152 protein-coding genes, 3 tRNA genes and 2 pseudogenes are annotated in these 170,026 nt (G+C 69.2%); 66 read left to right on the top strand and 91 right to left on the bottom strand.

Going from position 1 to position 170,026, the window contains the following annotated elements; all coding sequences use genetic code 11:
• Window positions 1-580: 580 nt before the first annotated feature.
• The 4 genes from yjfF to ABZY89_RS10215 form a co-directional block, all read right to left on the bottom strand.
• Entirely contained in the window at window positions 581-1,585 is a 1,005-nt protein-coding gene (yjfF, locus tag ABZY89_RS10230; protein ID WP_355226822.1) for a galactofuranose ABC transporter, permease protein YjfF, read from the bottom strand.
• On the bottom strand, window positions 1,582-2,643 hold the full coding sequence (locus tag ABZY89_RS10225; protein WP_355226820.1) for an ABC transporter permease: 1,062 nt from the start codon (window positions 2,641-2,643) through the stop codon (window positions 1,582-1,584). The genes yjfF and ABZY89_RS10225 overlap by 4 nt, the downstream gene beginning before the upstream one ends.
• Entirely contained in the window at window positions 2,636-4,219 is a 1,584-nt protein-coding gene (locus ABZY89_RS10220; protein ID WP_355226818.1) for a sugar ABC transporter ATP-binding protein, read from the bottom strand. The genes ABZY89_RS10225 and ABZY89_RS10220 overlap by 8 nt, the downstream gene beginning before the upstream one ends.
• A 131-nt stretch (window positions 4,220-4,350) precedes the next feature.
• Window positions 4,351-5,328, bottom strand: coding sequence for an ABC transporter substrate-binding protein (locus tag ABZY89_RS10215; protein WP_355021576.1), 978 nt, complete (start codon window positions 5,326-5,328; stop codon window positions 4,351-4,353).
• Window positions 5,329-5,479: 151 nt separating this feature from the next.
• Here ABZY89_RS10215 and ABZY89_RS10210 point away from each other — a divergent pair, with 151 nt between their 5' ends.
• The 3 genes from ABZY89_RS10210 (at window position 5,480) to ABZY89_RS10200 (ending at window position 7,878) form a co-directional block, all read left to right on the top strand.
• Window positions 5,480-6,583: a crosslink repair DNA glycosylase YcaQ family protein gene (locus ABZY89_RS10210; RefSeq protein WP_355226816.1), complete on the top strand. Its 1,104-nt coding sequence runs from the start codon at window positions 5,480-5,482 to the stop codon at window positions 6,581-6,583.
• Window positions 6,584-6,693: 110 nt separating this feature from the next.
• Window positions 6,694-7,143: a VOC family protein gene (locus ABZY89_RS10205; protein ID WP_355226814.1), complete on the top strand. Its 450-nt coding sequence runs from the start codon at window positions 6,694-6,696 to the stop codon at window positions 7,141-7,143.
• Window positions 7,144-7,212: 69 nt separating this feature from the next.
• Window positions 7,213-7,878: a GPP34 family phosphoprotein gene (locus ABZY89_RS10200; RefSeq protein WP_355226812.1), complete on the top strand. Its 666-nt coding sequence runs from the start codon at window positions 7,213-7,215 to the stop codon at window positions 7,876-7,878.
• Window positions 7,879-7,936: 58 nt separating this feature from the next.
• On the opposite strand, the gene ABZY89_RS10195 is transcribed toward ABZY89_RS10200, so the two are convergent.
• Entirely contained in the window at window positions 7,937-9,058 is a 1,122-nt protein-coding gene (locus tag ABZY89_RS10195) for an epoxide hydrolase family protein (RefSeq protein ID WP_355226810.1), read from the bottom strand.
• A gap of 113 nt (window positions 9,059-9,171) precedes the next feature.
• Between ABZY89_RS10195 and ABZY89_RS10190 the strand changes: the two genes are divergently transcribed.
• Both ABZY89_RS10190 and ABZY89_RS10185 read left to right on the top strand, forming a co-directional pair.
• Window positions 9,172-10,140, top strand: a complete 969-nt coding sequence (locus ABZY89_RS10190) for a WYL domain-containing protein (protein WP_355226808.1) — start codon at window positions 9,172-9,174, stop codon at window positions 10,138-10,140.
• 28 nt (window positions 10,141-10,168) lie between these two features.
• The gene (locus ABZY89_RS10185; protein WP_355226806.1) at window positions 10,169-10,867 is read left to right on the top strand and encodes a GPP34 family phosphoprotein; all 699 of its coding nucleotides are present in this window, start codon (window positions 10,169-10,171) and stop codon (window positions 10,865-10,867) included.
• Between the two features lie 89 nt (window positions 10,868-10,956).
• Here ABZY89_RS10185 and ABZY89_RS10180 read toward each other — a convergent pair whose 3' ends face one another.
• A complete protein-coding gene (locus ABZY89_RS10180) occupies window positions 10,957-11,712 on the bottom strand; it encodes a DUF3626 domain-containing protein (RefSeq protein WP_355226805.1) in 756 nt (251 codons plus the stop codon).
• On the bottom strand, window positions 11,709-12,371 hold the full coding sequence (locus ABZY89_RS10175) for a CTP synthase (protein ID WP_355226803.1): 663 nt from the start codon (window positions 12,369-12,371) through the stop codon (window positions 11,709-11,711). The genes ABZY89_RS10180 and ABZY89_RS10175 overlap by 4 nt, the downstream gene beginning before the upstream one ends.
• A gap of 79 nt (window positions 12,372-12,450) precedes the next feature.
• Here ABZY89_RS10175 and ABZY89_RS10170 point away from each other — a divergent pair, with 79 nt between their 5' ends.
• Window positions 12,451-12,585: a hypothetical protein gene (locus tag ABZY89_RS10170; RefSeq protein ID WP_355226802.1), complete on the top strand. Its 135-nt coding sequence runs from the start codon at window positions 12,451-12,453 to the stop codon at window positions 12,583-12,585.
• 111 nt (window positions 12,586-12,696) lie between these two features.
• Here the strand turns inward: ABZY89_RS10170 and metG are convergent, their stop codons facing one another.
• The 5 genes from metG to ABZY89_RS10145 form a co-directional block, all read right to left on the bottom strand.
• Window positions 12,697-14,505, bottom strand: coding sequence for a methionine--tRNA ligase (gene metG, locus ABZY89_RS10165; protein ID WP_355226800.1), 1,809 nt, complete (start codon window positions 14,503-14,505; stop codon window positions 12,697-12,699).
• Window positions 14,506-14,574: 69 nt separating this feature from the next.
• Entirely contained in the window at window positions 14,575-15,789 is a 1,215-nt protein-coding gene (locus ABZY89_RS10160; protein WP_355226798.1) for an N-acetylmuramoyl-L-alanine amidase, read from the bottom strand.
• Between the two features lie 77 nt (window positions 15,790-15,866).
• Window positions 15,867-16,424, bottom strand: coding sequence for a maleylpyruvate isomerase family mycothiol-dependent enzyme (locus ABZY89_RS10155; protein ID WP_355226796.1), 558 nt, complete (start codon window positions 16,422-16,424; stop codon window positions 15,867-15,869).
• A 12-nt stretch (window positions 16,425-16,436) separates the two neighbouring features.
• On the bottom strand, window positions 16,437-16,961 hold the full coding sequence (locus ABZY89_RS10150) for a maleylpyruvate isomerase family mycothiol-dependent enzyme (RefSeq protein ID WP_355226794.1): 525 nt from the start codon (window positions 16,959-16,961) through the stop codon (window positions 16,437-16,439).
• Between the two features lie 45 nt (window positions 16,962-17,006).
• Complete coding sequence (locus ABZY89_RS10145; protein WP_355226792.1) at window positions 17,007-17,633, bottom strand: DsbA family protein; 627 nt, start codon at window positions 17,631-17,633, stop codon at window positions 17,007-17,009.
• A 206-nt stretch (window positions 17,634-17,839) separates the two neighbouring features.
• Here ABZY89_RS10145 and ABZY89_RS10140 point away from each other — a divergent pair, with 206 nt between their 5' ends.
• The gene (locus ABZY89_RS10140) at window positions 17,840-18,571 is read left to right on the top strand and encodes a L,D-transpeptidase family protein (RefSeq protein ID WP_355226790.1); all 732 of its coding nucleotides are present in this window, start codon (window positions 17,840-17,842) and stop codon (window positions 18,569-18,571) included.
• Window positions 18,572-18,650: 79 nt separating this feature from the next.
• On the opposite strand, the gene ABZY89_RS10135 is transcribed toward ABZY89_RS10140, so the two are convergent.
• A complete protein-coding gene (locus tag ABZY89_RS10135; RefSeq protein WP_355226788.1) occupies window positions 18,651-20,306 on the bottom strand; it encodes a CHAP domain-containing protein in 1,656 nt (551 codons plus the stop codon).
• Between the two features lie 201 nt (window positions 20,307-20,507).
• On the opposite strand from ABZY89_RS10135, the gene pepN reads away from it, so the two are divergent.
• Complete coding sequence (pepN, locus tag ABZY89_RS10130; protein ID WP_355226786.1) at window positions 20,508-23,051, top strand: aminopeptidase N; 2,544 nt, start codon at window positions 20,508-20,510, stop codon at window positions 23,049-23,051.
• 197 nt (window positions 23,052-23,248) lie between these two features.
• Window positions 23,249-25,507, top strand: coding sequence for an RNA polymerase recycling motor ATPase HelR (gene helR / locus ABZY89_RS10125; protein WP_355226784.1), 2,259 nt, complete (start codon window positions 23,249-23,251; stop codon window positions 25,505-25,507).
• Between the two features lie 13 nt (window positions 25,508-25,520).
• Here helR and ABZY89_RS10120 read toward each other — a convergent pair whose 3' ends face one another.
• Window positions 25,521-25,811 carry a hypothetical protein gene (locus ABZY89_RS10120; protein WP_160025139.1) on the bottom strand — a complete coding sequence of 97 codons (291 nt, stop codon included), beginning with the start codon at window positions 25,809-25,811 and terminating at the stop codon, window positions 25,521-25,523.
• Window positions 25,812-25,931: 120 nt separating this feature from the next.
• On the opposite strand from ABZY89_RS10120, the gene ABZY89_RS10115 reads away from it, so the two are divergent.
• Window positions 25,932-26,882, top strand: coding sequence for a mechanosensitive ion channel family protein (locus ABZY89_RS10115; protein WP_355226781.1), 951 nt, complete (start codon window positions 25,932-25,934; stop codon window positions 26,880-26,882).
• A gap of 156 nt (window positions 26,883-27,038) precedes the next feature.
• Here the strand turns inward: ABZY89_RS10115 and ABZY89_RS10110 are convergent, their stop codons facing one another.
• The gene (locus ABZY89_RS10110) at window positions 27,039-27,464 is read right to left on the bottom strand and encodes an OsmC family peroxiredoxin (RefSeq protein ID WP_355226780.1); all 426 of its coding nucleotides are present in this window, start codon (window positions 27,462-27,464) and stop codon (window positions 27,039-27,041) included.
• Window positions 27,465-27,550: 86 nt separating this feature from the next.
• Between ABZY89_RS10110 and ABZY89_RS10105 the strand changes: the two genes are divergently transcribed.
• The 3 genes from ABZY89_RS10105 (at window position 27,551) to ABZY89_RS10095 (ending at window position 30,006) form a co-directional block, all read left to right on the top strand.
• Window positions 27,551-27,922, top strand: a complete 372-nt coding sequence (locus tag ABZY89_RS10105) for a globin (protein ID WP_160025142.1) — start codon at window positions 27,551-27,553, stop codon at window positions 27,920-27,922.
• A gap of 64 nt (window positions 27,923-27,986) precedes the next feature.
• Window positions 27,987-29,345 carry a potassium transporter TrkG gene (locus ABZY89_RS10100; RefSeq protein WP_355226827.1) on the top strand — a complete coding sequence of 453 codons (1,359 nt, stop codon included), beginning with the start codon at window positions 27,987-27,989 and terminating at the stop codon, window positions 29,343-29,345.
• Window positions 29,338-30,006, top strand: coding sequence for a TrkA family potassium uptake protein (locus ABZY89_RS10095; RefSeq protein WP_355226778.1), 669 nt, complete (start codon window positions 29,338-29,340; stop codon window positions 30,004-30,006). Before ABZY89_RS10100 ends, ABZY89_RS10095 begins: the two co-directional genes overlap by 8 nt.
• Before the next feature lie 10 nt (window positions 30,007-30,016).
• Here ABZY89_RS10095 and ABZY89_RS10090 read toward each other — a convergent pair whose 3' ends face one another.
• Genes ABZY89_RS10090 through ABZY89_RS10065 form a run of 6 tightly spaced genes read right to left on the bottom strand, consistent with a single transcriptional unit; the run spans window position 30,017 to window position 37,743 of the window.
• Complete coding sequence (locus ABZY89_RS10090) at window positions 30,017-30,703, bottom strand: response regulator transcription factor (RefSeq protein WP_355226776.1); 687 nt, start codon at window positions 30,701-30,703, stop codon at window positions 30,017-30,019.
• Window positions 30,704-30,710: 7 nt separating this feature from the next.
• A complete protein-coding gene (locus ABZY89_RS10085; protein ID WP_355226775.1) occupies window positions 30,711-33,239 on the bottom strand; it encodes an ATP-binding protein in 2,529 nt (842 codons plus the stop codon).
• Window positions 33,240-33,243: 4 nt separating this feature from the next.
• Window positions 33,244-33,858: a potassium-transporting ATPase subunit KdpC gene (kdpC, locus tag ABZY89_RS10080; protein ID WP_355226774.1), complete on the bottom strand. Its 615-nt coding sequence runs from the start codon at window positions 33,856-33,858 to the stop codon at window positions 33,244-33,246.
• A gap of 2 nt (window positions 33,859-33,860) precedes the next feature.
• Window positions 33,861-35,933: a potassium-transporting ATPase subunit KdpB gene (gene kdpB, locus ABZY89_RS10075; protein ID WP_355226772.1), complete on the bottom strand. Its 2,073-nt coding sequence runs from the start codon at window positions 35,931-35,933 to the stop codon at window positions 33,861-33,863.
• Window positions 35,930-37,594, bottom strand: coding sequence for a potassium-transporting ATPase subunit KdpA (gene kdpA / locus ABZY89_RS10070; protein ID WP_355226770.1), 1,665 nt, complete (start codon window positions 37,592-37,594; stop codon window positions 35,930-35,932). Before kdpA ends, kdpB begins: the two co-directional genes overlap by 4 nt.
• The gene (locus tag ABZY89_RS10065) at window positions 37,591-37,743 is read right to left on the bottom strand and encodes a hypothetical protein (RefSeq protein WP_355226769.1); all 153 of its coding nucleotides are present in this window, start codon (window positions 37,741-37,743) and stop codon (window positions 37,591-37,593) included. The genes kdpA and ABZY89_RS10065 overlap by 4 nt, the downstream gene beginning before the upstream one ends.
• Window positions 37,744-37,953: 210 nt before the next feature.
• Here ABZY89_RS10065 and ABZY89_RS10060 point away from each other — a divergent pair, with 210 nt between their 5' ends.
• From ABZY89_RS10060 to ABZY89_RS10050, 3 genes are all read left to right on the top strand, one after another.
• Window positions 37,954-38,982 carry a magnesium transporter CorA family protein gene (locus ABZY89_RS10060; RefSeq protein WP_355226767.1) on the top strand — a complete coding sequence of 343 codons (1,029 nt, stop codon included), beginning with the start codon at window positions 37,954-37,956 and terminating at the stop codon, window positions 38,980-38,982.
• 46 nt (window positions 38,983-39,028) lie between these two features.
• The gene (locus ABZY89_RS10055; protein ID WP_355226765.1) at window positions 39,029-39,988 is read left to right on the top strand and encodes a DUF389 domain-containing protein; all 960 of its coding nucleotides are present in this window, start codon (window positions 39,029-39,031) and stop codon (window positions 39,986-39,988) included.
• Between the two features lie 94 nt (window positions 39,989-40,082).
• Window positions 40,083-40,637 (top strand): hypothetical protein, encoded by a 555-nt coding sequence (locus tag ABZY89_RS10050; RefSeq protein WP_355226763.1) that lies wholly within the window; start codon window positions 40,083-40,085, stop codon window positions 40,635-40,637.
• A gap of 6 nt (window positions 40,638-40,643) precedes the next feature.
• On the opposite strand, the gene ABZY89_RS10045 is transcribed toward ABZY89_RS10050, so the two are convergent.
• Entirely contained in the window at window positions 40,644-41,486 is an 843-nt protein-coding gene (locus tag ABZY89_RS10045; protein ID WP_355226761.1) for a thioesterase family protein, read from the bottom strand.
• 136 nt (window positions 41,487-41,622) lie between these two features.
• Between ABZY89_RS10045 and ABZY89_RS10040 the strand changes: the two genes are divergently transcribed.
• Window positions 41,623-42,837: an acetyl-CoA C-acetyltransferase gene (locus ABZY89_RS10040; protein ID WP_355226760.1), complete on the top strand. Its 1,215-nt coding sequence runs from the start codon at window positions 41,623-41,625 to the stop codon at window positions 42,835-42,837.
• Window positions 42,838-42,886: 49 nt separating this feature from the next.
• On the opposite strand, the gene ABZY89_RS10035 is transcribed toward ABZY89_RS10040, so the two are convergent.
• Complete coding sequence (locus ABZY89_RS10035) at window positions 42,887-43,366, bottom strand: MarR family transcriptional regulator (protein ID WP_355226758.1); 480 nt, start codon at window positions 43,364-43,366, stop codon at window positions 42,887-42,889.
• A gap of 228 nt (window positions 43,367-43,594) precedes the next feature.
• Between ABZY89_RS10035 and ABZY89_RS10030 the strand changes: the two genes are divergently transcribed.
• Complete coding sequence (locus tag ABZY89_RS10030; RefSeq protein ID WP_355226757.1) at window positions 43,595-44,890, top strand: MFS transporter; 1,296 nt, start codon at window positions 43,595-43,597, stop codon at window positions 44,888-44,890.
• Between the two features lie 81 nt (window positions 44,891-44,971).
• Here the strand turns inward: ABZY89_RS10030 and ettA are convergent, their stop codons facing one another.
• The 5 genes from ettA to ABZY89_RS10005 form a co-directional block, all read right to left on the bottom strand.
• Complete coding sequence (gene ettA / locus ABZY89_RS10025) at window positions 44,972-46,654, bottom strand: energy-dependent translational throttle protein EttA (RefSeq protein WP_355226755.1); 1,683 nt, start codon at window positions 46,652-46,654, stop codon at window positions 44,972-44,974.
• 81 nt (window positions 46,655-46,735) lie between these two features.
• Window positions 46,736-47,263, bottom strand: coding sequence for a single-stranded DNA-binding protein (gene ssb, locus ABZY89_RS10020; protein WP_355226754.1), 528 nt, complete (start codon window positions 47,261-47,263; stop codon window positions 46,736-46,738).
• 149 nt (window positions 47,264-47,412) lie between these two features.
• Window positions 47,413-49,065, bottom strand: a complete 1,653-nt coding sequence (locus ABZY89_RS10015; protein WP_355226752.1) for a YfjP family GTPase — start codon at window positions 49,063-49,065, stop codon at window positions 47,413-47,415.
• 27 nt (window positions 49,066-49,092) lie between these two features.
• Entirely contained in the window at window positions 49,093-50,970 is a 1,878-nt protein-coding gene (locus tag ABZY89_RS10010; RefSeq protein ID WP_355226751.1) for a dynamin family protein, read from the bottom strand.
• Complete coding sequence (locus ABZY89_RS10005) at window positions 50,967-52,133, bottom strand: PrsW family intramembrane metalloprotease (RefSeq protein ID WP_355226750.1); 1,167 nt, start codon at window positions 52,131-52,133, stop codon at window positions 50,967-50,969. The genes ABZY89_RS10010 and ABZY89_RS10005 overlap by 4 nt, the downstream gene beginning before the upstream one ends.
• 124 nt (window positions 52,134-52,257) lie before the next feature.
• Here ABZY89_RS10005 and ABZY89_RS10000 point away from each other — a divergent pair, with 124 nt between their 5' ends.
• On the top strand, window positions 52,258-53,682 hold the full coding sequence (locus ABZY89_RS10000) for an aminopeptidase P family protein (RefSeq protein WP_355226748.1): 1,425 nt from the start codon (window positions 52,258-52,260) through the stop codon (window positions 53,680-53,682).
• A gap of 67 nt (window positions 53,683-53,749) precedes the next feature.
• Window positions 53,750-54,571, top strand: a complete 822-nt coding sequence (locus ABZY89_RS09995) for an N-acetylmuramoyl-L-alanine amidase (RefSeq protein WP_355226746.1) — start codon at window positions 53,750-53,752, stop codon at window positions 54,569-54,571.
• An 11-nt stretch (window positions 54,572-54,582) separates the two neighbouring features.
• Here ABZY89_RS09995 and ABZY89_RS09990 read toward each other — a convergent pair whose 3' ends face one another.
• Complete coding sequence (locus ABZY89_RS09990; protein ID WP_355226744.1) at window positions 54,583-56,397, bottom strand: hypothetical protein; 1,815 nt, start codon at window positions 56,395-56,397, stop codon at window positions 54,583-54,585.
• A 405-nt stretch (window positions 56,398-56,802) separates the two neighbouring features.
• Between ABZY89_RS09990 and ABZY89_RS09985 the strand changes: the two genes are divergently transcribed.
• Window positions 56,803-56,879, top strand: a tRNA-Arg gene (locus ABZY89_RS09985).
• Window positions 56,880-56,901: 22 nt separating this feature from the next.
• Here the strand turns inward: ABZY89_RS09985 and ABZY89_RS09980 are convergent.
• The gene (locus ABZY89_RS09980) at window positions 56,902-57,525 is read right to left on the bottom strand and encodes a hypothetical protein (protein WP_355226742.1); all 624 of its coding nucleotides are present in this window, start codon (window positions 57,523-57,525) and stop codon (window positions 56,902-56,904) included.
• A gap of 78 nt (window positions 57,526-57,603) precedes the next feature.
• On the opposite strand from ABZY89_RS09980, the gene ABZY89_RS09975 reads away from it, so the two are divergent.
• On the top strand, window positions 57,604-59,034 hold the full coding sequence (locus ABZY89_RS09975; RefSeq protein ID WP_355226741.1) for a PLP-dependent aminotransferase family protein: 1,431 nt from the start codon (window positions 57,604-57,606) through the stop codon (window positions 59,032-59,034).
• Window positions 59,035-59,040: 6 nt separating this feature from the next.
• On the opposite strand, the gene ABZY89_RS09970 is transcribed toward ABZY89_RS09975, so the two are convergent.
• Window positions 59,041-60,105, bottom strand: a complete 1,065-nt coding sequence (locus tag ABZY89_RS09970) for a DUF1152 domain-containing protein (protein ID WP_355226739.1) — start codon at window positions 60,103-60,105, stop codon at window positions 59,041-59,043.
• Between the two features lie 115 nt (window positions 60,106-60,220).
• Between ABZY89_RS09970 and ABZY89_RS09965 the strand changes: the two genes are divergently transcribed.
• Window positions 60,221-61,846, top strand: a complete 1,626-nt coding sequence (locus tag ABZY89_RS09965; RefSeq protein WP_355226737.1) for a long-chain fatty acid--CoA ligase — start codon at window positions 60,221-60,223, stop codon at window positions 61,844-61,846.
• A 9-nt stretch (window positions 61,847-61,855) separates the two neighbouring features.
• Here ABZY89_RS09965 and ABZY89_RS09960 read toward each other — a convergent pair whose 3' ends face one another.
• The 4 genes from ABZY89_RS09960 to ABZY89_RS09945 form a co-directional block, all read right to left on the bottom strand.
• Complete coding sequence (locus ABZY89_RS09960) at window positions 61,856-64,594, bottom strand: BTAD domain-containing putative transcriptional regulator (RefSeq protein WP_355226736.1); 2,739 nt, start codon at window positions 64,592-64,594, stop codon at window positions 61,856-61,858.
• A gap of 133 nt (window positions 64,595-64,727) precedes the next feature.
• On the bottom strand, window positions 64,728-65,312 hold the full coding sequence (locus ABZY89_RS09955) for a hypothetical protein (RefSeq protein WP_355226735.1): 585 nt from the start codon (window positions 65,310-65,312) through the stop codon (window positions 64,728-64,730).
• A gap of 129 nt (window positions 65,313-65,441) precedes the next feature.
• Complete coding sequence (locus ABZY89_RS09950) at window positions 65,442-65,708, bottom strand: transcriptional regulator (protein WP_355226733.1); 267 nt, start codon at window positions 65,706-65,708, stop codon at window positions 65,442-65,444.
• Window positions 65,709-65,717: 9 nt separating this feature from the next.
• On the bottom strand, window positions 65,718-66,098 hold the full coding sequence (locus ABZY89_RS09945; protein ID WP_355226732.1) for an MmcQ/YjbR family DNA-binding protein: 381 nt from the start codon (window positions 66,096-66,098) through the stop codon (window positions 65,718-65,720).
• A 76-nt stretch (window positions 66,099-66,174) separates the two neighbouring features.
• Between ABZY89_RS09945 and ABZY89_RS09940 the strand changes: the two genes are divergently transcribed.
• The 4 genes from ABZY89_RS09940 to ABZY89_RS09925 all read left to right on the top strand — a co-directional run bounded on the left by ABZY89_RS09940 (window position 66,175) and on the right by ABZY89_RS09925 (window position 68,816).
• Window positions 66,175-66,639 carry a MarR family transcriptional regulator gene (locus ABZY89_RS09940; protein WP_355226731.1) on the top strand — a complete coding sequence of 155 codons (465 nt, stop codon included), beginning with the start codon at window positions 66,175-66,177 and terminating at the stop codon, window positions 66,637-66,639.
• Window positions 66,636-67,058, top strand: a complete 423-nt coding sequence (locus tag ABZY89_RS09935; protein ID WP_355226730.1) for a hypothetical protein — start codon at window positions 66,636-66,638, stop codon at window positions 67,056-67,058. The genes ABZY89_RS09940 and ABZY89_RS09935 overlap by 4 nt, the downstream gene beginning before the upstream one ends.
• Before the next feature lie 9 nt (window positions 67,059-67,067).
• Window positions 67,068-68,645 carry an NAD(P)/FAD-dependent oxidoreductase gene (locus ABZY89_RS09930; RefSeq protein ID WP_355226729.1) on the top strand — a complete coding sequence of 526 codons (1,578 nt, stop codon included), beginning with the start codon at window positions 67,068-67,070 and terminating at the stop codon, window positions 68,643-68,645.
• A gap of 98 nt (window positions 68,646-68,743) precedes the next feature.
• Window positions 68,744-68,816, top strand: a tRNA-Lys gene (locus tag ABZY89_RS09925).
• Between the two features lie 158 nt (window positions 68,817-68,974).
• On the opposite strand, the gene ABZY89_RS09920 is transcribed toward ABZY89_RS09925, so the two are convergent.
• The gene (locus tag ABZY89_RS09920) at window positions 68,975-69,322 is read right to left on the bottom strand and encodes a hypothetical protein (RefSeq protein ID WP_355226727.1); all 348 of its coding nucleotides are present in this window, start codon (window positions 69,320-69,322) and stop codon (window positions 68,975-68,977) included.
• 469 nt (window positions 69,323-69,791) lie between these two features.
• Between ABZY89_RS09920 and ABZY89_RS09915 the strand changes: the two genes are divergently transcribed.
• Both ABZY89_RS09915 and ABZY89_RS09910 read left to right on the top strand, forming a co-directional pair.
• Window positions 69,792-70,022 carry a hypothetical protein gene (locus tag ABZY89_RS09915; protein WP_355226725.1) on the top strand — a complete coding sequence of 77 codons (231 nt, stop codon included), beginning with the start codon at window positions 69,792-69,794 and terminating at the stop codon, window positions 70,020-70,022.
• Between the two features lie 248 nt (window positions 70,023-70,270).
• Window positions 70,271-70,444 (top strand): hypothetical protein, encoded by a 174-nt coding sequence (locus tag ABZY89_RS09910; RefSeq protein WP_355226724.1) that lies wholly within the window; start codon window positions 70,271-70,273, stop codon window positions 70,442-70,444.
• 219 nt (window positions 70,445-70,663) lie between these two features.
• Here the strand turns inward: ABZY89_RS09910 and ABZY89_RS09905 are convergent, their stop codons facing one another.
• The 3 genes from ABZY89_RS09905 to ABZY89_RS09895 form a co-directional block, all read right to left on the bottom strand.
• Window positions 70,664-71,389: an SUMF1/EgtB/PvdO family nonheme iron enzyme gene (locus ABZY89_RS09905; protein WP_355226722.1), complete on the bottom strand. Its 726-nt coding sequence runs from the start codon at window positions 71,387-71,389 to the stop codon at window positions 70,664-70,666.
• 278 nt (window positions 71,390-71,667) lie between these two features.
• The gene (locus ABZY89_RS09900) at window positions 71,668-72,231 is read right to left on the bottom strand and encodes a TetR/AcrR family transcriptional regulator (RefSeq protein ID WP_355226721.1); all 564 of its coding nucleotides are present in this window, start codon (window positions 72,229-72,231) and stop codon (window positions 71,668-71,670) included.
• Between the two features lie 16 nt (window positions 72,232-72,247).
• On the bottom strand, window positions 72,248-72,919 hold the full coding sequence (locus ABZY89_RS09895) for a biliverdin-producing heme oxygenase (protein WP_355226719.1): 672 nt from the start codon (window positions 72,917-72,919) through the stop codon (window positions 72,248-72,250).
• 471 nt (window positions 72,920-73,390) lie between these two features.
• Here ABZY89_RS09895 and ABZY89_RS09890 point away from each other — a divergent pair, with 471 nt between their 5' ends.
• Entirely contained in the window at window positions 73,391-74,698 is a 1,308-nt protein-coding gene (locus ABZY89_RS09890) for a hypothetical protein (protein WP_355226718.1), read from the top strand.
• 210 nt (window positions 74,699-74,908) lie between these two features.
• Here the strand turns inward: ABZY89_RS09890 and ABZY89_RS09885 are convergent, their stop codons facing one another.
• Window positions 74,909-75,079, bottom strand: a complete 171-nt coding sequence (locus tag ABZY89_RS09885; protein WP_355226830.1) for a hypothetical protein — start codon at window positions 75,077-75,079, stop codon at window positions 74,909-74,911.
• A 202-nt stretch (window positions 75,080-75,281) separates the two neighbouring features.
• Between ABZY89_RS09885 and ABZY89_RS09880 the strand changes: the two are divergent.
• From ABZY89_RS09880 to ABZY89_RS09870, 3 genes and pseudogenes are all read left to right on the top strand, one after another.
• Window positions 75,282-75,731: pseudogene (locus ABZY89_RS09880) on the top strand (HNH endonuclease family protein); the annotation flags it as partial.
• 160 nt (window positions 75,732-75,891) lie between these two features.
• Window positions 75,892-77,142: a hypothetical protein gene (locus ABZY89_RS09875; protein WP_355226829.1), complete on the top strand. Its 1,251-nt coding sequence runs from the start codon at window positions 75,892-75,894 to the stop codon at window positions 77,140-77,142.
• The gene (locus ABZY89_RS09870) at window positions 77,135-77,740 is read left to right on the top strand and encodes a class F sortase (RefSeq protein ID WP_355226716.1); all 606 of its coding nucleotides are present in this window, start codon (window positions 77,135-77,137) and stop codon (window positions 77,738-77,740) included. The genes ABZY89_RS09875 and ABZY89_RS09870 overlap by 8 nt, the downstream gene beginning before the upstream one ends.
• Here the strand turns inward: ABZY89_RS09870 and ABZY89_RS09865 are convergent.
• Both ABZY89_RS09865 and ABZY89_RS09860 read right to left on the bottom strand, forming a co-directional pair.
• Window positions 77,737-78,039: a co-chaperone GroES gene (locus ABZY89_RS09865; RefSeq protein WP_355226825.1), complete on the bottom strand. Its 303-nt coding sequence runs from the start codon at window positions 78,037-78,039 to the stop codon at window positions 77,737-77,739. The genes ABZY89_RS09870 and ABZY89_RS09865 overlap by 4 nt on opposite strands.
• Before the next feature lie 53 nt (window positions 78,040-78,092).
• Window positions 78,093-78,350, bottom strand: a complete 258-nt coding sequence (locus ABZY89_RS09860; protein WP_355226715.1) for a DUF3618 domain-containing protein — start codon at window positions 78,348-78,350, stop codon at window positions 78,093-78,095.
• Between the two features lie 82 nt (window positions 78,351-78,432).
• On the opposite strand from ABZY89_RS09860, the gene bcp reads away from it, so the two are divergent.
• Complete coding sequence (gene bcp / locus ABZY89_RS09855; RefSeq protein WP_292651693.1) at window positions 78,433-78,903, top strand: thioredoxin-dependent thiol peroxidase; 471 nt, start codon at window positions 78,433-78,435, stop codon at window positions 78,901-78,903.
• 2 nt (window positions 78,904-78,905) lie between these two features.
• Here the strand turns inward: bcp and ABZY89_RS09850 are convergent, their stop codons facing one another.
• The 3 genes from ABZY89_RS09850 to ABZY89_RS09840 form a co-directional block, all read right to left on the bottom strand.
• The gene (locus tag ABZY89_RS09850) at window positions 78,906-79,328 is read right to left on the bottom strand and encodes a hypothetical protein (protein ID WP_355226713.1); all 423 of its coding nucleotides are present in this window, start codon (window positions 79,326-79,328) and stop codon (window positions 78,906-78,908) included.
• Window positions 79,329-79,440: 112 nt separating this feature from the next.
• Window positions 79,441-79,522 (bottom strand) — tRNA-Leu (locus ABZY89_RS09845).
• Between the two features lie 50 nt (window positions 79,523-79,572).
• Window positions 79,573-79,956, bottom strand: coding sequence for a DUF805 domain-containing protein (locus tag ABZY89_RS09840; protein ID WP_355226711.1), 384 nt, complete (start codon window positions 79,954-79,956; stop codon window positions 79,573-79,575).
• A gap of 143 nt (window positions 79,957-80,099) precedes the next feature.
• Here ABZY89_RS09840 and ABZY89_RS09835 point away from each other — a divergent pair, with 143 nt between their 5' ends.
• Window positions 80,100-80,699 carry a nucleoside triphosphate pyrophosphatase gene (locus ABZY89_RS09835; RefSeq protein WP_355226709.1) on the top strand — a complete coding sequence of 200 codons (600 nt, stop codon included), beginning with the start codon at window positions 80,100-80,102 and terminating at the stop codon, window positions 80,697-80,699.
• Here the strand turns inward: ABZY89_RS09835 and ABZY89_RS09830 are convergent.
• The 6 genes from ABZY89_RS09830 to ABZY89_RS09805 all read right to left on the bottom strand — a co-directional run bounded on the left by ABZY89_RS09830 (window position 80,656) and on the right by ABZY89_RS09805 (window position 86,724).
• A complete protein-coding gene (locus ABZY89_RS09830; protein WP_355226707.1) occupies window positions 80,656-81,261 on the bottom strand; it encodes a GtrA family protein in 606 nt (201 codons plus the stop codon). The genes ABZY89_RS09835 and ABZY89_RS09830 overlap by 44 nt on opposite strands.
• An 80-nt stretch (window positions 81,262-81,341) precedes the next feature.
• The gene (locus tag ABZY89_RS09825) at window positions 81,342-82,520 is read right to left on the bottom strand and encodes an acyl-CoA dehydrogenase family protein (protein WP_350841582.1); all 1,179 of its coding nucleotides are present in this window, start codon (window positions 82,518-82,520) and stop codon (window positions 81,342-81,344) included.
• 66 nt (window positions 82,521-82,586) lie between these two features.
• Window positions 82,587-83,474: a carbohydrate ABC transporter permease gene (locus ABZY89_RS09820; RefSeq protein ID WP_355226705.1), complete on the bottom strand. Its 888-nt coding sequence runs from the start codon at window positions 83,472-83,474 to the stop codon at window positions 82,587-82,589.
• The gene (locus ABZY89_RS09815; RefSeq protein WP_355226703.1) at window positions 83,474-84,496 is read right to left on the bottom strand and encodes a sugar ABC transporter permease; all 1,023 of its coding nucleotides are present in this window, start codon (window positions 84,494-84,496) and stop codon (window positions 83,474-83,476) included. The genes ABZY89_RS09820 and ABZY89_RS09815 overlap by 1 nt, the downstream gene beginning before the upstream one ends.
• A 4-nt stretch (window positions 84,497-84,500) precedes the next feature.
• The gene (gene ngcE / locus ABZY89_RS09810; protein WP_355226702.1) at window positions 84,501-85,910 is read right to left on the bottom strand and encodes an N-acetylglucosamine/diacetylchitobiose ABC transporter substrate-binding protein; all 1,410 of its coding nucleotides are present in this window, start codon (window positions 85,908-85,910) and stop codon (window positions 84,501-84,503) included.
• Between the two features lie 52 nt (window positions 85,911-85,962).
• Window positions 85,963-86,724 carry an SIS domain-containing protein gene (locus tag ABZY89_RS09805; RefSeq protein ID WP_350719464.1) on the bottom strand — a complete coding sequence of 254 codons (762 nt, stop codon included), beginning with the start codon at window positions 86,722-86,724 and terminating at the stop codon, window positions 85,963-85,965.
• A 112-nt stretch (window positions 86,725-86,836) separates the two neighbouring features.
• Between ABZY89_RS09805 and ABZY89_RS09800 the strand changes: the two genes are divergently transcribed.
• Window positions 86,837-87,799 carry a BadF/BadG/BcrA/BcrD ATPase family protein gene (locus ABZY89_RS09800; protein WP_355226700.1) on the top strand — a complete coding sequence of 321 codons (963 nt, stop codon included), beginning with the start codon at window positions 86,837-86,839 and terminating at the stop codon, window positions 87,797-87,799.
• Window positions 87,800-87,866: 67 nt separating this feature from the next.
• Entirely contained in the window at window positions 87,867-89,642 is a 1,776-nt protein-coding gene (locus tag ABZY89_RS09795) for a biotin carboxylase N-terminal domain-containing protein (RefSeq protein WP_355226698.1), read from the top strand.
• A gap of 86 nt (window positions 89,643-89,728) precedes the next feature.
• On the opposite strand, the gene ABZY89_RS09790 is transcribed toward ABZY89_RS09795, so the two are convergent.
• Window positions 89,729-90,445 carry a WHG domain-containing protein gene (locus ABZY89_RS09790; RefSeq protein WP_355226697.1) on the bottom strand — a complete coding sequence of 239 codons (717 nt, stop codon included), beginning with the start codon at window positions 90,443-90,445 and terminating at the stop codon, window positions 89,729-89,731.
• Between the two features lie 147 nt (window positions 90,446-90,592).
• Here ABZY89_RS09790 and ABZY89_RS09785 point away from each other — a divergent pair, with 147 nt between their 5' ends.
• Window positions 90,593-91,522, top strand: a complete 930-nt coding sequence (locus ABZY89_RS09785; RefSeq protein ID WP_355226695.1) for an NAD-dependent epimerase/dehydratase family protein — start codon at window positions 90,593-90,595, stop codon at window positions 91,520-91,522.
• A 17-nt stretch (window positions 91,523-91,539) separates the two neighbouring features.
• Here the strand turns inward: ABZY89_RS09785 and ABZY89_RS09780 are convergent, their stop codons facing one another.
• Complete coding sequence (locus ABZY89_RS09780) at window positions 91,540-92,328, bottom strand: 3-hydroxybutyrate dehydrogenase (RefSeq protein WP_355226694.1); 789 nt, start codon at window positions 92,326-92,328, stop codon at window positions 91,540-91,542.
• A complete protein-coding gene (locus tag ABZY89_RS09775) occupies window positions 92,325-93,710 on the bottom strand; it encodes an MFS transporter (RefSeq protein ID WP_355226692.1) in 1,386 nt (461 codons plus the stop codon). Before ABZY89_RS09775 ends, ABZY89_RS09780 begins: the two co-directional genes overlap by 4 nt.
• A 94-nt stretch (window positions 93,711-93,804) precedes the next feature.
• Here ABZY89_RS09775 and ABZY89_RS09770 point away from each other — a divergent pair, with 94 nt between their 5' ends.
• The 3 genes from ABZY89_RS09770 to ABZY89_RS09760 all read left to right on the top strand — a co-directional run bounded on the left by ABZY89_RS09770 (window position 93,805) and on the right by ABZY89_RS09760 (window position 96,638).
• Window positions 93,805-94,713: a LysR family transcriptional regulator gene (locus tag ABZY89_RS09770; protein ID WP_355226691.1), complete on the top strand. Its 909-nt coding sequence runs from the start codon at window positions 93,805-93,807 to the stop codon at window positions 94,711-94,713.
• A 174-nt stretch (window positions 94,714-94,887) separates the two neighbouring features.
• Complete coding sequence (locus tag ABZY89_RS09765) at window positions 94,888-95,973, top strand: hypothetical protein (protein WP_355226689.1); 1,086 nt, start codon at window positions 94,888-94,890, stop codon at window positions 95,971-95,973.
• Window positions 95,973-96,638, top strand: a complete 666-nt coding sequence (locus ABZY89_RS09760) for a hypothetical protein (protein ID WP_355226687.1) — start codon at window positions 95,973-95,975, stop codon at window positions 96,636-96,638. The genes ABZY89_RS09765 and ABZY89_RS09760 overlap by 1 nt, the downstream gene beginning before the upstream one ends.
• 3 nt (window positions 96,639-96,641) lie before the next feature.
• On the opposite strand, the gene ABZY89_RS09755 is transcribed toward ABZY89_RS09760, so the two are convergent.
• A complete protein-coding gene (locus ABZY89_RS09755) occupies window positions 96,642-97,562 on the bottom strand; it encodes a hypothetical protein (protein ID WP_355226686.1) in 921 nt (306 codons plus the stop codon).
• 137 nt (window positions 97,563-97,699) lie between these two features.
• On the opposite strand from ABZY89_RS09755, the gene ABZY89_RS09750 reads away from it, so the two are divergent.
• Window positions 97,700-101,077, top strand: a complete 3,378-nt coding sequence (locus ABZY89_RS09750) for a pyruvate carboxylase (RefSeq protein ID WP_355226685.1) — start codon at window positions 97,700-97,702, stop codon at window positions 101,075-101,077.
• A 76-nt stretch (window positions 101,078-101,153) separates the two neighbouring features.
• Here ABZY89_RS09750 and erm read toward each other — a convergent pair whose 3' ends face one another.
• From erm to ABZY89_RS09735, 3 genes are all read right to left on the bottom strand, one after another.
• Window positions 101,154-101,912, bottom strand: coding sequence for a 23S ribosomal RNA methyltransferase Erm (erm, locus tag ABZY89_RS09745; RefSeq protein ID WP_355226683.1), 759 nt, complete (start codon window positions 101,910-101,912; stop codon window positions 101,154-101,156).
• 218 nt (window positions 101,913-102,130) lie between these two features.
• Complete coding sequence (locus ABZY89_RS09740; RefSeq protein ID WP_355226682.1) at window positions 102,131-103,531, bottom strand: NAD(P)H-quinone dehydrogenase; 1,401 nt, start codon at window positions 103,529-103,531, stop codon at window positions 102,131-102,133.
• Window positions 103,532-103,567: 36 nt separating this feature from the next.
• Window positions 103,568-104,110 (bottom strand): DinB family protein, encoded by a 543-nt coding sequence (locus ABZY89_RS09735; protein WP_355226680.1) that lies wholly within the window; start codon window positions 104,108-104,110, stop codon window positions 103,568-103,570.
• Between the two features lie 121 nt (window positions 104,111-104,231).
• Here ABZY89_RS09735 and ABZY89_RS09730 point away from each other — a divergent pair, with 121 nt between their 5' ends.
• Window positions 104,232-104,765, top strand: coding sequence for a helix-turn-helix domain-containing protein (locus ABZY89_RS09730; protein ID WP_355226678.1), 534 nt, complete (start codon window positions 104,232-104,234; stop codon window positions 104,763-104,765).
• Window positions 104,766-104,776: 11 nt separating this feature from the next.
• Here ABZY89_RS09730 and ABZY89_RS09725 read toward each other — a convergent pair whose 3' ends face one another.
• Entirely contained in the window at window positions 104,777-105,844 is a 1,068-nt protein-coding gene (locus tag ABZY89_RS09725) for an SDR family oxidoreductase (protein WP_355226676.1), read from the bottom strand.
• Between the two features lie 136 nt (window positions 105,845-105,980).
• Here ABZY89_RS09725 and ABZY89_RS09720 point away from each other — a divergent pair, with 136 nt between their 5' ends.
• A complete protein-coding gene (locus tag ABZY89_RS09720; RefSeq protein WP_355226674.1) occupies window positions 105,981-107,804 on the top strand; it encodes an NAD(P)/FAD-dependent oxidoreductase in 1,824 nt (607 codons plus the stop codon).
• 48 nt (window positions 107,805-107,852) lie between these two features.
• Here the strand turns inward: ABZY89_RS09720 and lpdA are convergent, their stop codons facing one another.
• Window positions 107,853-109,253: a dihydrolipoyl dehydrogenase gene (gene lpdA / locus ABZY89_RS09715; RefSeq protein WP_355226673.1), complete on the bottom strand. Its 1,401-nt coding sequence runs from the start codon at window positions 109,251-109,253 to the stop codon at window positions 107,853-107,855.
• Between the two features lie 72 nt (window positions 109,254-109,325).
• Here lpdA and ABZY89_RS09710 point away from each other — a divergent pair, with 72 nt between their 5' ends.
• The 3 genes from ABZY89_RS09710 (at window position 109,326) to ABZY89_RS09700 (ending at window position 113,012) form a co-directional block, all read left to right on the top strand.
• Window positions 109,326-109,778, top strand: a complete 453-nt coding sequence (locus ABZY89_RS09710; RefSeq protein ID WP_355019727.1) for a gamma-glutamylcyclotransferase family protein — start codon at window positions 109,326-109,328, stop codon at window positions 109,776-109,778.
• 29 nt (window positions 109,779-109,807) lie between these two features.
• Window positions 109,808-110,605: a purine-nucleoside phosphorylase gene (locus ABZY89_RS09705; protein ID WP_355226671.1), complete on the top strand. Its 798-nt coding sequence runs from the start codon at window positions 109,808-109,810 to the stop codon at window positions 110,603-110,605.
• Window positions 110,606-111,362: 757 nt separating this feature from the next.
• The gene (locus ABZY89_RS09700; protein ID WP_355226669.1) at window positions 111,363-113,012 is read left to right on the top strand and encodes a phospho-sugar mutase; all 1,650 of its coding nucleotides are present in this window, start codon (window positions 111,363-111,365) and stop codon (window positions 113,010-113,012) included.
• Between the two features lie 132 nt (window positions 113,013-113,144).
• On the opposite strand, the gene ABZY89_RS09695 is transcribed toward ABZY89_RS09700, so the two are convergent.
• Window positions 113,145-113,714: a hypothetical protein gene (locus ABZY89_RS09695; protein ID WP_355226667.1), complete on the bottom strand. Its 570-nt coding sequence runs from the start codon at window positions 113,712-113,714 to the stop codon at window positions 113,145-113,147.
• Between the two features lie 45 nt (window positions 113,715-113,759).
• Between ABZY89_RS09695 and deoC the strand changes: the two genes are divergently transcribed.
• Together deoC and ABZY89_RS09685 are read left to right on the top strand one after the other, a co-directional pair.
• Window positions 113,760-114,428 (top strand): deoxyribose-phosphate aldolase, encoded by a 669-nt coding sequence (gene deoC / locus ABZY89_RS09690; protein WP_355226666.1) that lies wholly within the window; start codon window positions 113,760-113,762, stop codon window positions 114,426-114,428.
• A gap of 30 nt (window positions 114,429-114,458) precedes the next feature.
• Complete coding sequence (locus ABZY89_RS09685; protein ID WP_355226664.1) at window positions 114,459-115,070, top strand: ATP-binding protein; 612 nt, start codon at window positions 114,459-114,461, stop codon at window positions 115,068-115,070.
• Here ABZY89_RS09685 and ABZY89_RS09680 read toward each other — a convergent pair.
• On the bottom strand, window positions 115,045-116,124 hold the full coding sequence (locus ABZY89_RS09680) for an adenosine deaminase (protein WP_355226662.1): 1,080 nt from the start codon (window positions 116,122-116,124) through the stop codon (window positions 115,045-115,047). The genes ABZY89_RS09685 and ABZY89_RS09680 overlap by 26 nt on opposite strands.
• A 35-nt stretch (window positions 116,125-116,159) precedes the next feature.
• On the opposite strand from ABZY89_RS09680, the pseudogene ABZY89_RS09675 reads away from it, so the two are divergent.
• A pseudogene (locus ABZY89_RS09675) lies at window positions 116,160-116,450 on the top strand (MaoC family dehydratase); the annotation flags it as partial.
• On the opposite strand, the gene ABZY89_RS09670 reads toward ABZY89_RS09675, so the two are convergent.
• Together ABZY89_RS09670 and ABZY89_RS09665 are read right to left on the bottom strand one after the other, a co-directional pair.
• Complete coding sequence (locus ABZY89_RS09670) at window positions 116,358-117,437, bottom strand: isoprenylcysteine carboxylmethyltransferase family protein (protein ID WP_355226823.1); 1,080 nt, start codon at window positions 117,435-117,437, stop codon at window positions 116,358-116,360. The pseudogene ABZY89_RS09675 and the gene ABZY89_RS09670 overlap by 93 nt on opposite strands.
• A 434-nt stretch (window positions 117,438-117,871) precedes the next feature.
• Window positions 117,872-118,819 (bottom strand): hypothetical protein, encoded by a 948-nt coding sequence (locus tag ABZY89_RS09665; RefSeq protein WP_355226660.1) that lies wholly within the window; start codon window positions 118,817-118,819, stop codon window positions 117,872-117,874.
• 56 nt (window positions 118,820-118,875) lie between these two features.
• Between ABZY89_RS09665 and ABZY89_RS09660 the strand changes: the two genes are divergently transcribed.
• Complete coding sequence (locus ABZY89_RS09660) at window positions 118,876-119,511, top strand: helix-turn-helix domain-containing protein (RefSeq protein ID WP_355226658.1); 636 nt, start codon at window positions 118,876-118,878, stop codon at window positions 119,509-119,511.
• 3 nt (window positions 119,512-119,514) lie between these two features.
• On the opposite strand, the gene ABZY89_RS09655 is transcribed toward ABZY89_RS09660, so the two are convergent.
• From ABZY89_RS09655 to ABZY89_RS09635, 5 genes are all read right to left on the bottom strand, one after another.
• Complete coding sequence (locus ABZY89_RS09655) at window positions 119,515-120,558, bottom strand: S66 peptidase family protein (protein WP_355226657.1); 1,044 nt, start codon at window positions 120,556-120,558, stop codon at window positions 119,515-119,517.
• 203 nt (window positions 120,559-120,761) lie between these two features.
• Window positions 120,762-122,045, bottom strand: a complete 1,284-nt coding sequence (locus ABZY89_RS09650) for a thymidine phosphorylase (RefSeq protein ID WP_355226655.1) — start codon at window positions 122,043-122,045, stop codon at window positions 120,762-120,764.
• 138 nt (window positions 122,046-122,183) lie between these two features.
• Entirely contained in the window at window positions 122,184-122,801 is a 618-nt protein-coding gene (locus tag ABZY89_RS09645; protein WP_355226653.1) for a hypothetical protein, read from the bottom strand.
• Window positions 122,802-122,818: 17 nt separating this feature from the next.
• On the bottom strand, window positions 122,819-123,436 hold the full coding sequence (locus ABZY89_RS09640; RefSeq protein ID WP_355226651.1) for a hypothetical protein: 618 nt from the start codon (window positions 123,434-123,436) through the stop codon (window positions 122,819-122,821).
• Between the two features lie 48 nt (window positions 123,437-123,484).
• Window positions 123,485-123,898, bottom strand: a complete 414-nt coding sequence (locus ABZY89_RS09635; protein WP_355226649.1) for a cytidine deaminase — start codon at window positions 123,896-123,898, stop codon at window positions 123,485-123,487.
• A 179-nt stretch (window positions 123,899-124,077) separates the two neighbouring features.
• Between ABZY89_RS09635 and ABZY89_RS09630 the strand changes: the two genes are divergently transcribed.
• The 4 genes from ABZY89_RS09630 (at window position 124,078) to ABZY89_RS09615 (ending at window position 129,361) form a co-directional block, all read left to right on the top strand.
• Window positions 124,078-125,166: a BMP family ABC transporter substrate-binding protein gene (locus ABZY89_RS09630; RefSeq protein WP_355019713.1), complete on the top strand. Its 1,089-nt coding sequence runs from the start codon at window positions 124,078-124,080 to the stop codon at window positions 125,164-125,166.
• Window positions 125,167-125,280: 114 nt separating this feature from the next.
• Window positions 125,281-126,795, top strand: coding sequence for an ABC transporter ATP-binding protein (locus ABZY89_RS09625; protein WP_355019712.1), 1,515 nt, complete (start codon window positions 125,281-125,283; stop codon window positions 126,793-126,795).
• Window positions 126,792-128,072, top strand: coding sequence for an ABC transporter permease (locus ABZY89_RS09620; protein WP_355226648.1), 1,281 nt, complete (start codon window positions 126,792-126,794; stop codon window positions 128,070-128,072). The genes ABZY89_RS09625 and ABZY89_RS09620 overlap by 4 nt, the downstream gene beginning before the upstream one ends.
• Before the next feature lie 5 nt (window positions 128,073-128,077).
• The gene (locus ABZY89_RS09615; protein WP_355226646.1) at window positions 128,078-129,361 is read left to right on the top strand and encodes an ABC transporter permease; all 1,284 of its coding nucleotides are present in this window, start codon (window positions 128,078-128,080) and stop codon (window positions 129,359-129,361) included.
• A 7-nt stretch (window positions 129,362-129,368) separates the two neighbouring features.
• On the opposite strand, the gene ABZY89_RS09610 is transcribed toward ABZY89_RS09615, so the two are convergent.
• Window positions 129,369-130,553 (bottom strand): amidohydrolase, encoded by a 1,185-nt coding sequence (locus tag ABZY89_RS09610; protein WP_355226644.1) that lies wholly within the window; start codon window positions 130,551-130,553, stop codon window positions 129,369-129,371.
• A gap of 12 nt (window positions 130,554-130,565) precedes the next feature.
• The gene (gene meaB, locus ABZY89_RS09605) at window positions 130,566-131,546 is read right to left on the bottom strand and encodes a methylmalonyl Co-A mutase-associated GTPase MeaB (RefSeq protein ID WP_355226643.1); all 981 of its coding nucleotides are present in this window, start codon (window positions 131,544-131,546) and stop codon (window positions 130,566-130,568) included.
• Window positions 131,547-131,639: 93 nt separating this feature from the next.
• Between meaB and ABZY89_RS09600 the strand changes: the two genes are divergently transcribed.
• On the top strand, window positions 131,640-132,377 hold the full coding sequence (locus ABZY89_RS09600; protein WP_355226641.1) for an SDR family oxidoreductase: 738 nt from the start codon (window positions 131,640-131,642) through the stop codon (window positions 132,375-132,377).
• Window positions 132,378-132,385: 8 nt separating this feature from the next.
• Here ABZY89_RS09600 and ABZY89_RS09595 read toward each other — a convergent pair whose 3' ends face one another.
• The 3 genes from ABZY89_RS09595 to ABZY89_RS09585 are packed head-to-tail and all read right to left on the bottom strand — an operon-like array spanning window position 132,386 to window position 138,099.
• Window positions 132,386-134,074: a serine/threonine-protein kinase gene (locus tag ABZY89_RS09595; protein ID WP_355226639.1), complete on the bottom strand. Its 1,689-nt coding sequence runs from the start codon at window positions 134,072-134,074 to the stop codon at window positions 132,386-132,388.
• A 60-nt stretch (window positions 134,075-134,134) separates the two neighbouring features.
• Complete coding sequence (gene scpA, locus ABZY89_RS09590; protein ID WP_355226637.1) at window positions 134,135-136,312, bottom strand: methylmalonyl-CoA mutase; 2,178 nt, start codon at window positions 136,310-136,312, stop codon at window positions 134,135-134,137.
• Window positions 136,309-138,099 (bottom strand): methylmalonyl-CoA mutase family protein, encoded by a 1,791-nt coding sequence (locus ABZY89_RS09585; RefSeq protein WP_355226636.1) that lies wholly within the window; start codon window positions 138,097-138,099, stop codon window positions 136,309-136,311. Before ABZY89_RS09585 ends, scpA begins: the two co-directional genes overlap by 4 nt.
• 89 nt (window positions 138,100-138,188) lie before the next feature.
• Between ABZY89_RS09585 and ABZY89_RS09580 the strand changes: the two genes are divergently transcribed.
• Complete coding sequence (locus ABZY89_RS09580; protein ID WP_355226634.1) at window positions 138,189-138,620, top strand: hypothetical protein; 432 nt, start codon at window positions 138,189-138,191, stop codon at window positions 138,618-138,620.
• On the opposite strand, the gene ABZY89_RS09575 is transcribed toward ABZY89_RS09580, so the two are convergent.
• From ABZY89_RS09575 to ABZY89_RS09550, 6 genes are all read right to left on the bottom strand, one after another.
• Window positions 138,617-138,955 carry a DUF1707 domain-containing protein gene (locus ABZY89_RS09575; protein WP_355226632.1) on the bottom strand — a complete coding sequence of 113 codons (339 nt, stop codon included), beginning with the start codon at window positions 138,953-138,955 and terminating at the stop codon, window positions 138,617-138,619. The genes ABZY89_RS09580 and ABZY89_RS09575 overlap by 4 nt on opposite strands.
• Window positions 138,952-140,496: a sulfatase-like hydrolase/transferase gene (locus ABZY89_RS09570; RefSeq protein WP_355226630.1), complete on the bottom strand. Its 1,545-nt coding sequence runs from the start codon at window positions 140,494-140,496 to the stop codon at window positions 138,952-138,954. Before ABZY89_RS09570 ends, ABZY89_RS09575 begins: the two co-directional genes overlap by 4 nt.
• A 30-nt stretch (window positions 140,497-140,526) precedes the next feature.
• The gene (locus tag ABZY89_RS09565; protein WP_355226628.1) at window positions 140,527-141,306 is read right to left on the bottom strand and encodes a GntR family transcriptional regulator; all 780 of its coding nucleotides are present in this window, start codon (window positions 141,304-141,306) and stop codon (window positions 140,527-140,529) included.
• A 4-nt stretch (window positions 141,307-141,310) separates the two neighbouring features.
• Window positions 141,311-142,627, bottom strand: coding sequence for a HupE/UreJ family protein (locus ABZY89_RS09560; RefSeq protein ID WP_355226626.1), 1,317 nt, complete (start codon window positions 142,625-142,627; stop codon window positions 141,311-141,313).
• A gap of 66 nt (window positions 142,628-142,693) precedes the next feature.
• The gene (locus ABZY89_RS09555) at window positions 142,694-145,039 is read right to left on the bottom strand and encodes a hypothetical protein (protein ID WP_355226624.1); all 2,346 of its coding nucleotides are present in this window, start codon (window positions 145,037-145,039) and stop codon (window positions 142,694-142,696) included.
• 231 nt (window positions 145,040-145,270) lie between these two features.
• Complete coding sequence (locus ABZY89_RS09550) at window positions 145,271-146,854, bottom strand: sulfatase-like hydrolase/transferase (RefSeq protein WP_355226622.1); 1,584 nt, start codon at window positions 146,852-146,854, stop codon at window positions 145,271-145,273.
• A gap of 104 nt (window positions 146,855-146,958) precedes the next feature.
• On the opposite strand from ABZY89_RS09550, the gene ABZY89_RS09545 reads away from it, so the two are divergent.
• From ABZY89_RS09545 to ABZY89_RS09530, 4 genes are all read left to right on the top strand, one after another.
• On the top strand, window positions 146,959-148,062 hold the full coding sequence (locus ABZY89_RS09545) for a glycosyltransferase (protein WP_355226620.1): 1,104 nt from the start codon (window positions 146,959-146,961) through the stop codon (window positions 148,060-148,062).
• A gap of 108 nt (window positions 148,063-148,170) precedes the next feature.
• Window positions 148,171-148,890, top strand: coding sequence for a succinate dehydrogenase cytochrome b subunit (locus ABZY89_RS09540; RefSeq protein ID WP_355226618.1), 720 nt, complete (start codon window positions 148,171-148,173; stop codon window positions 148,888-148,890).
• A gap of 13 nt (window positions 148,891-148,903) precedes the next feature.
• The gene (locus tag ABZY89_RS09535) at window positions 148,904-150,958 is read left to right on the top strand and encodes a fumarate reductase/succinate dehydrogenase flavoprotein subunit (protein ID WP_355226616.1); all 2,055 of its coding nucleotides are present in this window, start codon (window positions 148,904-148,906) and stop codon (window positions 150,956-150,958) included.
• Window positions 150,958-151,698 carry a succinate dehydrogenase/fumarate reductase iron-sulfur subunit gene (locus ABZY89_RS09530; protein WP_355226614.1) on the top strand — a complete coding sequence of 247 codons (741 nt, stop codon included), beginning with the start codon at window positions 150,958-150,960 and terminating at the stop codon, window positions 151,696-151,698. The genes ABZY89_RS09535 and ABZY89_RS09530 overlap by 1 nt, the downstream gene beginning before the upstream one ends.
• Window positions 151,699-151,850: 152 nt before the next feature.
• On the opposite strand, the gene ABZY89_RS09525 is transcribed toward ABZY89_RS09530, so the two are convergent.
• On the bottom strand, window positions 151,851-152,267 hold the full coding sequence (locus ABZY89_RS09525) for an organic hydroperoxide resistance protein (protein ID WP_355226612.1): 417 nt from the start codon (window positions 152,265-152,267) through the stop codon (window positions 151,851-151,853).
• A gap of 54 nt (window positions 152,268-152,321) precedes the next feature.
• On the opposite strand from ABZY89_RS09525, the gene ABZY89_RS09520 reads away from it, so the two are divergent.
• Window positions 152,322-152,777, top strand: coding sequence for a MarR family transcriptional regulator (locus tag ABZY89_RS09520; protein ID WP_355226610.1), 456 nt, complete (start codon window positions 152,322-152,324; stop codon window positions 152,775-152,777).
• A gap of 3 nt (window positions 152,778-152,780) precedes the next feature.
• On the opposite strand, the gene ABZY89_RS09515 is transcribed toward ABZY89_RS09520, so the two are convergent.
• From ABZY89_RS09515 to trpS, 5 genes are read right to left on the bottom strand one after another with little or no spacing between them, the layout of a single operon-like run.
• Window positions 152,781-153,005, bottom strand: a complete 225-nt coding sequence (locus tag ABZY89_RS09515) for an SCO4848 family membrane protein (protein WP_141791899.1) — start codon at window positions 153,003-153,005, stop codon at window positions 152,781-152,783.
• A 38-nt stretch (window positions 153,006-153,043) separates the two neighbouring features.
• Window positions 153,044-153,946 carry a phosphotransferase gene (locus tag ABZY89_RS09510; protein WP_355226608.1) on the bottom strand — a complete coding sequence of 301 codons (903 nt, stop codon included), beginning with the start codon at window positions 153,944-153,946 and terminating at the stop codon, window positions 153,044-153,046.
• Window positions 153,946-154,824: a YihY/virulence factor BrkB family protein gene (locus ABZY89_RS09505; protein WP_355226607.1), complete on the bottom strand. Its 879-nt coding sequence runs from the start codon at window positions 154,822-154,824 to the stop codon at window positions 153,946-153,948. Before ABZY89_RS09505 ends, ABZY89_RS09510 begins: the two co-directional genes overlap by 1 nt.
• A gap of 44 nt (window positions 154,825-154,868) precedes the next feature.
• Window positions 154,869-155,393: a 2'-5' RNA ligase family protein gene (locus ABZY89_RS09500; RefSeq protein ID WP_355226605.1), complete on the bottom strand. Its 525-nt coding sequence runs from the start codon at window positions 155,391-155,393 to the stop codon at window positions 154,869-154,871.
• Between the two features lie 12 nt (window positions 155,394-155,405).
• Complete coding sequence (gene trpS, locus ABZY89_RS09495) at window positions 155,406-156,443, bottom strand: tryptophan--tRNA ligase (RefSeq protein WP_355226603.1); 1,038 nt, start codon at window positions 156,441-156,443, stop codon at window positions 155,406-155,408.
• Window positions 156,444-156,883: 440 nt separating this feature from the next.
• On the opposite strand from trpS, the gene ggpS reads away from it, so the two are divergent.
• On the top strand, window positions 156,884-159,166 hold the full coding sequence (gene ggpS / locus ABZY89_RS09490) for a glucosylglycerol-phosphate synthase (protein WP_355226601.1): 2,283 nt from the start codon (window positions 156,884-156,886) through the stop codon (window positions 159,164-159,166).
• Here ggpS and ABZY89_RS09485 read toward each other — a convergent pair.
• Entirely contained in the window at window positions 159,163-160,365 is a 1,203-nt protein-coding gene (locus ABZY89_RS09485) for an MFS transporter (protein ID WP_355226599.1), read from the bottom strand. The two genes, ggpS and ABZY89_RS09485, sit on opposite strands and share 4 nt — an antisense overlap.
• Before the next feature lie 120 nt (window positions 160,366-160,485).
• Here ABZY89_RS09485 and ABZY89_RS09480 point away from each other — a divergent pair, with 120 nt between their 5' ends.
• On the top strand, window positions 160,486-160,698 hold the full coding sequence (locus ABZY89_RS09480) for a helix-turn-helix domain-containing protein (RefSeq protein ID WP_141802873.1): 213 nt from the start codon (window positions 160,486-160,488) through the stop codon (window positions 160,696-160,698).
• Window positions 160,698-161,237: a Clp protease N-terminal domain-containing protein gene (locus tag ABZY89_RS09475; protein ID WP_355226597.1), complete on the top strand. Its 540-nt coding sequence runs from the start codon at window positions 160,698-160,700 to the stop codon at window positions 161,235-161,237. Before ABZY89_RS09480 ends, ABZY89_RS09475 begins: the two co-directional genes overlap by 1 nt.
• 32 nt (window positions 161,238-161,269) lie before the next feature.
• Here the strand turns inward: ABZY89_RS09475 and ABZY89_RS09470 are convergent, their stop codons facing one another.
• Both ABZY89_RS09470 and ABZY89_RS09465 read right to left on the bottom strand, forming a co-directional pair.
• Window positions 161,270-164,830: an ABC transporter ATP-binding protein gene (locus tag ABZY89_RS09470; RefSeq protein WP_355226596.1), complete on the bottom strand. Its 3,561-nt coding sequence runs from the start codon at window positions 164,828-164,830 to the stop codon at window positions 161,270-161,272.
• A gap of 199 nt (window positions 164,831-165,029) precedes the next feature.
• A complete protein-coding gene (locus tag ABZY89_RS09465) occupies window positions 165,030-167,222 on the bottom strand; it encodes an NADP-dependent isocitrate dehydrogenase (RefSeq protein ID WP_355226594.1) in 2,193 nt (730 codons plus the stop codon).
• 261 nt (window positions 167,223-167,483) lie between these two features.
• Here ABZY89_RS09465 and ABZY89_RS09460 point away from each other — a divergent pair, with 261 nt between their 5' ends.
• Complete coding sequence (locus ABZY89_RS09460; RefSeq protein ID WP_355226592.1) at window positions 167,484-168,572, top strand: MIP family channel protein; 1,089 nt, start codon at window positions 167,484-167,486, stop codon at window positions 168,570-168,572.
• Between the two features lie 54 nt (window positions 168,573-168,626).
• Here the strand turns inward: ABZY89_RS09460 and ABZY89_RS09455 are convergent, their stop codons facing one another.
• Window positions 168,627-168,938 (bottom strand): DUF3017 domain-containing protein, encoded by a 312-nt coding sequence (locus tag ABZY89_RS09455; protein ID WP_355226590.1) that lies wholly within the window; start codon window positions 168,936-168,938, stop codon window positions 168,627-168,629.
• A 55-nt stretch (window positions 168,939-168,993) separates the two neighbouring features.
• Window positions 168,994-169,845 carry a bifunctional methylenetetrahydrofolate dehydrogenase/methenyltetrahydrofolate cyclohydrolase gene (locus tag ABZY89_RS09450; protein ID WP_355019684.1) on the bottom strand — a complete coding sequence of 284 codons (852 nt, stop codon included), beginning with the start codon at window positions 169,843-169,845 and terminating at the stop codon, window positions 168,994-168,996.
• Between the last annotated feature and the right edge of the window lie 181 nt (window positions 169,846-170,026).

Below are 170,026 nucleotides of genomic sequence, written 5' to 3'. Positions count from 1 at the left end.
AGGGTCTCTCGATCTGGACCGGCGTCAAGGACGCCCTTCGGGCGCCGGCTTCGCCGGCCGCTTCGCGGTCCTGGACTCCGGACCAGATCGAGAAAGATTTGGCTGGCTATCGGGGCGGCGGCCCGGGTGTGGCCACGGCACACTCACCCACGAAAAGTGACCGATCCACGCCTCCACCAGCCAGGGAGTCTTTGCGTGGAAGAAAAATTTCTTCCATCCACCAACCCCACCCCGGGCCAGGCGCTCTCTGAGGCGAACGGAAATTCGTTCGCCCACCAACCCTCCCGAAGAGAACGGGCTCTAGGCGGAAAGAAAATCCATTCCACCGGCCAGCCCGACCGCCCAAGCTCCCAGGCACCCGCCCAACCCAAACCTCCGCGCCAAACCCCTGCCGCCGACCCGATAGCCAGCCAAAATTCTCGACGGAGCCCGGTGTCAAGGATCGCCGCAGGCGACCGGCGAAGCCGGCGGCCGAAGGCCGCCCTTTACTCCGGGGTTCGTCGAGAACACCCTTCAAGAACGGGTCGGCGGCAAACCCCAACCACAAAAACACGGCCCCAACAGAGAAGGAAAAACCGACCTACCCCCGCCGAGTCAACACCCTCTGCGCAACGACAAACACGAGCACCAGCACCCCGATCGAGATCCGAGTCCACCAAGAAGACAGCGTGCCGTCGAAGGAGATGAAGGTCTGGATCGTGCCGAGCACGAGCACCCCGAGCAGCGACCCGATCACGAACCCACGACCGCCGGTGAGCAGCGTGCCGCCGATGACCACGGCGGCGATCGCGTCGAGCTCCATCCCGACCGCGTGCAGCGAGTAGCCCGAGAGCGTGTAGAGCGCGAACAGCAGTCCGCCGAGCGCCGCACACAGCCCGCTGATCGCGTACACCCCGACCTTGGTCGCCGCGACCGGCAACCCCATCAGCAGCGCCGACGGCTCGCTGCCGCCGAGGGCGTAGACGGTGCGTCCGAAGCGGGTCGAGGCGAGGACGTACGCAGCCACCGCGACGATCACCAGTGCGAAGACCGCCGTCCACCCGAGGTAGTAGCCACCGGGCAGGGTGATCGTGCCGAACGCGATGGCCTTGAAGGTCTCGTCCTTGATCGGGATCGAGTCGACGCTGATCAGGTAGCAGAGCCCGCGGGCCAAGAACATGCCCGCCAAGGTGGCGATGAAGGGCTGGATGTCGAAGTAGTGGATCAGCAGCCCCATCGCGGTGCCGAGCAGGGTGCCGGACAGGAGCACGATCACGATCACCGCGACCACCGGCAGGCCTAGCTCGAGCGTACGGGCCGCGATCAGCGTCGAGAGGGCCACGTTGGAGCCGACCGAGAGGTCGATCCCACCGGTGAGGATCACGAACGTCATTCCGACCGCGAGCACGATCAGGAACGCGTTGTCGAGCAGCAACGTCAGGAAGACCTGCGGATCGGCGAACCCCTCATAGCGGATCCCGCCGACCCCGAACATGCCGATGAACAGCGCGAACGTGCCGAGCACGGGCAGGTAGCGGCGGGGCGGGCTGTAGCGTGCGACCCGGGCGATGAGCCCGGTCTCGATCGCGGGCACCTGAACACTCATGCGACAGCCTCCTCGCGGCTGGTCGGCGTACGGTCACTGCGTCGTTGCAGCACCGCTCGCGCCTTCGGCGACTGCAGCAGGCACACGATCACGACCACCAGCGCCTTGAACAGATAGTTGGCCTCGGCCGGGATGCCGATGTTGGGGATGGTCCGGGTGAGGGTGGCGATCAGCATCGCCCCGACCAGGGTGCCGGTGAGCGAGAAGCGGCCGCCGGCCAGTGACGTACCTCCGATGACGACGGCCAGGATGGCGTCCAGCTCGATCCACAGTCCGAGGCTGTTCGCGTTCACCGAGTGAGTGTTGGCGGCGATGATCAGACCGGCGGTCCCGGCACACAGCGCCGCGAAGACGTAGACGGTCCAGATGATCGTGCGGGAGCGTACGCCGGCCAGCCGGCTCGCCTCCGGGTTGATCCCGACCGACTCGATGAGCAGGCCGAGCGCGGTGCGGCGTACGACTATCTGGGTGGCCGCGAAGACCCCGAGCGCGATCAGGGCGGCGACCGGGAGGGTGAGCAGGTGGCCCGAGGCCAGCGCGGCGAAGGCGTCGTTGTTGACCGTGGTGATCTGGCCGCCGGTCACCAGCATCGCGATCCCGCGGCCGGCGACCATCAGGACCAGCGTGGCGATGATCGGCTGGATGCCGACCACCGCGACCAGGAAGCCGTTCCACAACCCCAGCGCGACACTGACGGCGAGGGCCATCGAGATCGCGATGACGGCTGTGCCGGCGGCGCCGTCGACGGGGCTCTTGACGATGTAGACGCAGGCGACGGCGCCTGCGATCGCCGCCACGGCTCCCACCGAGAGGTCGATCCCGCGGGTCGCGATGACCAGCGTCATCCCGATCGCGACCAGCAGCACCGGGGCGCCGTTGCGGACGATGTCGACCAGGCTGCCGAAGAGGTGACCGTCCTGGATGCGTACGTTGAAGAAGGTCGGCGTCGCGATCAGGTTGACCACCAGCAGCGCGCCGAGCGCGGCCAGCGGCCAGAAGAGGCGGTGGGCCATCGCGCGGGCGGCGAGCCCCTGGCCCGGTCTGATGTTCTCAGGCATCTGCTCGCTCCTTCTCGGCCAGGCCGCCGGGTTCGCCGGTGATGATCTCGAGTACGTCGTTGACTTCGATGCCCCGGTTGGGCCGCTCGTCGATCTTGCGGCGGTCCTTGAGGACCACCAGCCGGTGGCTCAGCCGGAGCACCTCCTCGAGCTCGGCGGAGATGAACACCACGCTCATCCCCTTCTCCGCGAGATCGGCGACGAGCTGCTGGATCTGGGTCTTGGCACCGATGTCGATGCCGCGGGTGGGCTCGTCGAGCAGGAGTACGTCGGGCTCCGTGATCAGCCAGCGCGCCAGCAGGACCTTCTGCTGGTTGCCACCGGACAGACTCCGCATCGGCAGGCTCGGGTCGGCCGGCCGTACGTCGAGAGCGGTCATGAACTCCTTGACCAGCTTCTCGCGGGTAGCCGTCGGGATCGGCCGCAGCCAGCCACGGGTGGCCTGAAGACCGAGCAGCATGTTGTCGGCCACGGAGAGCTCCTCGAAGACTCCTTCGGCCTTGCGGTCCTCGCTGCAGAAGGCGAGCTTGCGGTCGATCGCGTGCCGAGGGCTGCGCAGCCTCCGCCGGCTCGAGCCGCGAACGGTGAGGTCTCCGGTGTCCGGGGCGTCGGCGCCGAACAGCAGCCGGGCCAGCTCCGTACGCCCCGAGCCGAGCAGGCCGGCGATGCCGACGACCTCGCCGGGGTACAGGGTGAGGTCGGTGGCCTCCAGGCTCCCCTTCCGGCCCAGCCCGACCGCGCTGAGCACCGGGAGGCGCTGCTCGGTCGCAGCCTCCTCGGGTGCCTCGTGAACGGCATGGTCGAGGCGCTCGAGGACCTGGAGGTCGCGGCCGATCATCAGCTGCACCAGCTCGAGCTGGGTGGTCCCCTCGACCAGCCGCTCGCCCACCACGCGGCCGTTGCGCAGGATCGTCATCCGGTCGGAGATCTCGAAGACCTGGTCGAGGAAGTGGGAGACGAAGACGATCGCGGTGCCCTGGTCCCGCAACCTGCGCATCACCTCGAAGAGCCGAGCCACCTCGTCGGCGTCCAGGCTGGAGGTCGGCTCGTCGAGGATCAGGACCCGGGCGTCGGTGTCGACGGCACGCGCGATCGCGACGAGCTGCTGGACAGCGATCGGGTGGCTGCCGAGCTCCGACCCGGGGTCGATGTCGATGCCGAGGCCCTGCAGCGAGGCGGCGGCGCGGCGGTTCATCGCCCGGCGGTCGATCGGGCCGATCCCGTTGAGGCGGCGGGGCTCACGGCCGAGGAGCATGTTCTCGGCCACGGTGAGGTTGGGCACCAGGTTGACCTCCTGGTAGACCGTGCTGATCCCGGCATGCTGAGCCGCAGCCGGGGTGGCGAACTGGGTCTCGACGCCAGCGATCTCCACCCGTCCCGAGTCGATCGTGTAGACCCCGGTCAGGGCCTTGATCAGCGTCGACTTCCCGGCCCCGTTCTCCCCCATGAGCGCGTGCACCTCCCCCGGCAGGAGTCGCAGCGAGACGCTGTCGAGCGCTCGGACCGCTCCGAACGTGATGGAGACGTCGAGCATCTCCACCACCGCCCGGGGTGGCGTCAGTTCTGCCTGGCTCATGTCGTACTGGCTCCTGCTGGTCGGAGGGGGCGGCGGCGGATGCTCACCGAGGTGACTCGGTCGGCGCGCGCTTCCCTCGTGGAGTTCCACGCGGGAAGCGACGCCTCACCGAGGCACCTCGGTCAGCGGTGTCAGTACTTGCGGTCGGGCAGCGCCTCAGCGGCCTGCTCCGGGGTGAAGGTGGTCTCCTCGGTGACGATGCGGTCGGGGACCTCCTCGCCGGCGACGACCTTCTCGGCGACGTCCATCAGCTGCGGCCCGAGCAGCGGGCTGCACTCGACGATGAAGTTGATCTCGCCCGCGGCCAGCGCGGTCATGCCGTCCTTGACCGCGTCGACGGTGATGATCTTGATGTCGGTGCCGGGCTTCTTGCCGGCTGCCTTGATCGCCTCGATCGCACCCAGGCCCATGTCGTCGTTGTGGGCGTAGACGACGTCGATCTTCGGGTTAGACTGCAAGAAAGCCTCCATGACCTGCTTGCCGCCGTCACGCGTGAAGTCACCGGTCTGGGACTCGGTGATCTTGATCTTGGAGTCCGCGGAGATCTTGTCCTCGAACCCCTTCTTGCGGTCGATCGCCGGCGCCGACCCTGTGGTGCCCTGGAGCTCGACGACGTTCACCGCACCGTCCTTGTCGACGTCGGACGCGTCGGCGTTGTCGACCAGCCACTGCCCTGCCTTCTCTCCCTCCTCGACGAAGTCGGAGCCGATGAAGGTGACATAGAGCGAGGTGTCTTCGGTGTCCACGGCCCGGTCGGTCAGCACGACGGGGATCTTGGCGCGCTTGGCCTCCTGGAGCACCGCGTCCCAACCGGTCTCGACGACCGGGCTGAACGCGATGACGTCCACCTTCTGCTGGATGTATGACCGGATCGACTTGATCTGGTTCTCCTGCTTCTGCTGAGCGTCGGAGAACTTCAGGTCGATGCCGGCCTCCTCGGCCGAGTCCTGGATCGATGTGGTGTTCGCGGTGCGCCAGCCACTCTCGGCGCCGACCTGGGCGAACCCCATGGTGATCGAGCCGTCGTCGGCGGCTTCGCTGCCGCCGCACGCGCTGAGCGACATCCCGCCCAAGGCGAGCGCACACAGCCCGATGAGGGTCTTCTTCACTGTCGTCCTCCAGTGTTTTACTGCGGCGGCCAGTGTGACCGTCGTCACGATGCGACCCAGTGTGAGCGTTAACATTCGCGCGGTCAAGCGGAATGGGAAGATCGGTTCGAATCGGCAGCAGGTCGTCCGGAACTCCCCATACTGTGTGGACATGACGCTCACCCTGACCCCGGAACAGGCGCGCCGGATCGCCGTCCGCGCCCAGCTCCTCGATGCGCGTCGGCCCGTCTCACTGGTGGAGACGGTCGATCAGCTGACGCTCCTGCAGATCGACCCGACCAGGGCGATCGCGCCGAGCGCGGATCTGGTGGCGTGGTCGCGGTTGGGGGATGCGTACGATCATTCGGATCTGACCTTCGCCCTCGAGCAGGAGCGCTCGCTGGTGGAGTTCTCCAGCTTCATCTTCCCCATGGACGAGATCGAGACGGTTCTCGCCCTGTCTCCGGCCCGGATCCACCCCACGGCCGTCGAGTGGGTGGAGGCCAACAAGAGATTCCGTACGCAGGTCCTGGATCGCCTGAGAGCCGACGGACCCCTCGTGGCCGGCGAGATCGAGGACACCGCCGAGGTGCCCTGGGCGTCGACCGGGTGGACCAACGACAAGAACGTCCTGCGGATGATCGAGCTGCTCAACCGGATGGGCGAGGTCGCGATCGCCGGCCGCCGCGGCAAGCTGCGCACCTGGGATCTCGCCGAGCGCGTCTACCCGTCCGACGTGCGCCCTACGTCGGCAGAGCCCTCTCCAGAGGAGGCGCTGAGGGTGGAGACCGTGCGCCGCCTGGCCTCGCTCGGGATCGCCCGCCCCGGGCGGAAGGACTCCTCCGGCGGCGAGGTGCTCGGCGCCGGAGACGCGGGCGTCCCGTGCACCGTGGCCGGAGTCGACGGCGAGTGGCGGGTCGACCCCGAGGCGCTGGCCGCCCTCGAGGACGGGTTCGCGCCACGGGCTGCCCTGCTCTCCCCCTTCGACCGTCTCGTCTACGACCGCGACCGGGCGCTGGACCTATTCGGGTTCGAGTACGTCCTGGAGATGTACAAGCCGGCCGCCAAACGTCGCTGGGGCTACTTCGCCCTCCCGATCCTGTACGGCGAGCGGCTCGTCGGGAAGCTCGACGCGAAGGTGGACCACAAGAAGGCGCTGATGAACGTCTTCGCCGTCCATGAGGACTTCGGGTGGACCGCCGAGATCGGTGACGCGGTCGAGGCCGAGATCGAGGCGCTGGCCGGGTGGCTGGGCGTCGGGATCGTCCATCCGTGACAGCGGCCCCGAAAACAGGGCAAACCGACGCGAATTGCTCTTCTCCACATCCTTCGGCGCGCCTACTGTGAGCAAACGGGGTCGGAAATCGATCAAAGGAGACGATCCGAATGGCAACGCTCAACCCGTACATCAGCTTCAAGTCCGAGGCCGCGGAGGCGCTCGAGTTCTACCGGTCGGTGCTCGGCGGCACCGTTGAGACGATGACCTTCGACTCCATGGGCGACGCGATGGGTCCGGTGCCGCCGGAGGCGAAGGACCTGGTCATGCACGGCTCGCTCACCCTCGACGACGGCCTCGTCCTGATGGCCGCCGACACGCCTCCCGGGATGGGCATGGACTACGTCGCCCCGACCGCCGGCATCACCGTCGCGATGACCAGCCCCGACCCCGCCGACCACCCGCGCTTCGCCGACTACTACGCCAAGCTCTCCGAGGGCGGCGCACCCGGGATGCCGTTCGCGCAGGCCCCGTGGGGCGACTACTTCGGCCAGTTCGAGGACAAGTTCGGCGTGAGCTGGATGTTCGACGTCGCCGGCCCCGAGTCGGCACAGGCCTAGACGAAGGTCCGAGCAAAGATCCGTCTTTCGTAGGAGGCGCCGGGCAGCGAGTCGTTTTACCGTCGATACATGCTGATCGCGGAAGACCTGCTGCTGCTCGTGCTCGATGACGAGAAGGGCACGCTCGCCTCGTCCTGGGTCCAGCAGGCGCTGGGCGGAGCGATCCTTACCGAGCTCGTCATGGCGGGCTCGGTCCAGGTCGTCCCCAAGTCCGGGCTCACCCCGGCCAAGGCCATGGCGGTGCCGGGCCGGCGGCCGGACGAGCCGATCCTGGCCGCTGCGTACGACGTGCTGGCGGCCAAGCCACTGGCGGCCAAGAACGCCGTCACCAACCTCGGCAAGGGGCTGCACGAGGCGCTCGCCGCGCGGCTGAGCGACCGCAACATCCTCAAGCGCCGCGACGAGAAGATCCTCGGCATCTTCCCGCGCACCACCTGGCCGGCCGCAGACTCGACCCACGAGAACGCCGTACGCGGCCAGTTGGTCGCCGTGCTCATCCAGGGTGCCGCGCCGGACGAACGGACCGGCCCGCTCATCGCCCTCCTCTCTTCCATCGACCTCGCCCACAAGGTGGTCGACACGAGGGCCGTCGGCGCCGGAGCGGTCAAGAAGCGGGCGAAGGAGATCGCCCGTGGCGACTGGGCCGCCAAGGGCGTCAAGGACGCGATGGACGAGGTCACCGCGGTCATGACCGCGGTGATGGTCGCCACCACCGTCACCACGACGACCACCTGACAAAACCCGAGGATCGCAGCCGCGGAGGGGCTGCGATCCTCGGGTTCGTACGAGGCGGTCAGGCGAAGAACGCTCGCAGGTCGGCGGCGACGTCCTCGGGACGCTCCATGGCCGCGTAGTGGCCGCCCTCGGGGAACTCCGACCAGTGCTGGATGTTGGCATTGTCCCGCTCGGCCAGCGACCTGATGGTCTGGAAGTCGTCCTTGAAGACGGCGACCCCGATCCGGCCCTGGGAGACCTCCGGCTCGCGCTCGGCGTGGCCCTCCTCGTAGTGGTAGCGCGCCACCGAGGCGTAGGAGTTGGTGAGCCAGTAGTAGGTCGCCTGCTCGATGACCTGCTCGGGGGTGACCAGCGAGGTGCCGTTGCCGAAGGACTCGAAGAGCTCGCTGTAGGCCAGCGTCCCGACCGGCGAGTCGGCCAGCGCCGCGCCGATGGTCTGCGGCCGGGAGCCGTTCATCGCGTTGTAGCCGCCGACCGACTGGAACCACTGCATGTGCTCGAGCGCGGCGTACTCCTTCGGCCCGAAGTTCTCGAACTCGCTCGGGTCGCCCGACGGGAACGAGAAGAGCTGCAGCACATGGGCGCCGAGGAAGCCCTCGGGGTTCAGCAGGGCGAGCTCGCGACCGACCATCGCGCCGCCGTCGCTGCCGTGCACCCCGTAGGAGTCGTAGCCGAGCCGGCGCATGAGAACGTCGTACGCCTCGGCGGCCCGCTTCATCGTCCAGCCGGTGTCGACCACCGGCGTCGAGAGGCCGAAGCCCGGCAGCTCCGGGATCACCAGGTGGAACTCGTCGGTCAGCGACTCGATCATCGGCAGGAACTCCAGGAACGAGCCCGGGTAGGTGTGGGCGAGGAGGAGCGCCTTGGCGTCCGGGTTCGAGGAGGGTACGTGGACGAAGTGGATGACCTGGCCGTCGATCTCGGTCAGGTGGTTGGGCACGGCGTTGATGCGCGCCTCGACCGCACGCCAGTCGAAGCTCTTCCAGCGCTCGACCATGTCGGCGAGGTAGGCCGTCGGGGTGCCGTAGTCCCAGGAGTCGCCGGGCACGCTGGGCGCGAACCGGGTGCGCTCCAGGCGGGTGCGGAGGTCATCGAGATCCGCCTGCGGGAACTCGACGGTGACGGTGCTGATCTCGCCGTTGGACTTGGTGCTGATTCCGGTGTTGACCTGCGTGTTCATGACTTCTCCTTGGTGGTTTCCGACCTTGTGAGACCTACGTTATGAAGGGTTCCGGCAAGCCTGATTCCGGAATTCCACTGGCCCGTGAATCTTTTTTCCCGCACGCTGAGCCCGTGCTGGAAACCTCTGCGCGACTGCTCGCGCTCCTCGGTCTGCTTCAGTCGTCTGCCGGCTGGACCGGCGCCGACCTGGCCACCCGGCTCGACGTCTCCGAGCGCACCGTGCGCAACGACATGACCAAGCTGCGCGAGCTCGGCTATCCGGTGGAGTCGGTACGCGGCCCGGGTGGGCGCTACCGGCTCGGCTCCGGCGGGAAGCTTCCGCCGCTGCTGCTGGACGACGAGGAGGCGCTCGCGGTCGCCGTCGGGCTGCGTGCGGCGACGGGCATCACCGGTGTCGCGGAGACCAGTGCCAGGGCGCTGGGCAAGCTCGAGCAGGTGCTGCCCGACCACCTGCGTCGCAAGCTGGCCGCAGTGGTCGATGCGATGGACGCCGGCCCCGTCAACACCGACAGCAACGTCCCCGACCCGGACGTCGACGCCGGCACCCTGCAGGCGCTGGCCACCGCGATCCGGGACCATGTCGGCGTACGCGCCGACTACCGCGACGAGCCCATCGAGGTCGAGCCCTACCGACTGATCGCCTGGCAGCGCCGCTGGTACCTCGTCGCCCGCGACCCCCGCGCCGACGCCTGGCTGCCGCTGCGCGTCGACTGGCTGCGTCTCAAGATCCCCGGCGGGCGACCGTTCCGGCCGAGTGACCCTTCCTTCGACCTCACCGAGTTCGTCGTACGCGAAGTCGCCCGCACCGGCTGGGCCGTACACGCCCGCCTGATCATCGCCGCCTCCGCCGAGGAGGTCATCTCCCGCATCAACCCCGCCGTCGGCACCGTCGAGCCGATCTCCCCCGACCGCAGCGTCCTGGTCACCGGCGGGGACAGCCTCGAGGTCGTGGCCGTCTGGATCGGCATGCTCGGCCTCGACTTCACCGTCGAGTCCCCACCTGAGCTGGTCGACCACCTCCGCGTCCTCGCGGAGCGCTACGCGGCCGCGTCGACGATTGCGCCGAATCCGGTGTCGTGAACACCGTCCGGCCGCTACGTTTCGGGCCATGCTGATCGCCGAGGAGCTCATCCTGCTCACCCTCGAGGACATCACCGGACAGCCCGTCAAAGGTCTCCGCAACCTGGCGACGCGGGACGTGCTGGTCGGCGGTGCGCTGCTCGCCGAGCTCGCGCTCGCGGGCGCCGTCGAGGTGCACCAGCAGTCGTTCTGGCGCTCGCCCAAGGTGCGCCCCGTGAAGGTCCAGGTAGCTGACGACGCGAGCCTTCAGCACGCGTATGACATCGTCTGCGAGCGCCCCAGAACGCCGTCCAAGGTGGTCAAGCGCATCGGCACCGGAATGGCTGCCTACCTGATCGGCCATCTCGTCAACCAGGGTCTGCTGCGAGCCGAGGACCGGAAGGGCCTCTTCTTCAGCACGACCGTCCACCCGGTCCTCGACCCGCGGTCGAAGCAGCCCGTGCGCGACCGGATTGCCGGCGTCCTGCTCCACGGCCATACACCCGACGAGCGCACCGGCACCCTGATCGCACTGCTCTCCGCCGTCGACCAGGCCCACCGCCTGTTCGTCTCCCCCACCGTGCCGCCCCGCGTGGTCAAGAAACGCGCCAAAGAGATCGCCCGGGCCGACTGGGCCGCCGGTGCCGTACGCGAGGCCATCATCGCCGCCCGCCAGGGCGTCGAGTCCGGCTTCAGCGACAGCGGCGGCGACGGTGGTGGCGGCGACGGCGGAGGCGGCGGGGATTGAGGCTCGCCGACCGCTCCAGGAGAACCGTCCGCGCGTCCCTACGACAGATGGTCCGAGTTTGTGAACGATTCACAAACTCGGACCATCTGTCATAGCGAACCGGATTCGGCCCGCCCGAACCTCGCCAGGTAGTGCCAGACCCGCTTGACCGACTGCGGGTCGTAGTCGCCCAACCTCGCGGCGTCGCCGAGAAGATCAGGCGTGAGTACGTCGCCAAGTGACTGCGCCAGGTCGACGTACTCCTGACCTCGGTAGTCCGGATCGAGGCCGACGGTGGCGACACGGAAGCCCGGATGCCACTCCACCGCGCAGCCGAGCTCGCCCGCCGCGGCCTCAACCTTCGTGTCACGGAAGCACGGGTCGAGCACGACCGCCTCGACATCTCGTTCGATCACGACACCACCGTGCACATGAGCCTCGACGCACTCGTCAAGATCGTCGAAACCCGAGGCGTCGGCCATCGCGGACAGCTGCGGCAGTATCTCCGGGCCACCGAAGTCGGTCGGCTCGAAGACCGAGTCGGGGAAGCAGAAGGTGCACCGCTCCCGCACCTCGGGCCGGAGCCGGAGGTGCGCGGACCCGAACCGGATCGCGCCGCCGTATGGATCTTCGTGGCGGTTCCATGCTCCGTAGACCGGCCGTTCCCCCGCCGGCGCCCCGTCGTAGCGACCGCCGAACAGGCGGCTCTCCCAGCGCCACCGGTCCCCACCCGGATGCGCGGTCAGCCCGCCGTTGGACGTCCCGGTCTCGAACTGCGACCGGTACCTGCCATCGCGTGCCAGCGAATCGACCACCAGCCCGCCCGCGTACGGCCAGTCGGGGTGGAACTGCAGCGTGACGCTCATCGTCGCGCAGCGACCGCGCTCACGAACGCACGCACGAGCGGGTGGACCGGAGCCTCGGCGAGGGCGCCGATGTGGGGCTGGAACATGCTGGTGACGTAGAACGGGTGATCCGGGAACTCCAGGACTTCCGCGCCGGCGTCGTCCGCGGTCGCGCCGACGACGACACCGATCTTCTCCAGCGTCGCTACGGCCTCTGTTGTGGGCGCGTAGTTGCAGAAGTGCATGCCGACGAACGGCTCCGGCTGCCAGCCCGCGAAGCGGGTGCCGGGGACCGGGGTCACCAGCCGCTCCTCGCCGTAGAGCGAACAGGCCAGCGCGGCGACCGCGTTGTCCTCGTCCGCGCCGTCGGACTCGGCATGGGTCGCCGTGGAGCCGAGCACGTTGCGGGCCCACTCCAGCACGGCGTACTGCATCCCACCGCACACCCCGAGGAACGGGATCCCCTGCTCGCGGACAACCGTGAGCGCAGCGAGAACCGCGGCGTCATCGGCATAGGGCGAGCCAGGAACGAGCCAGACCCCGTCGTACGCCCCAATCTCGAACCCGGAGTCTGTCGGCACCCACTGCGTCTCGACCCCGAGCTCGGCCAGCTGCGGCCGAAGCGCGTTGAGCTCCTGATGGCTACGGTGTCCCCGGTCGTCGCCGAGCAGTGCGATCATGCGCCGATCCTCGCAGCCACGTGAGGACGGATCCAACGAATTCAGCCGCAGCGCACCGAGCCGGATCTACGCTGTTCTCATGACGACGCAGGTTCGGCTAGGCGGCCTCCGAGGCATGTTCTCGCTTCCGAGCGATGACGAATGGAAAGCGATGGACAAGGAGATCCGGTCCATGTTCGACCCGGACCTCGAGATTCAGGCCGCCCGCGACTGACTTCCTGACCTCCGACCGCATCCTGCTCGGGCTCGGCTACGACTGGATCGTGGACGCACGTAAATAGGTCGAAGTCCGCAGCCACTGGGTGACTGCGGACTTCGACCCAGCTCACTCCTGCGGCTTGATGCCCAGGCGGTCGAGCTCCTCGTCGATGATCGCGGTGTCCAGCTTCTGGAAGACCGGGGTGGGCTTGGCGACCGGGGTGCCGACGACGATGTCGTGGCGCTCCCAGGTGGGCGCACCGGAGTAGTCGCCGGTGATGATCGGGTAGGGCTTGCCGTCGTCGAGGTCCTCGACCTCCTCGATGCGGGGCATCGGGGCGACCTCGCCCTTGCCGCCGAGCGCCTTGTCGATCTCGTTGGCGGAGAACGGCAGGAACGGGGACAGGATCAGGTTGAGGTCAGCGACGCACTGGGCCATCACGTGCAACACGGTGCCGAGGCGCTCGCGGTCCTCCGGAGCCTTGGCCAGCTTCCACGGCTCGAGGTCGGTGACGTACTTATTGACCTCGCCGACCGCACGCATCGCCTCGCCGATCGCCTGCTTCTGCCGGTGACGACCGATCAGGTCGCCGACGGTGCCGAACGCGGCGCCGACGGTGTCGAGGATCGCCTGGTCCGCCTCGGTCAGCGCCCCGGCGGGGGGCAGCTCGCCGAAGTTCTTCGCGATCAGGGTGGCGGTGCGGTTGACCAGGTTGCCCCAGCCGGCGACGAGCTCGTCGTTCGTACGCCGCACGAACTCCGCCCAGGTGAAGTCGGAGTCGTTCGACTCGGGGCCGGCGGCGGCCACGAAGTAGCGGAACGCGTCGGGCTGGTAGCGCGAGAGGAGGTCGCGTACGTAGATCACGATCTTCTTCGAGGAGGAGAACTTCTTGCCCTCCATCGTCAGGTACTCGCTGGAGACGACCTCGGTCGGCAGGTTCAGCACATCGAAGGAACCGGGCTCGCCGCCCTTCGACCCCTGGCCGTTGTAGGCGATCAGCTCGGCCGGCCAGATCTGGGAGTGAAAGACGATGTTGTCCTTGCCCATGAAGTAGTACGACAGCGCCTCCGGGGCGTTCCACCAGTCGCGCCACGCCTCGGGGTCACCCGAGCGTCGGGCCCACTCGATCGAGGCGGACAGGTAGCCGATCACCGCGTCGAACCAGACGTACATCCGCTTGGTCGGGTTCTCGCGCCAGCCGTCGAGCGGGACCTTGATGCCCCAGTCGATGTCGCGCGTCATCGCGCGCGGGCGGATCTCCTTGAGGATGTTCTGGCTGAACCGGATGACGTTGGGACGCCACAGGCCGGTCTGCTCGCGGTCGTCGAGGAACGCATGCAGGGCATCGGCCAGCGCCGGTAGGTCGAGGAAGAAGTGCTGGGTCTCGACGAACTCCGGGGTCTCGCCGTTGATCTTGGAGACCGGGTTGATCAGCTGGTCCGGGTCGAGCTGGTTGCCACAGTTGTCGCACTGGTCACCGCGGGCCCCGTCGGCCCCACAGATCGGGCAGGTGCCCTCGATGTAGCGGTCCGGCAGCGTCCGGCCGGTCGACGGCGAGATCGCGCCCTTGGAGGTCTGCTCGACGAAGTAGCCGTTGTTCCACACACCGAGGAACAGCTCCTGCACCACCGAGTGGTGGTTGGCCGAGGTGGTGCGGGTGTAGAGGTCGTACGTCAGGCCGAGCGAGGTCAGGTCCTCGACGATGATCCGGTGGTTCTTGTCGACGAGCTCCTGGGGCGTCACGCCGGCCTCGTCGGCGGCGATCAGGATCGGGGTGCCGTGCTCGTCGGAGCCGGAGACCATGAGCACGTCGTGGCCCGCCATCCGCATGTACCGACTGAAGACGTCGGAGGGCACGCCGAAACCGGCCACGTGGCCGATGTGGCGCGGGCCGTTTGCGTACGGCCAGGCGACTGCGGACAGAACGTTGCTCATGGCCCCATCCTAGGGAGAGGCAGCCACTCGCCCCTCAATTGACACCGTTATCGACACCGGCAACCCGGATCACGGGTTGAACATCTGGTCCCGCTGGTAGGCGTACTTCCGGATCCACGGCAGCCACTTGGCGAGCTGGGCGCCCGGGCAGGAGGTCTCGTTGGTGTGGAAGTGGCCGTCGATGACCCAGACCCGGACGCGCCGACCGGCCGGGAACCGGTCGCTGCCCTTCGAGATCGTCTCGAGCGTGCCGCGCTCGTCGCGGCCGGCCATGTCGAGCTTCCAGGCCGCCATCCGCTCGGTCTTGATGAGGGCGTCGTCGGAGGGGCGTACGTTCTCGAAGTTGCCGATCAGGGCGATGCCCATCGACTGGTGGTTGAAGCCACGCGTGTGCGCGCCCTTGACGAGCCGGTCGATGCCGCCGGAGCGACCCTCCCAGGCACGGCCGTACTTGTCGATGAGGAAGTTGTACGCGATGTCGAACCACCCCAGTGACCTGGTGTGGTAGCTGTAGATGCCGCGGATGATCCCCGGCACGTCGCCCTTGGAGTAGTTGTTGCTCGTCGCGGTGTGGTGGATGTGGACCTGCTTCAGCGAGCTGTTGTACTCCGGGCGGCCGTTGCGCCAGGAATTGTTGGCACCCCACTGCGACCGGGTGAAGATCACCGGCTTCGGCGCCCACTTCGGTCGCGACCGCGCGACCCGGCCGTTCGCGCTGCCGCTCGAAGCACTGCCGTAGCCCAGGTCGTCGGCCTCTCGCTTCGGAGCCTTGACGTCCTCCTGCGGCCCCGTGTTGATCAGGGTCAGCTTCAGGTCCTTGGGCTGCGCACCCTCGACCCGCACCTGTACGCCACTGGCCCGGCCGGTCCACACCGGCTGGGTGCCTCGGCGCTCGACCTTGCCGCGTGCGGCGACGCCCCCTTCGCCGCCGTCCGGCAGATCCTCCTGCAGCGGCAGCTCCTGCCACTCGCGCCACTGGTCCGACTTGCTCACCCGCACCTCGACCTGGGGAGTCTCCGCCCCGGTCCAGGAGACCCCGACCATCGAGAAGGTCGTCGTACGCAGCTTCTCCGTCGAGGCCGCGGCGGCGGACCGCTCGGTCAGCCGCGGCGGCAGCTTCACGTCACGGGTCGCGATGCCGTCCTCGAGGCGAGGCAGCTTGATCAGCTGACCTTCCTCAGCGGCTGCCGGATCGATCGCCGAACCGATAGCAGGCACGAGCATCGACGCGCCGACGACGACAGCGGTCAGGGTCACAGTGATGACGCGGGGGAAGCTGGCCATACCCTTGATTTTGAAGAGTCGAGCGCCCGACATGCCGCAAACGCATGTGTTCGGTGTGTCGTTTGGGACTTCTGTGACTAAAGCGCCGGCGCCGGCGCGAACGGCACCGGCCGCCCGGCGTACGCAGCCAGGTGCTCGTAAGCACCCGATCCCTCAGGCGCCGAGAGCGCGTTGGCGAAGGCCCGCCCCTTGCGCTCCGGCCCGAGGATGCGGTCCATCGCGACGACCGCCCGCTGGGCGACCGCCTCGTCGAGGCCGTCGGTCGGGCGGCCGAGCGCCGCGCACACGTCCCAGGTGTGGACCGCGATCTCGGCCGACTGCCAGTCAGGGTCGATCATCACCATGTCGTCGGGGCCGACCTCGCGCCACAGGTTGATCAGCGCATTGCCTCTGGTGCGGAGCTCCTCGCCCAGGTTGACCGCGTAGTCCTCGTGCCCGTCCCATCCCGGCGGCGAGCCCTGGAGCATCGTCACGAAGACGCGCGGCTGGGCGATCATGTGGTTGGCCAGCTTGCGCAGATCCCACTCGGGACACGGCGTCGGACGGGTCAGGTCGTCCGCCGTGACGGTGTCGAGAAGCTCTGCTGCCTGCGTCAGGGCCCGCTGCAGCGCGAGCACTCCCATCTGGTCAACCACACGACCATGGTGTCAGGCGAGCTTGCGTCCCGCGAAAGCAGCCAGCCGCTCGTACGCCCCGGCGCCCTCGGGCGCCGCCACCTCGGCGTCGAACGCACCCGTGCGCATCTCCGGCTTCAGGGTCGCCTCCATGAAGCCCAGCGCGACCTCGGCCAGCTCCGGGTCGAGCTCGGAAGTCGGGACGTCGAGCGCCTGCGCGAGGTCCCAGGAGTGAGTGGCGTACTCGGCGACGAGCAGGCCGACCGGCACGCCGGGACCCTGTCCCCATGCGTGGAGGACGTCGTCGGCACCCACCCGGAACGTCGGCCCCCAGCTCTCGCTGACGTGCGGCGGCGGCGCGCCCCAGTCGGGCTCTCCGCCACGAAGCATGGTGACGAAGTTGCCGCCGTCCGCGATCACGTGGTCGGCCAGCGTGCCGACGTCCCATTGCCGGCACGGCGTCGGCCGCGAGACGGTCTCGGCGTGCACCCGGTCGAGCAGGTCGCCGGTCTGGTCCAGCGCCCGCGAGAGAATTCCTGCCTCGTCTGTAGTAGTCACCCCGCCAACCTACGACTGGTTCGGCGGGGCGTCACCGGTAAACCTTCAGCTGAAGTCGAGGTCGTGGACCCGGGCGCGCTTGAGCTCGTAGACGTAGGGGTAGGCGGTGATCAGCTGGAAGCCGTCCCAGAGCTTGCCGGCCTCCTCGCCCTTGGGCGCCTTGGAGATGACCGGACCGAAGAAGGCCGAGCCGTTCATCGCGATCGTCGGGGTGCCGACGTCGTTGCCGACCTGGTCCATGCCCTCGTGGTGGGACTTGGCGATGTCCTCGTCGTACGAGGAGTCGTCCATCGCGTCGGCGAGCTCGACGGGCAGCTCGACAGAGGCCAGCGCCTCCTCGATCAGCGCCCGGTCGAAGTCACGGCCCTCGACGTGGCGGCGGGTGCCGAGCGCGGTGTAGAGCTCGGCGAGCTTCTCCTGGCCGTACTCGTTCTGCACCGCCATGCAGACCCGCACCGGGCCCCACGCGGTCGAGAGGAAGTCGCGGTACTCCTGCGGGATGTCCTTGTCCTGGTTCAGGTACGCCAGGCTCATGATGTGCCAGGTCACCTCGACGTCACGCACCTTCTCGACCTCGAGGATCCAGCGCGAGGTGATCCAGGCGAACGGACAGGCGGGGTCGAACCAGAAGTCGGCGGCAGTCTTCTCGGAAGCGGGGGTGGTCTGCGTCATATCGACACTCAACCACCGCCCCCGAGGATCTGTTCCACGCGGCCGCCACAGCGGCACGCCCCCAAGCCTGAACGAATCGCCCCAAGAGAGCGATTTGTTTCGGACTCGTTACCGCTACTCCCGGGTAAACGCTTACATACCCCACTAGGCTTCCGCGGTTCGATCACTCGGATCGGGCCAAACCCCCATGCACTAGGAGCAGTCTCGTGAGACTCTCGATCGACCGAAGAACAGGTCTGGTCGGCGGTGTTGTCGCTGTCGTTGCGACCGCCGCTGCCATGTTCTCCCTTCTACCCTCCAACGCCGGCGCCGCGACGACCGTGGTCCTCGACGGCGTCTCGGTCGCCGTCCCTTACGGTGGCACGCAGGTCGTCACCGTGAACCGCAGCTCGGGGACGTACGCCAACGTCCGGTTCTGGGTGAAGGCCGACGGCAAGTGGACCCAGAAGTTCATGACCACCAAGGGGCGGATCGGCTCTGGCGGGCTCGTGGCGCGCGACCAGCGCAAGCAGGGCACCAGCACGACCCCGATGGGCACCTTCAGCCTGATGTCCACCTTCGGCACCCACGCCAAGGCGAGCACGCAGAAGCTGGCCCACACCAAGATCACCAGCGAGTCCTACTGGGTCCAGGACAACAACTCGGCCTACTACAACCGCTACCGCCTCAAGTCGCAGGGCGGCTTCCGCCACTGGCTCCCCGCCAGCGATGTGAACAGCTCCGAGCGGCTCGCGGCCTACCCGACGCAGTACGAGTACTCGGTCGTCATCAAGTACAACTACGACAAGCCGGTCCGCTACCGCGGCGCCGGGATCTTCCTGCACGTCAACGGCTCCGGCGCGACCGGCGGTTGCGTCAGCGTCCCGCGGTGGATGATGAAGGAGTACTTCAGCCTTCTCGATCCCACCAAGAAGCCCGTCATCGCCATCGGCGCCTGACGAGAGACAGCACTGTGGGCCGGAGCGAGGATCGCTCCGGCCCACAGCCATATGACGATGAGGCTCGAGGCCTCCCGAATCAGTTGACGGTGGTGAAGTCACCCCCGCTGGCCCAGTAGGCGACCTCGTCGCCGCTGTAGGCAGCAGTCACTGCGTACTCGCCCGCGGGGAGCTTGACGAAGGTGACTCCGGCTGCACCTCCGCTGAGCGTCTTGGTGACCGTACGTCCGCCGTTGGTCGTGATCTTGACCGTGCCGGCGGGCTGGTAGCCCGGCGCGGTGACCTGGACGGCCACCTTCGCCTCCCGGGAGCCGCCGGTCGCGGTGACCTTGACGCTCGGCTTGACGCGGACCCGGCCACTGGGGCCGTACGTCTTGGTCAACGTCCCGCTGCTGGACCGGGCGACCACGGTGACGCTGAGGCGGCGACCGACGTCGGCCTCGGTCGGACGGTACTTCTCGGTCGTGGCCCCGGAGATCGGCGTGCCTTCACGCGTCCACTGGTAGGAGAGGTCCACCGCCTCGCTGAAGCCGCCCGGGTCGACCTGCATCAGGCCACCGAGACGAGTGCCGCCCTTCACGAAGCCGGCCTCGGTCTGCGCCAGCTCGCCGCCGCTGGGCGGCTCCGCCGGCTGCTGCGGTGCCTTGCCGCCACCGACGAGCGTGCTGGCGAAGGCGTACGACTGCTTCGGGCGGTAGCCCTCCTGGACACCGACGACGACCGCGCCGATCCTCTTCCCGGAGGCCGTTGCGGGCACCTTCAGGAAGCGGGACTTGGTGCGCGTGATCAGCTGCTTGTCGGCGTACCACCTGACCTCGCCGATCTTGGCCGACGGCTCGTAGTCCGCCCCGCCGACGGAGACCGTCGAGCCGACCTTCTGGGTGCCGCTGATCTTCGGCTGCGCCAGGACCTTGAACGTGCCCTGCTTGATCGGGGGCAGGATCTGGCTCATCGTCTTGGCCTCGCTGTAGTCCCGGCGGGTGCCGGTGAGCACCGCCGCGATCTGCTTGCCGGCGAGGTGGCCGGGGATGCGGAAGGTCTTGTTGGTCGCACCCGGGATCGGCTTCTTGTTCACGATCCACTGGTAGCGGATCTTGTTCGGGTTCGGGCTCCACGAGCCGGTGTTGACGGTGACCGCCTTGCCGACCTGTGCGGTGCCCTCGACCGTGGGCCGCTTGGTGACCGAGAGGCGCTGGTCGTTGAAGTGGATGAACCCGGTCGGGTAGTTCACCGAGTCCCTGCCGATCCGGCGCCAGCTGATGTCGCTGCCGTAGTTGGACTCCGAGATCGTGATCGTGTCCGCGCCGACCTTCTCGACGATCGCGACGTGCCCGAAGCGGCTCGCGCTCGGGTGCGAGGAGTGCCACCAGGCAACCGAGCCGACGGTCGGCGTCCGGTTCGTCAGCCTGCTCAGCGCAACGCCCCAGTTGGTGGCGTTGCCCTCGCCCGACCAGGGGCGAGCGTTCGGCAGGCCGGTCTGGATCAGCTTGTACGCGACGTAGTTGGTGCAGTTGCGACCGGCGTACATCCGCCAGTACATGCTCCCCCACGCACTCTCGTAGCCGCCGGTGGAGTAGCCCTTGCTGCGGCAGTCCGAGAAGCCGGAGCAGAGCGTGATGGAGCCCGCGTGCGCCGGTGATGCCAACTTGGGGATGACTTGCACACCGAGGCCGACGAGCAGCAGAACCGCGCCGGTGACCAAAGCCCGGCGCAGCGCCCCGCCAGGCTTCCCCACCTGGCGCGACTCCTGTGAATACTGGTGTTTCTGTGACTTGAGGGGCACATGAGCACCCTAGAGAAAGTTGTCAACCATTGATACCGGTGTGTCGGAATTACAACACTGTATTTTTACTTTCCACGCTCAGCGACTCCCAAGAACGGGCAACAAGCGCTATATAAATGTCTCGAATTCCGGGCACAGTGAGAGGATCCAGCCATGCCTGGAACCAATCTGACGCGCGCCGAAGCCACCGCTAGGGCCGCACTACTCGACGTCCTCTCGTACGACATCGATCTCGACCTCACCACGGGTGCTGAGACCTTCGGTTCGACGACGACGATCACCTTCACCTCCACCGAGGCCGGCGCCTCGACCTTCGCCGATCTGGTCGGCGCGACGGTCCACCAGATCACGCTCAACGGCGTGGCGCTCGACCCCGCGGTGGCGTACCAGGACTCTCGGATTCAGCTCGACGGCCTCGCGGCCGAGAACGTGCTCGTCGTCAAGGCCGACTGCGCCTACTCCCACACCGGCGAGGGGCTGCACCGCTTCGTCGACCCCGCCGACGACCGCGTCTACCTCTACTCCCAGTTCGAGGTCCCCGACGCGCGCCGCGTCTACACCACCTTCGAGCAGCCCGACCTCAAGTCCGTCTTCACCTTCCACGTGACCGCTCCCGAGGGCTGGAAGGTCGTCTCCAACGCGGTCACGCCCGAGCCGAAGCCGCTGGGCGACGGGCGCGCGACCTGGGACTTCGAGCCCACCAAGAAGATGTCGACCTACATCACCGCGCTGATCGCCGGTGAGTACCACGAGGTCCAGGACGTCTACGAGGGCAAGTTCGGCACGATCCCGCTGGGTCACTACTGCCGCCAGTCGCTGGTCCCCCACCTCGACCGCGACGAGGTCGTGAAGATCACCAAGCAGGGCTTCGAGTTCTTCGAGGACGCCTTCGACTTCCCCTACCCCTTCGGGAAGTACGACCAGCTCTACGTGCCCGAGTACAACATGGGAGCGATGGAGAACGCCGGCGCCGTGACGCTGCGCGACGAGTACCTGCCGCGTTCCAAGCAGCCGCGCTCCTTCTACGACTTCCGCGCCTCGGTGATCCTCCACGAGATGGCGCACATGTGGTTCGGCGACCTGGTCACCATGAAGTGGTGGGACGACTTGTGGCTCAACGAGTCGTTCGCCGAGTGGGCCTGCTACCACGCCCAGGCGAACGCGACCGAGTTCACCGACGCTTGGACCGGCTTCACCAACGCCCGCAAGCAGACCGGCTACCGCCAGGACCAGCTGCCGACGACGCACCCGATCGCCGCGGACAACTACGACCTGCAGGCCGTCGAGGTCAACTTCGACATGATCACCTACGCCAAGGGCGCCTCCGTCCTGAAGCAGCTCGTGGCGTGGGTCGGGCTGGAGCCGTTCCTGGAGGGGCTGAAGGCCTACTTCAAGGAGTTCGCCTACGGGAACTCCGAGTTCAAGGACCTGCTGCGCCACCTCGAGGCCGCCTCCGGGCGTGAGCTCCAGGGCTGGGCCCAGGAGTGGCTGCAGACCGCCGGCGTCAACACGCTCGCTCCCGAGTTCACCCTCGCCGAGGACGGTGCCTACGCCTCCTTCGCGGTTCGCCAGTCGGCGGCCGCCGACTACCCGACGCTGCGCCGCCACCGCATCGGCCTCGGCCTCTACGACCTGGTCGACGGCTCGCTCGTGCGCCGCGACGCGTTCGAGATCGACGTCACCGGTGAGCTGACCGCGGTTCCGCAGCTCGAGGGCGTCAAGCAGCCCGACCTGCTGCTGCTGAACGAGGGCGACCTGACGTACGCCAAGATCCGTCTCGACGAGCGTTCGCTGGCCACCGCGCTGTCGTCGCTGTCCGCGCTGGGCGACTCGCTCTCGCGCGCGCTGATCTGGGGTGCGGCCTGGGACATGACCCGCGACGCGGAGATGCGGGCGAGCGACTTCGTCGAGCTCGTGCTCGCCAACATCGGCCAGGAGACCGACGCCTGGGGCGTCACCCGGATCCCGGTCTTCGCCGCGCAGGCGGTGGGCTCGTTCTCGGCTCCGGCCAACCGCGACGCCCTCAAGGCGCGCTGGGAGACCGGTCTCCGGGAGCTGCTGGAGGCCGCCGCGCCGAGCAGCGACCACCAGCTGACCTTCGCCCGGACGTACGCTGCCGCAGCCCGCTCCGAGGCCGCGATCGCCGACCTCAAGGGTCTCCTCTCCGGCGACCTGGCCTTCGGCGGTCTCGACATCGACCAGGACCTGCGCTGGGCGCTCGTCACCGGCCTAGCCGCCTCGGGCACCTTCGGTGAGGCCGAGATCGCCGCCGAGCTCGAGCGCGACAACACCATCTCCGGCCAGGAGAAGGCAGCCGCCGCTCGCGCCGCGCAGCCGACCACCGAGGCCAAGGAAGCCGCCTGGGAGTCGGTCGTCGTCCGCACCGACGTGGCCAACGAGACCGCCCGCTCGATCGTGCTCTCGTTCCAGCGTGGCGGGCAGGACGAGGTGCTGGCGCCCTTCGTCGACCGCTACTTCGAGGCCGCCGACACGCTCTGGGAGCACCTCGGCACCCACCGCGCCTCGACGGTGCTGGAGTTCATCTTCCCGAAGCCGGCCGCCTCCCCCGAACTCCTGGAGAAGGCCGACAAGTGGCTCGAGACCTCCCCCGCCGAGCCCGCCGCCAAGCGGTACGTCCGCGAGGGACGTGACGAGGTCGCCCGCGCCCTCGCCGCCCAGGAGCGCGACGCGCAGTAGCACCACACGCGAAAGGGCCCCGGAAGCACCTGCTTCCGGGGCCCTTCGTATTGCTCGAAAACCAAGAATGGAAGGGAGATCTCCCCTTCCACTAACAACTTTATAGCGCATATAGGGGCTTGCCGCAAGACCCCCGGCTTGGGGCAGAATCTCCTCCTCGAACAGGTAAAACGCCTGATCAGACAGGGGATTCAACGTTGCAAGCATTCGATCTCGCGGGCCGTCACGACGCCAAGGCGGACCCGGCATTGATCGCCGAGGACGAGCAGCACTTCGCTGCCATCGCGAAGAGCCTCGAGGAGCAGATCTCCGAGCTGAACGAACGGCTGGACGACGTACGCCGCCGCCCGGGTGGGCATGGGCAGGAGGCGATGGACCGCGATCTGGAGGTGCACCGGATCGGTGGGCAGCTGCGGATGCTGCGCAGGTTCAGTCTGGACCTGTGCCTGGGGCGGATCGTGACGGAGTCGGGCAGCACCATCTACATCGGGCGGCTCGGCTTGACCGCGAGCGACGGGCAGCGGCTGCTGGTCGACTGGCGCTCGCCGGCGGCGGAGCCGTTCTTCGCGGCCACGCATGGCGACCCGCATGGGCTGCTGAGCCGGCGCCGCTACCGCTGGACCAACGGGCGGATCACCGACTACTGGGACGAGGTCTTCACCGCCGAAGGGCTCGAGGGGCACGCCGCTCTCGATGACCAGTCGGCCTTCATCGCCACGCTCGGCAGCAGCCGCTCGCCACGGATGCGCGACGTGCTCGGCACCATCCAGGCCGATCAGGACGCCATCGTCCGAGCGTCCTCGCGGGGCGCCTTGGTCGTCGACGGCGGTCCGGGGACTGGCAAGACCGTGGTGGCACTGCACCGCACGGCGTACCTCCTCTACTCCGACCCGCGTCTGGGCGAGGGCAAGGGTGGGGTGCTGTTCGTGGGGCCGCACGAGCCCTACCTCTCCTACGTCGCGGACGTGCTGCCGAGCCTGGGCGAGGAGGGCGTACGCACCACCACGCTGCGCCGGATGGTGCCCGAGGGTGCCTCGCTGGTGCCGGAGCCGAACAAGGAGGTCGCCCGGCTCAAGGCCGACGCCCGGATGGTGGCGGCGATCGAGCCGGCGGTGGCGCTCTACGAGAAGCCTCCGTCGAAGCCGACCCTGGTCGAGACGCCCTACGGCGACGCGGTGATCAGCACCGGCGACTGGGCCGAGGCGATCGCCGCGGCCGGGCAGGGTACGCCGCACAACGACGCCCGCGACCAGGTCTGGGAGGCGCTGCTGAGGATCGTGACCGAAAGGATCCAGGAGAACACCGGCGCCGACCCCGACCGCGACTACGACGCCGACGCCGACCCTTCGACAAGCTCAGGACATCGCCTCGACGACTGGGGCGACTCGGACCAGGAGGAGGAAGAGTTCGACGCGTACGGCCTCGTCGACGAGGACTCGACCGACGCCCTGCGTGCCTCGCTGGAGACCAACGCCGGACTGCTCGACGTCTTCGGCGAGGTCTGGCCGCGGCTGCGGCCGGCCGACATCGTCGGGGACCTGTGGGAGGTGCCGGCGTTCCTGCGGATGTGCGCGCCCTGGCTCGCTCCCGAGGAGGTCAAGACGCTGCAGCGTCAGGATCCCCAGGCATGGACCGAGGCGGACCTGCCGCTGCTCGACGCCGCCCACCGCCGGCTCGGCGACCCCGACGCCTCGCGGCGCCGGAGCGCCCAGAAGGCAGCGGCGGCCGCCGATCGGAAGGCGAAGGCAGCGGTCGTCTCAGACCTGATCAGCCACGACGACTCCGACATGAAGGTGATGTCGATGCTGCGCGGCCAGGACCTGCGCACCGCGCTCCTCGACGACTCGGTGCGGGAACCGGAGGAGCTCGACCCGTACGCCGGCCCGTTCGCGCACATCGTCGTCGACGAGGCGCAGGAGCTGACCGACGCCGAGTGGCAGATGCTGATCAGCCGCTGCCCCTCGCGCAGCTTCACGATCGTCGGCGACCGCGCCCAGGCGCGGCACGGGTTCACCGAGTCGTGGCAGGAGCGGCTCGAGCGCGTCGGCCTGGACCGGATCGAGATGGCCGGCCTGAGCATCAACTACCGCACGCCCGAGGAGGTGATGACCGAGGCCGAGCCGGTCATCCGCGCAGCACTTCCCGACGCCAACGTGCCCACGTCGATCCGTGCCTCCGGCATCCCGGTCGTCCACGGATCCGTCGCGGATCTCGATGTGATCCTGGACACCTGGCTCGCCGAGAACGAGGAGGGTGTCGCCTGTGTGATCGCCGCCGGCTCGAAGGACGTCAACGAAGGCCGCGTACGCCGCCTCTCCCCCGTGCACGCCAAGGGGCTCGAGTTCGACCTGGTCGTTCTCACCGACCCCGAGACGTACGGGACCGGGATCGAGGGTGCCGTGGACCGCTACGTCGCGATGACGCGGGCGACCCAGCAACTGGCCATTCTCGGCTGACCGAACCGAAGGGTCAGTGCGTCGCAGCGGGGAGGTTGTCGTCCTCGGCCTTGTGGGGCTTGGGAAGCAGCCCCTCGCCGCGGAACACGCCCGGCAGGAGCACCAGGAGGGAGATGACCACCATCAGGATCACCGGGATGAGCAGGATGAGCAGGAGCAGACCGGAGGCTGTCATCTCCTCGGCGACCGGCCAGCCGTTGGGAACCTCGGCGCTGGCGGGGCCGGCGGTAGCAACAGAGGCGACGACGGCGGCGGAGGCGGAGGCGCCGAGGAGGCCGGCGCGGCGCAGGATCTGGTTGCTCACGGGGCAGATACTAACCGGCGTACGTCCTGGTTCTCATCTCTGCCCCTCGTCGCCGCGGCGGAAGTCGATGCCCTGCCAGGGATTGGCCGTCGACCTTGAACGGCTTGGATACTGGAACCCATGTCCATCCCCCCGAACCCCCCACTGATCTCGGTCTCCTGGTCGACGCTCGGCGAATGGGTGATCGGCATCCCCTTGCGTATCGCCGGCCTGATCCTGCTGGCGATCGTGCTCCGCTGGATCCTGCACCGGGTGATCGACAAGGTCGTCGTCCGCGCCGTGGAAGCCCCCGGGCTGAGCGGCAAGATCACGAAGATGGCCGACGGAGGCGAGGCCAGCGTCGCTTCGTCGCGCCGCAGTCAGCGCGCCCAGGCGATCGGCTCGCTGTTCAAGAGCGTCGTCACCGGCGTCATGGTCGCGATCTTCGCCACCATGATCCTGGACCAGCTCGGCATCAACATCGCCCCGATCATCGCCTCGGCCGGGATCGTCGGTCTGGCGCTCGGCTTCGGCGCCCAGTCGCTGGTGCGGGACTACCTGTCCGGCATCTTCATGATCATCGAGGACCAGTACGGCGTCGGTGACAGCATCGAGGTCAACAACATCAGCGGCACCGTCGAGGCCGTGACGCTGCGGATCACCCGGCTGCGCTCGCTCGACGGCACGGTCTGGTACATCCCCAACGGCGAGATCCTCACCGTCGGCAACCACAGTCAGAACTGGGCCCGCGCCGTCATCGATGTCGGCGTCGGATACAACGAGGACCTCAACAAGGTGCAGCGAGTGCTGCGCGAGGTCTCCCACGACCTGTGGGTCGACGAGGACTTCAAGGGCCAGATCATCGAGGAGCCCGAGGTCACCGGCGTCGAGGCGCTGGCCGCCGACGCCATCACCGTGCGGGTGCTCATCAAGACCCTCCCGCTCAAGCAGTGGGGGATCGCGCGCGAGATGCGCCAGCGGATCAAGGCGCGCCTCGACTACGAGGGCATCGAGATGCCGTTCCCGCAGCGGGTCATCTGGCACCGCGAGGAGAAGGCCGCCGCCGAAGAGGAGCAGACGGCCAAGGCCTGAGCCCCGCTGGTCGAGCCCCTGACCCCGCTGGTCGAGCCGCCGGAGCCGCTAGGCGGAGGCGTGTCGAGACCAACACGGCCCGTCGAGCGCCGACGGACCGTGTTGGTTTCGACACCGGCTCGCTGGCGCTCGCCGGGCTCAACCAGCGGCGGTTGATCAGGCGAGGGCGGCGTCGAGGGTAATGGTGGTGCCGGTGAGCGCCTGGCTGACCGGGCAGCCGGCCTTGGCCGCCTCAGCGAGGCTGACGAAGGCGTCGTTGTCGAGGCCCTCGACCACACCGCGCGTGGTCAGCTTGATGCCGGTGATGCCCTTGCCGGGGGTGAACTCGACCTCGGCGCTGGTCTGCAGGCTGGTCGGCGGGGTGCCGTTCTCGGCCAGACCGTTGGAGAAGGCCATCGAGAAGCAGGAGGAGTGGGCGGCGGCGATGAGCTCCTCGGGGCTGGTCTTGCCGCCGGGCGCCTCCGTGCGGGCCGGCCACGAGACGTCGTAGGTCCCCAGGCCCGAGGAGTCCAGCGTCACCTTGCCGGCGCCCTCGAAGAGCGAGCCCTCCCAGACGGTGGTGGCGGTGCGGGTGGTGGCCATCGTTATCTCCCAAAGTTCGTGTGAATGCGTACGCCCCCGATCCTGCCACGGCAGGCGAGCGCGGACCCGCGTGGAAGAATGGCTCAGTGACGTTTTATGAGGAGATCGGCGGGATGGACACCATCCGCACGATCGTGGCCAAGTTCTACGAGGGCGTGGCGACCGACGAGCTGATGCGGCCGATGTACCCCGAGGAGGATCTCGGTCCGGCGCAGGAGCGGCTGACGCTCTTCCTGGCTCAGTACTGGGGCGGCCCGACGACCTACTCCGAGCAGCGCGGCCACCCGCGGCTGCGGATGCGTCACGCCCCGTTCGAGGTCACCTCGGAGGCTCGTGACCGCTGGCTCCAGCACTTCCGCGAGGGCCTCGACGCCGCCGGGCTGACCCCGGAGCAGGATGCGCAGTTCTGGGCGTACGCCGAGCACGCGGCCAACTTCATGATCAACACTCCCAGCTGACCCTCCGGCGGGGCCCGCTCGCCCCGCCCGCGCGTGCCGTGCCTCTAGAGTGGCGCCCGTGTCGATGAGCTCCCCTATCCGTCGGGCGCGCCGTCCACGACCGCTGCTGCGCCATCCGGGCCAGGTGGTCGTCGCCGGGTTCGCGATCGCGATCCTGATCGGCACGCTGCTCCTGATGCTTCCGGTGGCCCGCACGGAGCCCGGCCACGCACCGTTCCTGACCGCGTTGTTCACCTCTACCAGCGCGGTCTGCGTCACCGGGCTGGTCGTGGTCGACACCCCGACCTACTGGTCGACGTTCGGCGAAGTCACGATCCTCGGGCTGATCCAGGTCGGCGGGATCGGGATCATGACTCTCGCCTCGTTGCTGGCGCTGATCGTCTTCCGCCGCCTCGGGCTGCGCTTTCGGCTCACCGCCGCGGTGGAGCACACCAGCTCGGGACTCGGCGACGTACGCAGCGTGGTCAAAGGCGTGGTCGGGATCAGCCTGGTCATCGAGCTGATCATCGCGATCCCGCTGACGCTGCGGTTCTGGCTCGGTTACGGCTCCTCCCTCGAGCGGGCCGCCTACGACGGTGTCTTCCACTCGATCTCCGCCTTCAACAACGCCGGCTTCGCGCTGCGGTCGGACAACCTGATGGGCTACGTCGACGATCCCTGGATCTGTCTGCCCATCGTCGTCGCCGTGATCGCCGGCGGCCTCGGGTTCCCGGTGTGGCTGGAGCTGTTGCAGCGTACGAAGGTACGGATGTGGAGCCTCCACACGAAGATGACCGTCACGGGCACCATCGGCCTGCTGCTCATCGGCACCGTGTTCTTCATCGCCACGGAGTGGCGCAACCCGGACACCCTCGGGGCCCTGAGCGCACCCGGGAAGGTGCTGGCCGGCTTCTTCCAGAGCACCATGACGCGTACGGCCGGGTTCAACAGCCTCGACTACGAGCAGATGCACGAAGGAACGCTGCTCGGCGTGGACGTGCTGATGCTCATCGGCGGTGGGTCGGCAGGCACCGCGGGCGGCCTCAAGGTCACCACCTTCATGCTGCTCTTCTTCGTCATCCTCGCCGAGGTGCGCGGCCAGGCCGAGGTGGAGGCGTTCGACCGGCGCATCGACCCACGCGCCATCCGTCAGGCGCTCACGGTCGCGCTGCTCTCGGTCGGCTTCGTGGTCTCCGGCACCATCGCCCTGCTCCATCTGGTCGAGGCACCCACCCATCAGGTGCTCTTCGAGGCGGTCTCGGCCTTCGCCACGGTGGGCCTGTCGGCCAACCTGACCTACGACGTTCCCTCGGGCGGTCAGCTCGTCCTCATCGCGATGATGTTCGTCGGCAGGATCGGCCCGATCACCCTCGTCTCCGCACTGGCGCTCCGCGACCGCGAGCGCCTCCACCGCTTCCCGGAAGGACGGCCACTCATTGGCTAGGAAAGACACCACCACCCACGGCGGCGTCGCTGTGCTCGGCCTCGGCCGGTTCGGCAGCGCGCTCGCCCTGGAGCTGGTCGAGGAGGGCGAGGAGGTGCTCGCCGCCGACATGAACCCGCGAACGGTGCAGGAGCACGCCGGCCTACTCACCCACGTGGTCGAGGCCGACACCACGAGCGAGGACGCGATGCGGGAGCTCGGCCTGAGCGAGTTCGGCACCGTGGTCGTCAGCATCGGCACCGACATCGAGGCGAGCATCCTCACCGCCTCCGTCGCGGTCCACCTCGGCGTACGCAACGTCTGGGCGAAGGCGATCAGCGCACCTCACGCCCGGATCCTCACCCAGATCGGGGTGCACCGCGTCGTCCGTCCCGAGCACGACATGGGGCAGCGCGTCGCTCACCTGGTCCGAGGGCGGATGCTGGACTACATCGAGTTCGACGACGGGTACGTCTTCGTCAAGACCCGACCGCCGGCAGCGCTGCACAACCGCAGTCTCACCGGCGTCGGGGTCCGCCAGAGCTACGGGGTCACCGTCGTCGGCGTCAAGCCTGCCGGAGGCAGGTTCACCTACACGACGCCCGAGACCGTCATCCGCGCCGACGACGAGATCGTCGTCTCCGGGCCCCAGCACAAGGTCGAGGCATTCGCCCGGCTCTGACGCGTAGAGCTCACGCGCCCGGCTCGAGGGTGTAGCCGACGCCGGGCGTGGTGACCAGGAGGCGCGGATGGGCCGGGTCGTCCTCCAGCTTGCGCCGCAGCTGCGCGGCGTAGACGCGCAGGTAGTGGGTCTCCTTGGCGTACGCCGGCCCCCACACCTCGTTGAGGATCTGCTCACGTGTCACCAACCGGCCCAGGTTGCGGGCCAGGAGCTCCAGGAACGACCACTCGGTCGGGGTGAGGCGTACGTCCTCCCCCGACCTGTGGACCCGCTTGCGTGCGAAGTCGATCTCCAGGTCTCCGACCGTGACGACTGCGGCGGCAGGGGGTGCGGAGTCCTGGGAGCGCCGAACGGCCGCTCGCAGGCGGGCCATCAGCTCGTTCATCGCGAACGGCTTGGTCACGTAGTCGTCGGCGCCGAGGTCGAGCGCCTCGACCTTGTCGTCGCCGTGCTGCCGGGCCGAGAGCACGACCACCGGCACCTGGGTCCAGCCGCGCAATCCCTCGATGACCTCAGTCCCGTCCAGATCGGGCAGACCCAGGTCGAGGAGGACCACGTCGGGGTGGGTCGCGGCGGCCGCGGCGAGACCCGATCGGCCGTCGGCGGCGGTCTCGACCTCCCAACCGGCCGCGCGAAGGTTGATGGCGAGCGCACGCAGCAGCGCGGGCTCGTCGTCGATGACCAGCACCCGGCTCATCTCGCCGTCACTCCTGACCGGGCACGGCGCGGGGCACGGCCAGGACCATCGTCAGTCCGCCGCCGGGGGTGTCCTCGGCGGTGATCCTGACGCCGAGCGTCTCGCTCAGCCCGCGCGCCACGGCCAGGCCGAGGCCCAGTCCGCCCGGCGAGGTGTCGTCGAGACGCTGGAACGGCTCGAACATCCGCTCCCGCTGCGCCGCGGGCACACCGGGGCCACGATCCACGATCATCACCTCCACAGTCTCCGGGGTCACATGGGCGAGGACCCGGACCGGCTCGCCCTTGGACACGCGGACGGCGTTGCCGACCACGTTGGCGACCACCCGCTCCAGCAGGGCCGAGTCGGTGCGTACGAGGGGCGCGTCCTCACCCACCTCCAGAGCGACCGATCCGGGCGGCAGCCCCGCGATGGCGAGCGGCAACGACTCGTCCAGGCTCACGGTGCGGATGACCGGATGGACCAGATCGGCGTCCACCCGGGACAGGTCGAGGAGGTCGTCGATGAGGGACTCGAGCTGCTCGGCGGACCCGGCCGCGGACTCGACCAGCTCCATCCGGTCGGACTCCGGGACCCGCCCACCGAGCAAGCCGTCGAGGGATGCCCGCATGGTGGCCAGCGGCGTACGCAGGTCGTGGGAGACGGCGCGGAGCAGCGAGGTCGAGGTCTGCTCCGCCTTCTCCAGCGCGAGAGCCCGGTCGGCCTGGTCGCGCAGCCGGCGGTACTCGAGCACCAAAGAGGTTTGGACCGCGAACGCGTCCAAGACCCGCTGGTCGGCCGCCCGGAGCGGCTCGCCACGAAGGACGATCACATGGTCGTCGTCGACCCTGACCACCGTGTCGCCCGCCCCGGGCTCTCGCGCCGGGTCTTCGCCGACCGCGGCCAGCGCGTGCCATCCGGTGGCGCTCGAGCTCAACAGCGCGACCGACCGCTGGCCGAAGCTCTCGCGTACGCGATGGACGATCGCCTCAGCGGTGTCCTGACCGGTGAGGACCGACCTCGACAGAGCACTCACCGTCGCTGCCTCTGCCCGCGCCCGCGCTGCCTCCTCGGAGCGCCGGGCCGCCTGGTCGACGACCCCGGCAACCGCCAGCGCCATGGTCAGGAAGACCGCCAGGGCCAGGATGTTGTGCGGGCTCTGCACGACCAGGTCGAAGTACGGCTGGGTGAAGAAGAAGTTCAGCAGGCCCGCACCGATCAAGGCACCTGCTGCCGATGCCCAGCGGCCGCCGATGAGCGCCGCCGCGATGATCGCCCCGGTCATCAGCAGGCTCGCCACGGGCAGCTGGGCGTTGCGGTTCTCAGAGGGCACCAGGTAGAGCCCGCCGAGGACGATGAACGGCAGCGCGATCGCCGCCAGCCAGCCCGCGATGCGCCGGGAGCGGCCCAGCGCGGAGCGCGGCCGCCGCAGACGTACGCCTGCTCCAGCATGCTCATGCGTGACCAGATGTACGTCGATGCTGCCCGCGGCGATGGCGATCCGATCACCCGTGCTGCCCGTGAACAGCCGCCGGACCCGGCCGTGCCGGGAGACTCCGACGATGATCATCGTGGCGTTGGCGCCGACCGCGAAGTCCACGATCGCCGCGGCCGGATCATCGCCGATGACCGTGTGGAACGTGCCTCCCAGCGACCGGGTGAGCTCCTGGCTCTTGGGCACGTCGCTGCCCGCGGGCCGGGCCAGGCCGTCAGCCGAGATCACATGCACGGCCAGCAGCTCGGATCCCTTGGCACGCTGGCACAGCCGTGCCCCACGCCTCAGCAGGGTCTCGGTCTCCGGCCCACCCGTGACCGCGACCACGATGCGCTCCTTGGTGGGCCACGGGTGCGCGATCTGGTGCTCGCGGCGGTAGTCGCCGAGCGCGTCGTCGACCCGGTCCGCGAGCCACAGCAGCGCCAGCTCGCGCAGCGCAGTCAGGTTGCCGACCCGGAAGTAAGAGGTCAGCGAGGCATCGATGGTCTCGGGCTTGTAGACGTTGCCATGAGCCATCCGCCGCCGCAGCGCCTCCGGCGCCATGTCGACCAGATGGATCATGTCTGCGGTCCGCACGAGATCGTCGGGCACGGTCTCCCGCTGGCGTACGGCGGTGATCCGCTCGACCTCGTCGTTGAGGGACTCCAGGTGCTGGATGTTGACGGTGGTGATCACGTCGATCCCGGCCGCGCGGATCTGCTCGACGTCCTGGGCCCGTTTGGTGTGCCGGCTGCCGGGCACGTTGGTGTGGGCGAGCTCGTCGACGCAGACCACCTTCGGGTCACGGGCGATCACCGCCTCCACGTCGAGCTCGGTGAAGGTCGCCCCGCGATAGTCGAGCTCCCGGCGCGGGATCACCTCGAGCCCCTCGATCTGGCGCGCGGTGTTGCTGCGGTCGTGGGTCTCGACGAACCCGACCACCACATCGGTCCCCCGCGCCTGCCGCCGTTGCGCCTCGCCGAGCATGGCGTACGTCTTGCCGACGCCTGGCGCGGCTCCGAGATAGACGGTCAGACGGCCCCGCTTCCGCGGGGACCGTCCGTCCGTTGACGTGGTCTGCACGTCCCTATTCAACCCTCTGCGCGCGCACCGCGATGTTGAGCTCGAGCACGTTGACCCGCGGCTCACCGAGGATCCCGAAGGTCCGGCCGTCGGTGTGCTCGGCCACCAGCGCCGTCACCTCCTCCTCCGAGAGCCCGTTGGCGCGGGCAACCCGGGACACCTGGAGGGCTGCGTAAGCCGGTGAGATGTCGGGGTCGATGCCGGATGCGGAGGTGGTGACGGCGTCGGCGGGGACCTGGTCGACCGCGACGCCTTCGCGCGCGGCGATCTCGCGCTGGCGCTCCGTGATCGCCTTGACCAGGTCCGGGTCCTCCGGGCCGAGGTTGGAGCCGTACGTGGACAGCGTGTCCCAGCCCTCGCCGGCCGCGCTGGGACGCGGGTAGAAGAGCCCCTCGTCGTCGTTGCCCTGCCCGATCAGGGCCGAGCCGACCGCCTCGGCGGGGTCGTTGGTGTGCGCGCCGGACTCGGTGACCAGGGAGCCGTCGGCACGCCATCCGAAGGCGGCCTGGGCGACGCCGGTGACGACGAGCGGGTAGATGATCCCGCACAGCAGCGTCGCGGCGATGAGCACGCGGAGCCCGGCGAGGGAGTGACGAAGAAGCGCATAGAGATCTGACATGTTCACAGTCCTGGGATGAGGGAGATGACGAGGTCGAGCAGCTTGATCCCGACGAACGGCACGATCAGGCCGCCGACCCCGTAGAGCAGCAGGTTGCGGCGCAGCAGGGCCGAGGCCGAGGAGGGCCGGTAGCGGACGCCGCGCAGCGCCAGCGGGATCAGCGCGATGATGATCAGCGCGTTGAAGACCACCGCGGAGACGATGGCCGACTCCGGCGAGGACAGCCGCATGATGTTGAGGACGTCCAGCGCGGGGAAGGCGCCGACGAACATCGCCGGCAGGATCGCGAAGTATTTCGCGACGTCGTTGGCCACCGAGAAGGTGGTCAGCGCGCCCCGGGTGATCAGCAGCTGTTTGCCGATCTCGACTACGTCGATCAGCTTGGTCGGGTCGGAGTCGAGGTCGACCATGTTGCCGGCCTCCTTGGCTGCGGTCGTCCCGGTGTTCATCGCGACGCCGACGTCGGCCTGCGCCAGCGCGGGGGCGTCGTTGGTGCCGTCGCCGCACATCGCGACCATCCGCCCGCCACGCTGTTCGCGCCGGATCAGGGCGAGCTTGTCCTCCGGGGTCGCCTCGGCGAGGAAGTCGTCGACGCCCGCCTCCTTGGCGATGGCCGCAGCGGTGGCCGCGTTGTCGCCGGTGATCATCACCGTCTTGATGCCCATCGCGCGCAGCTCCTCGAACCGCTCGCGGATGCCGTCCTTGACGACGTCCTTGAGATGTACGACGCCCAGCACCCGTGCCGGGTCGCTGTTGCGGTGCTCGGCGACGACGAGCGGGGTGCCGCCGGTCTCGGCGATCTCGGAGACGATCACGGCGGTCTCCGGGGGCACCTGGCCCCCGTTCTCCTTGACCCAGGCCGTCACCGCGGAGGCGGCGCCCTTGCGTACGCTCAGGCCTGGGCTGTCCAGGCCGGACATCCTTGTCGTGGCGGAGAAGTCCACCATCGTGGCCTCCGCCGGCCCGCCCATGGAACGCCCGACGAGAGTCAGGATGCTCCGACCCTCAGGCGTCTGGTCGGAGAGGCTGGCCAGGACCGCGGCGTTCTCGGCGCCGGTCAGCGTGACCCCGGTGACCGGGATGACCTCGTACGCCTGCCGGTTGCCGTACGTGATCGTGCCGGTCTTGTCGAGCAGGAGCACGTCGACGTCACCGGCCGCCTCGACGGCCCTTCCCGACATCGCCAGGACGTTGCGGCGTACGAGCCGGTCCATGCCGGCGATGCCGATCGCGCTCAGCAGCGCGCCGATGGTGGTCGGGATCAGGCAGACCAGCAGGGCGGTCAGGACCAGCCAGGACTGGTGCGCGCCGGAGTAGCCGGCCAGGTAGTAGAGGCTCCAGCAGACGACCACGAAGATGGCGGTCAGGCTGGTCAGGAGCACGTTGAGTGCGATCTCGTTCGGCGTACGCTGCCGCGCCGAGCCCTCGACCAGGGCGATCATCCGGTCCACGAAGGAGTGGCCCGGGTCGGAGGTGATCCGGACGACGATCCGGTCCGAGAGGACCAGAGTGCCGCCCGTGACCGCCGAGCGGTCGCCGCCGGACTCGCGGATCACCGGAGCGGACTCGCCGGTGACTGCGCTCTCGTCGACGCTCGCGACTCCCTCGATGACGTCGCCGTCGCCGGGGATCCGCTCCCCGGCCTCGACCACGACGACGTCGCCGGCGCGTAGGCCGGTGGAGGCGACGACCTCCTCGGCACCGCCGAGACCACCCTGCAGTCGGCGCGCGGTGGTCTCCGTCTGCAGTGCACGCAGGCTGGCCGCCTGGGCCTTGCCGCGGCCCTCGGCGACCGACTCGGCCAGGGAGCCGAAGACGACGGTGAGCCACAGCCAGACGGTGACCAGCCAACCCATCACCGACGGGTCGAGGACCGACATGACGGTCGTGGCGGCCGCACCGATCTCGACCACGAGCATGACAGGGGTCGCCACCAGCTTGCGGGGATCGAGCTTGCGCAGCGCACCAGGCACCGCTTCGGCGATCTGCTTGGCCGTGAGCACCGACGTTGCCGCCTCGACATGGGTGTCGTGCTCGGTGTGTTCTTCAGGGGTACGTACGGGGGTCTGGGTCATGACAGGGACTCCACGATCGGGCCCAGCATGAGAGCCGGGACGAAGGTCAGGCCGACCACGACCAGCGCGACGCCGGTCAGCAGGCCTACGAAGAGCGGGCGGTGGGTGGGCAGGGTGCCGGCGTTGTCCGGCAGCCGGTTGGCGGTCGCGAACCGGCCCGCCAGAGCGAGCACGAAGACCATCGGGACGAACCTGCCGAGCAGCATCAGCATCCCGAGCAGCGTGTTCCAGAACGGGGTGCCCGAGGTGATGCCGGCGAAGGCGGAGCCGTTGTTGTTGGCGGCGCTGGTGACGGCGTACAGCGCCTCGGAGAGGCCGTGCGGGCCGTCGGTCGAGAGGCCGGCCAGCCCTGCCGGAACGGTCAGCACGATCGCCGCGCCGACCAGCACCAGGATCGGTGTGGTCAGGATGTAGACCGCGACCAGCACCATCTCGTCACGGCTGATCTTCTTGCCGAGGTATTCAGGCGTACGTCCCACCATCAGGCCACACAGGAAGACCGTGACCACGGCGAGCATGAGCATGCCGTAGAGACCGGAGCCGACGCCGCCGGGTGCGATCTCGCCGAGCATCATGCCGAACAGCGCGACGCCGCCACCGGGTGCGGTCAGGCTCTCGTGCATGCCGTTGACGGCACCGGTCGAGGTGCCGGTGGTGGCGGCGGCGAAGAGCGCCGATGCGGCCTCGCCGAAGCGGGTCTCCTTGCCCTCCATCGCGGCTCCGGCGAGCTGCGGAGCGGTGCCGGGGCCGGCCATCTCCGCCCAGGTCAGCAGGGTGATGCCGACGGTGAGGAGGGCGCCCATCGTGGCCACCACCGCGCCGCCTTGGCGCTTGTCCTTGACGATCAGGCCGAAGGCCCAGGCCATCGAGAACGGCAGCACGAGGATCGCCCAGATCTCGAGCAGGTTGGTGAACGGGTTGGGGTTCTCGAAGGGGTGGGCGGAGTTGACGTTGTAGAAGCCGCCGCCGTTGGTGCCGAGCTCCTTGATGGCCTCCTGGCTGGCGACCGGTCCTCCGGTCAGGGGCTGGGTGCCGCCGGTCAGCGTGGTCATCTCGTGCACGGCGTGCAGGTTCTGCACCGCCCCGGCCGCGACCAGCACGATCGCGACCACGAAGGCCGCCGGCAACAGGACCCGGACCGTCGTACGCACCAGGTCGACCCAGAAGTTGCCGATCCTTCCCTGGTTGCGGGTGCGGGCGAGCCCGCGCGCGAAGGCCGCGGCGACGGAGAGACCGACCGCGGCGGAGACGAAATTCTGCACCGCGAGCCCGGCCATCTGGATCAGGTGGCCGGTGGCCGCCTCTCCGGAGTACCACTGCCAGTTCGTGTTGGTCACGAACGAGACCGCGGTGTTCCAGGCGCCGTCGCTGGGCAGCGGGTCGAAGCCTCCGTCGAGCGGCAGCAGGTTCTGCAGCCTTCCGAAGGCGAACAGGAACAGGATCCCGGCCAGCGAGAAGCCCAGCGCCGACATCGCGTACGAGCGCCAGTGCTGGTCGGCCTCGGCGTCGACCTTGAGCGCGCGGTAGGCCACCGTCTCGGCGCGCAGGTGCTTCGGGCTGGTGTAGATGTGGGCGAGATAGCGGCCGAAGAGAGGGACCGCGAGGGCCAGCGCCGCGATCAGGACGACGATCTGCAGGACGGCGGCGGCGACGGGGCTCATCGGCTCACCGCCTGCGGCTCGGTCTCGGTGGGGGCGTCGCCGGTGTCGGTGTCGGAGGGCTGGCCCAACCGCCGGTCGATGAGACCGACGAGCGCAGCGAGCCCCGCGAAGGACACCAGCGTGATGAGGATGTAGACGAGATCTAGCACGACTCCATTGCAGCCCCGCCGAGGCCGCTGAGCGCCGGCCTTGACGGTTCCTTGACGGCGTACGCATCGCGATTGACGCATCCTTGACCGGGGGTGCCAGGGTCCCGGTGCGGACGTGATCATCATGGCGCTCGGGCTGATGCTGACCGTCAACGTCGTCCTCTATATCCTCTTCCGCCGCCGCAACTGGATCTGAGGAGAGGCCCCCACATGATGGTCTACGCACTGCGCCCGACGGGGCTCACCGAGCACGTCCCGAAGGAGGTGCCCGATCTGCTCGACGAGCCGGACACCGTGGTGTGGATCGACGTGCCGCAGTGCGACGAGGAGGCGTCCGAGCAGCTCGGACACTGGTTTCCCTTCCATACGCTCGCTCTGGGCGACTGCATGGCCCGCAACCACATCTCGAAGTTTCACTTCTACGAGGACCACGTCTTCACTGTGCTGCACGCGCCGAAGCTCGGGACCGGTGGGCACGTGCACTACGTCGAGCTCGACCAGTTCATCGGGGCGAACTACCTGGTCACCGTGCACGGGCCGGTCAACCCGGTCGTCGCCCCCGAGGTGGCCCATATCGACACCGACCGCGTGCGTCAGCGGATCCTGAAGGGCGAGGTCGACCTACGTACGTCCTGGGACCTGTCCCACGCCATCGCCTCGTCGATGATTCGCCGCGAGACGCAGCTCGTCGCCGACCTCGCTCGCGAGTCCGGTCGGATCGAGCAGCAGGTGACCGACGACGACCCCGACGACGATCCGGCGACCCTCCTGGAGGACCTGTTCCAGGTCGGTCACGCCCTGCTGACCGTACGCACCATCGCCACGCACAGCGCGGAGACGTGTCGCGCGGTGGCGCGCCGCGGGACCGGACCGGTCGCGGGTCTGGCGGCACGATCGGCCGAGCTGGCCGACCGGTTCGACATGGTGCGCACGATGGCCGACGGGCAGGGCGAGTTCGTGCGCGGAGTGATCGACTTCTACCAGGCTCGCACCAGCACTCACCTGGCGTTGGCCACCGAGGAGCTGGCCGCCACTTCGGTGCGGCAGAACGACGACATGCGGCGGATCTCGGCGTGGGTCGCCATCATCGCCGCCCCGACCCTGGTCACCGGCTTCTTCGGCCAGAACGTCCCCTACCCCGGCTTCGGTCAGCTCAGCGGCTTCATCGTCTCGAGCGGCATCATCGTGGTCGCCGCGATCGTCCTGTACGTGCTGCTCAAGGCCAGACGCTGGCTGTGACCCTGGGGCCGGGCTCGACGACGAACGCCTGGGCCACAATGTGCCCATGCTGCAGCTGCGGATCACCTCGCCGACGCGCCTGACACCCGCGGTCCTCGAGATCCTCACCACCGACCCCGCCGTCAGCGAGCTCTCGTCCCTGACGGGCGCCTCGCTGCACCCGGAGGGCGATGTGGTGCTCGCCGCGGTCGCCCGGGAGGCGGCCAACGACATCATCGACCAGCTCCGCGACCTGGGTGTACACCACGAGGGCAGCCTCCATGTCGAGCCGGTGCAGACGTGGATGTCCGAGGCCGGCCTGACCGCCGACCACCTCGCCCCGGGCAGCAGCGCCGACTCGGTGGTGTGGGCCGAGGTGACCCAGCGAGCCTACGAGGACTCCGAGACCAACTGGACCTACTTGAGCCTGATCAGCCTGGCCACGATGCTGGCCGGCATCGCGATCATCCTCGACTCTCAGATCCTGGTCATCGGGGCGATGGTCATCGGACCCGAGTTCGGCGCGATCGCCGCGCTCGGCGTCGCCCTGGTGCGCCGCCGCTTCGGGTTGCTGGGCCAGGCGCTGCGTACGTTGCTGGTGGGGTTCGCGGTCGGTATCGCCATGACCACGCTGGCCGCGCTCGTCGCCCGCGGGCTGGGCTGGATCACGGCCGCGAACGTCACCGCCGAGCGGCCGGGCACGGCGTTCATCTACACCCCCGACAAGTGGTCCTTCATCGTCGCGCTGATCGCGGCCGCCGCCGGAGTGCTCGCGCTGACCTCGGCGCGGGCGGGCAACCTGTCGGGCGTGTTCATCTCGGTCACGACCATCCCGGCTGCCGCCAACGTGGCCCTGGGTCTCGCCTTCGGGCTCGGCGAGGAGATCTGGGGCAGCACCCTGCAGCTCGTCGTCAACGTCTCCGGCATGGCACTCGCCGGCTGGCTGACCCTCCTCGTCCAGCAGTACGTGTGGCAGCACGTCTCCGAACGCCGCGCGCGGTTCGTGGCGCGGCTCAGGAAACGCTGACAAAGGTCCCGCTTCTCGACAACTGACGCAAGCACTGGGAGGCTACTGGACTCAAGCAGAACATTTGGTTGACCAGAGCGCTCTCGGAGGACGCATGCGGGCAATTCAGCGGGCTATCGTCGGAGTCGGGCTTGCAGTCGTGGCCCTCGTCGCGATGGCACTGCTCATCGGAGGGATACGGTCGATTGGGCCGGACCAGTCGAGTCGGCCCGCGCACCAGGCGAGCGGCCTGCAGAGCCGGCTCGCCGATGGCCCGACCGGTCCGCCCGAGCCCATCGACGCCGCCGAGGACACCTCGGTCGGCACCCTGCCCCCGCCGCCCGACGCCTCGCTCGCCACCCAGCTCGCCTCCCGCGACCTGCTCGCGCCGCCCGAATCGGCGCCGAGCGCGAAGCAGCCCACCGAGGGCAGCACGCTGAGCGCCCGGAAGATGCGCGGCGGGGAGAAGTCGGACGAGACCTCAGGTCAGGTCCCGGGCATGCCCGGGCAGGACTTCACCGCGACCCAGGACGGCTGGGACTGGAGTCAGTGGGACGCGGATGGCTGGTACGGCGACAGCGACGACGGCGACGACTGCCGGCGCGACCAGCACTATGAGCACCGCTACGACCGCCGCGACGACTGCGACGATGACGACCGGCGCGACTGAGGCCGTCTAGAGGACGCTCTCGACAGCCGCACGCACCTGCGGGCTGGGCTCGATGGCCTTCCCGGACTCCAGGTCGTAGAAGACCAGCGTGACCTGCCCGCGGGCGAGCCTGAGGTCGCCGTCGGCGATCTCCGACTCGATCGTCATCGACTTGGTGCCCAGCCGGGAGACGTAGCTCCACACGTCGTACGGCTCCGAGCGAGCGAGGACCGGTGCGTGGTAGGTGACGTCGGTCTGCGCGACCACGACGGACGGCCACCCTTCGATGTCATTGTGCGACTTCAGCCGCATCATCAGCGCCAGTCGCGACTCCTGGAAGTACTCGAAGTACTTCACGTTGTTCACGTGCCCGTACGCGTCGACGTCGGAGAACCGGACGAAGAGCGGGAAGCGCCCGTCCTCGAGCCGCTTCGGCTCGCCCAGCGCGAGCGGCTTCGGCGACCATCCCTCGGGGTGGGCCTCGAGATACGGCTGGAGGTTGGCCTTCTCCTCGGGCTTGAGCCGGCGCGGCGACTCGGTGGCGAAGACGTACGGCGCCAGGACCGTGCTCGCCCGCACGAAGACCTTGCGGGTGCCGTCGGGCTGGTCCCGGAAGATCTCGTAGGCCATCGTGAAGCTGGCCGCCCGGATGTCGGTCACCCACGACTCGACGTAGACCGGCGTGAAGTCGAAGAGCAGCGGGGCGACGTACGTGACCTGGTGGCTGGCCACCACGACCCCCTCGGCCAGGCCCTGGGTCTGCGGGCTCCGGGCGTGCGTGCGCAGCATGTCCACGCGTGCCTCTTGGAGGTAGTCGACGTAGACGACGTTGTTGACGTGGCCGAGCATGTCGAGGTCGGCCCAACGCATGGGGCATTCGTAGAGGTGGCGCACGTGGCCGATCCTTCCAGATGATCTTGGGCACTGGGCCTGGCGACCAGACGCTGTCCGGGCGAGTATGGTGTCGACCACAGTTCTACCTACTCATCAGTAACCGGGAGTCTTCATGCCTGAGGCAGTCATCGTCGCCGCCGCCCGCACCCCGATCGGGCGAGCCAACAAGGGATCTCTGAAGGACTTCCGTCCCGACGACCTTGCGGCACTCATCACCAAGGAAGCCGTCGGCAAGGTCGAGGGCCTCGACCCCAACGACATCGACGACCTGCTGCTCGGGTGTGGTCTGCCGGGCGGCGAGTCGGGCAACAACATGGGCCGCGTGGTCTCCGTGCTGAACGGCTGGGACAAGGTGCCCGGCGCGACCATCACCCGCTACTGCTCCTCCTCGGTGCAGACCTCACGGATGGCGCTGCACGCGATCAAGGCCGGCGAGGCCGACATCATCGTCTCCGCCGGTGTCGAGACCGTGTCCCGCTTCTTCAAGGGCACCTCCGACCACCTGCCCGACACCGTCAACCACCTCTTCGACGACGCCCAGTCGCGGACCACCGCGACCGCCGCGTCCAACGAGAAGTGGCACGACCCGCGTCAGGACGGCCTGCTGCCGGACGTCTACATCGCGATGGGCCACACCGCTGAGAACCTCGCCACCTCGCGCGGCATCTCGCGCCACGAGATGGACGAGTTCGGCGTACGCTCCCAGAACCTCGCCGAGAAGGCCATCGCCGACGGCTTCTGGGCCCGCGAGATCACCCCGGTCACCACCCCCGACGGCACCGTCGTCTCGGCCGACGACGGCCCCCGCGCGGGCGTGACCCTGGAGGCCATCTCCGGCCTCAAGCCGGTCTTCCGCGAGGACGGCACTGTCACCGCCGGCAACTGCTGCGCCCTCAACGACGGCGCCGCCGCCGTCGTGGTCATGTCCGACACCAAGGCCGCCGAGCTCGGCGTCACCCCGCTGGGCCGGATCGTGTCCACCGGCGTCTCCGGCCTCTCCCCCGAGATCATGGGCCTCGGCCCGGTCGAGGCGACCCGGAACGCACTGAAGTACGCCGGCATGTCGATCGGCGACATCGACCTGGTCGAGATCAACGAGGCCTTCGCGGCCCAGGTGATCCCGTCCTACCAGGACCTCGGCATCGACATCGACCGCCTCAACATCAACGGCGGCGCCATCGCCGTCGGTCACCCCTTCGGCATGACCGGCGCGCGCCTGCAGAACACCATGCTCAACAGCCTCGACTGGCACGACAAGACCACCGGTCTGATCACCATGTGCGTCGGCGGCGGCCAGGGCATGGCGATGATCCTCGAGCGCATCTGATGCAACTTCCGCCGAGTCGGCTCGTTATGACGAGCCGACTCGGCGGATCTCAGCGCATCTCGATGCCGGGGCGGTCGCTGATGAGGTGGTCGGAGACGGCGTTCATCACTCGACCCAGAGCCGCGAAGTCTTCTTCGCTGACCAGATCGATGAGGTAGTCGCGTACGCCGGTGACGTGGACGTGAGCCGCCTCGCGCAGCAGCTCGAAGCCGCGATCGCTGAGGGTGGCGACGACACCGCGGCCGTCCTCGGCCGAGTTGCGGCGTTCGACCAGCCCGGCGCGCTCCATCCGGGTGATCGTGTGCGTGATCCGGGAGCGCGAGTGGGCCAGCGAGTCGGCGAGCTGCGCCATCCGCATGGCGCCGTCGTTCTCGGAGAGGCGTACGAGGATCTCGTACTCCGGGAGCGAGATGTCGAAGCGAGTGCGTAGGTCGGCGTCCAGGCGGTCATCGAGCAGGGTCATCCCCATCATCAGCGCACGCCACGAGCGCTGTTGCTCTTCATTCAGCCACCGAGTCTCATCACCCACGGGGCATTACGTTAGCCCTGTCTGCGGGCTGTTCCATGCACTGGCACCCCTTAACGGCCAGGAAGTTGTCACCGAAGGTTCGATCCGAACCCGGGACGAGAGCCCTGAAACAGTCGGGACCAACGGCAGAATGACCCGGGACCTTAGCCCGGCAATCGAGGCGGCCCACGCCATCACAGGCCCCAGAAACAATTCGCCACGGCTCCAGGTAAAGGCGAAGATTGTTCGGTGTCGACTCCCCCTGCTCTCGGTCTCCGTGACTTCATAGCCGCACTTCCACGCGAGGGCCGCTGGCTCCTGTCGACGGTTGCGATCCAGCTCCTCGGTCGAGGCATGACGCTGCCATTCACGATCATCTACCTACATGAGGTACGCGGCTTCGACCTCGGTCTCGCCGGCACCCTGATGGGGCTGATCGCCATCACCGGCTTCATCGTCACCGGCCCGGCGGGCAGCCTGATCGACAAGTACGGAGCCCGTCCCGTCATCCTCGGCGGCCTGGTCTGCGCGATCGCCGGTGACGTGATGCTCGCCTTCGCCACCACCCCGGTGCTCGCCGGCGCGGCGCTGTGCCTTCTGGGCGTCCAGGCCGGGGTGTCCTGGCCGGCTGCCAACGCCCTGGTCGCCACCGTGGTCGAGGGTGAGCTGCGGCAGCGCTACTACGGGGTGAACTTCGCGCTGATCAACCTCGGTATCGGCGTCGGCGGCGTCATCGGTGGTCTCTTCATCGACGTGAGCCGGCCCGAGACGTTCACCTACGCCTTCCTCGCCAACGCCGCCACCTTCACGATCCCGGCGCTGGTTCTGCTCGGCCCGCTGCGTCACCTGCACGGCCGTGCAGCGCGTCCTGCTGCCGACGAGCCCGACGCGGCCGCGTCGTACGCCACGATCCTGCGCCGTCCCGAGGTCGTCTGGCTGGTGGTGATCGGCGTGCTGCTCTCGACCCTGGGCTATGGCCAGATCGAGAGCGGGTTCCCGGCCTACTCGCGTCAGATCGCGGAGGTCTCCACCCGGGTCATCGGATTCGCGTTCGTGGTGAACTGCGCCGTGATCGTGCTCGCCCAGTTCTGGGTGATGAACCGGGTCAGCGGACGGCGACGCACGCGAGTGCTCGTCGCCACCGCCGCGATCTGGGGCCTGGCCTGGGTGGTGTTCGGAGCCACCGGCCTGGTGCCAGGCTCCGTCGCGGCCATTGTCGGCGTAGTCGCCTTCCAGGGAATCTTCTTCGCCCTCGGCGAGACGCTGATGCAGTCGGCCTACCCGGCCCTGACCAACGACATGGCGCCTGACCACCTGCGCGGGCGTTACAACGCGATCAACTCGGCCTCGTTCCAGACCGGGGCGATCATCGGCCCGATCCTGGCCGGCTTCCTGCTCGAGCACGGCCAGTCGACGGCATTCATCGCGCTGATGGTGGTCGGCTGTGTCGGCATCGTCGCCGCCTCGATGCGCCTGGAGCGCCGGATCACCCCCGCCGTGAACGGCGTACGCCCCGCAGCGACCCAGGAGCCCGCCACCCTGTGACCAACGCGCCGAGTCGGCTCGTTGTGACGAGCCGACTCGGCGGGGGTTTTGGTCAGAACGCGCCGACTCGGCGCGGGTTGGTCAGTCGCGGGTGAGGCGACGGTGGGTGACGCGGTGGGGGCGGGCGGCCTCCTGGCCGAGGCGCTCGATCTTGTTGGCCTCGTAGGACTCGAAGTTGCCCTCGAACCAGAACCACTCGCCCTCCTTCTCCTCGGTGCCCTCCCAGGCGAGGATGTGGGTGGCGATGCGGTCGAGGAACCACCGGTCGTGGGAGGTGACCACTGCGCAGCCGGGGAAGTCGAGCAGCGCGTCCTCGAGCGAGGAGAGCGTCTCGACGTCGAGGTCGTTGGTGGGCTCGTCGAGCAGCAGCATGTTGCCGCCCTGCTTCAGGGTGAGCGCGAGGTTGAGGCGGTTGCGCTCACCACCGGAGAGCACGCCGGCCTTCTTCTGCTGGTCGGGACCCTTGAAGCCGAAGGAGGCGACGTAGGCCCGCGAGTTCATCTCGAAGTTGGCGACCTTGATGAAGTCGAGTCCGTCGGAGACGACCTCCCAGACGTTCTTGTTGGGGTCGATGCCGCCGCGGCTCTGGTCGACGTAGGAGATCTTCACCGTCTGGCCGACGTTGAGCTCACCCGCATCGGGCTTCTCGGAGCCGGTGATCATCCGGAACAGCGTGGTCTTGCCGACACCGTTGGGGCCGACGATGCCGACGATGCCCGCACGCGGGAGCGAGAACGAGATGTCGTCCCACAGCGTGCGGCCCTCGAAGCCCTTGACCAGACCCTTGGCCTCCATCACCACGTCGCCCAGGCGCGGGCCCGGCGGGATGTTGATGTCGGCGGTGTCGATCTTGCGGGCCTTGTCGGCCTCGGCGGCGAGCTCCTCGTAGCGGGCCAGACGCGACTTCGACTTGGTCTGGCGGGCCTTGGCGTTGGAGCGGACCCACTCCAGCTCCTTCTCGAGCATCCGGGCGCGCTTGGCGTCTTTGAGGCCCTCGACCTTGAGACGGTCCTTCTTGGTCTCCAGGTAGGTGGAGTAGTTGCCCTCGTAGCCGTGGATCGAGCCACGGTCGACCTCGGCGATCCACTCGGCGACGTTGTCGAGGAAGTAACGGTCGTGGGTGACCGCCAGAACGGCGCCCTTGTAGCTCTTCAGGTGACCTTCCAGCCACTGCACCGACTCGGCGTCGAGGTGGTTGGTGGGCTCGTCGAGGAGCAGCAGGTCGGGCTCCTGCAGGAGCAGCTTGCACAGCGCGACCCGGCGGCGCTCACCACCGGAGAGGTTGTCGACGATCGCGTCCCCCGGAGGGCAGCGCAGCGCGTCCATGGCCTGCTCGAGCTTGGAGTCGATGTCCCAAGCGTTGATGTTGTCCAGGAAGGTCTGGAGGTCACCGGTCTCGGCCATCAGAGCGTCCTGATCGGCGTCGGGGTCACCCATCTCCATGTAGGCGTCCTCGAGGCGCTTCATCTTCGACTTGATCTCGCTGACCGCCTCCTCGACGTTCTCGAGGACGGTCTTGCCCTCGGTCAGCGGCGGCTCCTGCTGGAGCATCCCGACGGTCGCGTCCTGGTCGCGGACGATGTCGCCGTTGTTGGGATGGTCCAGCCCGGCCATCAGCTTGAGCAGCGAGGACTTACCCATGCCGTTCGGGCCGACGACGCCGATCTTGGCACCGTGCAGGAACGAGAGGGTGACGTTGTCGAGGACGACCTTGTCGCCGTGGGCCTTGCGCACATTGCGCAGGGAGAGGATGTAGTCGGCCATGGTGCCCACCCTAATGAGGGAGAGGCACGCCGGTACAACCGGCGCACCCCGCCACAGCGGCCTGCGCCCGCCCGGCTCACCTCACGCCGCCACAGACGCCTCCGTCTCATCAGTCGCCTCGCCATCGTCCGCGGTTGCCGGCGTCTGGTCCCACGGGTCCGCGCCCGGCGCCCGCCAGTCGGAGAGCGGGTCGCGCTCGGGGTCGTCGTCGCGGGGCTCGGGGGCGGGGGCGGCGACTGCGGCCAGAGAGCGCGGGTTGCGCGAGAGGCTGGACATACCGCGGTTGAGGTCATGGCCGACAACGGTCGCCTCGACCTCGAAGGTGTTGACCTCGAGACCGTCCTTGTTGACGTAGCTGCGGGCGGACAGCCGTCCCTGGACGACCACCGGGTCGCCCTTGCGCAGCGAGCGCCCGACGTTCTCCCCCAGCTGACGCCAGGCACTCACCGAGAACCATTGCGTCACGCCGTCCGTCCACTCCCCGGTGGACCGGTTGAGCTTCCGCGGTGTGCACGCCATCCGGAAGTTCGCGACCGAGAACTCACCGACGCTCCGCACGACGGGGTCGGCACCGACGTTGCCGCGCAGGGTGATGATCGAGTCGTTCATCGTTGTCTCCTCAGAGTTCGCGCCCGCCTGATGCGGGCCTCGGGCACAACCCTGCGCTCGACCACCGACAGTTCCGGGCTGCGTACGTCCGCCTGTGGACAACCCCGGATCGAACAGTGCCTGTGGACAGTGATCGGCCCGCCGACCGGTCAGCGCAGCGCTTTGGCCACCCCGTGCCGAAGGGCGGTGTAGGCCGCCAACTCGGTCTCGATCGGGTCGACGACGAGCTCACGGGACACGTCGGCGACCGCCGTACGCAGCCGCGCATCGGCCGCCCGCGCCCGCCGTCGAGCGGTGCTGATCACCAGGAGATGGCACACGGCCCACAGCACCAGGCCGAGCCCGACACCCCCGATGAAGAGGACGTACGGCAGCTCGACCCCGGCAACAGAGGGCGTCACGTCGCCGATCTGAGCGGTTCCGGAGAGAAGCAGCGCCACCGACCACACGAGTCCGACGGTGGCGAGGATGATGAGAAGCCACTGGAGCGCCTTGACCAGCCCGGTCCACAGCGGCAGCCGCTCGGCATTCAGGTCGACTCCACCGACCGAGGCGTCGAGCCTGTCGGCGAGGTCATCCATCCGCGAGACCGATGCCCGCCGGATCGCGTCGCGCCACGGCGAGGCGAGCCCGGCGCCGGCCTCGTCGGCCAGCTGACGCACCTCGGTGTCGACCCGCGCGCGCTCGACGGCGGTGGTCTGCGGCAGCGAGGTCCGGGCGCGCCCGGCCAGCTGGGTCGCCTCCTCCCCCAGCGCGAGGTGAAGCCGCTTCAACGGATCCGGCCTCAGCCGGGAGACCCACGAGACCAGCGGCCAGCCCGTGGCCGCACTGGCCCGGGTGCGTACGGACCGCTCGACCGCGTCCACCACGGTCGGCACCCCGGCGGCCTCGGAGATGGCGTCCTCGAGGGCCTCCACCCGGGGCTTGGCCAGGGAACGCGGCTTGGCGTCACCGGACGCCTTGGCGAGCTTCACGGCAGCGGTCTTGATGTCGGCGGAGAGCCGGGACTTGTTGGCCCGCTTCGCCGCGGCCCGCTGGGCGATCTCGGTCTTGAGCTGCGGGATCCCCCAGCCGAGCTTGGCCGAGACCGGGATCACCGGCACGTTTCGCAGCCCGTCCTGGTCGAGCAGGCGGCGTACGTCACCCAGCATCGACTCCCGACGGTCCTCGGGAACGCGGTCGATGTGGTTGAGCACCACGACCATGATCTCGGAGTGGGTCCGGAGCGGCTGCAGGTAGCGGTCGTGGATGGCCGCGTCGGCGTACTTCTGCGGGTCCAGCACCCACACCAGCATGTCGGCGAGCTCGACCAGCCGGTCGACCTCGAGATGGTGGGAGACCTCGGTGGAGTCGTGGTCGGGCAGGTCGAGCAGCACCACGCCGTCGAGCTCGTGCCCCTCACGGCGGGTGTCGAGCATCGAGTCGCGGGTGGTCTGGTGACGCTCGGGGATGCCCAGCCACTCGAGGAGCTCCTGAGCGCCCTCCGAACCCCACACGCAGGCGGTCGCCCAGGAGGTGGTCGGCCGCCGGACACCGACGGCAGAGAGCTCCAGCCCGGTCAGGGCGTTGAACGTGGACGACTTGCCCGACCCGGTCGCCCCCGCGACCCCGACGACCGTGTGGTCGGCGGAGAGCTTGAGGCGTCCCTGAGCCTTGTTGACCACGGCGCGCGCGTCCTCGACGAGTCCGTCGTCGAGGCGCCCCGTCGCCGCCACGGTCGCAGCGGTCAGTCCGTCCAGCCGATCACCGAGATCTCCACCTCGGCTGACCAGGTTCTTCGCACCTTCGAGCAGGCCGCTCAATGATCCCCCTTCAATCCCTGACAAGTCTCAGTCATCGCCGCGCTGGCTGGCGAAACGAGCGTCGCCGACCTTCCGCGCAGCGTGCCGCAGTCGCTCTGGCGCACCATGGTCGATCTGCAGCGCGTCGACCTGACCCGTGTAGCGCGCCCGCTCCTCGTCGACGAGCCCCACGATGCGTACCTCCAGCGCCTTGCGCGCTCTGGACGCCAGCCCACGCACGGCCTGGTCGCCGAAGACCGCCTCCAGCAGCTTCTGGCCGAGCAGGAGAGTGCCGCCGGCGATGCCCACCTCGGCACCGACGAGCGCCCCGCCGGTCGAGGCGAAGACGACCACCATCAGCGCGACGCCGAGGCCGTTGACCCCGTAGGAGAGGAACTTCGCGGTCGTACGTTTGTCCTCACCCTCGCTGCGCACCATGTCGAGCACGTCCTGCTGCCAGTCGCGCACCGCACGCTCGGCCTTGGGCCGCAGCGCACGCGAGGCTCGGCCGAGGTCGGCAGGGCCGGCGTCGAGCAGCCCGCGTCCCGCGGGACTCATCTGCCAGGCCGCCTCTGCCCTCTCGGCAGCCGCCTCGCACTGCTCCAGGATCAGCATCTCCAGGCCGCCCTGTACGGCCGCGGTCACCCGTTCGGCCTGCTGCGGCTTGCCCTTGATCGAGCCGAGGATCTTGTCGCGGAGCATCCCCACCTTCGTCTCGAGCGCCTTGAGGATCTCGCCGCTGCCGACGAACTCCTGCCAGCGCGCGAGCACCTCCCCACGCAGCAGCGTCCCGTCGGCGGTTGCCGCCATGATCGACTTGAGCGCCTCGTCGTAGGCCATGTCCGCATCGGTACGCAGCCGCTGCGCAGCCTCTCCCTGACCGTCCGCGGTGTCGGCGATCGGGTGGACCTCCAGGGTCAGCGCCCGCACCGCACCGTCGAGGGTCTGGGTGACGACCTGGTGGCGCGCGGTGGCGTCGTCGGCGAGCATGTCGAGCCAGGCGCGTACCTCGGCGACGTGTTCGGCCGGCAACAGGCCGTGCTCGGAGACCTCGCCCTCGTGGACGATGAAGAGCGGTGAGTCCTTGAGCCCGCGCGAGGCGAGCATCCGGGCCAGGTGGCCGGCGACGGTCTGGACGGCCTCGGTCGGAGTGCGATCGAGCACCACCGCCACCGCGGTGGAGCGGTTGGCGGCGAGCTGGAGGAACTCCCAGGGCACCTGGTCGGCGTAGCGTGCGGCCGAGGTGACGAAGACCCACAGGTCGGCCGCGGCGAGCAGCTCGGCCGCGAGCACCCGGTTGGCCTCCTCGACCGAGTCGACGTCGGGCGCGTCCAGGATCGCCAGGCCGGGGTGGAGCCGGTCGCTGGCGACCAGCTGCAGCGCGCCGGGGTCGTTGGTCGGATGGTTGACCCGCTCCAGCTCGGGAAGCAGGCGATCCTGGCCGAACCAGCGGCCGTCTTCGGGGTTGTGCACCAGCACCGGCGAGCGGGTCGTCGGCCGCAGCAGCCCCGGCGTGGTCACCTTGGTGCCGACCAGCGAGTTCACCAGCGTCGACTTGCCGGCGCCCGTGGAGCCGCCGACGACCGCGAGGAGCGGCGCGTCGATGGTCATCATCCGCGGGATGACGTAGTCCTCGAGCTGCTCGACCATGTTCTGCCTGGCCGCCCGCTGCTCGTCGGCGCCGGGCAGGTCCAGCGGCAGGGTGACCTCGGTCAACGCCTGGTGGAGCTGGATGAGCGAGGTCACCATCCGGTTGCTCTCGCCGCCGGACGCCTCGATCTCGGCCCGAGCGGCCTCGAACTCGGTGGTGGGCTTCTCCGCGAGCATCCCCGCGGTCAGCGCCTCGTAGGCCGCCGGCCGCTTCTCAGGAGCCTGCTCCGGAGCAGGCTCCGGCGCGTTGTCGTCGTGTCTGTTCTCGTCACTCATCCGGTCATCACCTGCCCGCTCGGGAACGCGATGTGTGGACGTACCTCACTGATGCGGTCAACGTATGCCCTCCCCCGGGCGGCGAAGTCTGGCGGCGGGTTGCCGCGCAGGAATCGCCAGTGCAAGTATCCGAGCTCGATGGCAGCCTGCTGGTATTCACGCATGGCCGCAACCCCCTGAGCCCCTCCATGGGTCGACGCGAACCTCCGCGCCTGCTCCCGGCGCCGCAGATCGACCACCCAGCCGATGTCGGTGTAGGGAATCAACCCGCGTTGCGCGGCGTCGGTCAGCGACCGGGTCAGCACGATCCGCTCGGACTTTCGCCGCCAGACCGCGAAGACCACCAAAGAGACGAACGCGGGCACCATCACCACGACGTACGCCAGCAGGAACCCAGCCCCGTCATAGAGCAGCGTCGAGCCGTTCCAGGTGGCGTGGGCGAGCACCGCGATGGCGTAGCCCAGCAGCGGCGCCACGACCTTCAGCCAGCGCTTGCGCGTGACCACCGCGACACCGATGCCGATGCCGAGGAAGGCGGTGAAGAACGGGTGGGCGAAGGGGCTGAACAGGCAGCGCATCACGAAGACGGCGGTGAACTCACCGATGTGTCCTGTGGAGCTGTCGCCCATGCCGGGCGTGCCGTTGTAGGTGCCGCCCAGGTAGAGGATGTTCTCGGTGAAGGCGAAGCCGATGCCGACCATGCCTGCGTAGACGATGCCGTCGAGCACTCCGTCGAGGAGGTGTCGACGCCAGACCAGCAGCACAAGGAGGAACAGCCCCTTGGCCGCCTCTTCGGTGACCGGAGCCACGATCGCGAGCTGGGTCGGCTGGCTCCACCCGGCGAGCAGCGCCCCGACGCTCTGCACGATCAGCGCGGCGGCGACCGCGACGAAGGCGCCCCATCCCAGGCCGAGCGCGAGCAGCGACTTCGGCTCGGGTTCGTAGCGGTCCAGCCACAGGAAGGCGTAGACCAGCGGCACCACCGGGATCGCCGCGAAGAGCACTCCCAGGATCGCGCCGGTCGGGGCAAGATGGTCGTTGACGACGCTGGTGCTCAGCAGAACGATGCCGAGCACCGGCAAAGAGGTCAGCACGACAAGCACGCCCACCACGATGGTGAACGTGCGGTTGCTTCTCGTCGGATCCTTCGGGATCGCCCCCATGCGCGCCAGACTATCGGGCGTGCGGACCGCACGCGCGACCCGACACCGATCGAGACGTCCCCGCCACCCGCGTGGCCTGGGAACTCACGAGCGTTGTGGATCCGGCGCGGCGTACGATTCCGGTATGACGGACAAAGGCGCCCCCACTCCTGCAGACGACCACACCGAGAGCCACGACCAGACGGTTCCGGAGGCGTGGTCCAAGTTCATGAGGGAGGGCTGGGACGACCGCGAGGTCGAGGTTCCCGAGCATCCGATCACCCCGTGGGCGGCCGCCCGCCGAGAGCGCCTCTCGGGCATCTTCCCGGGTGAGCGCCTCGTCGTCCCGGCCGGCACCTACAAGGTCCGCGCCAACGACACCGACTACCGCTTCCGCGCCGACACCGCGCACGTGCACCTGACCGGCAATCAGACCTCCGACGCCGTCGTCGTGATCGAGCCGGACGGCACCTCGGTCCTGTACGCACGCCCGCGCAGCGGTCGCGACACCGACGAGTTCTTCCGCGACCGTCAGTACGGCGCGCTCTGGGCCGGGGCGCGTCCCTCGGCCCGGGAGCTCTCCGACTCGCTGGGCATCGAGGTACGCCACGTCGACCAGCTCGAGTCCGACCTCTCCGGCAGCACCCCGACCCGCGTCCTCCGCGGAGTCTCGGCCGACGTCGACAAGCTGGTCGCCCCGGCCGAGGCCACCCGCGACGAGGAGTTCGCCAAGGCGCTCTCCGAGCTGCGCCTGATCAAGGACGAGTGGGAGCTCGGCGAGCTCAAGGAGGCCTGCGACATCACCGTGCGCGGCTTCACCGACGCGGTGCGCGAGTGGGACCAGGTCCTGAAGCACGGCGAGCGCTGGATCGAGGGCACCTTCTTCCGCCGCGCTCGCGCTGAGGGCAACGACCTCGGCTACGACTCGATCGTCGGCGGCGGTTCCCACGCCACCACGCTGCACTGGATCGACAACGACGGCCCGATCGTCCCCGGTGAGCTGGTGCTGCTCGACATGGGCGTCGAGGGCCACAACCTCTACACCGCCGACATCACCCGCACCCTACCCATCTCCGGGACGTTCACGCCGCTGCAGCGCAACCTCTACGAGCTCGTCTACAAGGCCCAGCAGGCCGGCATCGAGGCGATCCGCCCGGGCGTGACCTTCCGGGCCGGCCACTTCGCCGCGATGGAGATCCTCGCCCACGGCCTCGATGACCTCGGTCTGCTGCCGGTCTCGGTCGACGAGGCGCTCTCCGAGGACAACAAGACCTACTCCCGCTGGACCCTCCACGGCGTCTCCCACATGCTCGGCCTCGACGTCCACGACTGCGCCTCCGCGTCGAAGGAGGCCTACATCGAGGGACCGCTGCAGGAGGGCATGGTGCTCACCGTCGAGCCGGGCCTCTACTTCCAGAAGGAGGACAAGCTCGTCCCCGAGGAGCTGCGCGGCATCGGCATCCGCATCGAGGACGACATCGTCGTCACCAAGGACGGCTCCGTGAACCTCTCCGCCGGCCTGCCGCGTACGGCCGACGACGTCGAGGCGTGGATGGGTCAGCATCTGTGACGTGAATGCTGACCGAGTTACCTCGGTCGAGTCGCGCTTTCCTCGTGGAGTTCCACGAGGGAAGCGGTTGCTGACCGAGGTAACTCGGTCAGCAACCGCCGCGGCCGGCTGCCTCGCCCTGGCCTCGGCCCTGATGGCCTGCAGTCCGGGCAGTACGCCGCGACAGCAGCCCGCCGCATCGCCATCAGCGACGGCGTCTCCGTCGGCGCCCGCGTCGAGCAGTTCGGAGGACATCTTCGAGGGAGCCGTGGTCGGGATCGACCCGGGCCACAACGGCGGCAACGCGGGCGCGCCGGAGGTGATCAACGAGCCGGTGTGGAACGGGCGCGGGCAGAGCCCGTGCAACACGACGGGCACCGCGACCGACGACGGCTACCCGGAGACCGACTTCACCTGGGCGGTGGCCACGAAGCTCGCCGCCGATCTGCGCGAGTCCGGCGCGAAGGTGGTCATGACCCGCGACAGCAACGACGGGGTCGGGCCGTGCATCGACGAGCGCGCGAAGATCATCAACGACGCGAAGGCCGACGTCGCGATCGACATCCACGCCGACGGCGCGGCCGCCTCCGAGCGGGGCTACTCGCTGCTGATCCCGGTGCCGTCGGGCACCAACGACGAGGTCGTCGAGCCCTCGCGACGCTACGCCCAGCTGCTCCGCACCGAGATGCGGAAGACCGGGATGCCGCTGGCCTCCTACCTCGGTGAGGGCGGGTTCGTGGAGCGCGACGACCTGGCCGGCCTCAACCTGACCACGGTGCCGCAGGTGCTGCTCGAGACGGGCAACATGCGCAACCCCGTGGACGCGCGCCTGCTGAAGTCGGACCGGTTCCAGGCGCGGACGGCCGCCGCCATCAAACGGGCGATGGCGGCGTACCTCCGCTCACGCTGAGTTAGCCCAGCTCAGAGCTTCGTCCACTCGACGGGCTCGAGGTTGTACTCCTCCGCGATCGGCCCCCACGCCTTGGCGGCCGCCTTCTTCGGGTCGTGGCTGGCCAGGCTGAGCGTGGTCGCCTTCTCCAGCTTGCCCTTGCCGCCCACGCACTCACCGTCGGCGTTGACCTTGCGCTTCTCGCCCCAGGCGGCGAAGGCCAGGTCGGCGTTCTGCGAGGTCATCCACGCGGACTCGAGGTTCTTGACGAGCTTCCGCGACCCCGGGAGGACGGCGGTGTCGATCTTGGCGACCTTCGTTGCCAGCTTCTCGCGAGAGGCCGCGGCGTCCTGGAAGGTCTGGATCGCCTCGTCGATGTTCTCGCAGGCCTCGAGGTCGGCCTGAGCGGCGCCGATGGCCGCCTTGTCCTTGGCCGAGGTCTTGATGAGGTCGTCGATCTTCTTGGCCTCGGCCGCGGCACCGCCCTCGGTCGTGGTGGCGCCCTGGGTGGTGCCGGTCTCGGCGTTGGCGTCGTCGCCGTTGCTGTTGATCAGGCCGATGACGAAGGCGATGATCGCGACGACGACAGCCAGCGCGAGGACGATCAGGCCCCAGCGCTTCAGGTCGAGACCACCAGGTCCCTTGCCCTGACCGCCCTGACCGCGCTGCGGCTCGTAGCGGGCGTCGTAGCCGTTCCTGTACGGGTCGTAGCCCTGCGGCGCCATCGGCGGCGGTGCCGGGGTGTTGGGCCCACCGCCGACCGGCGGCTGCCCGACGAGGGTGGCGTCGTTGTAGGGGTTCTGGCCGTAGGGGTCACCGTACGGCTGGCCGAACTCGTCCTGGGACCGGTCCTGCCGCTGGCCATAGGGCTGCTCGTACGCCTGGTCGAAGCCCTGGTCGGGGCCCTGGCCGTACGGCTGGTCGTAGGGCTGGTCGTAGCCCTGCGACCACTGGGCCTGGTCCGGCTCGAGCTGCGGTGCGAGCGGGGCGTAGGCGGGGTCGCCGTAGGTCGGGGCCTGCTGGCCCTGGTCGGGCTGGCCGAACTCGGGCTGGCCGTCGTCGTAGCGCGACTCGGGCGCCGGGGCGTCGAACTGCGACTGCGGCGGCGCGAACTGCTCGAACTCGTCACGCGGACGGGTGCCTCCGGAGGCCTCCTCGTCGACGGCCTCGAACCGAGGGCTCATCGCGACTTGGGTCTCGTCGGGACGGACCGGCTCGGGCTGGCGTCGCTCGACCGGCGGCATCGCCTCGTGGGTCGCCTCGTAGGCCGCCTCGGGGACCGGGCCGTCGAACTGCGGCGCGGGCTCGACGAAGGTCGGGTGCTCCGCGCTCTGGTGGAAAACCGCGGCCGGACGCTCGGGCAGCGGAGGCGCTGCCATGGGCTCCGGGGTCTGCGGCGCCTGCGGTTCCGGCATCTGCGGGGCAGGCGCGGGCGCGGGCGGCTCAGGCGCGCGCTCCTGTGCGGGCGGCCGCGTCGGGAGATCCGGCAGCGGCGCCGGCGCGGCCACCTGGGCCTCCGGCTCAGGATTCGGCTCCGGGGTCTGCTCAGGCTCTTCCGCGACCTTCTTGCGCTTGGGCAGGAAGAGCGACTGCGACTGGGAGGCGAGCTCCGGCTCGAACTTCGGCGTACGCGCCGCCAGCCCGAACAGGCCACCATCGTCCGAACCTGCCGGCGGCGGGGCCATGCCACCACCGAAGGCCGGCTGCTCACCGCTGGGCGCGGTCATGCTCAGCTGGGGCGCCATCGAGGCCCCCGGCGTACGCCTGACCTGCTCGAGCGGCAACGGGGCCGGCTCCGCGTCGGCCTCGGGTGCGGGCGTAGCGGCTCCCTGCCCACGCCTCGGCAACGACAGACCACCCTGCTCAGGATCGGCACCCCGCTGCGGCAGTCGCGGCGGTGCAACCGGCTCCGGTGCACCCTGCGACGGCGGCTGATGAGCGCTTCTGACGGGGGTCCCACAACCTGTGCAGAAGCGCATACCGGTGACGGCTGCACCGCACGAGGTGCACATGGACTCCATAGTCATGTCCGGGGACCTTACCGATGATCGGGCCCAGTCTCGAACCCTCGTGGTCCGCCAATCGGACACTCACGTCGACAGTGTGGGGACAGTGCACCCAAATACCCCCCACACCTTGGTAACACTCCGGCCAGCGTTTCGGATTCCGATGCACACAAGGGATACGGGCACCGGTAAGATCGTCCGCGGCCTGCGCAAACCCCCTTCCAGCGGGGTGCTCACACAGGCCACGCCTCCGTAGCTCAGCTGGATAGAGCATCGGCCTTCTAATCCGACGGTCACAGGTTCGAATCCTGTCGGGGGCGCCACAGGAAATTCGTGTGGGTTAAATCATGCGCTCGCGCGTGTTTCGGCGGCGACCGCCGCGGCGTCCGGCCGCCCGGCGTACAGGGTCCGGAAGAACGGCAGGGTGCGGTGCACCATCGGACCGATGAGCAGCGCCTCGGCGACGGTGCCGATGCCGACCATTCCGCCGAGGAGCCAGCCGACTGCCAGCACGGTGATCTCGACGCCCGCGCGGCAGAGCCAGACCGGGGCGCCGGTGCGCTCGTGCAGGCCGGTCATCAGGCCGTCGCGCGGGCCCGGGCCGAGGCCGGGCGCGATGTAGATCCCGGTCGCCGCGGCCAGCAGGAGCAGACCGCCAGTGAAGAGCGCGACCTGGGCAACCAGGTCCGACGGCTGCGGAAGCAGCCAGAGGCCGATCTCCGCGGAGGTGCCGACGAGCAGGACGTTCAGCACCGTGCCGACGCCGGGCCGCTGTCGCAGCGGGATCCAGATCAGCAGGACGACGAGCCCGATCAGGTTGGTCATCATCCCGAAGGAGATCCCGGTGATCTCGACGAGTCCCGATGCCAGCGTGTTCCAGGGCGCCAGGCCCAGCGAGCCCTGCACGAGCATGGCGAGTGCGATGCCGTAGAGGAAGAGTCCAGTTATCAACCAGGAGAGCGACTTCACAGAGAGATCCTTCACGATTGCAAAGCCAATCACGGGTCCAATCGAAGGTAAAGAAGCCAATCGCGGTAAGGTGGCCTCATGCCTCGCGGAAGAATCGGTGCCACTGCGCTCGCTGGCCTGCTCGGTCAGTGGCAAGGGGAAGGCCCGGCGTACGAGAACCTCGCCGAGCGGATCCAGCTGCTGCTGATCGACGGACGGCTCTCTGCCGACGTACGTCTCCCCTCCGAGCGCGAGCTCTCCGAGCGGCTGATGCTGAGCCGCACCACGATCACTGCCGCCTACCGGCGCCTGCGCGAGCACGGCTACGCGCTGAGCGTCCAGGGGTCGGGTACGACGACAAAGCTGCCACCCACCGCGCCCGACTCGTTCACCGAGGGCGGCGAGATCGACCTGGTCAGGGCCACCCTGCCGGCCACCCGGCGGCTCCCGGAGGCCGCCGTCGAGGCGACCCGACGGCTGGCCGACCACATGACCGGACCCGGCTACACGCTGTGGGGCATCGAGGAGCTCCGCGCCGAGATCGCGGCGCGCTACACCGATCGCGGTCTGCCGACCGATCCCGACCAGATCATGGTGACCACCGGCGGCCAGAGCGCGATCGCCCTGCTCGCCCGCACCGTGATCAGCCGCGGCGATCGGGCCTACGCCGAGAGCCCTTCCTACCCCAATGCGTACGACGCCCTGAGCCTCGCCGGAGCCCGGATCATCACGAGCCCGGTGACCACCGACGCCGGCTGGGACATGCCCGCGATGGAGGCGGCCATCGCCCGGACCACCCCCGTGATGGCGTACGTCATGCCCGACTTCCACAACCCGACGTCTCGCTCGATGTCGACCGAGGACCGGCTCCGCCTGCTGTACGCCGCGGCGAAGGTCGACACCCTCCTCGTGGCCGACGACACCACCGCCGAGCTGAACATCGACCGTCCTCACACGTTCCCGCCGCTGGCCGCGATGGCCGGCGAGCACCAGGCCCGCGTCGTCCACATCGGCTCGGCGAGCAAGATGCTGTGGGGCGGGCTGCGGGTCGGCTGGATCCGCGCCGACCCGGTACTGCTGACCCAGATCGCCAGCGGACGCTCCGCCACCGACCTCGGCACCCCGATCTGGGAGCAGCTGGTCACCACGATCCTGTTCCAGCACCTCCCCGAGATCCTGCGCGAGCGAGCCGACCAGCTCGCCGCCGGCCGCGCCGCGCTCTACCACGCGATGCGCGAGCACCTTCCCGACTGGGAGCTGCCGCCGCGTATCGACGGCGGCCTCTCCGCCTGGGTGGGCCTGCCCGCGCCGGTCAGCTCCCAGCTCACCCTCGCCGCACGCCCCCACGGCCTGCTCGTCACCGCCGGGCCCAGGTTCGGGGTCGACGGCGCGTACGAGCGTCACCTGCGGCTGGCGATCACGCCCCGCCCCGAGCTCGTCCGGCGCGGGGTCGAGATCCTCGCCGAGGTCTGGCCGCGTGCCGCCTCCACGCCCGCGCTGGCCCTCACCACGTCCGAAGCCGTCGTCTGAGCGGGCTCAACCCCGCGCGAGGGCATCCAGCGCCCACAGCCCGAGCCCGTCGAAGCGTGCCGACTCGTAGCTCGGTACGTCCCCGCTCGTCGCCTCCAGAAGGCGGCGGGTGGTGATGTGCGAGGCCCCTCGGGCGAGGCTCGCGGTCGCGATGTCGGCAGCAGTCACGGTTCGCGACGGGATCTCGCGACGCTCCCGGGCCCGCCGCCGCTCGTAGTCGAGCTCGTCGACGGTGATGCCGCGGATGATCGTCTCGGCGCTCCCCAGGGATCGGGTGTTGATCAGCGCCTCGGCCAGCGGGAAGTCGTACGTCACGACGGCATCGAGGCGCCACACGGTCGCACTCGCCTCGCTCACCGGGACAGGGGCCTGTCCTCGCCTCATCTCCACGGCGCCCCGAAGGCCGCGGGCGGCTGCCGCGGCCAGCGTCGTCGCCTCGGTGGGATGCCAGCCGAGCGAGTCGCCGACCCGGTCCACATCCGCGGTCCCCAGCGTTCCCACCTGGGTCCCACCGAGCCCGCCGAGGATGGCGATCACCTGCTCGGCGGGTAGCTCCCCGTCCACGCCGGGGCCGACGACGGCGAGCTGCACCGGCAGGCCGCTGCGCATCGCCGCGGCCAGGGTGAGCGAGTCGGCCAACGGGCTCAGCAGGCCGGGCTCGTCTCCCCGGGCGACCACGTCGCCACCGACGTCGACGACCGTGAGCGAGTCGGCGCCGAGGGCCCGAGCGAGATGCTGGAGCTGCTCGGCGAGTCCGACCGCACCGTCCGCGAGGTCGTGCAGGAAGAGGCGCGCGTCGACGTCGCCGGCAAGCCGCGGCAGCACGGACCGGCCCGGAGGAAGAGTGTCCGTCGTGGTCGATATCTCCGCCCGGACACCATCGACCAGGCGGAGCCCGATGAAGTCGCCGCGCGAGCGTGGGCCAGGCACCGGGTCGATGCGGAGCCGTTCCCAGGCGCAGGTCGACACGAACACGTCGCCGTCGTCCATCTCGGGCTCGAGGACCCGGCGCGCCAGGAGCACGCCGAGCGCATCACCCCCACCACCGGCCGCGACGAAGAGAGTGCTCACGCAGACGATTCTGACCGCTGGGCATCCGGCGCGCCACAGGTCGGCCGCATCGCCTGGCAAGAAAGTTCGCGGGAACTCGTTGTGACGCGCGCCACGTTGGGTCACGATGTGCAGCATGCAAGGACTGATCCAGGACGCACCGCTGACCATCGACACGATCATCCGGCGCGCCGAGCGCGTCTTCCCGACGCGGGAGATCGTCACCAAGACCGCCACAGGTCTGGAGCACAACACTTTCAAGGACCTGGCCGTGGAGGTACGCAAGCAGGCCAGCGTCCTCGACCGGCTCGGCATCTCCGCGGACGGCCGGGTGGCGAGCTTCGCGTGGAACACCCTGCGCCACCTCGCGCTCTACTACTCCGTCCCCTGCACCGGCCGGGTGCTGCACACGGGCAACATCCGCTATTTCCCCGAGCAGCTCGTCTACACCTTCAACCATGCCGAGGACGAGGCCGTCTTCGTGGACCGGTCGCTGCTCGGTCTGCTGGCTCCGCTTCTCCCCCAGCTGACCACGCTCAAGCACGTCGTCGTGATGGATGACGGGGCGCCGACCCCGCTCCCCGACGACCCCCGGGTCGTCTCCTACGAGGAGCTGATGGCCGACGCCGAGGAGGCGGTGATCGAGGGCCGGGTCACCGACGAGCGCACCGCTGCCGGGATCTGCTACACCTCCGGCACCACCGGCAACCCGAAGGGCGTCGTCTACACACATCGCTCGCAGTACCTGCACGCGCTGGCCTCCCTGGCCGGCACCCTCTTCGGCACCAACGACCGTGACCGCGTGCTTCCGGTGGTGCCCTTCTTCCACGCCAACGGCTGGGGCTTCGCCCACTCCTCGCTGCTGGCCGGCGCCAACCTGATCCTGCCCGGCCCCGACCTCTCGCCCGCCGGCATCATCAAGCTCCTCGAGGCCGAGAAGGTGACGATCGCGGCCGGCGTACCGACGATCTGGATGGGTATGGTCCCGCTGCTCAAGGACGCCGACCTCTCCTCGCTGCGCGTGGTCATCTGCGGCGGGTCCGCGGTGCCGAAGTCGCTCTCCGAGGCCTGGCGCGAGGCGATCGGTCTGCCGATCACCCAGGCGTGGGGCATGACCGAGATGTCGCCGCTCGGCAGCGTGTACAACGAGCGCGCCGAGATCACCGACCTCTCCGAGGAGGAGAAGGCCGACTACCGTACGTCCCCTGGCATCCCGGCCGTCGGCGTCGAGCTCCGCATCGTGGAGCCTGGGACCACCGACGAGCTTCCCTGGGACGGCGAGACGACCGGCGAGCTCGAGTGCCGCGGCCCGTGGATCGCCTCGGGCTACTACAAGGTCGACGCACCGACGTCGTTCTCGCCCGACGGCTGGCTGCGCACCGGTGACATCGCCGCGATCGACCCGCTGGGCTACGTACGCATCGTCGACCGCACCAAGGACCTGGTGAAGTCGGGTGGCGAGTGGATCTCGACCGTCGCGATCGAGAACCTCATCATGGGCCACCCGAGCATCGCCGAGGCGGCCGTCGTGGCGGTGCCGCACCCGAAGTGGGGCGAGCGGCCGCTGGCCTTCGCGGTGGTCAAGGACGGCGAGTCGGTCACCAAGGAGGAGCTGCTCGGCTACCTCGCCGACAACCTGGGCAAGTGGCAGGTGCCCGACGACGTGGTCTTCATCGACGAGGTGCCCAAGACCTCGGTCGGGAAGTTCTCCAAGAAGACCCTGCGCGAGGAGTACGCCGACTACAAGCTGCCCACGGCGTAGCCGGAGCGGTCAGCCCAGCTGCGCGAGGATCGAGGCGGACTCGACCCTCGCGCAGCGGGCGTCCTCGTCCTTGCCGAGGGCGGCGCGGGCGTCGGCCAGGTGGCCGAGCGCGTCGGCCAGGCCGGGCAGGTCACCGGCGGCACGGAGCTTGGTCACTGCCTCCTCGAAGTGACCGGCCGCCTCGTCGACGGAGCCGAGCTGCTGGTGGATCCAGCCGATGGTGGCGATGACGTTGCCCTCGCTGCGGTAGCCGGGCGCCACCCGGCGCAGGTCCGCGAGCGCCTGCTCGCAGTGGCGGAGCCCGGCCTCGTACGCACCGTCGAGGGCCTCGTAGAGACCCAGCCGCCCGGTCGTCCAGGCCGCCCGGATCGGGTCGCCCGCGCGAGCGAAGACCTCCGCCGACCGAGCAGCGTACGCAGCGGCCCCGGCATGGTCGCCGGAGGCCGTGGCCACGGTGGCCAGCCGGTGCAGGGTCTTTCCCTCGCCCACCAGGTCGGTGGACTCCATCGCCAGGTCGAGGGCCCGGCCGAGGTGCTCGAGAGCGTCCTCGACGCGTCCCAGCCGTCCGCAGGCCGCCCCGGCGGCGCGGTGCATGACTCCGAGTCCGGCAGGGTCGCCGCCCTGAGAGACGCTGCGGCGCACGCCCGGGAGCGCGGCCTCGGCCAGCGCGGCCAGCTCGATCCAGCGTCCCTGGAGGTCGAGCAGGCGCTCGAGGGCACCGACGAGCAGCACGATCCGGTCGGGTGCGAGTCCCCGGGCGACGGCGACGTCGATCACCCGGGAGATCACCGGCACCTGGGTGCCGATCCAGGCCAGCGCCTCGACGCTGTCGCCGACGACCTCGGGGCTGACCCCGTCGCGCATCGGCTCCAGCGCATCGAGGTGTCGCTGGTGCGGGTCGTAGGCGCTGTGCACGGCCCGAGCGCTGAAGACGTAGTGGTCGATCATCCGCAGCTCGGCCGCCTCGCGGACCTCAGCGGGCTCGCCGGTGGCGAGGTCGGCGGCGTACTCCCGGAGCAGGTCGTGCAGCACGAACCGTCCCGGCGCGACCTCGGTCAGCAGGTTGGCCTCGGTGAGCTCGTCGAGCAGGCGGCGGGCCCGCACGCGGGAGATCCCGGCCAGGCTGGCCGCGGCCAGGACGGTCAGCGTCGGCCCGGGATGCAGGCCGATCAGCCGGAACAGCTCGGCCGCGGCGTCGGACAGGTGCTGGACCGACCACGAGAAGGTCGCCCGGAGGTCACCCCGCCCGCCGCCGAACCCGTCCAGGCGGGACTCGCCGAGCTCCTCGGCCAGGTCGGCGAGGGAGTAGGCCGGCCGGATCGCCGCCCGGGCGGCCACGACCGACAGTGTCAGCGGCAACGAGGCACAGAGCTCGATGATCCGCTCCACCGCCTCGGGCTCGGCCAGGAGACGGTCCTCACCCAGCCGCCCGGCCAGCAGCTCATAGGCCTCGGCGTCATCGAGCAGGCCCAGCTCCATCGGACTCGCACCGGCCTCCGCGACGAGCCCAGAGAGCCTGTTTCGGCTGGTCACCAGGGTCACGCACCCCGGGCTGCCGGGGATCAGGCTGCGTACCTGCTCGCTGTCGCGGGCGTTGTCGAGCACGAGCAGCACCCGCTTGCCGGCGAGCTTGCTGCGTAACAGCCCCGCCCGGCCGTCGATGTCCTGGGGCTGGCGGGATCGCTCCACCCCGAACGCCTCGAGCAACACCCCGAGCGCGTCCAACGGGTCGAGCGCGTCGCACGGGTCGAAGCCGCGCAGGTTCACGAACACCTGGCCGTCCGGAAAGCTGGGAGCGGTCCGGTGTGCCCAGTAGAGCGCCAGCGTCGTCTTGCCGATCCCCGCCGTGCCCGCGATCGCCGAGATGACCACCGCGCGTCCGCTCTCGTCGACGCTTGCCGTCGCCACCAGCTCGTCGAGCATCGTCAGATGGTCCTCGCGACCGGCGAATGCGGCGACGACCGGCGGCAGCTGGCGCGGCACGATCTCGACGTACGTCCGCGCCGGCGCGGGCTCGGGATCGTCGCCCTCTATGATCCGCAGCTGCAGGTCGCGTACGTCCTTGGACGGCTCGACCCCGAGCTCGTCGCGGAGCACACGGAAGAGACGCTGGTAGGCGTCCAGGGCCTCGGCCGTGCGGCCGGAATGCCACAGCGCCGTCATCAGCAGCAGCCACAGGCCCTCCCGGAGCGGGTTGGCCCGGACGACCGGCCCCAGGTCTGCCACGACCGCGGCCTGCCGGCCGAGCGCCAGGTCAGCGGCGGCCCGGGACTCGACGGCGACGAGCCGCAGCTCCTCGAGCCGAGCGGCCTCGGTCGCGATCATGGGCGACTCGCCGACCGAGCCGTACGCGCCCCCGGACCACAGCCCCAGGGCAGCGTCGAGGAGCATGCTGGCCCGCTCGTGGTCTCCGGTCTCGGCCGAGGCACGGCCCTGCTCGAGCAGGTCCTCGAAGCGGGCCTGGTCGATGTCTGCGCCGACCAGCGCGTAGCCGTTCGCCCGGCTCTGCAGGTGGCGGCGGTCCTCGCCGAGCGCCCGGCGCAGGTCACGGACCCGCTGGTGAAGCAGGTTCACCCCCGTTGCCGGGGGTGAACCTCTCCACAGCTCGTCGACCAGGAGGTCCGAGGAGACCGGCGCTCCGCGCGCGGCCGCGAGCAGGGCGAGCAGAGTCCGCCGCGTACGCGACAGCTTCTGCACCGTGCCGTCGTCACACACCAGCTCGACGGCACCTAGGACCCGGACCCGCACCACACCTCCTGTTGACCACGCAGCATTACGTCCGAGAAGACACATCGTCTCATCACCACAGAGATGGTGACGCGTAATGCCGCCAGAAGGTTGCTTGGAGGTTGGTGCTGATTCCAGATTTAAAGGTTCTGACTTACGGAACTCGCCACAGGCCGCTCTCGCCGCCCTTGTCGATCTGGAAGCCGACCTGCTTGATGTTGACCCCGACCGGGACGACGAACGGCACCAGGGCCGTCCGCTGGTCACGCGGCTGCAGACCGAACGGGTTCGGGAACACCTCGCCGCCGTCGACGCTCACCGTGCTGGGCAGGCTCTTGTACTTCTTGCCCGAGGCATCGATGACCGTCGTGCCGTTGGCCGGGGTGTCGTTGAAGACCCTCGACCCGGCGTTGACGACCTGGATCTCGACGGCCATCACCCGCGACCCCGGCGGGGTCTCGGTGCCGTCTGTGAAGGATGTCTCGAAGACGTCCTGCACGATCACCCTCAACAGGATTCCGGGTGCTTCGCCCTTGATGGTTCCCTCAGTCGTCAACCCGAGCTGCTGGTTCTGCTCGATCCTCTCGGTGCTGTCGACGGTGATCACCTTCTTCTCCATCGCGGGGTTCTCGCCATGGTTGTTGCTGTAGAACCCGTAGTCGATGGAACTGTCCGAACCGCAGCCAACCCCGGCCGCCGCGACGGCTCCCCCGAGGATCAGCATGGCCACACGACGCACACGCACTCCTTATGAAATTTGTTGCACTGGAAAGGAAATTGTTCCCCCTGATTTACCATGGCAACATGCCGGAGTCCAAGCATTCGGCCTAGGGTCTAAAGTCCCAATCCGTGCTGCAACTCTTCGCAGTCATCTCCACAGCACGAGGTAGTAGACGAGCACCGGAATCACGGGCGCCACGAGAAACCAGGGCGTGACCAGCGGAAGCTTGTTGATCAGGCGTACGCCCGCCACCGCCCCCGCTCCCAGCAGCACCGAGATCACGAAAAGACCCTCGCGCGCGCCACCTTTGTCGGCGCCGGTCGCGCCGAGCGCGGCCATCGCCAGGGAGTGCAGCATCACGACGGAGCAGAGCAGCGAGGACGCGACGTACCTCTTGACCTGCTCGATATGCACGAGCGGACCCTACTCCGTCGCCATGGCCGGACGCTCGACGAGAGCGGCCAGCTTGGCCGGCGCCTGGATGCAGTAGGAGTCGGTCAGGAGCTCGGCGACCTCGTCCCAGTCGGTGTCGTCGTCGAGGATCATCCCGACCACGTTGCCACCCCAGCCTGCCTTGAAATACGGGTGGCCGAGGTGCTCGAAGGCCACCACCTCGTCCGGCTCGCCCCGGAACACGATCCGGAAGAGCTGGTCCTCGCCACCGAAGACGTGCGCGACCGTCGCCTGGCCGACCCGCCAGCGCACCCCCACCCAGGCGTCGTCCTCGAGGCACTTCGGGAACGCGCCGAGGATCTCCCTCAGCCGCACCACCATCGCCTCGGGGACCTCAGGACGCTCAGCCATGCTTCCGATCCTGCCAGGCACCACCGACACCGTTAATTGCTATACATGTTTATGATAAACATGTACGGTTTCCTCCATGAAGAAGCAGACGATCGGATACGTCGTGTGGCGCCTCGCCATGCGTCTGCGGGTGTCGATGGACAGAGCGCTCGCGCCCCTGGGGCTCACCCACGCGCAGTACTCGCTCATCGCCTCCCTCCACGGGCTCAGCGCCTCGGAGGCTCCGACCCAGAAGCAGCTGGCCGACCTCACCGGCCTCGAACCGATGTACGTCTCCAAGCTCGCCCGGCAGCTCGAGACCAGGGGCTGGATCGAGCGCGTCCGCGACACCAGGGACACCCGAGCCGTACGCCTCGTCATCACGCCCGAGGGCACCGAGGTGACCCGCGAGGCGATCGCGGTGACCGGTCGGCTGCTCGACCAGCTCACCGCACCGCTCGGCGGCCGCAACAGCCGTCGTGCCGCCGAGGCGCAAGCAGCGCTCGAGGCGATGCTCGCCGCCCCCATCGACACCGACCCCACACCTGGAGACCGATCATGACCGTTGCCACTCCTCCTCTCACCGGCGCCAACCTGGGCGTCGCCTACTTCGCCGTGCGCAAGAACCTCCTCAACGTTCTCGACGACTACGACCTGACCTTCGAGCAGTCGCTCCTGCTCAACTACCTGCGCCAGGGCGATGCCACGCGTACCGATCTGGTCGCGTCGACGGCCGACAACATCAAGGTCTCCGCGGCCGAGGTCGAGTCCCATCTCGACGCCGCGATCGCCCGCGGCCTGATCGCCGACGGCCTCACCCTGACCGAGGAGGGTGACCGTCTCCAGCAGCAGGTCACCGAGCGCACCCAGCCGCTGACCAGGACGTTCTTCTCCGACATCCCGGCCGAAGACCTGGTCGTGACCGCGCGCGTTCTGGCCACCCTCACCGAACGGGCCAACGCCGCTCTGGCCACCTCCTAGGATCAGGCCATGGCACAGGAGAAGTACGACGTAGTGGTAGCCGGCGGCGGACACAACGGCCTCACCGCCGCGGCCTATCTCAGCCGGGAGGGCCTCTCGGTCCTGGTGCTCGAGCGGCTCGACCACGTCGGGGGTGCGGCGATCTCGGCCCAGGCGTTCGAGGGCTTCCCGACCCGGCTCTCGCGCTACTCGTACCTGGTCTCGCTGCTCCCCGAGCAGATCCGCACCGACCTCGGGCTCGACATCGAGCTCGCGTCGCGGCAGACCGCGTCGTACTCCCCCTACCTCGACGGCCCGCGGGCCACCGGCCTCCTCGTAGAGACGCCCGAGGGCGAGGCCACCGCGGCCAGCTTCCGCGCGGTTACCGGGGCAGACGAGGAGTACGCCGCGTGGCAGTCCTTCTACGACGAGGTCTCCGACCTCGCCCGGGTCGTCGCACCCACCCTCACCTCCCCGCTTCCCACGAGTGCCGCGATCCGTTCGGAGGTGGGTGCGCCGATCTGGCGCGACATCGTCGAGCGGCCGCTCGGGGAGGCGATCGAGCGCCGCTTCGCCAACGACCTGGTCCGCGGCGTGGTCGCTACCGACGCCCTGATCGGCACCTTCGCCGGCCTGGGCGAGGCGAGCCTGATCCAGAACCGCTGCTTTCTCTACCACCTGATCGGCAACGGGACCGGCGAGTGGCGGGTCCCGATCGGCGGCATGGGCGCGGTCACCGGGGCGATCGCCAAGGCGGCGTACGCAGGTGGCGCGCAGGTCCTCACCGGCGCGACCGTCACCTCGGTCCGCGGCGGTGCCGCCGGCGAGGGTGCCGAGGTCACCTGGACCGACGCCTCCGGATCCCACACCGTGGCCGCCGACTACGTGCTCTCCGGACTGGCTCCGTACGTCCTAGACGGCCTCCTCGGCCGCACCCCTTCCCCCTCGGCCAAGCCGGTGGGTGCACAGCTCAAGATCAACATGCTCCTCGAGCGCCTCCCCCGGCTGCGCTCCGGCGAGGACCCGAAGGTCGCCTTCGCCGGCACCCTCCACCTCGGCGAGTCCTACTCCGAGCTCGAAAAGGCGTACGCCGAGGCCGCCGCAGGCTCGGTCCCGACCGAGATGCCGGGCGAGGTCTACTGCCACTCGCTGACCGACCCCTCCATCCTCGGCTCTGTTCCAGCGGGCACCCAGACCCTCACCTACTTCGGCCTGCACGCTCCCGCGACCCTCTTCGAGGACCCGGCCACGCGTGAGGAGCGCAAGGCCCAGGCGGTCGAGCGCGCCATCGCCTCCCTCGACCGTCACCTGCTCGACCCGATCTCCTCCGTCGTCGCGCGGACCATGGATGGCCAGCCGTGCATCGAGGCCAAGATCCCTCAGGAGATCGAGGCAGACCTGGCCATGCCCGGCGGCCACATCTTCCACGGCGACCTCGCCTGGCCCTGGGCCCCCGACGACGCCGACCTGACCACTCCCGCCGCCCGCTGGGGCGTCGCCACAGACGTCGGCAGCATCCTGCTCTGCGGCTCCGGCGCCCGCCGCGGCGGTGCCGTCTCCGGCCTCGGCGGCCACAACGCCGCCCAAGCCGTCCTGGAGCTCCGCTGACCACGCCGTCGATCCAGCACAGCCTCGATTTGGGGCGAATCCGAGCCCGCTGCTAATGTTCTTCTCGTCGCAGAGCGCGCAAGCAGCTCGAAGGACATGCGCCATTAGCTCAATTGGTAGAGCAGCTGACTCTTAATCAGCGGGTTGTAGGTTCAAGTCCTACATGGCGTACATCGAACTCGGCCCCGGACCTGGTCAATCAGGTCAGGGGCCGATTCCTGTTTTGCGGTCGAAAGTCGCCACAATGTTGCGGAGCAGAACTCCCTGCGCCGGGCTTCCAGGATCGCCCTGTTGAGCGCGCTGCGGTGACGGCATCGCCGAAACCCGGCTCAGTCGTCGAGTCTCACTGTCCCGAACTTGTCGGGAAGGTCCTGCGGGGTGACCCCCGGCGCGAGGTACAGGACGTAGGCCGCGATCGGAGAAGCCACCGCGACGTCCGGATCGAGGCCGGGGGTCCGGTTCAGCATGATCGGGCGTGCGTACGACCCACAGCGCAGGGTTCCGTCTCCGAGTTCGTTCCCGCTGCTGACCTCTTCGGTTGTTGTCGCCTCCGTGTAGGTGACGCCACCGAAGTCCACCGTCTTCAGGCACGAATCGGGTGCCTGGCGCTGATGCCAGACGACCAGCGCTACGGCAACCACACCCAACATGACCAGTCCGCTCACCCATCGCCGCACGGGGCGAGGGTAGCGGGCAACGTTAGGCATCCGCTGCCGATCCCTGTCAACCGTCACGTCACCAGCATCGGCACATCCGCTGGTCCCATTGAGCCACGCCCGGCGACGTAGCTCCGCGCGTATCGGGAAGCGTCGGCCCCCGCTCAACCGGTCCGGGGTGAGGACGAATGCGGGGATGAGTGCGCCACGATCCCCTACGAACAACCCTGAACAACCAGACCCCCAAGACGGGCCGCTGAGCGCACAGCCGAATGTCAGCTGTGTAGTCCTGATCTATCAGCGATTTGTGGGTCCAAGTCTTACATGGCGTGCAGGAGATCGGCCCCTGACCTGGGACAACGGGTTTGGGGTTGCTTTCACTTCAGGGCCAAGTACAGCAGCGCGAACAGAGTCGCGGACACAGTGAATGCCATCCACGATCTCCTCAGAACCGCCATCCGCCGCGCGCCGCGCGGGCTAGCGTGCAGCCGTGATCCAGCGCTTCCTCGTCCGCTTCGCCAAGCCTCGGTGGCTCATCCCCGTCGGCCTCGGATTCGCCGTGTTCGGCATCATCGAAGACAGCGGGTGGTGGGCGCTCACCCTTGCCGCGACGTTCTTCCTGCCCCTCGCCCTCGCTACTTGGGTTCAAGACCGCGATCACAAGCTCGAGGAGCAACGCAAGAAGAAGTACGAGACTCCAGAGCCTGACCACCACGATTGATCCGACCGGACTCATCGCACCTCCGGCCACCGCCCCGTCTCTCGGGTTTGCGCGACACCACCTGGCATTAAGAGCGCTGTCGCGTCGCTAGGCGATGACCTACGGATACGAGCCGACTGCTGGATTCGAACGTACGTTCGATACGATGAGGTGTGTCGGCCAACCCTCCCAAGAACGACGCCTGGCCCGAGCCCAGGCACTGGCTGCACGTCTGGGTGCATCGCCAACGTCGGAACTATCCCCCACCCATGCCCGGCCTCGTCCTCAAGTGGGAGCTGCACAAGGGCAGATGGCGTGCCTGGGTGATCTGGGTCGACACCACGTATTCCGTGCCGGAGATCCGTCATGCGTGGCTGCCCGTCGGCGAGATCCGGCCGGCGAAGAGCGACATCAACGTGTGGAACGACCGATATAGGCGCTGAACGCTCTGGCGGTCAGGTCACCGACCAGTTCGCCATGCTGAAAGGATGCGCCAACTGAGCGCGGGGCGACTTCGGCCAGCACACGGCACATCGGATTTATCAGCGGGTTCTAGGTTCAAGTCCTACATGGCGCACATCTAAACCGGCTCTTTGCTACCTGCCCGGACACACAATTGGGCGCTGGATCTGCCGACGAGGCGTCCTTCGACCGGCCCGGCGTCAGTCGGTGATTGTTCGGGCGAGGCGGAAGCCCAGGTCATCGAAGGCAGCCTGAGGATTGGTCTTGCGACGGACGCCGACCCGGCAGCTCCAATGTGGGTCGCTCCAACCACCCCCTCGGATGATGCGGTACGCCCCGTATACCTCCGCGTCATAGAGGTCCCAGCACCATTCCCACACCCCACCCAGGGTGTCGAATAGCCCCCAGGCGTTGGGCACCTTCTTCGCAACCGGGTGCAGGGAGCCCTGGGAATTGTCCGCGTACCAAGCGATGTCGTCCAGGTTGCCATAGCGAGGGCCGGTTGAGTCTGCCCGGCAGACGACCTGCCATTCCGCATCCGTGGGTAGCCGATACCCGTTCGCCTCTCGGTCCCACGTCACGCACCAGTCGTCGGGGGCCGGCTCGTCGTGCGGAGCCCAGGTGCTGTTTCCCCGGGCAGGCGGATCGACCGTCGTGATGGTGTAGGTCGGCGTGAATCCGTCCCTCAGGGACATCTCGTTGCAAAAGGAGACCGCTTGGCGCCAGCTGACATCGACCTTTGGGAAGTCTGCCTGACGAGGCGCGGTCACCGTGTCGAACACGGCGTTCCACTGCCGGACGGTGATGACCGTTGTAGCGATCTCGATCGGATCGACTTCGACCGTCCAAGTCCGCCCAGTCCGGCGGTCCACCATGACCTCGGCGACAGGTCCCCCAGAAGGCAGTCGAACCATGTCAATCAGCACACGCGCATCCTCCCGTACGGCGTCGAATGGTGACATCAGAGGGCTTCACCGCGTTGAGTCATTCCGGCTCCCTCCTGTAGTCAACCGGTGGTCTCGAGTTGCCTCCGCCCACCGACCGCCCCCGACCGGAGACTGTGGCCAAGAGCCCGCTGGGACCGCCTAGTGGTCGCTGTACTCGTTGTCGTGCTGTACCTAGCCAGCCTTCTCATCGGCTCCCTTGTGCTCACGCTCGGCTCGCAACCGCCGCGCACCAGCTAGCTGACTTGCCTGCACGCAACTCACAGCGCGCCGACAGCGCGGAGGACGAACTCCTCGATCCGGTCGGCAGGGAGGTTGCGGGTGCCGAGGACGGCGTGGACGAGGGCGAGGGTGGCGTCGACGTCGGTGATGGTGAAGATGCCCTGCTCGGCGCCCTGCTCGAGGATCTCGGCGAGGACCTGCTCGACGGCGACGACGTGCTCGCGGATCTCTTGGCGAGCCTCCTCGGGGAGCCCGCCGTAGACCTGGGGGCCGAAGCCCATGTGGAACTTCTCGCCGAGGGTGAGGTGGTTGCGTACGTAGATCCGCAGCCGTTCGGCTGGCTGCTCGCTCGCGGCGAGCTGAGCCTGGAGGGACGCGACGTACTCCGAGGTCTCGTGGGTCGCGAACGCGACCATCACCGCGTCGCGGTCCTTGAAGTGGTGGTAGATCGCGGTGCGTCCGATCTCCGCGCGCTGAGCCAGCTTCGACATGCTGATGGCGTCGTAGCTGCCCTCGGCCATCAGCTCCGCGAACGCCGCGAAGATCCGTTCGCGCACCAGTCTGCGGTGCTCGGGAACGTTCTCGGCGGCGATACGGGGCACGAGGACGAACCCTAGTTCACCTGCGATAGGTGTCGAGGTGAGCGCTGAGCTCCTCGAAGAGGGCCTGGTTGAGGCCGAAGGCGACCTGAACCTCCTCGACGATGCGGATCTTCTCCGCGGGGTCGAGGGGCAGCGCGTCGAGGCGGGCGCGGTAGCCGTCCTTGTAGGGCTTCGGCTTGGGGATCTCGGCGAACTCGTAGAACGCCACTCCCTCGCCGTCGAGCTCGAAGAACCGGTCGAGCAGACGGCCGATCGCCTGGCCACCGGAGAGGTCGCCGAGGTAGCGGGTGTAGTGGTGGGCGGCGTAGAGACCGCCCCAGGCACGGGTGGCCTCGATCCGAGTGACGTACGCATCGGCGGCATCCGACTCCACAGCGCCGCCGTCGACACCGGGCGCCCACACGGCCAGGTCGGCATCGATCGCGGCCAGGCGCTCCAGGGCGACGTCGTGGACGGCTTCGGCGACGGCATCCGTGGCGGCCAGGTCGCGGCCGACCGTCTCGAGCGCGACATAGACCTTGCGCAGGCGCAGCAGATAGTCGGCGTACCCCTGCTCGTTGACCCGGCCGGCCAGCAGCTCCTCCATGAAGGAGGAGCTCTCGGCTGCGGTGTGCTGGGTCCGGGACCCCTCCCGCATCAGCGCGGAGAGTGGAGCGTCGGGCATCTCGTCGGCGAGGAGGGCGGACATGTGTGCTCCAGTCAGGGTCGGGCGGCAGCGATCGGCTGTCCGGCAAAGATACTGACACACTGTCAGAAAGTCGGCAAGGCTTTAGTTAGGTCACCCTAACAAACCACCCGAAGGCGGTGAGCAATCGCGCAACGGACCGGTTGTGGAGATGCCTACATAACATTGTTCACGAATCCGGGAGCGCAACGCGTTGACCACAACTTGCCCAGGCATCTCAGACGTCCGAGTTTCGATCACGACGAAGATCCACAAGGGGTCCGATCAGGTGCTCGAGGACGAGGTGTTGCCGCGAAAGTTACGGCCGATTTCGCGGGTCATCCGGGCCCTGCGTACGCCTATGCACCCGCGATCCGACGTGGCTAGACTCCCCGCTTCGTCACGGCGAGTCACAGCAACCGGGGGGCTGCAGAGGCTGACTTCTACTCGTCGTGCCCTGTCATCGACAGTTATCAACACCATTGGAGAAGTCACTTGCGCTCCCCACTCTCGGTCCGCGGAGCCGCCCTTGCTGCGGCGACCGCGATGATCGGTCTTTCCGTGACCGCGGCCCCGGCGACTGCGGCGGAGAAGCCCCAGGCCAAGGCCTCGTCGGTCGCTCTGACCGTCAACGTGTCTGACAAGGTCAAGGTCGACACCGGTCGCTACACCGCCACCTACAACGGCAAGAAGACCGTCAACTCGGGCACCAACAAGCCCGCCCTTCCGCTTCTCGCGGGCGACCAGCAGCTGCTCTCGGTCGGCGTCTTCGCCCAGGACGCGGCCGCCGCCCTCCAGAACGGCACCGTCTACTCCGGCGCCTGCTCGGCACTGGCCGGCAAGGGCGCGACCCTCGTCGCCATCGGCGACGGCTCCAGCTGTGTGAAGCCGGGCGAGGCCGTCACGGTGAACCTCGCCGAGCTCAACCTCGAGAAGCTGGGCGCCACCACCGACTACGTGCTCAACGACCAGAGCAAGTCGGTCCACGTGAAGCTCGGCCCGGTCAACGACCTGGTCCAGACCGTCGTCTCCGGCGTGCTCACCAAGGTCGGCGGACTCTCGGTCGGCGTCGACCTCGACGCCGCGGAGAGCACCTGCATGGCGCAGGGCAGCGACTTCAAGGGCAAGACCCAGCTCAAGAACGCCGCCGTCACCGTCAACGTCCCCGGCAAGGGCGACATCAAGGTCGCCGACCTGCCGGCGAACCCGAAGAAGAACACGACGGTCGTTCCCGACCTCTCCCCGGTGACCGACGCCGTCCTCGGCCGCGTCGACACGCTGCTCCAGTCGGGCCTGAAGAGCAAGATCGCTCCGGGCGTCCTGGACGTCTCGATCCGCATCGACCTGATCGAGCACATCAAGGAGCAGCTCGCCGTCCTGCTCAAGGGCCTCGAGACCGACCTGGTCAAGCTCACCCTGAACAAGCAGGACAAGACCGCGAAGTCGCTTGAGGTGTCCGCCCTGGACATCAACGTCCTCGACGCCGTGAAGAAGGTCGGCGCCCCGACCGCCGCCAAGGTCGCCATCGGCACCAGCACCTGCGGCACCAACGGCCTCACCTCCTCCGAGGAGAAGGCTGCGGCCACCGGTGACAAGAAGAACGTGGACGTCGTCGTCTCCGGCGACAAGTCCGACCCGGACACGAGCGTCCAGGTGAAGCCGGACAACGCCCCGGCCAACGCCGAGCTCAACCTGCTCTCGTCCCCGGCCGCCAAGGGCGGGTTCGCCGCCGGCGCGCTCGTGCTGCTCGTCGCCGCTGCTGCCGCCACCCGGTGGTTCCTGCTGCGCCGCGCGCACGCCTGATCCGCTGATCAGGACTCCCCTGTAGAACCGTTGTAGAACCTGCAACACCCGCATCCCGGGCCAAGGCTCCAGCCTCGGCCCGGGATGCGCTCGTTTTGGTGGAAGAGGGGCAGTCTCCGGGCGGCGCGCCTGCGTGCCGCCCGCCGTGGGATCCGACAGAGTTGGGCCGCCCCCGATGCTCCCCAGAGCTCTTCCCCCATCTCTCTGGAGTCACTCCATGCTGCGCCCGCTGGCGACCCTGCTCGCCGTCGTACTCCTCTGCTCCGGCTGCGCCGAGGTCTCCCAGCCAGACACCGCCGTCCAAGCCGGATACGGCGCCGACAGCGGCGAGGAGGTCAGCCTTCCGCTGACCGAGGCCATCGCGAAGCTGCCGGTCGCCAAGGAGGTCACCTCCGGCTACGAGCGGGAGAAGTTCAACCACTGGGTCGACGCCGACGGCGACTGTCAGGACGCCCGCACCGAGGTGCTCCTCGAGGAGTCGAAGAAGAAGGCACGCGGCAGGTGCGACGTCACCAGAGGCGAATGGCTCTCCACCTACGACGGCGTCACCGTCAAGCGCCCCGGCGGCCTCGACATCGACCACATGATCGCGCTCAAGGAGGGCTGGGAGTCCGGCGCCAACGCGTGGACGGACGAGCAGCGGGAGGCGTACGCGAACGACCTCGGTGACCCGCGCGCCCTCATCGCCGTCACCGCCGCGACCAACCGCAGCAAGGGCGACCAGGACCCGGCCGACTGGATGCCCGACGCCACGAGCTACCACTGCACGTACGTCGCAGACTGGGTCGCCATGAAGATCCGCTGGAGCCTCTTCGTCGACCGTGCGGAGAAGGCCGCGATCGAGGACATTGCCGCCGGCTGCGACAACCCCGAGATCACCGTACGCCTGGCCGGGCCGGCCCAGAGCGACCCGGCACCGGGCGACCCGGAGCAGAGCGCCGCTCCCGCGGGGGGATCGGGCGACGATCCCCGCTTCGACACCTGCGCCAAGGCGACCGCGAAGGGCTACGGGCCCTACCGGAAGGGCCGCGACGCCGAGTACGCCTGGTACCGCGACGGCGACAAGGACGGCACCGTCTGCGACAGCTGGCCCGACCCCCGGATTCCGCAGGTCAGAAGCGATACCCCAGGCCGTAACGTAGGAGCCTCCTTCGCCGTTGAGTGTGACGAACGTCAAAGGGAGGGATATTCACGTGCGCACAACACTCATCGCGCGGGGAGCCGCGGTGGCGGCCGCAGCCGCCATGGTTGCCTTGTCAGCCGCACCTGCGAGCGCCGCCACGGTGTCGCAGGCGTCCGCCACCGCGCTGAGCCTCGAGCTCGCCGGCACCGGGGCCACCGACTCAGGCACCTATGCCGTCACCAACGACGGCTCCACCGAGTCGGCCGAAGGCACCAACGAGCCGCTCATCACCGCGCTCGGCGGCCAGGACGCGATCCACGCCGGCACGCTGGCCCAAGACGCAGTGGCCAACAGCAACGCCACCTCGGCAGCCTGCTCGGGTCTCGCCGGCGACGGCGCGACCCTGGTCGCGGCCGGATCCGGCGACTGCCTCAGCGGCGGCGACAACATCTCGCTCGACGCGGGCAGCCTCGACTTCTCCGATGTCGAGCTCGTCTCGTCCGGTCTCTTCCAGGGCGTCAACGAGCAGCTGATCACCGCGCTGAAGGATGCGGGGCTGAGCCAGACCGCGGTCACCGACCCGCTCTCGGCAGCGCTCAAGCAGCTCCTCGCGGCACTGGGCGACCCCGGCCTGCATCTCGACCTCGGCGCCGTGCAGAGCAGCTGCACCGCCGACAAGGACAAGGCTTCCGGCGACAGCAGCCTGGCGAACAGCAGGGCGTACGTCACCGTCCCGACGATGGGCGACGTCACCTTGGTCGACCTTCCGGTCGACCCTGACGTCAACCAGAAGGTCGTCACCGACCTGACCGGCGTGACCGACGCGATCCTGGATGCTCTGCGCACCCAGTTCACCAACGCCCTGCAGGGCGCGCTGGCGCCGGCCAACGGAGGGCTCGACCAGCTCCAGACGCAGGTGCTCGACACGGCCCTCGGTCAGATCGAGTCGCAGCTCGCGCCGCTCGAGGACAACGTCCTCGACATCACCCTCAACGCCCAGAACACCTCCCCGGGCGCGATCACGGTGACCGCGCTCGACGTGAAGGTCCTCCCGGCAGCCGAGGCGTTCGTCGGCGGCAGCCTGGCCCACCTGACCATCGGCACCAGCAGCTGTGGCCCGAACAGCCCGGCCCCGAAGACGGTCGTCAACAACCCGCCGAAGGCAGCCGACCCGCCGGCTTCGGTACCGACCGTCGTGACCGCCGGCATGGAGAGCTACGACGACGGCAGCGCCGGACGCATCGCCCTCGTCACCCTGCTGCTCCTCGCGGCCGCGGGCGCCGGCGTGGCGACGTACGTCCGCATGTTGCGGCGTGGCTGACACCTCTGCTGACTCGCCGCCGCGGCTCGCCGCGGCGGCGGGCGGCCTCTGGACCGCGCTGGTGGTTCTCGCCGTCGCGATGGTGGTGGCCGGGCTGATGTGGCCCAGCGGCAGCGCGGCAGTGGAGGTGCCGCCCGGTGCCCCGCAGCGCCTCGAGCTGCCCGGGCTGAACACGAAGGCGAGGGTCGTCCCGATCCGCCTCGAGGGCGACGTGCTCGACCCGCCGCGCAACCCGCGCGAGATCGGCTGGTGGGTCGGCAGCGCCAAGCCGGGCTCAGCGCAGGGTCAGACCGTGGTCACCGGCCACACCGTGCACACCGGCGGCGGCAGCCTGAACAAGCTCGACCACATCGAGGAGGGGCAGGAGGTCGACATCGTCACCAAGGACGGGACCTTCCAGCACCAGGTCGACTCGGTCGAGGTGCTCAGCCGCAAGGAGCTGGCCGAGCAGGCTCAGCGCCTCTTCGGGCAGGACCACGGCGACGGCCGGCTGGTGATCATCACCTGCACGGACTGGAACGGGTCGAGCTACGACAGCAACGTCGTCGTGATGGCGCACCGGTTCAACGCGCTGCCCAAGGCTCAGAAGAAGAGCTAGAGGTAGAGGCCCGTCGAGTCGTCGGCGATCCGCTCGGCCGCGACCGCGTGCACGTCGCGCTCGCGCATCAGGACGTACACCTCTCCGGCGACCTCGACCTCCGGCTTGTCGTCGGCGTCGAAAAGCACCCGGTCACCGATCTCGACGGCTCGCGCGTGCGGGCCGACCGCGACCACCCGTGACCAGGTGAGTCGCCGGGCCGCGCCCATGGCGGCCGTCGCCGGGATGACGATGCCGCCCGAGGAGCGACGCTCACCGGCGTCGGACCCGACCTCGACCAGCACCCGGTCGTGGAGCATCTTGATGGGGGTCTTGTCGGTCACGTCCGTCTTGCCTTGCCGGTGGGGAGTGGTCAGTTGGCCTTGGTGATCTTACGCAGCGTGGCCATGAGCACGACGGTGCCCACCACCCCGCCGACGGTCTTCGCGATGTTGCCCATCTTCGGCTCGCCGGAGACAGGGTCGACATAGACCGCCTTGAAGGCCGCCACCTGGCGCTGAACGATCGTCTTCGGGCTGCCCCGGTAGATCAGCTCGTCGATGGTGCCTGCGAGCCGCTCACGGATCTCTTCGATCTCGGACTCGAGCGAGGAAGTCTGGTCCTTGGACATGCGCAGACCTTAGCAACCGGCGTACGTCCACCGCGTGCTCCACCGCTGCGGTTCGCCTGGGAATGTTCGCTAGGTTGGCTCCATGACGCGTCTCGAGCCGGGCGATGTGGCCCCCGACTTCACTCTTCCCGACGACACCGGCGCGGAGGTCTCGCTCAGCAGCCTCCGCGGCCGCAAGGTGATCGTCTACTTCTACCCCGCCGCGATGACCCCCGGCTGCACCAAGCAGGCCTGCGACTTCACCGACTCGATCGACTCGCTGAAGGCCGCCGGCTACGAGGTCATCGGCGTATCCAAGGACAAGCCCGCCAAGCTCGCGAAGTTCCGCGAGCGTGACGGGCTCACCATCACCCTGGCCTCCGACGAGGACCTCTCGGTGCACAAGGCGTACGACGCCTACGGCGAGAAGAAGCTCTACGGCAAGGTCGTCGAGGGTGTCATCCGCTCGACGTTCGTGGTCGACGAGGAGGGCAAGATCGAGGTCGCGCAGTACAACGTCAAGGCGACCGGTCACGTCGCCAAGCTCCGCCGCGACCTCGGCCTCGCCTCGTAGCTCTACTGCTGGTCGTCGGGCTTCTTGAAGTCAGGCGGAGGAGGTACGTCCTCCCCCGGGATCTCCTTGGGCGGCTCGACGACCACGGGGCCGGTGCCGGCGCTCCACTTGGCACCGGTCTCCATCAGCCACTCGCCCGCCTGGGCGGCGACATCGGTGGCGGCAGCGCCGACCTGGAGCAGACCCGCCAGGGCCTGGTTGCGCGGCGTGTCCGCGTCGGGTGCGGACGCCATCTCGGCCCGCTTGGCCTCGATCTGAGCCTTGAACTCGCCTGCCTTCTCGACGGTCTTCTCGCCGCCGGTGACAAGGTGAGGTGCCGACTTCACCTTGGCGTCCGCAACAGCAGGCTTGGCGCCTTCGACGCCCTTGTGGACGCCATTCTGGACGCCATCGCGCCAGTTGGACGCGTTGTCCTTGAACGACATGACTTCATCCCTCTTCCTGGATGGGGTGTTGTTCTTCCATCCTTGAGGGTCAAGGGTCTGTTGTCCATGGGGATCGACCCTGGTGCGCCCCGGGTCGGACCCGGACTCTGTGTGCCGAAGGCGGGACTTGAACCCGCACGCCCTGGAGCACAGGAACCTAAATCCTGCGTGTCTGCCAATTCCACCACTTCGGCCGAGCGGCGATCAGTCTAGAGACTGATCGCCGTTCGTGGTTAGCCGCCGGTCAGGCGACGTTGTACTTGTCGCCCTCGGCCTTCTCGGGCAGCGCCCAGAAGACGATCAGCACGATCCAGCCGATGCACGGGAGGAGCCAGAGCAGCTGCCACCAGCCGGAGCGGCCGGTGTCGTGCAGACGTCGGGCACCGACCGCGAGGGACGGGACCAGGATGGCGAGCGCGAAGATGCCGCCGATGATGGAGCCGGCGGTCGAGTCGGCGCCGAGGAGCAGGTTGATCGCCATGTTGACGACAACTGCAGCGCCCCAGGGCCACCAGAACTCGGACCGGCTGGCGCGGCCCTCGAAGGAGGCGTACTTCTTGAAGAAGCGCACGATGGCGTCGCGGGGCGACGCGCCGCGGAGCGGCTGGCTCAGCGTAACTTCGCCCACGGGGCCAGCACCGTACGGCTGCTGGGGCGGGGGCGGCGGGTAATCCGTCACTTCGGATTTCTCCTCATTGAGATGGGTTGGATGTGCGAAACCTAGTCGGGACGGACTCCGGGGTAAAGGACCGCTACCCCTAGGGTTGAGCCATGACCACGCTGGTCCTTGCCTCCAAGTCCCCCGCCCGGCTGCAGACGCTGCGCAGCGCAGGTGTCGAACCTGTGGTGATCGTCTCCGGTGTCGACGAGAGCAAGCTCGATGGACTGCCGCCGACAGAGCTGGCGCTCGGGCTCGCCGAGCTCAAGCGCGACGCGGTCGCCGGCCGACCCGAGGTGCCCGAGGGAGCGCTCGTGCTGGGCTGCGACAGCGTGCTCGAGCTGGATGGGAAGCCCCTGGGGAAGCCGCACGATCCGGAGGAGGCGACCCAGCGCTGGCGGGAGATGCGGGGACGCAGCGGCGTACTCGTCTCCGGGCATGCTCTGGTCGACACCGCGACCGGTCGGCAGGTGTCGCAGACCGCTGCCACGACGGTGCACTTCGCCGAGGTGAGCGACGAGGAGATCGCTGCGTACGTCGCTACCGGTGAGCCGCTGCACGTCGCCGGTGCGTTCACGATCGACGGGCTCGGCGGAGCGTTCGTCACCGGGATCGAGGGCGACCACCACAACGTGGTCGGGCTGAGTCTGCCGCTGCTACGCGACCTGATCAGCCGGCTCGGTCACGCGTGGCCGGCTCTGTGGAACCGCTGACCGGCTCGCGGCGCTCCGGGGTCATCAGTACCGTCGCGCCTGCCGCGGCCTCCAGCGCAGCGGCCTCCTCCTCGACGCTGCCGTAGACCTGCGTGTAGCGGATGGGACGGCCGAAGACGAACTTCCGGAAGAGGAAGAACCGGGCGATCTGGCCCAGCAGCACGCCGACCACGTTGGCCGAGACGTTGTCCGCGATCGCGCTGTCCCAGCCGATCACGGTGCGGGTGACGTACAGGCAGGCGATCGGCAGAACCATCGTGACCGCGTTGATCACGACGTAGGCGGTGAATCCGCCGTCGGCGTGGTCGGAGACACGGTGACGGAACGTCCAGCGACGGCTCAGGTCGTAGCTGATCAGCATGCCGACGGTGTTGGCGATGATGTAGGCCGGGATCGGCTGACCGTTCATCGGCCCGGCGCCCATGAAGAAGCCGTGGACCAGCCCGTTGAACAGCACGAAAGCGACTGCTGTCGCAATTCCGCCGACCATCATGAAGCGGACCACCTCTCCGACGAGGCGGGTGCGACGCAGCCGTCCTAGCAGCTGTCCCCCGAACACCATGTGGCCACAGTAAACGGTCAATGGTGAGATGGCTCTTGATTACTTCGCGGGTTTCGTTCAGCGTGCCGTAAGATTCGCGCCTACTCGACGGGGAGGCCGAGACCTCTGGCGAGCAGCATGCGCTGCACCTCGGAGGTGCCCTCGCCGATCTCCAGGATCTTCGCGTCGCGGTAGAACCGGGCCACCGGGTACTCCTCCATGAACCCGTAGCCGCCGAAGACCTGGGTGGCGATGCGGGTCGCGGTGACGGCCGACTCGGTGGCGTACAGCTTGGCGGCGGCAGCCGCCTGCTTGAACTCCTTCATCGTCACGGCGCCCGAGTCGAGCCCGGACTTCATGGCGGCGGCCTCGTACGTCAGCAGGCGCGAGGCCCGCAGCATGACCTCGAGGTCCGCGATCTGGAAGGCGACGCCCTGCTTGCGGCCGATCGGGCCGCCGAAGGTCTGCCGCTCCCCCGCGTACTCGAGCGCCATGTCGAGGCAGGCCTGGATGCAGCCGACGGCGAGCGCGGCGATCGCGACGCGGCCGTCGTCGAGGGTGGCCAGGAACTGGGCGTAGCCGCGGCCGCGCTCACCGAGAAGGTGGTCGGCCGGAACCCGGGCGCCGTCGAAGGAGAGCGGGTGGGTGTCGGAGGCGTGCCAGCCGAGCTTGTCGTAGGCCTTCTCGGCGGTGAACCCGGGCGTCCCCGAGGGGATCATGATGGTGCTGATCTCGGGCTTGCCGTTGTCGCGGGTCCCGGTGCGGGCGGTGACGGTGACGACCGAGGTGATCGAGGAACCGGAGTTGGTGATGAACTGCTTGGCGCCGTCGACGACCCACTCCTCGCCGTCGAGGACGGCCTTGGTGGCGGTCGCGCCAGCGTCGGAGCCGGCACCCGGCTCGGTCAGCCCGAACCCGGCCAGCTTCTTGCCCGCGACGAGGTCGGGGAGCCAGCGCTCCTTCTGCTCGTCGGTGCCGTAGGTGAGGATCGGGTTGATGCCGAGACCGACGGCGGCCTCGAGCGTGATCCCGATCGACTGGTCGACGCGGCCGAGCTCCTCGATCGCGACACAGAGCGCGACGAGGTCACCCTCGCCCCCGCCGTACGCCTCGGGGGCGGTCAGGCCGAACAGGCCCAGCTCACCCATCTTGTGGACCACGTCGACGGGGAAGTGATGGTCGCGGTCCCACTGCGAGGCATGGGGCGCGATCTCCTTCTGGGCGAAGTCACGGACGACAGCACGCAACTCTTCGTGCTCGGGCTGGAGAAAAGCGGTCACGCGCCCCAGGTTAGCGCTTATTAACCTGGGGCGCGAGATCCGCGTCACATCTGAGTCAGATCCGGCTCAGCGGAACGTGCCCGTCGAGACCGTCCCAGCGATGCGCCGCTGGAAGATCAGGTAGACGACCAGCACCGGAAGCACGGTCAGCACCACCCCGGCGAAGAGCGCGCCGAAGTCGACGTTGTAACCCGCCTGGGAGGAGAACGACGCCATGCCCTGGGTGAGCACGTAGTTGTTCCGGTCGGTGTTGAGCGCCACCGGGAGCAGGAACTGGTTCCACAGCCCGAGGAAGTTGAAGATCGCCACCCCTGCCATCCCGGGTGCGGCCATCGGCAGCATGATCTGGAAGAACGTGCGCCACTCGCCCGCACCGTCCATCATCGCGGCCTCGTAGACGTCGTCGGGCAGCGTCTTGAAGAAGGCGTAGAGGAAGAAGACGGTGAACGGCAGCGCGTACGCGACGTAGGTCAGGGTCAGCCCGGGCAGCGTGTTGAGCAGCCCGAAGCCCTGGAGCACGAAGAACAGCGGCACGATGACCAGGAAGACCGGGAAGGTCAGCCCAGCCAGCATCGTGTAGTAGATGACCCTGCGGCCGAAGAACTCGAACCGCGCCAGCACGTAGGCGCACATCGCCCCCAGCAGCATCACCAGCACCAGAGCGGTGCCGACGACGATGACGGTGTTGAAGAAGTACGTCCCGATGCCGGCCTTGGTCCAGGCGCTGGCGTAGTTGTCGAAGTTCCACTCCGCGGGCAGCGAGAACGGCGAGGACAGGATCTCCTTCGACGTCTTGAACGAGGAGAGCACCACCCAGCAGAAGGGCACGATGACGATGACCGACCAGATGATCAGCATGGTGTGCGAGGTGCCGGCGACCAGTGCGTCGCCGGGCGTACGCCGCCCGCCTTCGGGGCGGGTAGCGACAGGCTTGTCCAGAGTGACGGCGCTCATCAGCGTACGTCTCCCTTCTTGTCCCGTCCGCCAGCGAAGTGGAAGACGACGAAGACCAGGGCGGCGAAGAGCAGCGTGACCAGGGCGAGCACCACGCCCATCGAGGTGGCGTAGCCGAACTGGCTCTTCTTGAAGGCGGTGTTCATCAGGTGCTGGCTCATCGTCAGCGTGCTGTTGGCAGGGCCGCCACCAGGGGCGAGGGCCGCCATGAAGACGTACGCATCGAGGGTGAGGATCCCCAGATAGATGTAGGCCGTCTGCACGTTGTCACGGATCGAGGGCAGCGTGATGGAGATGGCGGTGCGGAAGCGGCCGGCGCCGTCGATGCGGGCCGCCTCGTAGATCTCCGCGGGTACGCCCTTGATGGCGGCCACGAAGAGCACGGTGTAGAAGCCGATGCTGGCCCAGATGATCACGAACATCGAGGCCGGCATGGCCGCACGCACCTCGCCGAGCCAGGCGTAGTCCTTGAACCCGTCGAGGCCGACGCCGGTGAGCATGCCGTTGAGCAGGCCGGCGGCGGGGTCGTAGACCTGAGCCCAGAGGAGGCCGATGACGACGGCCGGGACGGCGTACGGGAAGAACGAGACGACTCGGTAGAAGCCGGACCCGTTCAGACCGCGGACCTGACCGGTGCTGGGACCGGCGGTGGTCACGACCACCGCGATCGCCAGTGCCGCGACCAGAGTCACGAACGGCACCACGATCGTGAGCAGTACGTTGTTGCGCAGCGCCTTGAGGAAGGTGTCGTCGTCGAGCAGCTTGGCGTAGTTGTCCAGGCCGACGAAGTTCATGACCGGGGAGAAGCCGGTCCAGTCGGTCAGCGAGTAGAAGAGGGCCTGCCCGATCGGGACCACGACGAAGATGACGAAGACCGCGACCGGTAGGCCGAGGAAGACCGTCATGAACAGTGCCCGGTCGAAGGTGAGCTTGCGGCGGCGCCGGCCGGGGGCGGCCCCCCAAGGATTCTCCTCGGAGGGGCCGCCGGCCGTCTGGGCCATCGTGGTTGATGGGTCCGGCATGGTGTCAGGAAACCTTGAGCTTCTCGATCGATGAGTCGTCGGCAACCTTGTCGAAGATGCCCTGGACTGCCTTGGTCAGGCCCTTGACGTCGAGGTCGCCGGAGAGGAACGAGTTCCACACGACCAGCTCGTCGGCGTTGGTGCCGTAGTAGTCGTAGAACTGGTAGTTGAAGGTGTTCTCACCGGCGGCGTCGAGCATCGCGCTCTGCGACTTCAGCGCCGCGGAACCGAAACCGTCGGCAGGGATGGTGTCCTTGACGATGGTCGGCGCGAGCTTCGTCTTGGCGAAGTTCGTCGCGGCCTCCTTCGACAGCATGGCGCGCAGGATCTCCTTGCCACCTGCCGGGTTCTTCGCCTTGCTCGGCACGATGAAAGCCTCACCGGCCGCGGCACGGACGGTCTCGTACGGCAGCGCCGGGCTGTCACTGAGGACGAACTCCGGGATGCCGGTCATCTCGAAGCCCTCCTTGGTGGCGTCCTTCATCTCGTTCTCGATCCAGCCACCGCTCGGGTAGAGGAGCGCCTGCTGGTCGTTGGACCACTTGGCCTGCGCGGCGGTGAACTGGGTGCCGGCGCCGCCGGGGACGAACATGTCCTGCTTCACCATCTCGCCGAGCTTCTCCAGGATGCCCTGGATGACCGGGTTCGACCAGGCGCCCTTCTCGAGGTTCTCCAGCGCGAGGCGTACCTCGTCGCCGCCCTCCTTGGCCGCCGAGTCGATCACCAGGGTGCGGTAGTAGGTCGCCGCCTCCTTGCCCCAGACCCAGAGGTACTTCTTCTTGGCCTTGGCCTTGGCGCCGAGGTCGAGGGCCTCGTCCCAGGTCTTCGGCGCGGTCCAGCCGTTCTCCTGGAAGAGCGAGTTGGAGTACCACACGCCGTAGAGGGTCATGACGTAGTTGATCGCCACGAACCGGTCGCTGTAGGTGCCGGGGTCCTTCACGTTCGGGTAGAGGGTGTCCTCGATCTTGACGCCCTCGTAGCTCTCGGCCTCGAAGACGTCGTCGAGCTCCTCGAGCTGGGCGGCGATCGAGCTGAAGCCGATCAGGTCCGCACCCGAGTTGTCGATCAGGTCCGGGGGCGTACCGCCGACGAAGCGCGGCTGCAGCTCCGTGGCGATCTTGGTCGTGGCGCTGACCTTGAGGTCGGCATCGGCGAACTCCTTGCCGACCACGCCTGCGGCGAACTCGACGTAGTCGTAGCCGTAGCCACCGTCGAAGATCACCGCGTCGACGGTGCCGTCCTTGGGCATGCCGAACGGGTTGGACGCGGACTTGGTGCCACCGCCGGAGTTGTCGCTGTCGCTACCGGGCGCGCCACACGCGGCGAGCGCTCCAGAGAACGACACGAGCGCCGCGCCGGCGAGGGTGCCGCGCAGAAGAGTCCGGCGGTCGAGCCGGTGAAGCTGCTGGGACATCGTGCTGCCTTCTTTCGGGTGGGTTCCTCGTTACTTCTTCATTACGGGTGTTTCAGGCCATGCTTCCGATGCGTTCGCCGTAGCGAGCCTTCAACGCATCGTTGTGCTCATCGCCACCCGGGATGTTGGCGGAGAGGTAGAGGGGCGGGGTCTCGCCTGTCTCCTCGATCCTCGCGGCTGTGGCGAGGGTCAGGAGCTGGGCGATGTAGGCCGCCGTGATGGAGGAGACGGCACCGGCGAGCACGCCGCCGTCACCGACCGGCACCGTGGCATCGCCGAACGGAGCCAGGTTGTCGATCACCACGTCGGCGATCTCGGCCAGGCGCTTGCCGCTGGGGTGCTTGGGGGTGACCGCGTTGGTGTGCTCGAGGCTGGTCACCGCGATCACCGTGTGGCCCTCCTCCTTCGCGCGCAGCGCGATGCCGACGATGGAGCCGTTGACACCGGAGTTGGACGCGATCAGGAAGACGTCCTCGGGGTGGAACTCGTGGAGCTCCCAGAGCTCGTTGGCGATGTTGGTGTCACGCTCGAGGAGGCCGCCCTTGAGATCGCTCGCCGGACGGTCGCCCTTGAGGACCGTGTCCCGCAGAGCGATGGCGTGGGTGGGGATCAGACCACCGGCGCGCCCGGCGATCTCCATCGCGAACGCCTGCGAGTGGCCGGTGCCGAACGCCTGCAGCACACCGCCGTTGCGGATGCTGCCGACCATCGCCTCGACCGCCTCGTCGAGGCCACCGGATTGCGCCATCGACTGCAGCTCGGACAGGCGTGTGCGAACCTGCTCATCGAAGGCTCCGAACACGTCTCTGGTCAATTAGTCCACCCACCTAGCAAACTCCGGCCGCGACCGTATGTCGAGGCCTGCGCTCGAAAACTATTTGGAGAGAGTACGCCTGGCAATGGTTTTCTGTTACGAAACGGTGTCAATGAATGACAACTATCTGGGACTCGACGCTGGAGGCACCAGCACTCGCGCCGTCGTGGTCTCCTCCGAAGGACATTGCGGAGGCATCGGAAAGGCCGGCAGCGGCAACCCGACCTCCGCCGGAATCGACGCTGCCACGACGGCGATCAGGGACGCGGTCACCCAGGCCGTGACCTCCGCGAACACCGGCCAGGTCGCCGGTGCTGCCTTGGCGGTGGCGGGGGCGGGCGACCCCGGCCACCGGGCCGCGATCGCGGCCGCTCTCTCCGACCTGGTCGCGGTGGAGCCGGTCTTCGACTTCGATGTGCTGGCTGCGTACTTCTCGGGGACGGCGGCGCCAGACGGCTATGTGCTGCTCTCTGGCACGGGGGCGTCGGCGGTGCGGGTCGAGGACGGCCAGCTGGCCGGTATCTCGGACGGACTGGGCTGGCTGCTCGGGGACGTCGGCTCGGGCTTCTGGTTGGGCCGGGAGGTCGTACGTGCCGGGCTGGCGCCGCTCGACGGGCGCGGCGCCGCGACGCTGCTGACCGGCCTGCTGCTCGACCGGCTCGGCACCATCCGGGACGAACGGCCCCAAGGCGGACGGACCGGGACCCTCGTCGCGGCCACGGCGGCGCTCTACGCGATGCCGCCGCTCCGGCTGGCCGACTTCGCCTCGCTCGTCTTCACCGCGGCGGGTGCCGGCGACGAGGTCGCCGCGGGCATCCTCGACCAGGCGGCGGCGGGGCTGGCGGAGACGCTGGCGGCGGTGCGTACGCCTGATGTCGAGGGACCGTTGGTCGCTGCCGGGAGCGTCCTGGCCCGGCAGCCCGACTTCGCCGCCCGGGTCGCTCCCGGGGCTGTCGTCGCCACCGACGGCCTGGCCGGAGCGGCCGTGCTGGCGCTGCGGCATGCGGGCGTGGTCGTCGACGACGCGGTGTACCGCCGAGTAACCTCTTCGCTCGCTCAGCTCACCGAGGTGTGACAATCGTTACGACGGGCGGCCGGAGTCTGGGCGGGAGGGCCTCCCCTAGCATGTCCATGCATTCACGATGGAGGAGTTCTCGTTGAGCAAGCCACTGACAAAGGTCCTGATCGCCAACCGTGGTGAGATCGCTGTTCGAGTGATCCGTGCGTGCAAGGACGCCGGGATCGGCTCGGTCGCGATCTATGCGGACCCCGACCGCGACGCGCTGTTCGTGCGGCTGGCCGATGAGTCCTACTCGTTGGGTGGAGCCACACCCGCGGAGTCGTACCTCTCGATCGAGAAGATCCTCGACGTCGCCCGTCGCTCGGGTGCGGACTCGGTCCACCCCGGCTACGGGTTCCTGGCCGAGAACGCCGACTTCGCCACCGCCGTCATCGAGGCAGGTCTGACCTGGATCGGCCCCTCACCCGAAGCGATCGACGCCCTGGGGGACAAGGCCAAGGCCAAGCAGATCGCCCTGAAGGCCGGTGCCCCGTTGGCGCCGGGGCTCAAGGACCCGGTCAAGGACGCCACCGAGATCGTCTCCTTCGCGAAGGAGTACGGCCTGCCGGTGGCGATCAAGGCGGTCTTCGGTGGCGGCGGCCGCGGTCTGAAGGTGGCCCGGACCCTGGAGGAGATCCCCGACCTGTACGAATCCGCGGTCCGTGAGGCCGTGGGGGCGTTCGGGCGGGGTGAGTGTCTGGTGGAGAAGTTCCTCGACAAGCCCCGCCACGTCGAGACCCAGTGCCTGGCCGACACCCACGGCAACGTCGTGGTCGTCTCCACGCGGGACTGCTCCCTGCAGCGCCGCCACCAAAAACTGGTCGAGGAAGCCCCCGCACCCTTCCTGACCGAGGAGCAGAACAAGCGGCTCTATGAGTCCTCCAAGGCCATCTTGCGCGAGGCCGGCTACGTCGGCGCCGGGACCTGTGAGTTCCTCGTCGCTGCCGATGGCACCATCTCCTTCCTCGAGGTCAACACCCGCCTCCAGGTCGAACACTGCGTCTCCGAGGAAGTCACCGGCATCGACCTCGTCCGCGAGATGTTCCGCATCGCCGCCGGCGAAGAGCTCGGCTATGACGACCCCGAGGTCCGCGGCCACTCCATCGAGTTCCGCATCAACGCCGAAGACGGCGGCAACAACTTCATGCCCGCACCCGGCACCCTCACCGAATGGGCACCGCCGGCCGGGCCCGGCGTACGTCTGGATGGTGGTTATGAGAAGGGCGAGACCATCCCCGGCGCGTTCGACTCGTTGATCGCCAAGCTGATCGTCTCCGGCCGCGACCGCACCCAGGCCCTGGAGCGCTCCCGCCGTGCCCTGGAGGAGTTCCAGGTCGACGGGATGCCCACCGTGATCCCGTTCCACCAGGCGGTGGTCACCGACCCGGCCTACACCGCGGAGAACGGGTCCTTCGAGGTCTACACCACCTGGATCGAGACCGACTTCGACAACCAGATCACCCCCTACGCCGGCACCCACGGCGAGCCCGCCGAGGACGGTGAGCGGCAGACCGTGGTCGTCGAGGTCGGCGGCAAACGCCTCAACGTCTCCCTCCCCGCTGGGCTCGGCGGCCTCGCCGCCGGCGGCGGCACCGCGGCGAAGAAGCCCAAGCGGTCCGCGAAGAAGACCGGCGCCGCGGCCTCTGGTGACTCGGTCACCTCACCGATGCAGGGCACCATCGTCAAGATCGCCGTCGAAGAAGGCCAAGAAGTCACCGAAGGCGACGTCGTCGTGGTCATCGAAGCCATGAAGATGGAACAACCCCTCAAAGCCCACAAGAGCGGCACCATCACCGGCCTCAACGCCACCGTCGGCGAGACAGTGTCGAACGGCGCAGTCATCACCGAGATCAAGTAGCCGCCGAGTAGTCGATTTTTGACGGCGAGAGGTCACTCCGGTGACCTCTCGCCGTCAATTTCTGACTTCTCGGCGCCAGAAACTGACTACTCGGCTAGGCCTAGGGAGTCGGCCAGGGTTGTCAGGTGGAGCTCGAAGAGGGTGGCGGGGTCGCCGAAGCTGTCGGGGCCGAACTGGCCGAAGACCTCGAAGCTGACCCGGCCGAAGAGGCTCGTCCAGACGAGTACGCCGCGGGTGAGGCAGGCGTCGGGCAGGTCGAGGCCGAGCTGGTCACGGATGCCCTGGAGCCCCATGGCGAGAGCGGGTGAGATCTCCCCCGGCTCCTCGGGCACACTCAGCCGACCTGCCGCCATCGCACCGGCGGCCAGTCGCAGCATCGCGGTCGGCACACGGGTGCCGGGCACGCTGGTGCGCTCGTCCGGCGCGGCATAGCCGGGGACGGGCGACCCGAAGAGCAGGGCGTACGTCGCCGGCTCGGCGAGCGCCCAGGTCCTGACCGCGCGGCCGAGCGCCGCGAACTGGGCTCGGTGGTCGTCCTCGGGGGCCGAGGCGACGGCGGCGTCGGCGGCGTCGCCCAGCTCGTCGTACCCGGAGACGAGTAGCAGGGTCAGCAGCTCGTCGCGGTTCTTCACGTAGCGGTAGACCGCCGAGGAGACCACCCCGAGATCGCGGGCGACCGCGCGCAGCGAGAGCGCGGCGGCACCGTGGATCGCCAGGTGCTCGCGGCCGATCCGGACGATCTCGTCCATGGTCTGCGCCCGCGCCCGTTCGCGTGGGGTGCCGTCTCGTGAGGTGGCTGTCATGACGCCATCGTGACCCGGCACAGAGAGCGCTGTCAACAAAAGTGAGCACTGCTCTTGCTTTTGCCGAAGACTCGCGCCAGACTCATTCCGAGAGCACTGCTCTCGGGGTCTCGACAGGCTCGACCACCGAAGCAAAAGGAGATAGTCATGAACAGCACCTACCTCGTCATCGGGGCCGGCCCCGTCGGCTCGACCATCGCCCAGCAGCTCGCAGCCCGCGGGGATCGCGTACGCCTCCTCACCCGCTCCGGCAGCGGCCCGGTGCACGCGAGCATCGAGCGGCTCCGCGGCGACGCCACGGATCTCGACACCGTCACCCAGGCGGCCGCCGGAGTGAGCGCCGTCTTCCACTGCATGCACGGCAGCGCCTACGCCGCCGACACCTGGCGCGCCGAGCTCCCGCGCGCCGAGAAGGTCGTGCTCGAGGCCGCCGGACGGGCCGGTGCCGTGGTGGTCTTCCCGGAGAGCCTCTACGCCTACGGCCACGTCACCGGGCCGATGACCGAGCAGACGCCGCGCGACGCCGACTTCGGCAAGCCCGCGGTGCGGGTCGAGCTGCTCCGTGCCCGCGACGCCTCCCCGACCCCGACGGTCAGCGTCGCGGCCTCGGACTTCTACGGCCCGCTGGTGCGTACCGCCCACGCCGGCGAGCGCATGGTCCCCACCGTCCTCGCCGGCCGCACCATGCGCGTCCTCGGCGACCCGAACGCGCCGCACTCCTGGACGTACGTCCCCGACCTGGGCGCCGCGATGATCCGGGCGGCCGACCAGGAGAGCCTGTGGAACACCTTCCTGCACGCGCCCACCGCACCCGCGATCTCCCAGCGCGCGCTGGTCCAGCTCTACGCCGACGTGGCCGGGGTCGCAGCGCCCCGGGTCGGCCGCATCCCCACCTGGACGATGAAGGCGATCGGCACGGTGCACGCCGGGACCCGGGAGCTGGCCGAGATGGTCTACCAGTTCGACGAGCCGTTCGTGCTGGACTCCTCGGCCAGCGAGGCCCTGCTCGGCCTGGCCCCCACCCCGCTCGAGACCGGGGCCAAGGCGACGGTGGACTGGTGGCGTACGCAGGCCTGAGCCCGGCAGGGCTGGAGCTACCGCGCGCTCCATCCGCCGTCGATGGCCCACGAGGCGCCGGAGACCATCGATGCGTCCGGGCCGGTCAGCCAGCCGACCAGAGAGCCGACCTCGTCCGGCTCGACCAGCCGCTTCACCGCCACGTCCTGCAGGAGCACCTGCTCGACCACCTCGGAGGCCGGGACACCGTGCACCTCCGCCTGGTCGGCGATCTGCTTCTCCACCAGCGGCGTACGCACATAGCCCGGGTTGACGCAGACGCTGGTCACCCCGTGCGGGCCGCCCTCGAGGGCGGTGACCTTCGAGAGTCCCTCCAGGCCGTGCTTGGCCGAGACGTAGGCGCTCTTGAAGGGGGAGGCGACCAGGCCGTGTACGGAGGAGATGTTGACGATGCGGCCCCAGCCGTTGGCGTACATGTGCGGCAATGCGGCCCTGACCAGCAGGAACGGAGCGACCAGCATGATCGAGTGGATCCTGCGGAAGTCGTCGGGGTCGAACTTCTCGATCGGGCTGACCCGCTGGATGCCGGCGTTGTTGACCAGGATGTCGACCTCCAGGGTGAGGTCGTCCAGCTCCTCGGTTGCGGTCAGGTCCACCACCCACGCCTCGCCGCCGATCTCCTCGGCGAGGGCATGGGCGGCATCGCCGGCCACATCGGCGACGACGACCCGCGCACCACGGGCGGCGAGCTCGCGGGCCACCGCCGCACCGATCCCCGAGGCGCCGCCGGTGACCAGGGCGCGGCGGCCCCGCAGCGTACGTCCGGAGGTGTCCGGCGCCGGCGGGGCCGTCGTCGCAGAGCTCACGCCGGGCTCACCTCGCGCTCGGCACGCTCGGCGTCGGCGCGGTCCAGAGCCCGCAGCGAGGCGCCCCGGGTCTCCTTGAGCGTGAGCACGACGAGCGCAGTGATGATGCCGGCGACGGCGAGGTAGATCGCGGTGTTGGTCCAGGTGCCGGTGTCCTTGAGCCAGGCGATGGCGAGCAGCGGCGCGAGCGAGCCGGCGAAGATCGAGGTCACCTGGTAGGAGATCGAGATGCCGGAGTAGCGCATCCGGGTCGGGAACATCTCGGCCATGATCGCGGGCTGCGTGGAATACATCAGCGCGTGGATGGCCAGACCGGCGATGAGCGCCGCCACGATCGCGAGGTTGTTCTTGGTGTCGAGCATCGGGAACGCCCAGAAGCCCCAGGTCGCGCCCAGCACCGCCCCGACCAGGTAGACCGGCTTGCGGCCCACGCCATCGGCGATCCGGCCCACGGCGAGGATGAAGAAGAAGTGGCAGGCGTGCGCGACCGCGATCAGGCCGAGCAGGGCGCCCTGGTCCATCTTCTGGTCCTCGACCAGGTAGACGATCGAGAAGGACACCACCAGGTAGTACATGATGTTCTCCGCGAACCGCAGGCCCATGCCCTTGAGCACGCCCAGCGGGTAGCGGCGGAGCACCTCGAAGACGCCGTAACCGGCCGAAGCGGACTCGGACTGCTCCGCCTTCGCCTCCTCGAAGATCGGCGAGTCGGTCACCGAGCGGCGGATGAAGTAGCCGACGACGACCACCACGGCCGAGAGCCAGAACGCGACCCGCCAGCCCCACGCCAGGAAGGCGGCGTCGGAGAGCGCGAGGGTCATCACGGTGAGCACCAGCGTGGCGAGCAGGTTGCCCACCGGCACCGCGGCCTGCGGCCAGGCGGCCCAGGTCGCCCGCCTGTCGTCGGGGGCGTGCTCGGCGACCAGCAGGACGGCGCCGCCCCACTCACCGCCCAGGGCGAGCCCCTGCACGAACCGCAGCACCACCAGCGCGATCGGCGCGGCGAGGCCGATCTGGTTGTACGTCGGCAGGCAGCCCATCAGGACGGTGGCGACACCGATCAGCATGATGGTCAGCTGCAGCGTGTACTTGCGGCCGAGGCGGTCGCCGATGTGGCCGAAGACGACGCCGCCCAGCGGGCGGGCGACGAACCCGATGGCGTACGTCACGAAGGCGGCGATGATCGCGTCGTACGCGTTGCCGGTGGCCGGCATGATCACCTTGGCGAAGACCAGCGCCGAGGCGGTGGCGTAGAGGAAGAAGTCGTACCACTCCACGACCGTGCCGGCCATGGAGGCCGCCACGGTCCTGCGGAGCAGGCTCTGCTCGTCGACTGGGGGGTCGTTGGGGGCGGCGGTGGCGCCCGGCTGTGTCGAGGACATGCCTGGGAGTGTGACAGCGATCACGATGTGCTCGCAACGCGCATGTTGGCACACGGTGTGAACGAAAATGCACATTGGTGGATAGGGTGGCTCGATGGCCAACACTCCGTCGACGCCGCCCTCCGCCGACCAGCTGCTCGTGCTGCTGGAGGTGGCGCGCAGCGGCCGCTTCACCACCGCCGCCCGCTCGCTGGGCCTGACCCACACGACGGTCAGCCGCAACATCTCCGCCCTCGAGCGCGCCCTCGGCGGCCGGGTCCTGGTGCGCGGCTCCGACGGCTGGGCGCTGACCGCTCTCGGTGAGCGCGCGGCACGTGCCGCCGAGGGAGTGGCCGAGTCGCTGGCCCGGCTGGCTGCCGACGAGCCTGCCGACCCGGTGGCCGGCGTGGTCCGGATGTCGACGACCGACGGGTTCGCTGCGTACATCGCCTCGCCGGCGGTGGCCGCGCTGCGGCAGGACCATCCCGACCTCTCGGTCGAGATCGTCACCGTGACCCGGCAGGCGGCGCAGCACCGATCCGGCGTGGACATCGAGGTGGTGGTCGGCGAGCCCGCGGTGAACCGCGGCCGGGCGATGCACCTGGGTGAGTACGAGCTCGGCCTCTACGCCTCCCCCGGCTATCTGGAGCGCCACGGCGCCCCCGGCACGATCGAGGAGGCCGTACGCCACCGCCTGGTCTACTTCGTCGACTCGATGCTCCAGGTAGACGACCTCGACCTCCCCCGGCGGCTGCTGCCCGGCATCCGCGACGCGGTCACCTCCACGAACGTGTTCGTGCACGTCGAGGCGACCCGGGCAGGCGCCGGTCTGGGCCTGCTGCCCTGCTTCATGGCCGACCGGCACCCCGACCTCGTCCGGATGCTCCACGAGGACATCCATCAGCGGCTGCCCTACTGGGCGGTCGTGCATCCCGAGTCCTGGCGCCGGCCTGCCGTGGCCGCCGTCGTGGGCGGTCTGCGGGAGCAGATGGACGAGCAGCGAGATGCCCTGATCGGCCGGTGACGCCCGCGGATTCGTTGGTACCGGCGAGACGTCGGATGCCCGATCCTGGCCCCATGCTCCGCCGTTCCCCCGACCATCAGCGACAATTCACGGGTGCCACATTCGACTCGGGCAGCCGCTACGCGCCTGGTGGCATTCTTCGTGGCCGGGATGCGACTGGCGACCCTCGCGCAGATGGCACCGTCACTGCTGACGGCGATGCCCGCGCTCTCCCGCGTCGATCATCCCTGGCTGACCGGAGCCAGCTGGATCCTGGCCACCGTCATGCTCGTCGCGATCGCTGCGATCACCCTGGTCACCCGGCGCCCGCCGGGAGTGCCGTACGCCGTGCTCGACGTCGCCGTGGCTGTGGCGCTGCTGATCGTGGGGCTGTGGACAGTCCCGGTGGAGCTGCGTACGGGCACCTGGGTGGGGTTCCAGCTGGGCTATGCGCTGTGCGTTTCCTGCGGGCTCTCGGCCGTACGCTCGCGGTGGCTGTGGATGTTCCTGCTCGCCTCGCTGGCGGTCGCCGAGGCGGTCTACATAGCGCCGACCGTGGACGGCTGGGCCGACCTCACCGGCGCGCTGAGCACCTGCCTGACGCTGCTGGTCCTCGGGCCGCTGGCCTGGTTCGGCTGTCAGACGATCGTGCGGATCGGGACCGAGGCCGATGAGGCGCGGCGCTATGCCGCCGAGGCAGCGAAGGCCGAGGAGGAGCGTCGTGCCCGGCTCGCGATCCACAACGGCACCGCGATGATGCGGCTGCTCGTGGAGACCGACACCGCCGACGGCAACGGCGCGCTGCGATCGCAGGCCGAGGTCGAGCTCAACCGGATGCGCGCCTATCTGAGCGGCCAGACCCCGCCGCCGGTGAGCGAGGCGACCAATCTGGCCGCGGTGGTCACCGCCGTCGGCGCGGAGTTCGACGACCTCCCGATCACGGTGGTCGCCGATCTCGCCCAGGACGTCGCGCTCCGACGCGCGCTCGCCGACGACCTGGCCGCGGCGCTGCGCAGCCTGCTCCTCAACGTACGTCAGCACGCGCGGGCGGGCCGGGTCGTCCTGCACGCCGCCGAGGACGAGGACGGCACCGGCTGGGAGGTCACCCTGCACGACGACGGCGTCGGCTTCGACACCTCTGCGACCGACTACGGGGTCGGGCTGCGGGAAGTGGTCGTCGAGCAGCTCGCGCGCTCGGGCGTCGACGTCCAGATCAACAGCATCCGCGACCTCGGTACCACGGTCACGCTCGCGCGGACGACCGTCGCGGAGGTCTCGTGATGTCTGAGGTGACCTCCGGGCCGCGCTTCAGCCATGTGGACGACGCGACGGCGATGCGCGCCTCGCTGAGTCTGCTCCTGCCCGATCTGAACTTCGTGTCGAGCCACGAGAACGTCGAGGACCTGCTCACCGCGCGGCCGGAGGCCGACGTGGTGATCCTCGACCTCCACCTCACCAACACCGGCCAGCCCGACGCCTCACAGGGCACCACGGCCATCCGCCGCATCGTCGAGGCCGGCTACCGGGTCTGCGTCTACTCCCAGGAGGAGCGCCGGTTCGTGCTCGCGGCCTGCCTCGCCGCCGGGGCGACCGGCGTGGTCTCGAAGGCGGCCTCGCTGGCCGAGGCGGAGGCGGCGTTCCGTGCGGTGGCCGCCGATGAGCCGGTGATCCCCCCGGGTATCACCGGCCTCATCGAGGTCCTCGTCCGCCGCCGCAGCATCACCGTCCTCACGCCGAGGCAACGCGAGGTCCTCGCTCATCGCGCCCGCGGGCTGACGTACGCCGAGATGAGCCGGTCGATGTACCTGTCCGAGTCGACCTTGCGCGGCTACTGGATGGAGCTGGCCCAGCTGGTCTCGGAGTATCTGCGGGAGACCTCGCCCGGCGACATCGAGCACGCCCTCGGGCTGCGCCCGGGCGACCTGCTCGACCTCTGGCCAGGGTGAGCGCTAGCTGCTGATCCCGCTCCACTTCCACGAACCGTCGGTGCCGACCCGGGTCGAGGCGGAGAAGGTCGTGCTGTGCCCGATCCCGCTGCTCTGGCGGATGCGCACCGCATTGCCGGTCGTGGGGTTGATCAGCACGATGTCCTTGGCCGCGACCGCGCCGTCTGCGTCGTAGCAGTTGTGCACGGACATGTACCGCCAACCGGTGCCGAGGCTGCGGACGACGTACTTCTTCGCCTCCGCCGGGCGGTCGGGACGTACGACGATCTGCTCGAGCTTGTTGGTGCTCGGGTTGATCGAGTAGAGGAGGTTGTACATCACCCCGTTGTGGCTGGTCCACACGCCTGCGACGGTCGTCGTGCTCGGCAGGGTGACCGGCAGGTTCGTGACCGTGCCGAGGCGGGTGCCCGCGCTGGAGTAGGTGAGCGCGGTCTGCTGCACGACGCCGGAGGTCGTGACGCTGTAGACCGCTGTCGTCGGGCCGTTCACGACCTTCTTGGGGTTCCAGCCGGTCACCGCGGTGCCGTTGGAGCGGTAGAGCTGTGCGGCCTTCGTCTCGGTCAGCACGGACTGCCCGTTGGTCCCGCCGAGGGTCACGGTGCGGCCGGTGCCGTCGGTGCCGGGCACGATGTAGCCGGTCTTCCAGGTGGTGTCGTCGCCGGCGCCGCCGATCTCGATCCACGCCCGCGGCGACCAGCTGACCGTGCCGGCGCTGCGGTAGTTGCCGGTCACCGTGCTGTTCTTGATGGAGCGCTTGCGGATGTAGCCGCTCGCCTTGCCGTTGATCGAGCCGGAGCAGTTCACGGTGCCGGCCGCGGCGGCCGGCGAGCTCGCAGCTCCGAGCGCGGTGAGCGATCCGGCCAGCAGGGCCGTGCCGGCGATGGCGACCAGAGCTGAACGACGCTGTCGAGTCTTGATCTTCATGCCGCCGAGCGTATGGTCCGCGGCCCGTTCAGCGGTCCCAACGAATCCGCACACTTCACGACTTCTTAACGTCCACTAACTGGGCGAAATCGTCCCATAACCTGGACGACGCGCTTCGGATGGGTACCGTGGCCGCCATGTTCACGAAGGTGTTGGTTGCCAACCGCGGTGAGATCGCGATCCGAGCTTTCCGCGCAGGCTTTGAGCTCGGGGCCAAGACGGTCGCCGTCTTTCCCTACGAGGACCGGGGCTCAGAGCACCGGCTGAAGGCCGACGAGGCCTACCAGATCGGAGAGCTCGGTCACCCGATCCGGGCCTATCTCGATCCGGACGCGATCGTCGAGGTCGCCAAGCAGAGCGGCGCGGACGCGATCTACCCCGGCTATGGGTTCCTCTCCGAGAATCCGGCCCTGGCCGAGGCCTGCGCCCGGGCGGGGATCACGTTCATCGGACCGTCGGCGGAGGTCCTCACGCTCACCGGCAACAAGGCCACCGCCATCGCGGCGGCCAAGGCTGCCGGCGTACCGACTCTGCAGTCGGTCGAGCCGTCCACCGATGTCGACGCCCTCGTCTCCGCCGCCTCCGTTCTGCCCTACCCGCTGTTCGTGAAGGCGGTCGCGGGTGGCGGTGGTCGCGGGATGCGGCGGGTCGACTCCCCCGACAAGCTGCGCGAGGCGGTCGAGACCTGCATGCGCGAGGGCGAGGCGGCCTTCGGCGACCCGACCGTGTTCATCGAGCAGGCCGTGGTCGAGCCCCGTCACATCGAGGTGCAGATCCTCGCCGACGGCGAGGGCAACGTCATCCACCTCTTCGAGCGTGACTGCTCGGTGCAGCGCCGCCACCAGAAGGTCGTGGAGATCGCTCCCGCCCCCAATCTCGACCCTGAGCTGCGCGAACGCATCTGCGCGGACGCGGTGCGGTTCGCCAAGGAGATCGGCTACTCCTGCGCCGGCACCGTCGAGTTCCTGCTCGACCCCGCCGGCAACTACGTCTTCATCGAGATGAACCCGCGCATCCAGGTCGAGCACACCGTGACCGAGGAGGTCACCGACGTCGACCTGGTCCGCTCCCAGATGCGGATCGCGTCCGGCGAGACGCTGGCCGACCTCGGGCTCACCCAGGACTCCGTGCAGCTGCGCGGCGCCGCGATGCAGTGCCGGATCACCACCGAGGATCCCGCCAACAACTTCCGCCCCGACACGGGCATGATCACCACCTACCGCTCCCCCGGCGGTGCCGGGATCCGCGTCGACGGCGGCACGACGTACGCCGGGGCCGAGGTCTCGCCCCACTTCGACTCGATGCTCGCCAAGCTCACCTGTCGTGGGCGCACCTTCGAGGACGCCGTCACCCGGGCCCGACGGGCCGTGGCGGAGTTCCGCATCCGCGGGGTCGCGACGAACATCCCGTTCCTGCAGGCGCTGCTCGACGACCCCGACTTCATCTCGGGCTCGATCACGACCTCGTTCATCGAGACCCACCCGCAGCTGCTGACCGCGCGGGCCTCCGGTGACCGCGGCACCAAGCTGCTCACCTACCTGGCCGACGTGACCGTCAACCAGCCGCACGGCGCCGCGCCGGTCTCGCTCCACCCGGTCGAGAAGCTGCCGAAGCTCGACCTGTCGGTGGCTCCGCCAGCGGGCTCGCGCGATCTGCTTCGCGAGCTCGGGCCGGAGGGCTTCGCCGCCGCGCTGCGCTCCCAGGAGTCGGTCGCGGTCACCGACACCACCTTCCGCGACGCCCACCAGTCGCTGCTGGCGACCCGGGTCCGCACCACCGACCTGCTCGGCGTGGCCGGCCATGTCGCCCGGTTGACGCCGCAGCTGTGGTCGATGGAGGCATGGGGTGGCGCGACGTACGACGTGGCTCTCCGCTTCCTCTCCGAGGACCCGTGGGAGCGGCTGGCGCACCTGCGTGAGGCGATCCCGAACATCAACCTGCAGATGCTGCTGCGCGGTCGCAACACGGTGGGCTACACGCCCTACCCGACCGAGGTCACCGACGCGTTCGTCTCGGAGGCCGCCGAGACCGGCATCGACGTGTTCCGGATCTTCGACGCGCTCAACGACGTGTCCCAGATGCGGCCGGCGATCGACGCGGTGCGGGCGACCGGGACGTCCGTCGCCGAGGTGGCGCTCTGCTACACCGGCGACCTCTCCTCGCCGGACGAGAAGCTCTACACGCTCGACTACTACCTGCGGCTGGCCGAGGAGATCGTCTCGGCCGGGGCGCACGTACTGGCGATCAAGGACATGGCCGGGCTGCTGCGGGCACCCGCCGCGCGCACCCTGGTCACCGCGCTCCGGGAGCGGTTCGACCTGCCGGTCCACCTGCACACCCACGACACCGCCGGTGGCCAGCTCGCCACGCTGACGGCCGCGATCGAGGCCGGCGTCGACGCCGTCGACGCCGCGACCGCGTCGATGGCCGGCACCACCTCCCAGCCGCCGCTCTCCTCGCTGGTGGCAGCGACCGACCACACCTCGCGTGCCACTGGCCTGTCGTTGGCGGCGGTCAACTCGCTCGAGCCCTACTGGGAGGCCGTACGCCGCGTCTACGCCCCCTTCGAGTCCGGACTGCCCGCGCCGACCGGCCGGGTCTACCGCCACGAGATCCCGGGTGGCCAGCTCTCCAACCTGCGCCAGCAGGCGATCGCGCTCGGGCTGGGCGAGAAGTTCGAGCAGATCGAGGACATGTACGCCGCGGCCAACCAGATCCTCGGTCGCGTCCCCAAGGTCACGCCATCGTCCAAGGTCATCGGCGACCTGGCTCTGTCGTTGGTCGCCGCCGGTGCCGACCCGGCCGCGTTCGAGGCCGACCCGGCTGCGTACGACATCCCGGGCTCGGTCATCGGGTTCCTCAACGGGGAGCTCGGTGACCCGCCGGGCGGCTGGCCCGAGCCGTTCCGCAGCAAGGCGACCGCGGGACGCACCTGGAAGGCGGCGTCGCCGACGCTGTCGGCCGAGGACGCCGCCGGGCTCGCCTCCGACCGCCGTGGGACGCTCAACCGGCTGCTCTTCCCCGGCCCGACGAAGGACTTCACCGAGGCCCGCTCGAAGTGGGGCGACGTATCGGTGATCTCGACGCTCGACTACCTCTACGGCCTGCGCGAGGGCGAGGAGCACACCGTCGAGCTCTCCGAGGGCAAGACGGTCATCTTCGGGCTCACCGCCGTCTCCGAGCCCGACGAGCGCGGCATCCGCACCGTCATGGCCACGATCAACGGCCACCTGCGCCCGATCGGGGTACGTGACCGCTCCGTCGCCGCCGAGGTCGCCGCCGCCGAGAAGGCCGACCCCGCCGTTCCCGGCCAGGTCGCCGCGCCGTTCCAGGGCGTCGTGACCATCTCGGTCGCGGCCGGTGAGTCGGTCAAGGCGGGCGACACCGTCGCCACCATCGAGGCCATGAAGATGGAGGCCGCCATCACCGCCCCCGTTGACGGCACCGTCTCCCGCCTCGCCTTCTCCGGCACCCAGGCCGTCGACGGCGGCGATCTGGTGCTCGTCCTCGACTGAGCCGAGACGTCAGCGGCGTCGGCCGAGCTGGCACCTCGGTGCCATCTCGGCCGACGCACGCGCCCTCTCGGCAGGGTCAGACCGCTGCGTACGCCTCGACCCAGTCCTCCGCACGCAGGTCTCGCGGCAGCACCGGGGCCTGAGATCGCCGGCGTCGCCGGGCGATCCGGCCGGCGAGCGCAGCGGGGACGCCGTTACGGCGCAGGATCTCGGCGACCCCGCGGCCTCGGCTGCTGAAGACCGTGGCCACCCACGACTGGAAGTCGCGGAGCTCCGACTCGGGCAGCAGCGGCTCACGACGACGGTCGATGAGCAGCAGGCCGCCATCGACGTTCGGCCGCGGCCGGAAGGCGGTCGACGGGACCCGGCGGTCGAGGGTGAAGGTGAACCACGGCCACCACTGCGCGGTGAGCTGGGTCGTGCCGCCGACGCCCGCGCGCTTGCGGGCGACCTCCCACTGGGTGAGGAGTACGGCATGGCGCCACGTCGTCGAGGCGAGCAGGTGGCGCAGGATCGGCGTGGTCAGGTGGAACGGGACGTTGGAGACGACGACCGCGTCCTGCGGTGGCGCGTGACGCAGGATGTCGCCCTCGGCGATGCACACGTGCGTACCGGTCCGTCGCCGCAGCTCGGCGGCTCGGCGAGAGTCGATCTCGACCCCCTCCAGCGGACGACCCAGCTCGGCCAGCGCCAGCGTGACGGCACCGTTGCCGGTGCCCCATTCCACCAGCGGACCCTGCCGCTGCGAGACGAGATGGACGATGCGGTCGAGTACCGACCTGTCGGTGAGAAAGTTCTGGCCGAGCTCGTGCCGGCCAGGGCGTACGTCGGGCATGGATGCTCCTCGAGACAGAAGGAGCCGGGCGGCATGCGGGTAGCACTCGGAGCCGCCCGGCAGGGTTGCCAGGTGGCGGCGCGAATGCGACGAGTGCTTCGGTGGGATCCGCGCCGTCAGCGGCGGCGGATCCGAACGATCATCGTCATGCAGCAGTTACCCATGGCGCTCACGCTAGCGAAGGCGCGGCGCTGCTCGCACACCGTTTTCGGGGGTGGCTACTCGACGTGATGGAGGCGGCGGGCGACCTCGGCGGTGGAGCCGGAGATCGAGGGGTAGACGGTGAAGGTGTTGGCGATCTGGTCGACGGTGAGGCCGGTGGAGACGGCGAGCGCGATCGGGTGGATCAGCTCCGAGGCACGCGGGCCAACGACGACGCCGCCGATGACGACGCCGGTGCCGGGGCGGGAGATGAGCTTGACGAAGCCGTCGGAGATGCCCTGCATCTTCGCCCGCGGGTTGCCCTTGAGGTCGAGGCGCAGGGTGTCGGCGACGACCTCGCCCGAGTCGACCTGCGCCTGCGAGTAGCCGACCGTGGCGATCTCCGGGGAGGTGAAGACGTTGGCCGCGACCTCCTTGAGGTCCATCGGGATGACCGCGTCGCCGAGGAAGTGGCGCATCGCGATCCGGCCGGCCATGGCGGCGGTCGAGGCGAGCATGAAGCCACCGGTGCAGTCGCCGGCTGCGTACACGCCGTAGGCGGAGGTACGCGACACCTTGTCGGTGCGGATGAACCCACCCTCGTCGAGCTCGATGCCGGCCTCCTCGAGGCCGAGGCCCTCGGTGTTAGGGATCGAGCCGAGCGCGAGGACACAGTGGCTGCCGGTGACCTCGCGGCCGTCGGTCAGCTTGACGGTGACGACGTCGCCGGAGCGGGTCACGGACTCCATCCGCGACTTGCTGAGGATGTTCATCCCCTGCCGCTCGAGCACGTCCTGGAGGACCGTCGCCGCATCGGCGTCCTCACCGGGCAGAACCCGATCGCGCGAGGAGACCAGGGTGACCTGGGACCCGAGGTTGAGGTAGGCGTTGGCGAACTCCACGCCCGTGACACCCGAGCCGACGACGATCATGTGCGAGGGCAGCTCGTCGAGGTCGTAGACCTGCTCCCAGGTCAGGATCCGCTCGCCGTCGGGCTGCGCGGTGGGCAGCACCCGCGGCCGGGCGCCGGTGGCGATCAGGACCGCGTCGTTCTCGATGGCCTCCTCGGTGCCGTCCTGGGCCCGGGTCGCGATCACCTGACGCTTGTCGGCGTCGATGCGCCCGGTGCCCTTGACAATGCGGATGCCGCGGCGGGTCAGCCGGCTCTCGATGTCGCTCGACTGCGCGAGCGCGAGCGACTTGACGCGCTTGTTGACCAGCTCGAGGTCGGCGTAGAGCTCGGTGGCCGGGTCGCCGTGGTGGTCGCGGAAGTTGATGCCCAGGTCGCGGGCGAGCGTCATGTCCGACATCAGCTCGGAGGTGGCGATCAGAGTCTTGCTCGGTACGCAGTCGGTGAGCACCGCGCTGCCGCCGAGGCCGTCACGGTCGACGACCGTGACCTCCGCCCCGAGCTGCTGCGCGACCAGCGCCGCCTCGTATCCGCCTGGACCCCCACCAATGATCGTCACCCGCGCCATGGGCCGCATTCTTCCACGCGCCCTGGAGAGGCAGAGTCAGCCCATCGTCTTCTGACCGTCGATGGTCTCCCGGATGATGTCGGCGTGGCCGGCGTGCTGGGCGGTCTCGGCCAGGATGTGGGCGAGGACCCGACGGTTGGACCACCGCGCGCCGGCCTCGAACCACGGGGCCTCGGGAAGGGTGTGGTCCGCGTCGAGGTCGACGGTCTGGATCAGCTCGTCGGTGGCCGCGGCCACGGCCTCGTACGCCTCGAGCACACCCTCCAGTGTCTCGTGCTCGGCGAGCACGAAGTCGGCGGCGAACTCGGCGTACTTCTCCGGGGTGAGCTCCTGCGCCACCGCGCCACGGACGATGAAGTCGGCCCAGCCTCGCTCGCCGGCTGACACATGCTTGACCAGACCGCCGAGGCTGAGCGCGGAGGCGGTCGGGGTGAGCCGGGCCTGCTCGTCGGTCAGGTTGCGGACGGCGTAGCGCAAGAAGCCGCGGTGCTTGGCCAGGGTCTCGAGCAGGTCGGTCCGCTCACGGGACAGGGTGGCGGTGGCGCTGGTCTTCATGGCGCTGGCGGCGGTTGCGGTCATGACATGGACTCCTTGGTCGTGTTTCCCTCTGACACCGACAACGCTATGAGCCGTTCAGGTCAGTTTCTGTCCGCATTGGACCGAGGGCCGGAAAAGACTCGCCGGCGATTACTCTGCTGGGATGACCAGCCCTGCCAACCCGACCCGGAGCGACGCGGTCCGCAACCGTGACCTCCTGGTCACCGCCGCCCGCGAGGTGCTCGCCGAGCAGGGTCTGGACGCGCCGATGTCGGCGGTCGCCAAGCGCGCCGGCGTCGGCCAGGGCACCCTCTACCGGCACTTCCCCGACCGGCTCACCCTGGCCACCGCGGTGCTGGAGGAGAACGTGCGCGACATCGAGCAGGTCGCCGCCCGCCCCGATGCGACGCTGGCCGATGTGCTCGGCGTCGTCACCTGGCAGATGATCCACTCGACCGCGTTCGTCGGCATCATCCGGCTCAGCGACGAGGAGAGCTCCCTCTTCCTCGCCGATCGGGTACGCACCGCCATCGGCGGTCTCCCGAGGGAGAGCTACGACACTGACGACCTCATGCTCGCCGTCGCGATGGTCTCCGGCGGCGTGCACGGACCCACGCCTGAGGCGCGCGAGACCGCTGCCCGCCGGGCGTGGGGTCTGCTCGGGATCGAGATCGGCCCGGTCACGCCGGGCGTCTGAGCCCGGGGTTTCTAGGCGGCCGACCAGCCGCCGTCGGAGGCGACCACGGCTCCGTTGATGTTCACCGAGTCGCGCGAGAGCAGGAACGTGATCGAGGCGGCGAGCTCCTCGGCGGTGGCGATGCCGGGGATCGCGACGCGCATCCCGGCCGTCCGGGACGAGCCGTAGGGCGCGCTCTTGGGCACGTGGATCCCGGTCGCGACCGCGCCGGGAGCGAGCGCGTTGATACGCACGCCGGTCCCCGCGTACTGGAACGCCGCCGACTTCGTCAGTCCGACCAGGGCGTGCTTCGAGGTCGTGTACGCAGCACCGGCCGCCGAGCCGCGGAGCCCGGCCTCCGAGACGACGTTGACGATCCGGCCCTCACCCGCGGCGAGCATCCCGGGCAGCACCGCGCGCATCAGCCGCATCGGCCCGTCGACGTTGACCGACATGCAGCGGGTCCAGATCGTGTCGTCGATCTCGTGCGGAGCGGCGTCGTCGTCCATCACACCGGCGACGTTGGCCAGCGCATCGATGCGCTCGCCTGCGGCGGCCACGACGGCGGCTGCGGTCTCCGGCGCGGTGATGTCCGCGGCCAGCGCGAGGAACCTCTCGCCCAGCTCGCTCGCGGTCATGGACAGCTTCTCGGCCGAGACGTCGATGCCGACCACCCGTCCGCCCTCGCCGACGATGCGCGCCGCGACCGCCTTCCCGATCCCGCCCGCGGCCCCGGTCACCACCACGGTCTGGCCGGCGAACCGGCCGCCGGTGAGCACCTCGGTCCAGGGCTGGGGCGAGCCGATCTCGATGCCCAGGTCGGCCGCGGGCTCGGCGGGCGCGCTCGCGGGAGCGGCGTCGACGGTCGGCACGCCGTCGGGGATCACGCCGGTCTCGGCGACACCGACCAGCAGCCCGACGACCTCGGCCGGGAACCTGCCGCCGGACATCTCGACGAGCTTGTCCAGCGGCAGCCCGAGCGCCGGCGCGAGCGCCTCCTCGGTGCCGCCGCCGGCCGCGATGATGCCGCGCAGGACCTTCCCGGCCACCGGATGGGCCAGGAAGCTGCGTACGGGCGAGGAGGCGGTGAGGGTCGACATGGCGGCGGCCTTTCGTCGGAGGCGATCCGGACACGCTTGTCCGTTTCGGCTATCGTAACCGCGAATGCCGCTCGGGGCACTTCGCGACCCTCGTCGGCGCACCGGGCAGACCCCACCCCACGAGAGGAGCCGCGACATGACCCTGCCGCGCTGCGAGAACCCGGTCACCCCCGAGCGCGCCAGCGAGATCAGGGAGCGCTACACCGCCGAGCGCGAGCGCCGGGTACGTCCCGACGGATCCGCGCAGTACCGCCCCACCGAGGCCGAGTTCGGCTACTTCGCCGAGGACCCCTACACCGAGCGCGCCGAGCGCGATCCGGTCCGCGACGTGGTCGACGTGGCGGTCGTCGGCGGCGGCTTCGGCGGCATCCTCGCCGGCGCGCGGCTGTGCCAGCAGGGCATCGGGTCGGTGCGCGTGGTGGAGAAGGGCGGCGACTTCGGCGGCACCTGGTACTGGAACCGCTACCCCGGCATCCACTGCGACATCGACGCGACCGTCTACCTGCCGCTGCTCGAGGAGACCGGCTACATCCCGCGTTGGAAGTACGCCCCGGGCGAGGAGATCCGGCAGCACGCCGTACGCATCGCCGAGAAGTTCGACCTCTACGAGAACGCGCTCTTCTCGACCGCCGTGACCTCGCTGACCTGGGACGATGCCGACCGGCGCTGGCTGGTGACCACCGATCGCGGCGACGAGTTCCGGGCCACGTACGTCATCACAGCGACCGGCACCCTGACCGAGCCGAAGCTGCCCGGCATCCCCGGGATCGAGTCGTTCGCGGGACACACCTTCCACACCTCGCGCTGGGACTACGGCTACACCGGCGGCACCCCCGAGGGCGGCATGACCGGCCTGGCCGGCCGGAAGGTCGGCATCGTCGGCACCGGAGCGACCGGCATCCAGGCGGTGCCGATGCTCGCCGAGGATGCCGAGCACCTCTACGTCTTCCAGCGCACCCCCTCCACAGTCGGCGTACGCGGCCAGCGCCCGCTCACCGCCGCCGACGTCGGCGCGGACCGCCCCGGCTGGGCCACCGAGCGCCGCGAGAACTTCCTCCGGCTCGTCTCCGGCGAGGCCGTCCCGGGCGTCGACGAGGACCTCGTGGACGACGCCTGGACCGAGTCGGCGGCGCTGCTGGAGAAGCTGCTGCCGAGCTTCCGCCGCGACGAGGCCGGCCAGGGCAACGAGGAGTTCGAGGCCGCGTACGAGGCCCTCGACCACGCAACGATGGAGCGGATCCGCGCCCGGGTCACCGAGATCGTCGAGGATCCGGCGACCGCGTCAGCGCTTCAGCCCTGGTATCGCTACGCCTGCAAACGGCCGACGTTCTCCGACAGGTATCTGCCCGCGTTCAACCGCGACAACGTCACCCTCGTCGACACCGCCGACTCCCACGGCATCGAGCGGATGACCGAGCGCGGCGTGGTCGTGGACGGGGTCGAGTACGAGGTCGACGCGCTGGTCTTCGCGACCGGGTTCTCCGTCGGTGTCTCGGGGATCACCTCGGGAAGGCTGGAAGTGACGGGTCGCGACGGCGTACAGCTCCTCCAGGCCTGGGCACAGGAGGGCCCGCGGTCGCTGCACGGCTTCGCGTCCAGCGGGTTCCCCAACCTGCTCAAGATGGGCTCGCTCCACAACGCCAGCAGCGTGAACTTCAGCCACATCCTCGACGAGCAGGCCGTCCACGCCGCCGCGCTGGTGGTCGCCGCCGAGGCGCGCGGCGCTCTCGTCGAGCCGTCCCGTGAGGCCGAGGACGCCTGGGCCCGCCGGCTCGCCGAAGGTGCGCCACGGCATGCCTGGTTCCACGCCGAGTGCACCCCGGGCTACTACAACGCCGAGGGCGCCGGGCGTCCTGACGTCCCCACCGGCTACCCGGGCTCCGCCGTCGCCTTCCACGAGGAGCTCCGCGCCTGGCGCGAGACCTCCATCGACGAAGCGCTCACCGTGCCCCGGACGTGAAGAGGCCCGGGGATGCGATACGTACGCGTCCCCGGGCCTCTCAGCAGGTCAGAGGTTGATCATGTGACCCGCGATGCCCTCGATGGCTTCCTTCATCGCCTCCGACAGCGTCGGGTGGGCGAAGACGTTGCGGGCGACCTCGTCGGCGGTCAGGTCCCACTGCTGGGCGAGGGTCAGCGCGGGCAGCAGCTCGGTGACCTCGGGGCCGATCATGTGGGCGCCGAGGATCTCGTTGTGCTCGGCGTCGGCGACGATCTTCACGAAGCCGACGCCCTCGGCCATGCCGCGGGCCTTGCCGTTGGCGGAGAACGGGAAGGACGAGGTCTTGACGTCGTAGCCCTTCTCCTTGGCCTGCGCCTCGGAGTAGCCGAACGAGGCGATCTGCGGCTGGCAGAACGTCGCCCGCGGGATCATGTCGAAGTTGATCTCCATGGTCTCGGCGTCGGCGATGGTCTCGGCGGCGACGACACCCATCGCCTCGGCGGTGTGGGCGAGCATCAGCTTGCCGGTGCAGTCACCGATGGCGTAGATGCCCTCGACGTTGGTGCGGCCACGGGCGTCGACCGCGATCGCGCCCCGGTCGGTGAGCTCGACGCCGGCGTTCTCGAGGCCGAAGCCCTCGACCCGCGGCGCGAACCCGAAGGCGGCCAGGAACTTGTCGGCCTCGAGGACCTGCTCCTCGCCGCCGGCAGCCGGAGCCACCCTGACCTTCACGCCGGAGCCGGTGTCCTCGGCGCCCTTGACCGCGGTCGAGAGCAGCACGTTGACGCCGAGCTTCTTGTACTGGCGCAGCAGCTCCTTGGACACGTCGGCATCCTCGGTCGGCACCATCCGGTCGAGGAACTCCACGATCGTGACGTCCACGCCGAAGTTCTTCAGCACGTAGGCGAACTCGACGCCGATCGCGCCCGAGCCGCCGATGATGATCGAGCTCGGCAGCTGCTCGGTGAGGATCTGCTCCTCGTACGTCACGATGTTCTGCCCGTTGGGCACGACACCCGGGACCGAGCGGACGGTCGCGCCGGTGCCGATGATCAGGTTGTCGAAGGTGTAGTCGGTCGAGGCGCCGTCCTTGCCCTTGACGGCGATCGACTTCGGCCCGGAGAGGGTGCCCCAGCCGTCGATCTCGGTGATCTTGTTCTTCTTCATCAGGTAGTGCACGCCCTTGGCGCTCGCGTCCGCGACGCCGCGGCTGCGCTTCCAGGTCGCGCCGAAGTCCATGGTCGCGTCACCCGAGATCCCGAAGGTCTTCTTCTCGTGGGTGATGATGTGCGCGATCTCTGCGTTGCGCAGCAGCGCCTTGGACGGGATGCACCCGACGTTGAGGCAGACACCGCCCCAGTACTTGTCTTCGACGACGGCGACGGACTTGCCGAGCTGAGCGGCACGGATGGCGGCGACGTAGCCACCGGGGCCAGCGCCGAGGACGAGAACATCAAAGTGGGTCACGTACCCAAGGGTAGACCGCCAATAACAGATAGATCCCAAGCGGGTGAGGACTGGGCGGTAACCTCGTGACCCGTGACTCTCTATGCGGCCTATGGCGTCAATCTCGACCCGGCGCGGATGAGTGAGCGGTGCCCGCATTCGCCGTTGCGTACGACCGGGTGGCTGGGCGGTTGGCGACTCACCTTCGGGGGCGAGGACAACGTGCTCGGCGACGGACCGACGGCCACGATCGTCCAGGACCCGTTCGAGCAGGTCTTCGTCGCGGTCTACGACGTCGTGGACCAGGACATGGAAGCCCTGGAGAAGTGGGAGCTGGCCGATATCGGCCTCTACTTCAAGACCAAGGTGCGGATCTCCGCTCTCGCCGAGGACCTGCTCTGCGAGACCTATGTCCTGGACACGTACGAAGGTGGCATCCCGGACGCCCGCCACCTGGGCGCGCTGGCCGATGCCGCCGAGGCGGCCGGGGCACCGGCCGACTACGTGCACGCGCTGCGTACGCGGCCCTGCAGGTCCAACGACTGAGCCGGTCCGGGCAGGTCTAAACTCAGCGAGTGACCACGCCTTACGAACTCGCCAAGGAAGCCGCCTCCGCGCTCGCGGAGAAGACCGGCATCGAGAAGCACGACATCGCGCTGGTGCTGGGCTCGGGCTGGCTGCCCGCCGTCGACGCGCTCGGCGAGGACTACACCGAGATCGCCACCACCGACCTGCCGGGCTTCAGCGCCGCCGCGGTCCAGGGCCACAGCGGCAAGATCCGCTCGATCCGCTCGGCGAGCGGTCGCAACCTGCTGGTCTTCCTCAGCCGCACCCACTACTACGAGGGCAAGGGTGTCGACGCCGTCGTGCACCCCGTACGCACTGCCGCGGCCGCAGGCTGCTCGACGATGGTGCTCACCAACGGCTGCGGCGGACTCAACCCGTCCTGGTCTCCCGGCACCCCGGTACTGATCAAGGACCACATCAACCTCACCGCCACCTCTCCGCTGGTCGGCGCCAACTTCGTCGACCTCACCGACCTCTACTCATCGCGCCTGCGAGGGCTGGCAAAGCAGGTCGACTCCTCGCTCGACGAGGGTGTGTACGTCCAGTTCCCCGGCCCCCACTACGAGACCCCGGCCGAGGTGAAGATGGCCGGCATCATCGGTGGTGACCTCGTCGGCATGTCGACCACCCTCGAGGCGATCGCGGCCCGCGAGGCGGGGATGGAGATCCTCGGGATCTCGCTGGTCACCAACCTGGCCGCCGGCATCTCCGACCAGCCGCTCGATCACGCCGAGGTCCTCCAGGCCGGGCGCAACGCGGCGACTCGGATGGGCGCGCTTCTGGGCGATCTGTTGCCCAAGATCTGAGTCGACCTTGGTCCGCCGCTTGTCGCGGGATCTTTCTTCGGGGTTGGGGGGCCGCCGACCCGTTCTTTGAGGGTCTCTCGACCTGGACCGGCGTCAAGGACGCCCTTCGGGCGCCGGCTACGCCGGCCGCTTCGCGGTCCTGGACTCCGGACCAGATCGAGAAAAGATTTGGCTGGCTATCGGGGCGGCGGCCCGGGTGTGACCGCGGGATACTCAAGCCACGGAGGGTGACCGCTCCACACCTACGCCAGCCATGGGGTCTCCGCGTGAAAGAAAAATTTCTTTCACCCCACCAACCCCACCCCCGGTCGAGGCAGCATCTTGAGACGAACGAATTTTCGTTCGCCTCGCCGTGGGCACCTATCCGCGCGAGTCCCGGAGCGGATCCCGGACGAACGAAAATTCGTTCGCCCCGCCACCAGCCCTTCGGGCAGGGGCCCTTTGCGGAAAGAAAATTCCTTCCGCACAACCCAGCCGACCGCCGCAGACGCGACGACCACCCAAGATCCCCAGCCCCCGCCCAACCCAAATCGCCGCGCCAAACCCCTGCCGCCGACCCGATAACCAGCCAAAATTCTCGGCGGAGCCCGGTGTCAAGGATCGCCGCAGGCGACCGGCGAAGCCGGCGGCCGAAGGCCGTCCTTTACTCCGGGCGCCGCCGAGAACACCCTTCAAGAAAGGGTCGGCGGCAAACCCCAGCCACGAAACGACATAAGCCCCTCCATCTTCCGCCACCCGATGACCTAGGGTCAGATCCATGGTCCCCACAGATCAATCTGCGCTCGTCGTCCAGGCCAGGGAATGGCTTGCCGATGACCCAGATGCACAGACCCGAGCAGAGCTCGAGAGCCTCCTGACCTCCACGGCCCCAGGTGCCGCGGCCGAGCTGGCCGACAGGTTCTCGGGCATGCTGCAGTTCGGTACCGCCGGACTGCGGGGCGCGCTCGGGGCAGGACCCAACCGGATGAACCGGGTGGTCGTGATCAAGGCCGCCGCGGGGCTGGCCCGCTACCTGCTCGCGGCCGGCGCGCAGGGGCCGGTGGTGATCGGCTACGACGCCCGGCACAACTCCGACGTCTTCGCCCAGGACACCGCCGAGGTGATGACCGGAGCGGGCCTCCCGGCGCTGGTGATGCCGCGCTCGCTGCCGACGCCGGTGCTGGCGTACGCCGTCAAGGCGCTGGGCGCGAGTGCTGGGGTGATGGTGACTGCCAGCCACAACCCGCCGCAGGACAACGGCTACAAGGTCTACCTCGGTGATGGTTCGCAGATCGTGCCGCCGGCCGACATCGAGATCGCGAAGCGGATCGCGGCGGTCGACAAGGTGAGCTCGGTCCCGCAGGGTCCGGCCGGCCAGGTGATCAGCGAGGACCTGGTCGACAGCTACCTCGACACGGTCGTCGGGCTCCTCACCGAGGGTGGCCCGCGTGACCTCAATACGGTCTATACGCCGCTGCACGGTGTCGGCGGCGACCTGGTGAACCTGGCGATGAAGTTCGCCGGCTTCCCCGAGCCGTTGGTGGTCAAGGAGCAGGAGCGGCCCGACCCCGACTTCCCGACCGTCGCCTTCCCCAACCCCGAGGAGCCCGGGGCGATGGACCGGGCGATGGCGTTGGCGAGCAAGAAGGGCGTCGACCTGGTCATCGCCAACGACCCCGACGCCGACCGCTGCGCTGCCGCCATCCCGGTCGGCAAGAAGTGGCGGATGCTGACCGGTGACGAGGTCGGCGCGCTGCTGGCGACCCACCTGATCCGCAAGGGCGTCACCGGGACGTACGCAGCCTCGATCGTCTCCTCCTCGCTGCTCGGCAAGATCGCCGCAGCCGCGGGCCAGGCCTATGCCGAGACGCTGACCGGCTTCAAGTGGATCTCGCGCGCGCCCGGGCTCGCGTTCGGCTACGAGGAGGCGCTGGGCTACTGCGTCGACCCCGAGCACGTACGCGACAAGGACGGCATCTCGGCGCTGCTGCTCCTGTGCGAGCTGGCGGCGTCACTGAAGGCGGAGGGCCGCGGCCTGGCCGACCTGCTCGACGACCTCGCGGTCGAGCACGGCCTGCACGCCACGACCCAGCTCTCCGTCCGGCTCGAGGACCCGGCCCAGATCGCGGCCGCGATGCAGCGCCTCCGAGACCGGCCGGTGACCGCGCTGGCCGGGGCCACCGTGCAGCAGCTCGACGACCTCACCACCGGAATCGGCGGCCTTCCGCCGACCGACGGGATCCGTTACCAGCTGGCCGGCGGGTCACGGGTGATCGTGCGGCCCAGCGGCACCGAGCCCAAGATCAAGTGCTACCTCGAGGTCGTCGAGCCGGTCGACTCACCCGACGCCCTGGCGCAGGCCCGGGCCGACGCCGAGATCGCCCTCGGCGCGCTCAAGGTCGACATCCGCGCCGCCCTCGGCGTCTAGTTTCCCCGCTGGTCGAGCCCGTGAGCGCCAGCGAGCGGTGTCGAGACCAACACGGCCCTTTCGAGCGCCGAGTCGACCGTGTTGGTCTCGACACGCCTTCGCCTAGCGGCTCCGGCGGCTCGACCAGCGTCGTCAGATCACGAGCAGGACCACGAAGACGACGGCCACGACGCCGGTGACGGCGATCAGCGGCCAGTCCCAACTGCGGCGTACGTCCTCGGCGAGGGCGAACTGCTCGTCGGAGTCGCGCTTGATCCGGCGCCGGTCGCGGGCGTCCTGGGCCAGCCCGTTGAGCCGGTCCTCGATGAAGTCGGCGTGGTTGCTCAGCGGCTTGTGGTCGCGCTTGGCACCCTTGATCGCTTCCCGCATCGGACGCCCGACGGCGCCGCTGACGTAGGTGCGGCCGCCCGCGTAGGCGCCGAGGGTGCGGCCGACCGAGACGCTCTCCAGGGCGGCCATCGGGAAGCGCACCGTCGAGTAGAGGTGGTGGAGCACGAAGTCGCCGTCGCTGACCCCGACCTTGGTGCGGACGAACGCGGCGTACGCGACCAGCGCGAAGAGCACCCCACCCGCCGTCGTCTCGGGGTGCCAGCCGGTGACCGCGTCGATCACCACGACCGCGATCGCGGCCCCTGCCGAGAGGAGTCCCCACGTGGTGCTGCTGGAGTTGCGGAACCACTCCTCGGGCTGATCGTCATTCACGGCGCAAACCTTAGCCCTCGGGGTGTAGATGCATATGCTGAGGCCGTGCCTACCCCCGCTGACATCGCGAAGCTGATCGACCACACCCTTCTCAAGCCCGAGGCGACCCATGCCGACGTCGAGGCGCTGATCCTGGAGGCCGCCGAGCTCGGCACCTACTCGGTGTGCGTCTCTCCCTCGATGCTCCCGGTCAACGCGCCGGCCGAGCTGAAGATCGCGGTCGTCTGCGGTTTCCCGAGCGGCAAGCACCTCTCCTCGATCAAGGCCGCCGAGGCCAGCGCCGCGGTCGACGCCGGCGCGGACGAGGTCGACATGGTCATCGACGTCGGCGCCGCGAAGGAGAAGCGGTACCCCGACGTGGAGGCCGACATCGCCGCCGTCCGGGCGGCCGTTCCCGCCCCCACCGTGCTGAAGGTGATCATCGAGTCCGCGGCGCTCGACGACGACGAGATCGTCGGCGTGTGCCAGGCGGCCGTCCGCGCCGGCGCGGACTTCGTGAAGACCTCCACCGGCTTCCACCCCGCCGGCGGCGCCAGCGTCCACGCCGTGAAGCTGATGCGCCAGACCGTCGGCCCCGACCTCGGCGTCAAGGCCTCGGGCGGCGTACGGACCATGGAGCAGGCCGAGGAGATGATCGCCGCTGGGGCGACCAGGCTCGGCGTCTCGGGCTCGCGCGCGCTGCTGTCGGGGTCGACCCCCGGCGCCGGCTACTGACTTCGGCCCGGCACAGGCGAGAATGCTCCGGTGCGCGCTCAGGTCATCGTCCTCGCCGGCCCTTCAGGCGCCGGCAAGTCCCGCCTGGCCGAGCGGCTCGGCCTGCCGGTCCTGAGGCTGGACGACTTCTACAAGGACGGCTCCGACCCCTCGCTCCCCCGGATCACCGAGGGTCCCAACGCCGGCCTGGTCGACTGGGACCACCCCGACTCCTGGCACCCCGATGACGCGATGAAGACGATCACGGCGCTCTGCGAGTCGGGCACCGCCGACGTACCCGTCTACGACATCGCCCACGACGGCCGCACCGGCTGGCAGTCGCTGACCCTCGGGGACGAGCCGTACTTCGTCGCCGAGGGGATCTTCGCCCAGGACATCGTCGCCGAGTGCCGCGACGCGGGGCTGCTGGCTGCCGCCTACTGCGTCACCCAGTCACCGACGGTGACGTTCTGGCGCCGGCTCACCCGCGATCTCCGCGAGCACCGCAAACCACCGTTCGTGCTGGTCAAGCGGGGCCTGGCACTGATGCGCGCGCAGCCGCAGGTCGTCGCGGACGCGGTCGCGAAGGGCTGCACCGCGGTCTACCCGAAGCACGGCCACGTCGCCATCGAACGACTCACAGGGCCGCGTACGCGTCCTTGATCTCGTGGATCAGGTCGACCCGCTCGTCGTAGGGGATGAACGCGGACTTCATCGCATTGGTCGTCAGTCGCTGGAGCTCGGGCAGCCCCCAGCCGAAGGCCTCCACGATGCCGGCCATCTCCGCCGACATCGAGGTGCGTGACATCAGCCGGTTGTCGGTGTTGATGGTGACCCGGAAACCGAGGTCGTAGAGCAACCCGATCGGGTGTTCGGCGATCGACTTCGCCGCCCCGGTCTGCACGTTGGAGCGCGGGCAGAGCTCGAGCGGGATCCGACGGTCTCGGACGTACGCGGCGAGCCGGCCGAGCCGCGGCGCCTCGCCCTCCTCGAGGGTGATGTCGTCGACGATGCGTACGCCGTGACCGAGCCGGTCGCAGCCGCAGGGGTGCACCGCCTCCCAGATCGAGGGCAGCCCGAAGCCTTCCCCGGCGTGGATGGTGAAGCGCATGTTGTCGGCGGCCAGCTGCTCGAACGCCGCCAGGAACCGGCTCGGCGGGAAGCCCTTCTCCGGCCCGGCGATGTCGAACCCGGCGACCCCGCGGTCGCGCCAGGTCACCGCGAGCTCGGCGATCTCGGCGGCGCGGGCGGCCTGCCGCATGGCGGTGAGCAGCTGGCGTACGACGATCTTCCGACCGGTCGCCGCGACGGCAGCCATGCCCTCGTCGAACCCGGTCTGGACGGCCGCGACGACCTCGTCCAGCTCGAGACCGTTGGCCAGATGGAGCTCCGGCGCCCAGCGGACCTCGGCGTAGACGACGCCGTCCTCGGCCAGGTCCTCGACGCACTCGCGAGCCACCCGGGTCAGCGCGGGCAGCGTCTGCATGACCGCCAGCGTGTGCGCGAAGGTGTCGAGGTAGCGCTCCAGCGACCCCGAGTCCGCACTGGTCACGAACCACTCCTCCAGCGCGACCGGATCGTCCTGGGTCCCCTCCGGCAGCCGGTGACCCACCTGAGCGGCGAGCTCGACGAGGGTCGAGGGACGTACGCCACCGTCGAGGTGGTCGTGGAGCAGCACCTTCGGGGCGGCCTTGATCTGCATGTCGGACGGTTCCATGGGCCCATCATTCCGTATGCCGCTAGATTCCGGGGGTGCGCACTTTCACCACTCTCCAAGAAGTCTCCGACGCCGCAGGCACCGAGATCGGCACCGGCGAATGGCTCCAGGTCGACCAGGACCGCGTCAACGCCTTCGCTGACGCCACCGGCGACCACCAGTGGATCCACGTCGACGAGGAGCGGGCCAAGGAGGGTCCCTTCGGGGGCACCATCGCCCACGGCTACCTGACGCTATCGCTGATCCCCTACCTCGGCGTCAGCGTCTACTCGCTGGAGACCCCCGGCGCGAAGCTCAACTACGGCCTCAACAAGGTCCGGTTCCCCATGCCGGTCCTGGTCGGCTCCCGCATCCGCCCGATCATCACCTTCGGCGAGGTCACCGAGCTCCCCACCGGCCTCCAGCTCGTCGTGAAGACGACGATCGAGATCGAGGGCTCCGCCAAGCCCGCATGCGTCGCGGAGTCGGTCGTCCTGCTCCTGGCGGATTGAGGCCGGATCGGCCGAGCGCGACGGCCGCGGACCGGCACCGAAGGCATCGGTGCAGAGCTGCACCAGATGCCGTACGCCGGGCAGCCCGAGCGCCCAGCCGGCCATCGCCCAGCGGAGGTCGATGTGGTTCAGTGCCCGCGCCACCGCGGCGACGCCGCTGACCCTGACGCCCGCAGACTCGTAGGTCACCCGGTAGAGCACCTCGGGGTGCTCGGCGGCCGGCCTGATCGCGAGCCCGCGCGGCTCGTGCCGCAGGAACCAGCGGCCGACCTCCGAGCAGATCCCGCAGTCGGCAGCCACCCACAGGGTCCCGCTGTCGATCACCGCCGGGCGCCACCGCGGAACCCACGACGGCACCTCGGCCCGGTAGGCCACCCAGCCGTCCCCGAAGGCCGTCCGCAGCTGGGCGCCCTCGTGCCAGGCGGCCAGCCCGACCGAGTACGCCGCAGCCGCGACGGCGGCGACCAGCAGCCACGCGTCGCCGAACGTGAGCGCCAGGGCGACGAAGACCAGCACCATGCTGATCTGCATCGGGTTGCGGACGTAGGCGTACGGGCCGGAGGTGACGAGCCGGGTCGGCGGATCGTAGGGCAACGGGGTGCCCCGGCCGACGATCGCCAGCTCGCGCATCGCGGCGACGCTCGGCAGCGCACAGACGACGGCGAGCTGGATGCCCGCCGAGGTGATCACGTCCGGCCAGCGCGGCTCCGGCGCGAGCACGGCAAGCGGCCCTCCGACGATGAGTCCACCGGCGCAGAGCGCCTGCGCCCAGCCGCGGGCGACGACATGGCGGTCGAGCAGCGTCCAACGGGCCAGGAGCATGGCCGGGACCAGCACGAATGCGACCGCGACCAGCTCGCCGACGAGCCAGGTCTCGCCGAGACGTACGGCCGGATGGGCCAGCGGCATCGCGCCCAGGTCCACCCAGACCAGCCCCGCCGCGATCCCGACGGCCGGCCATCCCGAACGCAGCAGGAGCGCGGGCAACGCACCCCACAGCAAGGCCCACGCCAGCCACAGGTCGACCGCGATGCCCTGCCACACGGCGCCGTCGACGTCGTAGGCCCACCATCCCAGCCGCTGCGCGACCAGGTTCACGGGAAGCAGCACGAGCAGCGACCAGGCGGAGGCGACGATCATCGCCGCCAGCTCGCGCTGGTTCGGCGGGCGCCGGACGCACATGATCGCGACCGCGACGACCGGCAGCGCGAGCCCCAGGCTGCGTACGACGGCGGGATCGGTACTCATCGCCACGCTCAGCTGCCGGCCGCGGCGGCGGCGAACGTGTCGGCGAGATAGCCGGCCGCGAGCCCGGTGGTGTGCTGCTGGAGCGGTCCGAAGTACCACGACGGGTCGTAGGTGCGCGCCCAGTCGAGGGTCCAGGTCGTCTCGGTCCGGTCGCCGACCCGGTGCCATGCGACGGTCGCCGACTGCAGCTCCATCCACCGCGACAGCGTGCTGTCGGCGGTGACCTCGAAGACCACGCGCCCGGCATCGGTGTCGATGTCGGACTCCGCGACGCGCAGCGTCATCGACCGCGGCGTCGGCTCCGCGCCGAGACCGAGCGACTTCCGGTCGTTGAACCTGACCACCCGCCGATCGCCGACCTCGAGCCCGGATCCGGTCGCCGAGACCGGATGCGGGAACGGCACGGTCTTCAGCAGGACGGCGTCGAAGGGGCCGTACGCCGGCGGCGCGGCGAGCGCCGCTGCGTACGCCTGCGGCGACGCGTCGACCATGACCGTCGCGGAGGCAGCCGACTCGCGCGGCAGGTAGCTCACCCCGGCGACGCCCTCGATGAGGGCTGCCGCGAGCAGCGGCGCGGCGACGAGCGCCTGGTGGTGCCGCTGCCCGGGCGTGACCAGCAAGGACACCAGCCAGGCGATCAGGGCGGCCACGCCGTAGATCAGCGGAGCGGCCATGATCAGGCAGACGACTCCCTCGTCCAGGAGCGGCCCGGCGAGGGCGAGCCCGATGGTGGTGACGGCGAGCGTGAGTCCGACGGCGCTCCGCGGCCGGGCGGTGAGCACCACGGTCACCGCGATCAGCGCCGGGATGCCGACGTAGAACATCGCGGTCTGCTCCAGGCCTCCGCTCGCGAGGGCCTTGGCGAACAGCATCGCTCCGAAGACGGCGAGCAGGAGGGCGGCGAGGACCAGGCGCTCGCGGCTCGGTCTCTTCTCCGCACGGGGATCGTCAGTCATGGTCCGGCTCCTTGATCGCTAGGTTTAATCACCTGATTAAAGCGTACGATAAGCACATGCCGCCACGGAAGCGAACAGCCGGGACCGAGAAGACCAGCGAGGAGACCCGCCGACGCCTGCTCGACGCCGCCGACGAGGTGCTGCGCGAGAAGGGCTACGCCGGCGCCTCGGCGCGCAACATCGCCACCGCCGCCGGGGTCACCTCGGCGCTGGTCTTCTACCACTTCGGCGGCGTCGACCAGCTCCTGCTGGCGGCGATGGACCGTGACACCGCCGCGCGAATGGAGGCGCACGGCGCGACGATGGCGGAGGTCCGTACGGTCGAGGAGTTCACCGCCGCCGCGGTCACGATCTACCGCACCGACCTGGAGCGCGGGTCACTGGCGAAGTTCAGCGAGATGATCGCCGCCGCGGTCACCAACGAGGACCTCCGCAAGGAGATCACCGAGCGCGCCGAGCCGTGGCTCGACTTCGTCGCCGAGCACTGGGACCGCGTCACCCGCGGCACGCCGCTGGGCAAGCTGCTGCCCGCGCGCGACGTGGCCAACGCGGCCATCACCTTCTACCTCGGCGTCAACCTGTTCTCCGTGATCGACCCCGATCGCCGGCGCACCGAGGACGTCTTCGCCCTCGCCCAGCGGCTGGCGCCGCGGGCGAAGCTGCTCACCATGAAGCTCCCCGGCCGCCGGTAGCCCTCAGGAGTAGTCGGCCCACAGACGCCGGGAGGTGCCGTCGACGGTCATCTCGCCGCCGTAGGGCACGATCCACTGCGGCCGGGTGTGCCCGAACGGTGGGCCGACGACGACCACCGCGTCGGGGTTGTAGCGGGCGACGGTCTCGATCGCCGCGTCGCGCTGTTCGGCGCGCTTGGCGGCACGCTCCTCGGCGCTTGGCTGGCGTTCGAAGTCCGAGGTCGGCGGGCGGCCGACGATCACCGCGTCGATCGCCTCGAGCAGCCCACGCTCGCCCAGCGAGCGGGTGATCCAGCCGAACTCCTGCGCCGGGATGAGCTCCTCGGAGGTCTCCAGGAGGAGTACGCCGCCCGCCAGCACCCCCGGGTCGGCCGGGAAGCGTCCTGCGGTCAGTGCCCACTGGAGGATCTCGATGCAGCCGCCCCAGGTGCGTCCGGTGACCTCGCGGGCCGGGCCGGCCCAGGTCCACGGCTCGGTCGCCTCACGCTCGCCGTACTCGGTCAGCGCCCGTGGGTCGTTCCAGTCGCGGCCGATGTCCTCGGACTCCCCCGGCTCGGTGATCTCGAGGGTCTCGCCGGTGAGGAGCGCAGCCTTGAGCGAGGCCTCGTGAACGGGGTCGAGCGCTGGTCCCGGCCCCAGGTGGACCTGCGTCGAACCGCCGTGGAACGCGGCGACGCCGTTGGTCCACAGCCAGTTGAGGAGGTTGGTGTTGTCGCTGTAGCCGAGGAACGGCTTGGGGTCGGCCCGCACCAGGTCGGCATCGAGGTGAGAGATCACAGTGATCTGGTCCTCGCCGCCGATCGTCGCCAGCACTGCCCGGATCTCCGGGTCGCCGAAGGCGGCGTTCAGATCGGCCGCCCGCTCCTGCGGCGTCGCACCGACCTTCCGCGTCGTCGGATACTCCACCGGCACCAGCCCGGTCACCTCGGTCAACCGCTTCAGCGCCTGCTCGTGGATCGCGGGTGCCACCCCGGGTGCGGCGAACGAGGGTGACAGCACGGCGACCTTGTCGCCCGGAACGGCCTTGGGTGGCTTGACGATCTCCATGGGTGAAGTCTGGTTCCCAGCAGGCGTGCGGCGCGAATGGTTATCTCTCTCCCCCCGCTGGTCGAGCCGGATTCGTGAGGTACGAACGAATCCGTGTCGAGACCAACACGGCCCCATCGAGCGCGCGACAGGGGACGTGTTGGTCTCGACACCGCTCGCTGGCGCTCGCGGGCCCGACCAGCGAGATGACCAGCGGTGGGCGGTCAGCCGATGCGGTCGAGGATCAGCGGCGTCGCCTCGTACGCAGCCCCGTCCTCGATCTCGTAGCCACCCTCCAGCGCGGCCAGCGCACGGTCGAAGCGCTCAGGGGTGTCGGTGTGGAGGGTGAACAGCGGCGTACCAGCAGCGACGGAGTCGCCCGGGCGAGCGTGCCAGGTGACCCCGGCCCCGGCCTGCACGGCGTCCTCCTTCCGCTCCCGCCCGGCGCCGAGGCGCCAGGCAGCGAGTCCGACGGCCATCGCGTCGAGCCGGGTGAGGACACCGGATGTCGGCGCGGTGACCACGTGGGTCTCACGGGCGACCGGCAGCGGCGCCGACGGATCGCCGCCCTGGGCCGAGATCATCGCCCGCCAGGCGTCCATGGCCTTGCCGGAGGCGAGCACGTCGGCGGGGTCCGGGCCGGACACACCCGCAGCGGCCAGCATCTCCCGGGCCAGCGCGACGGTGAGCTCGACGACGTCGGCGGGTCCGCCGCCGGCCAGGACCTCGACGGACTCGGCGACCTCGATCGCGTTGCCGGCGGTCAGGCCGAGCGGGGTGGCCATGTCGGTCACGAGCGCGACCGTGTTGACGCCCGCGTCGGTGCCGAGATCGACCATGGTGCGCGCCAGCTCCTGCGCGGAGGCGAGCGTCTTCATGAACGCCCCGGCGCCGACCTTGACGTCGAGGACGAGCGCCCCGGTGCCCTCGGCGATCTTCTTGGACATGATCGAGGAGGCGATCAGCGGGATCGACTCGACGGTGCCGGTGACGTCGCGCAGCGCGTACAGCTTGCGATCGGCCGGGGCCAGCCCCTCACCTGCCGCGCAGATCACCGCGCCGACCGACCCGAGCTGAGCCAGCATCTCCTCGTTGGACAGCGACGCGCGCCACCCGGGGATGGACTCGAGCTTGTCGAGCGTGCCGCCGGTGTGGCCGAGCCCGCGCCCGGACAGCTGCGGCACCGCCACGCCGCACGCGGCGACCAGCGGCGCCAGCGGCAGCGTGATCTTGTCGCCCACGCCTCCGGTGGAGTGCTTGTCGGCGGTCGGCCTGTCCAGGGAGGAGAACGACATCCGCTCGCCCGACGCGATCATCGCCGCCGTCCACCGCGCGATCTCGCGCCGCGACATCCCGTTGAGCAGGATCGCCATGTTGAGCGCCGACATCTGCTCCTCGGCCACGATCCCGGCCGTGTAGGCCGCGATCATCCAGTCGATCTGGGAGTCGCTCAGCTCGCCACCATCGCGCTTGGCGAGGATCACCTCGACCGCATCATGTTCCGCCATGCGGACAGCGTAAGGCGCGACTGCCGCAGGTCCGCTACCGGACGACGCCCCTCACACACGACCGCCCGGAGAAGTGGTCACTTTGGGCCTCCTCGAGCCCACGGAGACAGCCCAAACTGACCACTTCTCGTCGGAGCTTCAGGTCCGTAGCGCCTCGACGACGTCGGCTCCGAGCTCTTCCAGTCCCTCGATCTCGACACCGGACCGGAGGATGGTCACCTGCACGTACGAACTGCCCCCGATGTGCTCCACCCTGTTGTGAACGGTGCCCGCCCCGGCCTCGGCCTCGGCATTGTCGTTCTCACCCGCCCGGACCTCGGTGGCCGCACACCACTTGTCGGGCACCTCGTCGTAGCTTCCCTCCGGGATACCAGGGCCCTGAGGCATCATCGCGAAACCTTTCAGCGCACCGCAGCGAAGCGACACGAAGCGCTCCGGGTCCTCCTCCATCCGCGCGGCGGGTCCGGTCTCGCCGATCGTCGTGAGGCTGACGAGAACCGAGGTGTCCCCTGCCGGGGTGACGCCTCGGAACGAGCACAGCACGACGCCGTCGACCGAGTCCGTACGTCGTACGTCGCCGACCTGGCTGAGCTCCGGCGGCAGCACGTCAGACACCTTCGAACAGACGTCGGGAGGAGGAGTCCCGGCCTCGCTCTCGTTCGGTCCGAGCAGCGCGACCGCGCCACCGACCACACCAGCGACCACAGCGATGGCGACCGCTGCTCCACCGATCAGCGGAAGCACGACCCGTGACATCGCAGAGCTTCCCGACGTCATGACAGCTCGCTCTCTGCGGCGTCGAGGATCTCGACCAGGCGTACGTCGATTCGTGGATGCTCACTCCCGTCGGGCCTCACCGTGAGACTGAGCGAGTCCGTGAGCATCCGGCCGGCCCACCCGATCCTGCTCCTGGACGCCGTCACGACGCAGGTGTCATCGTCTTGCTCACCCGGCAGAATCACAACGCCCGCCGCTCGCTGGCCGTCATGACAGTCGCGCACCCAGTCGATGAGGGGATGGAGGTTCCACAGCTCGATCTCGAAGCTCGCCTCGGGCCTGTGCCCGAACTCCTCCGAGGCGGGGTTCGCTTCCGTGAGGGTGCAGGTGCCGCCGTAGTCCAGACCGAAGGCGTCGCCCGACAGGTCGTCGCCGACGTAGTCCATGCCGAGCTTCTCGGCGATCCGGTAGCAGTAGTTCTCACCGACCAGCGCCTCGATGTTCGGCCGCTCGTCATCGCTACCACCGCTCGCCGCGCGCGCGAGCACGAAGATCCCTGCTCCGATCAGACCGACGACCAGGCCACCGGCGATGCCGACGACGAACCAGACCCACCGTTTCGTTCCGGGCGGCTGCTGCGGAGTCGGTGGATGGGCGGGCGTTGCGTACGTCATGGTGACCTCCGAGAATGTGGCCGTTCAACCTGGCAGCACGCAGTTCGGTTACGCGAGGTTCTCCGGGCCGAAGGCGTCGGGAAGGACCTCGGACATCGGCCTCACGCCTGAGACGGTCATCAGCAGCAGCTCCGGGCCACCGTTCTCCCAGAGCAGCTGACGGCAGCGGCCGCAGGGCATGATGACCTCGCCGGAGCCGTTGACGCAGACGACGTGGGTGAGGCGGCCACCGCCGGTCATGTGCAGCGAGGAGACGAGCCCGCACTCGGCACACAGCGTCACGCCGTAGGCGGCGTTCTCCACGTTGCAGCCCTTGAGCAGGCGTCCGTCCTCTGCGATTCCGGCCACTCCGACGGAGTAGTTGGAGTAGGGCGCGTACGCATGTTTTGCGGCCTCCACCGCTTGCGCACGCAGGCCTTCCCAGTCAAAGCCCTCTGCGGCGTACGTCTGCTTCTCGGTCATGGTTCGACCTTAAAGCCTGTCCGGACAACCAAGCACAAGCTACGAGGCTTAGGCTTCGTCGAGATCAAAAGTTGGTAACCGTTCGCGTAATCCCTGGCAATGCTCGGTCTTTGGGGAGAACGTTCGGACATGAATGTCCTTTGCGCCGCGCTTCGCGGAGCAACGACCTGGAGGCACCAGTGAAGAACAACATGAAGAAGGCCGCCGCCGGCGGCTTCGCCGCGGTCCTGACCGCTGCCGCGCTCGCCGCGTGCGGAGAGGCGCCGGCCGAGCGCGCCGGGGAGGGAAACAGCGACTACCTTCCCTGCATCGTCTCCGATGAGGGCGGGTTCGACGACAAGTCGTTCAACCAGCTCAGCTACGAGGGCGTGAAGGAAGCCGCCGACGAGCTCGGCGCGAAGTTCAAGGACGTCGAGTCCAACAGCCCCAACGACTACACCTCCAACCTGGAGGGCCTGGTGGGGCAGAGCTGCGACACCATCGTCACCGTCGGCTTCGCGCTGTCGGCGGCGACCATCGAGTCCGCCAAGGCCAACCCCGAGACCGAGTACGTCCTGATCGACGACGCGGCCGACGCCGACTTCGACGGCAAGACGGACGCGGAGAACATCAAGCCGATCCTCTACGACACCGCCCAGGCCGCGTTCCTGGCCGGCTATGTCGCCGCCGACTACACCAAGACCGGCGTCGTCGGCACTTACGGTGGCCAGCCGTTCCCGACCGTGACGATCTTCATGGACGGGTTCAAGCAGGGCGTCGAGTACTACGCGAAGACCAAGAACAAGGACGTCAAGGTCGTCGGCTACGAGGGCGGCGAGAAGGGCTCCTTCACCGGCGAGTTCGTCGCCAACGAGAAGGCCACCAACACCGCCCGCCAGATCATCGACCAGAACGCCGACGTGATCCTGCCGGTCGGCGGCCCGATCTACCAGGGTGCGCTCACCGCGATCGCCGACTCCGGCAAGGAGGTCGCCCTGATCGGTGTCGACGCCGACTTCTACGAGACCGACCCGAACACCCAGGACGTCGTGCTCACCTCCATCCTGAAGAACATGAAGACCTCCACCACGGATGTCATCCTCGCCGCGGGTGAGGACAAGTTCGACGCGACGCCGTACGTCGGCACGCTCGAGAACGACGGGGTCGGCCTGGCGCCGTTCCACAACTTCGAGTCGAAGGTCTCCGAGACTCTCCCCGACGAGATCGAGGAAGTCACCGCGGGCATCAAGGACGGCTCGATCAAGGTCAACTCCTACCTGGCGGAGTGACTCACCCGGTGGTCCCGCTCGCCGGGACCACCACGACGAGGGGGCCGGATGCACCCGGCCCCCTCGCCACGTACTTCCGGAATTTCTCCACCCCTGCAAGGAATGATCCGTGCCATGAGACTCGCGCTTCGCGACATCACCAAGCGCTTCGGCTCCCTGGTCGCCAACGACCACATCTCCCTGACCGTCGAGCCGGGTGAGATCCACTGCCTGCTCGGTGAGAACGGTGCGGGCAAGTCCACGCTGATGAACGTGCTCTACGGCCTCTACCAGGCCGACGAGGGCGAGATCGTCATCGACGACGAGCCGCAGCGCTTCAAGGGTCCCGGCGACGCGATGGCCGCCGGCATCGGCATGGTGCACCAGCACTTCATGCTCATCCCCGTCTTCACCGTCGCCGAGAACGTCATGCTCGGCCACGAGGCCACCGGGTTCGCGGGCAGCCTCGACCTCGACGCCGCCCGCAAGCGGGTCCGGGAGATCTCCGACCGCTTCGGCTTCCAGGTGAACCCCGACGCACTCGTCGAGGACCTCCCCGTCGGCGTGCAGCAGCGGGTCGAGATCATCAAGGCGCTCTCGCGCGACGCCGAGGTGCTCGTCTTCGACGAGCCGACCGCCGTGCTGACGCCGCAGGAGACCGATGAGCTGATGGCGATCATGCGCCAGCTCAAGGAGTCCGGCACGGGCATCGTCTTCATCACCCACAAGCTTCGCGAGGTGCGCGAGGTGGCCGACCGGATCACGGTCATCCGCCGCGGCACCGTCGTCGGCGAGGCCTCCCCGGACGCCTCCAACGCCGAGCTCGCGGCCCTGATGGTCGGGCGCCCGGTCGAGCTCAAGGTGCACAAGGACCCGGCGCAGCCGGGCGAGCGCGCACTCGTCGTCTCCGACCTCACGGTGGCCGACGAGACCGGCCACCTCCATGTCGACGGGATCAGCTTCCACATCGACGCGGGCGAGATCCTGGCGGTCGCCGGGGTCCAGGGCAACGGCCAGACCGAGCTCACCGAGGCCATGGTGGGCCTGGCTCCGCACGTCGAGGGCTCGATCAAGCTCGACGGCCGCGAGATCGTGGGCCGCTCGGTGCGCAAGGCACTCGAGGCGGGGATCGGGTTCATCCCCGAGGACCGCCAGGTCGACGGCCTGGTCAGCAACTTCACCATCGCCGAGAACCTCATGCTCAACCGCAGCTATGACGAGCCCTTCGTCTCCCGCGGCTCGCTGAACCTGAAGAAGCTCGACACCTTCGCCAAGGAGAAGCTGGCCGAGTACGACGTACGCGCCCCCGGGGTCTCGACCCTGGCCGGGCAGCTGTCGGGCGGCAACCAGCAGAAGGTCGTCGTCGCCCGAGAACTCTCCCGTGACCTGCGACTTCTCGTCGCGGCACAGCCGACGCGCGGCGTCGATGTCGGGTCGATCGAGTTCATCCACCAGCAGATCGTGGCCGCGCGCGACACCGGTGTCCCGGTGCTCGTGGTCTCCACCGAGCTCGACGAGATCGCCGCCCTCGCCGACCGGATCATGGTCCTCTACCGCGGACGGGTCGTGGGCATCGTGCCCGCCGACACCTCCCGCGACACCCTCGGCCTGATGATGGCCGGCGAATCTCCTGAAGGGATCGAGTCGTGAGTGAGAAGGGGCCGGAGAACGAGCCGGCCGAGACGACAGAGCCAACCGAGGCAACCGAGCCGACTGAGTCGGCTGAGGCGGCGAAGGCTTCGTCCGATGCCGACCAGGTGCCCGGGGCGAGCCGTTGGCACGTGGCGATGCGCGAGATCACCACGGGCAACGCGCTGGTCGCGGTGCTCTCGGTGGTGCTCGCGATGTTCTTCGGGTCGCTGATGATCCTCTTCACCGACGAGGACGTCCGCTACGGACTCTCCTACTTCTTCGCCCGCCCCTCCGACACGTTCTTCTACGCGTGGGAGGCCATCTCGGGGGCGTACGTCTCACTGTGGCGGGGTGCGGTCTACAACGACCTCGGCGGCACGTTCGCCCAGCAGATCAAACCGATCACCGAGACGATGAAGTTCGCCGCGCCGCTGACGCTGGCCGGGCTCGGCATCGGCCTGACCTTCCGCGCCGGGCTCTTCAACATCGGCGGCCGTGGTCAGATGCTGCTCGGTGGCGCCGCGGCTGCCTTCGTGGCGGTCAGGCTCGACCTGCCGATGATCGTGCACCTGCCGCTGGCGATCCTCGTCGGAGCGCTGGCCGCCGCCCTGTGGGGCGGGATCGCCGGCCTCCTCAAGGCACTCACCGGTGCCCACGAGGTGATCGTGACGATCATGCTCAACTACATCGGCTACTACCTCGTCTTCTACGCCCTGACCCGCAAGTCGCTGCTCCAGGCGCCCGGGTCGGGCAACCCGAAGTCCTCGCCGATGCCGGAGTCGGCGATCCTGCCGGACCTGCTCGGGCCGCAGTTCAACCTGCATGCCGGTTTCCTGCTCGCCGTGCTGGCGACGTTCCTGGTCTGGTGGATCCTCAACCGTTCCTCGCTCGGCTACCGGTTCCGCGCGGTCGGCGAGAACCCCGCCGCCGCGAGGGCTTCCGGCATCAACGTCGGGGTCGCCTACCTGAGCGCGTTCCTGATCTCCGGTGCCCTGGTCGGCCTGGCCGGTGTCAACCAGGTGCTCGGCTCGGTGACCGACGGCGCGACCAGCGGTCTCGACGCCGGGATCGGCTTCGACGCGATCACCGTCGCGCTGCTGGGACGGTCCCGTCCGTTCGGCATCCTGGCCGCCGGGATCCTGTTCGGCGCGTTCAAGTCCGGCGGCTTCTTCATGCAGGCCTCCGAAGGCATCCCGGTCGACATCGTGCTGGTCATCCAGTCCCTGATCGTGCTGTTCCTCGCCGCGCCACCTCTGGTGAAGGCGATCTTCCGACTCCCCACGAAGGAGGCCTGAGCACCGTGTCCAGTGTCGATCTTTCGGTCAACTCCGACGCACCAGTCGTCGCCGAGCGCATCCCGGGCCTGTGGAAGACGCCCATCGTCATGGCTGTGTTCACCGTGCTGGTGGCGCTGCTGGTCATCCTGGCTCCTCGCACCGGCGACTCCACCTTCAGGTGGAGTCGCGACGGTGACTGGTTCGCCATCCCCGACATCACGCTGCCCGCCAACGGCATCGTGTGGACGGCCGTGGTGCTGTGCCTGCTGTGCACGGCGTACGCGGCCTGGAACGCTCGCGCCGGCCGCAAGACTCCCCTGGTGCTGGTCGCGGCCTTCGCCGTGATCGCCGTGTCCGGGTTCCTGGCCTGGGCGGTCGCGGGCAAGACGCTGCCCGTGGTCGGCCTGCTCGCCGGCTCGCTGGCGCTGGCCGTGCCGCTCGTGTTCGGTGCGCTCGGCGGCGTAGTGGGTGAGCGGTCCGGCGTCGTCAACATCGCCATCGACGGCCAGCTGCTCTTCGGTGCCTTCGGCGCGGCGATCGTCGCCTCTCTCACCGGCAGCCCGTGGGCGGGCCTGGTGGCCGCGATGGTCGCGGGGATGCTGGTCGCGCTGCTCCTGGGCCTGTTCGCGATCACCTACTGGGTCGAGCAGGTCATCGTCGGTGTCGTCCTCAACGTGCTCGTGATCGGCTTCACCAGCTTCATGTTCTCCCAGGTCCTCTCGGAGAACGCCGGGGCGCTCAACAACCCGCCCCACTTCCCGCGCCTGGAGATCCCGCTGCTGTCCGGCATCCCGGTGGTCGGCCCGATCTTCTTCCGCCAGACGGTGCTGGTCTACATCATGTACGCCGCCGTCTTCCTCGTCGCCTGGGCCCTCTACCGGTCCAAGTGGGGCCTGCGCGTGCGCGCGGTCGGCGAGCACCCGAAGGCGGCCGACACCGTCGGCATCAACGTGATCGCGACCCGCTACCGCACCATCCTGCTGGCCGGCGCGATCGCGGGCATCGGCGGAGCGACGTACACGCTCGTCTCGGTGCCGTCCTTCGGTCGCGAGATGACCGGCGGCGCGGGCTATATCGCGCTGGCGGCGGTGATCTTCGGCAAGTGGGATCCGATCAAGGCGACGCTGGCGGCGCTGCTCTTCGGCTTCGCCTCCAACGTCGAGTCGGTGCTCTCGGTGATCGGCTCCCCGGTGCCGTCGCAGTTCATGCTGATGCTGCCGTACGTCGTGACGATCTTCGCCGTCGCCGGTCTCGTCGGGCACTCCCGCGCACCCGCCGCCGACGGCATCCCGTACCGAAAGGGCTAGCCCCGAGCTAGACCAGCGCGCGGTGGGCAGCGGCGGCCAGGACCTTGGCTCCGACGCCCACCGCGCGTTCGTCGATGCGCAGGTCGCCCTGGTGGAGGTCGTAGGTGGGGCCACCGGGGGTGCGTACGCCGAGCCGGAACATCGAGCCGGCGACCTGCTCCTGGTACCAGCCGAAGTCCTCGCCGCCGAGGCTCTGCGCGGAGACGACGGCACCCCGCTCCCCCAGAACCTCGCGGACGCTCTCGACGAGGATCTGGTGGGACTCCTCGTCGTTGCTCACCGGCGGCACACCGCGGGTGTAGTCGACGGCGGCGGTCACGCCGTAGGGGGCGATGATCTCGGCGACGACCTCGCGCACGACGTGCTCGACCTCGCTCCAGGCGTCGCTATCGAGGATTCGCACGGTGCCTCCGACGGAGCCATGGGCGGGGATCACGTTGTGGATCTGGCCGGCGGTGACCTTGCCCCAGACCACGCTCACGCCGGCCCGGGGGTCCATCCGCCGACTCAGGATCACCGGCAGCTCGGTGGTCACCTTGGCGAGCGCGAAGACCAGGTCGCCGGTCAGGTGCGGGCGCGAGGTGTGACCGCCGGTGCCGCTGAGGTGCACGTCGATCAGGTCGGCCGCGCTGGTCAGCGCGCCGGAGCGGATCCCGACGCGGCCGACGTCGACGGTCGGGTCGCAGTGCAGCGCGAAGATCCGCTCGACGTCGTCGAGCGCGCCCAGGCTCATCAGGTGCAGCGCCCCGCCCGGCATGACCTCCTCTGCGGGCTGGAACAGCAGGCGTACGCCGCCGGGCAGCGGTGACTCGCGATGCAGGTCGGCGAGCGCGAGGCCGGCACCGAGCAGGGCCGTGGTGTGCACGTCGTGGCCGCAGGCGTGCGCGACCCCGGGAACGGTGCTCGTCCAGATGTCGGTGGTGACGTCGTCGACCGGCAGCGCGTCCATGTCGCCGCGCAGCGCGACGACCCTCGAGCCCTTCTCGTCCCCGCCCAGATCGGCGATCAGGCCGGTCGCGGACGGCCGGTCGACCTGCCACCCCGCCTTCTCCAGTCGCTCGGCGATCAGCTCGGTGGTGCGATGCTCCTGCCAGGACAGCTCCGGGTGCGCGTGGATGTCCCGGCGCAGGTCGGTCAGCTCGGCGTCGTAGGCATCGACTCGCTCGGCGAGGAAGGCAGCAGGCTCCAGCATGGTCCCGTCAGACTAATCCTTGTCGTAGGCGGCGAGGATCCTGTCCGCGGCCACGGTCGCCGGAAGTTCCCCGGAGAGCACCTCGGCACGCACCTCGTCGCGGATCGCCTTGACGCCCGCGGAGTGCTTGAGCCGCTGGTCGAGCTCGTCGCGGACGAGAGCCCAGGTGAAGTCGAGCTGCTGCTCGGCGCGCTTGGTTCGCAACCCGTCCTTGCCGAGGTGGGCGCGGTGGGCCATCACCTGCTCCCAGACGGAGTCGACCCCGTCGTCGTGGAGCGCGGAGGCGGTGACCACCGGAGGCGCCCACTCCTCGCGCGAGCGCACCAGCCGGAGCGCGCCGGCGAGCTCGCGGGCGGCCGCGCGAGCCTCCTGGGCGCGGTGGGGGTCGTTGGGGTCGGCCTTGTTGACCGCGATCACGTCGGAGATCTCCAGGATGCCCTTCTTGATCCCCTGCAGCTGGTCACCGGTGCGCGCGATGGTGAGGAACAGGAACGTGTCCACCATCCCCGCCACGGTCACTTCGGACTGCCCGACGCCGACCGTCTCGACCAGCACCACGTCGTAGCCGGCCGCCTCCAGCACCGCCATCGCCTGGACCGTCGCCCTGGCGACCCCGCCGAGCGTCCCGGCCGACGGGGAGGGCCGGATGAAGGCGTTGGGGTCCACCGAGAGCCGCTGCATGCGCGTCTTGTCGCCCAAGACGGAGCCGCCGGTGCGTACCGACGACGGGTCGACGGCCAGCACCCCCACCTTGAGGCCGTTGGCGGTCAGCCGGCTGCCCAGCGCCTCGATGAAGGTCGACTTGCCGACCCCAGGGACGCCGGAGATCCCGACCCGGACGCAGTCACCCGCGGGCAGCTTGGTGAGCAGCTCGCGGGCGATGTCGCGGTGCTGGGGCTTGGTCGACTCCACCAAGGTGATCGCTCGTGACACCGCCGCCCGCTTGCCGTCGCTGATGCCGTCGAGAAGGTCTTGTACGTCGGGCCCTGGCATGCCAGCACCTTAGCCAAGATGCCGAGCTCGGCACGGCCCGGCTCGACCCGCGGAGCCTTGAGGGGAGCAGTACGCTCCACCGACGTGACCGATATGACGAGAACAGCGGTGGTGACAGGCGGCGGAACCGGACTGGGACGCGCGATCGCGGCGCGGCTCGCGGCCGACGGGCTCGCTGTGACCATCGTCGGACGCCGGGCCGAGACGCTGGAGACCGCGGCCAAGGAGATCAACGGCGCCGTCGGCGCTGACCGGGTGACGTACGTCGTCGCGGACTGTGCCGACCCGAGTGACGTGCGTGCCTTGGCCGATGCCTGCCCGGACCGCCTGGACGTGCTCGTCCTCAACGCCGGTGGCTTCACCCCGGCCTCCGGCGACGACCTCGAGTCTCTGGCCCACGAGTGGGCGGCCGACTATCGGCTCAACGTGCTCACCGCGGTACTCCCGGCCGAGGCTCTGCTCCCACGGCTCGCCCGTCCCGGCGGCCGGATCGTCGCGATGAGCTCCATCTCGGCGCTGCGCGGCCACGGTTCCTACGGTGCGGCCAAGGGCGCCGTCAACACCTGGATCACCGGCCTCGCCGCCGAGATCGCGGCGGACGGGATCACCGCCAACGCGGTCGCTCCCGGCTTCGTCCCGGACACCGAGTTCTGGGACTCGCGCCGCAGCCCTGCGCTGATCGACGATCGTGTTTCCCGGATCCCCGTGGGCCGGCCCGGTACGCCCGAGGAGGTCGCCGCACTGGTGGCTCACCTGACCTCGCCGGAGGCTGGGTTCACCACCGGGCAGGTCGTCGGCATCCACGGTGGAACGCTCCTCGCCCGGTTGTGACGTGGCCGTCAGCGCACGCGGCTCAGGACGTCGCGGAGGGGACCGGGCAGCTGGCTCGCCCGGCCGTCGTCGAACGGCACCCAGGAGACGCCCATCTGTAGTGCGTACCAGGCGACGGCCGCCGCGATGATCGCCAGGCCGACGACGGCGACGACCCAGCGCTGCGACGGCGAGGACGCTGCCCGGGCGACCGGTCCGACGGTGTCACGGACCCGTTGCGAGGCGAGCCAGGCCGCGGACATGAAGACCATCGCGGCCACGTAGAGCACCGCGGTCAGCGGCAGCCCGATGGCGAGGCAGCCGACGGCCACGGCGGCCGCGATCACGCCCGTCAGCGCGGTCAGCGCCGCCGTGCCGGGGATGGCACGCACCAGGTCCCACGGCGAGCGGACGAGCGCCCACAGGCCGTCGTACCACTTCCGTCCTCGCGCCTCGCGACGCTTCGACAGATGGTCGGCAGCCAGCGAGACGGCCCGCAGCAGCCAGACGCCCAGGCCGAGCAGGGCCGCGCCCAGGAACGGGTACGCCGCCACGACCCCGGCGAGGATCGCGGCGAGCGCGACCAGGACCAGGAAGTGCATCGGCCCCGGCCAGCGCTTGAGGTTGGCGTGCTTGCTGGGTGGGCTCCAGCCGGGTTCGGGCGACGGGGCCGGTGGCGGAGCCTGCGGGTCGAACCGGCGCACCACCACGGGCTCGGCCGGCGCGTCGGCGACGGTCACCGCGGTCGGCGGCACCTCCTCCACCTCCGTCACGGCGGCGCCGGCGGCGTCCGGGTCCACCAGCGTCGGCTTCAGCTCGGCGTCCGCCGGTGCGGCGGCCAGCGGCATCGTCACCGGCAGCACCTTGGTGAGCGTCGAATCGGCTCCGGACCACGGCACCTCGGGCTCCATCAGCCACTCCCGCAGCTCCTCCAGGCCCGGGCGGTCCGCAGGATCCGTCGCCAGCGCCGCCGTCAGGACCTCCCGCATCGAACCCTCGATGCCGTCGAGGTCGTGCTGGCCGCGGCGTACCCGGTCCAGGACGGCCATCGACGGACCGGTCCCGAACGGAGGCCTGCCCAGCAGCGCATAGGCGGTCGTGGCGGCCCAGGAGTGCACGTCGCTGGCCGCCGACGAGGGCGTCCCCTCCAGGATCTCCGGCGCCAGGTAGCCCGGGGTGCCGACCAGCCACCCGGTGAGGGTGATCTTGGGGTCGTCGGCGACCCGGGCGAGCCCGAAGTCGATGAGCACCGGCGTACGCCCCTCCATCACCACGTTGGAGGGCTTCACGTCACGGTGCAGCACGCCGGCGTCGTGGCAGGCGGCGACGCCCCCGGCCAGGCAGCGCGCCAGCCAGAACCGGTCCTCGCCGAGGACGGGTCCGTCGTCCTTGATCCGGTCGTGCAGCGTCGGACCCGGCACGTAGCGGGTCGCGACGTAGGGAAGGTCCGCGTACGGGTCGGCGTCGACGATCTCGGCGATCCACGGGCTGCGCACCTGCCGCAGCGACCGCACCTCGCGCTCCAGCCGGGCTCGGGTCTCCTCGTCCCCCACGACATGGGTACGCAGCACCTTCAGCGCCACCCGCTCGCCGGTCTCCTCGTGGCGAGCCAGGTGGACGACGCCCATGCCGCCCTCACCGAGCTTGTTGAGGATCTCGTAGGCGCCGACCCTCATCAGCCCGTCCCCGGATGCCCGCCCGGGGCGTAGGTCCGTCACAGTCCTGAGGCTAGACGAGCCCGACGCCCCCGGCGAGGACATACTCGGAACGGTCAGTGATCAGTGATCGAGTTGCTCCCGCAGACGACCGAGCAGGTCGATGGCGGAGTCGGCGATGACGGTGCCGGGCAGGAAGACCGCGGCGGCGCCCATCTGCTCGAGCGTGGCCACGTCGTCAGGCGGGATGACCCCGCCGATGACGATCATGATGTCCGGGCGCCCCTGCTCCTCCAGCGCCGCCTTCAGCGCGGGGAGCAGTGCGAGGTGACCGGCAGCCAGCGACGAGACCCCGACGATGTGTACGTCGGCGTCGACCGCCTGCTGCGCGACCTCCTCGGGCGTGGAGAACAGCGGGCCTACGTCGACGTCGAAGCCGAGGTCGGCGAAGGCCGAGACCACGACCTTCTGGCCACGGTCGTGACCGTCCTGGCCCATCTTCGCGACCAGGATCCGCGGGCGGCGGCCCTCGGCCTCCTCGAACTCCTTGGTCGCCTTCAGCACCTCGGTGACCTTCGAGTCACCCGACGTCGTCGCCTCGTCCCGATACACACCGGAGATGGTACGGATGACGGCCTGGTGCCGTCCCCACGCCTTCTCCATCGCGTCGGAGATCTCCCCGACGGTCGCCTTCGCGCGGGCCGCGTCGACGGCCAGCTTGAGCAGGTTGCCGTCCAGGTTGCCGGTGCCGCTGGGCTTGCTCGTCGAACCGGCCGCGTTCGTGATGGCCTCCAGGGCCCGGCGTACGTCTTCGTCGTCGCGCTCCGCGCGCAGCCGCTCGAGCTTGGCGAGCTGCTGCTTGTAGACCTGGTCGTTGTCGACCCTGAGCACGTCGAGCGGGTCCTCGGAGGGGAGCCGGAAGGTGTTGACGCCGATCAGCTTCTGGGCACCGGAGTCGAGGCGCGCCTGGGTGCGGGCGGCCGCCTCCTCGATGCGCATCTTCGGGATGCCCTGCTCGATCGCCTTGGCCATCCCGCCGGCCGCCTCGGCCTCCTGGATGTGGGACCAGGCGCGCTCGGCGAGGTCGTGGGTGAGCTTCTCGACGTAGTAGGAGCCGCCCCACGGGTCGATGATCTCGGTCGTGCCGCTCTCCTGCTGCAGCAGCAGCTGGGTGTTGCGGGCGATGCGGGCCGAGAAGTCGGTCGGCAGCGCGATCGCCTCGTCCAGCGCGTTCGTGTGCAGCGACTGGGTGTGGCCCTGGGTCGCGGCCATCGCCTCGATCGCGGTGCGGCCGACGTTGTTGAACACGTCCTGGGCGGTCAGCGACCAGCCGGAGGTCTGCGAGTGGGTCCGCAGGGACAGCGACTTCGGGTTGGACGGGTCGAACTGCGAGACCAGACGCGACCACAGCGCGCGGGCCGCGCGCATCTTGGCGACCTCCATGAAGAAGTTCATCCCGATCGCCCAGAAGAAGCTGAGCCGCGGCGCGAACGCGTCGACGTCGAGGCCCGCGGCCAGACCGGTCCGCAGGTATTCGACGCCGTCGGCCAGCGTGTAGGCGAGCTCGAGATCGGCGGTCGCCCCGGCCTCCTGCATGTGGTAGCCGGAGATCGAGATCGAGTTGAACCGGGGCATCTTCGCGGCGGTGTAGGAGAAGATGTCGCCGATGATCCGCATCGACGCCGCCGGCGGGTAGATGTAGGTGTTGCGGACCATGAACTCCTTGAGGATGTCGTTCTGGATGGTCCCGGCCAGCTTCTCGGGCGGGACACCCTGCTCCTCGGCCGCGGCGATGTAGAGCGCCAGCACCGGCAGCACCGCACCGTTCATCGTCATCGAGACGGACATCTCATCGAGCGGGATGCCGTCGAACAGCGTCCTGGTGTCGTAGATGGAGTCGATCGCGACGCCCGCCATGCCGACATCGCCGCGCACGCGCGGGTGGTCGGAGTCGTAGCCGCGGTGGGTGGCCAGGTCGAAGGCGACCGAGAGGCCCTTCTGACCGGCCGCCAGGTTGCGGCGGTAGAACGCGTTGGACTCCTCCGCGGTCGAGAAGCCGGCGTACTGCCGGATCGTCCACGGCTGGGTCGTGTACATCGTCGGGTAGGGCCCGCGCAGGAACGGGCTCAGCCCGGGGAAGGTGTCGAGCGCGTCGAGACCCTCGAGATCCGCAGGCCCGTACGCAGGCTGGATCTCGATGCCCTCAGGGCTCAGCCAGCCCTCACCCGAGGGAGCGTCGGCGGAGTACGGCGGGACCTCGCCCTTCAGCGGAAGGCCCTTGAAGGAGCTGGGGATGGTCATGCGAGCTTCTCCCTCGTAGCGGTCAGGAAGGCCAGCGCGTCGACACCCATCGAGGCGGCGTCGTCCACCTCGGCGTCGACGGCGTCGGGCTTCCCGGCGATGATCACGTGCGTGGCGCCAGCCTCGCGGAGGGCCGCGATCGCGGCCGCGCCCCACTCGGCGTACGTCTTGTCCGAACCGGCCAGGCAGACGACCGCCGGTGAACCGGTCGCACGGTACTTCCCGGCGAGGTCCTCGGCGTCGCTGGTCGCGCCCGCGACCTCGACGCCGATGCCACCGGCGGCGAGGAGGTTGGTCGCGAACGTCGCCCGGGCGGTGTGCTGAGCGACCGTGCCGATGGTGGCGAGGAAGACCTTGGTGGTGGCGGGAGTGTCGCGCAAGGCCTCGAAGGAGGCGCCGTAGCGCACCACCCGCTCGTTCAGCGGGTCGACCGGCCGCTCGGGGAGCGTCTCGGCGAGGTTGGGGAACTCGGTGAGCCCGGTGATCGGGCGCCTGCGCCGCGCGATCGCCTTCTCCCGCTCCGCCGAGACCGCGGCGATCCGGTCGCGGAAGGGCGAGAAGTCGTGGCCTCCGACGGCGTTCGCCCCGGTCCACTCCTCCTCGAGCTGGATGAACGTCTCCCAGCCGGCCTCGGCCATGTCGGCGGTCAGCTGCTCGACGGCGAAGGAACCACCGGCGGGGTCGGCGACGGCCGCGACGTGGGACTCGTCGATCAGCAGGTGGGACACGTTGCGGGCGATCCGTCGCCCGAACCCGTCCGGGACGCCGTTGGCGGAGTCGAAGGGCAGCACGGTCACCGCGTCCGCGCCGCCGACACCGGCGGCGAAGGCGGCGACGGTGCCGCGCAGCATGTTCACGTAGGGGTCGTACTTCGACAGCATCGGCCGCGAGCTCACCGCGTGGATGCGCATCTCCACGCCCTCGGCCCCGGAGAGCTCGAGGACCCGTGACCACAGCTGACGGGCGGCCCGCAGCTTGGCGATCGTCGGGAACTGCTCGTCGGTGGCCGCGTACCGGAACTCGATGAGGCTCGCCGCGACGGCGGGCGAGAAGCCCGCCTCGGTCAGCGCGCGCAGGTAGGCGACGCCGACCGCGACCGACCAGCCGAGCTCCTGCACGTCGGACGCGCCCAGATCATGCGCAGCCGTGGCATCGACGACGATCGCCCGCACCCCGATCCCCTGCGCGAGACGAGCGAGGTCGACCAGCTCGGCGAAGGCCTCGTCGGGTGCCAGCGGCAGGTCGCGCAGCAGCGCGCCCATCGGGTCGGCACCCAGGTTGGTCGCGGCGTGCAGCCCGGCGCCACGCTCGGCGATCAGCGCGAGCAGGTTCTGGGCGACCTTGACCGCACCGATCGGCGCGTCGAGCACGATCGGCGCCAGGTCGAGGAGCACCTTGTCGAGAAGCACTGCGAGGTCGGTGGTCTCGTCGGCGGCCACCCACAGCGAGGAGACCCCGCCGTCCAGGTCGACCAGAGCGGCCTCGTTGGCCGCCTTGGCGTCCACCCCGGAGAGACCGGAGACGAGCGAGCGGATGTCCCACGCGCCGGCGCGCGTGGGACGCGCCGCGTCGGCGAAGGACTCGTCCGGCAGGCCGAGCGGAGCGATCCGGAGTCCGTCGAGGGAGGTGCGCGTCAGCTTGTCCCAGACGAGCGAGTCGGCGTCGTCAGCGGTCAGCCGACCGCTCTTGCGGAGGACGGCAGCAGTCGCCGCCTCCCACTCTGCCTGGGAATGGGCATCCGCCGGCTGGGCAAGGCGCAACGAGTCGTCGCGAGCGGCGTCGTTCATGGGTCGAACCTTAGGCCGATGAAGTGGCGGTGACCACAAAGTGTGAGGTTTACAACCGCTAACTGAGACGCGCCGTTAAGTTGACCGCCGTGAAGGTACGCGCTCCGAGCGGACAGGTCTATCGAATCACCCGACGCTGGGTCCCGTGGCAGCGGAAGTCGCGCCGCCTGAGTCTCGACGCATTGGAGATCCCTCTCGGCGCGCCTTCCGGCGACGACCCGATCAGCATGATCCTCATGGTGCTCTGGCTCGTCATCGCGCTGCCGATCCTCGTCGTGGTCGTCGCGGTCATGCTGCTCACCGGCATCGAGCTCCTCCTCCTGCTCGCGATCCTCCCCTTCGCCATCGGCGCCCGGGTCGTCTTCGGCCGTCACTGGACCGTCGAGGTCCGCCGCAGCTTCCACCCCATCTACGAGGAGCGCGCGGGCAGCTGGGCTGCCAGTGGCGTACGCATCACCGAGCTGGCGCGGGAGATCGAGGCGGGCAACGTCCCCGCGGACACCCTCGGCAAGCCGTCCTAGTCCCGCCACAGGCGCAGCAGCGGCAGGCCGGTGTAGACCAGCACCCACACGGGCCAGAAGAAGCCACGGCCGGTGAGGTGCCAGACCAGGACGGCAATGGCGCCGCAGATCAGGAACACCAGAAGATCTCGTACGAGACGGGGGCCCGCCCCGCCAGACGGAGTCGGATCCTCGCCCAGGTCGTCGACGACCGCGGCGAGGTCGGCGGACCGGGCGGCACCCCACACGGCCTCGGCTCGCGACTCCAGCTCGGGCGCGTCGATCCTCCCCGCGGCGTACGCCTCGACGAGCCGCGCCCGCGCAGCCTCGCGCTCCAGGTCGCCGACCCTCGTCACAGCGCCTCCAGATCGAGCGCCCGGCCGGAGGCGTACAGGTCCTTCGGGCAGGTCGAGGCGGCGCAGTCCCGGTAGCGGTCGGCGAGCCTCGCGAGCGCCTTGACGGTCTCCGCGACCGACGGGTCGGCGGCGAGGTTGTGCTGCTCATAGGGGTCCGAAGAGCGGTCGTAGACCTCGACCTGGCCGGTGTGCAGGCGGGCGTAGGTCCAGGAGCCGACCCGGACGCCGGACCACAGCTGCCTGCTCCCGTCGGTCACCCGCCAGCCGCTGATCGGGATGGCGCGGACCTGCTCGGGCGCGCTCAGCCACGGCATGATGTCGATCCCGTCCGGCGCTCGAGGTGGCCGAGCCCCGGCCGCCGCCAGCAGGGTGGCGGCGAGATCCGGGTTGGTGACCGGGGTACGCACCGTGCGGCCGCGCGGCACCCCCGGGCCGCTCATCAGCACCGGGATCCGCAGCGACTCGTCGTAGTGCCACAGCTTGCCGTTGAGGTTGTGGTAGCCGTTCGAGAAGCCGTTGTCGGAGGTGAACACGACCAGCGTCCGCTTCAGCTCACCGCTGCGCTTGAGCGAGCCGATCAGCGAGGCGATGTTGCGATCCAGGCTGCGGATGGCCTCGAGGCGGCGCTGGTAGGCGATCCGGAGGGCGTCCTTCTTCCGCGGGTTGAACTTCCCGCGACCGGGCGAGCCCTTCGCATAGCCGGAGGTGTCCTCTGGAAAGAGGTTGGGCCGCGCCGGGATCTGCGCGTTGTCGTAGAACCCGCGGTCCTGGGTGTCGGGCACGGTCACCGACAGGGCGGCGTCGGTGCCCGGGTAGATCTTCTTCGGATCGTCGGGCCCGGAAGGCCCGCCGTGGTGCGGCGCCACATAGTTGACCCAGGTGAACCAGGGTTTCCCGTTCGCGCGTTCGGCCGCGATCCCGGCCTTCGCGTGCTCGGTGATGACGGTCGAGGAGTAGCCCTTGGACTTGACGATCTCGCCGTTGACGTTGAACTTCGGCGACCGGAAGTTGTAGGTCGACGGGTCGACCGTCGCGCGCCACTGGTCCCACCCCGGCGGCACGTCGCCGCGGGTCTCCCCCTCGCCGTAGCCGTTGAGGTACTTCCCCGCCAGGATCGTCGAGTAGCCCCCGTCCTGCAGCGAGGTGGCGACCGTCGCGGAGTCGTCGAAGGCTTGATAACCGCCGTACGGCCCCTCGATCGTGCGCGCACCGTGGTTGTGGGCGTACTGCCCGGTCAGCAGCGAGGCCCGCGCCGGCACACAGATCGGCGTCGGCGCGATCCCCTCGGCGAAGGAGACCCCGGTCCGCTCGACCAGCTTCCGCACCCGCGGCAGGTAGTCCATGTCGAGGGCGGAGAGGTCGTCGACCGTGACCATCAGCAGGTTCGGCCTCTCCGCGGGCCGCTCCAGGGCAGGCGTACGCGTCGGGCCCGCCGCCACGGCGGCCGGGTCGTGCACCAGGCCGGTCACCGCGAGGGCGCTCATCGCCACCGTCGCCACAGCAGCGCGCTTGCGACGCGTGAACAGGTTGACGACCGGCATGACCAAACACTCCCAAGTAAGATGAGTTATTTAGTCTACTTTAACCCCGAGCGGTGAAGAGCTGGTGACCAGCGAGAAGGACACCACGCCGGGGAGGTAGCGGTCGTCGCTGAACTCGAAGGTGCGGCCGTCGGCGAACCGTGCGGTGCGGACGACGCGCAGCAGCGGGCTGCCACGCCGTACGCCGAGCAGGCGGCCATCCATGGCCGAGGCAGCGATCGCCTCGATCCGGTGCTCGGCGTGCCCGAGGCAGACACCGAGCGCCTCCTCGACGACCCGGACGATCGACGGAGCATCGGACGGCAGGGACTCGATGGCCCCGGCGAGCCAGCCGGGAAACACCGTGTGCTCGACCATGGCGGGCGACCCGTCGAGCGAGCGGACCCGCACCACCCGCAGCACCGGGCCCCCCGGCCGCTCACCGAGCTCGCGCGCCTCCACAGTCGTGGCGCGACCACGCGCCACGTCGACGAACCGGCCCCCTGGTCTCAGGCCGGAGGCGACGGCCCACTGGGCGAACGAGCGCACCCCGAGACTCTGCAGGCGCGTGGCGACGTGCGCGTACCAGCGCTGACCGTGCAGGGAGACCAGGCGGGTGTCGTTCTCCAGCCGCGCGAGCGCCCGTTCCACGGTGCCGCGCGCGACCCCGAACTCCCGCGCCAGGCACGACACCGTGGGAAGCGGCCTCCCGGCCGGATACTCGCCGGCCCGGATCCGCGCCTCCAGCGTGGCCGCGACGGCCTGGTAGCGACGCGACGACCTCCAGGCTGCGCCGACGGACTGCTCGGGCACCAGGCCCACCTCCAGCATCAGCTCACCCGAGCCCGAGGACTCGTTGGACGAACCAGAAGAGGCCGACGACCACCACGCCCGTGGCCGCGACGACGCCGAGCCACCAGCCGATCCTCGGCTGCCGGCGCCGCAGGACCAGGAGCATCGGGAAGACCAGCGCGATGATCGCCAGCTGCACGGCCTCGATGCCGAGGTTGAAGACGAGGAGCGATCCCAGCAACCGCCACGAGAACGGCTCGTCGATCCCGAGGGCGCCCGCGAAGCCCAGGCCGTGGATCAGGCCGAACCCGAAGACCACGGCGAGGCGGACCTTCTCCCCCGACATCCGCGATCCGGCCGCCCTCGGCGCGGCATCGGTGGACACGCGTGTCGCCAGGGCGACCCCGCCCCCACCAGCCGTCGCGGTCGGGCCGAGGGAGGGACCGGCGCCGCCCATGGGTCGGCCCAGCGACGCCGAACCAGGACCAGCGGGACGTCCATCGCGCCACGAGCCCCACACGTGCCAGGCCGCAACGGCCACGATCGACAGCGCGATCACGGGTTCGACGATCGAGGCCGGGACCGAGACGAGGCCGAGGCTCGCGAGGACGAAGGTCACCGAGTGGGCTGCGGTGAACGCGGTCGCGGCCAGCAGGATGTCGCGCGGACGGCGGGAGCCGACGATGAGCGCGACGAGGAACAGAATGTGGTCGAGACCGAAGAGCAGGTGCTCGGCGCCGAGGACGAAGAACTCGAGCAGTCGGGTCGGCGACGACTCGTCGGTAGAGAAGCTCGGGTCCTCGGCGGTGAGGACCGTGTTGCCGGAGGCCTCCGGAAGCGAGTACTCGAGGATCGTCTCCGTACTTCCCACGAAGCCTTCCGACTCGGGGAACAGCTCGCTGGAGATCTCGTACGCGACGTCGCCCGACACCCGGGGGCACGCGTGCTCGAGCGCCACCACCACGTGGGGCACGCCGTCGCGCTCGGTGGCCTGGAGCTCGTCACCAACGGACGGCGTACAGGCCTGATCGCCGACGGAGGCGCGGAAGCGGTCACCGAGGTAGCCCAGGACGGCGTCGCGGTGGTCCGCGAGAAGCCCGACGTCGGCGCCGGAGGTCTGGAAGGCGGCCTTGGCCCGGCTCTCCAGCTCCGGGTCGGCCTCGGCCTTCGCCACCGACCTGACGAGGAGGACGTACTCCATCTCGAGCTCGGACCTGATCACGCCGTCGGGACGCTGGGTCAGCTCGGCGTAGACCGTGGACGTGAAGCCGTGGGCTGAGGCCGGGACGGTCAGCAGGATCGGCGCCAGCATCGCGAGCGCCGCGGCGAGGAGGCAGCGGATGCGGAAGGAAATGGTCATGAGGATCCTCGATCGAGACGGAGGTCAGGGCCCGCCTGGCAGTCGCCGGGCGAGCCCTGACCCGGTTCAGCTGATCGGCTCGGTGTCGAGCCGAACGTGGTCGATCGCCCAGTACCAGTCGTTCATCGCGTTGAAGAGCCGGAAGTTGACCTTCATCGAGGTCGCGCCGGCCGGTACGTCGACGGGGAGGTTGACCGTCTTGTTCCCCTGGCTGAGGTCGGGGGTGTTGGCCGGCGTCCAATGGACCAGCTGCACCTTCTGGCCGGTGTCGAACTCGACGGTGACCTCGGCCTCCTGCGGCTCCTCCTCACGGTAGTGGTTGTCCCACGCGAGGTAGAGACGCGAGGCACCGCTCGGGATCGGCGCGCTCGGCGTGGTGAGCGTCGAGTCGAAGCGGCCGCGGCTCTCCGGGTCGTTGACGTCGTCCCACTCGTCGGGGTCGGCCACGGCCACGACGTTGCGGCCCAGGGTGAAGCCGCTGCGGTCCTGGTCGTCACCGTTCTGCCAGAACGCCTTGGTCATAAGCGACCAGCCGTTCATCTCCTTGGTGCCGGTGGGCATGTCCGCGGCGTTGGTGATCGTCCAGCCCGCCGGTGTCGTCTTGGTCCAGCCGAGGACGCTCGCGTTCGCCGGCATGTTGTGCTCGACACCGGTCTGGAGCTGAGACGCCACCGACTCGAAGTCCTGGTAGATGAGGTAGTCGGCCGGGTCGACCGGAGGCGGCGCCGGAGCGGTCTTGAAGGTGGTCGAGATCGACCTGCCCGCCTTGCCCCAGGTGTTGTACGGGGTGACCCGCACCTCGTACTCCGTATCCCCCTTCAGGCCCTGGATGGCGTGGCCGCGGGAGGCCGGGAGCGGGAGGATGTAGAAGCCCGACCACTGCTTGAAGTCGGCGACGCTCGCGCCGGTGGCCTTGTCGATGACCTGGTAGCGGTAGAGATGGACGATGTCCTGTACGTCGTTGGCCGCCGGCTTCGCCTGCGGGAAGGAGACCTGTGCGGTCTCCTCCTTGATGTCGGACACGGTCACCGCCGACCCGGCGGGCCACTTCGGACCAGCGGTCTTCGCGGCACGGCGGTCGGTGTAGGGGAAGTTGCGCTGCGGGTTCTTGATCGCTTCCTCGACGTCCCACGTCCAGGTCTGGTCGATCCACTGGCCGGCCCGCAGGTCGTAGTTCTTCACCTTGACGACGCTGCCCTGGACCTCGACGACCGAGGTCTGCGCGTTGTCGCCCGCGTCGTTCGGCGTCGTGTCGTTGTCGACGCCGCTCTCCATCTCGAAGTACGCCAGCGGCGGGGCGTTGACGGTCGTGAAGCCGCCGTCCTGCCAGATCGAGGTCGAGATGTTGTTGGGCGTATGGATGTGCCCGCCCCAGACGACCGCCTGGGGGAAGTTGTCGAAGACCGACTTGAAGGTGTCGCCGCAGCCCTCCGAGAGGCCGGCGCCGTACCACTCGTTCGAGACGTAGTGCGTGCACTTGAGGGGGTGGTGCACGAGGACGAACACCGGACGGTCCGGGTGCTCGGCGGTGTCAGCGGCCAGTCGGGTGTGGAGCCAGTCGCGCGCGTAGGCGTAGTCGCCGGTGCTGCGCTGGGTCGGCCGGCCGGTCTCCTCGTCGAGCTCGCCGGAGCCGGGCGAGACCGTGATGAAGTGGTAGCCGTTGATCTCATAGTCGGCGTTGGGCCGCTGTCCGCCGGTCGACTGGGTGAAGAGGTCGTAGCCCGTCATGCCGGAGCCCACGTCGTGGTTGCCCAGCGCCGCCACCAGGGAGATGTCGTCCTTGCCGTCACCGTTCTCGTCGAGGCGGCGGTCCAGCACCTCCTTCAGACCGGCGTACTCGCCCGCGGTGGCGTTGTTCGTCAGGTCACCGACGAACAACGAGGCGTCGAGGTTCTCGGCGTGGTAGAGGTCGAACGCCTTGTCCAGGTCGCGCCACTCGTTGTGGATGTCGCCGAGCGAGCCGAAGGTCACCTGCGGCTGGTTGTCGTTGGCGGTGCGACGCGCAGCGTCGGCGCGGGCCTTCTCGACGTCGGCGTCGTTCCCGGCGACGACCTGGAACTCCTCGAAGTCGACCGTGCCGTTCTCACCGACGGCCGAGTAGCTGATCCGGTAGTCACCGGCGGTCTGCGGGGTGAACTCGTAGACCGGGTCCTTCGCGGAGCCCGTCGGGGAGATCTCCGCGGTGACGCCGTCGGGAGACGTCACTGACACGACGTAGTCGCCGGTCCGGAACGTGCTGCCCTTCTCGGTCGGGACGGGCTCCGGGATGCGGAAGCTCTCGCCGACCGCGGCCTTGGACTTGGGGGCATCCTGCAACCGCACCTGCTCCGCGAGCAGCGCGAAGGTCGGGCCGTCGGCCTCGGCGCGTTCCTGGGCGACGACAGTGCCGCCGCCCGCGATCGCAACAGTCACGAGGCCGCCGGCAACAAGGCGCGCACCCCACGATCGTCTGATGGGAATCATCGGTCTCCTCGTCTCGGTCACGGTGCTCGGGCACCGGGAACTTGTCTGGACAAGTCCACCGGGACGAGGTGGCGCGTGACTGTCCGGCTGCAGCCCGAAACCACGGCAGACAGATGAAATATCCGTGACGCGATGCGGCAATCCGGCGCGGTTGCCACATCGCGGCCACCGCGGGAGCGGTTAGAGACCGTCGAGGTCGAGCGGGCGGTCGGCGGCGTACATCTTCTTGGGACAGCTGTCGCCGGCGCAGTCGCGGTACTTGTCGGTGAGATCGGCCAGCCGCGAGACGGTCTTGGCGTGGGCCGGGTCGTCGGCGAGGTTCGTCATCTCGTACGGATCGTTGGTGCGGTCGTAGAGCTCGACCTCACCGGTCGTCAGCTCGACGTAGGTCCACCGCCCCACGCGCACGCCGGACCAGAGCCGCGAGGTGCCGTCGGAGGTCGGCCACGCCTCGATCGGGACGACACGGGTCTGCTCGGGCGCACGCAGCCACGGCAGGATGTCGATGCCGTCGGGCTCGTGCGGGTCATCGGCGCCGGCCGCCGCGAGCAGCGTCGTGGCGATGTCCGGGTTGGTGAGCGTGGTCCCGACCTCGCGCCCCTTGGGCACGCCGGGACCGCTCATCAGCACCGGGATCCGCAGCGACTCCTCGTAGTACCAGAGCTTGCCGTTGAAGTTGTGGTAGCCGCTCGAGAAGCCGTTGTCGGAGGTGAAGACGACCAGGGTGCGTGCCAGGTCTCCACTCTTCTTCAGCCCACCGAGCAGGGAGGCGATGTTGCGGTCCAGGCTGCGCGCCGACTCGATCCGCCGCTGATAGGAGAGCCGGTAGGCGTCCTTCTCGATCTGCGAGGGGTTCTTCCGCGACGGGGACCCCTTCGGGAACTTCTTGCGCGCCTCCGGGAACAGGTTGGGCTGCTGCGGGATCGGCTCGTCGGCGTACTTGTCCCGATCCTGCTTGTCCGGCACCGGCACGCCGATCGCGCCCTTGGTGCCCGGGAAGCGCTGCTTGGGGTCACCCTTCTCCGTCGGACCGCCGATGTGTGGCGCCACGTAGTTGACCCACTGGAACCACGGCTTCCCCGCGGCCCCGGGCTTCTTCTTCGCGTCGGTCAGCGCCGCCTTCGCCTGTTCGGTGATGACGGTGGTCGAGTAGCCCTTCGGCTTCACCAGGCGCCCGTTGACGTTGAACTTCGCGCCCAGATAGTTGTACGTCGACGGGTCGACGGTCGCGCGCCACTCGTCCCAGCCCGGAGGCAGGTCGCGCTCGGTCCCCTCGTCGCCGTACTCGTTGAGGTACTTCCCGGTGAACACCGTCGAGTAGCCGGCCTCCTGCAACGAGGTGGCCAGAGTCGCGGAGTCGTCGAAGGAGGGGTAGCCGCCCTCGGGACCGTGGATGGTGTGGGCGCCATGGTTGTGGGCGTACTGCCCCGAGAGCAGCGAGGCGCGGGCCGGCACGCAGATCGGCGTCGGCGCGACCGCGTCGGTGAAGGTGACGCCGCTGTCCCCCACGAGCTTCTTCACGCTCGGCAGGTAGTCCATGTCGAGAGCGGAGAGGTCGTCGACCGTGATCATCAGCAGGTTGGGCTTCTCGACCGGCATCTCGAAGGCCGGCGTGGCGGTCGAGGGCTGCTCAGAGACGCGCTCGCCCGACGGCTGCTGGGTCGGCGCCTGACCACAGCCCGCCAGCCCCATGACGCCGCCCATGACCCCAGCCACCGCGAGTGCTGCTGCCGAAAGCGTCCAGACCCGTCTGGGTACCGCCACTGATTGTCCTCATCATGCTGGTCGTCTACTGGCCGTGCCGATGGTTCATCCCAGGTCAACGCACACGTCGCGCTCTCGCCATCCCCGGGCAGGACGCTGGTCCTATGAAGATGGCGCTGGTCACCGAGAGCTTCTTTCCTACCATCGATGGTGTCACAACCACGGTGAAGGCCATCGCCGACCGCATGATCGAGTCGGGCCACGAGGTGCGGTTCATCGCGCCCGGCCCCGGACTCTCGGTCTACCGCAACAGCCGGGTCGTCCGCGTCTCGCCGATCGCCAAGACCGGCCGCCAGGTACGCAGCGCCCTGGAGTCCTTCGAGCCGGACGTCGTGGTCACCTTCGACCCGGGCCGCCTGGGCCGCAAGGCGCTCTCGTCGCCGACCGCGGCTGCCGCGACGACGCTGGTCGTCCAGCAGTCCCCTCTCTCCCCCAAGGCGGCGCTCACCTGGAGCACCTCGATCGCCGCGTACGCCGATGAGATCTTTGTCACAAGCGAGTACCTGCGCCGCATGCTCGCGGCGATCGACGTCGCCGCCGAGGTGTGGGAGCCGGGGGTCGACACGGCCGCCTTCTCGCCCAGTCTGCGCGACGACTGGCTCCACCGCCGCTGGTCCAAGGCGAAGTCCCGACCCACACCGCTGGTCGTGGTCGGCTACGCGGGCAACCTCGCCAAGAGCCATGGCGTACGCCGCCTCGCCGAGCTCACCGTGGTGCCCGGGATCCGCCTCGTCATCATCGGCGACGGGCCCCAGCGCGGATGGCTCAAGCAGCGGGTCCCACAGGCGAAGCTGACCGGCCCGCTGGGCACCGGCGACCTGGCCGTCGCACTGGCCTCGCTCGACCTTCTCGTCCACCCCGGCGAGGATGAGGGATGTGGCCACATCCTGCGTGAGGCCGCGGCCAGCGCCCTCCCGGTGGTCGCCCCGCGCGCCGGCGCGGCGGCCGAGATCGTCCAGCACATGGAGACCGGATTGCTCTACAACCCGGCCCGCGCCCGCGAGCTCGCGGACGCGGTCGCCTCGGTCGTCTCCGACCCCCGGCGGCACCTGCTCGGCGACCGCGGTCGGGAACTCGTCGCGACGCGACCGTGGACCGATGCGGTCGACGAGCTGCTGGCCCGTCTGGTCGCGCTGAGCGAGGCCCGGTCCTCACAATCTCACGCCATCGCCGCGGAGAATGCGCACCCTGCTGTTAGGCTTGCCTAACCCGTTCCCAAGATACTCGTCAGTAACCCCACCCGCCCACGCAGCGCCGAAAATGTCACATACTCCCTGCGTACAAGTTCGGGTATGAGGGGTAGTAGCGTGCGTGCCGTGGCAACCACGACTCTGATCAAAGGCGCGCGGTCGACGCGCTCGACGATCGCCCTGAAGCTCCTTATGGCGGCCAGCGGCATCGTCTTCATCCTGTTTGTGCTCCTGCACATGTACGGCAACCTCAAAGCCTTCAGTGGCGAGCTGGCCTACAACGAGTATGCCGAGCACCTGCGTACGTTCGGGGAGCCGATGCTGCCGTACGGCGGCCTCCTCTGGATCCTGCGAGTGGTGCTCCTGGCGTCGCTGGTGGCTCACGTCGGCTCGGCGGTGGCGCTCTCGATGCGTGCTCACGCGCAGCGCCCGGTGAAGTACGCGGTGAAGAAGAACAAGGCTTCGTCGCTCTCCTCGCGCACCATGCGCTGGGGCGGCGTGGCCCTGCTCCTCTTCGTCGTCTGGCACCTGCTCCAGTTCACCATCGTGAAGATCAACGTGGGCGAGGGCGGACAGGCTGCGGACGTCACCGAGAACCCGTACCGGCTGTTGACCGCGGCGTTCCAGCCGGAGCAGTGGTGGATGGTCCTCATCTACCTGTTCGCCATGCTCGCGCTCGCGTTCCACCTGCACCACGGCACCTTCAGCGCCATCCAGACGCTCGGGTTCACCAACACCGCTGAGTCGCGTGCCAGGGCCCGCGTCGCCGGCTGGGTCGTCGCGATCGTGATCGCCGGCGGCTTCTCGCTGGTCCCCCTGTTCACCGTCTTCGGCGTCATCTCGTAAGGACATCTGACACATGGCTGCTGGAACCCACTACCTGCCCGGCCTCACCGCGACCAACGAGGCACCGGTCCAGAAATCCGACGACGCCGCGGGCTACTACGTGCTCGGCGACAAGCTCGTCGACCCCAAGGCTCCGACCGGTCCGATCGAGGAGCGCTGGACGACCCGCAAGTTCGAGAACCGCCTGGTCAACCCGGCCAACCGCCGCAAGCTGTCGATCATCATCGTCGGCACCGGCCTGGCCGGCGGCGCCGCTGCCGCCACGCTCGGCGAGGCCGGCTACAACGTGAAGTCGTTCTGCTACCAGGACTCCCCGCGTCGGGCCCACTCGATCGCCGCCCAGGGCGGCATCAACGCCGCCAAGAACTACAAGGGCGACGGCGACTCGGCCTACCGGCTCTTCTACGACACGGTCAAGGGCGGCGACTACCGCGCCCGCGAGTCCAACGTCTACCGCCTCGCCGAGGAGTCGGTGAACATCATCGACCAGTGCGTGGCCCAGGGCGTGCCCTTCGCCCGCGAGTACGGCGGTCTGCTCGACAACCGCTCCTTCGGTGGCGTGCAGGTGTCGCGTACGTTCTACGCCCGCGGCCAGACGGGGCAGCAGCTCCTCATCGGCGCCTACCAGGCCATGGAGCGCCAGGTGGCCGCCGGCACCGTGGAGCAGTTCACGCGTCACGAGATGCTCGAGCTGATCGTCGCCGATGGCAAGGCCCGCGGCATCATCGCCCGCGACATGGTCACCGGCGAGATCGAGACCCACCTGGCCGACGTGGTCGTGCTCGCGACCGGCGGCTACGGCAACGTCTTCTACCTCTCGACCAACGCGATGGGGTCCAACGTCACCGCCACGTGGCGTGCGCACCGCAAGGGCGCCTACATGGCCAACCCCTGCTACACGCAGATCCACCCGACCTGCATCCCGGTGACCGGCGCCCACCAGTCGAAGCTGACCCTGATGTCAGAGTCGCTGCGTAACGACGGCCGCATCTGGGTGCCCAAGAACGCCGAGGACTGCGCCAAGGACCCGCGTGAGATCCCCGAGGAGGACCGCGACTACTTCCTGGAGCGGATCTACCCTTCCTTCGGAAACCTGGTCCCCCGCGACATCGCCTCGCGCGCTGCGAAGTACATGTGCGACGAGGGCCGCGGTGTCGGTCCGGAGGTCGACGAGACCCAGCCCGACGGCACGGTGAAGAAGTTCCGCCGCGGCGTCTACCTCGACCTGGGTGCCGCGATCGAGCGCCTCGGCAAGGCCGCGATCGAGGAGAAGTACGACAACCTCCTCGACATGTACGAGCGGATCACGGGTGAGAACCCCTACGAGCTGCCGATGCGCATCTACCCCGCCGTCCACTACGTCATGGGCGGCCTGTGGGTCGACTACGAGCTCTCGACCAACATCGAGGGTCTCTACTGCACCGGTGAGGCCAACTTCTCCGACCACGGCGCGAACCGCCTCGGCGCCTCGGCGCTGATGCAGGGTCTGGCCGACGGCTACTTCGTGCTCCCGAACACCATCCGCGAGTACCTCGCCGACGGGCCGTTCGAGCCCATCTCCGAGGACCACCCGGCGGTCGTCGAGGCGAAGCAGTCGGTCCAGGAGCGGATCGACAAGTTCATGTCGATCAACGGCAGCCGCTCGGTCGAGTCGATCCACAAGGAGCTCGGCCTGATCATGTGGGAGTACTGCGGCATGGAGCGGACCGAGGAGGGCCTCAAGAAGGCCATCGGCCTGATCCGCGAGCTCAAGAAGGAGTTCTGGACCAACGTCAAGGTCCTCGGCTCGGCCGACTCCCTCAACCAGGACCTCGAGAAGGCGGGCCGTGTCGCCGACTTCATCGAGCTCGGTGAGCTCATGTGCATCGACGCGCTCAACCGGCGCGAGTCCTGCGGCGGCCACTTCCGGGGCGAGTCGCAGACCGAGGACGGCGAGGCGCTGCGTCACGACGACGAGTTCGCCTACGTCGCGGCCTGGGAGTTCGGTGGCGAGGACGGCGCCCCGATCCTCCACAAGGAAGACCTGATCTACACCGCCATCGAGATGAAGCAGAGGTCGTACAAGTAATGAAGCTCACGCTCAAGATCTGGCGGCAGGCCAACGCGTCCGACAAGGGTGCGCTCAAGACGTACGAGCTGGACGGGGTGTCCTCGGACATGTCGTTCCTCGAGATGCTCGACCTGCTCAACGAGCAGCTCCTGCACAACGACGAGGAGCCGGTCGCGTTCGACTCCGACTGTCGCGAGGGCATCTGCGGCATGTGTTCGCTGATGATCAACGGCGAGGCACACGGCCCGGAGGTCACCACGACCTGCCAGCTGCACATGCGCTCCTTCAACGACGGTGACACCATCACCATCGAGCCGTGGCGCGCCTCGTCGTTCCCGATCGTCAAGGACCTGATCGTCGACCGCTCCGCGTTCGACCGGATCATCCAGAACGGCGGCTACATCTCGGCCAACACCGGCTCGGCCCCCGAGGCCAACTCGGTACCGGCCCCGCGCGACAAGGCCATGCGGGCGTTTAACACGGCCACCTGCATCGGCTGCGGCGCCTGCGTCGCCGCCTGCCCCAACGGTTCCGCCTCGCTGTTCCTCGGCGCGAAGATCACCCACCTCGGTGAGCTGCCGCAGGGCCAGCCTGAGCGCTACTCCCGCGTGCAGTCCATGGTCGGCCAGCACGACGCCGAGGGCTTCGGTGGCTGCACCAACATCGGTGAGTGCGCCTCCGCCTGCCCCAAGGAGATCCCGCTCGACGTGATCTCCCAGCTCAACAAGGACCTGCGCAAGTCGCTCATCCTCGGCTGACCGTCTGGTCGCTACGTGACAGAAGGGCCGCTCTCCCTCGGAGAGCGGCCCTTCTTCTATGTCGAGACGTCTATGTCGAGACGTCAGGTACGTCGGCCGAGACGTCACGGTCGTGCCAACTCGGCCGACGTAAGTGACGCCTCGGCTGGCGATCAGACGACCGTGAGCTTGACCTCGATGTTGCCGCGGGTGGCGTTGGAGTAGGGGCAGACCTGGTGGGCCTGCTCGGCGAGCTGCTGGGCGGTCGCGGCGTCAGCGCCGGGGATGGTCACCTCGAGCTGTACGCCGAGGCCGAAGCCGCCCTGGCCGTTCTCACCGATGCTCACGTCGGCGACGACCTCGGAGTCGGTCATGTCGACCTTGGCCTTGCCGGCGACGAGCTTGAGGGCCGAGTGGAAGCAGGCGGCGTAGCCGGCGGCGAAGAGCTGCTCGGGGTTGGTGGCACCGCCGGCGCCACCCATCTCCTTGGGGATGCGGACGTCGGCGTCGATGAGACCGTCGGAGGACTGGACGTGCCCGTTGCGGGCGTCGCCGGTGCTGACTGCGGTGGCTGTGTAGATCGGTGTCATGTGCACAACTATATTGCGCACAACTTAATAGCGCAAGGGGGTAGACTGATCGATGTGTCCGGACGTACCTATCCGCAGCTCTCGCTCGACCTTCAGCTCTGCTTCCCGCTGTACGCAGCGACCAGAGCCGTCACGAAGCGCTATGCGACGCTGCTCAAGGACACCGGGCTGACCTATCCGCAGTATCTGGTGATGCTGGTGCTCTGGGAGAGCGAGGAGCCGCTCTCGGTGACCTCCCTCGGCCAACGGCTACGGCTCGACTCCGGCACGCTGACGCCGCTGCTCAAGCGGCTCGAGACCGCCGGGCTGGTGCGGCGCGACCGCGACCCCGGCGACGAGCGCCGGGTGCTGGTCAGCCTGACCGAGGACGGCCGGGACCTGGAGGAGCAGGTCGCCAGCGTGCCGCAGGAGCTCGGCGCATCGATGGGGATCACCCGTGACGAGGCGCTCGCGCTGCGCGACCAGCTCACCGAGCTGGTCGACCACCTCGACACGGCCGAGTCCTCCTGAGGGCTATCCCCTGGTCAGCAGCCGCTGCACGCCCAGCTTGATCAGCAGGCCGCCGAGGAGAACGTCGACGACCACGAGCACCGCATGGGCGATGTAGTAGGGCTTCGGACGGGTCTGCTCCGGGTCCTTGGCGGTCTTGACGAGGTTGCGGCCGAAGTTGGTCCAGATCGCGATCGTCCAGATCCCGATGACCAGGAGGAGCGCGCCGTCAGTCTTCTCGAGCTTCATGGGTACGACTCTCTCATCCGCCGACCCAGCCCCGACGGTCAGCAGCCCGTATAGCGGGCGATCACGTCGATGCAGCGTCGGAACTGGTCGGGCGTGGCCGGGTTTCTCCAGGCGAGCATCTCGAGAATCCAGTCGATGGCAAACGCCGGCGTGAGACCCGCTTCGGAGGAATCGGGATCGGCGACCCGGGCGTATCCCGCGCGAAGCAGATCCAAGCGGTCAGCGAAAGGCGTACGAGCCGACACCTCCCAGCGACCGACGTCGAAGGCCGGCGCGGCAGGTCCGGCGAACTCCCAGTCGATCACGCCGACGATCTCCCCGTCGTGGATCAGGAGGTTGCCGGGCATGAAGTCGCCCTGGGCGAGCACGAATGGGACGGCGGAACGGTTCGTGATCTCCTGGCGCAGGAAGTCAGCACCGCGCTCGACAACGGCGGCGGCTGCCGGATCCAGCGCCTGGGCGATGATGCGCGCAATCCTGTCGACGTCCCGCTCTGCGGGCCAGCGCAGCTCATGACGTACGCCGCGATCGAGGTCCGGCTCAACGCTGTGGACCAGCGCCATCAGCTCACCGGCGTCGAGGATGCAGCGCTCGAGATCTGCGGTGGACAGCCGACCTACGAGGTCCCCGAGCGGCCTGCCCGGCAGATGCTGCTGAACCGAGAACGAGAGCACCTCAGCGTCGTCATCGACATGATCCAGGCCGAGGATCTCCGGTGTGGGCACACCGACCATACGCGCCTGCTCCATCAGGTACGCCTCGTCCACGAACCACCGCGTCGGGTGCCGTGCGACCCGGACGACCACAGCGACGTCGCCGCCGAGATCGGCGCGGTACGTCTCGTTCATCCCGCCGCCGGTAAGGGGCGCAAGCCGCTCGACATCGCGGCCGCAGATGGATCGCACCACCGAGTCGATGACAGGGCCAGGCGTCGCGACCATCAGCTCGGTTCGGCTGGGGTCGCCCCCACCTGGGCGAAGCAGGCGGCGTACAGGATCACCATCGAGGTGTAGTGGATCCAGACGACCAGGATGAGGGCGATGCCGAAGGCCTGGAAGGCCGGCTGTCCCTGGGTGGCCTCGAGCAGCAGGGTCGAGGCCTGCTTGAGGATCTCGAAGCCGATCGCGCCGAGCACGGCTCCGGCCCACAGGGGGCGCTTCGGGGTGTCGTTCTGGGGAGCCAGGTGGAACATCGCGAAGAAGAGCACCGTGTTGGCCGCGAGGCCGAGCACCAGGGTGAGGAGCACGATCAGCCAGCCGAAGCCTTCGTCGAGGCCGATCCAGTCCAGGACGTTGACCGAGAAGGTGCGTATGAGGCCGGTGAAGGCCACCGCCACCAACAGGATCAGGCCGAGCCCGATGAGTGCGACCAGGTCGCGGGCCTTGGCGGCCAGGAACCCCGGCTGTTCCTCGTCGGGCACCAGGAAGACCGCCTCGAGGGCCTTGCGAAGTCCGTCGATGAAGCCGAGGCCAGCGTAGAGCAGACCGATGACACCGATGATCCCGACTGCGCCGGCCGCATTCTCGATGTCGGCGATCTTCAGCTGGCCGGGATCGTCGCCGACCAGCCCGGGTAGGACCTGGTCGATCGCCTCGACGAGGTCGCTCTCGGCTCCGGAGTAGACCTTGGCGATCTGGCCGACGGCGAAGAACGCGAGCGCCAGGATCGGGAACGTCGACAGGAAGCCGAAGTAGGTGATCGCGCCAGCCTGCTGGGCGGCCCCCACCTCGCCGTAGTGCTCCTGCGTGCGGATCACCCGGTCCAGCGCCGGGAAGCGCTCACGCAGCTCGGCGATCTTTGCCTTGACCTTGTCCTTCATCCCGAGGTCCCCATCCGTCGTTCGTGGGCGGACCCGAGCCCGCCTCAACCGGTCAGTGCTGCTCTCAGCGCGAACTCCCGCGTCGGGCGCCAGCCATCCGTGTCGTCGTGGACATAGAGGTGGAACTCCTCGACCGACCACTCGCACTCGAAGTCGGCCAGCTCACCGAAAGCCTTGTCGAGGCTAGCGTCGGGAAGGTCGTGAGCGATCGTGACATGCGGGTGATAGGGAAACGTGAGCTTCTGGTCGAGCGGACCCTGCCGGACCGCGTTGGCCAGCTGCTCGCAACCCGAGATGCCCTGCACCACTGCCACGAACACCACCGGCGAGACCGGCCGGAAGGTGCCGGTGCCACGCAGGTGCACGCTGAAGGGGGCGACCCGTGCGGCCGCGGACTCGAGATGGCTCTCGACGTCGGGCAGCAGGTCGTCGTGGATCTCCGTCGGGGGCACAAGAGTGATGTGCGTCGGGATCATGGTCGCCGTCGCGTCCCCGAGAGACGTCCGGTAGTCCTGGAGCTGACTTGCCCATGGCTCCGGGATCGCGATGGCAACACCGATGGTGCGCATGCGCCGACCTTACTAGCCGAGCGGCGACGCGGGGGCCACAAAGCCGACCCGCTCGTAGACGTCGGCCAGAGTCTTGCGGGCGACCACGCCCGCCTTCTCCGCACCCTGCTGCAAGATGCCGTCGAGGTAGGCCCGGTCCTCGAGAACCTCGAAGGTCTTCTCCCGGAACGGGGTGACGTAGTCGACGACGACCTCGGCGAGGTCCTTCTTCAGATCGCCGTAGCCCTTGCCGGCGTACTTGCCGACCAGGGTGTCGATCTCGGAGCCGGTCAGCGCGGAGTAGATCCGGAGCAGGTTGGAGACGCCCGGCTTGGCCTCCTCGTCGAAACGGATCTCCATCTCCGAGTCGGTGACCGCGGAGCGGATCTTCTTCGCGGAGATCTTCGGGTCGTCGAGCATGTCGATCAGGCCGGTCGGGCTCGAGGCCGACTTGGACATCTTGATCGTCGGGTCCTGGAGGTCGTAGATCTTCGCGACCTCCTTGAGGATGTAGGGCTCGGGCAGCCGGAACGTCTTCTTGTAGCGGCTGTTGAACCGCTGCGCGAGGTCGCGGGTCAGCTCGAGGTGCTGTCGCTGGTCCTCGCCGACCGGGACGTACGCCGGGCGGTAGAGCAGGATGTCGGCGGCCATCAGCATCGGGTAGGAGAAGAGGCCGACCGAGGCCGCGCCCTCACCACCCTTGGCGGACTTGTCCTTGAACTGGGTCATCCGCCTGGCCTCACCGAACGAGGTGATGCACTGCATCACCCAGCCGAGCTGAGCGTGCTCGGGCAGGTGGGACTGGACGAAGATCGCGGACCGCTCCGGGTCGACACCGGCGGCCAGCAGCTGGGCGGCGGCCCGCCGCGTACGCTCCCGGAGCACCTTCGGGTCCTGCTCGACCGTGATCGCATGCAGGTCGGCGATGAAGAAGAACGGCTCGTGCTCCTCCTGCAGGCTCACCCACTGTCGGACCGCGCCGAGATAGTTGCCGAGGTGGTAGGAGTCCGCCGTCGGCTGGATGCCGGAGAGGACCCTGGGCCTAGTCGTAGGAGCAGTGCTGCCGGTCATGTGCGCATTCTGTCAGCCACCCGCCGAAAGGCTCGAAATGGTGGGAGGAAGAGGATCGAGAACCGATCCGTAGGAGCTGTGGACCCTGCCCGCGGCACCGACCTGCGTGCCGGCCATGGGCCTCGGCGCCCCCCGTGATCAACGTCGAGGACCGTGGTCGCCCGCGGTCTTCCTGAAGGCCGCGGGCAGGATCCGCATGCCCCCTCAACGACAGATTCTCGATGGAGTTATCGAACAGGTGCATCCAATTTCTTACGAGTTTGTGGACCTCCTGAGAGGCTCTACTCAGAGCGGATTCGATGGCCCGTCAAATGCCCTTTTCCTGCCCGACACATGCCCCTGTTAGCCTGTTTGGTCGACCCGCGGATCCTCCAAGGGGTCCGCAGCCTCGGGCCAGCTGCCGAATCGGCCTCGAGGCCAGGCGACCCTCGAGGAGACTTGTGAACGACACGTCCGCTGCCAACGCACGCATGCTGCTCGCGACCGATCTGGACGGAACCTTCCTAGCCGGCGACCCCGAGGCGAAGGTCAAGCTGTACCAGACGCTGAGCCGCCGCGAGGACGTACTGCTGTCCTTCGTCACCGGTCGTGGGCTGGAGTCGGTGATGCCGCTGCTCGCCGACCCGACCATCCCGACGCCCGACTTCATCATCTGCGATGTCGGCGCCACCATCGTGACCGGGCACGACCTGCTCGCCGTCGAGCCCATCCAGCAGGAGATCGCCGCCAAGTGGCCGGGCGAGCTCACCGTGCTCGAGAAGATCGGCGACCGGCCCGGCCTGGTGCGGCAGAACGTGCCCCAGGACCGCCGGGTCTCCTACTTCTGCGACCCCGAGGCCGTCACCGACGACCTCGCCCCGCTGGTCGCGCAGATCGGCTGCGACCTGCTCTACTCCGCCAGCCACTACCTCGACGTGCTGCCCGGCGGGATCAACAAGGGCCACACCGTCACGAAGCTCGTCGAGCACCTCGGCATCCCCAAGGACCGCGTGCTGGTCGCCGGCGACACCCTCAACGACCTGTCGATGTACGACATCGGGTTCCCGGGCGTCTGCGTCGGCGAGGCCGAGGATCTGCTGCTGGACGCGACCCGCGACAAGGAGCGTACGTTCCACGCCACCTCCCCCGGCACCGGCGGGATCCTGCAGGCGATCAGGCACTTCAACCTGCTCGACGACGAGCACATCTACGACCCGGAGAACGACGCCGACGACCCGGGGAAGTCCGACCTCGTCATGGTCTACCACCGGCTTCCCTATGACGAGGTGATCGAGGACGGAGAGGTCAAGCGCCGGCGCCCGAAGTCGCCCAACGGCATCATCCCGACGCTGCTCTCCTTCTTCACCGAGCGCACCGGATCCTGGGTCGCCTGGTCCATCGACGACCCCAAGCGCGGCAAGTTCGCCACCCACACGGTCGTCGACCCGAAGCTCTATCCGGGCCTGGTCGCCTCCCGGCTGCCGCTGTCCAAGAAGGACGTCGACGTCTTCTACAAACGCTTCTCCAAGGAAGCGTTCTGGCCGCTGCTGCACACCTTCTGGGAACGGGCGAAGTTCAAGGAGGAGGACTGGAAGGTCTACTGCCGGGTCAACCGGGCCTTCGCCGAACAGGCGGCGGCCGAGGCGGCGTACGGAGGCATCGTCTGGATCCACGACTACAACCTGTGGATGGTGCCGGCCTACCTGCGGGAGATGCGGCCCGACGTGAAGATCGCGTTCCTGCACCACACCCACTTCCCCGGCGCGGACGTGTTCAACGTCGTGCCGTGGCGCCGCGAGATCATCGGCTCGCTGCTGCAGTGCGACTACATCTCGTTCCACATCCCCCGCCAGGTCGAGAACTTCGTCGACGTCGCCCGCGGCGTGGCGCCGGTCGAGGTGATCGAGACCGAGGACTCGGCGCCTCGGTTCCGGACGTACGGCTTCGCTCTCGGTCTGGACACCATGCCGTCGGTGATCGACGTCGGCGGACGTCGGGTGCACCTGGGCGCCAACCCGGTCAGCGTCGACACGAAGCGGATCGAGCGGACCCTTGCCACCCCAGCGGTGCAGAGCTCGATCGCTCGGGTGAAGGAGGAGTTCGAGGGTCAGCGGTTCGCGCTGGCCGTCTCACGCCTCGACTACACCAAGGGCGTACTGCAGCAGCTCGAGGCCTTCGAACGGGCGCTGCTCGAGGACCCGTCGTTGATGGGCGAGCTGTCGCTGGTGCTGGTGTGCGTGCCCGCGGCCGGCGAGATGACCGTCTACAAGACACTGCAGAACCAGATCGAGCAGGCGGTCGGGCGGATCAACGGCCGGTTCTCGCGAATGGGCTGGATGCCGGTCCACTTCTACTTCCGGCCGATCCCGTTCGAGGAGCTGCTGGCCTACTACGCCAACGCCGATGTCATGTGGATCACCCCGCTGCGCGACGGCCTCAACCTGGTCGCGAAGGAGTACGCCGCGGTCCACGGTCTCCTCGGCACGAGCGGCACCCTGGTGCTCTCCGAGTTCGCCGGGGCGGCCGCCGAGCTGCGCGGCGCGGTGCTGACCAACCCCCACGACGTCTCCGACATGGTCCGGGTCTTCCTGCAGGCCGTCGACATGGACGAGGCCGAGGCCAAGGACCGGATGCGCGGGCTGTGGGACACCATCCGCCACCACGACTCCAAGGCCTGGGCCGACGGATTCCTGGCAGCGGTCGAGGCGGCCACCGCCACGGATGGCAACGAGGAGGCCTTCTAGGCCCGGCGCCGGTGGATGCTGGTGCTCCACAGCAGCACCAGCATCCCGGCGGTGGCCAGGCCGGCGCCGACCAACGGCGCCTCGCGGACGCTCCAGACGTCGAGGGCCAGGCCACCGGCGAAGGCGCCGAGGGCGTTGGCGATGTTGAGGCTCGCGTGGTTCATCGCGGCGCCGAGGGTCACCGCGTCATCGGCGACATCCATCAGGCGTACCTGCAGGTTGATCACCAGCACCGATGCCACCGCGGTGGTCAGGAAGGCGACCGGCGCGAGCCACCACCCGGCCGGGGCGACCAGCCAGAAGAGCGTCAGCACCGCCACCATGCCCAGGCTGCTCGCCAGCAGTGAGCCCATGACCGACCACCGGGCCAGCTCCCCCGCGACCCAGGTGCCGACGACCATCCCGGCGCCGAACGCGAAGACGAACCACGGCACCGCCCCTTCGGCCAGACCGGCGGTGTCGGTGACGATCGGGGAGATGTAGGAGTAGGCCGCGAACATGCCGCCGAACCCGATCGCACCCGCGAGCATCGTCAGCCAGACCTGCTTGTTCGTGAAGAACCGGCCGGCCTCGCTGCGGCCGGTCGCGTTCGGGTCGCCCGGGAAGTGGGGCACCGAGAGCTGCACCAGCACCACGGTCAGCAGGGCCAGGCCTGCCGCGGCTGCGTACGGTGCCCGCCAGCCGGCGGTCTGACCAAGCCAGGTGGCGAACGGGACGCCGATCACGTTGGCGACCGAGAGCCCGAGCATCACCAGGGCGACTGCTCGCCCGCGGTGCTTGGGCGCGGCCATCGACGTCGCGACGATGCTCGCGACGCCGAAGTAGGCGCCGTGCGGGAGCCCGTCGAGGAACCTCGCGACCAGCAGCATCTTGTAGTCGACGGCGACGGCGCTGAGCAGGTTGAACAGCGCGTACGCCGCCATCAGCGACAGCAGCAGCCCCTTGCGCGGAAGATGGGCGACGAAGAACGAGAGGATCGGTACGCCGACCACCACTCCGACCGCATAGGCGCTGATCAGGTGGCCTGCCGTGGAGGTGCCGACGCCGACGCCCTCGGCGATCTCGGGCAGCACGCCCATGGTGACGAACTCGGTCGTACCGATCGCGAACCCGCCCGTCGCGAGGGCGAGCATGGCGATCACGAACTGGACGGTGGTGACCGGTCTGACGGCGGTCTCGGGGCTGGCGGTGTCGGTCACTACTGCCTAACCTTCGGCGATTTGGGGGCTATTCCGTGAATCGGTGTGACGCGGATCCCGATGCCCCCGGCTTCGTCAACTCTGGTTGACACGCGATCGATGTCAACCTATATTGACAGCATGACGGATGCGAAGGACCTTGCCGAGTCGGCAGCGAGCGCCGACCCGAGCACCGGGTTGCGAGCCGCGCTCGCACTGCGTCGCCTCGCCGACTCGCTGGAGCGGCTGCAGGTGGCGAACGCCCGCCGACAGGGATGGGCATGGCAGGAGATCGCCGACGCGCTGGAGGTCAGCCGGCAGGCGGTCCACAAGAAGTACGCGAAGGAGATGTGATGTTCGAGAGGTTCACCAAGCCGGCCCGCGATGCGGTGACCGCTGCCCAGACGTACGCCGCCGAGCTCGGCCACGAGCGCATCGGCGACGACCACCTGCTGCTGGCGATCGGCTCCAGCGCCGGCTCGTCGGCTGCCCGGGCGCTCGCCGACGCCGGGGTCGATGCCGCTGCGCTGCGGGCGGAGATCGAGCGGGCCCACGGGCGCCTCGGCAACGACGACGCCGACGCGCTGTCCACGCTCGGGATCGACCTGGACGCGGTGCGATCCAAGGTGGAGGAGGTGTTCGGCGCCGGCGCCTTGGACAGCGGGAAGCCACGCCGCCGGCTCGGCGGGCACATCCCCTTCACCAAGGACGCGAAGAAGGTCCTCGAGCTCTCGCTGCGCGAGGCGATCCGCCTCAAGGACCGCTCGATCGGCACCGAGCACATTCTGCTCGGCATCCTTCGCGCGGAAGGGGAAGGACATGCTGCCCTACAGGCCCTCGGCGTGGATGCTGCTGCGCTGCGCCACACGCTCGAGCACGGCGAGGCCGCCTGAGGCCTCACCCCCGCCTCCCGAGGAGGCGGGGGTCAGCCGGCCAGGTGGGACCAGGCCGGAGCCAGCTCGGTCCACGGACCCACCGCGGCGATCTCGCCGTCGACCATGACGACGACCCGGTCGGCCTGAGCGAGAGCGGCTCGCTTCGAGGTGGCGCCGATGACCGTCGTGTGCCGGTCACGCAGCGCCCGCCAGAGCTCGATCTCGGTGGCCGCGTCGAGCGCGCTGGAGACGTCGTCGGCCAGGAGCAGCTCGGTGTCGGCGGCCAGCGCTCGCGCCAGGGCGAGGCGCTGGACCTGTCCCCCGGAGAGGCGTACGCCACGGTGACCGACGATCGCGTCCGCGCCGCCCGCCTCCTTGACGTCGAGCTCGAGCCGCGCGTCGGCGACCGGGCTGTCGAACGGCCGGTCGTGGCCCAGGCGGATGTTGTCGGCGAAGGTGCCGGACAGCACCCTCGGCACCTGGGCGACGTACGCCACCTGCCCCGGCCTCAGGAAGGACTGCGGGTCCTGGACCAGCTCGTCGTTCCACCGGATGGTGCCGGTGTGCTCGATCAGGCCGGCCAGCGACGCCAGCAGGGACGACTTGCCTGAGCCGACCTGCCCGACGAGCAGGACCAGCTCGCCGCGCGAGATCGTGAGCGAGACGTCGGAGACACCGATCGTGCCGTCGTCGTGGACCGCCGACAGGGCCGAGAGCTCGAGGGACTCGAGCGGAACCTGCTCCACCGGGCCCGGGTCCGGCGCGTCGCCGGTGACCAGGTCGACGCCCGGCGGCAGATCCATCAGGTCGCGACCACCGGCGAACCGGCTGGTCTCCTTCTGCCACGCACGCGTGCCGGGAGCCTCGGTGACGACCATGCCGGCCACCCGGCCGAACCAGTCGAAGCCCGAGACCGCGTTGGCCACCAGCAGCGCGGTGGCCAGGCCCCAGCCGCCGCCGAAGTAGATCCCCCAGGCAGCCACGACGCCGCACTGCACCATGAGCGCGGGAACCCCGTCGAGGAATGCCTGCACCCGGTGTTCCTTCACCGCTGCCTCGACCCGGCCCGAGTCGACGTGCTGCAGGTGGGCGTGGACCTGCGGGGTGGCCGCGGCCAGCTTCACGGTGCGTACGGACTCCAGCGCGGAGACCACCGCACGGCCGAACCGCGCGCGAGCGGCGCTGGAGGCCGCGGCCGAGCGGCCGGCGATCGGCCGACCGACCGCGGAGGCCAGCGCCGAGGCGATCATGACGACCAGGAGCACGGCGCCCGCGAGCGCGGTGCCGGCGAGCAGGGCGGTGATCGTCGCGATGACGAGACCGTTGACGAAGTCGACCCAGCGGTCGGCGTAGCGGGCGTAACGGTCCGCGTCCATCGAGCGGGCGACGACCTCGCCCGGCGGCGTACGCGTCAGGCGGTGCTGGCGGGTCTGACCGTAGAGCACGGCCATCCGGGCCCGCAGCATGACCTCGATCCACCAGCGCGGGTAGCGGTAGAAGGCGTCGGCGAGCATCAGCGGCGCTGCCAGCAGGCTGACCACGAGCAGCCCCGACATCACCGTCGGCCTGCCGCCGTCCTGCAGGGACTCGACGATCCGACCCCACAGGAGCCCGGTGAAGGCACCCTGCGCACCGGTCATCGATGCGAACAGGAACAGCACCGCACCCGCGACGCCCCACTCGGGGCGCAGGAACAGGACGTGCAGCATCCCGCGGGCGAGCGACGGCCCGGTGCCGACCTCGGGGACGTCCGGCGGAGCGCCCGAGCGGCGCTTGCCGCCCACGTTGCCCTGCGCGACGTGGTCGAGGGTGGAGTGGTCGACGGGCTTGGCAGCCGGTGAGGGTGAGTCGTGGTGATCGGTGCGGCTGGCCTCGAGCAGGTCGTGGAACGGCCCCGGCGTGGTCGCCAGCGAGGCCCGCAGGCCGTGCTGGATCACTCGGCCGTGGTCGAGCACGGCCACGTGCGGCGCCCGCTCGATGGTGGAGAGCCGGTGGGCGATCAGGATGCCCGTACGCCCGGTCAGCAGCCGGTCAGCAGCAGCGACCACCCGGCGCTCGGTGAGCGGGTCCATCCGTGCGGTCGCCTCGTCGAGGACGACCACCCGTACGTCACGCACCAGCAGCCGCGCGAAGGCGACCAGCTGCTCCTCCCCCGCCGACAGCGAGGTGCCGCCGGGGCCGAGCAGGGTGTCGAGCCCGTCGGGCAGGCCGGCGACCCACTCCAAGAGCCCGAGCCGGGCCACCGCCCGCTCGATGTCCTCGCGCGGACGCAAGTCGTCGAAGAGCGCGATGTTCTCCGCGAGCGTGCCGGCCAGGATCTCGGTGCGCTGCGTCACCACACCCACGGAGGCGCGCAGCTGCTGCAGGTCGAGGTCGCGTACGTCCACGCCACCCAGGAACACCGAGCCGCGCGGCGGCTCGACGGCCCGGGAGAGCAACGACGCGAGGGTCGACTTGCCCGAGCCGGTGCGGCCGACCAGGGCGATGGTGTCGCCGGCCGGCACCGTGAGTGAGATGCCCTGGAGAGCGAAGGTGCCCTCGGCGTAGGAGAAGGTCAGGTCGCGCAGGTCGACCTCGAGCGCTCCCCCGTCGGGGACGGGTGCGCCGCCTTCGGGCTCCGGCTCGGAGCCCATCATCTGGCGCAGCCGGATGACCGCGCCCAGGCCCGCCTGGATGTCGGGCAGGTGGTTGGCGAGCATCGCGATCTGGCCCACGAACGTGCTCGTGACCAGGAACAGCGTCACCAGCGCGCTGATCCCGAGGCGGTCGTTCGCGGCGAGCGCCACTCCGGCCAGACCGATGCCGGCCAGCAGGGAGTGCAGCAGCACGCCGGCACGTCGGCCGACCTTCGCCTCGACCGTGACGACCGCACGGAACTTCTCGTGGACCGTCGCCGACAGCCGCGCCACCCGGGCGACCACGTGGTCCTGGCCCAGGCTCGTACGCAGGTCGTCACGCCCCGCGATGCCCTCCTCGAGCACGGCGGCATGGTCGGTCCAGGACGCCTCCTCGATGACCTTGAGCTCGGAGATCTTGCCCAGCAGCCGGCGGATGACGAACCAGGTCACCACGGCGAGCAGCGGGAACAGGATCGCCGCCGGCCACCAGGTGAAGCTGGCCACGATCCACATCGGCAGCGCCGCGAAGATCGAGCGGAACAGCATCCACAGCTGCCAGCGCAGCAGGTTGCCGACCTCGTGGGAGTCGTCGTCGACCCGGTCGAGGATCTCGCCGACGGCCTGCTCGCTCAGCTCGGAGAGCGGCTGTCGCAGGGCAGCCTGGAGCACGTCCTCTCGGAGCTTGCCCTCGACCCGGTCTGAGACCCCGACCCAGGCGATCTTGGCCGTCGAGTCGATCAGCGAGGCACCGATCACGCACAGCGCCAGCCAGCCGACCAGGCTCGCGGTCGGGTTCTCCGCCAGCCGCCCGGCCACGACGGTGCCAATCGACTGGGCCACCATGGCCACCGCCAGCGCGATCAGCGCGGCGCCCGTCACAGGCCCCTTCAGGCGTCGCCAGTCGACCTGCCGGCTCGGGTCGGCAGGGTCGGTGGGGACTCCGAGAGCCTTGCCTGAGGTGGGCACGGGCGGAGTCGAGAGCGTCGCAGTCATCAGAAGATCACGGTAAGTGCGACCACCGACACTCGCCTAAAGGTTTTCCGCCCTCACCCAACCGCAAACACCATGCTGACCTGCATCTATAGGAATCAGAAGAAAGATCTGGAGAGCAAAGTCACGTACGCCGGGAAGGTGTCCCGAAATAGGACGACGGCCCGGCACGGAGTCCGTGCCGGGCCGTCGTGAGGTGGGACTAGAGAGAGTCGATCGCCTCGTTGAGCGTCGCGGAGGGACGCATCACGGCGGTGACCTTCTCGGGGTCGGGCAGGTAGTAGCCGCCGATGTCGGCGGGCTTGCCCTGGACCGCGAGGAGCTCCTCGACGATCTTGGCCTCGTTGGCGGCGAGGGTCTCGGCGAGGCCCTTGAAGGCCGCGGCGAGCTCGGCGTCCTCGGTCTGCGCGGCGAGCTCGTGGGCCCAGTAGAGACCCAGGTAGAAGTGCGAGCCGCGGTTGTCGGTGGTGCCGAGCTTGCGACCCGGGGAGCGGTCGTTCTCGAGGAAGGTCGCGGTCGCGCGGTCGAGCGCACCGGCGAGCACCTTCGCGGCCGGGGCGGACGCCTGCTCGGCGTACTTCTCGAACGAGGGCACCAGCGCGAAGAACTCACCCAGCGAGTCCCAGCGGAGGTAGTCCTGCTCGACCAGCTGCTGCACGTGCTTCGGAGCCGAGCCACCCGCACCGGTCTCGAACAGACCGCCACCGGCGATCAGCGGGACGATGGAGAGCATCTTCGCCGACGTACCGACCTCGAGGATCGGGAACAGGTCGGTGTTGTAGTCACGCAGCACGTTGCCGGTGACCGAGATGGTGTCCTCACCGTTGCGCAGGCGCTCGAGGGAGTACGCCGTGGCGAGCTCGGGCGAGAGGATCTTGATCTCGAGACCCTCCGTGTCGTGCTCCGTCAGGTAGGTCGCGACCTTCTTGATCAGCTCGGCGTCGTGGGCGCGCGACTCGTCGAGCCAGAAGATGGCCGGGGTCTTGGAGTCGCGGGCGCGGCTGACGGCGAGCTTGACCCAGTCGCGGACCGGGATGTCCTTGGTCTGGCAGGCGCGCCAGATGTCGCCGGCCTCGACGTCGTGCTCGATCAGCACGTCGCCGGCCTTGTTCAGCACCCGGACGGTGCCGGCGCCCTCGATCTGGAAGGTCTTGTCGTGGGAGCCGTACTCCTCGGCCTTCTGCGCCATCAGACCGACGTTGGGGACGGTGCCGATCGTGGCCGGGTCGAGCGGGCCGTTCTTCTTCACGTCGTCGATGACGGTCTGGTAGACGCCGGCGTAGGAGGAGTCCGGGATCACCGCGAGGGTGTCGTCCTCGCCGCCGTCGGCACCCCAGAGCTTGCCGCCGTTGCGGACCAGAGCCGGGATCGAGGCGTCGATGATGACGTCGGAGGGGACGTGCAGGTTGGTGATGCCCTTGTCGGAGTTGACGTAGGACAGGCGCGGGCCGGCCTCGATGGCGGCCTTGAAGGCGGCCTCGATCTCGGCGCCCTTCTCCAGGCCGGAGAGGCCGGACAGGATCGCGCCCAGGCCGTCGTTGGCGGACAGGCCGGCGGCCTCGAGGTCGGCGCCGTACTTCTCGAAGACGTCGGTGAAGTAGGCCTTCACGACGTGGCCGAAGATGATCGGGTCGGAGACCTTCATCATCGTGGCCTTCAGGTGCAGCGAGAAGAGCACGTCGTCAGCCTTGGCCTTGGCGAGCGCGTTCTCGAGGAAGGCGTGCAGGTTGGCCACGGACATGTACGTCGCGTCGACGATCTCGCCCTCGAGCACCGGCAGCTCGGCGAGCAGCGTCACCGTCTCGCCGTCGGCCTTCTCGAGCACGATGGAGAGCGTGTCGTCGGCCGGGAGCGTCACGGACTTCTCGTTGGACTTGAAGTCGTGCGAACCCATCGTGGCGACGGTCGTCTTGGAGTCGTCGGAGAACGGCTTGTTGGTGTGCGGGTGGGCCTTGGCGTACGCCTTGACCGAGCCCGGCGCGCGACGGTCGGAGTTGCCCTCACGCAGGACCGGGTTCACCGCGGAGCCCTTGACCTTGTCGTACTTGGCCCGGATCTCCTCCTCCTCGGGCGTACTGGGCGCCTCGGGGTAGTCGGGGATCTCGTAGCCCTTCTGCTGCAGCTCCTTGATCGCGGCCTTGAGCTGCGGGATAGAGGCGGAGATGTTGGGCAGCTTGACGATGTTGGCTTCCGGCGTCTTCGCCAGGTCACCGAGCTCGCCGAGCGCGTCGTCGGCCAGGCCGAACTGGGCCAGGATGCGCGAGGCCACGGAGATGTCACGCGTCTCGACCTCGACCCCCGCCTTGGCCGCGTAGGCCGAGACGATCGGAAGGAAGGAGTACGTCGCCAGCAGCGGCGCCTCGTCGGTGTGGGTGTAGATGATTCGTGCGGCCATTGCTGTGGCTACTCCTGACAAGTTGCGATCTGCGTATGACTGAGGCCGGGGACCCGGACGAAGGAAAGTGTCTTGACATCAAGATAACAGAAAGGGTGATGAGACACCGCCCCGCCCCACCTAAGCACCACGATGTGCCGTCGCAAAAGAGTTACTGTGTGTCAACACCTCATGTTGTTCAGGTGACTGCTGATACCTGAGTGCTTCTCGGGTGTCGATGGGTCTGACCGACGTCAACAGACATTGAAGGGTTAAGGGGACATGACTGAGGAATCACTGTCGGCGGCTGAGCCGACCTTCATCCAGAAACTCGCAGCCGAGGTCATCGGGACATTCATTCTGGTGTTCATCGGTTGTGGCTCGGTCGTCGCGATCGTCGCCGGCGCCACCCACGCTGGACCCGAGAACGCGATCTGGGGCCTCGAGGTCGCCGCTGTCGGCCTGGCGTTCGGTATCGCCGTCGTGATCGGCGCCTACACCTTCGGTCGCATCTCCGGCGGCCACTTCAACCCGGCAGTGACGCTCGGCGTGGCCACGGCCGGCCGGATCAGCTGGAAGGACGCCGGCGCCTACATCGGCGCGCAGTTCGTCGGCGCGACCATCGGTGCGATCGTGCTGTTCCTGGTCGCGCTCGCCTCGGACTACAACTCGTGGAACGACGGCGGCCTCGGCGCCAACCGCTTCGGCGACGGAGCCGGCACCGGCCTCGTCGGCGCGATCCTGGTCGAGCTGGTCCTCACCTTCATCTTCGTCTTCATCATTCTCGGCGTCACCGACGTCCGGGCCGGGACCAACGCCACCGCCGCGCCGCTCGCCATCGGCCTTTCGCTGGCCGCGATCCACTTCGTCGGCATCCCGCTGACCGGCACCTCGGTCAACCCCGCCCGTTCGTTCGGCCCCGCTCTCTTCTCCGGCACCGACGCACTGGCCAACCTCCCGGTCTTCCTGATCGTCCCGGCTCTGGGCGGTGCCGTGGCCGGTTTCGTCTACCCGCTGATCTTCAACAAGGACGGCTCCGAGATCGCGGGTGCCGGCCTCGCCTTCGGCGGCGACAGCATGGCTCCGGCCCAGAGCGTGCCGTCCTGGGATTCCCAGGCCGTCGCTCCCGCGGCCCCGGCCGCCGCGACTCCGGCCGCTGCTCCTGCGGCCCCTGCGGCTCCCGCCGCGCCGGCCGCGCCGGCCGCGCCCGAGACGAGCGACCGCACCATCGTCTCCGGCGGCTCCGGCACCGGTGGCCAGCCGGCCTGGCAGCAGCCGACCCCGGCCGCCGAGGGCGACCTCCCGGTCTACGAGCAGGACGGCTGGCGCTGGGACTACGCCAAGCAGGAATGGGTCCCGATCGAGCAGTAGTCTCGAGAAGCACGAAGGCCGCCCCTCGGGGCGGCCTTCGTCATTTTGTACGTCTTATTCGCCTGGAACGGTCACCGCGAGAATCCACAGCGCACCCGCGGTCAGCGCCAGCAGGGCCACGTCGAACCAGCGGTTGCGCACCGCCAGCATCCCGGCATCCTTCGTACGCAGCACCGCACGCCCCAGGGACGCGGCGCCCACCCCGGCGGCGAGGACGATGATCCCCACCCGCCAGTGGCCGAAGCCGACCAGCCCGAGACCGACGATCGCCGCCGTCAGCACCCCGAGGTAGACGAACCCGCCGATGGTCGAGGGGAAGCCGCGTACGTCCTGGGGGTCCGTCTTCTCGCGATCAGGTGTCGCCACCGCCGGTGCGGGAGCCTCCGGCGTGGGGCTTAGCGGGGGGTGGACGGACACCATTTCAGAGCCTTTCGAGAGCCTTCTCGGCGCTGAGGACGATATTGGAGAGCAGCATGGCGCGTGTCATCGGACCCACCCCACCCGGGTTCGGCGACACCCAGCCAGCCACGTCCCATACGTCCTCGGCCAGGTCTCCTGCGATCTTACCGTCGACCCGGGAGACACCGACGTCAAGCAGGGCCGCGCCCGGCTTGATCATGTCCTTGGTGATGATCCCGGGCACGCCCGCGGCAGCGACCACGATGTCGGCGTTGCGGGTGTGGGCGGCCAGGTCGCGGGTGCCGGTGTGGCACAGGGTGACCGTGGCGTTCTCGCTACGGCGGGTGAGCAGCAGGCCCAGCGGACGACCGACGGTCAGCCCACGGCCGACCACGACGACCTCAGCGCCCTTGATCTCGACACCGTGACGCCGCAGCAGCTCGATGCAGCCCACCGGGGTGCACGGCAGCGGCCCGTCCTCACCGAGGACCAGCTTGCCGAGGTTGTAGGGGTGCAGCCCGTCGACGTCCTTCTCCGGAGCGACCCGGGAGAGCAGCGCGAACTCGTCCAGACCGGTCGGCTGCTGCACCAGGAAGCCGGTGCACGCCGGGTCGGCGTTGAGGCGGTCGATCTCCGCCTCGACCTCTTCCTGGGTCGACGTCCCCGGCAGGTCCACCCGGATCGACTCGATGCCGATCTCGGCGCAGTCCTTGTGCTTGGCGTTGACGTACCACCGGCTTCCCGGGTCATCGCCCACCAGCACGGTGCCGAGGCCCGGGGTGATGCCCTGGGCCTTCAGCTTCTCGACCCGCTCGGCGAGCTCTGCCTTGATCGCCTTCAGCGTCGCGGTGCCGTCCAGCTTCTGTGCTGTCACGATGTCAATCCTGTCACTCGAGTCTCTGTATTCCTTGTACGCGACGCCGACCCGGCGCATCTTGACCAGATCAAGACCCGAGTCGGCGCGTTCTGACACGATCTCCCGCCGAGTCGGCTCGTCATGACGAGGACCTTCCCAGGCCCCGCCCACCCGACGTGCTGCGCTAGTTGGGCTCGTT

The organism is Nocardioides sp. NPDC006303 (genome assembly GCF_040613175.1).
Classification (GTDB): Bacteria; Actinomycetota; Actinomycetes; order Propionibacteriales; family Nocardioidaceae; genus Nocardioides.
This window is presented reverse-complemented; position numbering and strand designations above follow the sequence as displayed.

Excerpts from the sequence above, each read along its gene's own strand:
- yjfF (WP_355226822.1), bottom strand. The coding sequence starts at position 1,585 with ATGAGTGTTCAGGTGCCCGCGATCGAGACCGGGCTCATCGCCCGGGTC.
- ABZY89_RS10225 (WP_355226820.1), bottom strand. The coding sequence starts at position 2,643 with ATGCCTGAGAACATCAGACCGGGCCAGGGGCTCGCCGCCCGCGCGATG.
- ABZY89_RS10220 (WP_355226818.1), bottom strand. The coding sequence starts at position 4,219 with ATGAGCCAGGCAGAACTGACGCCACCCCGGGCGGTGGTGGAGATGCTC.
- ABZY89_RS10210 (WP_355226816.1), top strand. The coding sequence starts at position 5,480 with ATGACGCTCACCCTGACCCCGGAACAGGCGCGCCGGATCGCCGTCCGC.
- ABZY89_RS10205 (WP_355226814.1), top strand. The coding sequence starts at position 6,694 with ATGGCAACGCTCAACCCGTACATCAGCTTCAAGTCCGAGGCCGCGGAG.
- ABZY89_RS10200 (WP_355226812.1), top strand. The coding sequence starts at position 7,213 with ATGCTGATCGCGGAAGACCTGCTGCTGCTCGTGCTCGATGACGAGAAG.
- ABZY89_RS10195 (WP_355226810.1), bottom strand. The coding sequence starts at position 9,058 with ATGAACACGCAGGTCAACACCGGAATCAGCACCAAGTCCAACGGCGAG.
- ABZY89_RS10185 (WP_355226806.1), top strand. The coding sequence starts at position 10,169 with ATGCTGATCGCCGAGGAGCTCATCCTGCTCACCCTCGAGGACATCACC.
- ABZY89_RS10180 (WP_355226805.1), bottom strand. The coding sequence starts at position 11,712 with ATGAGCGTCACGCTGCAGTTCCACCCCGACTGGCCGTACGCGGGCGGG.
- ABZY89_RS10175 (WP_355226803.1), bottom strand. The coding sequence starts at position 12,371 with ATGATCGCACTGCTCGGCGACGACCGGGGACACCGTAGCCATCAGGAG.
- ABZY89_RS10170 (WP_355226802.1), top strand. The coding sequence starts at position 12,451 with ATGACGACGCAGGTTCGGCTAGGCGGCCTCCGAGGCATGTTCTCGCTT.
- metG (WP_355226800.1), bottom strand. The coding sequence starts at position 14,505 with ATGAGCAACGTTCTGTCCGCAGTCGCCTGGCCGTACGCAAACGGCCCG.
- ABZY89_RS10160 (WP_355226798.1), bottom strand. The coding sequence starts at position 15,789 with ATGGCCAGCTTCCCCCGCGTCATCACTGTGACCCTGACCGCTGTCGTC.
- ABZY89_RS10145 (WP_355226792.1), bottom strand. The coding sequence starts at position 17,633 with ATGACGCAGACCACCCCCGCTTCCGAGAAGACTGCCGCCGACTTCTGG.
- pepN (WP_355226786.1), top strand. The coding sequence starts at position 20,508 with ATGCCTGGAACCAATCTGACGCGCGCCGAAGCCACCGCTAGGGCCGCA.
- ABZY89_RS10115 (WP_355226781.1), top strand. The coding sequence starts at position 25,932 with ATGTCCATCCCCCCGAACCCCCCACTGATCTCGGTCTCCTGGTCGACG.
- ABZY89_RS10110 (WP_355226780.1), bottom strand. The coding sequence starts at position 27,464 with ATGGCCACCACCCGCACCGCCACCACCGTCTGGGAGGGCTCGCTCTTC.
- ABZY89_RS10100 (WP_355226827.1), top strand. The coding sequence starts at position 27,987 with ATGAGCTCCCCTATCCGTCGGGCGCGCCGTCCACGACCGCTGCTGCGC.
- ABZY89_RS10090 (WP_355226776.1), bottom strand. The coding sequence starts at position 30,703 with ATGAGCCGGGTGCTGGTCATCGACGACGAGCCCGCGCTGCTGCGTGCG.
- kdpC (WP_355226774.1), bottom strand. The coding sequence starts at position 33,858 with ATGTCAGATCTCTATGCGCTTCTTCGTCACTCCCTCGCCGGGCTCCGC.
- kdpB (WP_355226772.1), bottom strand. The coding sequence starts at position 35,933 with ATGACCCAGACCCCCGTACGTACCCCTGAAGAACACACCGAGCACGAC.
- kdpA (WP_355226770.1), bottom strand. The coding sequence starts at position 37,594 with ATGAGCCCCGTCGCCGCCGCCGTCCTGCAGATCGTCGTCCTGATCGCG.
- ABZY89_RS10060 (WP_355226767.1), top strand. The coding sequence starts at position 37,954 with ATGATGGTCTACGCACTGCGCCCGACGGGGCTCACCGAGCACGTCCCG.
- ABZY89_RS10055 (WP_355226765.1), top strand. The coding sequence starts at position 39,029 with ATGCTGCAGCTGCGGATCACCTCGCCGACGCGCCTGACACCCGCGGTC.
- ABZY89_RS10050 (WP_355226763.1), top strand. The coding sequence starts at position 40,083 with ATGCGGGCAATTCAGCGGGCTATCGTCGGAGTCGGGCTTGCAGTCGTG.
- ABZY89_RS10045 (WP_355226761.1), bottom strand. The coding sequence starts at position 41,486 with ATGCGTTGGGCCGACCTCGACATGCTCGGCCACGTCAACAACGTCGTC.
- ABZY89_RS10040 (WP_355226760.1), top strand. The coding sequence starts at position 41,623 with ATGCCTGAGGCAGTCATCGTCGCCGCCGCCCGCACCCCGATCGGGCGA.
- ettA (WP_355226755.1), bottom strand. The coding sequence starts at position 46,654 with ATGGCCGACTACATCCTCTCCCTGCGCAATGTGCGCAAGGCCCACGGC.
- ssb (WP_355226754.1), bottom strand. The coding sequence starts at position 47,263 with ATGAACGACTCGATCATCACCCTGCGCGGCAACGTCGGTGCCGACCCC.
- ABZY89_RS10010 (WP_355226751.1), bottom strand. The coding sequence starts at position 50,970 with ATGAGTGACGAGAACAGACACGACGACAACGCGCCGGAGCCTGCTCCG.
- ABZY89_RS10005 (WP_355226750.1), bottom strand. The coding sequence starts at position 52,133 with ATGGGGGCGATCCCGAAGGATCCGACGAGAAGCAACCGCACGTTCACC.
- ABZY89_RS10000 (WP_355226748.1), top strand. The coding sequence starts at position 52,258 with ATGACGGACAAAGGCGCCCCCACTCCTGCAGACGACCACACCGAGAGC.
- ABZY89_RS09975 (WP_355226741.1), top strand. The coding sequence starts at position 57,604 with ATGCCTCGCGGAAGAATCGGTGCCACTGCGCTCGCTGGCCTGCTCGGT.
- ABZY89_RS09965 (WP_355226737.1), top strand. The coding sequence starts at position 60,221 with ATGCAAGGACTGATCCAGGACGCACCGCTGACCATCGACACGATCATC.
- ABZY89_RS09945 (WP_355226732.1), bottom strand. The coding sequence starts at position 66,098 with ATGGCTGAGCGTCCTGAGGTCCCCGAGGCGATGGTGGTGCGGCTGAGG.
- ABZY89_RS09940 (WP_355226731.1), top strand. The coding sequence starts at position 66,175 with ATGAAGAAGCAGACGATCGGATACGTCGTGTGGCGCCTCGCCATGCGT.
- ABZY89_RS09935 (WP_355226730.1), top strand. The coding sequence starts at position 66,636 with ATGACCGTTGCCACTCCTCCTCTCACCGGCGCCAACCTGGGCGTCGCC.
- ABZY89_RS09930 (WP_355226729.1), top strand. The coding sequence starts at position 67,068 with ATGGCACAGGAGAAGTACGACGTAGTGGTAGCCGGCGGCGGACACAAC.
- ABZY89_RS09910 (WP_355226724.1), top strand. The coding sequence starts at position 70,271 with ATGCCCGGCCTCGTCCTCAAGTGGGAGCTGCACAAGGGCAGATGGCGT.
- ABZY89_RS09895 (WP_355226719.1), bottom strand. The coding sequence starts at position 72,919 with ATGTCCGCCCTCCTCGCCGACGAGATGCCCGACGCTCCACTCTCCGCG.
- ABZY89_RS09865 (WP_355226825.1), bottom strand. The coding sequence starts at position 78,039 with ATGCTCCACGACCGGGTGCTGGTCGAGGTCGGGTCCGACGCCGGTGAG.
- ABZY89_RS09860 (WP_355226715.1), bottom strand. The coding sequence starts at position 78,350 with ATGTCCAAGGACCAGACTTCCTCGCTCGAGTCCGAGATCGAAGAGATC.
- bcp (WP_292651693.1), top strand. The coding sequence starts at position 78,433 with ATGACGCGTCTCGAGCCGGGCGATGTGGCCCCCGACTTCACTCTTCCC.
- ABZY89_RS09850 (WP_355226713.1), bottom strand. The coding sequence starts at position 79,328 with ATGTCGTTCAAGGACAACGCGTCCAACTGGCGCGATGGCGTCCAGAAT.
- ABZY89_RS09835 (WP_355226709.1), top strand. The coding sequence starts at position 80,100 with ATGACCACGCTGGTCCTTGCCTCCAAGTCCCCCGCCCGGCTGCAGACG.
- ABZY89_RS09830 (WP_355226707.1), bottom strand. The coding sequence starts at position 81,261 with ATGGTGTTCGGGGGACAGCTGCTAGGACGGCTGCGTCGCACCCGCCTC.
- ABZY89_RS09820 (WP_355226705.1), bottom strand. The coding sequence starts at position 83,474 with ATGAGCGCCGTCACTCTGGACAAGCCTGTCGCTACCCGCCCCGAAGGC.
- ABZY89_RS09815 (WP_355226703.1), bottom strand. The coding sequence starts at position 84,496 with ATGCCGGACCCATCAACCACGATGGCCCAGACGGCCGGCGGCCCCTCC.
- ngcE (WP_355226702.1), bottom strand. The coding sequence starts at position 85,910 with ATGTCCCAGCAGCTTCACCGGCTCGACCGCCGGACTCTTCTGCGCGGC.
- ABZY89_RS09800 (WP_355226700.1), top strand. The coding sequence starts at position 86,837 with ATGAATGACAACTATCTGGGACTCGACGCTGGAGGCACCAGCACTCGC.
- ABZY89_RS09795 (WP_355226698.1), top strand. The coding sequence starts at position 87,867 with ATGGAGGAGTTCTCGTTGAGCAAGCCACTGACAAAGGTCCTGATCGCC.
- ABZY89_RS09790 (WP_355226697.1), bottom strand. The coding sequence starts at position 90,445 with ATGACAGCCACCTCACGAGACGGCACCCCACGCGAACGGGCGCGGGCG.
- ABZY89_RS09785 (WP_355226695.1), top strand. The coding sequence starts at position 90,593 with ATGAACAGCACCTACCTCGTCATCGGGGCCGGCCCCGTCGGCTCGACC.
- ABZY89_RS09775 (WP_355226692.1), bottom strand. The coding sequence starts at position 93,710 with ATGTCCTCGACACAGCCGGGCGCCACCGCCGCCCCCAACGACCCCCCA.
- ABZY89_RS09770 (WP_355226691.1), top strand. The coding sequence starts at position 93,805 with ATGGCCAACACTCCGTCGACGCCGCCCTCCGCCGACCAGCTGCTCGTG.
- ABZY89_RS09765 (WP_355226689.1), top strand. The coding sequence starts at position 94,888 with ATGGCACCGTCACTGCTGACGGCGATGCCCGCGCTCTCCCGCGTCGAT.
- ABZY89_RS09760 (WP_355226687.1), top strand. The coding sequence starts at position 95,973 with ATGTCTGAGGTGACCTCCGGGCCGCGCTTCAGCCATGTGGACGACGCG.
- ABZY89_RS09755 (WP_355226686.1), bottom strand. The coding sequence starts at position 97,562 with ATGAAGATCAAGACTCGACAGCGTCGTTCAGCTCTGGTCGCCATCGCC.
- ABZY89_RS09750 (WP_355226685.1), top strand. The coding sequence starts at position 97,700 with ATGTTCACGAAGGTGTTGGTTGCCAACCGCGGTGAGATCGCGATCCGA.
- erm (WP_355226683.1), bottom strand. The coding sequence starts at position 101,912 with ATGCCCGACGTACGCCCTGGCCGGCACGAGCTCGGCCAGAACTTTCTC.
- ABZY89_RS09740 (WP_355226682.1), bottom strand. The coding sequence starts at position 103,531 with ATGGCGCGGGTGACGATCATTGGTGGGGGTCCAGGCGGATACGAGGCG.
- ABZY89_RS09735 (WP_355226680.1), bottom strand. The coding sequence starts at position 104,110 with ATGACCGCAACCGCCGCCAGCGCCATGAAGACCAGCGCCACCGCCACC.
- ABZY89_RS09730 (WP_355226678.1), top strand. The coding sequence starts at position 104,232 with ATGACCAGCCCTGCCAACCCGACCCGGAGCGACGCGGTCCGCAACCGT.
- ABZY89_RS09725 (WP_355226676.1), bottom strand. The coding sequence starts at position 105,844 with ATGTCGACCCTCACCGCCTCCTCGCCCGTACGCAGCTTCCTGGCCCAT.
- ABZY89_RS09720 (WP_355226674.1), top strand. The coding sequence starts at position 105,981 with ATGACCCTGCCGCGCTGCGAGAACCCGGTCACCCCCGAGCGCGCCAGC.
- ABZY89_RS09700 (WP_355226669.1), top strand. The coding sequence starts at position 111,363 with ATGGTCCCCACAGATCAATCTGCGCTCGTCGTCCAGGCCAGGGAATGG.
- ABZY89_RS09680 (WP_355226662.1), bottom strand. The coding sequence starts at position 116,124 with ATGGAACCGTCCGACATGCAGATCAAGGCCGCCCCGAAGGTGCTGCTC.
- ABZY89_RS09670 (WP_355226823.1), bottom strand. The coding sequence starts at position 117,437 with ATGCTCCTGGCCCGTTGGACGCTGCTCGACCGCCATGTCGTCGCCCGC.
- ABZY89_RS09665 (WP_355226660.1), bottom strand. The coding sequence starts at position 118,819 with ATGACTGACGATCCCCGTGCGGAGAAGAGACCGAGCCGCGAGCGCCTG.
- ABZY89_RS09660 (WP_355226658.1), top strand. The coding sequence starts at position 118,876 with ATGCCGCCACGGAAGCGAACAGCCGGGACCGAGAAGACCAGCGAGGAG.
- ABZY89_RS09655 (WP_355226657.1), bottom strand. The coding sequence starts at position 120,558 with ATGGAGATCGTCAAGCCACCCAAGGCCGTTCCGGGCGACAAGGTCGCC.
- ABZY89_RS09650 (WP_355226655.1), bottom strand. The coding sequence starts at position 122,045 with ATGGCGGAACATGATGCGGTCGAGGTGATCCTCGCCAAGCGCGATGGT.
- ABZY89_RS09645 (WP_355226653.1), bottom strand. The coding sequence starts at position 122,801 with ATGTCACGGGTCGTGCTTCCGCTGATCGGTGGAGCAGCGGTCGCCATC.
- ABZY89_RS09640 (WP_355226651.1), bottom strand. The coding sequence starts at position 123,436 with ATGACGTACGCAACGCCCGCCCATCCACCGACTCCGCAGCAGCCGCCC.
- ABZY89_RS09635 (WP_355226649.1), bottom strand. The coding sequence starts at position 123,898 with ATGACCGAGAAGCAGACGTACGCCGCAGAGGGCTTTGACTGGGAAGGC.
- ABZY89_RS09625 (WP_355019712.1), top strand. The coding sequence starts at position 125,281 with ATGAGACTCGCGCTTCGCGACATCACCAAGCGCTTCGGCTCCCTGGTC.
- ABZY89_RS09610 (WP_355226644.1), bottom strand. The coding sequence starts at position 130,553 with ATGCTGGAGCCTGCTGCCTTCCTCGCCGAGCGAGTCGATGCCTACGAC.
- meaB (WP_355226643.1), bottom strand. The coding sequence starts at position 131,546 with ATGCCAGGGCCCGACGTACAAGACCTTCTCGACGGCATCAGCGACGGC.
- ABZY89_RS09600 (WP_355226641.1), top strand. The coding sequence starts at position 131,640 with ATGACGAGAACAGCGGTGGTGACAGGCGGCGGAACCGGACTGGGACGC.
- scpA (WP_355226637.1), bottom strand. The coding sequence starts at position 136,312 with ATGACCATCCCCAGCTCCTTCAAGGGCCTTCCGCTGAAGGGCGAGGTC.
- ABZY89_RS09585 (WP_355226636.1), bottom strand. The coding sequence starts at position 138,099 with ATGAACGACGCCGCTCGCGACGACTCGTTGCGCCTTGCCCAGCCGGCG.
- ABZY89_RS09570 (WP_355226630.1), bottom strand. The coding sequence starts at position 140,496 with ATGCCGGTCGTCAACCTGTTCACGCGTCGCAAGCGCGCTGCTGTGGCG.
- ABZY89_RS09565 (WP_355226628.1), bottom strand. The coding sequence starts at position 141,306 with ATGCTGGAGGTGGGCCTGGTGCCCGAGCAGTCCGTCGGCGCAGCCTGG.
- ABZY89_RS09560 (WP_355226626.1), bottom strand. The coding sequence starts at position 142,627 with ATGACCATTTCCTTCCGCATCCGCTGCCTCCTCGCCGCGGCGCTCGCG.
- ABZY89_RS09545 (WP_355226620.1), top strand. The coding sequence starts at position 146,959 with ATGAAGATGGCGCTGGTCACCGAGAGCTTCTTTCCTACCATCGATGGT.
- ABZY89_RS09535 (WP_355226616.1), top strand. The coding sequence starts at position 148,904 with ATGGCTGCTGGAACCCACTACCTGCCCGGCCTCACCGCGACCAACGAG.
- ABZY89_RS09530 (WP_355226614.1), top strand. The coding sequence starts at position 150,958 with ATGAAGCTCACGCTCAAGATCTGGCGGCAGGCCAACGCGTCCGACAAG.
- ABZY89_RS09525 (WP_355226612.1), bottom strand. The coding sequence starts at position 152,267 with ATGACACCGATCTACACAGCCACCGCAGTCAGCACCGGCGACGCCCGC.
- ABZY89_RS09515 (WP_141791899.1), bottom strand. The coding sequence starts at position 153,005 with ATGAAGCTCGAGAAGACTGACGGCGCGCTCCTCCTGGTCATCGGGATC.
- ABZY89_RS09510 (WP_355226608.1), bottom strand. The coding sequence starts at position 153,946 with ATGGTCGCGACGCCTGGCCCTGTCATCGACTCGGTGGTGCGATCCATC.
- ABZY89_RS09505 (WP_355226607.1), bottom strand. The coding sequence starts at position 154,824 with ATGAAGGACAAGGTCAAGGCAAAGATCGCCGAGCTGCGTGAGCGCTTC.
- ABZY89_RS09500 (WP_355226605.1), bottom strand. The coding sequence starts at position 155,393 with ATGCGCACCATCGGTGTTGCCATCGCGATCCCGGAGCCATGGGCAAGT.
- trpS (WP_355226603.1), bottom strand. The coding sequence starts at position 156,443 with ATGACCGGCAGCACTGCTCCTACGACTAGGCCCAGGGTCCTCTCCGGC.
- ABZY89_RS09480 (WP_141802873.1), top strand. The coding sequence starts at position 160,486 with ATGACGGATGCGAAGGACCTTGCCGAGTCGGCAGCGAGCGCCGACCCG.
- ABZY89_RS09475 (WP_355226597.1), top strand. The coding sequence starts at position 160,698 with ATGTTCGAGAGGTTCACCAAGCCGGCCCGCGATGCGGTGACCGCTGCC.
- ABZY89_RS09470 (WP_355226596.1), bottom strand. The coding sequence starts at position 164,830 with ATGACTGCGACGCTCTCGACTCCGCCCGTGCCCACCTCAGGCAAGGCT.
- ABZY89_RS09465 (WP_355226594.1), bottom strand. The coding sequence starts at position 167,222 with ATGGCCGCACGAATCATCTACACCCACACCGACGAGGCGCCGCTGCTG.
- ABZY89_RS09460 (WP_355226592.1), top strand. The coding sequence starts at position 167,484 with ATGACTGAGGAATCACTGTCGGCGGCTGAGCCGACCTTCATCCAGAAA.